Raw genomic sequence first — 230,686 nt, 5'->3', positions numbered from 1 at the left:
TCGGCCCGTCCACGACGTCCACGGTGAGTTCGAGGGGCAGACCGGGGGTGGTCTTCACCCCGGCGGCCGCCGAGAAGGAGTTGGTGACCTGGAGGCACACCGTCTCCGCCGGGGCGTTGTCGTCGTCGCTCTCCGCCTTCGGATAGCGAAGGCCCGTGGAGATGACGTCCGTCCGGCCGTTGCCGGTGCCCTCGCCGCGCACTATCTCGCGGCCGTGCACGGTGACCGCCCGCATCAGCACCCCGTAGTCCGGGTTCACTTCACGGTCGGCCCCGACGCTCACCGAAGCACGCAGCTCCTGGCCCGGGTCGACGTCCACGCGGTAGAAGCGCTGCTTGCCGAACTCCTCGCGGTCCGTGTACAGACCGGACTTGAGGGTCGGGGCGCTGGAGCACTGGGTGGCGCCCTCGGTGGCCACCGGGGTCACCACCGGGTCGGCGGCGCGGTCCACCAACTGGCCCACGCGGTCGGAGAGTTCCTCCTTGTGCTGCACCGAGGTGTAGGTGCCGCCGGTCGCGTCCGCGATGCAGCTGAGCTGGTCGCGGGTCTTGGCGTCCGGCACCAGACCCAGCGTGTCGATGGTCAGGCCGATGCCCTTGGCCGCGATCTCGCGGGCCACCTCGCACGGGTCCAGCGGCTGGCAGGTGTCCTCGCCGTCGCTGATCAGGACGATACGGCGGGTGCCGTCACCGCCGTCGAGGTCGTCCGCCGCCTTCAGCAGCGCCGGGCCGATCGGGGTCCAGCCGGTGGGCGTGAGGGTGGCGACCGCGGTCTTGGCCTCGGTGCGGTTCAGGGTGCCCACCGGGTACAGCTGCGCGGTGTCTTTGCAGCCCGTCTTCCGGTCGTTGCCGTGGTAGTTGGCGCCCAGCGTGCGGATGCCGAGCTGCACCTCCTCGGGTGTCGCGTCCAGCACCTCGTTGAACGCCTGCTTCGCCGCCGCCATCCGTGAGCCGCCGTCCATGTCCTTGGCGCTCATGGATCCGCTGACGTCCAGCACGAGTTCGACCTTCGGGGAGGCCGCGGAGTCCGTCTCGTCGGCGACCGCCCCGGCAGGGAAGGCGACCCCGGCCGTGAGGGTGGCGAGCAGGGCGCAGATCCCCGCCGCCAGCCGTTGTCTTGTGATCATCGCCGGATCCTATTGATCAGATGGACCGGGCTCCAAAACGAGCGGGTTGGGCAGCCCCGTCCACTGGTCCCCGGGCCGCTCCGGCGACAACCGCATCAGCGTCAACGCCTTGGCGGGCAGCGGCTGTTCGAGCAGCGTGGCCAGATCCGGCGTGCGCGGCAGATCCGGTACGACGGCCGCCAGCGCCGCCCTGAGCGCCGTACCGGAACCCGCCGTACCCGCGAGGGAGCCCGCCACCAGGGAGCCGAACAGCTTCCGGCGCAGGGTGAGTTCGTCGTCGGTGACGATGCGTCCGCTCAGTTCGGGGACCGGGATCCCCTGCCCGGCGAGGCGCCTGGGGCTGACGCGGATGTCGGCGAGATCGCGGTAGACCAGGCGCAGCGGGGCACCCGTGCGGGACAGCACCACCAGCAGGTTCTGACCGTGCGCCTCAAGGGCCACACCGGACTCCAGCAGCCGCAGACAGACGACGAGGGCGAGACGGGTGAACTCGGCCAGCCAGACGGGCGAGCGGGGCAGACCGGTGGTCGCGAGAGCGGCCACCGGCAGGACCCGCTCGCCCGCCTCCGTGTCCGCGTACGTCTGCGGCGACTCACGCAACACCGCCGCGAGATCAGGGGAGTTGGCCGTCGCCGCGCCCAGCGTCCGGGTGACGTGCAACAGGCCGTCCGAGCGGGCCGCCAGAACCTCCCCGAAGGCCGACAGGGTCGCCGACAGCCCGATCGAGTAGACCGAGATGTCCCGCACCGAGGAGGTCAGCCGGGCGCTCAGCGCGGTCTTGACGTGCGGCCCGTCCGGCAGCGCGAGGGTCCGCAGGGACATCAGCGGATGCGCGGCGAGCGGCGCGTCCCCCGTCCGCTTCAGCACATGCGCCGCCTGCCACGGGTGCGCCGGGATCAACAGCCGCCCCCCGTCCCGCAGTTCGTCCGGCCACACCCCCGTCACCAGCGACTCCTCCGCCCGCACCGGCACCGACCCGAGCGTCACCACGGGCCGGTGCTCGGGGCCGTAGGCCAACTGCTCGGCCACCGAGAAACCGGGCCGGGAACGGCAGTTGGGGTGGAAGGGGTGCCCGTCGACGATCCGCTGCTCCCACTCCCAGTCGTGCGCGGGCCACTCGTCCACGGGAGCGGGCTGGTTGGCCCGCGACAGCGCCAACGACGCCACGCTGTGCCCGAGTTCGGCCGCGAAGGCGGTCCCGTGCGGCACCGCGAGGTCCGTCATCAGGCGTGCCGGATCGTCGTAGGCGCGATTGTCGAGGTGGACGACGGTGACGTAGGACGTGGTCGCGTACGGATCCGGGCGCGGGCCGCGCAGCCGGCGGCCGTCGGTGAGCCGCAGGACCGGGCCCGGGGTCCTGGCGGCGATCCACGGCAGCGGCTCGAAGGCCAGCGCCCGCCACAGGCGGGTGAGGACCGCGGCACGGGCGCCGGGGAGTTCGGCCGCGTACCGTTGCACCAGGTCGGGACGGACGGCGGCGAGTTCCTCGGCGACCTCGGTCTCGGGAAGCGGGGGACGGTCCACGGTCGACTCCTCGGGTGCGGACGGGGCGTCATGAGCGGTGACGACGAGAGGCGGGGCGGGGGCGGACGGAGCGGGCGGCGGCGGGGCCGCGGACGGCGGGACGGCGGGACACAGGGCGACGAGAGACATACTGATCGCGATCGATGGACACGGACTTGGGGAACGAATGGATCGCGTCGACTTCACACCTCCGGGCGACGACACGGCCGAGCGCGCCGACGCGTACGCGACCGCGCCCCTCCTCAACTGTCTGCTCCGGGAAGTGGCCGAGCCGCTGCCCGACCAGGGCGAACGCCAGGTGTACCGGCTGCCCGGGACCGGCCGGCTGCTGCGGGTGCGCGGCGCACGCCGGCCCGCCGGGCCCGAGGTGTGCACGGACGGCGACTGGCACCACCTCGGCCACACCGAACTGGTGAAGCTCGTCGCCGACGAACTGCGCCGCCACACCGGCGTGTCCAACCACGAACTGCCCGCCGAGATGACCGACAGCCGCGACGCGGTCGCCGCGCTGCTCACCGCGCGCGAAACCGCGACGGCGCCCGACGACCCGTATCTCCGCTCCGAACAGTCCTTGATCACCGGCCATCCCTACCATCCCGCGCCCAAGGCCCGAGGCGGCGGCCCCGTCGCCGGCTGGCTGCCCTACGCCCCGGAGGCGTACGCCCGTTTCCCGCTGGTGCTGCTCGGGCTGCGCGAGGACGCCGTCGTGGAGGAGGGCGACGTCACGGCGCTGGACGCGCTCGGGGAGGCCCCGGCCGGGTACCGGCTGCTGCCCGCGCACCCGTGGCAGCTGGACCTCGTGGGCCCGGCCCTCGCGGACGCCTTCGCGGACGGACGGCTGATCCGGCTCGGCACGACGGCGACCGAGGCCCGGCCGACGGCGGCGATCCGCACGGTGTACTTCCCCGGGTCGGAGGAGCGCGCGGAGGATCTGTTCCTGAAGTTCAGCCTGGACGTGCGCATCACCAATGACGTACGGCGGCTGTGGCGCCACGACCTGCTGAAGCTCCGGCGCACCGACGCGGCCGTCCGGGACGCCTTCGCCGCGACGGGCGGCCCCGGCGCCTGGCTGAGCGACCGCGGGTACCGCACCGCCGGCTTCGCCTTCGAGGAACTCGCCGTCCTGGTCCGCGACGGACTGCACGACCACCTCCTGCCGGGCACGACTCCGTTGCTGGCGGCGGGCCTTGTGGAGGGGTTCGCGGGCAGCCCGCTCGACGGTACGGGCGACCCGGAGGCCTGGTGGGAGGCGTATCTGCGGCAGGTCGTACCGCCCGCGCTGACCGCCTTCGCGGACCACGGCGTCGTCCTCGAAGCACATGCCCAGAACACGCTGGTCGCCGTCGACGCGGCCGGGATGCCTGTGCAGGCGCTGTACCGGGACGCGGAGGGCGTGAAGCTGCTGGCGGACGTGGAGCGGGGGGCGGGGTGGGAGCGGTTGGTGTACTGCCTGGTCGTCAACCATCTCGTCGAGGTCGCCGGGGCCCTCGCCGAGCGCCGTCCCGGGTTCGACCCGTGGCCCGCGGTGCGCGCCGAACTCGCCCGTCACGACCTGCCCGAGGTCACCGCGCTGCTCGCCTCGCCGACGCTCCCCGGCAAGACCAATCTGCTGCTGCGGTGGACCGGGGCGGACGGAGCGGACGCACGGTATCTGCCGGTGCCGAGTCCCCTGGTGGGGCCGGGGGCCGGGTGACCACAGGGGGCCGCGGGAACCGTTCCTGACCCGGTGACGTCATGAGCTCAGCACCTAGACTGACGGGCGGTGTCGGGGGAGCCTCGCGGCTGGACACCGCCGTGCTGGAGAGGCGGGTTGGGGGAGCCATGAAACCGCTCGAAGCAGGTGATCCCGCGTCCGTGGGGGACGGCAGGTACCGGCTGGTCGGACGGCTCGGCCGGGGCGGGATGGGGGTCGTGTACTTCGGCCGGTCGCGGTCGGGCCGCGCGGTGGCCGTCAAGGTCGTACGCCCTGAACTGAGCACCGAACCGGGCTTCCTGCGCCGGTTCGCCGACGAGGTGGCCGCGGCCCGGCGCGTCGGCGGTTTCCACACCGCGCCGGTCGTGGACGCGGACCCGGAGGGCGACCCGGCCTGGCTGGTGACGGCCTACGTACCCGGACCGACCCTCCAGGCCGTCCTGGAGCGGGTCGGCTCCCTGCCCCCGGACACGCTCACCGTGCTGGCCGCCGGCCTCGCCGAGGCGCTGGCCGCCATCCACCAGGCCGGGGTCATCCACCGCGACCTGAAACCGGCGAACATCATCGTCGCGGAGGACGGACCCCGGGTCATCGACTTCGGCATCGCCCGGGCCCTCGACGGCACGGCGCTCACCCAGACCGGCTTCCAGATCGGCACCCTCGGATTCCTCGCGCCGGAACAGCTGACCGGGGGCGCGTTCACCCCGGCGGTGGACATGTTCGCCCTGGGTGTCGTGCTCGGCCAGGCGGCGGGCCGGGCGCCCTTCGGGGACGGGGTGTCGGCCGCGTGGCCGTACCGTGTCGTGCACGAGCAGCCCGAACTCGCGGACGTTCCGGGCCAGTTGCGCGACCTGGTCGCGGCCTGCCTGGCCAAGGACCCGCGCGACCGCCCCACCCCCGTCGAGTTCCTCGACCGGCTGACGGTCCGGCATCCGTCCGACGTGTGGCTTCCGGCCGAGGCGACCGCGCTGGTGCGGAGCCAGGAGGCGGGGGCGTCCGGCGCGGGGGCGGAGCGGGGGCCGGGGGTGCCGACGGATCCGCGTACGGGGACACAGGGGCCGCCGGGGGCCGGGGAGCGGTCGCCCGGGGCGCCGGTGATCGCGGACGCGCCCACGGCCGCGCCGACGTCCGACGGGCGGCCGCCCGAGGCCTCCCGTCCCCGGACCGTCCAGTCGTCGCCCGACCCCGGCCCCCGCCCCGCCTCCGGTCAGGGCCCGGCGTTCAGCCCCGGCCCCGGCTTCGGGCCCGCGCCGGTGTTCCCGCCCGTGCCCGCGCCAACGCCCGCGCAGGGCCGCCGCAGGAGAGCGGCCGTGGCCGCGGCGCTGGTCGTGGCCGTCGCCGCGGGGGTGCTGGTGTGGCACCCCTGGACCGGGACGGGGCCGGGTTCCGGCGGGAACAAGGGTGCTGCCGGGGGCGGCGCGTCCTCGTCGCCGCGCGTGACGGCCGCCCCGTTCCCCGACGCGCCGCTGCTGGTCCGGATGGACACCGACCCCGGGTCGTCGACGTGCCACAGCGTGATCGGCCGGCGGGACTCCACCGAGGACGACCCGAAACAGCTGATCGCCGGGACGTGCGACGCGCTGCCGCAGTGGTCGCCCGACCACAGGTCGTTCGCGTTCACGCGCACCACGGGTCACGAGTCGGCGGTCTGGACGGCGAACGCGGACGGCACGGACGTCCGCCGGGTCGCCTCGATCGCGGGCGGCCGGGTGTCGTGGTCCCCGGACGGCAAGCGGCTGGCGGTGCTGCGGCGGCAGGACGGTGTGCAGCAGCTGTTCGCCGTGACCGTAGCGGACGGCTCCGCGCAGCAGCTCACCACCGGTACCGGGAGCGTGGAGGACCCGGCCTGGTCCCCCGACGGCAAGCACATCGTCATCTGCGTCCAGAAGGCCTCGACGTGGCAGATCCACGTCGTCGACCCGTCCCGGCCGGGCGCCGAACCCCGGCAGATCACCCACCAGCCCCGGCGCGCCCTCGACCCCGTCTGGTCGCCGGACGGCCGGTACTTCGCCTACACCGCCGGGGCACCGAACGTGGGCACCGGCGGCGACATCCACATCGTGAGGGCGGACGGCACGGACGACCGGACGCTGGTGGAGACCGCCGCGCAGGAGATGGACCCGGTCTGGTCGCCCGACGGCAGGTGGGTGGCCTTCGTCCGGGGCCCCTTCGACCGGCCCGCGATCTGGGCCGTCCGCGCCGACGGCACGGGCATCCGCAGACTCACCACGGGCAGCACGCCGGAGGGCCACCCCTCCTGGCGCTGACCGGGCGCCCCTCGGCGGCGATCACCCTCGGTTATCATGATGACCCCACGCCGGAGGGCTGACAGTGCTGAGAGAGGTCACCGCGACCCGCTACATCGAACCCCTGCGGTCCGGCGGTTCCGTGCCCGGGGTGGTCGAGGCCGACGACCTCGGGACGTACGTCGTCAAGTTCACCGGTTCCGCGCAGGGGCGCAAGGCGCTGGTCGCCGAGGTGGTCGTCGGGGAGCTGGCCCGGGCTCTCGGGCTGCGGTTCCCCGAGCTGGTGCTCGTCCACTTCGACCCGGTGATCGCCGACGAGGAGCCGCACCAGGAGGTGCGGGACCTGCACAGCGCCAGCGCGGGGCTGAACCTCGGGATGGACTTCCTGCCCGGCGCCCAGGACTTCACGCCGGAGATCGCCGCCCAGTGCACGGTCGACCCGCTGGAGGCCGGGAAGATCGTGTGGCTCGACGCGCTGACCGTCAACGTCGACCGCACGGTGCACAGTTCGAACCTGATGATCTGGCCGACGCTCGGCATCGCGCCCCCGCGCCTGTGGCTCATCGACCACGGAGCCGCCCTCGTCTTCCACCACCGCTGGGACGGCGCCGACCCCACGAAGGCCTACGACTTCCGGCATCACGCCCTGGGCCACTACGGGCCCGACACCCGGGCCGCGGACGCCGGGCTGGCGCCCAGGGTGACCGAGGAGCTGCTGCGCCGGATCGTGGCCGAGGTGCCGGACGCCTGGCTGGCCGGCGAACCGCGCTTCGCGACACCCGACGCCGTACGGGAGGCGTACGTCGCCTACCTCCACGCGCGCGTGCGGGCCTCCGCGAGCTGGCTCCCCACCGACTTCCCCAGCCGCGAGGAACGCACCGCCGAGGAGGCCCGGCGGGCGGCCAAGACACAGCAGGGCCGCCCGAGTTGGCTCAAGCGGGTCCCCGACCTGCACGGCCGGCCGACGGCGCAACAGGACTGGTCGGTACACCTCGGATGACCCGACGGTCCGGGTGGCACCGGGAGGATCCCCGGGCCACCCGGACCCGACGGGTCGGAGGTCAGCCCCGCAGCTGCTCGTACGCGGGCAGGGTCAGGAAGTCCGCGTAGTCGTCGTCGAGGGCGACCTCCAGGAGGAGGTCGTGGGCCTGCTGCCAGTGGCCCGCGGCGAAGGCGTCCGCGCCGATCTCGGCCCGGATGTTCTCCAGCTCCTCGGCGGCGACCTTCCGCGCCAGCTCGGGAGTCGCCTTCTCGCCGTTCTCGAACTCGACACCCGCGTTGATCCACTGCCAGATCTGCGAGCGCGAGATCTCGGCGGTGGCCGCGTCCTCCATCAGGTTGAAGATGGCGACCGCGCCGAGCCCGCGCAGCCACGCCTCGATGTAACGGATGCCCACCTGAACGGCGTTGACGAGCCCGGGGTACGTCGGCTTCGCGTGCAGCGAGTCCACGGCGATCAGGTCGGCCGCCTTGACGTCGACGTCCTCGCGCAGCCGGTCCTTCTGGTTCGGCCGCTCGCCGAGCACCGCGTCGAAGGAGGCCATGGCGATCGGCACCAGGTCCGGGTGGGCCACCCACGACCCGTCGAAACCGTCCCCGGCCTCACGGTCCTTGTCCGCCTTGACCTTCTCGAACGCGACCTTGTTGACCTCCTCGTCCCGGCGCGAGGGGATGAACGCCGCCATGCCGCCGATCGCGTGCGCCCCGCGCTTGTGGCAGGTGCGGACGAGGAGTTCGGTGTACGCCCGCATGAACGGGGCCGTCATCGTCACGGCGTTGCGGTCCGGGAGGACGAACCTGGGCCCGCCGTCACGGAAGTTCTTCACGATGGAGAAGAGGTAGTCCCAGCGGCCCGCGTTCAACCCCGAGGCGTGGTCGCGGAGTTCGTAGAGGATCTCCTCCATCTCGTACGCGGCGGTGATCGTCTCGATCAGCACGGTGGCGCGGACGGTGCCCTGCGGGACGCCGACGTAGTCCTGCGCGAAGACGAACACGTCGTTCCACAGCCGGGCTTCGAGGTGCGACTCGGTCTTCGGGAGGTAGAAGTACGGGCCCTTGCCGAGGTCGATCAGCCGCCGCGCGTTGTGGAAGAAGTAGAGCCCGAAGTCCACGAAGGCGCCCGGGACTTTCTCGCCGTCCACCAGGAGGTGCCGCTCGTCGAGGTGCCAGCCGCGTGGCCGCATGACGACGGTCGCGAGCTCGTCCTCGGGCTTCAGGGCGTACGACTTACCGGAGTTGGCGTCGGTGAAGTCGATCGCGCGGGTGTAGGCGTCGATCAGGTTGAGCTGACCGGTGACGACGTTCTCCCACGTCGGCGCGGAGGCGTCCTCGAAGTCCGCGAGCCAGATCTTCGCGCCCGAGTTGAGGGCGTTGATCGTCATCTTGCGGTCGGTGGGGCCGGTGATCTCGACCCGCCGGTCGTTCAGGGCGGCGGGCGAGGGGGCCACCCTCCAGGAGTCGTCGGCGCGGATCGCGGCGGTCTCCGGAAGGAAGTCCAGGGTGGAGGTGCGGGCGATCTCCGCGCGGCGCTCGGCCCGGCGGGCGAGGAGTCCGGCCCGGCGGGGCGTGAACCGGCGGTGCAGCTCGGCCACGAAGGCGAGGGCCTCGTCGGTGAGGACCTCCTCCTGCCGGGGGAGGGGTTCGGCGTCGACGACGACCGGCGAGGACGGCGCTGGTGCGGACATGAACTGTCACTTCCTTCAGCGTGCGTGGCACCGGGTGCCAGGTGACCAGGGTAGGGCTGGTAGCACCCGAGGGGCCGTCGGGCGCTTCTGAACAGTGGATACTAGTTTCCTCATCGTGGAAGTTCAATGGTTTGTTGATGTCGAGATTCTTCGGATCGAGCCAAGGCGGCGCTCGGTGCCATCCCGCTCACTCAAGGTGGACGAGATCCGCCTCGGTGTCGATGTCGTACGGCCGTGCCGCGTCCCCGCACTCGACCAGCGCGACCGCGTCCGCGTGCGCCCTGAGGTAGGCCCGCGCGCCCCGGTCGCCGGTCGCGCTCTCGGCGATCCCGGCCCAGTGCGCGGCCCCGAACAGCACCGGATGACCGCGTACCCCGTCGTAGGCGGCCGAGACGAGGGAGTCCTCGTCCGCGAATCCGGCGAGCACCCGCGCCACCGCCTCCGCGCCGATCCCGGGCTGGTCGACGAGCGACACGAGCGCCGCCCGCGCCCCGGAACTCAAGAGCGAGTCGAACCCCGCTCGCAGCGAGGACCCCATCCCCCGCTCCCAGTCCGGGTTCTCCACCAGCACGCATCCGGGCAGTTCCGCCTGGTTTCGTACGGCGTCGGCGTCCGCCCCCAGGACCACGTGGACGCGGGTGAGACCGGCCGCGCGCAGGACCCCGGCCGCGTGCTCCACGAGGGGCCGTCCGCGGTGTCGTAGCAGCGCCTTGGGCCGTCCGCCGAGGCGTCGGCCGCCCCCGGCCGCGAGGAGCAGCCCGGCGACCTCGTCTTCGTTTCGCGTCATGTGTCCTGCATACCTGACGCGGCGGCGACGGCACGGAATCCTCCTACTTAATTTCGGTCCGTGGAGTGGCGCACCCGCACCGGGTGGCGTTTACTGACCCGCGTCCCTCGGCGCCCGACCAGTGTTGCGGGGTACGCGGCGGGATCACAAAGTTCTTGCGCACGAGGATGTGCGAGGGGGGAGAGCTGTGTTGCGGAGCGTGGGGCAGAGGCCAGTGACCGGCAGCGACGAGGACCCGAGGGTGGCGGAACTGCGGACCGCGGTGTCCCGGTTGCGCCGCGAACTCGCCGCGCATCCGGCGGAGTTCCCCGACCGGGTCATCGCCGAGGACGAACTCGCGGCACTGGCCGCGATGACCATCGACGGCGTCCCCGAAATCCCGCGCCTGCGCCGCTCGTTGCTCCTGATCGCCGGTGCGATCGGCTCCGTGAGCGCTCTCGCGCGGGGGCTGACGGACGTACGCGACGCGGTGGACCTCTTCGGCCGGCCTCCGCGCGGGCGGGGCTAGGGCCTGTCCCCGGCTGATCAGGTCGCAGGGAATCGGCGGTGGCTGATCGGCGCGTGCCTGCCGTCCACCTGGCGGTGGCGGTCCTCGGTGTCGCGGTAGCGGGCGGGTCGGTGCGTGGTCCGGCCCGGCCGTCCGTACGGTCTGCCGGTGGTCCGGCCCTGCCCGGCTCGGCCGAACCGCCCGTCGCTCAGGCGGGGTTCTGGCTGGCCAGTGCCTCCGACAGTTCGCCTGCCACCTGCTGGAGCACCGGCACGATCTTGTCGGTCGCCGACTCGGTGACCCGGCCCGCCGGGCCGGAGATCGAGATCGCGGCCGCGGTGGGGGAGTCGGGGACGGAGACGGCGAGGCAGCGGACGCCGATCTCCTGCTCGTTGTCGTCGATCGCGTAGCCGAGGCGGCGTACGTCCGCCAGGGCCGCGAGGAAGCCGTCCGGGGTGGTGATCGTCTTCTCGGTCGCGGCGGGCATGCCGGTCCGGGCGAGCAGCGCGCGCACCTCGTTGTCCGGGGTGTTGGCGAGCAGCGCCTTGCCGACGCCGGTGGAGTGCGGCAGGACGCGCCGACCGACCTCGGTGAACATACGCATCGAGTGCTTCGACGGCACCTGGGCGACATAGACGATCTCGTCACCGTCGAGCAGGGCCATGTTCGCGGTCTCGCCGGTCTCCTCGACCAGCCGGGCGAGATACGGGCGGGCCCAGGTCCCGAGCAGCCGGGACGCGGACTCGCCGAGGCGGATCAGCCGGGGGCCGAGCGCGTACCGCCGGTTCGCCTGCTGGCGGACGTAGCCGCAGGCCACGAGCGTGCGCATCAGGCGGTGGATGGTGGGCAGCGGGAGGCCGCTGCTCGCGGAGAGCTCGCTCAGGCCGACCTCGCCGCCCGCGTCGGCCATCCGCTCCAGCAGGTCGAAGGCGCGCTCGAGGGACTGGACACCACCCGTGGCGGACTTGGTGGAGTCGGTGCTGCTCACGCTGGACGGCGGCACGGCGCGTTCCTTTCGGCACGGGCGGGAAGGGCTGAAGCTTACCCGGGGGCCGGTTGACTCCCCGCCTGTGCGTAGCTACGTTCTGCTTGCCGGAAGTCTAATTCCACTTTGTGGAAACATCCAGAGTGTGCGCGTGCCGTACCTCGCGAACGAGTGTGCCCTTGACGGTGCGGGGGCGGGAGTGAAGACTCCTTCAACAGAACGTTGAATTCCGTTACGTGCGAGTAAATCCCGTTTCCCGGACGTAACGACAGCGGCAGAGAGAGGGGTCCGGGTGTCCGACGCTGAACTGGTGGTGCGCTCCACACGTGTCATCACCCCCGAGGGGATACGCGCGGCGGCGGTCGCGGTCTCCGGGGGAAAGATCACGGCCGTCCTCCCGTACGACGCCCAAGTCCCGTCCGAAGCACGGTTCGAGGACTTCGGCGACGACGTGCTGCTGCCCGGCCTGGTCGACACCCATGTGCATGTGAACGACCCGGGCCGCACCCACTGGGAGGGCTTCTGGACCGCCACGCGCGCGGCGGCGGCCGGCGGCATCACCACCCTGATCGACATGCCGCTCAACTCCCTCCCGCCGACCACGACGGTCGACAACCTCCGCACGAAGCGGCAGGTCGCCGCGGCGAAGGCCCACATGGACGTCGGCTTCTGGGGCGGCGCCCTGCCCGACAACGTCAAGGACCTGCGCCCGCTGCACGACGCCGGCGTCTTCGGCTTCAAGGCATTCCTGTCCCCGTCCGGCGTGGACGAGTTCCCGCACCTGGACCAGGACCAACTCGCCCTGTCCCTGGCCGAGATCGCCGGATTCGACGGCCTGCTCATCGTCCACGCGGAGGACCCGCACCACCTCGACGCGGCCCCGCAGCGGGGCGGCCCCAAGTACGCCGACTTCCTCGCCAGCCGCCCGAGCGACGCCGAGGACACCGCCATCGCGGGCCTGATCGCGCAGGCGAAGCGCCTCAATGCGCGCGTGCACGTCCTGCACCTGTCGTCGTCGGACGCGCTCCCGCTCATCGCCGCCGCGAAGGCCGAGGGCGTCCGCGTCACGGTGGAGACGTGCCCCCACTACCTGACCCTCACGGCGGAGGAAGTCCCGGACGGGGCGAGCGAGTTCAAGTGCTGCCCGCCCATCCGCGAGTCCGCCAACCAGGACCTCCTGTGGCAGGCGCTGGCCGACGGCACGATCGACTGCGTGGTGACGGACCACTCGCCCTCGACGGCCGACCTGAAGACCGACGACTTCGCCACCGCGTGGGGCGGCATCTCCGGCCTCCAGCTGAGCCTCTCCGCGATGTGGACGGAGGCCCGCAAGCGCGGCCACGACCTCACCGACATCGTCCGCTGGATGTCGTCGAGGACGGCACAACTGGCGGGACTCGACCAGAAGGGCGCCATCGAGGCGGGCCGCGACGCCGACTTCGCGGTGTTCGCCCCCGACGAGACGTTCACCGTCGACCCGGCCGCCCTCCAGCACCGCAACCGTGTCACCGCGTACGCCGGAAAGACCCTCAGCGGGGTCGTCAGGTCCACCTGGCTGCGCGGCGAACGCATCGTCCTGGACGGCGAGTTCACCGAACCCAAGGGGCAACTCCTGGACCGGAGGCCCTGATCCGGCTCCGCCGCGCCGCGAACGCCCCGACACGGTTCCGGCGCACCGCGAACCCCGCCCCCAGGACGGCGAGTTCACCCACCCGAAAGGTCAACTCCTGACCCCTGCACCCTGATCCACCTCCTCCGCACCCGCAGCGGCCCCCTCCCGAAAGGCAGACACAGCAGTGACGGCGATTCCCAGTTTCACCGGCGACGCGAACCCCTACGGAGGCGGCGACCCCTACGCGGACTACCGCACGGCCGACTTCCCCTTCGCCCAGTACACCAACCTCGCCGACCGGCGGCTCGGCGCCGGTGTCGTCGCCGCCAACGACGAGTTCTTCGCCGAGCGCGAGAACCTCCTCGTACCCGGGCCCGCCGAGTTCGACCCCGAGCACTTCGGCCACAAGGGCAAGATCATGGACGGCTGGGAGACTCGCCGCCGCCGCGGCGCCTCGGCGGAGCACCCCTGGCCGACGCCGGAGGACCACGACTGGGCACTGGTCCGCCTCGGCGCGCCCGGCGTCATCCGGGGCATCGTGGTCGACACGGCCCACTTCCGGGGCAACTACCCGCAGGCGGTGTCGGTGGAGGGCACCTCGCTGCCGGGCTCACCGTCCCCCGAGGACCTCCTCGCCGACGACGTGAAGTGGACGTCCCTCGTCCCGCGCACCCCGGTCGGCGGCCACGCGGCGAACGGTTTCGCCATCGCCACCGAACAACGCTTCACCCACCTCCGCGTAAACCAGCACCCCGACGGCGGCATCGCCCGCCTCCGCGTCCACGGCGAGGTCGTCCCCGACCCCGTGTGGCTCGCCGCGCTCGGCACGTTCGACGTCGTCGCCCTGGAGAACGGCGGCAGCGCCGAGGACGCGTCCAACCTCTTCTACTCGCCCGCGAGCAACACCATCCAGCCCGGCCGCTCCCGCAAGATGGACGACGGCTGGGAGACCCGCCGCCGCCGCGACCGGGGCAACGACTGGATCAGCTACCGCCTCGCCGCCCAGTCCCTGATCCGGGCGATCGAGATCGACACCGCGTACCTGAAGGGCAACAGCGCCGGCTGGGCGTCGGTATCGGTACGCGACGGCGACGACGGCGACTGGACCGAGATCCTCCCGCGCACCCGCCTCCAGCCCGACACCAACCACCGCTTCGTCCTCCCGGCTCCTGCGGTCGGGACGCACGCACGCGTGGACATCTATCCCGACGGCGGGATCTCGCGGCTGCGCCTGTTCGGCTCGCTGACGGACCAGGGCGCGACGACGCTGGCCGCGAGGCACCAGGAGCTGGGCGGCTGATACGGGCTTCCCGACCGCCGGACAGGCCTCGCCGTCCTGTCCGGCGCCTCCGCGCGCGGGCCGCCGCATCCCACCCGCACCCGGAACCGGGAGGGCCACCCGCTACGTTCTCCTGTCGTGACCCTTCAGCAAGAAATCGTCGGCAACGCCATGCAGATGGCGGTCGTCAACCTGACCTCCGGCCAGACCGTGTACTGCGAGGCCGGCAAGTTCCTCTTCAAGACGACGAACGTCACCATGGAGACGCGCCTCAGCGGCCCGTCCGGCGGCGGCCAGCAGCAGGGCGGCGGCAGCGGCGGCATGGGCGGGATGCTCCGGCAGGCCATGGGCACGGCCATGCAGGTCGGCCAGCGCGTGCTCGCCGGTGAGTCGATGGCGTTCCAGTACTTCACCTCCCAGGGCGGCGAGGGCACCGTCGGCTTCGCGGGCGTGCTCCCCGGGGAGATGCGCGCCCTGGAACTCGACGGCACGCGCGCGTGGTTCGCGGAGAAGGACGCCTTCGTGGCCGCCGAGTCCACCGTCCAGTTCGGCATCGCCTTCCAGGGCGGCCGTACCGGCATGAGCGGCGGCGAAGGCTTCGTCCTGGAGAAGTTCACCGGCCACGGCACGGTGATCATCGCGGGCGCGGGCAACTTCATCGACCTGAACCCGGCCGACTTCGGCGGCCGCATCGAGGTCGACACCGGCTGCCTCGTCGCCTTCGAGGAGGGCGTCCAGTACGGCGTCCAGCGCATCGGCGGCCTCAACCGCCAGGGCCTGATGAACGCCGTGTTCGGCGGCGAGGGCCTCTCCCTGGCCACCCTGGAGGGCAACGGCCGGGTCATCCTGCAGTCCCTCACCATCGAGAGCCTGGCGAACGCCCTGAAGAAGGCCCAGGGCGGCGACAAGCAGGGACCGACCGGAGGCATGTTCTCGACCCACGCGGGATGAGCCGTCGTGGCGGGGACCGATGAGTTGCGGGGGTCCGCGGGGTCTGAGCTGATGACACCACCGGCCCTCGCACCAGGAAGCAGGCACCCGACATGGGCAAGCTCGTCTCCACCCTCTTCGTCACCCTCGACGGCGTCTACCAGGGCCCCGGCGGCCCCGAGGAGGACACCCGCGGCGGCTTCACGCACGGCGGCTGGAGCTTCGTCTACGGCGACGAGGACTTCGGCCGCTTCGTCGTCGAGGTCTTCGACCGCTCCGGCGCCTATCTGCTCGGCCGCCGCACGTACGACATCTTCGCCGGGTACTGGCCGCACATGACCGACCCCGCCGACCCGATCGCCGCCAAGCTGAACGCGCTGCCGAAGTACGTCGCCTCGTCGACCCTCACCGACCCCTCCTGGGCCGGCACCACCGTCCTCGGCGGCGATCTCGCGAAGGAGGTCACCGACCTCAAGGAGCGCACCGAGGGCGAACTCCAGGTGCACGGCAGCGGCGCCCTCGTCCGGTCCCTGCTCGGACTCGGCCTCGTCGACACGCTCCACCTGGTGACCTTCCCGGTCGTGCTCGGCAGCGGCCTGCGCCTGTTCCCCGAGGGCACCGAGCCCATGGCCTTCCGGCGCACCGACGGCCGCGTCACCGGCACCGGCGTCTCCATCCAGTCGTACGACCTGGCGGGCCGCCCGACCTACGGCTCGTACGTGGACGAGGGCGCGCGGAACGCCTAGTCAGCGGGGGCCCGTGCCGGTACGGTGATCGTTCCGTGTGGCAGCCACCGATGTCTCCACCCCTCCGCCGGAGACCGGGAGAGCCGCCCCCATGTCCTCGATCGCCGTACCGCGCGCCGCCGCGCCCCGCCGCACCTGGCCGACCGACCTGCCCGTCCTGCTGGTCGCGGTGGTCTGGGGCGCCAGTTACCTGGCCGCCAAGGACATCACCACCGCCCGCACGGTCCTCGCCGTCCTGGTGCTGCGCTTCGCGATCGTCCTGCCCGTCCTCGCGGTCGCCGGCCACCGCTCGCTGCGCGCCCTGACGGCCGCCCAGTGGCGCGGCGCGGCCCTCCTCGGGCTGATCCTCGCCGGGATCTTCCTCCTGGAGACCTACGGCGTCGTCCACACCTCGGCGACCAACGCGGGCCTGATCATCAGCCTCACCATGATCTTCACCCCGCTCGCCGAGGCCGCGGCGACCCGCACCACCCCCTCACGGGGCTTCCTCGGCGCGGCGGCCCTCTCCGTGCTCGGCGTGCTGCTGCTGACCCAGGGCGCCGGATTCACCCGCCCCTCCCTCGGTGACCTCCTCATGCTGCTCGCGGCCCTCGCCCGCACCCTGCACGTCCTCGCCATGTCCCGGACCAGGGCGGTGCGCGGCGCCGACGCGCTGCCCCTGACCACCGTCCAACTCGGCACCGCCGTCGCGGTGTTCGCGATCCTGTCCGCCGGCGCCGACACCACCCCGTGGGAGACGGCCGCCCGCTTCGGGGCCCGCGAGTGGGCCGGGCTGCTGTTCCTGTCCGTGTTCTGCACCCTGTTCGCTTTCTTCGTGCAGATGTGGGCCGTCCGCCGGACCTCGCCCTCCCGGGTCAGCCTGCTGCTCGGCACCGAGCCCCTGTGGGCCGCCGCGGCCGGCATCGCCCTGGGCGGCGAACGGCTCGGCGCGCTCGGGCTGGCGGGCGGTGTGCTCGTCCTGGTGGGGACCGCCTGGGGGCGCGGGGCCGCGCGGTGACTCCCGGAGGACTCGACGGCGCCGATGTCCTACGGTGAGGGCGAACCACGGAGGAGGTTTCATGCCGACCGTCGAACTCACCCGTTTCCGGGTCGCACCCGAGCGCGTCACCGAACTGCTGGAGAGCAGGCCCGCGATGCTCGCCGACTTCCGGGCCGACCGTGCCGGTTTCCTCGGCGCCCGCCTGGTCCGCCTCCTGGACGACGAATGGCTGGACATCGTGACCTGGCGGAGTCCGGAGGACTTCGCGGCCTCACGCGCCAAGGGAGCCAACCTGCCGGGCATCGCCGCCTTCTTCGCGACGATCGCCTCGCTGGTGAGCTCCGAGGAGGGGGACGAGCCCGTGACCGGGGACGACGACGGGCGGTGAGCGGTGAGCGGTGAGTGGTGAGCGGCACCCGGCGCGACGGTGGCGCCGGGTGCCGCTCTGCGCCGCTCTGTGCCGCTACTTCGTGGCGAGGAACAGGTACTCCGCCGTGTAGGGGACCCGGGCGGTGGGCCGCGCGGCCGGATCGCAGGTGCCGGCCGGGGCGACGCCGCCGACGGTGTCGAGCCGCAGCACCGAGGTGGTCCTGGACAGCAGCCCCTCGCTCTTGCCGGTCTGCTGCGCGCGGAGCAGGAGCTGGGGGATGTTGCCCTTGCCGTTGTCGAACTTGTTGACGACGGTGCCGGTCACCGAGGAGCCGTCGGGAGCGATCCACTGCGGCGGGCCGGCCGGGCCGTGCTTCGCGAAGCTGTGCTGGATGCCGCCCTGGAGGGTGGCGTCCACGTTGTCCTGGGTGAAGGCGTAGGAACCGTCGTCCTGCTGGGTGCAGGCGTAGATCTGGGACCCCTTGACGACTCCGGCCAGCGCCGAGTGCCGGATGGCGTCGGGCAGCGAGACGGCGCCCGGCAGCGCGACGGCCTGGCCGCGGACCGCGCCGCCCGGGAACTCGGCGGTGTGCAGGTTGAAGTAGAACCGGTCGGGATGCGCCTCGATGCGGCGCAGCAGGCCCGCGTCCTTGACCTGCACGGTGCCGAACACGAACGGCGTGCCGCCCTTGAGCTTCTCCATGAAGAACGGGATCTTCACGTCACCGTTGGTGCCTCGCGCACCCTCGTGGAGATGGGCCATGGTCGGGGTGCCGGTACCCGACCACGCGAACGCGAAGGACACCTCGTCGCCCTGGATGCGCATGAGGGCCACCGCGCTGCCGTCCTTGTCGCCCACCGCGGGCTTGCCCTTGACGGGCACCTCGTTGTCACCGGTGAGGATCGTGGTGAAGTACCGCGCCCCCGGCGCGTTCTCGGTGTAGCGGCCGATGCCGCCCGCCGCCTGCGTCGCCCCCGCCGACGGATGCGACACGGTGGCGTCGGCCGCCCCGTCCACGCCGTTGCAGGCGGTCAGGAGCAGGGTGCCGGTGATCGCGGTCGCGGCGATGGTCCCGAATCGCTTGAACATCATGTGTCTCGTTCTCCCCGTGATGGCCGATCCGCGGCTGTCCCGCGGTCGTTCTCCCTCCTTCACGGGGCCCCTCGGGTGATCCCTCAGCCGATGACAGTCCTGAGACACGCCTGAGAAGGGACGGCATCACTGAGGACACGACCTGGACATGGGGAGCCGCTCCGGCCGCGCCGTGAGCGTCAGGAGGCGCGGGGTGTCCGGCCCGGGGACGGCGGACGGCACCCGCTCCAGGACGCCGCCCGCGAAGACGTCGTACAGGGGCAGGGTCTCCAGATGGACGTAGCCGATGTGGCAGTCGCAGACGGCCAGCGGACACGCGCGCGGGCGCAGCGACGCCCGGTAGGAGCCGTCGTACAGGTTGCCGAGTTCGTCGCGGACGAAGTGGCAGCGGCGGACCGTGCCCTCGCCGTCGACCGAGATCACGGACTCGCCGGTCCGGCACGGCAGTCCGGCGCTGCGGTGCGGGTGACGGCTGTACGGGAAGAGGGGGTCGAGCGCGGTCCACTCGTCGGCCTCCGCGTCCCCGTAGGTGTGCCCCTCGGCCGCGTTGATCCACAGGTACACGTGCGGGGGCAGGTCGTCGCGGAGCCTGCGGGCCGCCGCCAAATGGCCGGGCAGGCCCACCACACCGACGCTGAAGCGCACCCCGCGGTCGGCCAGGTCGCGGCACGTGCCGAGGAATCGGTCGTACGGGGTCTGGCCCGGGTGGTACGTGCACCACAGGGCGAGCGTGTCGAGGTCGGCCTCGGCGAGCCAGCCCGTCCGGCAGCTCAGATTGGTCTGGATCGCGACCCGGCGCACGTGCGGCAGCCGGGACAACTCGGTGAGCGTGCGCCGGTACCAGGAGCGGACCAGCCCCTCGCCCCACGGGGTGAAGAGCAGCGACAGATCGTCCTCGCTGTCCGCCGCCCAGCGCGCGAAGCGCTCCAACGCCTCCCGGTCCGCGCGGAGTTGGGCGGTCGAGTCACGCCGCTTGGCGAACGGGCAGTAGGGACAGTCGTAGTCGCAGGACGCGAGCGGGCCCCGGTACAGGACGGTGAGATCCATGACGGTCCGTCACTTCCGTTCGTAGGCGGCCATGGCGGACCGCACCTCGGGAGAGAACAGCTCCGGTCCCACGGCGTCGGAGTGCGCCAGGCCCTCCGGGGTCAGCACCAGCCGGTCGCCCGCCGTGCCGGTCAGCCAGCCGCGCCCGGCCAGCCGGTCGAGCTCCGCACCGAAGTCGACCTCGGGTGAACTCCCGAAGCGGGCGCGGTAGTCGGCGACGGACAGCCCCTCGGCCTGGAGCAGGGACTGCAGGAGATGACGGCGACGCGCCTCGGGCCCGTCCACGCGGTAACCGACCTCCGCGCGCGTGAAGTCGGCCGTCGTGACGTAGTCGTCGATGATGCCGCGGATCTCGTGCATGCCGACCGCGTAGTCGAAGGAGTAGTGCAGCGCCGACGTGTACGAGCGGGCCCCGCAGCCGAGCCCGATCATGCCGTCCGTCTGGCAGGCGTAGTCGTCGGCGCCCTGGGGCGGGGCGTCGGCGCGGCGGAACATCCGCATCGACTGCTGGACATAGCCCTGCGCGAGGAGGTGGTCGCGGCCCGCCCGGTACAGGCGCAGCCGCTGCTCGTCCCAGGCAGGGTCGGCTCCGGCGTCCCCCTGGTGGCGGCCGAGACCGGTCAACGGCCGTACGTAGAGCGGGTACAGGTACAGCTCCTCGGGCCGCCAGGCCAGGGCCGCGTCCAGCGAGTCGCGCCAGGTCCGCTCGGTCTGGCCGTCGATGCCGTAGATGAGGTCGATGTTGAGCACCGGGACGGCGGTGTCCCGGATCCGGCCGAGCGCCGCCTCCACCTCCGCACGGCGCTGCGGGCGTACGGCGGCCCTGGCCTCGGAGTCGACGAAGCTCTGCACGCCCAGGCTGAGGCGGGTCGTGCCGCGGTCCGCGAGGACGGCGAGCCGGTCCGCGGTGGCCGTGGCAGGCGAGGCCTCCACGGAGAGCGGGATCGCGCGCAGGTCGGCGCCCATGCGCCGCTCGGCGATGTCGCACAGCCGCTCCAGCTCGCCCGCCGTGAGGAAGGTCGGGGTGCCGCCGCCGAACGCCGCCGTGGCGAACCGCGGCGGCTCCGCGTCACCGAGCGCCGCCCGGACGGCGTCCGCCTGCCGCTCCAGGGCGTCCAGATAGGCGCCGGTCAGTCCGTCCGGGGCGCCGATGCGGGTGAACAGGTTGCAGAAGCCGCAGCGGACCTCGCAGAACGGTATGTGCGCGTACAGCGAGAGCGCGCCGCGGTCCTCCGCCGCCCACAGCTCCCGCAGCGCGGGCCGGTCGGGCAGGCGGCGGTACGCCGTCTTGTGCGGATAGGCGTACACGTAGTGCTGGTACGGGCCGGTCTGCTGGGCGGTGGTCGTCATCGGACGGCCTCGGCGGGGTCGAGGAAGAAGTGGGCGTACGGCACGGTCCACACGGACTCGTGGCCCAGGCGGTGGCCGGTGTAGCCGTCGTCGCCGTAGGCGGTGCCGTGGTCGGAGCACACGATGACGAAGCAGGGGCGCCGGGAGCTCGCGGCGGCGAACAGCCGGCCGATGTGCCGGTCGACGTACTCCAGCGCGGCGGCGTGCGTCTCCCGGGTGTCGCCCGCCTCGCGGGTCGCGCCCTGCAGATGGAACCAGTTGGGCTGGTGCAGCGCCGACACGTTCACGAAGAGGAACAGCCGCTGCTCGGCGGGGAGTCCCTCCACCACTTGCTCCACCCGGTCGACCTGGTTCTCGAAGGAGTGCGGCGAGGTGACACCGAACTCCTCCTCCCAGTGCGCCTCCTGGAACAGTCCGGGCAGGACCGACCCGAGCGGGCCGCGCCGGTTGAAGAAGCCCACGCCCCCGACACAGACGGTGCGGTAGCCGGCCGCCGCCAGTCCGGACACCAGGTCGGGGGTGTCGTAGACGAAGGTGCCCTCGGCGGTCGTCTCGCTGCCGGCGAAGCTCGCCGCGAACAGCCGCGGATGCGGGCCGGGTTCGGCCGGGGTGGGCAGGAATCCGGCGAAGATCGCCTGGTGCGAGGCGTAGGTGAAACTGCCCGGTGCGTGCCTCTTCTCCCAGTGCCCGCCGGGCAGATGGCGGGCCAGGTGCGGGATGCGTCCCTCGGCCGCCAGCTCGGCGGCCACGTCGTGCCGCAGCGTGTCGAGGGTGACCAGCAGGATGTCGTGGTCACCGACGATCGCGTTCATGTCGGGCTCAGGCATGGGGTGTTCCTGTTCTGTACGGGTGACGCGGGCCGTTCGTGGCCGGTGCGCGCAGGACGGCCGCCACCTGCGCGCCGTAGGTGTCCAGACCCTCCGCGCCGCTGCCGGGCAGTCCGGTCAGCCGGGGCAGCAGATCGCCGAAGGCGTTGACCTCGCCGACGAAGGCGCGCCGCCAGTCCACGGACGGCAGCAGATCGACCCCCACGCACAGCGTGCGCGGGAAGCAGGACGCGGCGCGCTCGCACACGTCCAGGACGTCGGACCACCGGGCGCCCGCTGCAGTGACGGCCCGCCGGACGCCGTCCAGGTCGCCGCGGCTGCCGCCCAGATGGAGGTTGGTCAGCGGTCCGCGGCTGGTGCGCACCACCGCGTGGGTGGCCCGGCCGGCCACCACGACCACCCGGAGATCCGCGGTACGGCCCGCCTGGGCGGCCTTCGGCACCCAGCGCTCCAGATGCAGCCCGTCGGGCGCGAGCGCGTCCACGATGCGGGCGACGTCCCGCTCGTCGTGATACCGGCGCACCCGGAGGGAGTTGTGCAGCGCGCCGTCCGGACCGGTCTCGACGGACGTGGTCGCCCGGATCCGGCCGCCGCCCGCCGTCTCGACCGCGAGGACACCCGACGCCGACGACCCGTGCGCGGGCTTGACGAACAGCCGGGGCATCCGGTGCTCGCGCATCAGCGCCCGTACGTCGTCCCAGCCGCGCACGCGCGCGCCGGACGGACCCGACGTCGGGGACTCCGGGACGGGTACACCGGCCGCGTCCAGCACCGCGTGGCAGGCCCGCTTGTCGAAGAGCACGGCCAGGTCGTCCGGCGCGGCGAGCGGGACACCGCCGCGCAGGGTGCGCAGCGCGGCGGTGAACCCCGTGTACCAGCGGGCCGAACCCTCCACCCGGGTCGGCTCCGTGGCACCCCGCAGCAACCGGTCCACCTCCGGGTTCTCACCGGGCGAGTCGACCCGGACGAACTCGTCGGCGGCGAAGTCCGCACCCCGCGCGCGCAGGACGTCCGCCCAGGCGACGACACGCGGCGCGGGCAGGCCGGCCGCGCGCACGGCGTCCGCGAAGAGGGACACCCTGCGGTTCTCGGGATTGCCGACCACCGCGAACCGGAGGCCGGCGCGGGCCGGCGGCGGGACGACGGCCGGCCCGGCCGCGGTGGACGCGGTCACTCCCCGACGGCGACGTAACGCCAGACCGTGCCGTCGTCCTCTGTGTCCTCGTCGGCGTCGTCACGGTCCAGGTCGACCTCGACCCCCGCCGCCACCAGCGTCTCCCGGACCCGCTCCGCGACGGCCTCGCTCAGGTAGTTGTGGTGCAGGTCCAGCTTCTTGAGATGCGTCAGCGGCTGACCGCTGAGCAGCGCGACCGCGCCCTCGTCGGTCAGCACGCCCATCGACAGGTCCAGCACCTCCAGCCGCTCCACCACCGGGGCGGCGGCGACCGCGGCGGCCACCGCGTCCTGCATCTCGCTGTTGCGCAGGGCCAGATGACGCAGGCGCGGCAGCCGGGCACCGGACAGGATCGGCTCCAGGTCGGCGGCCTCGCTGTCCCCGCCGTAGTCCGGCGTGCCCAGCCACAGGTCCAGGTGCTCCAGGGCGGGCAGGTCACTGGCACCGATCCCGCGCACCACCTCGACGGGCAGCCCGCCGGTCTCCGCCACCAGCCGGCGCAGCGCGCCGTGCCGCAGCGCGGTGAACTCGAGCCCGGTGCCGCCGCGCACACCGAACTCCTCCAGCGCCGGATAGGCGTTGAGCAGCGGTGTGACGTCGGACTGGTGGATCCAGGAGATCTCGCACTCCTCCATCACCAGGTCGCCCAGGAACATCGCGCGCAGCGCGGGGAAGGCGTCCCGCGCCGCCACGAGCGCCTCGACGATCGGCGTGGGCGCGGTGTCGTAGGCCTCCTCCCAGCCGCCGATGATCAGGGCCCGGACCCGGGTCGTGTCGACGTCGGCGCGGAAGCGGGCGAACGTGTCCGTCCACGCCTCGTCGGTGTCGTACACGTTGGCGCCGATGCGCCAGGCCACCGACTCCGGCTCGGGCAGGCGGTCGGCCGGGGCGTCCGGCCCGGGAAAGGTGAACGACGGCAGCCGGTACAGCGCGTCGAGGTGCTCACCGATGGTCATGCGGCCGCTCCTGAGGAAGAAGAGTGCGTGGTCTGTGAAGCGCATTTCTACCAACCGGCACTGACAGTGCCGTCGGGCGGGGCGGGCCAGGGGGCGTTGTCAGTGGCGGCGCCTAACGTCTTGGTCATGAGGCCGGTGCGCGCAGCACCCGGCGGTGAGGGGACAGCCATGTACCGACAGGGAGACGTGCTGATCGTGCCGCTCGCGCAGGAGGCGGTGCCCGCCCACGCGGCACACGCCCCGCGGGAGCGGCGCGACGGACGAGGGCGGCTCGTGCTGGCGCTGGGCGAGGTGACGGGCCACGCCCACGCGGTCGTCGGACCGGGGGAGTTGGTGCGCGAGCCGGGACCCCACGGTCCGCTGCTGCTCCATCTGCCCCAGGGCGGGCGGGTGGTGCACGAGGAGCACGCGGTGATCACGCTGCCCAAGGGATGGTTCCGGGTCGTCAGACAGCGGGAGTACGTGCCCGGGTCCGTACGGATCGTGGCCGACTGAGGAACCGGCACGTTCCGGCGTCACCGGAACGACGGGCAGGGAGCGGAGGACGGACACGTGAGCGGCACGGACAGGGGAGTGGACGGGACGATGGACCGGAAGTCGGACGACGGAGGAGCGGGAGGCATGACGGTGACCGTCGGGCCGGACACCGAAGGAGCCCGGATCGAAGCCGGGGGAACGCCGTTCGGCCCCTCCGTGGACCTCGCGCAGTGGCGGACGCTGTCCTCGGCGACCGGCGCCGCGGACCGGGCGCGTGCCGAGGAGGGCGTCCGGCGGGCCTACCGGCTGGCGGGACTCGCGGAACCGGAGCGCGTGCTGTGGGCGGCCTCGCCGCGCGCGGCGGTCGCTCTCGTCCGGGAGCTGGCGGACCGGGGTCCGAGCGTCCGGGACGCGGTGCGCAGCGCGCCCTGGGCGGACGCGAGGCGGCTGCTGCACGCCGAGTTGGGGCCCGCGGGCTGGTCGGCGCACTGGGCGGCGACCGGCGGACGGCTGTGGCCCTCGACCCAGGCCCTGGTGGACCGGATCCGGACGGGCGTGATCGAGGACCTGGCCGGAAGCGACACCGGCAAGGAGGCGGCGGCGGTCCGGGTGATCCTCCTGGACGCCGTGCTCGGGCAGCACGACGCGCCCTGGCTCGCGGCGTTCCCCGCCGACGGCGGCCCGCTCGACGCGCTGTCCGAGGTGTGCCGCAGCGCCGGATGGTGGTGGCCGTTCGCGCGGGTCGCGGTGGTGTCGGAGCGCCCCTCGGCGCTCCACCGCGACGAGGCGGGACGCCTCGACCACGGGGACGGCCCGGCGCTCGCCTACCCGGACGGCTTCGCGCTGCACGCCTGGCGCGGCATGCCGGTTCCGGCCGCCTTCCTGGCCGAACTGCCCACCCTGACCCCGGAACGCATCAGATCCGAGGAGAACGCGGAACTGCGCCGCGTGATGCTCGAGTACTACGGCTACGACCGGTACCTCACCGATTCGGGAGCCCGTCCGCTGCACCGGGACGAGACGGGCACGCTGTGGCGGATCGACCTGGCCGCCGACGAGCCCGTGGTCATGGTCGAGGTCCTCAACTCCACACCGGAACCCGACGGCACCCACCGCACGTACTGGCTCCGGGTCCCGCCGACGACCCGCACGGCCAGAGCGGGGGTCGCCTGGACCTTCGGCCTGGACGCGGAGACGTACGCCCCGCAGCGGGAGACCTGAGCGCCCCCGGCGAGGCCCGGCTCCGGCCGAAGGCGGCACGCGCCTCGCCCCGCGGCCCTGAAGGTGGGGGGAGCCGCGGGGCGAAGGGTGAGCGATGGTGCGGCCGAAGGGAGCCGGACTCCCGGACGGCTACGGAACGGACCTGAAGGACCGGCTCAGCAGCCGAAGTTGATCAGGTTGAACGTGACGTAGTGGTCCGAGGTGTAGTAGTCCTCCTGGGTCTTCTTCCCGGTGACGATCCGGCGCGCTCCGCGCGTGGACGAGCCGGGGGTCTTGACCGTGTACTCGTGGTAGTAGCCGGACGCCTGGCTGGGGAGGACACCTTCCTGGTTGCGGAAGACGACGCCGTCCTGCGAGTACGGGAAGGGCCCGTTCGTCGCGATCAGGTCGAGCGTGTCGTACGCCTGGGAAGGCAGGGCGCTGTAACAGATGCTGCCGACCGCGGCGGCGGCCGGAGTGGCGGTGGCGACGGTGCCGCCGATGACGAGAGTGGACAGGACGGCGGCTGCCGCGCCGATGCCGGTGATCCGTGGGGGGAATCTCATGCCCTCATGATGACGCGCGTAGATAGTGGCATGTCAATGACAACCGCGGGGATTTTGCCGTCAAGGCCGCTGAGTTTTCACGGAGTTAACCTCGGCACGCCCCTCTGCCCACCGCCTTCACATCCGCAAGCGCAGGCGGATCGGCGCAGGGTCCGCCGAAAGTCGGTGATCGTGCGACTTTGGTCGCCGTTCGCCCGCGCGGGGTGGGTGACAGGGCCGGGACCCGCATAGATTTGTCGACCGTGACCGGAAACAGGACAGCACAGGTACCGCCGGCGTTCGCGGGGCGCCGCTGGCTGCTGCCGTCCGCCGTGGCCGACGAACTCGACCCCGACGTCGAACGGCACGGACGGCCCCGCCGTACCGCACGCGACTGGGTCGTCGACACCGTCTGCTTCCTGCTCGCCCTGCTCATCGGCCTGGCCGCCGTGCAGTCCCTCAGGAACGACTCCGCCACCCCGCACCCCCTGGCCGTCGTGGACCAGCTGTTCGGGGTGCTCGCCTGCGGCGCGGTGTGGCTGCGCCGCCGCTGGCCGGTCGGGCTCGCGGTCGCGACGATCCCCGTCAGCCTGGTCTCGAGCTCCGCGGGCGGCGCCGCGATGGTCGTCCTCTTCACCCTCGCCGTGCACCGGCCCTTCCGCTACGTCGCCTGGATCGGCGGCATCCAGCTCGCCCTGAGCCCGCTCTACTTCTGGATGCGCCCGGACCCCGACCTGCCGTACGCCGGAGCGGTCGCGTTCACCGAACTGCTCACCCTCACCGTCATCGGCTGGGGCATGTTCGTCCGCTCCAAGCGGCAGCTCATGCTGAGCCTGCGCGACCGCGCCCGGCGCGCCGAGAGGGAGGCGGAACTCCGTGCGGAGCAGGCCCAGCGGCTCGCCCGCGAGGCCATCGCCCGCGAGATGCACGACGTGCTCGCCCACCGGCTGACCCTGCTCAGCGTGCACGCCGGCGCGCTGGAGTTCCGTCCGGACGCGCCCCGCGAGGAGGTCGCGCGGGCGGCCGGTGTCATCCGGGAGAGCGCCCACGAGGCGCTCCAGGACCTCCGGGAGATCATCGGCGTCCTGCGCGCGGGCGAACCCGACGACACCGGCCGCCCGCAGCCCACGCTCGGCGCCCTGGACGCGCTGGTCACCGAGTCCCGCGAGGCGGGCATGAAGGTCACCCTCGCCAACCGGGTCACCGACCCCGCCGCCGTCCCCGCCTCCATCGGCCGCACCGCCTACCGCATCGCCCAGGAAGCCCTCACCAACGCCCGCAAACACGCCCCCGGCGCGGAGGTCACCGTCACGCTCGCCGGCAACCCCGGCGACGGCCTGACGGTCACCGTGCACAACCCGCCGCCGGAGGGCGAGGTCCCGCACGTCCCCGGCTCCGGCCAGGGCCTGATCGGCCTCACGGAACGCGCGACGCTGGCAGGAGGACGACTGGAGCACGGCCCGCAACCGGGCGGCGGCTTCCGGGTCCTGGCATGGCTCCCCTGGGGCTGAGTCCTCACCCGAGCCGTTCCCGGGCCGCCCCCCGGGGGTGTCCCCGCCCGGCCCGGTAACCGCCCTCCACGCGCGCGTGGTTACGTAGCCCCATGACTGCGATCAGACTGCTCCTCGTCGACGACGACCCGCTGGTGCGGGCCGGGCTGTCCTTCATGCTGGGCGGCGCCGCCGACATCGAGATCGTCGGCGAGGCCGCCGACGGCAGCGAGGTCGCGGAACTCGTCGACCGCGTCCACCCGGACGTCGTCCTCATGGACATCCGCATGCCCTCGGTGGACGGACTGACCGCCACGGAACGGCTCCGCGCCCGCGGTGACGCCCCGCAGATCGTCGTCCTCACCACCTTCCATGCGGACGAACAGGTGCTGAGGGCCCTCCGCGCGGGTGCCGCCGGCTTCGTCCTCAAGGACACCCCGCCCGCCGAGATCCTCGACGCGGTCCGCCGGGTCGCGGCCGGCGATCCCGTCCTGTCGCCCGCGGTCACCCGCCAGTTGATGGAGCACGCGGCCGGCACCACGACCGACACCCGCCGCACGCGCGCGCGTGAGCGCATCGCCGCCCTGGGGGAGCGTGAACGCGAGGTCGCCGTCGCCGTGGGCCAGGGCCTGGCCAACGCCGAGATCGCCACCGGCCTCTTCATGAGCGTCGCCACCGTGAAGACCCACGTCTCCCGCATCCTGGCCAAGCTCGACCTCAACAACCGTGTGCAGATCGCCCTGTTGGCGTACGACGCCGGCCTGCTGGAGGAGGACGGGGAGGACGGGCACTAGTCACCGCCGCCGTCCGTTCTTCCTGCACTGGGAGACCTCGGGGAGTCGTCCGGGAGGGGACTGGCGTGACCGAAGTGATCGATCTGGGGGAGTTCGGCGAGGAGTTCCGGCGGGACCCGCACCGGGTGTACGCGATGCTGCGGACGGCGGGCCCGGTGCACCGCGTGCGCCTGCCGGTGCCGGACGCGCACCACGTGACCTGGCTGATCGTGGGGTACGAAGAGGCGCGCGCCGCGCTGGCCGATCCCCGGCTGGCCAAGGACGGCGGCAAGATCGGGGTGACGTTCCTCGACGAGGAGCTGATCGGCAGGTACCTGCTGACCACCGACCCGCCCGACCACACCCGCCTTCGTGGACTGATCACCCGCTCGTTCACGATGCGCCGGGTCGAGGAACTCCGCCCGCGCGTCCAGCAGATCACCGACGAACTCCTCGACGCGATGCTGCCCTCCGGCCGCGCCGACCTCGTCGAGGCGCTCTCCTACCCGCTGCCGATCACCGTGATCTGCGAGCTGCTGGGAGTTCCCGAACTTGACCGCGCGGAGTTCCGCAAGCTGTCCACGGAGGCGGTGGCGCCCACCAGTTCGGGCACCGAGTACGACGCGTTCGTCCGGCTCGCCGACTACCTGGGCGACCTGATCGAGGACAAGCGCCGCGCGGGCCCCGGCGACGACCTGCTCAGCGACCTGATCCGCACCACCGCCGAGGACGGCGACCGGCTCTCCGCGCGGGAACTGCGGGGCATGGCCTTCGTCCTGCTCATCGCGGGCCACGAGACCACCGTCAACCTCCTCACCAGCGGCGTCCACGCCCTGCTCGGCCACCCGGACCAACTCGCCGCCCTGCGCGCCGACATGAGCCTCCTCGACGGCGCGATCGAGGAGATGCTGCGCTACGAGGGCCCGGTGGAGAACGGCACGTTCCGCTTCGCCGCCGAGCCTCTGGACGTCGCCGGCGTCCGGATCGAGCGGGGCGATCCCGTGATGGTCGGCCTGACCGCCGCCGACCGCGACGGGGAGCGCTATCCCGCCCCGGACCGCTTCGACATCCACCGCGACGCGCGCGGCCACCTCGCCTTCGGCCACGGCATCCACTACTGCCTCGGCGCCCCGTTGGCCCGTCTCGAAGCCCGCACGGCGATAGGCACCCTGCTGGCCCGCGCCCCGGGCCTCGCCCTGGACGGCCCGCCTGGAGACTGGCTCCCGGGAATGCTGATGCGCGGGATGCGTAATCTGCCGGTGCGCTGGTAGAACGGCGGCACCGGGTGGCCGCGGTGGCCCGGGGCGAGGCGGCGCCGGTGGCTGTGCCGGCGGCGGGGCCCTGGAAGCCATAGAAACCGTGGAAGCCGTAGAAACCGTAGAGGTCGTGGAAACCGCACTCGTGGAAGCCGTGAGACGCGGAAGTCCTGGACGCCGTAGGAGGCCCGCCCTGTGACCGCATCTGTCGTGTTCGATCTGGCCATGGCGCGGGAGGCGCTGGAGAGTCAGCCTTTCAGCAGGCTGATCGGCGCGCGGCTGAGTGCCTTCGGGGACGGGGTCGCCACGCTGGAGATCGACATCAGGGAGGACCTCCACCAGCAGAACGGCTTCGTGCACGGCGGAGTCCTCGCCTACGCCGCCGACAACGCGCTCACGTTCGCGGGCGGGACGGTTCTCGGCCCCGCGGTCCTCACCGGTGGTCTGTCCATCCAGTACGTCCGCCCGGCCACCGGCCGCACGCTGCGCGCCCGCGCCGAGGTCGTCCAGGCGGGGCGCCGCCAGGCCGTCGTCCGCTGCGACGTCCTCACGCTCGCGGAGGACGGTACGGAGGCCCTGTGCGCGGTCGCCCAGGGGACGGTGCTTCCGGCCCGTACGCCCTGAGCACCGCTCAGCTGTAGGGGAGGGCGCCCGCGATCTCCGCGAGGCGGACGGGTCTGTGTTCGCGTCTGGACACTTCGCAGGCCTCGGCGATCCGGAGCGCCTGGAGGGCCTCGCGGCCGTCGCACGGGTTGGTGCGCTGGCCGACGACGACCTCGACGAAGGCGATCAACTCGGCCTCGTAGGCGGGCCCGAAGCGCTCCAGGAAGCCCGTCCACGGCTTGGTCGCGGCCGGGGGACCGGTCGGCTCGGTGGACGCGATCGGCGTGCGGTCGTCCAGGCCGACGACGACCTGGTCGAGTTCGCCGGCGAGTTCCATCCGGACGTCGTAGCCCGCGCCGTTCAGCCGCGCGGCCGTCGCGGTGGCCAGCGTGCCGTCGTCCAGGGTGAGGACCGCCGCGGCCGTGTCGATGTCACGGGCCTCGCGGAACATCGGCGGCCCGGCGTCCGAACCGGCCGCGTACACGTCGACGACCTCGTGTCCGGTCACCCAGCGCAGCATGTCGAAGTCGTGGATCAGGGTGTCGCGGTAGAGGCCGCCGGAGATCGGCAGGTAGGAGGCCGGGGGAGGCACCTGGTCGGAGGTCGTCGCGCGGACCGTGTGCAGCCGTCCCAGCCGCCCCGAGCGCACGGCTTCCCGGGCGCCCGTGTAGCCCGTGTCGAACCGGCGCTGGAACCCCATCTGGAGAATCGTCCCGGCCGTCTCGACCTCGGCGATGGCCGCGAGCGAGCCGGGCAGGTCAAGGGCGATGGGCTTCTCGCAGAACACCGGGAGCCCGGAGCGCGCGGCCCTGCCGATCAGTTCCGCGTGCGCCGACGTCGCCGTCGTGATCACCACGGCGTCCACGCCCCACTTGAAGATCTCCTCCGTGCTCGGTGCGGCCGTCTCCCCCAGGCGGTTCGCCAGCTCCTGGGCCCGTGCCGGGTCCTTGTCCGTGAGGATCAGCGAACCGACCTCACGATGCCGGCTCAGGGTCCTGGCATGGATGGTCCCGATGCGGCCCGTACCGATGACTCCGATGCGCATGGGAACAAACTGGGGGCCGACCAGGCACGCTGTCAATGCGTATGTCCGGACAATCGAACTACATCACTTCCCGTCAACCATTCACACAGCTACGCTCGGGCCCGTGCCGAAACCAGATGTGGACCCGACCGTGCCGCTCGAACTGAGCGTGGACCGGAGCAGCCCGGTGCCGTTGTACTTCCAGCTGTCCCAGCAGCTGGAAGCCGCGATCGAACACGGCTCGCTCACGCCCGGCAGCCTGCTGGGCAACGAGATCGAACTGGCCGCCCGGCTCGGCCTGTCCCGGCCCACGGTCCGCCAGGCCATCCAGTCACTGGTCGACAAGGGCCTCCTGGTGCGCCGCCGGGGCGTCGGCACCCAGGTCGTGCACAGCCAGGTCAAACGCCCGCTGGAACTCAGCAGCCTCTTCGACGACCTGGAGGCGGCCGGGCAGCGCCCCGCCACGAAGGTCCTCGTCAACACCGTCGTCCCCGCCTCCGCCGAGGTCGCGGCGGCGCTCGGCGTGGCCGAGGGCGGCGACGTCCACCGCATCGACCGGCTGCGCCTCGCGCACGGCGAGCCGATGGCGTACCTCTCCAACCACATCCCGCTCGGCCTGCTCGACCTCGACACCGCGCAGCTGGAGGCCACCGGCCTGTACCGGATGATGCGCACCGCCGGTATCACCCTCCACAGCGCCCGCCAGTCCATCGGGGCCCGCGGCGCCTCGGCGGAGGAGGCCGAACGCCTCGCCGAGTCCGAGGGTGCCCCGCTGCTCACCATGCAGCGCACTACGTTCGACGACACGGGCCGCGCGGTGGAGTTCGGCAGCCACACGTACCGGCCGACCCGCTACTCCTTCGAGTTCCAGCTCCTGGTCCGCCCCTGAGCGCACCGGCCCGCCCGGGGCGCGATTGTCGTAATGCCCGGACAATTGAACCAGGATGACGCTTCCCGAGGAAAGCGCCCCGGACGATTCGCGCCGAGGCCCGCCAGCGGCCCCAGGGGCACGGCGAGCGGCGCGACCAGCCACAACGCGTCCGCGCCGCACCGGACCGGCCGGCGATCCGCACCGCCCTTCACGCCCCCGCACAGCACCCACGGTCACGGTGAGGCAGAATCGGGCCCGATGAGCACCTACGGCAATTTCAGCGCCCCCATAGGCTCCCGGCGTGCCCCCGCACTCAGGACGGTCGGCACCCGTGAGCGAAGGTCGCACCTGACGGCCCCCCGCGTGCCCACCGTCGGCATCGACATCGGCGGCACCAAGGTCATGGCGGGCGTCGTGGACGCCGACGGCAACATCCTGGAGAAGCTCCGCACGGAGACCCCGGACAAGTCCAAGAGCCCCAAGGTCGTCGAGGACACCATCGTCGAACTGGTCCTGGACCTCTCCGACCGGCACGACGTGCACGCCGTCGGCATCGGCGCGGCCGGCTGGGTCGACGCCGACCGCAACCGCGTCCTGTTCGCGCCCCACCTGTCGTGGCGCAACGAGCCCCTCAGGGACCGCATCACGAGCAGGCTCTCCGTACCGGTCCTGGTGGACAACGACGCGAACACCGCCGCCTGGGCCGAGTGGCGCTTCGGCGCCGGCCGCGGCGAGGACCACCTGGTCATGATCACGCTCGGCACCGGCATCGGCGGCGCGATCCTTGAGGACGGCCAGGTCAAGCGCGGCAAGTACGGCGTCGCCGGCGAGTTCGGCCATATGCAGGTCGTCCCCGGCGGCCACCGCTGCGCCTGCGGCAACCGCGGCTGCTGGGAGCAGTACAGCTCGGGCAACGCCCTGGTCAGAGAGGCGCGCGAGCTGGCCGCCGCCGACTCCCCGGTGGCCTACGGGATCATCGAGCACGTCAAGGGCAACATCGGCGACATCACCGGCCCGATGATCACGGAACTCGCCCGCGAGGGCGACGCCATGTGCATCGAGCTGCTCCAGGACATCGGCCAGTGGCTCGGCGTCGGCATCGCCAACCTCGCCGCCGCCCTCGACCCGTCCTGCTTCGTGATCGGCGGCGGTGTCTCGGCCGCCGACGACCTGCTGATCGGCCCCGCGCGGGACGCGTTCAAGCGCCAGCTCACCGGGCGCGGGTACCGCCCAGAGGCCCGCATAGTGCGCGCCCAGCTCGGCCCCGAGGCCGGCATGGTCGGTGCCGCCGACCTCGCCCGCCTGGTCGCCCGCCGCTTCCGCCGCGCCAAGCGCCGCCGGGTCGAGCGGTACGAGCGCTACGAGCGGTTCGCGGAGTTCCGGCGCGGCAGCCAGGACACGGCATGACCGCATCACTGCCCCGTCAGGCCATGCCCCGCGACGAGCCGCCCCGTCCGCCCGAGAACCCCCGCCACAAGGCCCGCCGCCGCGCGATCACCCTGCTCATCATCGTGCTGCTCATCGGCGTACCGGCCGTCTACCTGGTGATCTCCGCCAACCAGAGCCGCAACAGCGGCAAGGACAAGGAGTCCAAGTACTCGGCGACGGGGCTCACCGTGGGCTGGCCCTCGAAGGTCCAGCGCCGCCTCTACCAGGTACCGGTCCCGCACCCCGCGGAGAAGGTCGCCTTCTACGAGACCAACAACTGGAAGACCAGCCGCCTCTACGTCCAGTTCGAGACCACGGACGCCGGTCTGGACACCTTCCTCGCCGGGATAGACGTCGACCGGCACACGCTGAAGAAGAACGACATCACCATCAGCGACCGCGACCAGAAGATCACCGGCTGGAAGTTCACCGGCCCAGGCCCCTGGTGGGGCGTCGTCAACAAGCAGAAGGACCCCGCCCCCACCCAGGACATCGTGGTGAACCTGTCCGACCCCAAGCTCCCCATGGTCTACGTCGTCGCCCGCACGGTTCCCTAGCAGGCGGCCCCGGCCGGTCGCCGGGGCCGATTGTCAGACCCCGCCCGTAGAGTCGAAGACAGCTGACACGACACACGGGCGGGAGGTGGCAGGACGTATGACGGACACGGCGATCACGGAGCAGATCTCCGTACGGCTGGCCGCGGTCTTCCTGCCGTCCCCGGTCGTCCCGCGCGAGGGCCGCGTCGCCTTCTGGGACCCCGACGGCGAGCGCGCACTCCCCGAAGCGGAAGCGGGCGTGGAGCAGACCGAGCTGACCGTCGTACGACGGCAGGGCGCCGCGGTCCGCCGCAGGTCCGCCCCCGCGCTGACCCTGCCGATCGAGGCGGCCCTGCCCCTGCTCGCGCGCGCCCGCCGCGACCCCGCGGCCCATCCCGCCACCGCCTGCTGGGGCGCCGCCGCCCTGCACGCGCTCCGCCTCGCGGCCCGCGGCCGACTGCTCCCCGGGCTCACGGCGTCGGGCCACGACGCCTGGCGCGCGGGACCCCTGGAGCCGGAGGACATCGCACACGTCCGCGCGGTCGCCGCAGCCCTCCCGTACGAGGGCCACGCGGTCCCGCTGCCGGGCCCCGGCCCGCTCCGGCTGCCCGAGCCCGAGGCCCTGATGCGGTCCTTCCTGGACGCCGTCGCGGACACCCTGCCCCGCACCCCGGCCGCGCCGTACACCTCGGGGATGCCCTTCGCGGCCCGCGCGCCGCAGCGCCTGCGCGACGCCCAGGACTGGGCCGCCGAGGTCGCCGCAGGCATGGACGCGGGCGTGCGGATCTCACTCCGCCTGGACCTGTCGGCCTACGACCTGTTCGACGACAGCGGCCGGGTGCGCAGCGCGGGCGCGGCCGTCGTCCAGGTGCACAGCCTCGCCGACCCGACCCTCGTGGTCGACGCGGCGGCCCTCTGGGCGGGCACCGCCGACACCGCGTTCGGCCCCCGCGCCCGCGTGGACGCCGCGCTGGCCGTACGGCGGGCCGCCCGCGTCTGGCCCCCGCTCGACCGCCTCTCCGAACTGGACGTGCCGGACGTACTCGCCCTCTCCGAGGAGGAGTTGGGCGAACTGCTCGGCATGGCGGCCACCCGGCTCGCGGCGGCCGGGGTCGCCGTCCACTGGCCCAGGGACCTCGCCCAGGACCTGACGGCGGCGGCCGTGGTCCGCTCGGCGCCGGGCTCCGCGACCGACGGCACCGGCTTCTTCGAGAGCGAGGAACTCCTCCAGTTCCGCTGGCAGTTGGCGCTCGGCGGCGACCCGCTCACCGAGGCCGAGATGGACATCCTGGCCGAGGCCCACCGCCCTGTCGTCCGGCTGCGGGACCAGTGGGTGCTGGTCGACCCGGCCCTCGTCCGCAAGGCCCGCAAACGCGAACTGGGCCTGCTCGACCCGGTCGACGCCCTGTCCGTCGCGCTCACCGGCACGGCGGACGTCGACGGCGAGACCGTGCAGGCCGTCCCGGTCGGCGCGCTGGCCACCCTCCGCGACCGCCTCACGGCAGGCATCCGGCCCGCCGAGCCGCCCCAGGGCCTGGACGCCACCCTCCGGGACTACCAACTCCGGGGCCTGGCCTGGCTCGACCTCATGACCTCCCTCGGCCTGGGCGGCTGCCTGGCCGACGACATGGGCCTCGGCAAGACGATCACCCTCATCGCCCTGCACCTGCGGCGGGCCCACCGCGCCCCCACCCTGGTCGTCTGCCCCGCCTCCCTCCTGGGGAACTGGCAGCGGGAGATCACCCGCTTCGCCCCCGGAGTCCCCGTCCGCCGCTTCCACGGCACGGACCGCACCCTGGAGGACCTGACCGACGGCTTCGTCCTCACCACGTACGGCACGATGCGCTCGACGGCGGCCGCACTCGCCCAGCAGCCGTGGGGCATGGTCGTCGCGGACGAGGCCCAGCACGTCAAGAACCCGTACTCGGCGACGGCGAAGGCCCTGCGCACGATCCCGTCCCCCGCGCGCGTCGCCCTCACCGGCACCCCGGTGGAGAACAACCTCTCCGAGCTCTGGGCCCTGCTGGACTGGACGACCCCCGGACTCCTCGGCCCCCTCAAGTCCTTCCGCGCCCGGCACGCGCGTGCCGTGGAGAACGGCGAGGACGAGGAGGCGGTGGCCCGGCTCGCCCGCCTGGTCCGGCCGTTCCTGCTGCGCCGCAAGAAGTCCGACCCGGGCATCGTCCCCGAACTGCCGCCGAAGACGGAGACGGACCACCCGGTGCCGCTCACCCGCGAGCAGGCCTCGCTGTACGAGGCGGTGGTCCGGGAGTCGATGCTCGCGATCGAGACGACCCAGGGCATCGCCCGCCGCGGCCTGGTCCTGAAGCTCCTCACCTCTCTCAAGCAGATCTGCGACCACCCCGCGCTGTATCTGAAGGAGGACCACGCGGTGGGCCGGGCCACCGGCGACCGGCTGACCGCCCGCTCCGGCAAACTCGCCCTGCTGGACGAGCTGTTGGACACGCTGCTGTCCGAGGACGGTTCCGCGATCGTCTTCACGCAGTACGTCGGCATGGCCCGTCTCATCACCGCCCACCTCGCGGCCCGCGCGGTCCCGGTCGAACTCCTCCACGGCGGCACACCGGTGCCGGAGCGCGAGCGCATGGTGGACCGCTTCCAGGCGGGCGCGACCCCGGTCCTGGTCCTGTCCCTGAAGGCGGCGGGCACCGGCCTCAACCTCACGCGCGCGGGCCACGTCATCCACTTCGACCGCTGGTGGAACCCGGCGGTCGAGGAACAGGCCACGGACCGCGCGTACCGCATCGGGCAGACCCAGCCGGTCCAGGTCCACCGCCTCATCACCGAGGGCACGGTCGAGGACCGCATCGCCGAGATGCTGGAGTCCAAGCGGGCGCTGGCCGACGCGATCCTCGGCTCCGGGGAGTCCTCCCTGACCGAGCTGTCGGACCGGGACCTGTCCGACCTGGTGTCGCTGCGGAGGCCTTCGTGACGGGCGGTGCGGGGCGGGAGCCGACGGCGGCGCAGGAGGACTCCGTGGAGGAGGCACCGGGGGCACAGCGATCCTCGGCGGAGGAGAGCCCCGCGGCTGTGGTGCGACGGGCGATGCAGGCGGCCCGTGATCGCGAGAGCCGGGGGCCGGACGCGGAGGCCGCCGGAGCCTCGGGGACTCCGGACGCACCGGGCGCTGTTCGGCCGACGGGCCTGGCCCGTAAGGCAGTCGACACGGCTCCGGAGCCTCGCTCCCGGCCGGGTGACGCGGCGCGGGCCGCGTTGCGACGGGCTGTCGCCGAGCGGCGCGCTGCCGACGCCTCGGGCGAGGACGCGGGTGCACAGGGTGACGGCTCGGCCCAGGACGCGACCGGGGGCGGTCCGGGAGAGGACACCGGAGAAGAGCCAACGGACCTTTCGGACACCGGAGTTGGCGAAGCCGCTGACCCGGGGTCCTCCGCGCACGCGGCGGAGGACGCGTCGCCCGACGCCCCTGCGCGGGAACCGGCCTCGGCTCCGGAGCCCGAACCCGTCGCGGACGACGCGTCCCCCCGCCCCGCGGATGCCGCCCGTGAGGCATTGCGCGCTGCCCGGGGCGCTGCGCGAAAGGCCAGGGAAGAGGCCGAGGCCGGGGGAGCGGGGCCGGTGCGCCGGCAGGATCGGCGTGCGGGCGGCGGCTCCGGGGCCGGGCGACGCGGCGACGCCCGTGGACGTCCGGGTGACGTCGGTGCCCGTCCAGGAGCGAGTGAGGTCGGTGTCCGTGCACGTACGAGTGAGGTCGGTGCCCGTGACCTGCGGGACTTCCTCGCGGGTGCCTTCCGGCTGCCGGCCGACCCGACCTCGCCCACCGAGGAGACCGCACCGGACAACGACCTTTCGGCGACGGGCAGTTCACCCACCGAGGAGTTCACCGAGTCCACCCCGACATCCGCCCCCGCCCTCAGCACCCTCAGCTCCACCCCCACCCCCGTCTCCGCGCCTGACCGCGACCTCACCCCCGCACCTCCACAGGCCCCCGCCTCCATGGCCTCCCCCTCCCGAGACAGCGACCTGCGCCGCACCTTCCCCGCCTTCCCACCCCGCCCCTCGGCCGACGGCGGCGGAGGTCACGGAGATCACGCCGACGACTCCACCCGCACCGCCCACTTCGCCGCGACCTGGTGGGGCAACGCATGGGTCACCGCGTTGGAGGAAGGCGCCCTGGACCCCAAGCGGCTGCTGCGAGGCCGGAGTTACGCGGAGCAGGGGCACGTCGACGCGATCACCGTGACGCCGGGGCTCGTGCTCGCGTACGTGAAGGGCAGCCGCGCCCGTCCGTACCGCGTGCAGGTCAGGCTGCGCACGCTGGACGACACCGACTGGGACCGGTTCCTGGACGCGGCCGCCGACCGGCCGGGACACATCGCCGCGCTGCTCGACAAGGAGATGCCCAAGTCCCTCGCGGAGTGCGGGGTCCCGTTGCTGCCGGGGCCCGGCGACCTCGCCCCGCAGTGCAGTTGCCCCGACTCGGGTCACCCCTGCAAGCACGCCGCCGCCCTCTGCTACCAGACCGCCCGCCTCCTCGACGCCGACCCCTTCGTCCTGCTCCTCCTCCGCGGCCGGGGCGAACGCCCCCTGCTGGACGCCCTGTCCCGCCGTAACGCCGCCCGTGCGGCCCGCGCCGCCCAGGAGCGGGAACCGGCTCCCCTCCCGGGCGTGCGGGCCACGGACGTCCTCGCCGCGCAGGCGGAGCGCCGACTGCCGCCGCTGCCGCCCCCGTTGCCCGTCCCCCCGCACCCCGAGCAGCCTCCCGTGTACCCGGCCGCGCCCGGTGGCCCGGACCCCTTCGCGCTCGACCAGCTGGCGACCGACGCCGCCGCCCGTGCGCACGCGCTGCTGAGCACCGGCCGGGACCCGGTCGGGGATCTGACGCTGTGGCAGGACGCGGTACGGCTCGCCGCGGCCCGCCCCGGTGCGGGGCTGACCGCCACCACCCGCGCCCTCTACGCCTCGCTCGCCAAGGCCACCGGGCGCACCACGGGTGATCTGGCGCGCGCCGTCGCCGCCTGGCGGCAGGGCGGCATCGAGGGGCTCGCGGTGCTCGAAGACCCCTGGGACCCGCCCGCCGGCCGCTTCGACCGGGCCCGCCCGCTGCTCCTCGCCGCCGACCTCCCGGCGTTCCGCCCCTGGCGCAACCAGCTCACCCACCCCCAGGGCCACGTCCAGCTCCGCCTGGGCCGTGACGGCCTGTGGTACGCCTACGAATCGGAACCGGGCGACGCGGACTGGTGGCCCAGAGGCACCCCCGACCTGGACCCGGTCGGCGCACTGACGGGCCTGGGCGCACCCGGCGACCTCTGAGCCCCCGGCCCGGGACCGCTCGGCACAGCCCGACACGTCCCGGCCCCGTCCCACCACCGCACGGACCCCCGCCCTCATCCCCACCATCCGGTGAAGGCCCTGTGAGGGTTCCCCGTGGATCTGTGCGAGCAGCGTGCGGAGACCGGGGGCCCCACGGCCGGGTCCTAAGAAACGGCGGTTACGTTGGAGCGGTGAGCAACATGAAGACCCCCGCACTCCAGTACCGCTTCGACGGCCCCGAAGACGCGCCCGTTCTCATCCTGGGTCCGTCCCTCGGGACGACGTGGCACATGTGGGACCGCCAGGTCCCCGAGCTGATGAAGCAGTGGCGGGTCTTCCGGTTCGACCTGCCAGGGCACGGCGGCTCGCCCGCGCACCCGACCGGCTCGGTCTCCGACCTGGCCGACCGGCTGCTGGCCACGCTCGACGCCCTCGGCGTGCAGCGCTTCGGCTACGCGGGCTGCGCGCTCGGCGGCGCGGTCGGTCTCGAACTGGTCCTGCGCCACCCCGAGCGGGTCGCCTCGCTGGCGCTGATCGCCACCTCGCCCCGCTTCGGCACGGCGGACGAGTTCCGCCAGCGCGGGGTGATCGTCCGTACGAACGGCCTCGACCCGATCGCCCGCACCTCGCCGGACCGCTGGTTCACCAGCGGGTTCGCCGCGTCCCAGCCCGCGATCACCGAGTGGGCCGTCCAGATGGTCCGCACCACCGACCCCGGCTGCTACATCGCCGCGTGCGAGGCCCTGGCCGCCTTCGACGTACGGTCCGAACTCGCCCGCATCGGCGTGCCCACCCTCGTCCTCGTCGGCTCGGACGACCAGGTCACCGGCCCCGCCGAGGCCCGCACGCTGGTCGCCGGCATCCCGGACGCCCGCCTCGCGGTCGTACCCGGCGCCTCGCACCTGGTCCCCGTCGAGCAGCCCGCCGCGGTCACGGACCTCCTCGTCCGGCACTTCTCCACCGCCTGGCAGCCCGCCTACGAGCACGCCACCGGGCAGTTCGCCATCGCGGCGACCCCGGTCAAGCCGGTCCTCGCCGCGCCGCAGCAGGTCTCGCCCATCGCCGAGATCGCGCCGCCGCCTCCCGTGCCGCCGCAGGTCATGGGCCGTCCCGACCCCTACGACGCCGGGATCAAGGTCCGCCGCGAGGTGCTCGGTGACGCGCACGTGGACCGGGCGCTGGGACAGGCGGACGAGTTCTCGGGGGACTTCCAGGACTTCATCACCCGGTACGCGTGGGGCGAGATCTGGGACCGGCCTGGGCTCGACCGGCGCTCGCGCAGCTGTGTCACCCTCACCGCGCTGGTCGCGGGCGGCCACCTGGACGAGCTGGCGTTCCACACCCGGGCGGCCCTGCGCAACGGCCTGACCCCGGTCGAGATCAAGGAGGTCCTGATGCAGGCGGCCGTGTACTGCGGGGTGCCCGCGGCGAACAGCGCCTTCAAGGTCGCCCAGCAGGTCATCCGCGAGGAGACGACCCCCACCGAGTGACCGCCACCGAGTGACCTCTGCTGAGCGGCCTCGTCGGCGACCCGTCGCGTGATCGTCCGCCTGGTACCAGAAGCACCAGCCTCACCCACGCGTCCCTCCGTCCGGCGCGGCAGGATGGACTCATGAAGCTGACGAAGAATGCGCACGCCTGCATCCGTCTGGAGAAGGACGGCCGGTCGCTCGTGATCGACCCGGGGTCCTTCACCGAGGAGAACGCCGCGGTCGGCGCGGAGGCGATCCTGGTCACCCACGAGCACCTCGACCACTTCAACGAGGACCAGATCCGGGCGGGCCTCGACGCCAACCCGGCGGCCGAGGTCTGGACCCTGAAGTCGGTGGCCGACCAGCTCTCCGCCGCGTTCCCGGGCCGCGTGCACACGGTCGGTCACGGCGACACCTTCACGGCGGCCGGCTTCGACGTCCAGGTGCACGGCGAACTGCACGCCGTGATCCACCCGGACATCCCGCGCATCACCAACGTCGGCTTCCTCGTCGACGACGGCCGCGTCTTCCACCCCGGCGACGCCCTCACCGTCCCCGACCACGCCGTGGAGACGCTGATGCTCCCGGTCATGGCCCCCTGGAACAAGATCTCCGAGGTCATCGACTACGTCCGCGAGCTCAAGCCGCAGCGCGCCTACGACGTCCACGACGGCCTCCTCACCGACCTCGCCCGCCCGATCTACGACATGCAGATCGGCACGCTCGGCGGCGCGGAGCACCTTCGGCTGGCGCCGGGCGAGTCAGCGGACCTGTGACTGTCGGACCCGCCCGGTAGGTTGTGGGGCATGCGCATCGCGACCTGGAACGTGAACTCGATCACCGCCCGTCTGCCGAGGCTCCTGGCCTGGCTGGAGAGCAGCGGCACCGACGTGCTCTGCCTCCAGGAGGCCAAGCTCGCGGAGGCGCAGTTCCCGTTCGACGCGCTCCGCGAGGCGGGCTACGAGGCGGCGGTCAACGCGACCGGGCGGTGGAACGGAGTGGCGGTGCTCTCCCGCGTGGGCCTGGACGACGTGGTCAAGGGCCTCCCCGGAGACCCCGGTTACGACGGCACCGAGGAGCCCCGCGCCGTCTCGGCGACCTGCGGCCCGGTCCGCGTCTGGTCGGTGTACGTGCCGAACGGCCGCGAGGTGGATCACCCGCACTACGCGTACAAGCTCCAGTGGTTCGAGGCCCTCAAGGCGGCCGTCGCCGCGGACGCGCAGGGCAGCCGCCCCTTCGCGGTGCTGGGCGACTACAACGTGGCACCGACGGACGACGACGTCTTCGACGTGGCCGCCTTCGAGGGCCTCACCCATGTCACCCCCGCCGAGCGCGCCGCCCTGACCGCCCTGCGCGACACCGGCCTCTCGGACGTGGTCCCGCGTCCCCTCAAGTACGACCACCCGTACACCTATTGGGACTACCGCCAGCTCGCCTTCCCCAAGAACCGCGGCATGCGCATCGACCTGGTCTACGGCAACGAACCGTTCGCGAAGGCCGTCACCGACTCCTACGTCGACCGCGAGGAGCGCAAGGGCAAGGGCGCCTCGGACCACGCGCCCGTGGTCGTCGACCTGGACGTCTGACCCGGCGCCCCGGCCTCTTCCCATCCGGGTCAACCCGCCCTCGGCGGAAGGGTTTTACCCTTTCGAGGAGTGTCCCTGACACGCCACCGGTGACGCCCTGTGGTGCGTACGGCGGTACGAATGTCACGCTGGACGGATGAATATCCCTTTCCTGGGCAACCGGGGCGAGAAGCGCGCGGCGCACGACCCCGAGGGCATCGGCGAGCTGCTGTCCGAGTGCGAACTGCTGCGCGCCCAAGCGGCCCGGGAGGGCGTCCGACTGGACGACTCCGTCGACTCGTTGGAGGCGGTCGACCAGTTGGTGCCGCGCTGGCGCGACGACGAGGAGACGCTGCCGCGGCTCGGCAACGACGCCGGCCTGTATCTCGGCACCGTGATCGTGCGGACCGTGCCGGGCGCCGCCTGGGAGATCCGCGCGGACGGTCAGCCCGTCGTACGGCTCGACTCCGGGCGTGAGTTCGACGTCGTGGCCTCCGGGCACGAGTGGGCCGCCAGCGGTGTGCCCGAGCTCTCGCAGCTCTACGCGGAGGTCGCGGAAGAGTAACGGCGGCCTTAAATACGGCTAATGCCCGAAAAGTGCGTGTCGCGCTTTAACTCCACTCTTGTCTGGATAGTTTGCGGCGACCACGACACAGCTGAGAGTGAGTGGGGCTGGGCATGGCCGTCGATCCGTTGATCGAACTGCGTGACGTCAACAAGTACTACGGGGAGCTGCATGTCCTGCAGGACATCGACCTCACCGTCGGCAAGGGGGAGGTGGTCGTGGTCATCGGCCCGTCGGGGTCGGGAAAGTCGACGCTGTGCCGGGCGATCAACCGGTTGGAGACCATCGAGTCCGGGACGATCAGGATCGACGGCCAGCCGCTGCCCGAAGAGGGCAAGGCCCTCGCGAAGCTCCGGGCGGAAGTCGGCATGGTCTTCCAGTCCTTCAACCTCTTCGCTCACAAGACGGTCCTGCAGAACGTCTCGCTGGCCCAGGTGAAAGTCCGCAGACGCAAGCGCGACGACGCCGACAGGCGGTCGCTCGAACTGCTGGACCGCGTGGGCCTCGCCGCCCAGGCGCCCAAGTTCCCCGCGCAGCTCTCCGGCGGCCAGCAGCAGCGCGTGGCCATCGCCCGCGCCCTCGCCATGGACCCCAAGGCGCTCCTCTTCGACGAGCCGACCTCGGCCCTCGACCCGGAGATGATCAACGAGGTCCTGGAGGTCATGCGCCAACTCGCCCACGACGGCATGACCATGGTCGTCGTCACCCACGAGATGGGCTTCGCCCGCTCCGCCGCCAACCGCGTCGTGTTCATGGCCGACGGGCGCATCGTCGAGGACCGCACCCCCGAGGAGTTCTTCACCAACCCGCGCAGCGAGCGGGCCAAGGACTTCCTGTCCAAGATCCTCAAGCACTGAGCGGGGGAGTGCGATCCATGTTCCGTACCACCCGTGCGTCCCTCGCTCTCACCGTCGCCGTGCTCGCCGTGCTGGGCGCGGGCGCCTGCGGCAAGGAGGGCAGCCCGCCCGTCAAGGGCCCGGCCGCCGACAGGCTCCCCGACTACCAGGTGGCGCGGGGCTTTCAGCTCCCGGACTCCACGACCTGGAAGCGGGCGAAGAAGCGCGGCTACTTCATCGTCGGGGCCAAGGAGGACCAGCCCTACCTCGGCGAGAAGGACCCCGCGACGGGCACCTACTCCGGTTTCGACATCGAGATCGCCAAGATGATGTCGGCCTCCCTCGGCTTCGCCCCGAAGACGGTCCACTTCAGGACGATCGCCTCCGCCAACCGCGAAACCGCCCTCCAGAACGGCCAGATCGACTACTACGTCGGCACCTACACCATCAACGACCTGCGCAAGAAGCTCGTCGGCTTCGCCGGCCCCTACTACATGGCCGGCCAGTCGCTCCTCGTCCGCACCGACGAGCACGACATCCACGGCCCGCAGGACCTCGCCGGCAAACGCGTCTGCTCGGCGGCCGGCTCCACGCCGTACCAGCGCATCAAGGACGACTATCCGAAGGCCCACCTCGTCGCCTACGACACGTACTCGGTCTGCGTCGACAACCTGCTCACCTATCAGGTCGACGCCGTCACCACCGACGACGCGATCCTCATCGGCTACGCGGCGAAGGTCCCCGACCAGCTCAAGGTCGTCGGCAAGCCCTTCTCGAAGGAGCCGTACGGCATCGGTGTCCCGCACGGCGACAACGCCCTGCGGTTCGCTCTCGACGACGCGCTGGAGGCCCGTGAGAAGAACGGCGACTGGAAGAAGGCGTACGAGGCGACGCTCGGCCTGTCCGGAGTGCCCGCGCCCACCCCGCCCGCGATCGACCGCTACCCGGCGAGCTGAGGGAGGCAGACGTGAACGTACTGACCGACAACTTCTCCACCTTCGGCGACGGCTTCCTCGGCACCGTCGAACTGACCGTCTACGCCTCGGTGCTGGCGCTCGTCCTCGGCTTCCTGATGGCCTCCTTCCGGGTCGCCCCGGTCGGCTCGCTGCGGGTGTTCGGCACGGTGTGGGTGACCGTGCTGCGCAACACCCCGCTGACCCTGCTGTTCTTCGCGGTGCTGCTCGGCCTGCCGCGCTTCGGACTCGTGCTGCCCTTCAAGGTGTTCGCGGTCCTCGCGCTCGGCTGCTACACCTCGGCGTTCATCTGCGAGGCGCTGCGCTCCGGCATCAACACCGTGCCCCGGGGCCAGGGAGAGGCGGCCCGCAGTCTCGGGATGTCCTTCGGGCAGAGCCTGGGCCTGGTCGTCCTGCCGCAGGCGTTCCGCTCGGTGATCCCGCCGGTCGGCTCCACCCTCATCGCCCTGGCCAAGAACTCGGCGATCGCCGGCGCGTTCAGCGTCACCGAACTCCTGGGCACCTACCGGACGTTGAGCGAACTCGGCTACAACATCGTCTGGACGTTCGTCTGGATCGCCGTCGGCTACCTGATCATCACCCTCGCCATCAGCGCGCTGTTCAACGTGCTGGAGAGGAAATGGGGAGTCGCCCGATGACCACCGCCAACGCCCTCTACGACGTCCCGGGCCCCAGGACGCGCAAACGGCACCGCCTCTACGGGATCGCGTCCACGGTCGTCATCCTCGCGCTGATCGGCTGGATCCTCTATCTCCTGTTCGACACCGACCAGTTCACCTACACGAAGTGGATGCCCTTCGAGTACAAGGGAATTCAGGAACTGCTGCTGCGCGGCCTCGGCAACACGCTCAAGGCCTTCGGGCTGGCAGCCGTGCTCTCCCTGGCACTTGGAACCTTGCTCGCCGTGGGGCGGCTCTCGGACCACCGGCCCGTGCGCTGGCTGTCGACGGTCGTCGTGGAGTTCTTCCGCGCCATGCCCGTCCTCGTGATGATCTTCTTCATCTTCGTGGCGCTCAAGGTGCAGCCGCTGCCGGCACTCGTCGCGGGCCTCACGCTCTACAACGGCTCGGTGCTCGCCGAGGTCTTCCGCTCCGGCGTGGGCAGCGTCGAACGCGGCCAGCGGGAGGCCGCGTACGCGCTCGGCATGCGCAAGACCCACGTCATGTCGTACGTCCTCGTGCCGCAGGCCGTGCGGGCCATGCTGCCCGCGATCATCAGCCAGTTGGTGGTCGCGCTGAAGGACACCTCGCTGGGCTATCTGATCACCTATGAGGAGTTTCTCCATGCCGGGAAGCTGATCGCGTCGAACCTCGACTACGATTTGCCGTTCATCCCCGTGGTGATGGTGATCTCGCCGATCTACATCGGGATGTGCATGCTGCTCTCCTGGTTCGCCGGTTGGGTGTCCCGCCGGGAGCAGCGCAGTCCCAAGACCGGGGCCGTGGACGTGGCCCCGGGGGAACCAGGGACGCTGCTGCCGCGGATGCAGTAGTAGGAGGGCACGTGCCCGCCCGGCAGCAGCCGGAGATCACTGCTCGCGCAGCGGGATCGACACGTACGACGGGTCGTTCACGGGCGAGGAGAAGGTCAGCTGCGCGCCGGTCGGGTTGTGCTCGACATAGAGCGGGTCGACCGTGTCGACGACCAGGGCGAGACGATGCCCTGCCGGGACGTCGTAGGCGGTGGAGTCCAACTCCAGGTCCACACCGAACGGTTGGCCGGGCGTCCGCCCGTGCCAGGTGTACGGCGCGTTGCTGACCAGCTTGCCGAGGCCGAGCGGGCCCACGTCGTAGAGGTATGCGACGAGGGTGCCGCTCTCCTTGGTGTCCGTGACCGTGGTGTGCACCATGACGGTGCCGCGCACCTGTTGGGTGCTCCCGTACGTCCCCGACTGCCAGACGGCGGCCCAGCGGCGGGGCAGCAGCGGGACGTACGCGAGCGGGGGCACCTGGGCGACCTGGTCGAGGATGCTGGACAGGAAGACGATCCCGCCGTCCGCTCCCGAGTCGACGTTCGTGTGGATCGTGGTCGTACCCGCGAGGTCGATCTTCCGCCGGGTCGCGCCGACCGACTTCCAGTCCGGATAGCCCTCGTAGCCGCCCCCGGTACGGGACTTGAGCTCCACCGGCTGCTCGCGGTCGATGCCGTTGTCCGCGCCCTTGAGGTAGTGGTCGAACCAGCGCCCGGTGTCCGTCCACACGTCGTTGGGCACGCCGAACAGTCCGGGCAGTTCGGCGGTGGCGTGGTCGCCGGGGCGGAGTTCAAGGCGCTTGGGGCCCGTCAGCCCGGCGTAGAAGTCGGCGATCTGGTTCGGCGGGAAGATCGTGTCGCCCCAGCCGTTGGCGAGCATGACGGCCGTGCCGTTGCTGTTGATCCGGTCCAGGTAGGTCGAGGGCGAGCGGACCTTCCCCCAGTCGATCAACTCCTGTTCCCTGGAGAGGTTCGAGGCGAGGAAGTCCTTGAGGACCTGGCTGGTCTCGGCGCTCGGGCGGCCGGTGACGACGCCGACGCCGTTCAGCAGGGCCGCCGCCTGGACGTGCTCGGTGCGGCCCGAGTAGATCGAACCGATCAGGTCCGCCCAGCCGCTCAGTGAGGCAACTGCCTTGATCCGCTTGTCGTGCGCGGCCGCGAGGAGACTGATGCCGGCGCCGTACGACACCCCCGCCATGCCGATGTGCCTTGCGTCGGACGGGGTGTTGGCGAGCGCCCAGTCGATCACCCGGGAGGCGTCGGCCACGTCCTCGGGGCCCGCCACCTCGATCCCGCCGCCGGACTGCCAGAAGCCGCGGACGTTGTAACTCACCACGATGTAGCCGGAGTTCGCGAGCTTCTCGGCCTGGGCCAGATACTGGACCTGGGGGAAGCCCCAGCTGGTGGGCAGCACGAGGAGCGGGTAGTCGCGCGAGCCGTCGGCGCCCGCGGGCATGACGACGTTCGCCGCGAGTCCCGTCCCGCCGTCGCCGGTGATGTCGACGTAGCGGACGCCGCTCGTGGCGGCCTGGGCGGCGGGGGCGAGCCCGAGGACGCCTCCGGCGATCAGGGTCGCGGAGACGGCGCCCGCGGCGGTCGTCCGCAGGGCGTGGCGATGGGTTCGCACGGGGTGCTCCTCACACGTGTCACGGCAAAGTGACCCGACGGTAACCGGCCTCCTTCAACCGGGGTAACCCGTCGGTAAGTTACGTGCCAGTAAAGATTGTTGACGTCTGTCCGACCTCAGGAGGCGCGGTGCGAACTCCGGGGAGCCGGGGCGGGCAGCGGCGTCTCCGCCGCCCGCGTCACGTCCGCGACCAGCTCCACCACGTCCGGCCCGTACGCCTGCGAGTTGACCACCTTCAGCAGCAGGACGAAGGTGTTGCCGCCGTGCTTGCGGGCCAGCTTCTCGTGGTTTCGCGCGAGGTAGCGGGACGCCGCCTGGTTGGTGATCGCCCGCTGGCCGCAGAAGAGGAACACCGGCCGTGCGCCGCCCAGTTGGCCCGCGGTGAGGCGGGCGAGGAGCACGTACTCACCCTTGCCGGGTTCGAGCCGGTAGCGTTCGCTGCCTATCTGGAACGCGCCCCGGTCCGGCCCCGGTTCCGGGTCGACGTTGACCCGGATGCCCGGCAGCAGGGACGCCAGATGCGCGGCCATACGGCGGTTGGAGGCCGGGCCGCCCACGCAGAACTCGGTGCGTTCGCCGAAGCCCTGCTGGGCCGCGTCGTGCGCGACGACCTGGGCGTGCGCGTTGCAGTCCTTGATCAGGGCCGCGAGTTCGAGCAGCGCGAACACGTCGTGCCGCATCACCGTGAGTTCGGGGCCGCCCGCCTCGCGGTTCACCACGAGCAGCGACTCGGAGTTGTCGGGGAGCCCGAAGAACGCCTGCTTGCGGCGGAGTCTGCGCTTCCACAGATAGGTGCGGGCGAGCCAGCCGAGCGCGGCGCTGATGCCGGCGGCGGCCACGCCCAGAACGATGTTGCGCACGTCGTCATTCATGGGCGCGCATGTTAGCGGCCCGACATGGCTGGTACGTACCGGTGTTCGACGTGTGGCGCTCGTGTGACAGTGGCGCGAGGTGGTCTGTTGGGGGCATGGCAATGTGGCTACGCTGCGCGGACGGTCCCGACTGGAGGTACGGATGCGTCGCCCTGTGGCACGGAAACTGTCGGTCCTGGCGGTCTCGGCCGCCGTCGTGTCGGTCGGGGCGGCGGCCCCACCGGCCGCCACGAGCGGCACGCCGAAGAAGGTTCCGGTCGCCGTCGGCTACGGCGGTGCCGTCGCGAGCGTCGACGCCGACGCCACCGCCGCCGGTATCGAGGTGCTGAGGAAGGGCGGCAACGCGGTCGACGCGGCCGTCGCCACCGCCGCCGCGCTCGGCGTCACCGAGCCCTACTCCTCCGGCATCGGCGGAGGCGGCTACTTCGTCTACTACGACGCCAAGTCCCGTACCGTGCACACCATCGACGGCCGTGAGACCGCCCCGCTGAGCGCCGACTCCGATCTCTTCGTGGAGAACGGCAAGCCCCTCTCCTTCGCCGACGCCGTCACCAGCGGGCTCAGCGTCGGCACCCCGGGCTCGCCCGCCACCTGGCAGACCGCGCTCGACCAGTGGGGCAGCCGGTCGCTCGGCACGGTCCTGAAGCCCGCCGAGCGCATCGCGAGCGACGGCTTCACGGTGGACGACACCTTCCGCAGCCAGACGGCGGCCAACGAGACCCGCTTCCGCTACTTCCCCGACACCGCAAGGCTGTTCCTGCCCGGCGGACAGCTCCCCGTCGTCGGCTCCACCTTCAGGAACCCCGAACTCGCCAAGACCTACAAGGAACTGGGCAAGAAGGGGATCGGCGCGATCTACCACGGCGACCTCGGCAAGGACATCCTCGCCACGGTCAACAAGCCGAAGGTGGACCCGGGTTCGGGCTACAACGCCCGCCCCGGCAAGCTGACCGCCAAGGACCTCGCCCGGTACCGCGCCAAGCTCCAGGCGCCCACGAGGACCTCGTACCGCGGACTCGGCGTCTACTCCATCGCGCCCTCCTCCTCCGGCGGCACGACCGTCGGCGAGGCCCTCAACATCCTTGAGAAGACCGACCTTTCGAAGGCGAGCGAGGTGCAGTACCTGCACCACTACATCGAGGCCAGCCGGATCGCGTTCGCGGACCGGGGGCGCTGGGTCGGCGACCCCGCCTTCGAGGACGTACCGGCGAAGGAACTCCTCTCGCAGCGGTTCGCCGACTCGCGCGCCTGCCTCATCAAGGACGACGCGGTCCTCACCAGCCCGCTCGCGCCCGCCGACCCGCGCCACCCGACGCCCTGCACCGCCAGGGGGACGGCCGCCCCGACGACCTACGAGGGCGAGAACACCACCCACCTCACCGTCGCCGACAAGTGGGGCAACGTCGTCTCCTACACCCTCACCATCGAGCAGACCGGCGGCAGCGCGATGACCGTGCCCGGCCGGGGATTCCTGCTCAACAACGAGCTGACCGACTTCTCCTTCACCCCGGCCAACCCGGCCGTCCACGACCCGAACCTGCCCGGTCCGGGCAAGCGCCCGCGCTCGTCGATCTCCCCGACGATCGTCCTCGACCGGCACGACAGGCCTGTGGTGGCGCTCGGTTCACCCGGTGGCGCGACCATCATCACCACCGTGCTCCAGACCCTCACCGAGTTCCTCGACCGCGGTCTCCCGCTCGTCGACGCGATCGCCGCGCCCCGCGCCAGCCAGCGCAACGCGGCCACGACGGAACTCGAACCCGCCCTCTACGGCAGCGACGTGAAGAAGCAGCTGGAGGCCATCGGGCACGCCTTCACCCTGAACCCGGAGATCGGCGCGGCGACGGGTGTGCAGCGGCTGCCGAACGGCGAGTGGCTGGCCGCGGCGGAGAAGGTACGACGCGGCGGCGGGTCGGCGATGGTCGTCGACCCGGCGCACTAGGCCCTGGGCGCGCGAGCGCGCTCAGCGGGCCGTGAGGATCCTCGGGCCGTCGTCCGTGATCGCCACCGTGTGTTCCACGTGGGCGGCGCGCGAACCGTCGTTCGTCTTGAGGGTCCAGCCGTCCTTCGCCGCGTGGTAGTCGTCCCGGCCGCTCGCGATGAGCATCGGTTCGATGGCGATGACCATGCCGTGGCGGAGGGGGAGGCCGCGGCCGGGGCGGCCCTCGTTCGGGACCCCGGGGTCCTCGTGCATCTGGCGGCCGATGCCGTGGCCGCCGAAGTCCTCCATGATGCCGTAGCCCGCGCCGCGGCACACCGTGCCGATCGCGTGGGCGATGTCGCCGATGCGGTTGCCGACGACGGACGCCTCGATGCCCGCCGCGAGGGCGCGCTCGGCCGCGTCGATCAGGCGGACGTCGGCGGGGCGGGGCGTGCCGACGATGAAGCTGATCGCCGAGTCTCCGGCCCAGCCGCCCAGCTTGGCGCCGAAGTCCATCGAGACCAGGTCGCCGTCGCGCAGCCGGTAGCCGTCCGGGATGCCGTGCACGATCGCGTCGTTCACGGAGGCGCAGATGACCGCCGGGAACGGGGTGGGCGCGAAGGCGGGGCGGTAGCCCAGGAAGGGTGAGGTGGCGCCTGCCTCGCGCAGCACCCCGTGCGCCAGCTCGTCCAGTTCCAGCAGGGACACGCCCACGTCGGCGGCCTCCCGCACGGCCGTGAGGGCACGGGCCACGACCTGGCCCGCCTCGTACATCGCATCGATAGACGTGTCCGTCTTGAGTTCCACCATGCCAATTACTATACCGGTATTAGAATGACGGCATGGTACGCACCCCTCTCACCCCCGAAGAGCGCGAACGCGGCGAACGGCTCGGCCGGCTGATCCGCGAGGCGCGGGCCGGCCGCAGCATGACCGAGGTGGCGGCGCGGGCGGGCATCTCGGCGGAGACCCTCCGCAAGATCGAGACGGGCCGGGCACCGACGCCGGCCTTCTTCACCGTCGCCGCCCTCGCCGAGGCGCTCGGCCTCTCCATGGACCAACTCGTCCTCAGGTGCGCGCCGTTGGCGGTCTGAGCCGAGTCCGCGCAGTGCGCCCGAGTGGAGACGTGTGCCGTATCTGACCCTGCTCCGGCGCCCCTTCGTCGTGCGCCTGCTCGCCGGTTCCCTCGTCGGCCGCATGCCCAGCGCCATGGCCGCCCTCGCGATCGCCCTCACCCTCCGCGAGGCGGGCGCGGGCTACCGCCTCGTCGGCCTCGCCACCGGCGTCTTCGCCGTGGCCGGTGCGATCGGCGGCCCCCTGCTCGGCCGCCTGGTCGACCGCACCGGACAGCCGCGCGTGCTCATCGCCTCCGCCGTGGTCTCCGGCCTGGGCTACGTCCTCCTCGCCCTCGCCCCCGGGTCGGTCCCCGGCAGCCTCGGCGGGGCCGTCGTGGCGGGCGCCGCCGCGCCGCCGCTGGAGCCGTGCCTGCGGGCACTGTGGCCCGAGCTGGTGGCCGAGGAGGAGGTCCAGTCGGCCTACGCCGTGGACGCCGGGGCGCAGGAGATCGTCTTCATCGCGGGGCCGCTGGCCGTCGCCGGTGCCGCCGCGCTCGGCCCCGCGCCGCTCGCGCTGTGGCTGGCGGCCGGGCTGGGACTGCTCGGCTCCCTGGTGACGGCCACCGCCCGGCCCTCCCGGGAATGGCGGACCCGGACCCGGGACGCGCACTGGCTCGGCCCGCTGCGCAGCCCCGCGCTGCTCCTGCTGCTCGTCGCCCTGTTCGGGGCCGGCTGGGCCCTCGGCGGCTTCAACGTGTTCAGCGTCGCCTACGCCGAACAGCACCAAGTGCCCGGCGGCGCGGGCCTGTTGATGTCCCTGTCGGCCTTCGGCGCGCTGCTCGGGGCCGTCGCCCACGGAGCCCTGCGGTGGAGCGCCGACGCACCGCTGAAGGCCGTGGCGCTGTGTGCCGGGATGGCCGGGGCGTACTGGCTGGTGGCGCTCGTGCCCGGGCCCGCCGGTGCCTGCCTGGTGGCGGCCGGCACCGGTGTCTTCTTCGCGCCCCTGCTCACCGTGTCCTTCGGGCTGGTCGGCGAACTCGCCCCGGACGGCACGGTGACGGAGGCCTTCGCCTGGCTGGTGACCCTGATCGGCGCCGGTCTCGCCGCCGGATCGGCCGTCACGGGCCTGCTCCTCGCCGCAGGGACCCTGTCGGCCGCCGCCGCGCTCGCGGCCTGCGGGGTGACCGGTGGCGCGCTGGTCCTGGCCCTGTCCCGGAGGCGGCTCGCCCTGCCCGGAACCGTACGGGAAACGACGGATACGGCATGAAACCCGGCGGGGGCGGGGTCCGGAGGCGTAGGCTCCCAGACCTCTGCGCCCGGCTCGAAAAGCTTCCGTAGCCGCGTCGTAACACGAATGGTGTTTTCTACGGATCGGAGTATTCCGGTCTGGCGGGAGTTGGGGCATGGGTGTGGATCAACTCCCCGTCCAGGTGAGGGAGTTCGCGAACTACCTCGATGGACTGCTGGCACGCCTCGACCAGGGCGGCGGTTGGTGCGGGGTGTTCTGGCAGCGCGACCCCGAGGGCATGCAGGCCTGTCTCCACGGGCGTGAGGTCCCGCCCTGGGACGTGGTGGAGGCCCTCTTCCAGGACCTCGCGGCCGAGTACGGCCCGGGCGCCGTGGCCCAGGAGAAGGACCGCGCCCGCGCCCTGCACACGGCCGCCCTCGCCGCGTTCGACGCCCGCCCCGGCAGCCGCGACGCCCTCGGCGACCGGCTCGACGTGATGCTCCGCGAGCAGAGGTACGCGGCCGAACGGCAGGCGGAACTGGGCCGGTTGCTCAACTCCGCCGCCACCCAGGAGGCGGCCGACGCCCTCCGCCTCGACCTCGCCTGGGCCCACGACGACCACGAACGCGCCACCGCCCGCTGCGCCGAACTCCGCTCGCGCATCGAGGAGTTGGACAACCGCTCCCGCACCCGGGCGGCCTCGGCCGTCCCGCCCGACCGCCACGGCGACGTGTTCCGCGTCGACGACACGTCCGCCGCCCACCGGCTGCCGCGCCAGCGTGACCCCGGGGACGGACGGCACGGCCACGACCCCGCCGGCCGCGGCCGTCAGGGCGCCGAACCCCGGCACCGCGACGGCCGGGGCTACGCGGAGTTCGAACGCGCGAACCCCGGCTTCGACGGCCAGGACGCGCGGCAGGACTTCGGCAGGCCCGGACCCGCGTCCCGGCACGGCGCCCCGGACCCCGTGGACGGCGGTTTCGAAGACCCCGGGACCACCTCCGGCCACGACGCCGACCCCCTGGACGACGGCCTCGCGGACCCCGAGCCCGCCCCCGCGGACCCGCCCCACCCCAAGCAGCGCAAGCGCCGCCGCGGCAGCGCCCGCTTCGCCGGCCTGGCCGAGGACGACGCCGCCACCCCCACCCCGGACCCCGCGGCCGTCGTACCGGAACCGCCCGCACCCGCGCCCGCCGCCCGGCGCGGCCCGCGCGGAGCCCGTTTCGCCGGGGCCGCCGCCCGGCCGGTGGAGCGGGCGCAGCCGCAGCGGGAGGCACTGGACGCGGAGGCGCGGCAGGAGACCGTGGAGGCCGTGCGGCGGCTGGTGGAGCTGCGCCGTGAGGGCCGTAGCGGCGAGGCGCACGCGCTGCTCGCCGAGGCCGCCTACTGGCCCGCCGCGCGCTTCCCGCTGCTCGCGGCCGAGCTCCAGCGCGCCGGGCTCGGCGCGGACTGGGCCACGCTGCTGTGGGAGGCCGCCTCGCTGCCCGCCGACCGGCTGGTCGGCGCGGCGGACGCGCTGGCCGCGGCGGGCCGCACGGCGGACGGCGAGCAGATCCTGCGCCAGGGCGTCGCCCGCCCCGCCGCCGAGATCGGCGAGGCCGTCCTCGCGCTGGCCGCGGAGGGGCGCCGCCGGGAGATCGGCGCCCTGCTCGACGTGTACGTCAGGGTCCGCACCCCCGAGGAAGTCGCCCGCAGTGTCGCCGCCGACCCGCAGCGGCTGGTCCCGCTGCTGGTGGAGGCCGCGCAGAACGCGTCGGACGAGTGCCACTGGAACCTGGTGCACGCCCTGCGGGTGGCGGGCTTCACCGCGTGAGCGCCCCGCCGGGCGAGCGGCGGGGTGCGCAGGACCCGGCTACCCGGCGCAGCGGCTCACCCACCGGAGGGTGAAACAGGATCGACTCCGCGGGTTAACGACGATGGTCTTGGCAAGGCTCCTCCGGAGGCTTACGTTCATCCCTCTACGGCCTCGTCTACGGGCGTAGAGGCTCTGGCGTCCCGTCGAAGGAGCAGCTCATGGCCAACGTCGTACGCGCCGCTCTGGTCCAGGCCACCTGGACCGGCGACACCGAGTCCATGGTGGCGAAACACGAGGAACACGCCCGCGAGGCGGCCCGCCAGGGTGCCAGGATCATCGGGTTCCAGGAGGTGTTCAACGCCCCCTATTTCTGTCAGGTCCAGGAACCCGAGCACTACGGCTGGGCCGAGCCGGTGCCCGACGGGCCGACCGTGCGCCGTATGCAACAGCTCGCGCGTGAGACCGGCATGGTGATCGTCGTCCCCGTCTTCGAGATCGAGCAGGACGGCTTCTACTACAACACCGCGGCCGTGATCGACGCCGACGGCACCTTCCTCGGCAAGTACCGCAAGCACCACATCCCGCAGGTCAAGGGCTTCTGGGAGAAGTACTACTTCAAGCCGGGCAACGCGGGCTGGCCCGTCTTCGACACGGCCGTCGGCAAGGTCGGCGTCTACATCTGCTACGACCGCCACTTCCCCGAGGGCTGGCGTCAACTCGGCCTCAACGGAGCCCAGTTGGTCTACAACCCGTCCGCCACCTCGCGCGGCCTCTCCGCCTACCTCTGGCAGCTGGAACAGCCGGCCGCCGCCGTCGCCAACGAGTACTTCATCGCCGCGATCAACCGTGTGGGACAGGAGGAGTACGGGGACAACGACTTCTACGGGACGTCGTACTTCGTCAACCCGCGAGGCCAGTTCGTCGGTGAGGTCGCCAGCGACAAGGACGAGGAACTCGTCGTCCGTGACCTGGACTTCGGGCTGATCGAGGAAGTACGCCAGCAGTGGGCGTTCTACCGCGACCGGCGTCCCGACGCCTACGAAGGGCTGGTGCAGCCGTGACCAAGGACTTGCTGGGACGCCACCGGGACGTACTCCCCGACTGGCTGGCCCTCTACTACCAGGACCCGCTGGAGATCACGCACGGAGAGGGCCGGTACGTCTGGGACGCCGAGGGCACCAGGTACCTCGACTTCTTCGGCGGCATCCTCACCACCATGACCGCGCACGCGCTCCCCGAGGTCACCAAGGCGGTGAGCGAGCAGGCCGGGCGGATCAACCACTCGTCCACGCTCTACCTCAACCGGCCGATGGTCGAACTCGCCGAGCGCGTCGCCCAGTTGTCCGGCATCCCGGACGCCCGCGTCTTCTTCACCACCTCGGGCACCGAGGCCAACGACACCGCGCTGATGCTCGCCACGGCCTACCGGCGCAGCAACCAGATCCTGGCGATGCGCAACAGCTACCACGGCCGTTCCTTCAGCACGGTCGGCATCACCGGCAACCGCGGCTGGTCCCCGACCTCCCTCTCCCCGCTCCAGACGCTCTACGTCCACGGCGGTGTGCGCACGCGCGGCCCCTACGCCGACCTGACCGACGCCGCGTTCATCGCGGCCTGCGTCGAGGACCTCAAGGACCTCCTCGGTCACGTCCGGCCGCCCGCCGCGCTGATCGCCGAACCCATCCAGGGCGTCGGCGGGTTCACCTCCCCGCCCGACGGCCTGTACGCCGCGTTCCGCGAAGTCCTCGCCGAGCACGGGGTGTTGTGGATCGCCGACGAGGTGCAGACCGGCTGGGGCCGCACCGGCGACCACTTCTGGGGCTGGCAGGCCCACGCGGAGAACGGTCCGCCTGACATCCTCACCTTCGCCAAGGGCATCGGCAACGGCATGTCCGTCGGCGGCGTCGTCGCCCGCGCCGACATCATGAACTGCCTGGACTCCAACAGCATTTCGACCTTCGGCGGAACCCAGGTCACCATGGCGGCCGGTCTCGCCAACCTCACCTACCTGCTGGAGCACGACCTCCAGGGCAACGCCCGCCGCGTCGGCGGCCTCCTCATCGAGCGGCTGCGAGCCGTCACCGCCCAGCATCCCGGCGTACGGGAAGTGCGCGGACGCGGCCTGATGATCGGCGTCGAACTGGTGCGGCCGGGCACCGACGAGGCCGCCCCGAAGGCGGCGTCCGCCGTGCTCGAAGCGGCCCGCGAGGGCGGCCTGCTGATCGGCAAGGGCGGCGGCCACAACACCAGCGCCCTGCGCGTCGCCCCGCCGCTGTCCCTGACCGTCGCGGAGGCCGAGGAGGGCGCCGCGATCCTCGAACAGGCCCTGCGGAGCACGCAGTCGTAGAGCGGTACAGCGGTACGAGCAAGGGAAACACGCTATGGCCACCATCCCGGACACCCTGGAGCCCGCGCTGTCGGTGCGCCAGGTCCTCGCCCTGGAACGGGTCCTCGCCGGGGAGCCCGAGGTGGTGGCCGGGGCGGGCCAACTCGACCGGCCCGTACGGTGGGTGCACGTCGCCGAGGCCGCCGACGTCGGCGTGATGCTCACCGGCGGCGAGATGGTCCTCACCACCGGCGTGCTCCTCGCCGACGACGAGGCGGCCCAGGCCGAGTACATCCAGTCCCTGCACCGCGCCGAGGCGTCCGCCGTCGTCCTCGGTCTCGGACGGGCCTTCCCCGCGCCACCGGACGTGATGCGCCGCGCGGCCGAGCGCTGCGGGCTGCCCATGGTGGTGCTCCACCGGCCCTTTCCCTTCGCGGAGTTGACGGAGGAGGTCCAGTCCCGGCTGGTACGGCGGAAGTTCGCCGCCGTCAGCCTCTCCGAGGCGGTACGGACCGCGCTCACCGCACTCATCACCGGCGGCGCCCCGCTGCAGAGCCTGCTCGACGAGGTCGCCGCGCACAGCGCCTGCCCCGTCGTCGTCACCAACCTCGCGCACCGGGTCCTCGCCACGGCGGGGGAGCGGTCGGCGGTGGACGACGTACTGCGCGACTGGGAACGCATCGCCCGGCAGGCCGGCGGCAGCGAGGGCGACGGCTGGATCCGCGCCGAACTGGGCGGACGCGGCGAGCGCTGGGGACAGATCATGCTGTGCGGCTACCGGGGCGACGACGCCACCGGCCGCCTCCTCGCCGACCGCGCCGCCGAGGCCCTCGTCCTGCACCGCATGCTCGGCGGCTCCGCCCACACCTGGGAGGAACAGTCCGCGCAGAGCCTGCTGACCGACCTGGTGAGCGGTGTCGTGGCGGCCCGCCACCTCCTGCCCCGCGCCCGCGCGGCCGGACTCCCCGTCAACCGGCGCACCTTCGTCCCGCTGGTCGTACGCGATGGCGACACCGCCCAACTCGACCGGGTGCTAAGGCTGTTGGGGCTCCCCGGACTGGTCGCGGAACTCGCCGACGGAGTCACCGCCGTCCTCCTCAGCCTGCCTCGCGACCAGGACGCGGACGCCCTCGCCGCGCACTTCGCGAGCCGGCTGCGCACCGAGTCGGGGGCGTTGAAGGCGGTGGTGGCGGCCGCCGGGCAGCGCACCGTCTGGGACGACGTGCCCGCCGGTCTCCGCGAGGCACAGCACGTGGCCGACGCCGTCGCCGACTCCAGCGACGCCCTCGAACTGCCCGCCGTCGTACGCCTCAAGGACGTCCATCTGCGCGGCCTGATCCGGCTGTTGAGGGACGACCCGCAGGTGCAGTCCTTCGCGGAGCGGGAGTTGGACGGTCTGCTGTGCGCGGCCGACGAGGACCTGCTCGCCGTCCTGCGCACCTATCTGGCCACCGGCCGCAACAAGTCGCGCACCGCGCAGCTCCACCACGTCTCGCGGCCCGCGCTGTACCGCCGGCTGGAGGCGATAGAGGGGCGGCTCGGGGTGGACCTCGACGACTTCGAGCAGGCCGCGTCGGTGCACATCGCGCTCCTCGCGCACGACGCGCAACAGGGGTGAAACATGGAACTACCTGGGAAAACGGCGGTGAAACATGCGTCCACGCGAGGGTGACACCGTGGAACGCCACGCGTCCGCAGACGTGACACCGTGCAACTCAAAGACGACATCCGGACTTTCTAGGCTCCTGCCACACCTAGCGACCGGAGGTCCCGATGAGCACCGTGATTCGTGCCGCTCTCTTCCAGACAGCATGGACGGGCGACAAGGAGTCCATGATCCAGGTCCACGAGCAGGCGGTCCGCGACGCGGCCGCGCAGGGTGCTCAAGTCCTGTGCTTCCAGGAGCTGTTCTACGGACCGTACTTCTGCCAGGTCCAGGACAAGGCGTTCTACGAGTACGCCGAGGCGATCCCGGACGGCCCGATCGTCAAGCGCTTCCAGGCCCTCGCCAGGGAACACGGCATCGTCCTGATCCTGCCGATGTACGAGGAGGAGCAGCCGGGCGTCCTCTACAACACGGCCGCCGTGATCGACGCGGACGGCTCCTACCTCGGCAAGTACCGCAAGCACCACATCCCCCAAGTCCCCGGATTCTGGGAGAAGTTCTACTTCCGCCCGGGCAACAGCGGCTGGCCGGTCTTCGACACCAAGGTCGGCAGGATCGGCGTCTACATCTGCTACGACCGGCACTTCCCCGAGGGCTGGCGCGCCCTGGGCCTCGCGGGCGCCGAGATCGTCTTCAACCCCTCGGCCACCTCGCGCGGCCTGTCGGCCTACCTCTGGCAGCTGGAGCAGCCCGCTGCCGCCGCCGCCAACGAGTACTTCGTCGGTGCCATCAACCGGGTCGGTGTGGAGGAGCTGGGCGACAACGACTTCTACGGCACGACGTACTTCGTCGACCCGGAAGCCCAGTTCGTCGGCGAGGTCGCCAGCGACAAGGAGCCCGAACTGGTCGTCCGCGACCTCGACCTGGCGAAACTCCGGGAGGTCCGCGACCGCTGGCAGTTCTACCGCGACCGCCGCCCGGACGCGTACGGCCCGCTGACCGCACCGTAGGAGAACGTAGGTTCCCCCGCGCTTCTTCGGGGGGGCGCAGCCCTCCCGAAGGGGCGCGGGGAACTGCGCGACCAGCACCCACCGACCCGCACCCGACCACAACCCAGCGGAGTCAATCGATGAGCACCCGTACCGTAATCCGCGGCGGCCTAGTCATCACCGCGTCCGACGAACTCCACGCCGACGTCCTGATCGAGGACGGCCGCATCGCCGCCCTCGCCACCTCCGGCACGGCCGTCGCCGACGCCTGGACCGCCGACCGGGTCATCGACGCCACCGGGAAGTACGTCATCCCGGGCGGAGTCGACGCCCACACCCACATGGAGATGCCGTTCGGCGGGACGAAGGCGGCCGACACCTTCGAGACCGGCACCCGGGCCGCCGCCTGGGGCGGTACGACCACCATCGTCGACTTCGCGATCCAGAGCGTCGGCGGCGCCCTCCGCGAGGGCCTCGACGCCTGGCACGCCAAGGCCGAGGGCAACTGCGCCGTCGACTACGGCTTCCACATGATCGTCTCCGACGTCAACGAGGACACCCTCAAGGAGATGGACCTGCTGGTGCAGGAGGGCGTCACCTCCTTCAAGCAGTTCATGGCCTACCCGGGCGTCTTCTACAGCGACGACGGCCAGATCCTCCGCGCCATGCAACGCGCCGCCGACAACGGCGGGTTGATCATGATGCACGCCGAGAACGGCATCGCGATCGACGTCCTCGTGGAGCAGGCCCTCGCCCGCGGCGAGACCGACCCGCGCTACCACGGCGAGGTCCGCAAGGCCCTCCTCGAAGCCGAGGCCACCCACCGCGCCATCAAGCTCGCCCAGGTCGCCGGCGCCCCGCTCTACGTCGTGCACGTCTCCGCGATGGAGGCCGTCGCCGAACTGGCCCGGGCGCGCGACGAGGGCCTGAACGTCTTCGGCGAGACCTGTCCCCAGTACCTGTTCCTGTCCACGGACAACCTCGCCGAGCCCGGCTTCGAGGGCGCGAAGTACGTGTGCAGCACGCCACTGCGCCCTCAGCAGCACCAGGCCAAGCTGTGGCAGGGCCTGCGCACCAACGACCTCCAGGTGGTCTCCACCGACCACTGCCCCTTCTGCTTCGTGGGCCAGAAGGAGCTGGGCCGAGGCGACTTCTCGAAGATCCCGAACGGCATGCCGGGCGTCGAGAACCGCATGGACCTGCTCCACCAGGGCGTCGTCGACGGCCACATCAGCCGCCGCCGCTGGATCGAGATCGCCTGCGCCACCCCGGCGCGGATGTTCGGCCTCTACCCGAAGAAGGGCACCATCGCCCCGGGCGCCGACGCCGACGTCGTCATCTACGACCCGACGGCCGAGCAGACCGTCTCCGCCGAGACCCACCACATGAACGTCGACTACTCGGCGTACGAGGGCAAGCGCCTCACCGGCCGGGTCGAGACGGTGCTCTCGCGCGGCGAGCCCGTCATCACCGAGCGGGAGTACACCGGGCGCGCGGGCCACGGCGTCTACACCCCGCGTTCCACCTGTCAGTACCTCAACTAGGAGTGGCGCCCATGGACTTCGGTCTCGTCCTGCAGACCGACCCGCCAGCCTCGCGGGTCATCAGCCTGATGAAGCGCGCCGAGCGCAACGGCTTCACCTACGGCTGGACCTTCGACTCCGCCGTGCTGTGGCAGGAGCCGTTCGTGATCTACAGTCAGATCCTGGCCAACACCACCAAGTTGACGGTCGGCCCGATGGTCACCAACCCGGGCACCCGGACCTGGGAGGTCACCGCCTCCACCTTCGCGACCCTGAACGACATGTTCGGCAACCGCACGGTGTGCGGCATCGGCCGCGGCGACTCCGCGATGCGGGTGGCGGGCCGGACCCCCAACACCCTGGCCCGGATCAGCGAGGCCATGAAGGTCATCAGGGCGCTCGGCTCCGGCCAGGAGGCGGACCTCGGCGGCACCGTCGTCAGGTTCCCCTGGGCCAAGGAGGACGCCCGGCTCCCGGTCTGGATGGCCGCGTACGGCCCCAAGGCGCTCAAGATGACCGGCGAGGAGGCCGACGGCTTCATCCTCCAGCTCTCGGACCTCTACCTCACCGAGTACATGGTCAAGGCGGTGAAGGACGCGGCCGTGGCAGCGGGCCGTGACCCCTCCGAGGTCAAGATCTGCGTGGCCGCGCCCGCCTACGTCACCGAGGACGACTCGCCCGAGGCGCTCGCCCACGCGCGCGACCAGTGCCGCTGGTTCGGCGGCATGGTCGGCAACCACGTCGCTGACCTCGTCTCCAAGTACGGCGCGCACTCCGCCGCCGTGCCCGAGGAACTCACCGACTACATCAAGGCCCGCGAGGGGTACGACTACGCGCACCACGGCCGCTCCGACAACCCCGACACGGCCTTCGTGCCCGACGAGATCGTCGACCGCTTCTGCGTCATCGGCTCGGCCGAGAAGCAGATCGAGAAGCTCAACGCCCTGAAGGAGCTGGGCGTCGACCAGTTCGCCGTCTACGACATGCACGACGCGCAGGAAGCGACGATCGACGCCTACGGGGCGAAGATCATCCCGGCGGTCAACGCCTAGCCTGCACAACCCCGTTGGTCTCCCCCTTCCCGCCGTCCCGGGAAGGGGGGCAAGGGCGCTCCCCACGCGCACCCCCCCGGCTCGCCCGCACGGCCTCTCCCGTCCCACCTCATCCGATTGGCCTGCCCATGACCGACACCGCTCCCACAGCCATACCGCCGACCTCTCAAGTCACCCTCACCGACGGGCGGGTGGAGCTCGCCCCCGGATCCCCGCCGCCCAGCGGTCCCTACGCCAACGACGACCTGCTGCCGGTCCCCGTCGAGAAGCGCACCTGGACCACGTACAACTTCTCCGCGCTGTGGGTCGGCATGGCCCACAACACGGCGTCCTGGACGCTCGCTTCGGGTCTCATCGCCGTCGGCATGGACTGGAAGCAGGCGGTGTTCACCATCGCCCTGGCCAACCTCATCGTGCTCGTGCCGATGCTGCTCACCGGGCACGCCGGACCGAAGTACGGCATCCCCTTCCCGGTCTTCGCACGTGCCTCGTTCGGTGTGCGCGGCGCCAACCTCCCCGCTGTCGTACGGGCGTTGGTGGCCTGCGGCTGGTTCGGCATCCAGACCTGGATCGGCGGTGAGGCGATCTACTTCCTCGCCGGCAAGCTGATCGGGGACAGCTGGGCGAACGCCTCGCACATCGGCGGGTACGCCTGGACGATGTGGCTGTCGTTCGCGCTCTTCTGGGTGCTCCAGGTCGCCATCATCTACCGGGGGATGGAGACGATCCGGCGCTTCGAGAACTGGGCGGCGCCCTTCGTGCTCGTCGGCGCCTTCGTCATGCTGTGGTGGATGAGCAGCAAGGCCGGCGGCTTCGGCCCGCTCTTCGACCAGCCCTCCAAGCTCGGCTGGGGCGGCAGCTTCTGGAAGCTGTTCTGGCCCTCGCTCATGGGCATGATCGGCTTCTGGTCCACGCTGTCCCTGAACATCCCGGACTTCACCCGCTACGGCAAGAGCCAGAAGGCCCAGACATGGGGCCAGGCCCTCGGCCTGCCCACCACCATGACCCTGTTCGCGTTCCTGTCGGTGCTGGTCACCTCCGGTTCGCAGGCGGTCTACGGCACGGCGATCTGGGACCCGGTGCAGCTGGCCGCGAAGACCGACAACGTGGTGGGCCTGCTGTACGCGCTGGTGACCGTGCTGGTCGCGACCCTGTCCGTGAACATCGCGGCCAACCTGGTCTCGCCCGCCTTCGACTTCTCCAACATCGCGCCCCGGAAGATCAGCTTCCGCACCGGCGCCCTGATCACCAGCGTCCTCGCGGTGCTGATCTTCCCCTGGAAGCTGTACTCGGACCCGCAGGGCTACATCTTCACCTGGCTCGGCCTGGTCGGCGGTCTGCTCGGCACGGTCGCCGGCATCCTCATCGCCGACTACTGGATCCTGCGCCGCGGCACGCTCGACCTCACCGACCTGTACCGCGCGGGCGGCCGCTACTGGTACGACGGCGGCTGGAACTGGCGGGCCGTCGTCGCCTTCGTGGCCGGTGGCGTCCTCGCCGTCGGCGGCGCCGACTTCCACCCGCTGATCGACGGCCGGCCCATCCCGGCCCTGTCCTCGCTCGCCGACTACGGCTGGGCGGTGGGCCTGGGCACGTCGATGGTGCTCTACGTGGTGCTCACCCTGCTGACCGGCAGGAAGACGGCGCCGGCCGAGGCGTAGGACCCGGGCGGGAGGGCGGCGGGGCCTACGCGGCCTTGCCGCCCTCCAGCGCGGTGACCGCCTCCTTGGCGGCCTTGATCGCACCCTTGTTGATGACGTCCGTGCTCGGCGCCTTCTTGTTCTCGAAGTCGCTGCCGTTGTACGTGACGGTCACCAGCGCGTTGCCCGCGCGGACGACGACCGTGCCCTCACGCGTCTGCTGCTTGTCCTCCGTGGTGAGGTTCACGATGGAGTACGCGGAGTCGCCGAGCCCCGGAACCGCGCCCCCGCCGCTCTTCTCCGTGGTCGTCTGCGTGTACGACTTCTGCGCCGCCGCATCCGAGTCCGTGATCTCGTACGACACGTCGAGCCAGCGGTAGTCGTACCCCTTGAGCGCGTTCCACGAGCAGGTGCGGCGGACCTTCGTGTCCGTCGACGGGATCTCCTTGCCGTCCGTCTTCGCCCCCGGCACCAGCGACTTGAGCGTCGCCACCGACACGCTTCCGCACGGCGCGGGGGAGGTGGAGTACGCCTTGGCCACGGTGGGCGCCGTCGGCGCCGAGGACTCGGGCGAGGCCCCGGAGTCGGGCGTCGACTTGTGCTCGGCGGTCGTCGTCGCGGCGAACGGGCCGGACGTCAGGGCCCAGCCCATCGTGGCGAGCACGACGACCGGCGACAGACGTGCGGTGAGGGCGAGCGGCAGAGGAAGAGAACGCAAGTCGCACTTCTCGTGGGGGAAGGGTGCGGAGCGGGTCCGCACTGCGGACGGGGACGCCAGTCTCACATGACTCCCTGTGAGGCGGAAGTACGAACTCGCTGCGTGCCTGTGCGGTGACACAGCCTCACGACCGGCGGGGTGTGTGCCCCCTTATGTCCGCGGCTCAGGTGCGTGTAACGGCCACCCGCATCGTCGTCTCGATCCGCTCCACGGCCGCGAACGCCCCGTACGCGACGAGCCGCACGAGACCCGCGTCACCGTCCGGCGGCCTCCGCCAGGCGGCCACGTCCTCGTCCGTGATCCGGTACGGCGCGAGCGCGGCCAGCACCGCGAGCCGCGCCGCGGGCCGCTCCCGCCGGTTCGGGAAGCCCCGCAGCACGACCGGCGGATGCGACCCGTCCCAGGCCCACAGCGTCTCCCGCACGAGCGTCCGGTCGCCCGCGTCGAGCAGCTCGCCGCCCGCGAGCGCGGCCGTGCGCAGGGCGTCGTAGGCAGGGCCCACAGGAGTCCCCGCCGCCCAGTGCGGCCCCGGTCCCGGCGAGTCGAGCAGCGGAAGCGCCGCTCCCGGTACGGCGGTGCGGCGCACGGTGCGGCCGACGGACCGCCCCGCGAGGCTGCGGACCGCCCGGAACCGCTGGGCGTTGCCCGGCAGGAGCCGCTCGGTCAGCAGGGCCGACACGACACGGTTGATGAAGTGGAAGGCGAGGGCGGTGCCCAGGTAGGCGGGAGCCTCCTCGCGCGGGAACGGGAACGGCGTCAGCTCCGCGCCCGGGACCCGCGTCCTGCGCCCCCAGTCGAGCACGCGCGCGTGGACCTCGTCCTCCGGTGTGCCGCCCCGGGCCAGGTGCTCGGCGAGGGCGTGGTCGCCGGTGGCGTGCAGCAGGACGGTGTGCGCGTCCGCGCAGAACGGACACTTGTTGGCGAGCGAGACCCCGAGCGCGGCCAGCTCCTTGCCGGTCCGGCTGCCGGCGCCGGCGATCAGCGACTCTCGCATCAACGCCCAGGCGGGCGCGAGGAGTTCGGGTGCGGAGGACAGGACCACGAAGGTCGGGGGCCGCTCGATGCCGAAGTCGGCGGCGATCTGCTCGAAGACCTCGGCGGCGCGGCCCGTGGCGGACCTGGGCGACGGGGGCAGGGTGTGCCGGAAGGGTGTGGACATGGCAGCAGCGTGCGCGCCGGGGGCGGCCCGGGTCGTCGTACGGGCGGAGGCAGTCGGGGCTACGACGGGGAGGGACCGGGCGGCGCGGACTACTACGGGGGGAGTAGTCCAGGAGTTGTCCACAGGGCTGACGCCCGTGTCGGCGCGGCGGTCTACTGTGCCGACATGAGCGGGTTCCCGGTCGATGCGACCCCACGCAGACGGCTCGCCGACGCGTCCCTCGCGGTCGTGATCGGCGCCCTCGTCGTGACCGTCGCGGCCTTCGACCCGGACACCACCGCCGTCGACTACGTGCTGACGGCCCTCGCGTCGGCGGCCCTGGCGTTCTACCAGACGGCTCCCCGGGCGGTCCTCGCCGTGACCACGGCGGCCGAGGCGGCCTACGTGCTGCACGCCCACCCGGGCCCGGTCGCCGGCCTGCCCGTCTTCGCGGCCATGCACACGGCGGCCCGCGCGGGACACCGCGGCACGGCAGCCGCGGGCGGCGGGGCGTTCCTGGTGGCGTACTTCGCGACCGGGCCGACGACCCAGCAGGTGGTCGAGCGGACCGCGCTGCTGGCCGGCTGGTTCCTGTGCGCGGTGGTCACCGGCCTTGCCGACCGCAACTGGCAGGCGTATCTGCGCCAGACCGAACAGCGCGCCCTGGAGGCCGAACGCACCCGCGAAGAAGCCGCGTTGCGCCGCGCGGGCGAGGAACGCCTCCGCATAGCAAGGGAGTTGCACGACTCCCTCACCCACAGCATCTCGATCGTCAAGCTCCAGGCGGGCGTTGCCGTCCACCTCGCCCGCAAGCGCGGCGAGGAGGTGCCGCCCGCGCTGCTCGCCATCCAGGAGGCGGGCGGCGAGGCGATGCGCGAACTCCGGGCCACCCTGGAGATCCTGCGCACCACCGAGGAGCCCACCGGCACCCCCGCACTGCTCGTCGAACGGGCCTGCGCGGCGGGCCTCGCCGTCGAACTCGCGGTCACCGGCGAGGAACGCCCCCTCGCCGCGACGGTCGACCGCGCGGTGTACCGCATCGTCCAGGAGGCCCTCACCAACGCCGCACGGCACGCGGGCCCGGCGAAGATATGCGTCCAACTGGACTACGGCGACGTCGACTTGACGATCCGGGTCGAGGACGACGGCGCCGCCGACCCCTGCCGCCCACCCACCCCGGGCATCGGCCTGACCGGCATGCGGGAGCGCGTCACGGCGCTCGGCGGCACCCTGCACACCGCCCCCCGCGCCGAGGGCGGCTTCGCGGTACGGGCCGAACTGCCGCTGGGGGAGGCGGGATGATCCGGGTAGCGGTCGTCGACGACCAGGCGCTGATGCGCGCGGGCTTCCGCGCCCTCCTCGACGCCGAGGACGGCATCGAGGTGGTCGGCGAGGCGGCGAACGGCGAACAGGGCCTGGCCCTCGTCCGCGCCCAACTCCCCGACGTCGCGCTGATCGACGTGCAGATGCCGGTGATGACGGGCATCGAGGCCACCCGCCGGATCGCCGCCGACCCGGACCTCGCCTCGGTCCGGGTCGTCATCCTCACCAACTACGGCCTGGACGAGTACGTCTTCGAGGCGCTGCGCGCGGGGGCCAGCGGCTTCCTCCTCAAGGACACCGACCCGGCCGACCTCCTCCAGGCGATCGGCATCGTCGCGGCCGGCGAGGCCCTGCTCTCGCCGGCCGTCACCCGCACCCTCATCGGGGAGTTCGTCTCACGGCCCCCGGACCGGGCCACCCCGCCCGGCCTGGAGCACCTCACCCGACGCGAACGCGAGGTCACGGCACTGGCGGCGCGCGGCCTCAGCAACGAGGAGATCGCCGCCCACATGGTCATCAGCCCGTTCACGGCGAAGACCCACATCAGCCGTGCGATGACCAAACTCGCGGCCCGCGACCGGGCCCAACTCGTCGTGTTCGCCTACGAGTCGGGGCTCGTGACGGCCCGCGCCCCGGAATCCCGTTGCGCCCCGGACAGACCGGATCACACCCTGGGGCGATGACCGAGACGACACGCCCCGAGGACCCGGCCGTCCGTGTGCGCGAGGAGATCCTCGCCTACTACGCCCAGGGCAAGGAGGACGGCCGCCTTCGGCAGGGCGTGGACCGGCTGGAGTTCTGGCGCACCCAGGACGTACTGCGGCGCCTGCTGCCGACGGCCCGCGCCCGGGTGCTGGACGTCGGCGGCGGCAGCGGCGTCCACGCCGAGTGGCTCGCCCGCGACGGCCACGAGGTCCACCTCCTCGACCCCGTACCGCTGCACGTGGAGCTGGCGGGCCGTCTGCCGTCGGTGGCGGCCCGAGTGGGCGACGCGAGGGAGCTGGCCGAGCACGACGCGTCGTACGACGTGGTGCTGCTGCTCGGGCCGCTGTACCACCTGCCCGAACGGGCCGACCGTGTACGGGCGTTGAGCGAGGCGCGCCGGGTGGTGCGGCCGGGCGGGCTGGTGGTCGCGGCGACGATCAACCGGTTCGCGGGACTGCACGACATGCTCCGGCGGGAGCTGTACTTCACGGCCGGGCACCGCGCGCGGGTCGACCGCGAGCGGGAGGAGGGCCACCACGACCCGGACGACGGCGGCCTCTTCACGACCGCCTACTTCGCCCGACCGCACGAGGCCCCCGAGGAGTTCACGGACGCGGCACTCACCGTCACGGGCCAGTACGGCCTGGAAGGCGTCGCCTGGCTGATGGGCGGCGTCGAGGACTGGCTGGACGACCCGGACCGGCGCGAGGCCGTCCTCGCGGCCACCTGCCGGATCGAGTCCGAGCCCACCCTGCTCGGCACCAGCGGCCATCTCCTCACCGCGGGCCGGCGCGAAACCTAGGAGGCGGGCGGGGTGCGACGCAGAGCGGGGCGAACGTGCGCGACTCCGAGCGGGGCGAACGGTGTTGGGGGAGCGTTCGGCGGCCGGTACCCGGCACGCAAGCCCGCCGTACCGCAGCCGTCCGTAGCGTGACGCCGTTCTTCGACTCGGCATTTGGAGCGGACATGGACAGCTCTCCCACGGGCGGCAGAGGCCTCGACGACCACCAGCGGCACACGGCGGGCTGTGAGTGCCCCCGCACCGCGGACCTCGACGGCGACGGCATCGCCGCGTCGAGCCGCCGGACCTTCCTGCACCGGGCCGGCGCGCTCGGCGCGGGCACGGCCGCCGCGGGGCTGCTGGGCGCGGCGCCCGCGTACGCGGCCCGGGACGACAGCGACCCCTACGGCCGGACAACGATGTCATCGGCGCCGGGCGGGACCTGGGACCCCGATCCGGACAACCCCCGGTTCACCGTGGTCGTCATGCCGGACACGCAGTACATGTTCGACCAGGACCGCATCCACCCGGCGCCGATGGAGGCGTCGTTCCGCTACGTCCTCGACCCGAAGCGGCGCGCGGGCGGCAGCGACGAGAACATCGTGTTCCTCGCCCACCTCGGTGACGTGACGCAGAACGGGCTCGCCGGGGAGTACGCGGCGGTCACCAAGGTGTTCGACATGCTGGACCGTGCGGGCGCCTCGTACGGCGTGCTGGCCGGCAACCACGACGTGTCCGCCGACGACCAGCGAGGCCCCACCCCCTACCTGGAGACCTTCGGCCCGGCGCGGGCGCGGAGGACGCCCGGCTACCACTCCTCCAGCCCCGACGGCTACAACACCGCGCACATCTTCCGCGCGGGCGGCCGGAGTTGGATGCTGCTGTCCCTCGACTGGCGCCTGTCCGCCAAGGGGTTCGCGTGGGCCAACGCGGTCATCGCGCAGAACCCGACGCTCCCGGTGATCGTCACCACGCACGAGATCGTCGGCGCGGACGACGACGGCGTCGCCGAACTCTCCGACTACGGACAGCAGTTGTGGGACGGCCTGATCAAGGACAACGACCAGGTCTTCCTCACCCTCAACGGCCACTACTGGCCGCCCGGCAGCACCGTCCTGAAGAACAGCGCGGGCAACGACGTCCACCTGCACATCACCAACTACCAGGACCGCTACTACGGCGGCGCGGGCATGATCCGCTCCTACCGCTTCGACCTCGACCGCGGCATGATCGACATCGCCACCTTCTCGCCGTGGATCCGTGACCTGGCGGAGAAGGGCGAGGCGAACGCGCTCGCGGCGAAGGAACTCGAACTGACCTCCAAGGTCGACTACTTCTCGATGGAGATCGACTTCGAGAAGCGCTTCGCGGGCTTCGCACCGGTCCCGCCGCGCACGTCTCGCCCCGCGCGACGCATGCTGCTGCCGGGCACGCTGGCCTACTGGCGGTTCGACGAGGGCGGCGCGCCCGGTGCCGACGTCGCCCCCGGCACTGTCGTCAAGGACCAGGCGGGCCACGGCAACGACCTCGTGCTCAGGACCGTCCCCGGCACCCCCGCGCACGCGCTCACCTGGACCGGCGACCACCACCCGGACCAACCCGCCCACGCGGGGCTGGTGTTCGCGGGCCAGGGCAACCCGGTCAGCGGCGCGTACCTCCAGACCGTCGACAAGGCGCCGCTCAACCGCGAGACCTTCGCGCGCGGCTTCACCTTCGAGGTCTTCTTCAAGGTCCCCGCCGACTGGGACGGCGGCCGCAACGGCTGGTCCTCGATGCTCAGCCGCGCGGGCACGGCGGCCCAGGCGGGCAAGAACGGCCCCTCCGCGACCGCCGACGAACCCGTCCTGACCATCAGCCTCTCCAGCTCCGTCGAACTGCAGTGGAACGCCTACCCGCTCAACCAGGACGGTGCCACCACCGCCTGGAGCCACCTCCTCCAGCAGGAGGAGTGGTGGCACGTCGCCGTCACCAACGACGGCCGCGTCAGCAAGCTCTACGTCAACGGCTGCGAGGAGGGCCGCAACCCGACCAGCCGGGCCGTCGGCCTGACCACCCTCGACATGCCGTTCCTGCTGGGTGGTTACCAGTGGGCGGGCGCGGTCAGCCAGGTCTTCCACGGCACCATCGGCGACGTCCGGATCAGCGACCGCGCCCTGAAGCCGGGGCAGTTCATGAACGCGTAGGGTCCGCGGACTCCCCGGTTCGGTAGATTTCCCGCATGTTCACCACCCGCCCCACGATCCAGGGCACCTTCGGCATGGATGCCTCGGGGGTGGGGTGCTGACCTGCGGATGTGGAGCCGATTGAGCTTCTGACCTGCGAGAACGTGTCTTTCGGCGTCTTTCACGGGGGTGCCGGTTTGTGCCGCTCAAACGCTGCCGGCTCATGATGGGCATCCTGCCTCGGTGGAAAGACAAGCGAGGATGTTGCCAACACACCCCCTCTGCGGATGATCCAGTGGCCTCCCGTGGATAGCCGCGGTCGGCGTCTGAGAGTTGATGCAGAGTCCCAGGCTTATGACCGAGTCGGACGGGAGGCCCGCCGGTCCACCCCACGCTGCGAGGTCCGCGCCGCGGCTCTCATGGCGTTGGCGGAAGCGGCGCCAGCCGGAGGCCAGTCGGTCGGATGGTCCCGGCCTGCGAAGGAGATAGTTGTCACCTGGCCGTGGTAGCAGTCCTCGGTGCCTCTGAAGGCCTGTCGATCTCCTTGCCGGCGGATCCAAACCCACTCGCGTGGCAGCCTGTTGACAGGTGAGACTGGCGCGCAATGAATGAGCGATCGGGTGCTGAGGTGGTCTTTTGGACAGCGAGGGGCCGTGTGCAGGGCACAGGTCCCACCAACGGCGTCACTGCGGTGCTCGGCATCCCGTACGCAGCCGCGCCGTTCCGTGCCCGTCGATTCAGGGAGCCGCAGCCAGCACCGGCCTGGGGTGGGATTCGTGACTGCAGGGCCTTCGGACCCATCTCGCCGCAGTCGGCTCAGCTGCCCGGGGCGCCCGTATGGCGCCCCGGGGACGAAAATGTCCTCACTGTCAACGTATGGCTGCCGGAGCACACGCATGACCGGGCGCTGCCGGTGTTCTTCTGGATCCATGGCGGCGCCTACACCTTCGGCTCCTCGGCTCAGCCCGACTTCGACGGCGCGGCCCTGGCCCGCGCCGGGCTGGTAGTGGTCAGCTGCAACTACCGGGTGGGCTTCGAGGGCTTCGGCCACGTGCCCGGATTCTCCGACAACCGTGGTCTTCTGGACCAGGCCGCCGCCCTGCGTTGGGTTCAGGAGAACATCGAGGCCTTTGGCGGCGACCCGGGTAACGTCACCGTCGCCGGGCACTCCTCCGGGGCGGGCTCGGTCGCCTGTCTGATGGGCATGCAACAGGTCAAGGGGCTGTTCCGGCGGGCCATTGCCCACAGCGTGCCCCATGCCCTCTACACGGTCGAGCTCGCAGCGGCGGTCGCCGAGCGGATCGCCGCGGAGGCCGGCGTCGCACCGACGGCGCAGGGGCTGCTGTCCGTACCGCCCCAGGCTCTGGTGGCCGCCTCCGACAAGGTCGCCGCCCAGTGCAGGGCCGCTCCCGTAGCGACGATCCATGCCTATGACCCGGTGATCTTTCAACCCGTTGTCGATGGCGGGGTCCTGCCCGCGGACCCGCTTCGCCTGATCGCCTCGGGGGCGGCACGGGACGTGGACCTGCTCGCATGCCACACGTTGGAGGAATGCTGGTTCTTCCACGCGGTCGGAGCCGTCCGGGAAGTCGCCAGCGAGGCAGAACTGGAAGAATTCGCCGAAGCCCTGCGCCTGCCGTCCAACTTGGTCAACTACTACCGGACTTCCATGCCCGACGCACCGGTGCTCGACCGCTACCTCTCGATGTTCGGCGACGCGAAGTTCGGCGAGTACACCTCCCGCCTTGCCGAGCACCACGCGAAGGCCGGCGGCCGGTCCTATCTGGCCCGCTTCGCCCGCAGACGCGCAGACGCCCGGCCCTGGCACAATGCGGACATCCCCTTCGCGTTCGGCAACCTGAACGCTCGCGGCGCCGAATTCCTCACCGGAGGCCCGCCCGATGAGCTCGACCACGCCCTCTCCCGGCGCATGCTCTGCTCCTGGGCCGACTTCGCCGCCACTGGCGACCCGGGCTGGCCGGCCGTCACCGCCACCACCACGCCGGTCAAGTCGTGGACGCTCCCACAGGACGACCTGACGGATGACGACACATCTCCCTTCCGCACCCACTGGCGGAACGTCAGGTTCGACCTGCTGCATCCAGGGTGAGCGGCAACCGGGTATCGATGGGCGAGCCCAGCCAGCGGCCACGAAATCCCGGCCGGTGACGGCAAGCACGGAAATCACGAGGTAGTGACAACAAGGACGACCAAGCGATGACAACTGCCCCGTTGAGAACTGGGATGACTGGCTTCGAACGTGTCAGTTGGCCCAGCCTGGCCCGCACGCTGACGTCCACTCCCACCGCTTCGCCGGCCTCGCGGGCTATGACCGGTCCGACGGCCTGCCGCACGGCGGCGATGATGCGCTGGTAGTCCGGCGGGAGCATGCTTTCGTCCGCGCCTGCTAGCGGTGCGGAATCGGCTTCCTCGCCCGGCCGCCCACCTGTCCGGGCATCGGTGCAGCCCGTGCGCGTTCGCCGGCGAGTCGCTCACTCACCCGCTCAAGAACACGTTCCGCGACGGCGAGTTCGTCTCGCTCGGCCCGCACCTCTGCCGGCTGCTTGTCCAGCTGTACTTCGAGTTCGTCCAGTTCCCCACGGCGTGCGGTGATCCGTTCCAACAGTTCGGGATCTAGCACGCACAGAATCGTAGGAGCGCGAAGCGGATCGTGGGCTGGATGGACACGATCCACGACCTCGCCGCCGACGACCGGGTCGCCGCGCGGGTCGCCACCGATTTCCTGCGCCGGCCCGCGGTCGCCTCGGAGACGATGGCCGACGATTGTCCGGACTGCCGGCTGATGGCTTGAGCTCAGTCGGCGGTGCGTTGCCCTGCCTGGATGGTGTGGACGCTGAAGACGGGGTCGAGTTCGGGGACGAGAGTCTTGGTGGAGACAGCCACGAGATGGGCCGGTGCCGAGCCGCTCTGCAGAGCATCGACGTATTCGACGACCTCCGCGTGAGCAAGCACCGCAACCTTCTGCCGCAGCACGTGCATGGCGAAGATCCGCCCGCGAGTTGCTGTGGTCTGGCGTATCTCGTCGTGGAGGTCGTCCACCGCCGTTCGTGTGGCCGTCTTCCGGATGCGGGTCCGGTAGTCCTCTTCCCACGCGCCGGTGTGCGCGGACACCACACCGATCGAGTGCAGCCCGCCATCAACGCGATCTACGAGAAACGGGCCGTTGCCCACCAACAGCTGAGAAGTGTCTCCCGTCCGCACGCACTCCGCGGACTGGTAGGAGACAATCCACGCCAGTTCGTGCTCCTCGACATGTGTCACTCGCAGCTGCCCCGGCGACTCACGCTCCAGCTGCGCCTCCACCAACCGGAGGGCGGACTCACGGTCGACCATTCACTCAGCATCCCTCACCTGCGAGGGAACGACCAGCGGATTTCATTCTCGCCTCAGGCCGGAACGCGGCTTGGTGATCACAGGCACGCCGAGGTCGGTAGGCCCGCCCTGGCCGGTGCTTAGTAGACCGCTACCGCCAGCACCCGGTCGGCAAGCGGCAGGCACCACGACCGTCCGATCCGCGGCCCATTGCCACCCCGCTTCCGCACCATCCTCAGCAACCGCTCGAACTGCATCATCCGCAGCCCCGTGAACGTCTCCACCCACAGCGGCTCAACCCTCAACACCCCACGCATACAGGGGAAATGCTCAGATCGCGGCCTTCTGCAACGCGCTTGAGGACGGCACACTCAGCACGCATGCCGGTCACCCTCGCAACTCACCATTCGTCCTCCGGAGCCAACCGTGGTGTGTCGTGCCGACGGGTCAGCCCGGCGAGGCGAGCCGTGTCAGGTCGTGTGGGTGGGACGAGTCGCGGCGGGAGCGGTGGCCCATCGGTGGGTGATCTCGCTCATCGCGGTGGCTGCGCGGTCCGCGGCCGGTGTCTCCAGGCGGACGCCGGGGGCCAGCTCGACGTGGAGGAAGGGTACGTCCGCGGCGTCTGCGGCCCGGCCCTCCATGTTCGTGCTGCCCTCCACCGGGCACTTCCGTGCCCAGGCCCGGCACACATGGAAACCGTGGGTGCCGAGGGCGTCGGCCAGCCGGCGGGCGTCCGAGAGGGCGGCCGATCCGGCGCCGGTGGAGGCGACCGCGTCGTAGCCGGGTGCGGTGGAGGCCGCGAAGCCGTGCAGCTGGAGGCCGGGCATCCCGCGGCGGACCAGTTCGGCGCAGACGGCGTAGAAGACGGTGCCCCGTCGATGTGCCACGTCCGCGGAGTTGCCGGCTCCGGCTGTGCGGTGTGCTCCCGCGATCACCAGGACGCCGCCGGGGGAGTCGCGCAGGACCCGTACGCCCAACTGCTCGGTGCTTTTGTCGAAGACCGGGTGGGGGATCTGGATCGAGAACCGCGGTGTGCGGTCCAGATCGACGTAGACGCGTCCCCAGCCCCGTGGTGTCACGGCCTCGTCGGTGCGGTCGGCGACCTCGGCGTAGTGGTGTCCGGAGACCCGGTCGAGGATCGTGCGAACGGTGAAGTCCCGTTCGGAGAGAATCCGTTCGGCCTGTGCGCGATGGCCGTCGACGAGCAGGCCGACCGCCCGCGCGATGGAGGTACGGTCCGCGCGGCCGGGCCGCCGGTAGCCGCTGTCCGGAGCGAAGCGGCCGGTGTAGTCCGCGACCTCCCGGGCCAGGTCCACCGGCCGGGCGGCCTGACCGTGACGACCGTCACCAGAACCGGATCCGCCACCGCGAGCGGCGTGGACCACGGCGGTCATACCACCGGCGAGACCAGCGATGACCAGGAGAATTGTCGTGATCGTTATGATCCGCGGGCGATTGGCACTCATGGTCGTATCAAGATATCCCGGTGAACATATGCCGTAGCCGCACCCTGCTCAGCCTGCTGGCCCCGCTCTCCCTCGTCGCAGCCGTCACCGGTTGCGGGCTCGTCTCGGACGACGGGGACGGCGGGCCTGCGGGTCGTACCTTCACTGTGGCGGCGGCCGGGGACATCCTGATGCACCCTGCGCTGGTGGACCAGGCCCGCAAGGACGCCAAGAGCACCGGCAACGGCGTCGCCGGACTGGACTTCGGGCCGATGATGGCCGGCATCAAGCCGGTGATCAGCAAGGCGGACCTGGGTATCTGCCACTTCGAGCCGGTGGTGGGCACCAAGAACGGCCCCTTCGAGGGCTTCCCGGACTTCCAGGTGCCCCCGCAGACCGCCAGGACGATCAAGGACCTCGGCTACGACACCTGCTCCACCGCCTCGAACCACACGCTCGACCACGGCTACGACGGTGTCCGGCGCACGCTGGATGCGCTGGACGACGCCGGCCTGAAGCACACCGGCTCCTTCCGGACCCGGAAGGAGGCACTCACTCCGCTGACCATGGACGTGAAGGGCGTCAAGGTCGCGCAGATCTCGTTCGCCTACGGCTTCAACGAGCCGCACGAATACCCCAAGGGCAAGCCGTGGGTCGCCAACAAGATGAGTCTGAAGGCGATCAAGGCGGCCGAGCAGCGGGCCCGCGACGCCGGCGCCGACGTGGTGATCCTCTCCATCCACTGGGGCCTGGAGCACCACCCGGAGCCCTCGGGCCAGCAGCTCTCCTTCGCTCGGGAGATCGCCCGCCAGACCGGCGTCAACCTGGTCATCGGCTGCCACGCGCACGTGGTGCAGCCGATGGAGAAGGTCGACGGCACCTGGGTCGCGTACGGCATGGGCAACCAGATCGCCCGGCACGAGGTGCCGACCGGACTGACCGAGGAGGGCGTGATCGCCTGGTTCACGTTCACCGAGCACGGCAAGGGCCACTGGGACGTCCAGCCGCGGTTCGAGCCGACCCTGCTGGAGATCCCGCCGGACGCCGAGAACGCCACGGACGGCGGCAAGGCCACGTACACCGAGGACGACGCGCGGGACTATCGCCTGCTGGACGTGCCCGCCGCGCTCCGCGACGACAAGGACCTCACCGACCGCCAGCGTGCCCGGCTGCGGCTTGCCTTCGAGCGTACTGAGGGAACCCTCTACAACCGTGGTGCGGCCCAGGACGGCCTGAAGCCACTGACCGAGATGCCATGACGGCCACCTGACGTTGGCGTCCCGAGGTCCCCGGCCGACAGGCGCCGCGTCCGCGACGTTTGCCGAAGGCGGTCGCATCGCGCGGGCGCCATGGTCGGCCCGACGGCCGGTTCCATCCGACAGGCAAACTATTCGGATGCCCGTTTCTGACCGTTTAAAAGATGAATGTTGCGCAGATCACAGCCATGTGGGGGCAACTTCATCTGTTTCCGAGTGGTCGGAGTGCTGCGGACACACTCGCGTAACCAGGTGTATCCGCAGTGCACACCCCACGGAAACACCGTCCCCGCCCTTTTGCGTGGACTGATCACCTATACAGCTTGAGAGGACCCTCCCTTGGCGTCACCGCCCCCGGCGCGGCAGCACCGAGCCCGCCGCCGAGCCGACATGTCGCTGATCGGAGGCATCCGCCCGCCGATCGCGGTGCTGTCGGTGCTCCTGCTGTCACTCGCCGGTATCACCGCGCTCGTACTGGGCCGGGTCGACAACGCCGGGGTACCCAAAGCGGTACTGAACTCTCAGCAGCACTTCGCGGAGGACGGCGCCATCGCGCTGCGCGCCTCCATCGACGAGTCCGTCACCGACCTCACCCGGTCCGCCGCGCTGTTCAGCGCCGGCGAGCCGGTCTCCGGCGACGCCGCCCTGGACAAACTCGGCAGCACCTACCAGAAGTGGACCGGGACCGCCGTCGTCGAGATCCGTTCCGGCAAGCTGGTCGCGGCCCGAGGCGAGACCGTACCGCTGACCTCGGTGAACAACGCGTCCCTCGGCGACGAGGGCGGCCTGGCACCCCGCATGGTCCGGCTGAAGAACGGCGAGACGCGCCTGCTGTCCCTGGCCCTGCTGTCCTGGCCGGGCAAACCGCAGCTGCTGCTGGTGGCCTCCAGCAACCTGACGTTCCCCGGCATCAGCCTCGGCCAGTTCCGGTCCATCGCCGTCGCCGACCAGAACGGCGCGATCCTCAGCAGCGACGGCATCCCCGAGCCCGAACAGGTGCGCAACGCCACCGACCGCGCAGACATCAAGGCGTCCAACAAGCAGCTGAAGTCCTTCGCCCAGCTCGCCGCCCGCAAGGCCCGCCAGGACCCGCGCAGCAGCAAGGAACCCGGCATGGGCGGCTACCAGGGCGTCAGCGGCAGCGTGGTCGGCGGCCACGTCCTCAGCAGCCGGTCCGTCGCCGGATACGCAACCCTGGCCGCGCCCGCACCCGGCGAGATCACCACCGCCTCCGGGCTCGGCCTGTCCGTCGTCGCCATGGCCAAGGTCAGCGAGGACCCCACCCAGACGAAGTCTGTGGTCTTCGGCCTGCTGGCGGGCGGCGCCCTCCTCGTCGCCGGTGCCGTCGCCGTCGCCGTCCTGCTGGGCACCGTCCAACGGCCGTTGATCCGGCTGTTCCTCGAATCCCGCCGGCTCACCCGCGGCGACCTGACCCGGCCCGTCAACGTCCCCGGCTACGGCGAGGCGCGACGCATCGGCAGCGCACTGGAACGGCTGCGCCGGCAGTTGCTCGGCGAGACCGTTGAGGCGACCGGCGCCGCGCCGCGCCCGCGCGGACTGCGCCGGGTCGGCACCCGGGCCCTGCTGAGCGCCTGCGCGGTACTGCTGCTGGCCTGGGCGGCACCGCTGATGCTGCTGGTCAACCGCGCCGACGCCAAGGCCGTCGTACCCCAGCAGCTCGTCAGCGACCAGCGGGAACGCACCGACACCCTCAGCGACCGGGTGCGCCGCGCCCTCAACGAGGGCAGCGCCGACCTGGACTCGGTCGCATCCCTCATCGGCAACCGCACCGACCCCGAGACCATGGGCAAGGTGCTGGAACGCACCCTCGACGAGAACCGGCGCTACCGCTCCCTGTACGTCGTCGACTCCTCCGGCCAGATCCTGGCCGCCAAGGGCAACAGCCCCAAGGTGATCCGCGCCCACCGGGTCTCGGACACCCCGATCCGGCTGCTGGGCCAGGGCGGCAAGGAGCCCGTCGTCGTCGCGGACGCCGAGATCCCCGGACGGAACGGGGCCCGGCTCGTCGGTGAGTTCCGCGTCGAATTCTTCAACGCGCTTCTGACCCGGCCGGGTCTGGGCGTGGTGCGTCTGGTCGACAATCACAGCAAGGTCATCGCCGGCAACACCGGCTTCCTCGCCTTCCAGGGACTGCCCGACGGGCACCTCAAGGACCTGGCCGCCGCCAGCGCCCAGCGGTTGGGCAAGAAGGCCCGCGCGAACGGCGTCCTCTACCGCGAGGGCGGTGTGCAGATCGCGGCGGCCGCCCCGTTCGCCGGCAGCGGTCCCGCCGAATCCCTCGGCTGGAGCGTGGTCAGCTGGCAGGCCGCCAACCGGCTCGACATCCCCGAGTACGACAGCCAGAACCGGACCGTGCTCGCCGGACTGCTCGGCGCCGCCGCGGCCGCCGCCTGCCTGGGCTGGATGCACATCGTGGTGGCCCGCCCGCTGCGCTCACTGGCCCAGCGGGCCGAGGCGCTGGCCGACGGCGACCGCAAGACCGTGCTGTTCCCGCAGCACCACGACGAGGTCGGCGCGGTCACCCGCTCCCTCGAACTCATCCGGCAGAAGCTGCACGAACTGAGCCGGCAGCAGCCCCGCCGCACCCCGCCCCAGGCGCACGCGCCGCAGCAGTACACAAGGAACTGATCGCCCGTGCTCTTCCTCTACACCGTGCTGCTGGTGTGCTGCGCGATCATGCTCGTCGCGGGCATCGTCGAGCAGCGGCGGCACTTCACCAACCTGGACCACATACCGACCCGGGTCCTGATCAACGGCATCCGCGGCAAGTCGTCCATCACCCGGCTCTGCGCCGGCGCCCTGCGGGGCGGCGGTCTGACCACCGTCGCCAAGACGACCGGCACCGCGGCCCGGTTCATCCACCCCGACGCCACCGAGGAGCCGGTCTACCGCAAGTTCGGCATCGCCAACGTCGTCGAGCAGATCGGCATCGTGCGGCGCGCGGCCGCGTACGCGCCGGACGCGCTCGTCATCGAGTGCATGGCCGTCATGCCGGCCCTCCAGGAGATCAACCAGTCCAAGCTGATCCGCTCCACGATCGGCGTGCTCTGCAACGTCCGCGAGGACCACCTCGCCGAGATGGGCCCCACCCTGGACGACGTGGCGCGTTCGCTGTGCCGGTCGATGCCGCAGGACGGCATCTGCGTCACCGCGGAGAAGGATCGTTTCCACATCCTTCAGGAGGAGGCCGACGCCCGGAACTGCCAGCTGATCTACGCGGATCCGGAGATCGTCACCGACGAGGAGCTGCGCGGCTTCAGCTGGTTCACCTTCAAGGAGAACGTGGCCATCGCGCTGACCGTGGCCGAACTCCTCGGCGTCGATCGGGAGACGGCCCTGCAGGGCATGTACGAGGCGCCGCCGGACCCGGGTGTCCTCTCCGTCGAGCGTTATGTCACGCCCGAGGGGAAGAAGCTGCGCTTCGCCAACGTCTTCGCGGCCAACGACCCCGAGTCGACGCTGATGAACATCAACCAGCTGCTCGACCTCGGCGCCATCCACCGCCCGGTCAACGTGGTCATCAACTGCCGCCCCGACCGCGTCGAGCGCAACGGGCAGATGGGCGAGATCATCCCCGACCTCGACCCCGAGCGCGTCTTCGTCATCGGCCACCCGGCCAAGTCCGCCATCGACGCCATCCCCGCGGAGTTCCGCTCCCGCGCCGTCGACCTCGGCGGCGACAAGCGCGACCCGCACGAGTTCATGGCCCGGCTGCTGGAGCAACTCGGCCCCGACTCCTCGCTGGTCGCGATCGGCAACATCCACGGCCAGGGCGAGATCCTGCTGGAGCACCTCGCCGAACTCCCACCGGACGACAGCCCCGACGAGTCCGTGGCCACCGCCCCGGCCGGCAGGGCAGAGAAGGCGCCCGCCGTCGTCGAACACGTCGAGACCATGCAGCTGTACGTGCCCCGCATCGACCCCTACCAGGGCTACTCGGAGGCATACGAGTCGCGCTACGGGCAGCAGCAGCCGTACACCGCCCCGCAGGTTCCCGTGCAGCGCGACGCCGCGCACCCCTACCCGGACCAGGAACGGGCAGGCCGGTCCGGCTACGCCCGGCCCTACCCGGACGACGCCCGGACCCAGCAGCAGCGCGATGACCGGCCCGCCCCCACGACGCCGCAGGCGCGCCCGGAGCACGGCACCGCACCCGGACAGGCCGCGCCCCGCGGGCTGTTCGAGCCCCGCATTTCCCCCCAGACGTCCGCCGACGAGAGCCAGCAGTGGCACAGCCCAGGAGAACAGCGTTGATCCCCTCCGTCCTCACCCCCGAGATCGCCGCGATCGGTATCGGTCTGGGTCTGATGTTCTCGTTGATGTGCTACTTGGCCACCAACCTGTCGCCGGGCGGCATGATCACGCCCGGCTGGCTCGCCCTGACCCTCATCGAGGACCTGCAGCGGGCCGCCCTGGTGGTCGGCGTGACCGTCCTCACCTACGTCGCCACCCTGCTCATGCAGAAGTTCGTGATCCTCTACGGCAAGCGGCTGTTCGCCGCCGTGGTGCTCAGCGGTGTGCTCATCCAGGCCACCGTGATCATCGTGCTGCAGATGGAGTTCCCGCTGCTGTACGCCAACCAGACGCTGGGGTTCATCGTCCCCGGCCTGATCGGCTACCAGCTGGTCCGCCAGCCCAAGGGCGCGACGCTGCTGTCCGTCGGCTCGGTCACCCTCGCCACCTATGTGGTGCTGACCGCCGGCATCCTGCTGGGCGCTCTGCCCTCCGCCTGAGTCCGCCAGTTCCCAACGCAATCCTGGAGCCCCTCACCATGCCGAAGCGCAAAGGCCGCCCGGTCGTCCACACGGCGACGGTGCTGGCGCTGCTCGCGGGCAGCGCGTACTTCACCTACGAACTACGCAAGGACGAACAGGCGAAGGTCCCGGCCGCCCAGACGGTCACCGACAACGCTCTGCAGAACTCGGGCACGGCCACCGGCAAGCAGACCTGGGAGCGCCTGAACGACCCGGCACGGTCCGTGCTGCGCGACGGCAAGGGCGCGATCATCGCCACCTTCACCGACGGTGCCCGCACCGCGACCCTCAAGGGTCCCTCCCGCACGTTCACCGAGCCCGCGAACACCAGCACCAAGGTGATCACCGACGACTGGGTCCGTCTCATGTCGGAGCCGTGGACCAAGGGCGCCGAGAACCAGCAGTGGTTCAAGGACTGGTTCAAGCAGTACTACGGCAGCCAGGAGGACGACATCTTCGCGATCGCCTTCCAGTACGTGCAGGGCGTGCCGGTCAAGAAGGACTCCGCGGGTGTGCCGTACGCGGGCGACGCGGTGTTCGGCCCGTACAAGGCGGACGGGGTGGATCGCCTGGAGCAGAACGACTTCTACGACTACCTCGGCATCCCCTACACCTTCCGCAACGGGACGACGATGAGCCCGCGCACGGAGCGCTACCGTGCGCTGGACTGCTCAGGCTTCATGCGGATGGTGTGGGGCTACCGGTCCCGCTATCCGCTGATGGCCAGCGACACCCTGGGCGACGGCCTGCCGCGCTCCGCCAACGGCATGGCCCGCTCCAAGACCGGCGTCGACATCATCAAGCTCCAGGGCCCGTCGCCCTGGTACACCCGTCCGAAGAACACCGACATGCTGCAACCCGGCGACCTGCTGTTCTTCAAGATGGACCACCGCACCGCCGACCACATCGACCATGTCGCCCTCTACCTGGGCCTGGACACCGAGGGCCACAAGGTCTTCATCTCCAGCCGCAAGGAGCAGAACGGCCCGACGATCGGCGACGCGGGCGGCGTCTCCCGCATCGACGGCAACGGCTTCTACGCCAAACTGTTCCGCAGCGCCAAACGCCTGTAACTCGGGCGGACCCGCCCCAACGGCCTGCCACCCCTCCGGCGGCAGGCCGTCGTCCTCTTCCCACGTACCACAGGGCCTCTCCGCGGCGATGAGTCCGACCCCTCTGGAGCGATCAGTAGACGCCCCTGACGTACCACTGTCTGGGCGTAGTGCCATGCAGATACAAAGCACTTTTCCCGTCCGGCTGAGCGCGCGTGGTTCTTGAGTGATGCGCCGCTAGTGCTCTGAGCGTGAAGGTTCGCCGGGTCGGTGACGAGCGAGGTGGTGAGCTGCGGGGGTTGCAGAAGGGAAGGTCGCACCAAAAGATCTTGGGCTTAGGTGCGGATCGGGGGACAAGCTGATGGAACAGCCGCGGGTACGCCTCGGTAGCGATAGCGCGTGGCTGGAACTGACTCGGGCCGATGAGGGCAGTTGGCAGGTCACAGCCGACTGGTGCTCCTGCCTGACGGCCGACTTCACGGCATGCCTCAGCACCGCAGAGGTCGCTGACTTCGCGGCACGGATGCTCTCTCGCCTACAGGCCCCGTCGGGCGGTCGCTTCTCCGAGGCGGTGAGCCCCGGCCGCAACAACCCTCTGGTCCTGACAGCGGAGCCCGTCGGGGACGGCTTCGCCTTCTTCGTGCGGCTCACGCCCAACGGAGACGACGATGTGTGCCATTTTCAGATGGAGATCGATCCGATCACCATCCCCGAACTGCGGGAGACCTTCGATGTCTTCCAGACAACGCTGACTGAATGACTTTCGGAAGCACCCGCGTTGGTCAGGCTGGTGTCATCAGTGGACGTCCGCTCTAGGTTCTGTCCCGCGGATCTTCGTGCCTGCGTGGACACGTCGGGAGTGAGCCCGACTGATGGACGATGGATTCAACGAGTTCCTGCACGTTCCCGCTCGACTCACCATCGTCGTGCTGCTGGCGCCGACAAGCTGGACCGAGTTCGGCTTCCTGCGAGACGCGGTCCCCACCAGTGATTCCGCGCTGTCCAAACACCTCTCCTCACTTGCGGCCAAGGGCTACGTCGAGGTCCGCAAGGTCACACAAGCAGGCGGATGCGGCACTCTGATTCGGCTCACACCTGAAGGTCGGCAGGAGTTCCGGCGCCACGCCGTAGCCCTGGAACGCATCGCCGCAACAGCTCACTCCCTGCACACCGGTGAGTTGGACGGCTGTCCACTGCGGACGCGGGTGACGACCACACGTGACGGCGACGATGAACCATGCGCCTGAGCTGGTACCCGGGCCCGCTGTACAGCGTGATGTCCACGCTCGCGGTGGTGGCCCGATGAAGTGCGCCCGGCTGACACCATCATCGACGCGTCTGTCGAGCAGTACGCGCGCATGCCGACGAGCGTGAACCCGAGGCGCTGGTTGCTCATCCCCACCCGGGACGCGTTGCGCGATGCGTTCCTCGACGCCGCCGGGTGCGAACTCCCTTTCGCCGCCTTGGAGAGCAGCCCCGGCGACCTCCACGCCATCCTCGAGAAGGTCCTGGCTCTTAGCGACGACGAACAGCTCCGCAAGAACCTGCGCGAGGTCGATCAGCCCCACCCCATGGTCAACAACAACCTCTGGCTGTTCGGCGAGGACTGGCACATGACCAGGAGCGAGCTGGGACTCACCAACGTCCTGCACGCCCGTCCGGAAGATCACCTCGGTGAAGACGTCGTCCTGGAGCATGAACTCGAATCTCTGACCCAGCCCGACGGACGCAGCGGTCGCGTCGACATCCTCATGTTCCGCAGCCGGCGGGACGACAACTCCACAGAGCGTCTGGTTATCGAGCTCAAACGTCCCACACCTCACGGATGAGCTCCAGCAGCTCGGGCTCGTCGTTGCCGACGCGGCGTGACATCTTCCAGCCACCACGGGCGTCGAGTACCACGCAGTGGTGATGCTCCTTGCCGATGTCGACCCCGGCCCAGATCGTGAACATGGCCGCCTCCATCAGCTGTTCGTTCTGTGATCCCGCGGACGGCCTTGCCGACGTTGTCCTACACAGCGATCAAGTCGCGTATCCCCCATCGCCATGAGCGGTTGTGACCGTCACGGGCTCCAGGCGGCCAAGTCATTCCAGCCATCGACCTGCGTCAGGCTCACAGCCGTACCCGGAGTCCTCGGGCTCACCGATCCTACGAATGACCGGCGTGTGCCCGCGCTGGAACGGTAGGACAAGCTGTGAGCCCGTTCCTGATCACCCGGATCCTGACCGACGAAGCCACTAACGCGGCCCTGCGCGCCGATGTGCTGCACGGACTGCCCGCCAAGACGCTGCCGCCGCGATGGCTGTACGACGAGCGCGGCAGCGAGCTGTACACGCACATCATGAAGCTGCCCGAGTACTACCCTTGCCGCGTCGAGCGGGACGTGCTGAGCGCCCACGCGGCCGAGACCGCGGCCCAAACGGGTGCACGGACCCTGATCGAGCTGGGTTCGGGATCCTCGGAAAAGACGCGGCAGTTGCTGGACGCCCTGCCCGGCCTGGACACACCCACGTACCGGTCGACGTCAGCGAGAGCGCACTCACCCGGGCCGGACACCTGCTGACCGACGCGCGCCATCCTCAACCCCGGCAAGGTCGAGGTCGTCGGAAAACCCCCGCGTCGGCGGGAACCACCAGGACGTCCTCGACTACTGGCGCAAGCACGGCGGAACATCCCCGCGTCTTGGCGACCGACGTCACGCAGGCCCCGAATTCGCCAACAGCGTTCCTGGCGGGTACGGGGCCGCCGGTGTTGTGGCTGTGAGCGCGGGTCAGACCTTGCAGAAGCCGAGGCTTGTCAGTGCCTCGTTGATCTGTTTGCCCTGGGCCTCGGTGGTGGTGACGCCCCGGTAACTGAAACGCTGCGAGGCCGTCAAATCGGGGCGTGCGGTGTGGCTGTTGAGTGCGCCGCATTGGTTGCGTGCGGCGTCGATGGCTTTGTCCTCGTACGCGGCGACGCCGGGGTTGACCTCGGCGAGGGCGTCGAGGAGTTGCTGTCTCTTCGTGCCGGTCGGGATGGGCGGGATACCGGCGGCTTTCTCTGCGGCTGCTATGTCGACACTGGGTGTGCTGCTCGCGGTGTCTTTGGCGTCGCCGCTGTCGCTGTTGCTGCATGCGGTGAGGGCGGCGGCCAGTACGGCGACGGCGGTGAGGGCGGTGGTGCGCATGATCCCCCCAGGGGTGCGGGTGCTGAGGGGTCATCATGTGTGTCCGGTGCGCGGGTCCGGGCGGGCGTGATGAGACTGTGACGGTCCGGTTACTGGGCGTAAATAAGGTCTAGGGTGCGGTTCCGATCGGGGGTGCCCTTATGTGTTTGGCCAAAGTCCAAGGCCAGTGGGTTCGTGCGGTCGAGGGCGGCTGAGCCGGAGGGCCGTATATGAGTGATAGCCAGATCAGATCATGGTGCCTTCGGTCGCGGGACCACCCCCGCGGCCACGGGACGGGGACCACGCCATGCGCGCCGAGAACGCGACGCTCGTCGAGGGACCACCCCCGCGTTGGCGGGAACCACGCCTTCCGCCTGGCTGGGCGGCCACTCGTTCTCGGAACACCCCCGCGGACGCGGGGATGTGCTCGAACTGCGCCGGACCCACACCCACACCGGAGCTGCCGCCCCGAACACGTCCCCGGGCACGGTGCGCGTGGCTGCCGGCTCCATGGCCCGGCGCCTGACGTATGCGGGTAGCCGTAACGGGCGGACGGACCGCTCACAGTCGGACAGCTTGCGAGCGGCACCGAAGGCTCTCAAGCTCTTCGCCTTCATCATCGCCGTCGTCGTCTTCCTGGTTGTCAGTTGGGAGATGGACATCGTGGCCGTCCTTCAGGGGCAGGCCCATGCCGGCCAGCTGCGACACGGGTCGCCTCGACCTTGTACGTGGCCTTCAGCACGGGCGAGCAGTTCGAGTCGACCGGGATGCGCCCGATCTCCTGACCGACCGTGTGCAGGTGCTGCGGGGCGGCCAGGATCTCGCGGGTCGGGCCCGCCTACGCCTGCGTACTGGGTTCGTGAACGCAGGGGCATGAGTCGGCGAGAACGGGGGTGTCCGCGTATCGAGCGGCAGCGTGCAAGAAGATTCTGATGCCGGCCAAGAGGGCCCATTCGGCTTGGCGAGACGGGTTGGCGCTGGCCCGCTGCGCACGTCGACTCCGCGAGTGCGGCAGTTTCGGGCCTCAACAGCCTGTCCAAGAAGGCAAGAAGGAGGGAGTAACCGTCTACCTGGAGGACATGGCCTCGCGCTCATTCTCCCCAGATTTTCTCCACGGCCAATTCGGGGTCGGGGTAACCGACCAACACAGACGAACACCGAGGTCAGATATGCAATTCACGACCCGTCCCACTCTGAGTGGCACCTTCGGCATGGTGTCCTCCACCCACTGGCTGGCCTCGCAGTCGGCGATGGCCGTCCTGGAGGACGGCGGCAACGCGTACGACGCCGCCGTCGCCGGGGCGTTCGTGCTGCACGTCGTGGAGCCGCACCTCAACGGACCCGCCGGTGAGGTGCCGATCCTGCTGGCCCCGGCGGGCGGCGAGGTGCGCGTCCTGTGCGGGCAGGGCGTCGCACCCGCCGGAGCGACGATCGAGCACTACAGGGGACTGGGTCTGGATCTCGTACCCGGCACCGGTCCCCTCGCGGCGGCCGTCCCCGGCGCCTTCGACGCCTGGATGCTCCTCCTTCGGGACTACGGCACGAAGTCCCTGGCCGACGTCCTGAAGTACGCCATCGGGTACGCCGAGGACGGGCACGCGTGCGTGGAGAACGTCGGGGCGACCGTCGAGACCGTACGGCGGCTGTTCGAGACGGAGTGGACCACGTCGGCGGACGTGTACCTGCCCGGTGGGAGATCGCCGCGCCCGGGTGAGCTGTTCCGCAACCCCGCCCTCGCCGCCACCTGGCACCGGCTCCTCGCCGAGGCCGGCGGGGCGGGTGACCGCGAGGCACAGATCGAGGCGGCCCGTGAGGTGTGGCGGTCCGGCTTCGTCGCCGACGCCCTCGTACGGCAGGCGGGGCGCCCCACCATGGACACCAGCGGCGAGCGCCACACCGGTACCCTGACGGCCGCCGACCTGGCCTCCTGGTCCGCGTCCTACGAGGCTCCGGCGACCTACGACTGGAACGGCTGGACGCTCTGCAAGGCAGGACCCTGGAGCCAGGGCCCGGCGTTCCTTCAGCAACTGGCGCTCCTCCCGCCCGAGTTGCCCGCCCACGGCTCCGCCGACTACGTCCATCTCCTGATCGAGGGCTGCAAACTCGCGATGGCCGACCGGGAGGCCTGGTACGGGGACGCGGACGCCGTACCCCTGGAGGACCTGCTGTCGGCGGAGTACAACGCGGCCCGGCGGCAGCTGATCGACGGGAAGGCGTCGTACGAACTGCGGCCCGGCAGTCCCGGAGGGCGCGCCCCGCGGCTGTGCGAGCACGCGCGCGTGGTCGCCCCCGCGGAGCCCGGCTTCGACCCGATGGGCGCGGGGGAGCCGACCGTCGCACGGGTGACCCGCGACGGCGGCACGCGCGGCGACACCTGCCACCTCGACGTCGTCGACCGCTGGGGCAACATGATCGCGGCCACGCCCAGCGGCGGCTGGCTCCAGTCCAACCCCGTGGTGCCCGAACTGGGCTTCCCCCTCGGCACCCGGCTCCAGATGACCTGGCTGACCCCCGGACTGCCCAACTCCCTCGCCCCGGGCCGCCGTCCGCGCACCACGCTCACCCCGTCGATCGCCCTGCGCGACGGCGAGCCGGTGCTGGCCTTCGGCACACCCGGCGGGGACCAGCAGGACCAGTGGCAGCTGCACTTCTTCCTCGCGGTCGCCACGCGCGCGAAGGCACGCGGCGGACTCGACCTCCAGGGCGCGATCGACGCCCCGAACTGGCACAACGACAGCTTCCCCGGCTCCTTCTACCCGCGCGGCATGCGCCCCGGGAGCGTCACCGTCGAGTCCCGCATGGACGAGGGGGTGGTGGAGGAACTGCGGCGGCGCGGGCACGACGTGACCGTGGGCGGCGCGTGGTCCGAGGGACGGCTCTGCGCGGTCGCGCGGGACCCCGGGGCAGGGATCCTGTCGGCGGCGGCGAACCCCCGCGGCATGCAGGGCTACGCCGTGGGCCGCTGAGCCTCCCGCCGCCCGCCCGGGGACACCCGGCCCGGTGATCTCCAGTGCCGGGTGTTCATGCGGAATCCACCCGGTGTGCACCGGGCGGGTGGGGATTGTCAGTGACCCGTGCTCTCATGGAGGCATGATCCAAGACACCGAAACCATCGACGAGTTTCTCGCACAGCACTCCGCCGACGTGGAAGAAGCGATCCGCAAGGCCGCCGCGACCGAGATCATGCCCCGCTTCCGGCAGCTCGCCGCGCACGAGATCGACCAGAAGGCCGGCCCGCACGACCTGGTCACGGACGCCGACCGCAACGCCGAGCGGTATCTGACGGAGGTCCTCGGCACCCTCCTGCCCGGCTCCGTCGTGGTCGGCGAGGAAGCGGTGCACGCGGACCCGTACACGTACGAGGCGCTCCAGGGCGACGCCCCCGTCTGGATAGTCGACCCGGTCGACGGCACCCGCCAGTTCGTGCACGGCGACACCGGCTTCTGCACGCTGGTCGCGCTCGCCCGCCAGGGAGTCCTGCTGGCGTCCTGGACCTACGCCCCCGCCCGCGACCAGCTCGCCACGGCGGTGAAGGGCGGCGGCGCCTTCCTGGACGGCGTACGGCTGCGCTCCGGTGCCCCGGACCCCGCCCGCGACCTGGACGTGGCCACCTCCCACCCGGACTACACGACGGACGCCCAGAAGCGCGCCCTGCTCGGCCTGTGGACGGACGGGGTGCGCACGCGCCCGTGCGGCTCGGCCGGCCTTGAGTATCTCGCCATCGCCCGGGGCGAGTTGGACGCCACGGCCTTCTCCTGGGAGGCCGCCTGGGACCACGCGGCGGGCCTGCTCCTCGTCGAGGAGGCGGGCGGCGCCCACCTCACGCTCACCGGCGAGCCCTTCCGCATCACGGGGGGCAACGCGCTGCCGTTCACGACAGCCCGCGACGCGGCCACCGCCCGGCGCGTGATGGACCTGCTGAGCGGGTCGTAGGGTCACGGGTTCCGCACACTGGACGGGCTGCCCCCGGGGTTGTCGGTCCCGCGGCATATCCTGGCCCCGAGTTTGCCATCGGCTGACGAAGGGGTCCGAAGGTGCCGTCGATGCTCGATGCGGTCGTGGTGGGTGCGGGGCCGAACGGACTGACGGCCGCCGTGGAGCTGGCCCGGCGCGGCTTCTCCGTGGCCGTGTTCGAGGCGCGGGACACCGTGGGCGGCGGTGCCCGCACCGAGGAGCTGACCCTCCCCGGCTTCCGGCACGACCCGTGCTCGGCGGCGCACCCGCTCGGGGTCAACTCCCCGGCCTTCCGCGCCCTGCCCCTGGAGCGCTACGGCCTGGAGTGGCTGCACCCGGCGCTGCCCATGGCGCACCCGTTCACCGACGGCAGCGCGGCCGTGCTGTCGCGCTCGGTCGCGGAGACGGCCGCGTCGTTCGGGCCGCGTGACGCGGGGGCGTACCGCAGGCTGGTCGAGCCCTTCCTGCCCAAGTGGGACACCCTGGTCCGCGACTTCATGTCCCTGCCGAGCACCGCGCTGCCGCGCGACCCGGTCACCCTCGCCCGCTTCGGCCTGACCGGCCTGCCCCCGTCGACGTGGCTCACCAGCCGCTTCCGCGACGAGCGTGCGAAGACGCTGTTCGCCGGACTGGTCGGCCATGTGATGGCCCCGCTCGGCGGCTTCGCGACCGGTGCGATCGGCCTGGTCTTCGCGCTGGCGGCACACGCGCGCGGCTGGCCGGTGGCCCGCGGCGGCTCCCAGTCCATCTCGGACGCCCTGGCCGCCTACCTCAAGGACCTCGGCGGCGAGATCCACACCGACTACGAGGTCAAGCGCCTCGACGACCTCCCCCCGGCCCGCGCCTACGTCTTCGACACCTCGCCCACGGCCCTCGCGAAGATCGCAGGCTTCGGCGACCACTACGCCGACTACCGTTACGGCGCGGGCGTGTTCAAGGTCGACTACGCGCTGGACGGCCCGGTCCCCTGGACCGCCGAGGAGGCACGCATCGCCGGCACGGTCCAGATCGGCGCCGACAGCAAGGAGATCGGCACCGCCCTGCGCGCCGCGTCCCGCGAGATGCGCGCCCCCGACCGGCCGTTCATGATCACCGTGCAGCCCGGTGTGGTCGACCCCACCCGCGCCCCGGCCGGCAAGCAGGTCTTCTGGGCCTACGGCCATGTCCCCAACGGCTGGACCGGCGACCTCACGGACGCGCTGGAGCGTCAACTGGAGCGCTTCGCCCCCGGGTTCCGCGACCGCGTCCTCGCCCGCGCGACCGCCGGCCCACCCGAACTCGCGGCCCGCAACGCGAACTACGTTGGCGGCGACATCGGCTCCGGCGCGGTCTCGGGCCTCCAGACCCTGCTCCGCCCCAGGCTCTCCCTCTCCCCGTACGGCACCCCGCACCCGGCCGTGTTCATCTGCTCCTCCGCCACCCCGCCGGGCCCCGGGGTGCACGGCATGTCGGGACACAACGCGGCGAAGGCCGTCTGGCGCAGACTGAGGCAGGCATGACCACCATCACCCTCGTCCAGGGCGACATCACCCGGCAGACCGCCGACGCGATCGTCAACGCGGCCAACTCCTCGCTCCTGGGCGGCGGGGGAGTAGACGGCGCGATCCACCGCAGGGGCGGCCCCGCGATCCTGGCGGACTGCCGCAGGCTCCGCGCCTCCCACTACGGCAAGGGCCTGCCCACCGGACAGGCGGTGGCCACGACGGCGGGCGACCTGGACGCGCGGTGGGTGATCCACACGGTCGGCCCGGTGTACTCCACTGAGGAGGACCGCTCGGACCGACTCGCGTCCTGCTACCGGGAGTCCCTCCGCGTCGCCGACGAACTCGGCGCCCGCACGGTCGCGTTCCCCGCCGTGTCCGCCGGGATCTTCGGCTGGCCGATGGACGACGCGGCGCGCATCGCGGTGGAGACGGTGCGGGCGACGCCGTCGGCCGTCGAGGAGGTCACGTTCGTGCTCTTCGACGAGACGGCGTACGAGGCGTTCGGCCGTCAGGTCCGCTGAAGGGCGGGCCGGGGCCCGGCAGTTGGCCCGCCGGGGTTCGCGCCGCCCGACTTCCCTGATCCGCCTGGCTGGTTGACCGCGAAGGGGTCCGCCGCGCCGTCGGCCGACAGCACGGCGGACCCCCGTTCCTCCCTGCCGGTGTCAGCCGACGATGCGGTGCGTCGTCCAGAACGACGTCAGGTCCGTGGTCGTCGCGGCCTGGGCCGCCGCCTTGAACTCGGCGGTGGTCGAGACGCCGTACCAGTGCGAAGTGGCGTAGTCCTTCAGGAGTTTGGCCATCGCGGTGTCACCGAGGGTGCGGCGCAGGTCGTGCAGGGCGCACTTGCCGTAGCCGTAGACGACGGTGGAGTAGCGGGACGAGTGGGCGTCCCAGTAGGCCATCGAGTTGGTGATGTTCTCCGCCGAGGAGGCCCAGGAGACGCTGTTCCAGCAGTTGGTGCCGGTCAGACCCTGGGCGAGGTCGGTGGCGTAGTCGGTGAACGCCTCGTCCAGCCACGGGCTGTTGTACTCGTCGTCGCCGACGATGCCGTAGAACCACTGGTGGCCGATCTCGTGGGTCAGGGCCGTGGTGCTGACCAGGTCGAGGACGAAGCCGGGGTACTCCATGCCGCCGAACCAGAAGTTGTTGTCGATGACGGCGTCCAACTCGCCGTACGGGTAGGCCCCGAAGCGGCCGGCGTGGGCGTCGACCGCCGACTTGGCGGTGGTGAGCATCGACTGCGCGTTGGCGGAGCTGATGCCCGTGACGGAGTAGATGTTGATCGCGGTGCCCGCGGCCGAGGTGCCGGAGATCTTGGTGAACGGGCCCGCCGCCCACGCGAAGTCACGGACCTGGGACGCGGTGGCGGTGGTCACCGTACGGCCGCTGGTGCCGGGGGTGTCCACCGAGGTGCCCGTGGCCGGGACCGACAGGGTGGTCGGGTGGTCCAGGGTGACCTTGAAGTCGGCGGCCAGGGAGTAGAAGGACTCGCCGTTGTTCGTGTACGGGTCCAGGTGCCAGCCCGAGCCGTCCTTGACCGCGAGGACCGGCAGCGCGTTGCCGATCATGTTGAATGCGCCGTCGTGGCCGAACCGGTCCGCGCCGCTCGGGACGGTGATCCCCAGGTCGAAGCCGATCGTGGTCGATTGGCCCTGTGCGAGGGGAGTCGGGAGGGCGATGCGCAGGGCCGTGCAGGCGACCGAGAGGGCGCCCGCGGTGCCGCCGGTGACGTTGGTGACGGTGATCGGCGGCGCGGTGCAGGTGCCGTGGTAGTTGTCCCACAGCCGCAGGTACACCTCGGTGAGCGGGGTGGCCGAGGCGTTGGTGAAGGTCGTGCTCTCGTGGCCGGTCCAGACGGTGCCGGCGGTGTTGCTGCTCAGGCTCACGGTGTACGCCGGGGCGGCCGGTGTGCGCGTCGAGTCGGCGGGCGGAGCGGTGTCGCCCGAGGTGTTCAGCGCGATGTCGTCGAGGACGAAGCTCGTCTGCAGGCTGGAGTCCTCGGTGCCGCTGAAGGCGAGGCTCACGGTCTGGCCCGCGAACGAGGAGACGTCGAACGACTTCTGGACGTAGCCCGTGGCCTTGTTCAGGTTCGAGTAGGTCGCCAGGGTCGTGCCGCCGATCTTCGCCGTGAGCTTGTCGTAGGCGGTGGACGAGGTCGTCTCGGCGGTGTCGATGTGCAGCCAGAAGGTGAGCGTGGCGCTGCTGCACCCGGACGGGATGGTGACGCTCTGGCTCAGGCTGTCGGTGTGCGTGCCGCCGGTGCCGTCCAGCCAGGCGAAGCTGGAGCCGCCGTGGGCGGACTGGCCGGTGCGGCTGGTGATGACCGTCGTCGAGGACGGGGTCCAGGCCGAGGTGCCGCTCTCGAAGTCACCGCCCGAGACCACCTGCGCCGGGGTGCAGGCGGCGGCGAGCGGGGCCGCGGCGGGCGCGGCGGCGGCCGGGGTGACGGGGAGCGCGAGGGCGGCCACCGCGGCGACGGCGAACACACCGGCGGCGAGGGCCTTGTGGGGGGTCGATCTCACACGGAACTCCTTCTACGGCGGCCGGGATTCCGGCCTGCTCGGTGCCGTCCGGCCGGACTGGGTGTGCCGGTGGGCGGCGCTGGGGTGCGCGTAGCGATTGCGTGATCGCGGGGGAAGCTTCGCAGATTTGACCGGGCCATGCCATAAGGAGGGGGAAGTGTGTGAGTGAAGTGGAGGACGGGGTGAGGGCGGGGCGCGGAGGGGCGTGCACACGGCCGCGTTGCACGGGCCATGCCTCGATTTGGCCTCCGGTTGGCCGAATGTACGCCTTCGATTGCTTCCATCGAACGATGGACCACATCACGTTCCTCGTGGCGGTCGTCATCGTCACGGCCTTGGCCTTCGACTTCACCAACGGATTCCACGACACCGCCAACGCGATGGCGACGTCCATCGCCACGGGGGCGCTCAAGCCCCGTACGGCGGTGCTGATCAGTGGAGCTCTCAACATCGTCGGCGCCTTCCTGTCCACGGAAGTCGCGAAGACGATCTCCGGCGGCATCGTCGACGACACCCTGGTCACACCGGGGATGATCTTCGCGGGGCTCGTCGGCGCGATCCTCTGGAACCTCATGACCTGGCTGGTGGGCCTCCCGTCCAGCTCCTCCCACGCCCTGTTCGGTGGCCTGATCGGCGCCGTCTGGGTCGGGGCCGGCTCGGACGGGGTGCACTTCGACAAGGTGGTCGAGAAGATCCTGATCCCCGCGGTGGCCTCGCCGCTGGTGGCCGGGATCGCCGCTCTGCTCGCCACCTACCTCGCCTACAGGATCACCGCCCGGGCCCGCAAGGACTCGGTCACCAAGGGGTTCCGGCTCGGCCAGATCGCCTCCGCCTCGCTGGTCTCCCTCGCGCACGGCACGAACGACGCCCAGAAGACGATGGGCGTCATCACCCTGACCCTGATCTCGGTGGGCGCGCTCGGCCACGACGCCGGTCCGCCGGTCTGGGTGATCGCCGCGGCCGGACTCGCGATCGGCCTGGGCACCTACATCGGCGGCTGGCGCATCATCCGCACGATGGGCAAGGGCCTCACCGACATCCAGTCCCCGCAGGGCTTCGCGGCCGAGGCCGCCTCCACCACCGTCATCCTCACCTCCGCCCACCTGGGCTTCGCGCTCTCCACCACCCAGGTCTGCTCCGGCGGCATCCTGGGCGCGGGTCTCGGCCGACGGCTGGCCGAGGTGCGCTGGGGCACCGCGGGCCGCATGGTCATCGCCTGGCTGGTCACCCTGCCGGCCGCGGCCCTGGTCGGCGGCCTGTCCGCGACCGTCGTCAAGCACGGCGGAAACTTCGGTACGTCCGTGATCGCGCTGATCGCCGCCGCCGTGGCCGGGTTCATCGTGATCGCCTCGCGCCGCAACCCCGTGCACGCGGACAACGTGAACGAGACCCACGAGGTCACCATCCGCACCGAGGCGTCCTCCGACGTCCGTACGGCCGCCTGAGCCAAGGGAGTTGAGTTATGAGTGTGGACTGGAACGCCCTCGGCGAGGTCTTCGCGGTGAGCGTCGGCGTGACCGTCGGCGTGGTCGTGGTCTTCGCGCTGGGCATCCTGGGCCTGGCCCGGGTCGAGGCCGCCCGCGAGGCGGACGGCGGCACGCACGCCCTCGGTCTGACGCAGGCGGGGTTGTGCTTTCTCGCGTGTGCGGCTGTCGTGGCGTACGGCATCTATCTGATCGTGCCGCAGTTCCACTGACCGCGGCCGCGTACCGCTGAGCAACTGAACCCCCTTGAGAGGAGGCCGGGATGACTGAACTGCTGACCGGGCTGCGGGTCGACTACACCGACCAGGACGACCCCGTGCTGATCCGGCCCGACGGCAGTCCGGTGGACACCTGGCGGGAGAACTACCCGTACGCACAGCGCATGGAGCGCAAGGAGTACGACTGGCACAAGCGGCTCCAGCAGATAGAACTGCTGAAGCTGCAGCGCTGGGTCAAGGAGACCGGCCGCCGGCTCGTCATCGTCTGCGAGGGGCGGGACGCGGCCGGCAAGGGCGGCACCATCAAACGGTTCACCGAGCACCTGAACCCGCGTGGCGCCCGGGTCGTCGCCCTGGAGAAGCCGAGTGAGCGCGAGAGCGGCCAGTGGTACTTCCAGCGCTACGTCCAGCACCTGCCGACCGCGGGCGAGATCGTGCTGTTCGACCGGTCCTGGTACAACCGGGCGGGCGTCGAGCGCGTGATGGGCTTCTGCTCGGACGACGAGTACCGCCGTTTCATGCGCCAGGCCCCGCTGTTCGAGCGGATGCTGGCGGACGACGGCATCGACCTGATCAAGTTCTGGTTCTCCGTCTCACAAGGTGAACAGCGCACCCGTTTCACGATCCGCCAGGTCGATCCCGTACGGCAGTGGAAGCTCAGCGCGATGGACCTGGAATCCCTGGACCGGTGGGACGACTACACGGCCGCCAAGGTCGCCATGTTCCGGGAGACCGACACGGAACACGCGCCCTGGACCGTGGTGAAGAGCAACGACAAGAAGCGGGCCCGCGTCGAGGCCATGCGCAGCGTGCTGGCCCGCTTCGACTACGGCGACAAGGACGAGGAGGTCGTCGGCAGCCCCGACCCGCGCATCGTCGGCGCGGCGGCCACCCTGCTGGAGGCGGGCGAGGACGACACGGCGGCGGTGTTCTAGTCGCCGTCGCGCGGCACCAGGGTCACCCGGTGGAAGTTGCAGCCGGTCATGGGCGGGCTCCCGGCAGGGGGCCCGCCCGCGTGCGCCTTGAGGGCCATGCTGACCAGGCTCAGCAGCAGGTCGACGTCCGTCTCGCAGTCCAGGTGGACGGTCACCCAGCGGGAGCCCGGGATGATCCGGATCGCGGTCGACTCGCTGAGATCCTGGTGGAACCGGAGAATGGCCCCGACCGTGAGATGCAGGTCCACATCGTGGTCGGAGTGGAAGTGCACGATCTCGCTGTGGGCGGACCGCAGCGCCCGCCCCGCGCCGCAGCTGGCCGGGACCGCGCTGAGGTCGCGCCAGTCTTCCAGTCGCCGCATGGCTCGCTCGGCCAGAGTCATGTCCCCATCGTGGACCGCGCACCGCCCCGCAACCAGAGGTTGAGCGATTCGTAACCGGGGCGTGAGGTGCCGAACACCCCGGGGACGTCGCACGCGCGGTCCGCGAATCGGGTCAACTCCCGCCGGAAGCAAGCTTTTCGTACGCCACGAGGCGTACGCAGGTGGCCACCCCGTCGATGATCTCCGCGATCTCCGCCGCGTCCGGGAAGGAGGGCGCGATCCGGATCGTACGGTCCCTCGGGTCGTCGCCGTACGGATGGGTGGCGCCCGCCGGAGTCAGCGCCAGACCGGCGTCCGCCGCGCGGCGCACCACCTCGCGGGCACAGCCGTCCGGCACGTCCAGGGTGATGAAGTAGCCGCCCCGGGGCGTCGACCAGCGGGCCAGCCCGGTGCCGCCGAGCCGCTCGTCGAGGACCCGCAGCACGGTGTCGAACTTCGGCCGCAGCAGCTCACGGTGCTTGCCCATGTGGGCGCGCACCCCGTCCGGGTCGCGCAGGAACATCGCGTGCCGCAGCTGGTTGATCTTGTCCGGGCCGATGGACCGCTTGGCGCTGTGACCGCGCAGCCAGGCCACGTTGGCCGGGGACGAGCCGAAGAACGCCACGCCCGCACCGGCCAGCGTGATCTTCGAGGTGGACCCGAAGACGAGGACGCGGTCGGTATGCCCGCTCGCGGCACAGGCCGCCAGAACGTCGGCGATCTCCACCTCCTCGTCGGTGAGGTGGTGGACGGCGTAGGCGTTGTCCCAGAAGATCCGGAAGTCCGTCGCGGCCGTGGGCATCGCGGCGAGCCGCCGTACGGTCTCGTCGCTGTAGCACGTCCCGTCGGGGTTGCTGTACTTGGGCACGCACCAGATGCCCTTGACCGCAGGGTCCCCGGCGACCAGCCGCTCCACCGCGTCCATGTCGGGGCCCTCGGCGGTCATCGGCACGGGGATCATCTCGATGCCGAAGCGCTCGCACAGCGCGAAGTGCCGGTCATAGCCGGGAACCGGGCACAGGAACGCGATCCGCTCCTCGTCCGCCCAGCGGCGGGCCGCGCCGGGAACCGTGCCGAGCAGCGCGTGCACGAGACTGTCGTGCATCAGCTCCAGGCTGGAGTTGCCCACGGCGAGCAGCTGCCCGGCCGGCACCTGGAGGAAGCCGGAGAAGATCTCCCGGAGCTCCGGCAGACCGTCCGCGGCGCCGTAGTTGCGGCAGTCCGTGCCGTCGGCCGAGGTGTGGCGGTCGCCGGGCAGCGAGAGCAGTCCGGCGGCCAGGTCGAGCTGTCGTGCGGAGGGCTTGCCGCGGGTCAGGTCGAGCGAGAGGCCCTTCGCGAGCAGGGCTTCGTAGTCGCTCCGGGCCGCGTCGAGGAGGGCCGGGAGGGAATCTGAGGTGTTCGCCGGGGGCGGAGTCGGAGTCACGGAAGCCGACGTTACAAAGCCGGGCGCGCCCTCACCAATGGTTAAGCCGGGGGCAGGGCCCGGGTCCGGCGGCAGGCCACGCCACGTCGATGTCGGATTCCCGCCAGCCCCGGCCCACCGCGTATCGGATGCTGGACCTATGCAGAACGGGATGCACACCGACACGGAGCGCTGTGTGCGCGCGGTCCAGTCGAAGGACGCACGCTTCGACGGCTGGTTCTTCACGGCCGTCCTGACCACCCGCATCTACTGCCGGCCCAGCTGCCCGGTCGTCCCGCCCAAGCCGCGGAACATGACGTTCTACCCGAGCGCGGCGGCCTGCCAGCAGGCGGGTTTCCGGGCCTGCAAGCGCTGCCGTCCGGACACCAGCCCCGGCTCCCCGGAGTGGAACCAGCGGGCCGACCTCGTCGCCCGCGCGATGCGCCTGATCGCCGACGGGACCGTGGACCGCGAGGGCGTCCCCGGCCTCGCCGCCCGCCTCGGCTACAGCACCCGGCAGATCGAACGCCAGCTCCTCGCCGAGCTGGGCGCCGGACCCCTCGCCCTGGCCCGCGCCCAACGCGCCCAGACGGCACGGCTGTTGATCGAGACCACCGCTCTGCCGATGGCGGAGATCGCCTTCGCCGCCGGCTTCTCCTCGATCCGCGCCTTCAACGACACCGTCCGCGAGGTCTTCGCCCTCTCCCCGACCGAACTGCGCAACAGGCGCCCGAGGACAGCGGTGTTGACCCCCGGCACCCTCACCCTCCGGCTGCCGTTCCGCGCGCCCCTCAACCCCGACAACCTCTTCGGCCACCTCGCGGCGACCGCCGTGCCGGGCGTGGAGGAGTGGCGTGGCGGCGCGTACCGGCGCACCCTCCGTCTGCCCTACGGCCACGGCATCGCGTCCCTGACTCCCAAGGCCGACCACATCGCCTGCCGCCTCACGCTCAGCGATCTGCGCGACCTGCCGGTGGCCATCAGCCGGTGCCGCCGCATGCTCGACCTGGACGCCGATCCGGTCGCGGTGGACGAGCAGTTGAGGACCGACCCGGTCCTGGCGCCGCTCGTGGACAAGGCGCCGGGGCGACGCGTCCCGCGCACGGTCGACGAGGAGGAGTTCGCCGTACGGGCCGTCCTCGGTCAGCAGGTCTCCACGGCGGCGGCCCGTACCCACGCGGCCCGCCTGGTCACCGCCCACGGCGAACCGGTGGACGACCCCGAGGGCGGCCTGACCCACCTCTTCCCGTCCGCGGAATCACTGGCCGCGCTGGACCCCGAGTCGCTGGCGATGCCCCGGACCCGGCGCCGGACGTTCACCACCCTCGTCTCCCGATTGGCCGACCACACCCTGCACTTGGGAGTGGAGAGCGACTGGGCGGAGACCCGCGCACAGCTCCTCGCCCTCCCCGGCTTCGGCCCCTGGACCGTCGACGCCATCGCCATGCGCGCCCTCGGCGACCCCGACGCCTTCCTCCCCACGGACCTCGGAGTCCGGCGCGCCGCACAGGAGTTGGGCCTTCCGTCGACCCCGGCCGCGCTCACCGCACGTGCGGCGGCCTGGCGTCCGTGGCGGGCGTACGCGGTCCAGTACCTGTGGGCCACGGACAGCCACCCGATCAACTTCCTTCCCGCGTAAGGGGATCGCACCGCAGATGAAGCACCACACACTGATCGACAGCCCGTACGGCCCGCTGACCCTCGTCGCCGACGACGACGGCGCCCTCTGCGGCCTCTACATGGTCGGCCAACGCCACCGCCCCCCGGAGGAGGACTTCGGCACCCCCGACGACACCCCCTTCGCCGAGCCGAAGGCCCAACTGCGGGCCTACTTCGCAGGCGAGCTGAAGGAGTTCACCCTCCCGCTCCGCCTGCACGGCACCCCGTTCCAGCAACGGGTCTGGGACCAGCTCCTGCGCATCCCCTACGGCGAGACCCGCTCCTACGGCGACCTCGCCGACGCCCTCGGCAACCCGGGCGCCTCCCGCGCGGTGGGCCTCGCCAACGGCAAGAACCCCGTCGGGATCATCGTCCCCTGCCACCGCGTGGTCGGCGCCAACGGCAGCCTCACGGGCTACGGCGGCGGCCTGGACCGCAAGCAGCGCCTGCTGGACTTCGAGAGCGGGGCAGCGCTGTTCTGACGCGCCGGGCCGTGCGGGCGGGTCCCGCGTAGTGGCTACCCGGCGAGCCCGCGCAGCAGCCGCGGCAGCGCCGTCCCGATCGGCTCCCGCACGACCTCGTCGGCGAGGTCGTCGTACGGCGTGGCCTCGGCGTTGACGATGACGAGCCGGGCCCCGTGATCGACGGCGACCCCCGCGAGCCCGGCGGCGGGATGCACCTGGAGGGTGCTCCCGACGGCGATGAACACCTGGCAGGCCTGGGTGACGGCGGCGGCCTCACCGAGCACGACGGGATCGAGCCGCTCGCCGAAGTACACGGTCGCGGACTTCAGGATCCCGCCGCAGACCAGGCACCCGGGGTCGTCCTCACCGGCCTCCACCCGCGCGAGGGCGTCCGCCATCGGCCCGCGCGCATGGCACCGCGTACAGGTGAACTCCCGTGCGGTGCCGTGCAGTTCGAGCACCTTCCGGGCGGGCAGCCCGGCGAGCTGGTGCAGCCCGTCCACGTTCTGCGTGACGACCCGCACCGGCACACCCGACCGCTCCAGCTCCACGACGGCCCGGTGCGCGGCGTTGGGCTCGGCCCCGAGGGCGTGGGTCCGCCGCCGCAGCTGCCACGACCTGCGCCGGATCTCCGGGTCGCCCATGTAGTACTCGTAGGTCACGAGCTTCTCGGCCTCGGGGTCCTCGCGCCACAGGCCGTTCGGGCCGCGGTAGTCGGGGATGCCGGAATCCGTGGAGATGCCCGCCCCGGTGAGCAGGGCGACGAGAGGCTTGCTCATGGGGGCGAGCGTAGGTGGGGCGAGGGCGGGGCGGCGAGCGGATATCGCGCTGCCGGCCGGCCGCCGCCCGGTCGAGCCACGCCCGGTGCGGGACCTCGGGTTCTCAGCCCACCCGCAGTCCGTTCTCCAACTCCGCCGTCCCCGCGCCCTCTTCGAGCATGTCCAGGGCGACCAGCACCCGCAGCCCCAGCGAACCCGACAGGTGCGCGGGGATGTCCTCGCGCGGAACGAGCCGCCAGGACAGGAGTTCCTCCTCCTGGAGCCGGATCGACGCGAGCTGGTCCGGGGTGAGGGTGCCGCCGTCGTAGAGGTAGGCGACCAACGGCGGGTACTCCGGGCCGTGGTAGACCCAGTCGACGGCGAGCAGGCGGCCGAGTTCGACGTCGAGGCCGATCTCCTCCAGCGTCTCGCGGCGCGCGCCCTGGCGCGGGGTCTCGCCGCCGTCCGACTCGATCGTGCCGCCCGGAAGGGCCCAGCCCTCGCGGTAGTTGGGCTCGACGAGCAGGACGTTGCCCTCGGCGTCACGGAAGAGGGCGGCGGCCCCGGCAAGGATGCGGGGGAGACCCGCGAGGTACGTGGCGAAGTCTTGCGTGGTGGTCATTCAAGGAAGGGTAGCCAGCCGGCGCGGCGGTCTCCGCCGACCGCGTCCGGGCCCGGTGGCGGCACAGCGGGTGCTCAGGCCGGTCCCAGCGTTCGGTCGGGGCATGACGGCGGGGGCGTCCGCCGGTTAAGGTCACAGCGGCGCGACTGGCCCCTGAACGTGCGGGGGCCCGTAGAGCAAGGGGATCGCAAGGTGGCGAACGCTGCACAGAGAGGCACCCACAGGGTGCTCATCGCCGCGGACAAGTTCAAGGGGTCGCTGACGGCCGTGCAGGTCGCCGAGCGGGTGACGGCGGGGCTGCGCCGGGTCGTGCCCGGTCTGGAGGTCACGGCCATGCCGGTCGCCGACGGCGGCGACGGCACGGTGGACGCGGCCGTCGCGGCCGGCTTCGAGCGACGGGAGACCCGGGTCGCCGGGCCCCTCGGCGACGAGGTCACCGCCGCCTTCGCGGTCCGCGGCGACACGGCCGTCGTGGAGATGGCCGAGGCGAGCGGGCTGCAACGCCTGCCCAAGGGCGTCTTCGCCCCGCTGACCTCCTCGACGTACGGCTCCGGCGAGCTGCTGCGGGCCGCGCTCGACGCGGGCGCCCGCACGATCGTGTTCGGCGTCGGCGGCAGCGCCACGACCGACGGCGGCGCGGGCATGCTCTCCGCCCTCGGGGCCCGTTTCCTGGACGCGGAGGGCGAACCGGTGTCCCCGGGCGGCGGCGGCCTCGCCGACCTCGCCTCGGCCGACCTGACCGGCCTGGACCCGCGCCTCGCCTCCGTCGACCTGGTCCTCGCGAGCGACGTCGACAACCCCCTCACCGGCCCCAAGGGCGCCCCCGCCGTCTACGGCCCCCAGAAGGGCGCCGCACCGGACGACGTGGACGCCCTCGACGCGGCCCTCGGGCACTACGCCAAGGTCCTGGAGGAGTCGGTCGGCGCGGAGGCGGCCGCGTACGCCGCCGCACCCGGCGCGGGCGCGGCCGGCGGCATCGGCTACGGCGCCCTCCTCCTCGGCGCCCGCTTCCGCCCCGGCATCGAGGTCATGCTCGACGTCCTCGGCTTCGCCTCCGCCCTGGAGGGCGCCACCCTCGTCATCACCGGCGAGGGCTCCCTGGACGAGCAGACCCTCCACGGCAAGGCCCCGGCAGGCGTGGCCGCGGCGGCCCGCGCCGAGGGCAAGGAGGTCGTCGCCGTCTGCGGCCGGCTCGCCCTCCCGCCCCAGTCCCTCGGCCACGCAGGCATCCGCCGCGCGTATCCCCTCACCTCCGTCGAGCCGGACGTGGCGCGGTGCATCGCCGACGCCGGGCCGATCCTGGAGCGCGTGGCGGAGAACATCGCGCGGGACTTCCTGGTCTGAGCCCCACCCCGGGGAACGCCGAAGGGCCCCGGACCGTGAACCGGTCCGGGGCCCTTCGGCACTATCGAAGAACTGCTACGGCTGTGCTGCCCGCGCCTCGCGACGGTTGTCGCGGAAGTTGTTCACGCGGCGGGCCGTCGCGAACAGCGGGATGACCGCGCCCGTCACCAGCTGGAGCGCGCAGCCGGTCTGGAGGAGCAGCTGACCGCCCGGGGCGTCGAACGCCCAGGCCGCCAGGAGACCCACGCCGAGCACGATCCAGGTCAGCATCGCCACCGCGAGACGGCCCCGCGGCTTCGGGTACTCGACCCGGCTCACCATCAGCCAGGCGGTGCCCAGGATCGCCAGCAGCGTCGCCACGAAGGGCAGCTCCAGCAGGACGATCGAGACCACCGTGAGCGCGCCGAAGGGAGAGGGCATGCCCTGGAACATGCCGTTCGGCGGGGTCACGCAGGAGAAGCGCGCCAGTCTGAGCACCACGGCCAGGAGCACCACGATCGCCCCGACCGCCGCCACTCTCTGGTGCGCGTCGTCGGCGACCATGCCGTAGACGAGGACGAAGTACGCCGGCGCGAGGCCGAAGCTGATCAGGTCCGACAGGTTGTCCAGCTCCGCGCCCATGGGGGAGGAGCGCAGCTTGCGGGCGACGAGGCCGTCGAAGAGGTCGAAGACCGCCGCGCACAGCATCAGGATGACCGCGGTGGCCGCGCTGTGGCGGGCCATGCCGGTCGACTCGTCGTTGCCCGTCAGGTGCGGGATCAGGATGCCGGTGGTGGTGAAGTACACCGCCATGAAGCCGCAGGTGGCGTTGCCGAGGGTGAGGGTGTCCGCTATTGAGAGGCGGAGAGAAAGAGGCATCTCCTCCTCGTCGTCCACCTCGTCGGCGTCGGGCACCCAGCCCGCCTGTGTCTCCGGATCAATCACGGTCAATGCGAGTCACCCCAGCCACCGTCTTCTGACCGACCTCCACGTCCACGTCGACACCCTCGGGGAGGTAGATGTCGACACGCGAACCGAAGCGGATCAGTCCGATGCGCTCGCCCTGCTCGACCTTCGTGCCCTGCGGGACGTAGGGGACGATCCGGCGGGCGACGGCGCCGGCGATCTGGATCATCTCGATGTCACCGAGCTCGGTGTCGAAGTGCCAGACGACCCGCTCGTTGTTCTCGCTCTCCTTGTTGAACGCGGGAACGAAACCGCCCGGGATGTGCTCGACCGACGTGACCATGCCGGAGAGCGGCGCGCGGTTGACGTGGACGTTCAGCGGGCTCATGAAGATGGCGACGCGGGTGCGACCGTCCTTCCACGGCATGATGCTCTGCACCACACCGTCGGCGGGCGAGATGACCCGGCCCCGGGTGATCTCGCGCTCGGGGTCGCGGAAGAACCACAGCATGCCCGCCGCGAGCGCGGTGGCGGGTACGGCCACGACCTTGGCGGCGCCGGACTTGCGTGCGCGTACCAGGCTGAGGGCTGCGGTGGCGACAGTCGGCAGGAGCCACGGCGATGCTCCGCGCGCGAGGCGTACGCCTGCCAGGCTGTCGCGTGGTGCAGAGGTTTGGCTGTGGGGCATGGATGACCTTCGTAGCGGATGATGCCGCGCTGTAACGGGGGACGGCGGCTTTCCCGGGATCGTACCGGTCGTGGGCCACAACTGGGTAAGCCAGGAAGCCGAGTCGGCGGCTGAGGAGCGTTGACGGGGTGTGATCTTCTTCTCGGAGAAAACACCCCGAAACGGACAATCAGCCCTGGAATCGATACTCTTCGAGCAACCTGCGCCCGATGATCATTTTCTGGATTTCGGCGGTACCTTCGCCGATCAACAGCATCGGCGCCTCGCGGTAGAGGCGTTCGATCTCGTACTCCTTGGAGAAGCCGTACCCGCCGTGGATCCGGAAGGCGTCCTCGACGACCTCCTTGCAGTACTCGGAGGCGAGGTACTTCGCCATCCCTGCCTCAAGGTCGTTTCGCTCCCCGGAGTCCTTTTTGCGTGCCGCGTTGACCATCATCGCATGGGCGGCCTCGACCTTGGTAGCCATCTCCGCCAGCTTGAACTGGATCGCCTGGTGCTGGGCGATGGCCTTCCCGAAGGTGTGGCGCTGCTGCGCGTAGGAGACGCCCAGCTCGAAGGCACGCTGAGCGACCCCGCAGCCACGCGCCGCCACATTGACGCGGCCCACCTCGACTCCGTCCATCATTTGGTAAAAACCTCGGCCGGTCTCCCCGCCGAGCACCCGGTCGGCCGGAATCCGCAGGCCGTCCATGATCAACTCGGTGGTGTCGACGCCCTTGTAGCCCATCTTGTCGATCTTCCCGGGGATGGTGAGGCCGGGCCGGACCTCTCCGAAGCCGGGCTCCTTCTCGACCAGGAAGGTCGTCATCGACCTGTGGGGCGCCGTGCCCTCCGGGTGTCCTTCGTCACTTCGCACGAGGACCGCGACGAGCGAGGACGTACCGCCGTTCGTCAGCCACATCTTCTGGCCGTTCAGGACGTACTCGTCGCCGTCCCGCACCGCCTTCGACGTGATCGCCGAGACGTCCGAGCCGAGCGCCGGCTCCGACATCGAGAACGCGCCCCGGATGTCGCCCGCCGCCATGCGCGGCAGGAAGTGGTCCTTCTGCTCCTGGGTGCCGTGCTGCTTGAGCATGTAGGCCACGATGAAATGGGTGTTGATGATGCCGGACACCGACATCCACCCGCGCGCGATCTCCTCCACGCACAGGGCGTACGTCAGCAGCGACTCGCCCAGGCCGCCGTACTCTTCCGGGATCATCAGGCCGAACAGGCCCAACTCCTTGAGGCCGTCGACGATCGCCTGCGGATACTCGTCGCGGTGCTCCAGCTCGGTGGCGACCGGGATGATCTCCTTGTCCACGAAGTCGCGGACGGTGGACAGGATCTCCCGCTGGATGTCGGTGAGACCGGCGGTCTGGGCGAGTCGCGCCATGGCTACTTCTCCTGCTGCTGAAGGTCCGGGCGGCCGGGCTGCTCGCCGCCGCGCTCCTTGATGTACGTCTCGGTCGGCACCATCACCTTGCGGCGGAACACGCAGACCAGCGTGCCGTCCTGCTTGTAGCCGCTGGTCTCGACGTGGACGATCCCGCGGTCGCTCTTCGACCTGGACGGCGTCTTGTCGAGCACCGTCGTCTCGCCGTAGATCGTGTCGCCGTGGAAGGTCGGCGCCACGTGCTTGAGCGACTCGATCTCCAGGTTGGCGATCGCCTTGCCCGACACGTCCGGCACCGACATGCCGAGCAGCAGCGAGTAGATGTAGTTCCCGACGACCACGTTCTTGCCGAAGTCCGTCGTGTTCTCGGCGTAGTTGGCGTCCATGTGGAGCGGGTGGTGGTTCATCGTCAGGAGGCAGAAGAGGTGGTCGTCGTACTCGGTGACGGTCTTCCCGGGCCAGTGCTTGTAGACCGCGCCGACCTCGAACTCCTCGTAGGTGCGTCCGAATTGCATGGTGCTCAGGCCTCCGGCGCTTCGAAGACGGACGTCCGCAGCATGCCGGCGGCCCGGCCCTTGCCCGAGATGACGAGCGCCATCTTGCGGCTGGCCTCGTCGATCATCTCGTCGCCGAGCATCGCGGAGCCCTTCCTGCCGCCCGCCTCGGACGTGTAGTAGTCGTACGCGTCCAGGATCAGCTCGGCGTGGTCGAAGTCCTCCTGGGACGGCGAGAAGATCTCGTTGGACGCCTCGACCTGGCCCGGGTGCAGCACCCACTTGCCGTCGAAACCGAGCGCGGCGGCACGCTGGGCGACCTCGCGGTAGCCGTCGACGTTGCGGATTTGGAGGTAGGGGCCGTCGATCGCCTGGAGGTCGTTGGCGCGGGCGGCCATCAGGATCTTCATCAGGATGTAGTGGTAGGCGTCCGCCGGGTAACCGGGCGGCTGTTCGCCCACCACGAGCGACTTCATGTTGATCGACGCCATGAAGTCGGCGGGACCGAAGATGATCGTCTCGACGCGGTGCGAGGCCTGGGCGATCTCGTTGACGTTGTTGAGTCCCCGCGCGTTCTCGATCTGCGCCTCGATGCCGATCCGGCCGACCTCGAAGCCCATCGTCTTCTCGATCTGCGTCAGCAACAGGTCGAGCGCCACGACCTGTTGGGCGTCCTGCACCTTCGGCAGCATGATGCAGTCGAGGTTCGGCCCCGCGCCCTCGACGACCGTGACGACATCGCGGTACGTCCACTCGGTCGTCCAGTCGTTGACGCGCACGACCCGTGTCTTGCCCGTCCAGTCGCCCTCGTTGAGGAACTTGACGATGGTGTGCCGCGCATCGGGCTTGGCGAGCGGCGCGCACGCGTCCTCCAGGTCCAGGAAGACCTGGTCGGCCGGGAGCCCCTGGGCCTTCTCCAGGAAGCGCGGGTTGCTTCCCGGGACCGCGAGACAGGAGCGCCGCGGGCGCAGCCGGTTGACGGGAGCGGGCGTGGTCATGCGGGGACCTCCATGGGGTCGAGCAGAGGATCGAGCTTGTTCGCTTTGCGGATCTCGTCGACGATCCGGCCGATGATTCCGGTGATGTCGAAGTCCTTCGGCGTGAAGACCGCCGCGACTCCGGCGGCCCGCAGCGTGTCGGCGTCGCCAAGGGGGATGATCCCACCGGCGATGACAGGTATGTCTGTGGCACCGGCCACACGGAGCCGTTCGAGGACGTCCGGCACCAACTGGGCGTGCGACCCGGACAGGATGGACAGCCCGACCGCGTGCACGTCCTCCGCGAGGGCCGCGTCCACGATCTGCTCCGGGGTCAGCCGGATGCCCTGGTACACCACCTCGAAGCCGGCGTCCCGCGCGCGGACGGCGATCTGCTCGGCGCCGTTGGAGTGCCCGTCCAGGCCCGGCTTGCCGACCAGGAACCGCAGCTTGCCGACGCCCATGTCGCGCGCCGTCAGGTCCACCTTGCGGCGCACCCCGGCCATCGCCGAGCCCTCCTCGGCGGGCACCGCCACCGGAGCCGACGAGACGCCCGTGGGCGCCCGGAACTCGCCGAACACCTCCCGCAGGGCCCCGGCCCACTCGCCGGTCGTGACACCGGCGCGGGCGCACTCCAGGGTGGCCTCCATGAGGTTGCCGGTGCCCTTCGCGGCCTCCTTCAGCCGCTCCAGCGCCTTGCACGGGCGCGGATGGTTGAACGGCGGCTGGTAGCGCGTGTCCCGCCACCGCTGCAACGAGGAGACGACGCGGGCCTCGACGGCCGGGTCGACCGTCTGGATCGCCGTGTCGAGGTCGGCGGTGAGGGGGTTGGGCTCGGTGGTGTTGAAGATGTTGACGCCGACGATCTTCTCCTGGCCGGACTCGATCCGGCCCCGGCGCTCCGCGTGCGAGGACACGAGCTGCGACTTGAGATAGCCGGACTCGACGGCGGCCATCGCGCCGCCCATCTCCTCGATGCGGTCGATCTCCGCGAGGGACTCCTCCACCAGGGAGGCCACCTTCGCCTCGATGACATGGGAGCCGTCGAAGATGTCCGCGTACTCCAGCAGGTCGCTCTCGTGCGCCAGTACCTGCTGGATGCGCAGCGACCACTGCTGGTCCCAGGGGCGGGGCAGCCCCAACGCCTCGTTCCACGCCGGGAGTTGAACGGCACGCGCGCGTGCGTCCTTCGACAGCGTCACCGCCAGCATCTCCAGCACGATCCGCTGGACGTTGTTCTCCGGCTGCGCCTCCGTCAGGCCCAGGGAGTTCACCTGGACGCCGTAGCGGAAGCGGCGCTGCTTCGGGTTCTCGATGCCGTAGCGCTCGTGGGTGATCCGGTCCCAGATGCGGCCGAAGGCGCGCATCTTGCACATCTCCTCGATGAAGCGGACGCCCGCGTTCACGAAGAAGGAGATACGGGCGACGACATCGCCCCTGCGGTCCTCGGGGATCTGGCCGGACGCGAACACGGCGTCCAGGACGGCGATCGCGGTGGACATGGCGTACGCGATCTCCTGGACCGGGGTGGCCCCGGCCTCCTGGAGGTGGTAGCTGCAGATGTTGATCGGGTTCCACTTGGGGATGTGGTTGACCGTGTAGCAGATCATGTCGGTCGTCAGCCGGAGCGAGGGGACCGGCGGGAACACGTGCGTGCCCCGCGACAGGTACTCCTTGACGATGTCGTTCTGGGTGGTGCCCTGGAGCTGGGTGATGTCCACACCCTGCTCCTCGGCGACGACCTGATAGAGCGCCAGCAGCCACATGGCGGTGGCGTTGATCGTCATCGAGGTGTTCATCTGGTCCAGGGGGATGTCCTGGAACAGCCGGCGCATGTCACCGAGGTGCGCGATCGGCACACCGACCCGGCCGACCTCGCCGCGGGCGAGGATGTGGTCGGAGTCGTAGCCGGTCTGTGTCGGCAGGTCGAACGCGACCGACAGACCGGTCTGGCCCTTCGCGAGGTTGCGCCGGTACAGCTCGTTGGACGCCTCGGCCGTGGAGTGACCGGCATACGTGCGCATGAGCCACGGCCGGTCCTTCTCCCGCCGCCCGTCGGGGGTCTGACGCTCAGTCATCAGGGTCCTCAGATGTTCCGGAAGCGGTTGATGCCGTCGATGTGCTGGGCGCGCTTCTCCTCGTCGCGGACACCGAGGCCCTCCTCGGGGGCGAGGCACAGGACGCCGACCTTGCCCTGGTGGAGGTTGCGGTGCACGTCGTGGGCGGCCTGGCCGGTCTCCTCCAGGGAGTAGACCTTGGAGAGGGTCGGGTGGATCTTGCCCTTGGCGACCAGCCGGTTGGCCTCCCAGGCCTCACGGTAGTTGGCGAAGTGCGAGCCGATGATCCGCTTCAGGGACATCCACAGGTAGCGGTTGTCGTACTCGTGGTTGAACCCGGAGGTCGAGGCGCAGGTGACGATCGTGCCGCCCTTGCGGGTGACGTACACGCTCGCGCCGAAGGTCTCGCGGCCCGGGTGCTCGAAGACGATGTCGACGTCCTCGCCGCCGGTGAGTTCACGGATGCGCTTGCCGAACCGCTTCCACTCGCGCGGGTCCTGGTTGTGCTCGTCCTTCCAGAACCTGAAGTCCTCGGCGTTGCGGTCGATGATCGCCTCCGCGCCCATCGCCCGGCAGATGTCCGCCTTCTGCGGCGAGGAGACGACACAGATGGGGTTGGCGCCGCCCGCGAGCGCGAACTGCGTGGCGTACGAGCCGAGTCCGCCGCTCGCGCCCCAGATGAGGACGTTGTCGCCCTGCTTCATGCCGGCGCCGTTGCGGGAGACCAGCTGCCGGTAGGCGGTGGAGTTGACCAGGCCCGGTGCGGCGGCCTCCTCCCACGACAGGTGGTCCGGCTTCGGCATCAGCTGGTTGGACTTGACGAGCGCGATCTCGGCGAGCCCGCCGAAGTTCGTCTCGAAGCCCCAGATGCGCTGCTCGGGGTCGAGCATCGTGTCGTTGTGCCCGTCGGAGGACTCCAGCTCGACGGACAGGCAGTGCGCGACGACCTCGTCGCCGGGCTTCCAGGAGTTGACGCCCGGGCCGGTGCGCAGGACGACGCCCGCGAGGTCGGAGCCGATGATGTGGTACGGCAGGTCGTGCCGCTTCGTCAGCTCGCTGAGCTTGCCGTAGCGCTCCAGGAAGCCGAACGTCGACAGCGGCTCGAAGATCGACGTCCACACGGAGTTGTAGTTGACCGAGGAGGCCATCACGGCCACCAGGGCCTCGCCCGGGCCGAGTTCGGGCACCGGGACGTCGTCCAGGTGGATCGACTTGCGGGGGTCCTTGTCGCGGGTGGCGAGGCCCGCGAACATGTCCGTCTCGTCCTTGTGCACGGTGATCGCGCGGTACGACTCGGGGAGCGGCAGGGCGGCGAAATCGGCCGGGGTCGAGTCCGGCGACTGGATCGCGTCCAGGATGTCCTTCACGGTCACGGTGTTGCCTCCGGCGAAGTGCGCCCTGAGGGAGGGGCGCGGTCGGGTACGTCGGTGCTGCTGCTGAGGGTGGGTGCTGAGGTGCCGTCGGTTCGGCGGGGTGGTGCTTCGGCAGCGCTTTGTGGCGCGGGAGGTTGCCTGTGACGCAGGCGTCCGGGCGCGCGGGCCAGTGGCCTGCGGGGACAGCCGACGTACGGAAGGTTTCTGCACGTCGGCCGCTCGGACACCTTCAACGTATGACACTGCGTGTCACCTCGCAAGGCACCGAGTGCCATGAATCGCTCTCAGGTGAAATCTTTACGTAACAAATGAGCGATGATCGATCGAACGGGGTCGGAAAGCCGCGTGAAAAGGGGCCCTGACATGCCAAAACGGCCACCCCGAAGGGTGGCCGTCATCACAGGGTGGCGGGGGCTCAGCGGTCCCGGAGCGCCTCTTCGATCGTCCGCATGACCTCGTCCAGCGGGGCGTCGGTGCGGGCGACCGTCACCAGGACCTCGCCGTGCCGGTGCACCGCCGTGCCGGCCGGCTTGGGGGCCGCGGTGCGCCCGGCCCCGATACCGGTGCCGAACGTCTTCCGTACGATCCCGAAGGCGTGGTCGAGCTGTGCCTCGACGTCGCCCTGGCCGCCGGCCCGCAGCCAGCGCCGCAGCACGTGGTTGTGGGCGGTGACCACGGCGGAGGCGGCGACCTCGGCGAGCAGCGGGTCGTCGTTGGCGTCGTCGTCGTGCGCGTGCTCGTCGAAGTGGCCCAGCAGGTAGCGCGTGAACAGCCGCTCGTAGCGGGCCACCGACGCGATCTCGGCCTCGCGCAGGGTGGGCACCTCGCGCGTCAGTTTGTAGCGGGCGACCGAGATCTCCGGGCGGGCCGCGTACATCCGCATGACTTCCTTGATGCCCCGGCACACCGTGTCGAGCGGGTGCTCGTGCGCGGGGGCCGCGTTGAGCACCGCCTCGGCCCGGATCAAGGTGTCGTCGTGGTCGGGGAAGATCGCCTCTTCCTTGGAGCGGAAGTGGCGGAAGAACGTCCGGCGCGCGACCCCGGCCGCGGCCGCGATCTCGTCGACGGTGGTCGCCTCGTACCCCTTCGTCGCGAACAGCTCCATCGCGGCCGCCGCCAGTTCGCGCCGCATCTTGAGGCGCTGGGCGGCGGCACGACTGCCCGCGGCACTCTCCGGTGCGTCGGGCGTGGCTGGTGTACGGGAGGGCTTGGCGGGCTGGGGCATGACCCGAACGTACTGCATGTGCGCAGCTTGCCGTGCACGTCGGGGGTTTTCACCAAACATCGCGGGCAGGGCTCCTCCGGTGGGATCGAGGAGCCCGCCCCAGTCCCCGTCGCTCCCGGACAGGTCCTCCGGAAGCTCAGCGGCGGGCATATTCGCGGAAGCCGCGGCCCGTCTTGCGGCCGAGGCAGCCCGCGGCCACCAGATGCTCCAGGAGCGGTGCCGGAGCCAGCCCCGGGTCGCGGAACTCGCGGTGCAGGACCTGCTCGATCGCCAGCGAGACATCCAGCCCGACGACGTCCAGCAGCTCGAAGGGGCCCATCGGGTAACCGCCGCCCAGCTTCATCGCCGCGTCGATGTCGTCCAGGGACGCGTAGTGCTCCTCGACCATCTTGATCGCGTTGTTGAGATACGGGAACAGCAGGGCGTTGACGATGAATCCGGCCCGGTCGCCGCAGTCGACCGCGTGCTTCTTGATCGTGCCGCAGACCTCGTGCACCGTCGACTGGACGTCCGGGGCCGTCAGCACCGTACGGACGACCTCGACCAGCTTCATCGCCGGCGCCGGGTTGAAGAAGTGCATGCCGATCACGTCCTGCGGACGCGAGGTGGCGCGGGCGCACGCGACGACGGGGAGCGACGAGGTCGTGGTGGCCAGGACCGCGCCCGGCTTGCACACCTTGTCCAGCGTCGCGAACAGCTGCTGCTTGATCTCCAGGTCCTCGGCGACCGCCTCGACGGCCAGGTCGACGTCCGCGAAGGAGTCGTAGGAGCCCGCCGGAGTGATCCGCGCCAGGGTCTGCGCGGCGGCCTCGGCCGTCAGCCGGCCCCGGTCCACGGAGCGCGAGAGCGACGTCCCGATACGGGACTTGGCGGCCTCCGCCTTCTCCTCGCTGCGCGCGGCGAGCACGACCTCGTACCCGGCCTTGGCGAAGACCTCGGCGATACCGGACGCCATGGTCCCGGAACCGGCGACCCCGACCGAGCGGACCGTACGGCCCGGCGTGAGCCGCGCGCCCTCGGCCGGCGACAGCGCGTCCCGCACGACGGCCCCACCGCCCGGAGTCTCGTAGGAGTAGAAGCCGCGACCCGTCTTACGGCCGGTCAGGCCCGCCTCGCTGAGCTGCTTCAGGATCGGCGCGGGGGCGTGCAGCCGGTCGTGGGACTCGGCGTACATGGCCTCCAGGACCGTACGCGCGGTGTCGATGCCGATCAGGTCGAGCAGTGCGAGCGGGCCCATCGGCAGTCCGCAGCCGAGCCGCATCGCCGCGTCGATGTCCTCGCGGGAGGCGTACCTCGCCTCGTACATCGCGGCGGCCTGGTTGAGGTAGCCGAACAGCAGCCCGTCCGCGACGAACCCGGGCCGGTCGCCGACCGCGACGGGCTCCTTGCCGAGCTCCATCGCGAGGTCCGTGACGGCGGCGACGGCGGCCGGCGCGGTCAGCACCGAGGAGACCACCTCGACCAGCTTCATCGCGGGCGCCGGGTTGAAGAAGTGCAGCCCCAACACCCGCTCGGGGCGCGCCGAGTCGGCCGCCAGCCGGGTCACGGAGAGCGCGTTGGTGCCGGTCGCGAGGATGGTGCCGGGACGCACGATCCCGTCCAGCTCACGGAAGATCTGGTGCTTGATCTCGTACGACTCCGGGGCCACCTCGATGACCAGGTCGGCGTCGGCCGCGGCAGCCAGGTCGGTGGAGGTGCGGACGCGGGCGAGGGCGTCGGCGCGCTCCTGCTCGGTCAGCCTGCCGCGCCGCACGGCGTGGGCCGTCGCGGACTCCAGGGCGGCGACGGCGTGGGCGGTCGCGGCCTCGTCGACGTCGATGCCGACGACCTCGCGGCCGGCCCGGGCGAGGACCTCGGTGATACCGGTGCCCATCGTGCCGAGACCGACGACGGCAATGGTCTTGAACGGGGACAGAGGGGCGTGGGACAGGGGAGCTGCCATCGCGGGACTCCTGGAATGAGGGTGACGACTGGGGGCGCACTCCGTACGCCGAGGGGCGCACGGAGTGCGGGAAGGAGTGCGGGTGGTACCGGGCAACGAGCGCACACGCCCGGCGGGAAGAGGGAGTTCCGACCGGCCCTGTCCCAGGCCTGGTCGTACTGCGGCGCGCGAGGCGCCGAACCGACTGCTCACCCCACTGCCTCAAGGGAGTGGGGAGGTGTCCCCGACGGCGGCTGCGTCACCAGGCCACCGCGAGGAGATCCGCGAGTGGGTAACTCGCTCGTCTGAGCTTAACCCGTCAGTAACGAGCGCGCCAGCCCCCGAGTTGGAGATGTGGGTCCCAGGTGTCCGACGACACCCATAGGCTCGGTTTCATGGACGAAGAGTTGCGATCACTCACGGAGCGCTTACGGCGGGAGTCGGGAGGGGCGATGCCGTACGAGCGTCTCGTGGCGACCGGCGACCCCGACGAACTCGCGGAAGTCCTCACCGCCCCTGGCCGTCCCCTCTGGGCAAGGGAGTTGGCCGCGTTCCGGCTGGGGCTCGCGGGTGACCGGCGGGCCTTCGAGTCCCTGGTCCTCCTCCTCAACCACCGCGACCCGCAGCGCTGCGCCTCCGCCGCGTACGCCCTGGCCCGCCTCGACGACCCCCGCACCGCCCGTGCGGCGGCAGCCCTCGCCACCAACGAACTCCGCGTCGCCTACGCCCTGCACCCGGTCCGCCTCCTGGCCGACCTCCGCGCCCCCGAGTCCGTCCCCGCCCTCATCACCACTCTCCAGCGCCGTCTCCGCCCGCACGACCCGTACCGCCGCGTGGCACTCGCCTGCGTGGAGGGCCTCGGCGAACTGGCCGACCCGCGCGCACGACCGGTACTGAACGACGCGCTGGCTCACCCGGCCCTCGCGGAGGCGGCGGTGCACGCGCTGGGGAGGATCCCGAGACAGCGGTGAGCGGGCGGGGGCGGGCCGGGTTCCCACCTCTCAACTCCCTGACGTACCCCTCAACTCCCTGACGTAGCGCAGCTCGGGCACCGACAGCCCCGCCACCTCGTACGGCTCCTCCGCGCCGTCCGCCCGCCACCCCGCGCGCTCGTAGAAGCGGCGGGCGCGGGCGTTGCCCCGGACGACCCAGAGGAAGACGCGGTCGTGGCCGAGAGCCGCGCACCGCCGTAGCGCTTCCCGCATCAGGGCCCGTCCCGCGCCGGTGCCCACGTGCTTCGGGTCGAGGTAGATCGCGTACAACTCGGCGTCCCCGGCGCGGAGTTCGTCGTCGCGGTACGGGCCGAGCGCGGCCCAGCCGACGATCTCGTCGCCGACCGAGGCGATGAGGTTCAGCACGCTGCCGTCGCCTTCCACGAAACGGGCCCGGCGCCGCTCGGCGTCGGCCGTCGCGCTGAGGGCGTCGAGGAAGGGCTGCGGCATGAGGCCGCGGTACGCGAACTGCCAGCCCAGGACGCGGATTTCGGAGACGCGGTCGCAGTCGGCGAGGGTCATCGGGCGGATGCGCACGGACTCGGGGTCGCTCATGGCGGCACCCTAGGGAGGCGACGGCCGGGCCCGCCTCCGATTATTCGGCGACCACCGCGAACGCCTCGATCTCCATCAGGAACTCCGGTCGCACCAGCCCGGCGACCCGCACCGCCGACGCGGCGGGGAGGCGGTCGTCGGGTATGTGGGTCGCGCGGGCCGCGCGGATGGCCGGCATGTGGGCCATGTCCGTGACGTAGTAGGTCAGTTTGACGACGTCGTCGAAGCCGGCCCCCGCCGCGGCGAGACAGCGGCGGAGGTTCTCGAAGACCTGGCCGGCCTGGGCCGCCGCGTCGTCCTCGCCGACGAGCACTCCGTCCTCGTCCAGGGCGAGCTGGCCCGAGATCGCGACGAATCGGCCGGTGCCCATGACGACGTGCGTGTAGGCCGTCGCCGGGGCGACGCCGTCGGGGGCGGGAATCCTCGTCAGATCACTCATGCGTCCATGGTGGACCACGGGTCCGACAACGGGGATTCCCGCCCCCGGGGAGGCGGTCGGCCCGGTCTCAGCCGCGGTAGCCCAGCAGCCCGTGCAGCGTCGAACCGTGCGCCGTGCTGGTCGCCGACTTGGCCGGGGTGAGCGGTTTCGGGTCAGGCGTCTTCCGGCACACCGCGTCGACCTCACGGCCACCGCGCGGCACCTTGCCGTCGCTCAGATACGTCGCCAGGTACTTGTCCAGGCATGCGTTCCCGCTCAGCGTGATGCCGTGGTTGCCGCCGCCCTCCTCGACCACGAGGCTGGATCCGGCGAGCATCCGGTGGACCGTGGCGCCGCCCTCGTACGGAGTGGCCGCGTCGTCCGTCGCCTGGAACAGCAGCACCGGCGGCAGCTTGCCGTTGGCGATGTTGACCGGCTCCTTCGTCCGCGTCGGCCAGAACGCGCACGGCGCGTTGTACCAGGCGTTGTTCCAGACCATGAACGGCGCCTTGTCGTAGGCCGCCCAGTTGTCCCGGCGCCACGTGTCCCAGTCGCGCGGCCAGGACGCGTCACGGCACTGCACCGCCGTGTAGACGCTGTACCCGTTGTCCCCGGAAGCGTCGATCGCGGCGTAGTTCTCGTACGCCTCGACCAGCGGTTCGGCGTTCTTGTCGTTCACGTAGGCCGCGAACGCCTCGGCGAGGTAGGGCCAGTAGCCGTTGTAGTAGCCGCCCGGGATGAAGGTGTCCTCCAGCTCGGAGGCGCCCACCTTGCCGTCGGCCGGCTTCTTGGCCAGGGCCGCCCGCATCGCGTACCACTTGGCCTCGATCCTGGCCGGGTCGGTGCCGAGCTTGTACGTGGAGTCGTATTTGGCGATCCACGCCATGAGCGCCCGGTGGCGGTCGTTGAACGCGTAGTCCTGCCCGAGGTTGTCGTCGTACCAGACCCCGGTGGGGTCGACGATGGAGTCCAGGACCAGGCGGCGCACGCGCTCCGGGTAGAGCTTGGCGTACACGGCGCCGAGGTAGGTGCCGTACGAGTAGCCGAAGTAGCTGATCGTCCGCGCGCCGAGCGCGGCCCGGATCGAGTCCATGTCGCGGACGGCGCTGACCGTGTCGATGTACGGCAGCAGGTCCGCGTACTTCTTGCCGCAGGCGGCCGTGTAGGCCTTCACGCGCGCGAGGTTGGCCTTCTCCAGCGCCGGTGTGCTGGGCACGGAGTCGGGGCGCACCGGGGCGAAGTAGCCGGGCTTGCAGTCGAGGGCGGGGGTGCTTCTGCCGACGCCGCGCGGGTCGAAGCCGATGACGTCGTACTGCGACGCCACCGCCTTGGGCAGCGAGGACGCGACGAAGCCCGCGAGGGTCAGTCCGCTGCCGCCGGGACCGCCGGGGTTGACCAGCAGCGGGCCCTGGTAGGTCTTCGCGGTGTGCGGGACGCGGGACAGGGCGAGCGTGATCTGCTTCCCGTGGGGGTTCGCGTGGTCGAGGGGCACCTTGACGCTGGCGCACTGGAGCGCCGGATAGTTGGTGGTGGCGCACTTCTTCCAGGTGGGCTTCGCCGGCTGCACGGTCGTGGTCGTGCGGTGCGCGGTGCTCGCGTCGGCGGGAAGGGCGGTGACCGTCCCGGCCACGACGACGGCGGCACCGCACAGTACGGCTGCGCGTTTTCTCATACGTCCTCCCAGGACGGAGGGGAGAGGACCGTGAGTCCACGGTCCCCGCCGCATCGTCCCGGAGTGGGCACCCGGAAGAACCTGTTCGGCACATACTTGACCCGATTGGGCCGCCGGATGCCCTCGAACGCCCTGGGCCGGACGCCTTCAGATCAGCGAGAGCTGGGTCGGCCCGGACACCGGCCGGCCGGCCGTCTGCGCCGGTTCGGGGAGGCGGCGGGGCATCCCCGCGCGCGCGGGACCGATGCCGTACTCCTGTGCCAGGTCGTGCACCTGACGGGTGATCCGGCGCTGGTACCACTTCGGGGCGTACGACCCCTCCGCGTACAGCCGCTCGTACCGCCGCACCAGATGCGGATGGTGCTGCCCGAGCCAGGCCATGAACCACTCGCGGGCACCGGGCCGCAGATGCAGCACCAGGGGTGTCACCGAGGTCGCCCCGGAGGCCGCTATCGCCCTTACGGTGGCGCGCAGTTGGGCCGGGTCGTCGCTGAGGAAGGGGATCACCGGGGCCATCAGGACCCCGACCCCGATGCCGTGCCCGGTCAGGGTCCGTACGACGTCCAGGCGCCGCTCCGGGGAGGGCGTCCCGGGCTCCACCGTGCGCCACAGCGCGGGGTCGGTGAAGCCGACCGAGACGGAGATGCCGACGTCGGTGACCTCGGAGGCCTGCACCAGGAGGTCCAGGTCGCGCAGGATCAGCGTGCCCTTGGTCAGGATCGAGAAGGGGTTCGCGTGGTCGCGCAGGGCGCCCAGGATGCCCGGCATCAGCCGGTAGCGGCCCTCCGCGCGCTGGTAGCAGTCGACGTTCGTGCCCATCGCGATGTGGTCGCCGAGCCAGCGCCGTGAGCCGAGCTGGCGGCGCAGCAGGTCCGGCGCGTTCACCTTGACCACGATCTGCGAGTCGAAGCCGAGGCCGGTGTCGAGGTCCAGGTAGCTGTGGGTCTTGCGGGCGAAGCAGTGGACGCACGTACTGCTTCCCCCGCGGTGCCTTCTCGTGCCCAACGCCGGAGGCATGAGGCAGGGTCGTTTCGAAGCCCGGGTTGCGGGTGATCGTGAAGGTCAGCCGATGCCGAGAGGTCGAGCGGCCAATTGAAGGGGGCGTTGCCGCCGCGGTCCGGGCTGTGGGTCTGACCTGGGGGTGCTTCTCGTCGAGCTGCGGCTGACGGCGAGCGGTCTCCGCGTGATCGAGGGCAACGTTCAGCCGGCAGGGGACCTCACACCACTCCTCATGGAGCGGGCCACCGGCATCAACATCCCCAGGCCCTGGCCACCCTTGCCAGCGGCGAGACGCCCGGCCTTAAGGCTGTCCCGCAATGATCAACTGGCTCTGGCGGTCAGGGTCGGGGTGTCCGCGGTCGCCCGGCGGATCGCCCGAGACGCTCGCTGACGGCTGGTGAGGGGGAGCAGTCAGCCGGGGTGTTCGGACTGGCTGCTCTCAGCTCGGGAGTTTCCCGCGCGGTTCGGTCGCGCTTCACCTGTCCTGCACGATGAAGCAGGCCCGTTCGTAGAGCTCGTCGAACGTGATGACTTCGACGTCCTGGATGGATCGCCTGTACTGCTCGAAGGAAGTCATCTTCTCGGGGTTCGCCGCGCCGCCGTCGGTGAACTCGTTGAGGCTTCCGATCACGAGCACCTGTCGCGGGCGGACGGTGGAGACCTCAATGCCGGTCGGGGCACCGTCGTCCCGGAACTGCCTGTGCAGTTGACCGCTGACCAGTTGTTGGGCTTTGTAGGCGGTCTTCTGTACCTGCGCCACGGCGCCGACGACTTCCTTGGAGACCTGATAGACGTCCGGAGCCCGGTACGGTGCGCTGGCCAGCAGGGATGTCAGATGGGTCTTGATCTCGCAGAACAGCAGGCTGCTGATGAAGCCCCTGGAACGCATGACGGCGTCACTGCGCTTTCCTGCCCCCGCGAAGATGTTCGCGCCGGTCGTGATGCGCTCCAGCTTGCCGTCGTCGTAGGGGCCACAGGCAACGAAGGTCAGACCGTATCCGAAGATCCAGGAATTCTTTTCGAAGAAGCCCTGCCAGACCGCTTCCGGCCCGGCCACCTGAGCGCGCTCCTGCTGGAAGAACTCTGGGTCGTTCAACAACCGGTCGAACCTTTGGAGTTGGGCTTTGCGGTTGCTGATCAGTCGGATGTCCTCTTCCGTGAGGGCGCCGCCGACGGCGGCTCTGACGGCTTCGAGGAGTGTTGTGCGGTCCTGGTCGGCCAGGAGGCGAGCCAACTCTGCTTCGTCGCCGACGACCAGCCGCAGGCTGCTGTCAGGGATGTCCAGCCCGACACAGCTTTCGAGGAAGCGGATGACCTTCCAGAAGCTCTCGTGGGCATCACTCGCGTCGACGAGCGCCTTGACGATCTGAGGTGCCTCGGTGCCGGGTATCGCTTCCGTGGCTGCCGTCTTTGCAGCCTTGCTCTTGTCCTTCTTCCACAGCTTGATCCTGGGTGAAAGGACACCGTCCTTGTTGATGAGGGTCACGTTGCACAACGTGGCCACCCGCTGCCGGTCGTCCAGAAGGAAATCGGTGATCAGGCGGCTTCCGCGAGTGTCGTAGAAGTAGGGAAGCCCTTGGTCTTGGTCGCGAATCTCAAGATCTGAGAAGTTCTGCGCCGTGACATCGAACTCCGTGGTCTGGAGGCCGATGCGCAAGCCCCGCAGGACGGGGAGATCAGGCTCGGCGGTCTGGCTCCTCCAGTCCGGTGAGACGGCTGGCAGCGGGCCCAGGTCGCCTTCGACGACGAGGGACTGGACGTCTGCGCGTTGGAGACGGGTTAGTACGGCTTCCAGCCGTTGCCAGACTGCGTTGATGACGGTCTCTGTGAATGCTGGCAGGAGGACGGAAGGCACGGTGAGGACTGCCTCGTACGTGGCGTCCGTCCATCCGTCACCGGACATGGGGTGGTAGATGCCGCCGTCACGGCGCAGCGTCAGGACAGTCGGGCGGAGCAGGTCTCGGGCGATCTTCTCGCCGTCGCGATCGAGGAGGCTGTAGGTCTGTCCGAGGACGAGGTCGAGTTTGCCGGTGTCGTTGTCATCGAGCGGCACTGAGACCAGCGGGCCGGTAGACGGTGCGGGGGCTGGAGCGTAGACCGGCCGTTCCGATATGAACTCGAAGGGGCGGAGCGTCCAGCCGTCCGGCCCGAGAAGACGGTTCAGCTTCGCGACCCGTTGGAATGCGTGGTCAGCGTCAGGCTGCACCTCGGGATGCACGAACCGCGCCAAGAAGGCGAGAAGAACCTCGTCAGGGCCGTCATGGAGTTGGAAATAGGGGTTTTCGAAAACCCAGTTGTCTTCCCAGTCGAGTGGGTTGTCGACTCGGTGCTTGATGATGTCTTCACGTGCCGTTGCGTACCGAGAGTCCGTCGATGCAAGCCTGTCGAGGTCGTACAGGGATCCGAGGAAGTCGATCTCCTCGAGCCGCCCCCACCAGGGGCCACCCTCACCAGTCATGTAGTCGACGATGTCGCGTCGCGTGAGAGTCGTGATTCTCTGCGTGCTGTTGCTGTGCGATGCCGGGACGGCGGACTGCGTCATGCCCCCAGGATGAACGCACTCCGCCTCACGTGGGGGGTGATTGAACATCAAATGTCTCTGACCGCAGTGGCAACATCGCGGATGCTGCGGCCGCGTGCAGTGTTACCGCCTGGCCGCGGCAAGGTATCTGCTTGGCCTGGCCCGGGATTTCGTGGCTCTGCTGGCTACCTCGCGGAAGAACCGTGCCGCGATCGAGGGGGCGTATCGCACGGTGCGGTGGGAAACGGTGCGGGTCCGTGCCGACTGCGCTCAGCACGGACCCGCCTGACGATGGCCCTCAGGAAGGGGCGCGTACACCGTAGTGGGGCCGCCTGGCGCGGCCTGCTCGTGCGGCTCCGCTGCCTCCCCCGCACCGACCACGCCCAAGCTCCAGCCTGCACGGCCGGGTTGACCGTCACAGTCCGCACGGTGCAGGCCTGGCTCGCCGGGGCCCGCACGCCGTGAAAGTGCCTCGCTGCGATCGAGCAGGCCTAGCGCACGGTGCGGCGCGTGAATGTCGCCCGCTACCTTCTGGCCCGCCTCAACCGCGGCACCCGCGCGGAGATCCGCCCGCTCAACCAGTCCCATGTGAGCCGCCCCCGCCAACGGACGGTGGGGTACCGGTCGATGAACGTCCCGACTACCCGCTGCGCCTGGTCGGCCTTCCGCTGGCGCGGTCCTCCGCTGTTCCGCGTCGGGGACTGGATACACTCGTGTGAGGCCGTCAGGGGTTTTGCTGGAGGCCGATGCGTGTCCCGGCTGGTGCATTGACGGGTCTCATCGGTGGCCCTGCTCTGGGCTTCGCCGATCAGCAGCGTTGTCGCGTCCGGCCGATGGCAGCAGAGCGTCTACCCAGGGGCGCCACCGGAACCTGGGGATGCTCATCACGAGACGCCGACGTATCAATCGGGTAGGAGGGCCGGGTGGCGGGCCCTCCTACCCGATTGATGCTCCGTCAGAAGAGCAGATCAGGCTCGACTTCTGAGAAATATCAGGCGGTGATCCGGCGGTTTAGGGAGTCGCCGACGGGTCAGATCGGCCAGCGTCTGGTTGCTGCTGAAGCGTGAACCGCTGCGGGGCCGGGCCAGAGCTGGTGGTCGAGTGCGTCCTCCAGTCGCGTCAGGGTGCCGATGTCCGGCAGGACGCGGCCGTTGGGGACGAGGGCGATGGTGGCGACAGGGCAGCGGTGCCGTCGCCTGACAGCAGCGCGACCAGAACGGCCCGCCGTACGCCGGGGAGCCCTGCTGCTCTCCAAGGTCGTCAGTCGAAGAGGCCGTGGCATGCCGCGTGTGCCGCTGAGGCGAAGAGCAGAGCTGGACTGGCAGACCGTCGGGCGGATTGCCTCGGGACAGGACCGATAGTTCGGCGCCTGCTTCAGCAACCACGGCGCCTGGGTGAAGGTCTACGCCCCCGGCGAGTGCCTCACCAGCTCCCTCACCGGCTTCGACGTGCCCGTCCCGTACATCTACCAACACTCCACCTACGACGCCTGCCGCTTCGGCTTCACCTACCACTGCACCTGCCAGTACCCCAGCCACGCGGGCGTGCTCAGCGACGACGGCTCCCACCCCACCCCCGACCAGGTGCTCTTCGACGGGTTCGCGCACTGGAGCAGCACGTCCTTCGCCACACCCGTCGCCGCCGGACTGGTCGCCGCCCACATGGCGGCGAACAAGGAGCAGGACCCGCGCGCCGCCTGCGAGCGGCTCCTCACCGCGAAGACCGAGTTCGCGGAGGTGCGGGGGGGGGCGAACGTCCAGGCGCTCCGGCCACCCACGTGGCGCGCGATCCCGGTCGTGTAGGACCTACTGGGCTGACTACGGTGCATCTGTCGCGGACGCTCCGGCGGGGTCCTCGGTCGACCACAGGGGCCGTGTCGAGCAGTACGACTCCCTTACACGGAGCATTTTCCAACCTGCTGCAAGTCGCACTGCGGTCGCCGCCAGGGCGGTGCTCGACTGTTCAGGAGCCTTCGGTGTCCAGCCGCTCCGCGGACTGGAGCAGGTACGCGGGCAGTTTTGAACTGGCTGCCAGCACCTCGATGCCGATGAGGCGGCCTTGCTCGTCGAAGTCGAGGTTGATCATGCCGTCGACGTCCACTGGATCGCAGGGATACATGCGCGCGGACTTCACGCGGGCCTGCGGTTCGGTGAGGTATACGTACGCTGCGTTGACGGTCTTGTCGTAGGTGACTCTGACGTTTGTCACGGTGAGTGGTCTCCCTTGCTCTCGCTGATGACGGCGCTGTCCTTGTCCATGCCCCCGGCCGCAGCGATCTCAGGCTGCCGTGGCGCGGTGCAAGGCCAGGACGGCCTTGACGATGTCGGTGATGCGGGTGGTGCTACAACGGAGTTTGCGCAGGAGCCGCCAACCTTTCAGGGTGGCGTTGGCCTGCTCGCCGACGGCTCGGATCCTGGCGTGGGAGGAGTTCACCGCCCGCTTCCCGGCTGGGAGCGGGCTCCATCGGCTCCGGTAAGGCACCCGGATCGTCCCCCGAGCTCCCTGAAATCCCTTGTCTGCCCACGTTCGGACGCCGGTTTCGGTCAGTGCCTCAATGATGCCGTGGCTGCGCGCGGCCTTGATGTCGTGGACGGCGCCTGGCAGGGCAGGTGAGGCCCAGAGCAGGCGTCCGAACGCATCGGCGATGACCTGGACGTTCATGCTGGCTCTGTCGGTGAGTCGCGGCTCTGGTCCACTTCGTGGGCTCTGTCGGGCCGGCGCATGATCCAGTTGGTGACCCGGCGGACGGTCAGATGGGGCAGCGGAGCATCGGGCGGAATTGCCCCGGTGCGATAGGGCCGCAGGGGTCGGTGGACGGTGTTGATGGTGCCGCGGTAGCCGAGCTGCTGGATCTCCCGGGTGAGTGCTGCTGCGTTGGTGCAGCCCTCCATCCAGCGGTGATGAAGATAGAGCCGGTAGTCGTCGATCATGCTCGGGCGGTCGGTGGCCGCGACGAGGAGCTGCTCGACATCGGCGGCCCGTGCGAAACGCAGGACGGTGCCGCGGCTGAGGCATGGTTCACGGGCGATGGCGCGCAGGCTGTCGCCGCGTTGGATACGTTCGTGGATCAGCTGGTGGCGTTCGCGAGTGCGTGCGACGAGTGGCCGCTGCCGTCCGTGCACGTCGAGTCCGCCCAGGGCAGTGGGACGGACGTCATTCTGGCCGGCTTGGACGGTGCGGGGTTCTCCGCGCCAGCATCACCACCACGGAGGCGTGGTTGCGCGTCGACCCCGAGTACGGCGACCACCTCATCGACGTGTCCCCGTTCTGGGCGACCAAGCCCGCCCGCGATCGCGTTCACCGCGGGCGGGCACACGGCGGCGTTCGCGGTGATCGCCTGCCTGACCGCCCCCAGACGCGAATCATCATTTTCCCAGGTCAGCCCATTCTTCGAAACGAGCCGCGTGCGCCCTTGATGTGGACCTCTCGTCAACTGAGCCAGTTTGGAAGAGGCCAGCGATGGACGCGTGGACCCGTCACCACAAAGGTCACGTCACAGGGTTGGCCGACGAGGGTGAACTGGATGGAGATGCGGTCGCCGTCGCCGTGGAGCCAGGTTCCGACACTGCGTTTGGCATCGACTGCGAGCCGGCCGGCGAGGCGGTGGCCCCCGGACTCGATGACGTAGTCCACGTGCGAGTCGGATCTGCAGGCTCCTGAACTCTGCACCGACAGGTCGGCGTTGAAGTAGGGGTGATCACGCGCCACCCGGTAGGTGGTCGTACGTGGTTCGTTTTCCGCCGCATAGGGGAAGACGTACGGTTCGAAATCTTCTCCTTCCCGGCATTGGTACTTTGCGCACACGGGTGTGGCGTCCGAGATCGCGTCCCGGGCGACCGCCTTGTTGTTGTTGCCGCGGATGATGACGAATGCGGCGATCATGCACATCACCAGAATTGTCCCGCCGAGCCACACGGCCAGCCGGCCCCACCGGATCGGAATCCTGGGAGCCTCGTACTCCTGCATTTCCTCCGTGACCGGGCCGGATCCGCTGTCGGGCAGCCGAAGATCCAAGGCGACGATTCCGTGGCCCGTGCCGACCAGAACCCGAGAACCCAGAACAGTGACCCTGCGCAATTCTTGACCGAGTGCCAGGCGGCTTCGTTCCTCGCCGGTGCGGGCATCGAGCAGGGAAAGAGACCGGTCGTCGACCGTCACCGTGTAAAGCGTCTTGTCGGGTCCGCGAACGAAACTTTCGGCATTTCCGGGGACCTTCCAACGCGTCCCCGTCAACGGCGAAGTCAAGGGACCGTGCGAGGTGAGGCGGTACGCGACCGTCTCGGCCTCGGGCCCGCGGATGGAGTGGGTCGAGATCGGGCGTGTGCGGTAGGTGCGTTCGGCGTCGACCTCAAGAGCCGGGCCAAGTCTGCGCCCCGAATTCAGATTCCAGATCTCTGCTGACGCTGCGCCGAAGTGCCTGTGGCAGACCAGCAGCAATATACGGCCGGCCGGGTCCGTCACCGGCATCAGTGTTTCCACACTCATCTCGTCCCGGAACCGGATTCTCCGCCACGGGTCCCCGAGTGGCTGGTTGGTTCGAGTGTCCCAGATCTCGACCACTTGGTCGTGCTTCTCGGAGTCGTAGTCGTGCTGATGTGACAGGGCCAGTGCGATTGTGCCGTCGGCCAGGCGCACCGGTGCCTGCGCGGTCACTTTCCGTGATCCCCGCGGACCGATGTGCCATGTAAATTCGCATGGTTTTTCCATGGCGTCCAAGCGGTGCAGCCTGAGTGAGCCCTGGTCGAGCACGGAGAGGAGAAGTGAGTCCGGGCTGGCATCAAGAATTACGCATTGCTCGAAGGTTTTGACGTCCCGTCCAAGCGACGCGCCTCGACCGGTGAATTCTCCTGTCATCGCGTTCCACAGGCGAGCGGTGTGTACCTGATTGGCGTCTTCTTGCAGCGCGACGAGATATTTCGCTCCGTAGGGCCGGACATCCCTTACTCCATCGCCCGGCAACGGGTGCCCGAGCGTCGTTCCGTCCGCCACACGCAGCAGGACATTTTTTCTTTTTTCCTTAGCTGCTACACACTCGGGAACTTCGTGGGGCCACGGTGGGAGAGTGACCGTCGAGTCGTTGTTGGCGTAACGTTGCCAACTGCTCTGCGTATTCACGTCGGCGGCGATTCGAATTTCGTCCCGCTCGACCACTCCGACGAGCCGCTCGTTGCCCAATCGCAGCTGGGCCTTGGAGCCGAATGCGGTCGTCGGATAGGGCCCGGCCACGCGTTGGTTGTCGGGGCGCCACAGCGACAGACATCCCGTGCTGTCCTGGACCAGCAGCAACTCACCGTCATGGCACGGGAGTACCGCCACGGCGTGCAACTGCTGGGCGAATTGAGGGTCGACCAGATGCTTCGACAGGTCGGGGAAACCTATGGTGTGGGGCAAGGCGAAATAGATGGTGCCCAGGGCGGTGTGGTGCACCGCGGCCGTCCTGCCGTCCGGCAAGGTGACGGTCAGTCCCGCGCCGGTGCGGCCGAATCGCTGCCAGTTCCGCACATCCCAGATCTGGACCCCGGCCCGTTCGTCCAGGCGGACGAGCACAGGGCGGCCGTCCGGCAGAGTGAACGAGGCCAGCGAGGTGACGCCGTACTCGGGTATCCGGCCGGGCAGCGGGTCGGTGATCGGCTCGGCGCTGGAGAGACTGCTCCAGAACTGGACCGCGCCGTCAGTGCCGAGGCTGGCCAGCACGGGTCCGTGGTCGGGCAGCTCGACCGAGGTGACACCGCTGATGCCGGTGCCGAGACTGACGCTCAGGGTGGCATGCGACACCCGCGCCCACGCCAGCCGCCAGACTCCGTCCGCGCTCTGTCCTGTCATGGACTGGCCCGTGGCTCGCGTGGCGGCCAGAGCGCGAAGGACGACGCGGTCGCCGGGCGGCAGGGCAGCCAGTTCCCGCCAGGCGGCGAGGACTCCCACGATCGCAGCCGGCAGGTCTCCGCGCCCGAACGCTTCACGCAGAGCCTGATCCCGCACCGCGGCGGGGTCGAGGCGGTCCAGCACGGCCTCTGCGGCGGCGAGTTCCCGCCACGCATCCGCGACGGAGACATGAGCGGCCAGGTGTCTCGCCAGATAGGGGGTCAGCGCTCCGAACCGCTCCGGGCGCGCGACCTGCTCCGCGGCCAGCCGCAGCAGCCCACCCGCGACCAGGGCATCCGGCGTGGCCCCGGCAGGGTCACTGGTGTGCGCACCGATGAAGTGTTCTTGAAAGGTGCGGTGCGCGAGGCGGTAGACGGTCTGTCCGTCCTCCGCGTCCAGCATGATCAGTGCGCCTGCCTGATGCAGGACATCGTCGATGTCGCCCTCCGTCACAGCGTTCTCGGAGACGGCGCCGTGCTCGGCGAGTGCGGCCGCCGCCGTCGCCCACACTCCGCCCGAGCGGGGCAGCCCCCTGCCCTGTCCGAGCGCGAGTGCGTGCAGCAGTGCCAGCGCACGGCGGTCGAGCCGGGCTCTGATCGCCGCGAAGGTGGACTTGTGGTGCTGCGCAGCGAGCCGGCGCAACTCGTCGGTGTTCTCCGGGCGCAGCAGTTCGGGGCGAGCGACGATCTCGGCGACCGCGATGCGCGCGGACAGGAAGTTCTGTCCGCCGCTGCGGGCGAGGGCGGCGATCTCGTCGATGAGCGCGTCGGAAAGGCCCGGTGTGCCGGCGGTGCGCGCCGCGATCAGTCGGCGGCGTACGTACCGGCCCAGGTCGTTGGGAACGTGCTCGACCGTGAGTAGCGTCGTGTCGCTGCTGGAGCCCAGGGCGGTGACCAGGTCATGTCGGGGCTCGCCGCCGGGGCCGGATTCCGCGGTCCTGGTGCCGACGACGACGCGGCAACCGGGCAGGTCCGCGATACGGCGCAGCACGGAGGAGGCGATGGCGGCGGGTTCACGGGCCTCATCCAGCGCGTCGGCGAGGACGGTGAACCGTTCTCCCCGGGCAAGGAGTCGGGCGCGCAGGGTCCGCATGGTCAAGCCGCCCTCAAGAGGCACACCGGCCGCGTCGCACAGTCGCTTGATCACGTCGGTCACGGACAGACCCGCCAGGTGTATGACCGCGTCGAAGCAGTCGCAGGGCGGCAGTTCGCGGTCGTCCGGTTCCTCCAGCTGGCCTGCCTCCACGAGAACCTCGCGGAACTCGTCGTCGGCCAGGACGACCTGGTGGCCCAGGAGCGCGGACTTCCCCGAGCCGGCCGGTCCGGTCACCACGAGCATCCCGGTCTCCGTCTCACGCAGCCACCCGGCGATCTCGCGAGTCTCGCTCTGACGACCGGTGAAGAACCACGCCTGCTCGCTGAGGTCCCCGCCCCGGGCCTTGTCGTCGAAGTGGCGCAGCGCATGAGGCCGGGCGGCGAGAATCTCCCGCAGCCGTTCCACGTCGTCGGCGGTCGCGGTGATGCCGGTGGCGGGGGCGTCGCGCAAGCGCAGGCGGGCGGTGAGCTTGTAGGGGACAGCGAAGCCGCCTGTGGTGCTGTGCCTCAGCCGGTTGTCGAGGCGGCGGACCAGTTCGCTGAGCTCGAACTCCGGGCCGTCCATCCGCAGCGAGGCCACCGTCGCGGCGAGGGCATCGTTGAAAGCGCCCAGATGCGTGGTGCCATCGCTTCCCGCGGCGACCAGAACCAGCTCACCCGGGATGGCATCGGGAGGGAGACCGTGCACCGCGGACATGAGGCCGTTCACGAAGGCCGGAGCATCACATGCCTCGATGACGACCATCGCCCAGTTGCCGCGCCGGCCCACACGGTGGGTCCACTCGGCTCTGATCCGCCGCGCCAGGTCCAGGGGTGTTTCCGCATCGGTCCAGGCGCCGGGTGTCTCGGCGTAGGCGAGGGCGGCGGCGTCGCCGTCGGAGTGACCATGCCCCATCCACAGGAGCGCCGAACTGCGCGGGGCGGGAGGCGACGCCCAGGCACCCAGGCGCGCCGTGGCCTCGGTCCGGGTCACGCGCTCAGGGCGTCCGGTCCACGGCACGTGCCGACCACCGAGTTCTGCCAGCAGTTCCGCGGCTCGCTCGGCGCAAGTGGCCGCGCCCGGGACATCGTCGAAGTGGTCGTACACGCTGATGGGCAGGGTGACCACGTCGAAGGCCGGTTGTGCGGACGTCATTCCTCCCAGAGACTCAGATCGTCGGCGGGGGCGGCCATCACCAGGCAGCTGACAGGGGAGGCACCGGTCTGTTTCACGTCGATCCGGTAGATGCCCGCGGCCGGGATACGGGCTTGGGCGGTGATCTCGTCACCCTGTCGTTGGAAGACCGGGCGTGCGATCTGCCTGTGGGTTTCGGCTGATTGGATGCGGCAGCCGAGGCCGGCGGCGTCTGCGCCCCCGATCACCCGCACTGTGAACGGCTGCCCCACGGCCACGAGGTCCGGGGCGTCGACGCCGACGCCCCGCGCCCCCAGCGGTGGGCCAAGGTCTCGCTCGGTGAGGACGGCGCGGGCCAGGTCCAGACCCTCTGGTGCCTTGGCCAGGGCCGAGTGCTGCTGGGAGAGGTAACCGGGGCGCTCGGTGAACCCGGTCGCAGAGAGACGGAAGACGGTGCCGTCACCGCTGTGGTCCTCGCTGCCGCCGTCGGTCCCGCGCAGGAAGTTCCTCGGATTCACCTTGCCCGCGTCGATCGTCATGCTCTGGGCGGTCGGCTGGTTGAGCCCCACGACGGCCCGGAGCTGCGGGGGCGGCGAGTCCGACCAGCGGTGCCCCAGGCTCGAAGCCGCCAGGTCGACATTCCCGCCGATCGCCGCGGCGTCGGCATCGGTGAGGAGGCGGGGCCCTCCATGCTCATCGACACAGCGATAGCGGGGCAGCAGGTCGTAGAGGCCCGGGAGGGTCGCTGCCAGCGTGCGCAGGTGTTTCCTCGGCAAGGGAACCGGCGAACCCCGGCCGAGGTTGAGGATGACGGCAGCCTTGACCGCGCCGAAGTACGGGGTACCGAGGGTAAGCAGCGTCCGCACTTCGGCCGCACCGCCGAGGTCTTCGACGAAGTGCCGGGCGAGCAGGCCGCCCATCGAGTGCGCGACGATAATCAGCCGTGCGTCACCGTAGCCCTCGCCGAACCCGCGCCAGAAGCGGAGATGGCGTTCGGCGGCATCGGCCAGGAGCTGCGCGGTCCGACGTACCGGGAGCCGCCAGTCGTAGGCGAACTCTGCGACCGCGCACGGATGAACGCAGGCGTCCTCCAGTTTCTGCACCAGTGCCGTGTACGGCTCGGATCCGCGCAGTACCGGTGCGTACGCGGGTGCGCGCAGCAGTCGGCCGGGCCGTACGCGGCCGGCCCTGCCGTCCACTTCCTCATCGGTCACGGCGAGTTGACGGAGCCCGCGGCCCGTCGTCCACGCGGACAGGTACCAGCGCGGATCGCGCAGCCCCCACAGCAATGCGCCGCTCTGAGTGTCAACCAGCTCACTGCCCATGATTCCCGGCACGACCAGGATCGCGTCCCTGATCTTCCCGGCCCTCGCGTCGTTCACCATGCCCCCCGCACGCAGCTCCGGCCATTGAAGGGCGCGTTTCGTCCACGGCGCAATGACGAAGACGAACCGTTCTGATGCACGGAAGCGCGGGCCAGCGCACGAGTGCGCGTTGCGAGGCCGTCAACAAGCCGTTGTCCTTCCGGACGTGGTCGTTGAGTTTCCTCTGATCAGGCATGGTGTCGGTGTCGCCGAGGGAGAGTTCGGACGTTCAGTTCGTTCTTCGTGGTACGGAGGTGGCGTCGGTGATGGGCTTGTTGTGGAGAGGGGAGACCGCTGCCCGGGCGGCTGTGGAGCAGCTCTAGGCGAAAACGGACCGGGTCCTGGCCGAACTCGCGGTGGCAGAGGGGGCGTTGGAACACCGGCTGATCGCGCGGGCGGAGCTCGCCGAGGTCCTGGCCGCGCCGGCCTAGGAGGTGACTGTGATGGTTCCCGGCCCGCGGGAGGCGCCGGGCGAAGGCGGAGAGCACGCCGGTCACGAGGTCGGTCGTGCCGCGGTGGCACCAGGCAGGGGACGCTTCACCCCTCGGATCACGCCGTTAGCTCTGAGAACCGGTTGTCAGTGCTCGTTCATAGGATCACGGCATGCCTGATGCCTTCACCGTCCTGTGGACCCACGACACCTGCAAGGCCCTGCGCAAGGCCGGTCGCGTGGGCGAGCGGCCTCCTGTCGCCTTCAGTGGTGTTCACACCTCGCTGCCCGCCTGGTCGGGGGCTGAGGTCGGGGACGAGGTGTTTGCGGTGCACGTCAACCGTGGCACGGTGTTCGTGGTGAGCCGGATGCGGGTGCTCGACAGGGAACGGGGCGTCTGCTGCGGGACTGCTCCCGCGACGTGGCAGGACGAGGCCTTTCCCGGACATGACGCGTGGTCGATGCTCGGCGCCGGCGGGTGCGGCGCCGCACCCGTACACGTGGACGCTACACCCGTACGCTTCGATGCACCGGTCCCCGCCGGCCTCCTGGCGCAGCTCACCTGGCGCAACCGGCGAGGGCAGACCCGCGGACTGAAGCACGTGGTCGACGGACGTCTGGAGCGTGCGATAAGTCTCCAGGGGTTCTACCGTCTGACCCCCGAGTCGGCCGGAGAGCTGGCGCACATCGCCGGCAGTGCCGTGTCGTGAATCAGCCGGTTCAGGGGGTCGGGTAGGGGCGCGGGTGGCCGCGTCGGACGTAGTCGTCGGCCGATGCGGCGACGAACCCCAGAGCTGCCTGGCGTCCGTGAGCTTCCTCGAGCATCACGGCCATGCAGACCGTGAGCAGGCATCCGCGGCTTCGGCCGCTGCCTGGCCCTGGCGGTGGAACGTGGAACACCGAGGCGTGTTCCGCCTGCACAGAGAGAACACGCCATGCCGCAGCCAGCCCTGTGAGCCCACCTGGCTAGGACGGGGGCTCAGGGCCCCTGAATGATCGGGCTGGGCGGCGTGGGAGAGTGCGTCCATGCGGACGCCGCTTCGGCAGTGGGTTCGGGATAGCCGGCAGGGTCCAGGGGAACGGGGTCGGTTCGGTGGCGGGCACCAAGGATTACAGCAGCAGTCGGAAGAGCGGCATCTGCTGACGCGGCCCCGGTGGCGGCGGAGAGGCCGATGCGATGGGCGAGTGGCCGTCGGGCTCACCCTCGAAGCAGGCAATGTCTACCGGTTCATGATGGCCAGCTCCGTGGGGCACCGACCCCCTCCGTGATCGGGGTCGTGTGGGACGGCCAGGATGAGCTGGTGAGCTCCGGGTTTCGCCCCAGCGCTTCCTGTCCCAGGAGCCACCTCAACTCCTGAAGCACCGGCGCGGGTAGATCCGGCGGCGGGTCCACCGCCAGGACCAGGTTGTAGCGGTCATTCACTCCACGGACCCTATTCCCGCGCGCAGACACTATTTGACGGCCGTGGTTGCGGAGACAGCGCTGGCCCGGCTACTGCGAGTCGCTGCGGGCGGGGGGTCGGATGACCTGCACGTTAGAGATGCCGCCCTGATTCACGCAGTCTTGAGCGAGGTCGTGGACGTGCCAGTGGTAGTCCAAGGGAGGTTCCACTGCGTTCACGGTGGTTTCAATAGGCGTGTAGCGATACAGCGGGGTCGAGGCGCCGTCATAGATATGCCCGAAATTATCCCTAGTGAGAATCGTGAGCGGTTCCTGGCCGGTCCATTCGATCCCTACACGAACGTCGTACTCCTCGTTGTTGGTTGCTTCCGCAGTGGTGCGGAGGAGTGCCATGACATCCGCGATAGCGCACTCAACGGCGGAAGACTCGACTTCCCAGCCCTCGAAGTAGGTGTCGTGGCTCTTGCGGTGCCCACCGACCGCAGCGGCGAGGGTGACCGAGCCGTCATGGTGGATGCTCATCCAGGCTTCTTTCCACGACGAGCGATCGCCAATCGCCATGTTGACGGCAACCCAGCGGCGCAAACCTGGACGGGGGTTGTTCCGGTCGACGTTCTCCAGGGGATGCACACCACCATTCCGCGAGGCGTAAGCCAGAGCTAGGGGCACCGTTTCGGACAGTACATAGCGTGCCCTTTCGCGCGTCGTCCGGTCACGAAAGCGCGGAATGCGGGGGTGGGCGACCGCTATCAGCCAGGCGCGCGTATAGGAGTCTCGGCCAGCGGACGCTTCACTGAACAGGGCATCCAGTGCCTCACTTGCGTGTCGGCGCTCCTCGAACCGGGCGCGGTACATGGCTTCGATCTGCCGTTCCTTCATCCACACGGTGTCGGAGTCATTCCGAATGGGTGCGCCGAAGTAGTCGTTCCTGTAGATCAGGTGCGGTCCGTCGATGCTTGCGGGGACTTCCACGGCGATGGCCCGCTTCCCGTCAGCTTCGAGGCGGTGCACGTTCAGGCCGAACACAGGCGGGGAGATGGCGGTGATCGCGGCGCTGCGCAGTGTTCGTTCATAGGTCTCATCAAACTCGCCGGCGTCTACGCGCCGAGTCGCTGCCTTCTGTGACTCTTCCACGCCGTAGACGATCAGGCCTCCGCCGCTGTTCGCCATCGCCGCCACGTCCTTGGGGAAGTCTGTTTGCGCCAGCCCCTTCGCCGGAGGCAGCTTGCCCTTCCAATCCAGGTCGTTTGCCTCCGTCGTACCAGCAGCAACAGCGGTGTCGAGGAGATCGTCGGTCAGTGGGCCCGGTGTCGTTCCGACGGCGCGATGGAGTGCTGTGAAACTCATGCGCCAGAGTGTAGGCATCGAGCGAAAGCAGCAAGGCCTCGTCGTCCGACCGCACAGATGTGCCCCATTCGGCAGTGGCCTGGTGGCTCGACCGGCGCTCTGTGGGGGCTTCAGACACAGGTTCGCCGGGACCGCGGTGACCGCTGTGGCTCCGGGCGATGCGCAGGGCTCGCGCGCGGGGTGGCCGCAGCGAATGCCTTCACCCGCGCGGACGCCGCCCCGGTGCTGGTCGAGCGGTGCATGCGTGACAAATGGCGGCCCGAAGCTTCGCGGATGTGGCACGTTCCCGACACCGGCCCGCAACACTTTCCCGCTTGTCGGTGTTGGAGGTCGGTGGCTGAGATGAAAGTTCACATGCGCAGGTCTCTTTAGTCTCAGTGCGCAGTTCGGCGTGTTCAACTGGCTCACATGCGAGGGCTGTCAGGCCGTCCGATCGTGAAGCTGGTCTCATTGTCGGTGGCTGGATGCATCATGACCCCATGGCGACGAACCCGCAGCACGTTTTTCCCGAGCCGATTCGAGCAGCCGAGCCGGGGGGAGAAGACGTGGAACAGCTTTGGGAAGAGATCGATGCTGGTCACAGGCTTGTGCATGCACCTCCAGATCTTCCTCCGCCGCTCACGGTGACAGCCCCGCTGCTCCTTCAGGTGGAGCAGTTGTCTTGGGAGAGCCTCGAGCATCTGATCGTGGCGCTGGCCTGTGAAGTTGAGGGTGCGGTCCGGTCTAGGTTGTATGGCAGGAACGGGCAGAAGCAACACGGCATCGATGTCGTGGGGTACTTCGTCGATGGCAGCCTGACCGTCTATCAGGCCAAGCGCTGGCAGAATTTCACCGCCGATGCCCTCTCAGATGCGGTTCGGATGTATGTCGAAGGAACCCGCCCCTTCGACGCCACGCGCTTCGTGCTGGTCACCAGTGCCTATACCGGTGACACTGCGGTGGAGGATCGGCTCCATCAACTGCGTACGGACTATCACCCACTCGAGATTGAACTCTGGGGCCGGCAGCAGCTCTCGGACCTCCTCTTCCCGCAACGTGCATTGGTTGACCGCTTCTTCGGGCGGGCGACGGCAGAGAGGTTCTGCACAGACCGTCCGGATCCCGCCACACAGCACATCCATACCGTGGTGGGCTCCCCGATCCGGGACTTCACCGATCCGTTCGCTTTGGAGGTGCACCATGTCATCGAGGCCGAAGAGAGGGAACCTGGGGATCGGCTGCCCCCGCTGCCGGCCTACATCAGCCGGGAACACGACAGGCGGGTGGGCCAGCTCGTCGCACGAGCCACCGCCGCACAGAGCGCTCTGGTTGTACTCGTTGGCGAATCCTCCACGGGCAAGACTCGAGCATGCTGGGAGGCTATCCAGGCGCTACCGGGCGACTGGCGACTCTGGTATCCGATTGCTCCAAGCCCAGCGGAGGCTCTCCTCAATGGCGTGCTGTCCGTCGGGCCGCGGACAGTGGTCTGGCTCGACGAAATCGAGCCCTATCTGTCGTCGCCCCAGCTAGGCGAGAAGGCGGCCACAGCGTTGAGGGAGCTACTAAAGGATCCCGCCCGGGGGCCGGTCGTGGTTTTGGGAACAGCGTGGCCGGAGCATTGGGAAAGGCTTACCCTTCCGCCTGATTCGGGCGCACCGGATGGGCACCGAGAAGCCCGCATGCTGCTTGCTGGCCACAGTGTCCTCGTCCCCCGTTCGTTCGATGAGCCAGCTCTGCTGGAAGCACGCAGAACAGCACACGAGGACTGGCGGTTGGCAGAGGCAGTTCGCCGAGCTGGCGACGGACGCATTGTCCAGTACCTCTCTGGCGCTTTCGCTCTCATGGAGCGCTATACGACTGCTCCGGCCCCCGCGCGGGCCGTGATCCATGCAGCAATGGATGCCCGCCGGATCGGATGCAGTGGAGCGCTGCCTCGTACGCTGCTGGAACTGGCTGCCGTCGGCTATCTCACCGATGACGAATGGTCTGCTCTGAGGGAGGGCTGGTTCGAGCAAACCCTCTCTGTGCTTCAACAGCCCTGCCGCGGTGCGACCCGTCCCCTCAGCCTGGTGCGCCCCCGCCCCGGTCAGGCAGTCCACGTGGAACCGCATTTTCGCCTTGCCGACTATCTTGACCACCATGGACGGGCGAGTCGGACGACCGCAGCTGCTGCGGCATCGCTCTGGAGTGCGCTTCCCGAGCACGCAGCGGCGAATGATCTTGCCGGCCTGGCTTGGGAAGCCCGAAACCGCGGTCTCTTTCGATGCTCGTTCCAGCTCCATTTGCGTGCCGACGCAGCGGGCATCGAGGACACTGCCTGGCTCGGGGGCGATGTGATGGAACGGGCCGAGCAACACGAGGAAGCCCTGCGCTGGTATCAGCGCGCAGTCGAGGCCAGGGACGAGGAAGCCTATGCGTACCTAGTCGACCTGTCGGAGGCCTTGGGCCGAAAGGACGACGCAGTCGATCAGCTGACACGGCTGGCCGAAGCCAAAGATGAGCTTGCGCTTTCCTTTGTCGTCGAGTTGACAGCGGACTCGCGCGGCACGGATGAGACAATCTCCTGGCTCGGCGGACTCGCCGATCGCGGTGACGCCGCTGCCGCCCGCGAAGCCGGTGAGAAGCTTCAGCAGCACGGCCGCCTAGCAGAGGCACTCGAGTTCTTCCGGCGAGCAGCACTTTCCGGCGACGCACTGGCGATCCGGCGGTCCATAGACATGGTGTGGAACACCGAGGGTCCTGACAGGGCCCTCGCTTGGCTGAACGAGCTGGCCCAAGACGGTGCCACCGACTTGATGCTCACGGCCAACACACTTGCTCGGGCCGGTCGTTCGGCCGAGGCGCTCTCGTTCTTCAAGCGTGCGGCCGACGCTGGCCACGATATGGCCTTCGCTCCCGGAGCCCAACTGGCCGTGAAATGTGAAGGACTCGAGGAAGCCGCAATGTGGTTGGAGCCATTCGCGACGGCCGGTCGGCCATTCGCCTCGGCCGCATATCTGGACATCCTCATGGGCGCAGAGCATTTTGACGACGCGCTGCGCTGGTGTCTTGAACCCGACAGGCGTGTGGACGTGGCCGTGCTTCACACCGCCGCTGACCTGCTGGTCGCGTCCGGGCGCCAGGACGAGGCGCTGCGTTGGCTGGGTTCCTTGGCTGAGCAAGGACATGCCATGGCTCTCTGGCGCATGGCTGGGCTTTTTGAACAGCTCGGGCGAGTTGACGAGGCTGTATCGCGTGCGAAGGAACTCGCCAGACAAGGCCACACCTCGGCGCTCCATCTCACGGCATTCCTCACTGCGCGACAAGCCAACGGCGACGAGGCGCTTTCCTGGTACAGGACGGCAATCTTGGCGGGAGAACCGTTTGCCATCGACGAGATGGCGGATCTGTTGAAGCAACTAGGGCGTCATGACGAAGGCGATCGCTTGCATAAATTTGGTTTGGAAGCCGATGGGCAGATTGCTCGAGGTGTGGACTGATCTGCTGCTGGCGTCGCCGGGGGAGTGATCTGCTGGCGAGATCGACGCTGGATGTGGATCCTCCGGCATCACCCTTGACGTCGTTGCGGTCGTCGACCTGCTCATGATCGTTGGTCGATGAGGACATCCCAACGCGCTGGTATGTACAAGTCGGGCCAAGCCGAGCGGGCTGCCCGGTGTAGTTCGTGCCAGGGAGCTGCAACCCTTTCCTCAGCGGCGGCCAGGGACTGTTTGCCCGTGGGCCGCACCGTCAGTTTCATGAACCGTGAGGTCATCACACCCTTGCTGCCCTGCCGCCAGGTCACCTCGGAGAATCGCTGAGCACCCGCCTGGGCCGCGAGGGTGGAAATGGCTCGCGGCGGGGTGCGGTAGCGGGGAAGAGTGGGCGGCCCAAGCCCATCAGCGGACTGGTGCGGCTCGGCATCTTCCGGATGAGCGACTTCCTTCCCTTGCAGGGCCAGGACAAAGGACAGCGCTCGCTCCTTGAGACCGAGCCGGAACGGCGTGCCGACGCCCTAATTGGCGTCGGCGACCACGACCGGAGCCTTCACTTGCCGCCCGGCGAGTGTGTCCAGCAGGCCGAGCGCCAGACGCCACTTCTCCTGATGGCTTGTGCCCTGCGGGACTCCGGCTCTGCCGCAGCGGTCCGGCGCGTCCGTCCACTCCCGGGGCAGATGCAACTGCCAGTTGAGCTATGTCCGAGTCTCTGGTCAACGCCGAGTTGGTCTTCGCGGGAGCGCCACGATGCCTGCCGCGCGGCTGAGCGGCCTTCCGAGGATCCCAGCAGGTCCTCGGAGCAGATCCTCGACCTGCTCCGCGATGAAGCAGACACCGCGCAAGCGGAGTTCTGGCAGCTTCGAGAACTCAGCTGAAGCTGGTTCTCCGTCGGACGCCTCTGGAGAATGGTGCCGTGGAACGGCGGATTGACTTCTGGCGCGAGCGGCAGATGCTCTGTGGGCGCTGCGATCATCGGTGGCGCGTTGATCTGGACTGGATCGAATGGTGGGACCAGGTGAAGGAGACCTGCCCCGGCTGTGGCATGACCTGCGAGCACGAGGACTCGCCCCGGGTGACGATCGACTCCGGCGACCCAGCGCTCGACGACGACAGGGTCGCGCAGTTCTCGTGGTACCACACGAGCACGCAGCCGGACTGGCCGACGCGGCACTTCGACCCGGCAGCCAGCTTGACGGCCGAGACCCGCAGGAGGATGGGTGGAGAGCAGCGGGTTTCCGCGTGGGCCGCGCGTCAGCGGGCGAAGGCCCTCCACGCCGGCACGTACGAGGCCGCTGTCCACAACATGCTGCGTCGGATGCGTGACCAGGCTGACCGGCGCAGCCAGTTCTCTCTGTACCGGGTCCGTCTGAAGCCATCCGTCGTGGTGGGGGAGGGGTGGCTCGTCGACCCCAGCGACTTCGTCGGCGATGTCATGCTCGACGAGGTCTGCCCGCCGGGCGTCGACGTCGCCCGCTACCTCAACTACCACGAGGATCCGGGAGGGCTCTCGCTCGCGCTGGGGAGGGAAGCGATCGCGAGCGTTCAGCGGATCGCAGTTCCGCTCCCCGGCACCTGGGATGGCGACTGGGTGCGCGATGCCGTTGCGGCTCTTGAGGGCGTGAGCGGCACCGCCGTCCCGGCGACCGGCACGCCGGCCCGTTCTATGCGACTGCCATCGGCGCGAGCTGTCCTGAGCCGAGAGCTCGGTGCGTCCCTGGCTGGCGGACTGCCGGTCAACCTCCGGGCCCAGTTCGCGTCAGCTGCGGCGTTTACGGAGGGAGAGGATCCAGAGCAGTGGGCGCGACGGACCAGCGGGCTGTTCGATCTGATCGACGATCCGGCTCGCGTGCTGGCTGCGCTCGACCGGCAGGATCCCCGGGAGGTCTGAGAACGGCCTGTCTGCTCCTGCAGGCAGGAACCCCGGAGGCCGGTGTCGGTCTTCCAGGTTGGCGCCGCCCTGAGTCGAGAGAGCGAGAGCAGGGGCTTTGGGGCTGGCTGCTGTCGCTGTTCGACGGCTCTCTGACGGGGCATCGAGGGAGTGGTGGTGAACCGGCCGACCGCTCCCGCGCCGCTGTTCCGCGTCGGGGACTAGGCGTGCTCGTGTGAGGCCGTGGAGGGCCTTGGCGGAAGCCGATGCGTGTCCCCGGCTGGTACATGGACAGGTCTCGCCGGTGTCTTGCTGGGGGTTTCGGCGGTCAAAGTCGTTATCGTGTCCGGCCGGTGGCAGTAGAAAGTCCTCTCAGGGACGCCACCGGGACTCGAAGATGCCCAGGACGAGCGCCGACGGCTCAATCAGAGTTGGAGGGCTGGGTCGCTCGGCGCTCTTGCCCCGATAGATATGCCGTCAGAAGAACGGCTCAGGCTGAACTTCCGAGGAGCGTCCCTGAATGTGGCTGCTGCTGGTGGGTCGGTTACAGGCGCTTGGCGGTGCGGTCGCGCAGCAGTAGCCACGGACTCGCGTCGGCGCTGCCCGCTCGTACGGCCGGTCCATGCAGCAGTACGGCGAAAGCCGTCCTCTCCGTCTTGTTCGGGGCGGCAGACTTGCCTGGCGCCTCCGGGGTCGGGAATGACCTCGTCATGCCTTTCCAGGCCTTGTCCGCGTTCGGAGTGCTGAGCATCGGCCCTCCCGGGCTCAATAGGGTCATGCAGGGAAGTACACGCACGCGTGCGTGCAGCCCCGGTACGGGTTGACCGTCCACTCGAAGGGCATGCGGGAGGCCCCCGGCACCCGGTTGATGATCGAGCGGGCCCGCACCTCGTGGAAGGTGATCCCGCGGAACTCGGGTGTGTCGAAGGTACGGCTGACCACGGCGTCCGCGCTGAACAGCGCGGCATCGGCCGCCCGGCTGTGGCCGCCGGACTCCGCGGTGAGGTTCTCCCAGCGCATGACGTCTCCTCGGTAGGCCTGCCCATCGAGTGAAACACTTGTTCGAATTGCTGTGCAAGGGGCATTCCCGATCCCCTCCGTCGCCCCGGGCACCCCGATTTGGGCGGCCGTGGGCCGGGGTGGTTGGCTTGCCCCCACCCCGAGAACTCATGTCCTGGAGGAAACCGATGGCGCAGGTCGAGGCGACTACCGAGCGAGTCGTCGCAGCCGACGCGGAGGCGGTCTTCGACGCCCTCGCCGACTACAGCGGCACGCGCGCGAAGGTGCTGCCCGAGCAGTTCAGCGAGTACGAGGTGCGCGAGGGCGGCGACGGCGAGGGCACCCTCGTCCACTGGAAGCTCCAGGCCACCAGCAAGCGCGTCCGCGACTGCCTCCTGGAGGTCACCGAGCCGACCGACGGCGAACTGGTCGAGAAGGACCGCAACTCCACCATGGTCACCACCTGGCGGGTCACCCCGGCCGGCGAGGGCGCGTCCCGCGTCGTCGTGACCAGCACGTGGAACGGCGCCGGCGGCATCGGCGGCTTCTTCGAGCGGACCTTCGCCCCCAAGGGCCTCGGCCGGATCTACGACCTCGTCCTCGAACGGCTCGCCGCCGAGGTCGAGAAGTAGGCCGACTCCGGGACGCGGGCCTCAAAGCCCAACTCCCGAGGGCGTGTTGACGCCCGCGCTCACTCCTCACCGGTTCGAGTGGATCTCCGTTCGAGCCGGGCGTACGCCGTAACTCGTCGCGCTTGCACGCAGTTGTCGCCTAAAGCGGGAATTGTGCGGCAGGTGCGACGAGGGGAGCGGTACGTGGGCGGGACGACTCTGGTGCAGGACGAGCGGGTCCCCGCACCCCCCGAGACACCGGTCCCCGCCCCCGCGGGGAAGGCCGAACTCGGCCCGCGCCGCGTGCGGTTGGTGTTCTTCGGCCTGATGCTCGCGCTGCTGCTGGCCGCCCTCGACCAGATGATCGTCGCCACCGCGCTCCCGAAGATCGTCGGCGAACTGCACGGCCTGGACAAGATGTCGTGGGCGATCACCGCCTACCTCCTCACCTCCACGGTCGGCCTCCCGGTCTACGGCAAGCTCGGCGACCTCGTCGGCCGCAAGAGCGTGTTCCAGTTCGCGATCGGCGTCTTCGTCATCGGCTCCGCGCTCTCCGGCCGCGCCCAGTCCATGGACCAGCTCATCGCGTTCCGCGCGGTGCAGGGCATCGGCGCCGGCGGACTCATGATCGGCGTGCAGGCGATCATCGCGGACATCGTGCCGCCCCGTGAGCGCGGCCGGTTCATGGGCCTGATCGGCGCCACCTTCGGACTCGCCTCCGTGGCGGGCCCGTTGCTCGGCGGCTACTTCACCGACCACCTCTCCTGGCGCTGGTGCTTCTACATCAACGTCCCGTTCGGCGTGGTCACGTTCGCCGTCGTGACGGTCGTCCTCAAGCTGCCGAAGCCCACCGTCAGGGCACGCCTCGACGTCCTCGGCGCGCTGCTCCTCGCCGCCGCCTCGACCTGCCTGGTCCTGCTGACCAGTTGGGGCGGGACCGAGTACGCGTGGGGCTCGCACGTCATCCTCGGACTCGGCGCCGGAGCGGTGGCCGCCGCGGTCCTCTTCCTCGTCGCCGAACGCTTCGCGCCCGAACCCCTCATCCCGCTACGGCTGTTCAAGGACGCCGTCTTCAACGTCTCCGCCCTCGTGGGCCTGGTGATCGGCGTCGCCCTGTTCGGGGCGGCCAGCTACCTGCCGACCTTCCTGCAGATGGTCGACGGGGCGAGCGCCACCGAGTCGGGACTCCTGATGCTGCCGATGATGGGCGGCATCGTCGGCGCGTCCATCATCTCCGGCCAACTCATCAGCCACACCGGCCGGTACAAGATCTACCCCATCCTCGGCAGCGGCCTCGCCACCCTCGGCATGTGGCTGCTCTCCCGGCTGGAGGTCGACACCTCCCGGCTGCAGTACAGCGTCTGGATGGCCGTCCTCGGCGCCGGCATCGGCATGGTGATGCCCGTCCTCGTCCTCGCCGTGCAGAACTCCGTACGCCCCGCCGACCTCGGCACCGCCACCAGCGCCAACAACTACTTCCGGCAGATCGGCGGCAGCGTCGGCGCCGCCATCTTCGGCACCCTGTTCGCCGACCGGCTCACCGACGCGCTGCGCGCCCGGATCCCCGCGGGCAGCGGCCTCCCCGACCCCGAGGCCATCACCCCGCAGCTCGTCCACACGCTGCCTCCCGCGCTGCGCGACGACTACATCCGGGCGTACGCCGACGCCATGCCGCGGATCTTCCTCTACCTGGTGCCGGTGCTCGCCCTCGGCCTGCTCATCGCGATCTTCCTCAAGGAGACCCCCCTGTTGAAAGCTGCAGAGTCCCACAACGCCCCCGCCGAGACCGCGCCCCTCGACAACTCCCCGATCCCGCAGGCCCGTTCGGGATACGCGGCGGGCATCCCGGTCTGCGGCACGGTGCAGCACCCCGACGGGACCGTGGTGCCCCGGGCCGCGCTGACCCTCATCGACGTCTCCGGACAGCAGATCGGGCGCGGCGCCAGCGGCCCGGACGGCCGGTACGCGCTGTCGACGCCCGGCTCCGGGTCGTACGTCCTGATCGCGGCGGCCGGCGGGCACCAGCCGCAGGCGGTGTCCGTGACCGTCGGCGAACGGCCCGTCGAGCTCGACGTCGTCCTCGGCGGCGCCGGACGCCTCGCGGGGAGCGTGCTGACCGCCGACGGCACCCCGGTGCGGGAGGCCGCCGTGACCCTCACCAACGTGCACGGCGAGGTCGTCGCCAGCACCCGCAGCGGGCGCGAAGGGGGCTATGTCATCAGCGAGTTGGTGGCCGGCGAGTACACCCTCGCCGCCAGCGCGCCCGCCTTCCGCCCGGCCGCGCTCCCGGTCAGCGTCCAGGCCTCCCGCGAGACCCGCCAGGACGTCGAGCTCGCGGGCGGCGCCGTGCTGCGCGGCACCGTCAGGGCGAGCGGCGGACGGCCCGTCGAGGACGCGCGCGTCACGCTCCTCGACGCGGCGGGCAACGTCGTCGACACCCTCACCACGGGCCCGGACGGCACGTTCCGGTTCGTCGACCTGTCCTCCGGCGAGTACACGGTGATCGCCGCCGGGTACCCGCCCGTGGCCACCGTGCTGCAAGTAGCGGGCGGCGGACGCACCGAGCGCGATCTCCAGCTCGGCCACGAGGACTGAGCGCCGCGAGGGGGCGCGCGCCGGTGCGACGGGTCGGCACCAATTCCTGGAATGCCACACATCGCCACCGGCCGCCCCCGTAGCGTGGTCGACGGCGGCACAGATCTTCCGGAGCCGTGGGGAGAGAGGGCCTGGGTCATGGACCGTGGCACCGAGCGGGAGACACCTCCCGGCCGCGGGGCCGGAGACGACGTGGTGCTCGGACACACCGCGGCGGGCCGCGTCCCGCTGGCCGTCGTCCTGGTCGACCGCGCCGGACTCGTCTCCCACTGGAGCCGAGGCGCCCGGCGCCTCTTCGGCGTGACCAAGGAAGAGGCCATCGGCCAGACGGCGGTCGACCTGCTCCCCGTCTCCGGCGCGCTGCCCGACGACGAAGAGCCCGGCCCCCAGGGCGTGTTCGCCCACTACGACGGCCTGGGACCCGATCTGGAGTCCTCGCTCGACGGACGCCTGTCCTATCCCGCCGCGGGCCGCGCCCGCCTCACCGTGCCCGAGCGCGACCGCGTGGACGTCCTGTGGTGGGCGTACCCCCTGGTCGGCCCTGGACAGGAGCGGCTCCTCGTGCTCGCCGCCGACGCGGGCGGCCTGCGCGAGGACCTCCCCGGCACGGACGGCGCCTTCGAGCGCATCGCCCCCGGCTTCGCCCTGCACACGGACTTCCCCGGCGCCGACGAACTCGCCCGCAGGCTCCCCGAGATCCTGCCCAGCATGAGCGTCGGCGAGAGCGCCCGCATCGTCGGGCAGGTCCTCGAACTCGGCTATCCCGTCCTGGAGTTCAGCCAGAACGAACGGGTGCCGGTGACCCCCGACTGGGGCGTCGCCCGCCGCGCCGAGCGCAGGGCCCGCCGCGAGCGCGCCGCCCTCGCCGCCGCCGAGGGACGTCCGCTCCCGGACGACGGCGCGGACGAGGGCGAGGACCTCGAATACGTCGCCGTACGCGAGCGGTTGGAGTTCCTGAACGAGGTCAGCGGACGCATCGGCACCTCGCTCGACCTCGCGCAGACCATCATCGAGGTCAGCAAGGCCGTCGTCCCCAAGTTCACGGATGTCGCGGGCACCTACCTCCGCGAACAGGTCGTCGCCGGCGAGGGGTTCCCGGACGGCGTGCCCGACACCACCACCATGTGGCACCGGGTCGCCCTGGAACACACCGACGAACCCGGCCGCTGGGACGACGTCGTCCCCGTCGGCGAGGCCATGCCGTTCCCCGCGCACACCCCGTTCTTCCAGTGCATGACCAGCGGCGACCCCGTCCTCGTGCCGCGCATCAGCGAACAGATGGGGCACATGATCGCCTCGCAGTTCGAGAAGCGCGACATCCGGCCGCTGATCACCGGGCGCTCCATGCTCGTCGTCCCGCTCAAGGCCCGGAACGTCGTCCTCGGCTTCATGATCCTGCTGCGTCACCCCGAGCGCGTCGAGTTCAACGACATGGACCGCGTCACCGGCGCCGAACTCGCCGCCCGCGCGGGCCTCGTGCTCGACAACGCACGCATGTACACCTACCAGGAGTCCGTCGCCGAGACCCTCCAGGACAGCATGCTGCCGCACATCCCGCCGCGCATGGCGGGCTGCGACATCGCCACCCGCTATCTGCCGGGCACCCTGCTCGGCCGGGTCGGCGGCGACTGGTTCGACTCGGTGAAACTCCCCGGCGCCCGCACCGCGCTCGTCGTCGGCGACGTCATGGGCCACGGCCTCAACTCGGCGGCGATGATGGGCCAGTTGCGCACCGCCGTGCAGACCATGGCCGCCATGGACCTCCCGCCCGCCCAACTCCTGCGCAACCTCGACGACCTGGCCCAGCGCCTCGGCGACTCGTACCTCGCGACCTGCCTCTACGTCGTCTACGACCCGATCGCCGGCGAACTCCACCTCGCCAACGCGGGCCACATCCCGCCGGTGATTGTGCACGCCGGGGACGGCCGCAGCGAGCTGCTCGACCTGCCCACGGGCGCGCCCATCGGCGTCGGAGGGGTGCCCTTCGAGGCGATCCGGGTCCGCGTGGAGCCCGGCGACCGGCTCGTGATGTGCACCGACGGTCTCGTCGAGGTGCGCGGCGAGGACATCGGCGTAGGCCTCGCGACGCTGTCCGAGTCGGCCGCGCATCCGGCCGCGTCCATGGACGACGCGTGCGACACGATCATCCGCTCCCTCAACACCCGCGGCGGCCGCAAGGACGACGTCGCCCTCCTGATGGCCCGGCTCAACGGCATCGAGCCGGACGACGTCGCCGAGTGGCGGCTCACCCTCGACCCGGTCGAGGCGGCCCGTGCCCGCGCGGCCGTCGGCGAACAGCTCCACGCGTGGGGCCTCGCCCGACTCGCCGACACCACCGCCCTGTTGGCGGGCGAACTGGTCACCAACGCCGTACGGCACTCCCGTGGCCGCGGGATCACCCTGCGCCTGGTGCGCGGCGACACCCTGCTGTGCGAGGTGGACGACGACGACCCCACCCTGCCGTCCCTGCTCGCGGCGGGACCCGACGCCGAGTTCGGCCGCGGTCTGCACATCGTCGGCGTCCTCGCCCGCGAATGGGGCGCGAGCCGCACGGCCACGGGCAAGACCGTCTGGTTCGAACTCACCCTGCCCCGCCGCTGAACCGCGGTTCACCGGGAGGGAACCGACCCCTTCTCTCCCTCTCCGGCCCCGGCGCACACCGGCGTACACAGATCGAATGTGGGGTGAAGGTATGCGCCGTGCGCTTGTGAGCGGGACCGGGGCGCGATAGACCGTACTCGCCCGTCACTTATGGCGGAAACGGCCTCGCATCCTGGGGAGTTGGGCATGAGCGTGTCGAGTCGGTACCGGGAGGCCTGGGAAGGTTTCTGGCGCGAGGCGCCCGACGGACAGGGGGCCGTCTTCTGGGACGCGGCCCCGGCGCAGACGGTGGGGCTCCATCTCGCCCTGTTCGAACCGAAGTTGCGCGACCCCGGCCTGCAGATGATCGACCTCGGCTGCGGCAACGGCACCCAGACCCGCTTCCTCGCCGACCGGTTCACCCATGTCCTCGGCGCCGACCTGTCCGCCGCGGCCGTCGACCACGCCCGGCAGGCCGACCCGGCCGGACAGGCCACGTACCGGGTGCTGGACGCCACCGACAAGACCGACATCGAGGCGCTGCACGCCGAACTCGGCGACGCCAACGTCTACATGAGGGGCGTCCTGCACCAGACCGACCCCGAGGACCGGCAGCCGCTGGTCGACGGAGTCGCCGCGCTGGTGGGGGAGCGCGGCCATGTCTTCCTCGTCGAACTCGCCGAGGCCGCCCGCCCGCTGCTCGGCGCACTGGCCCAGGACCCGACAGGACCGCCGCCGAAACTCGCTCCGGTCCTCCGTCACGGCATAGCGCCCGGCGAGGTCGCCGACGAGGCGGTGCCCGAGCACCTGCGCGCGGCCGGTCTCACCGTCCTCGCGAGCGGTGAACTCCCCCTCCTCACCACCGAGTTCCGGCCGGACGGCGCACGCATCGAACTGCCGTCGAAATGGCACATCGCGAGCCGCGCGACCTGAGGCGACAGAAGGCGCGTGGAGAAGGCGGGAGAAGGCGGGGAAGAGACGGGGGGAGACGGGGCGGCTCACCGCCTCCCTCTGCCCGCCCTAGCCGAACTGGTGCTTGAGGAACGAGCCGGACCACGCCATCAGGTCCGCGGGCACGTAGTAGCCCTTCTCGTCGTTGATCGCGTCCCAGTTCTTCGCCACGTCCTCGACCGACGCGTCGCCCCCCTCGTGCGCGTACCCCTCCGTGGAGGCCAGGAAGACCCGCGCGAACCGGCCCGCGCCGGCCGTGTAGATCTCCCCGCTCACCGGGCAGTCCTCGTGCGCGAGATAGGCCACCATCGGCGCGACGGCCGCGGACGGCATGTACGGCATGCCCTCCGCGGTCTCGGCGGGCTCCTCCTCGGGGCCGCCGCCCATCCGGGTCATCGCGGCCGGTGCGATCAGGTTGACCTTGATGTTGTGCGGCTCGCCGGCCAGCTTCGCGCTGCGGGCCATGCCGACCGTGCCGGCCTTCGCGGCGGCGTACGAGAGGTTGTTGTCCATGCCGAACATGCCGCTGGACGTGGTCAGGACGACCCGGCCGTAGCCCTGCTCCACGAAGTGCGGCCAGGCGGCCCGCATCGTGGTGAACGAGCCGAGCAGATGGACGGCCAGGTGCCTCTCCAGGTTGTCGAGTTCGATCTCCGGCAGGCCCGCGTACCGGATGATCCCGGCGTTGTTGACGAGGACGTCGATCCGGCCGAAGGTCTCTGTCGCGGTCGCGATGATGGCCTCACCGCCCGCCTGGGTGGACACGTCGTGGGTGTCGGCGACGGCCTCACCGCCGGCCGCGACGATCTGGTCGACGACCTTCTGCGCGGGTCCGGCGTCGGAGCCCTCGCCCTCCATCGACCCGCCCAGGTCGTTGACGACAACCTTCGCCCCGCGCTCCGCCAGCAGGCGGGCGTAGGCGCGGCCGAGGCCGCGGCCCGCGCCGGTGACGACGGCGACGCGTCCTTCGAAGCCGAACTCGCTCATGGGTGACTCCAGTTGTGTGCGGGTGACAGCGTGGGTGGCTACCAGGCGACCGGCAGCTCGTGCAGCCCGTAGGCGAGCGCGTCGTCGCGGCGGAACCTCAACTCGTCGAAACCGACGGCGAGTCGGAGGGTCGGCACACGGCGGTACAACGTGCCGTAGACGACCTGGAGTTCGATGCGGGCGAGCTGCTGGCCGAGGCACTGGTGGATGCCCCAGGCGAAGGCGTGGTGGTGCCGCGCCTCGCGGGAGATGTCGAACCGCTCCGGCTCGGGGAAGGCCGCCGGGTCCCAGTTGCCCGCGGGCAGGGCGACGACGATGCCCTCGCCCGCCCTGATGGTGACGCCCTCGATCTCGATGTCCTCGGCGGCGATCCGCCGCTGCCCGAGCGCCGGGATCGTCAGATAGCGCAGGATCTCCTCGACGGCGTTCGCGACGACCTTGGGGTCGTCCGTCCCGCGCAGCAGGGCCAGTTGCTCGGGGTTCCGCAGGAGCAGGGCGGTGCCCAGGGTGATCATGCTGGCGCTGGTCTCGTGGCCGGCGATCAGCAGGATCATGCAGAGCATGACGGCCTCGGGCAGGGTGACCTCGCCCGCCTTGATCCGCCCGGCGAAGTCCGAGATGACGTCGTCGCTGGGCTGCTCCATCCGCTTCTGCAGCAGCCCGGCCAGATAGCCGCCCAGGGCCTGGTTCGCCGCCCGGTCCTGCTCGGCGGTCTTGTCGCTGCGGGTGGCCAGCGAGGCGTGCTCCTGGAAGAACTCGTGGTCCTCGTACGGCACTCCGAGCAGCGCGCAGATCATCAGCGAGGGCAGGGGCAGCGACAGGGCGGTGTTCAGGTCCGCCGGGTTGGGGCCCGCGAGCATCCGGTCGATCAGCTCGTCGGTGAACCTCTGGATCTCCGGCCGCAGCTTCTCCATCCGGTTGCGCGTGAACGGAGCCGTCATCATGCGGCGGATCCGCGTGTGGTCGGCGCCGTCGGCGTTGAAGATGGTCAGCGGGTGGTGGGGAGCGTTCTCCGCCATCGCCTGGTTCGGGTACGGGAACCCGGGCTGCTTGTCGTCGGAGCTGACCCGCGGGTCGGACAGGATGACGCGCTGCGCGGCATGCCCGGTCACCAGCCACGGGGTGCTGCCGTCCCAGATCCGGCCCCGGGACACGGGCGCCGTCGCGTTCAGGTCGCGCAGTCCGGCGGGCGGGGCGAACGGGCAGGTGCGGTCGCGTGCGCCCGGGTAGTCGAAGAGTTCCGCGTCAGGGGCGGCGAGTTCCGTCTCGGCCTCGGACATGGTCGTTCCTCCAGATGAGGGTGGGGGGAAGGGCGGTGAGGGCGATGTGGGAGGAGGGCGGCGGTCATTCCTCGATGCGGATCGCCAGCGCGGGGCACACCGCCGCGGCGTTCCGCACGTCGTCGGCCAGTTCGGCCGACGGGTTCTCGTCCAGCAGGACGACGATGCCGTCCTCGTCGCGCTGGTCGAAGACGTCCATGGCGGCGGCGACGCACTGCCCGGCGGCGACGCATTTGTCCTCGTCGACGACAACCTTCATGGCAACTCTCCTGATCGTTCCGGGTCGTTCAGTGGGCGGGAGCGGGGGACGGGGAGGGCGCAGGGGACGGGGAGGGCGCGGGGGAGGGGAGCGCGTCGACGATCTCCTGGCGGCGCTGTCTGGCCTGCTTGGGCATGTTCCAGCCGAGGATCCCGGTGACCCGGCCGCCGCTGCGGTACCGCGCGACGAACCGGCGGGCCGCCAACTCCCCGTCCACGATGTCCACTTCGGCATCGGCCGGCAGGAAGCCGTGCACCTGGAGCTTGGCGTCGAACTGGTCCGTCCAGAAGTACGGCACCGGCTCGTACGCCCGGTCGTCGCCGAGGATCGCCCCGGCGACCGCCATGGCCTGCTCGGTGGCGTTGGTGCGGTTCTCCAGCCGGATCAGCCGGCCGAGCCGTTCGTGGTGCCAGCGGGCCACGTCACCGACGGCGTAGATCCCCGGCGCGGCCCGGCAACGGGAGTCGCACACCACGCCGTTGTCGAGTTCGAGTCCGCTGTCGGCCAGCCACTCCGTCGCCGGGCTCGCTCCGATGGCGACCACGACCACATCGGCGGGCAGCACCTCGCCGGTGCTCAACTCGACGCCGGAGATCCGGCCCTGCTCACCGGTCAGCCCCACGACCCCCTTGCCGAGCCGGAGTCGCACGCCCTGTTCGGAGTGCAGCTCCGCCAGCAGCCCCGACACCAGCGGGCCCACCTGGAGGGCCAGCGGTCCCGTCAGCGGGCCCGCGAGAGTGACGTCCAGGCCCAGCGTCCGCGCGGTGGCGGCGATCTCGGAGCCCAGAACGCCTTCGCCGACGACCACCAGACGTGACCCGGCGAGCAGATCCGCGCGCAGGGCGAGCGCGTCGTCGAGGGTGCGCAGCACATGCACACCGGCCAACTCGCCCTGGCCGGGCAGCAGTCGGGGCCGTACACCGGTGGCGATCACGATCGCGTCGGCGCTCAGCGCGCGTCCGGACCCGGTGCGCACGGTCCGGGTCGCGGGGTCCAGGGCGACGGCCGGATCGCCGAGCATGAACGCGGTGCCGAGACCGGACAGCATCTCCTCGGTGCGCAGCGCGGCACGGTCCGGCTCCCAGGAGCCGGAGAGGATCTGCTTGGAGAGGGGCGGCCGGTCGTAGGGCGCGTGCGGCTCGGCGCCGAGCACCGTGATGCGGCCCGGGTACCCCTTGCGCCGGAGGGCCTCCACCGTGGTCAGCCCGGACGCGGAGGCGCCCACCACCAGCACGTGGGCCACGGCCCCGGTGTCGTCCTCGATGCTCATGTTCTGCTCCGTTGCGGCGTCGGTGCGATGGTCGGTGCGGGCGTTCACGCCAGATAGCGCCCGCCGTTGACGCTGAGGGTCTGGCCGGTGACGTAGGCCGCTTCCTCGGAGGCCAGGTACGCCACCGCGTAGGCGATGTCCTCCGGCTCGCCGGCCCGCTTCATCGGCATGGTGGCGGCGGCGGCCTCCACGTCGACCGGCCCCTCGCGGACCAGGGGGGTGTCGATGAAGCCGGGCGGCACGTGGTTCACGGTGATGCCCTGGCCGATGTACTCGACCGCCAGTGCGCGGGTGAGGGCGATGACACCGCCCTTGGAGGACGCGTAGTGGGCCATGGCGGGCGCGCCGGTCTGCGCGGAGGACGAGGAGATGTTGACGATCCGGCCCCAGCCGGCCCCGACCATGTCGGGCACCAGTTCCTTGGTCACGAGGAACGGGCCTTTGAGGTTGATCCCGATCATCCGGTCCCAGGACGCCTCGGAGATGCTCGTGAACGGTTCGTAGGCCGTGATGCCCGCGTTGTTGACGAGGATCGTGACCGGGCCGAGCTCCTCGCGGGTGCGGGCGGCGGCCCGGGCCACGGCCCCGGCCTCGGCCGCGTCGCCGGAGACGGCGAGCGCCGTACCGCCGGACTCCTGGATGGCCGCCGCGGTCTTCTCGGCGCCCTCGCTGTTCAGGTCCCACACCGCGACCGCGGCTCCCCTGGCCGCGAGCACCTTGGCGATCGCCTGGCCGATGCCCCGGCCGCCGCCGGTGACGACGGCGACCTTCCCGTGAAGTGACATGTGCGCTCCTCTTGCGTTCGTGCGCGGTGCCGGAGAACCGGGCACCCGTGGTTCTGCTATTCGCCCAGGGCCTCGCGGGCCGCGGCGCGGGCGGCGACGGCCCGGGGGAAGCCGGTGTACCCGGCGGCGTGGTAGAGGACCTCGGCCAGCTCGTCCCTGGTCACACCGTTGGTGAGGGCGACCCGGACGTGGGTCTTCAGCTCGGTCTCGGCGCCGAGCGCGATGAGGATGCCGAGGGTGACCAGGCTGCGGTCGCGCGGGGCGAGGCCCTCGCGGCCCCACAGCGCGCCCCACACGGTGGACAGTCCGATCTCGACGAGGTCCTCGCCGAGCTTGCCGTCCCGCATGTCGAGATCACCCTCCGCGGGGACCACCCCGGGCAGCGCGGCTCGCAGGGCTTTCAGTCCCGCGACGCGCAGATCGCTGGTTTCCTTGACGTCTTCGGCGCTCATGCCCGACTCCCGGTTCCCGCACGACTCTCGGTTCCTGCGATTGCATTCGTCCCGAACGAAAGTTAGATCAAACGGTCGGTACAATCAATGCCTGTTACGGATATGGCTGGTCCGGGCTCTCTCCGTCCTCGCCATTGATCGGGGCAGGACCCTCATCTACGCTCGGTCTGAATATTCGACCGACTGGTCGAACTATCAAACCAGGGTCATGTGCGAGCCGCAGCCCCAGTCGCCTTGGAGGGCAAATGAGCGAAGCTTCGAACCCGGCGGCCCGGGACCGGGTCGACGTGCTGGTGGTCGGCGCGGGCGTCACGGGGATCTACCAGCTGTACACGGCCCGCGAGGCCGGGTTCTCGGTGCGCCTCCTCGAAGCGGGCACCGGCGTGGGCGGCACCTGGTACTGGAACCGCTACCCCGGGGCGCGCTTCGACTCGGAGAGCTACACCTACGGCTACCTGTTCTCGAAGGAGCTGTGGGAGGGGTGGGAGTGGTCGGAGCGGTACGCGGGCCAGCCCGAGATCGAGCGCTACTTCAACCACGTCGTCGACCGCTTCGACCTGCGGCGCGACATCCGCACCGGCGTCAAGGTCACCTCGGCCGTCTTCGACGAGCCCTCCGGCACCTGGACCGTCCGGGGCAGTGACGGCACCGAGGTCCGGGCCCGCTACGTCGTCGCGGCCACCGGCAACCTCTCGGTGCCCTTCATCCCGAACATCCCGGGACGCGACGACTTCCGCGGCGCGCAGCACCACACCGCGCGCTGGCCGAAGACACCCGTCGACTTCACCGGCAAGCGGGTGGCCCAGATCGGCACCGGCTCCAGCGGGGTGCAGATCATCTCCGCCATCGCCGACGACGTAGCACGACTGACGGTGTATCAGAAGGACGCCGACTGGCTCACGCCGCTCAACAACGGGCCCATCACGCCCGAGGAGCAGGCCGAGTTGAAGGCGAACTTCGAGTCCATCCGCGAGACGCTGAACACCTCGCCGAGCGGCTTCCTGCACCAGATCGTCATGCGCTCCGGCCTCGACGACAGCCCGGAGGACCGCCAGGCGTTCTACGAGGAGCGGTGGAACGGCCCCGGCTTCACCAAGCTGACCGAGCACTACATGGACATGCTGTCCAACGAGACCGTCAACGCCGAGTGGTGCGCGTTCATGGCCGACAAGATCCGCGGCATCGTCAAGGACCCGGAGACCGCGGACAAGCTGATCCCGAAGGGGCACGGCTACGGCGGTCGCCGTCCGCCCTTCGGCACCGGCTACTACGAGACGTACAACAAGCCGAACGTCTCCCTCGTCGACATCAACACGACGCCGATCACCCGCATCACCGAGGACGGCATCGAAACCGCCGACGGTGTCGAGGAGTTCGACGTCATCGTCTGGGCCACCGGCTACGACTTCGGCACCGGCGCCCTCAACCGCCTCGGTGTGCGGGGCCGTCAGGGCCTTCCGCTCAAGGAGTACTGGGCGGACGGCCCGCGCACCTACCTCGGTGTCGCCACCGCCGGCTTCCCCAACTTCTTCTTCCCCGGCGGCCCGCACGGCGCCACCGGCAACAACCCGCGCTACGCGGGCGACCAGGTCGAGATCGTCACCGACGCCCTCGTCCACACCCGCGACCGCGGCTACGACGTCATCGAGGTGACCGAGGCCGCCGAGCGGGAGTGGACGGACAGCATGAACAACAGCACGATGTCCTCCTTCCTGGAGAGCAGCTACTTCTACGGCGGCAACATCCCCGGCAAGCCGGTGAAGCAACTGCTCAACCCGACGGGCCGGTGGGCGCTCCTGGAGGCGATCAACGCCCTGAAGGAGGACGAGTTCCCGACGTTCGTCCTCTCCAAGGCCGAGGCGCCGGACGCCTGAACGCCCGGACGCCCGTGCCGCCCCGGACGTGGGCGGCACGGGCGTTCCAGGTGCCCGCGCGCTACTCCGCGAAGGTCGTCACCCGGCGCCGGAAGCGCCAGACGCCGTCCTCGCGGCGCAGCACGTCGTCGTAGCGCCCGACCATCTGGACGCTCCAGCCGGACTCGCCGCGTGCGAAGAACGCCAGGTTGCTGGTGGCCGTCGCCTCGTCCTCGGTCGCCGAGGTGACGACGGTGTTGGCGATCAGGTGCAACTGCGGTGCCTGGGGCGTGAATCCGCCGAAGCCCTGCCGGATCGCCTCGCGGCCCTCGAACGTGGCCATGCCGACTATCTCGGCGACGCCGTCGGCCGTGTACAGGTCGGCGATGTCGTCGGCCCGTCCGGCGTCCAGGGCTTGGGCGTAGGCGGCGATGGCGGTCTGAACGGCCGCCGTGACGGACGCGTCGATCGTGGTGGTCATCTCACTCCAGAGTCGGGAAGGAAGATCGGGAAGGACTGTCGGGAAGGGGCAACGCGGGTGTGGCCCGCGGCAGTTATGCCTGGTACGTGGTCTTCCTGCGCTGCAGCAGCCAGGTGCCGTCCTCGTGGCGCAGCGTGTCGTCGTAGTGCCCGACCACGCCCACCGCCCAGCCCGCGTCGCCGCGCTGGAGGAAGACCACGTCGCTCAGGGCCCGGGCCTCGTCCTCGCCGGTGGACGTCACGACGGTGTTGGTGACCAGGTGCAGCTGCGGCAGGACCGGTTCCCAGCCCTTGAAGGCCGCGCGGATCGCGTCGCGCCCCACGACCGGGTCCATGCCCGGGATCTCCAGGACGCCGTCGGGCGCGTACTGCGCGGCGACGTCGTCGGTGCGGCCGGCGTCCTGGGCCTGGGTGTGCGCGCCGAGCACGGCCCGTACGCCCGCCACGACCCACGCCTGTGTGGATTCGCTCATTCTTCGCTCCAAGGTCGGGTGTTTCGACCACTCAGTCTATTGATGAGTCGAAGATAAAGGGAGGGGTGCGGGTAGGATTCGTTGACCGATCGGTACAATCCCAAATAACATGCGGGCGGCCGGTCAACGGGGACTGTCGCCGAAGGAGGCGTGATCATGACGAAGCGTTGGAAGCAGCGTCCGCCGGGCTCCACGTGGGGCGATTGGGGCGAGGACGACGAGCTGGGCCGTATCAACCTGCTCACCCCCGAGAAGGTCCTCCAGGGGGTCCGCGAGATCGAGCACGGGATCAGCTTCAGCCTGAGTCTGCCGCTCGACTATCCGGGCGGGAGCGAGCTGAACCAGCGGCGCTACCCCCCGATCCTGCGGCCCACCGAGGACCTCGAACACAAGCAGGACGTCTTCTACAACATCCGGGGCCGGGAGCACTTCTCGCCGCACCTCAACGACGTGTGGTCCGACGACGTGGTGACCCTCTGGCTGCAGTACTCGACGCAGTGGGACGCGCTCGCCCACCAGGGCCAGGAGTTCGACGCCGACGGCGACGGCGTCGCCGAGGCCGTCTACTACAACGGGTTCCGCGCCGACACCGACATCGTCGGACCGCAGGAGGACGCCAAGGGCGACGGCAGCGGCAGCCTCGGCTTCGCCCGCCACCTCGGCCTGGAGCACATGGCGGAGCACGGGGTCCAGGGCCGGGGCGTCCTGATCGACCTGGCCCACCACCTGGGCAACGCCTGGCAGCCGGTCGACCTGAAGACGCTGCGCGAGATCATGGCGGCGGACGACATCGTCGTCGAACCCGGTGACATGCTCCTCCTGCACACCGGGTTCGACACCGCGGTGATGGCCTGGGGCAAGAACCCGGACCCGGTGGGCATCCACACCACGGCCTCCTACCTCGACGCGTTCGACCCGGCGCTCCTGGAGTGGATCGCCGAGTCGCAGATCTCCGCGCTGATCTCGGACAACTACGCCGTCGAGGGCGTGGGCGTCGGCCCCGAGGACAACACCCCGCACTCGCTGCTCCCGATCCACAACCTCTGCCTCTTCAGACTGGGCGTCCCGCTCGGCGAGTTGTGGTACCTGGAGAAGCTGGCGGCCTGGCTGCGCGAGCACGGCCGCAGCCGCTTCCTCCTCACCGCGCCCCCGCTCAACCTGCCGGGGACACAGGGCAGTCCGCTCACGCCGGTCGCGACCGTCTGACGGCTCACGGTCCGCGCGAAAGCCCCCGGGTTCCGACCCCGGGGGCTTTCCCGTGCGCCCGCTCAGACCGCGGCGATCCGCCGCAGCGTCTGCGCGATCGTGTCCCGCGACGGCAGCCACACCCGCTCCAGCGAGGGCGTGTACGGCGCCGGGACCGGCGGCGGTGCCACCCGGGTGACCGGGGCGTCCAGGTGCCAGAACCCCTCGTCGACGGCGAGTGCGGCGAGTTCGGCGCCGACGCCGAAGTCGCGTACCGCCTCGTGCGCGATGACCAGGCGGTTGGTCTTGGCGAGGGACGCGAGGACGGTCTCGCGGTCCAGCGGGGCGATCGTCCGCAGGTCGATCACCTCGACGCTGATGCCCTCCCCGGCGAGCGACTCGGCCGCGGCCAGGGCGTCCTGGACCATCCGCGACCAGGAGACCAGGGTGACGTCGGTGCCCTCGCGGACGACCTTGGCCCTGCCGAGCGGGATCAGGTGGTCGGCCGGCGGCCTCGGGCCCTTGAGGCCGTACTGGAGCCGGTTCTCCACGAAGACCACCGGGTTGGGGTCCTGGATCGCGGCGCGCAGCAGGCCATAGGTGTCGGCCGGGTCGGAGGGCATCACCACGGTCAGTCCGGGGATGTGGGCGAGGATCGCCTCCAGGCTCTGCGAGTGCTGGCTGCCCGAGGAGCGGCCGGCGCCGAACTGGGTGCGGACGACCAGCGGCATGGAGGCCCGGCCGCCGGTCATGAAGCGGAGTTTGGCGGCCTGGTTGAGCAGCATGTCGAGGCAGACGCCGATGAAGTCCATGTACATGATCTCGACCACCGGCTTCATGCCGGCCATGGCCGCTCCCACCGCCGTACCGACGACCGCGCTCTCGCTGATCGGGGTGTCCCGCACCCGGCCCGGGAAGGCCTGCGCGAGTCCGCGGGTCAGCCCGAAGACGTTGCCGCCCGCGCCGACGTCGATCCCGGCGACGAACACCGCCGGATCGGCGGCGAGTTCGTGCTCCAGGGCCAGTCGTACGGCGTCCATGGACCGGAAGATCTCGGCGTCGGCCGGCAGCGGGGCCGGTTCGGGGACCGGGAGGCGGGGCGCGGAGACGTGGTCGTGCAGGGTCTCCGGGGCGGGTTCCGGCAGGCTCCTCGCCCAGTCGACGGCCGCCTCGATCTCCTTGTCGATCTCCTCGTCCACCGCGTCGGCCGCCGCCGCGTCCAACTGGCGGCGGGCCACCAGCAGGGGGTCGCGCTCCTTCGCGGCGGCGACCTCCTCGGCGGGGCGGTAGCGCTCGGGGTCGCCCTCGTAGTGGCCGTGCCAGCGGTACGTCTCCGCCTCCAGCAGCACCGGCCCGCCGCCCGCGCGCAGCCGCGCGACGATCCCGGTCATGGTCTGCGCCACGGCCAGCACGTCGTTGCCGTCCACGTGCTGGTACTCGACGCCGTACCCGGCGGCCCGCGCGGAGAGCGGGGCCCGGTGCTGCTCGGCCTCCGGGGAGAACTCGGAGTAGTGGTTGTTCTCGCAGAGGAAGACGACCGGCAGATCCCATACGGCGGCCAGGTTCACGGCCTCGTGGAACATGCCCTGGGCCACCGCCCCGTCCCCGAAGAACGCCACCACCACATCACCGGCCGCCCGCAGTTTCGCGGCGGTCGCGACCCCGGCGGCGATCGGGAGCCCGGCGCCGACGATGCCGTTCGCGCCGTAGATGCCGAGACCGGGATCCGCGATGTGCATCGAGCCGCCGCGGCCGTGGCAGGTGCCCGCCTCCTTGCCCATCAGCTCGGCCATCATCGACGCCGAGTCCAGGCCCTTGGCCAGGACGTGGCCGTGGCCGCGGTGGGTGGAGGTGATGCCGTCCCGCGGGCCCAGCGGCCAGCAGGCGCCGACGGCGCTCGCCTCCTGCCCGATCGACAGATGCAGGAAGCCCGGGATCTCCGTCGCCCTGTACAGGTCGGACGCCCGTTCCTCGAAGCGGCGGATACGGCGCATCCGCCGGTACATCTCCAGGAGCCGGTCCGTCTGTGCGGAGCCTGTGCCGGTGTGATGCGATGCCTGAGTCATACGGTCCTCGCTTTAATGTACCGTTTGGTCTAGCAAACTAGAGCGACGTCCCCGGGACTGCTTCCCCCAGGCGTGCCACCATCCGGCGCCTGTGCGGACCCGGGACAGCACGCACGTCGTCACGGCAAGGGGAGAGAAGAGATGCCACGACCGCCGGGTCACGGGCCGGGCTTCGAAGTCAGACGCCAGAAGATCATCGACACCGCGGCGTCCCTGTTCGCGCGACAGGGCTACGCGGCGACCTCCATCAACGACCTGGGCCGCGCGGTCGGGCTCGCCAAGGGTGCCCTGTACTACTACATCGGCTCCAAGGAGAACCTGCTGATCGAGATCCAGTCGCGGGTGCTCGGCCCGCTGCTGGCCCGCGCCAAGGAGATCGCGGCCCTCGACGAGGTCCCGCTGCTGCGGCTGCGCCTGCTGTCCGAGTCGCTGCTGACGATCATCTTCCGCAGGCTCGACCACATCTGGGTCTACGAGCACGACTACCGCAGTCTCAGCGGCGCGGAACTGGAGACGGTGCTCGGGCAGCGCTCCGACTTCGAGCTGCTGATCACTGGCCTGCTCACCGAGGCCGTGGAGGAGGGGACCTTCCGCGCGGTCGAACCGCACCTGGCCACCCTCCAGTTCCTCAACCTCCACAACCACACCTACCAGTGGGTGCGGCCGGAGGGCAGCTGGGACGCCGCGTTCCTGTCGGGCGAGTACTGCTCGACGCTGTTCCGCGGATTCGCCGCGTCCGTGGGCGACCTCCCGGACGTCGAGGCCCTGGCCGCCGAGTTCAAGCGGGCCCGGCCCGAACTGCCCCTCGATCCCGAGGCGTTGTGGGAAACGGTCGCCGTGGCGAGCTGACCGGATCCGCGGTGCGCGGTGGCGCACCGCGGACTCCGCCCGCTCACGCGCCCCGGACCAGGGCCCTGGCGATGACATTGCGCTGGATCTCGTTGGTGCCCTCGCCGATCTCCAGGATCTTGGCGTCGGCGTAGAACCGGGAGATCTCCGACTCCCGTACGTACCCGTAGCCGCCGTGGATCTGCAGCGACTGGGAGGCCGCCCGGTTGGCGACCTCGGAGGCGTACAGCTTGGCCATCGCGGCCTCCGTGCTGTGCGGGCGGCCCCGGTCGGCGAGCCAGGCGGCCCGGTAGACCATCCACCGGGCGGCCTGGTACTCCGTGCCGATGTCGGCGATCTTGTGCGCGACGGCCTGGAAGTCCGCGAGCGGACGCCCGAACTGGTGCCGTTCCCTGGCGTGCCGGACCGCGAGCGCCAGCGCCGCCTTGGCCAGGGAGAGGCTCAGCGCCGCCACGCTGATCCGGCCGCCGTCGAGCACGGACAGGAACTGGCGCAGGCCGTTGCCCTCCTCGCCGATCAGATGGTCGTCGGAGACCCAGCAGTCGGTGAACACCAGCTCCCGTGTGTCCATGGCGTGCCAGCCGAGCTTCTTCAGCCGGGCGCCGACGGTGTAACCCGGCGTGCCGGTCGGCACGTAGAAGGTCGCGTACTCCTTGCGTCCGTCCGCGCCCTTCCCCGTCGTGGCCAGCAGGGTGACGCCCTGGCTGATGTCGGTGCCCGCGTTGGTGATGAACATCTTGGTGCCGTTGATCACCCAACCCCCGTCCGCGCGGCGGGCGGTGGTCGCGATGCCGGCCGCGTCGGAGCCCGCGTCCGGCTCGGTCAGCCCGAACGCGCCGATCGCCTCCCCCTTGGCCAGCGGTGTCAGCCAGCGGCGCTTCTGCTCCTCGGTGCCGTACGCGAGCAACGGCAGCGTGCCGATGGTCGAGTGCGCGTTCCACGAGGAGGCCACCGACTGGTCGGCGGCGCCGAGTTCCTCCATCACCGCGACGTAGGTGACCGTGTCCGAGCCCGCCCCGCCGTACTCCTCGGGCACGAGCATGCCCATCAGGCCGAGTTCGCCCAGCTTGGTGAAGACCTTGGTGGGGAAGATCTCGTCCTCGGACCACCGGGCCGCGTGGGGCGTGATCTCGTTGGCCGCGAACTCGCGGACCATGTCCTGCAGAGCGAGGGTCTCCTCGGGCAGGTCGAAGTCCATGTCACAGTCCCTTCGGGGTCAGCAGCACCTTCAGGTGCCTGGCCCGGTCGGCGGCCAGGTCCTCGAAGACACCGGCTCCTCCCGAGAGCGGAAAACGGCCGGTGATCAGGGCGGAGGCGTCCAGGCGCCCGGTGCTCATCAGATCGATCACGCGCGGGATGTCGAAGGTGTAGCCGAGCGTGCCGACCACCGACCGCTCGTAGAACACGAGTTGGCCCATGTCGAACTCGACGCTGCCGTGCCCGACCCCGGCCAGTACGACCCGTCCGCCCCGCCGCACGGTCGAGACGGCCTGCCCCGCGAGCGCGGGCACGCCGGTCGCGTCGATGACCACGTCCGGGCCGATGCGGTTCGTGCGCAGGAACACCTCGCGCCGTACGTCCGTCTCGCGCGGGTCGAAGGCCTCGGTGACGCCGATGCCGAGCAGCATCTCGCGGCGCCCGGCGAGGGGTTCGCTGACGAACAGGCCCGCGGCGCCCGCGATGTGGGCGGCCAGGACGACGGCCACGCCGATCGGGCCGCCGCCGACGACCAGGACGGTGTCGCCCGGCTTGACCCCGGCCCGGGTCACGGCATGCAGGCCGACCGCCAACGGCTCGGCCACGGCGGCGAGTTCGTCGCTGACGTGGTCCGGGAGACGGGTGAGGCCGGCCAGCGGCACGGTGACGCGTTCCGCGAAGCCGCCGGGGGAGGCGAGGCCGACCGACCCGCTCCTGGGACAGATGTGGTACTCGCCGCGCGTGCACCAGAAGCAGGTGCCGCAGCGCCAGACCGGGTCCGCGGTGACGCGGTCGCCGACGGTGATGCCCGGCACGTCCGCTCCCAACGCGACCACGGTGCCGCTGAGTTCGTGGCCGAGGGCGAGGGGTGGCTTGCTGCCGGTGAGGGGGTGGGGACCCTCTCGGATCATGTGCGGGCCTTCCAGGTACTCGTGCAGGTCCGTGCCGCAGACTCCGCACCACGACACCTCTACGACGGCCTCGTGCGGAGCGGGGTCCGGTGGTTCGGGTACCTCTTCGAGACGCAGGTCGTGCGCACCGTGCCAGACGAGTGCCTCCATGTTTTCCGCCCCTTTCGTATCGATGTCGGCCGCGGCCCGGTGCGGGCCGGTCGCGCGGTTCCCCGCGCCCTCAAGGGGCGCTCTTCCTGTCCCTGTCGAGGAACGAGCGGAGGCCCGTCGTCGCGTCCTCCGTGCCGAACACCCCGGTGAACAGGGCGCGTTCGAGGGCCAGGCCGGCCGCCGTGCTCGCGTCCGTGCCGTGGTCCACGGCCTCCTTGATGGCCTCCAGGGCGGCGGGCGGGCCCTCGGACAGCCGGCGGGCGTAGGCCAGGGCGGCGGTCAGCGCGGAGCCCGCGGGGACCACCTCGTCGACCAGGCCGAGCCGCAGCGCCTCCTCCGCGTTCACCCTGCGGCCGGTCATCAGCAGGTTCTTCGCGCGGGCCGGACCGATCAGCCGGGCCAGGCGCTGGGTGCCGCCCGAGCCCGGCATGATGCCGAGCCGGACCTCCGGCTGGCCGAGCACGGCGTCCTCGGCGGCCACCCGGTAGTCGGCGGCCAGGGCCAGTTCCAGGCCGCCGCCCAGGGCGTAGCCGGTGACCGCCGCGATCACCGGCATGGGCAGCCGGGCGACCTCGTCGAAGGTGCGCTGCAGGGCGCGGTTCCAGCCGCGGATCTCCTCCGGGCCCATCGCGGCCAGGGCCTTGACGTCGGCGCCGGCGGCGAAGAGCCGTTCGCCGCCGTGGAGCACCACCGCCCGTACGGCGGGGGAGTCGGCCAGCCCGCGTACGCAGGTGGCCAGTTCCTCTCTCTGGAGGGTGTCGAAGGCGTTCATCGGCGGGTTGTCGAGGCGGACCGTGACGACCGGTCCGCCGGTGTCGAGCCGGATGCGTGGCACGAAGAACCCTCCTCGTCGGCGAAGCGACTTTGCGTGTGCGCGGACGGTTGTCGTCGCGGACGCGCCGTCGTACAGTGCGGCTCCCAGGTTTTATAGACCAAGGGGTACACTAAATCTTGGGAGCGGGCAACCGACCGGTCGGGACATTTCCGGCCGCCGAGCGAGAGAGTCGCCGTGCACAATTTCGCGAGCATCCTCGACCACCACCTGGCCCAGCGCCCCGACGCCGTGGCCGTCACGCAGGAAGGACGCAGCCTGACGGTCCGTCACCTGCACGAACGGGTGCAACGGCTGGCCGCCGGGCTGGCCGAACTGGGCGTCGGACGCGGCGATGTCGTGGGCCTGCTGCTCTACAACCAGCCGGAGTTCCTGGAGCTGGTCTACGCGGTCAATCAGCTCGGCGCGGTCTTCCTGCCGCTCAACTACCGCCTCTCGGAAGAGGAATGGCAGTACATCCTGGGACACGCCCAGGCCAAGGTGATCGTCACCGAGCCGGAGTTCGTGCGGGCGGTGGAGCGCAGCGCGGGCTGTCTCACCGATCTGGAGCACCGGGTCGTGGTCGGCGGCGACCTGCCCCAGGAGCCGTGGATCGGCTACGAGGAACTGCTCGCCCGGCACAAGGGCGAGCGGGTCGAGCCCGTGGACGTCGGCCTCGACGACCTGCAACGCCTCATGTACACCTCGGGCACCACCTCACGCCCCAAGGGCGTCCGCATCACCTACGGGAACCTCCAGGCCAAGAACCTCGCCCACATCGTCCACTTCGGTCTGACCGCGGCGGACACCACCCTGGTCTGCGGGCCGCTCTACCACGTGGGCGGTCTGGACATGCCGGCCCTCGGCGTCCTGTACGCGGGCGGCGGTGTCGTGCTCCAGCGCAGGTTCGACCCGCAGGCCGTGCTGGCGGAGATCGAGAAGCACCGCGTCACCAATGTCTGGCTGGCGCCCGCCATGGTCAACGCGGTCCTGGAGGTCCCCGACCGCGAGGAGTACGACACCAGCTCCGTCCGCTTCATCCTCGGCGGCGGCGAGAAGACCCCCGAACCGGTGCTGCGGCGCATCATGACCGCGTTCCCGAACGCCTGGTTCGCCGACGCCTACGGCCTGACCGAGACCGTCTCCGGCGACACCTTCCTCGACCGCGAGCACGCGCTGTCCAAACTGGGCTCGGTCGGGCGTCCCGTCCCGCACACCCGCGTCCGGATCGTCGACGACACCGGGGCCGAGGCTCCCGCCGGTGAACTGGGCGAGATCACCCTGCGCGGGCCGAAGGTCTTCGCCGGGTACTGGCGCGACGAGAAGGCCACGGCGGCGGCGATCCGGGACGGCTGGTTCCACACCGGGGACATCGGACACGTCGACGAGGACGGCTTCCTCTACATCGACGACCGCAAGAAGGACATGATCGTCTCCGGCGGCGAGAACATCGCCACGCCCGAGGTCGAGCGGGTGCTGTACGAGCATCCGGCCGTGCTGGAGGCCGCGGTGGTCGGGATCGACCATCCCCGCTGGGGTGAAGTCCCGCGCGCCTTCGTGGTGTTCAGGCCGGGCGAGAGCGCGGGACCCGAGGAGCTACGGGAGTTCTGCCGGGCGCGCCTGGCCAAGTTCAAGGTGCCGGCCCGCTTCGACATCGTCGACGAGCTGCCCCGCACCCCGTCCGGCAAGGTCCTCAAGCGGACCCTGCGCGACATCCCCGCGGAGGGCTGAGCCATGCCGGACGTGACCACCGAACTCCGGCTCGACGGGCGGACGGTGTGGGTGACGGGCGCCGGGAAGGGCCTCGGCCGGGCGGTCGCGGTCGCCCTCTCCCAGGCCGGAGCGACCGTCGCGGTGACCGCCCGCACGGCCGCCGACCTGGAGAGCCTGGAGGCCGAACTCGCCGCGCACGGCGGCAAGGTGCTGGTCCTGCCCGGCTCCGTCGCCGACTCCGCCGCCGTACGCGCCATCGTCGGCCGTGTCACCGACGCCACCGGCCGCCTCGACGCGGTCGTCAACTGCGCCGGTACGAGCCCCCACTTCACCCGCAGCGAGCGCGTCACCGACGAGGACTGGCGACAGGTCCTCGACGTCAACCTCCAGGGCACCTTCTACTGCTGCCGGGAGGCGGGCAGGGTGATGCTGGAGCAGCGCTCCGGCTCGATCGTCAACGTCTCCTCGGTGCACGCCCGTACCGGCTTCGAGCGGATCGCCGCCTACGCCGCCAGCAAGGGCGCGGTCGAGGCCCTCACCAAGTCCCTCGCCGTGGAGTGGGCCGACCGCGGGGTCCGCGTCAACGCCCTCGCGCCCGGCTACTTCCACACCGACCTCAGCTCGGGCCTGCTGGCCAGCCGGTGGGGCGAACGCATCGTCGACAGCACGCCGTTGGGCCGCGTCGGCGAGGTCTCGGAACTCGGCGGAGCCGCCGTCTTCCTCGCCTCCGACGCGTCCCGCTTCGTCACCGGCACCACGCTCACGGTCGACGGCGGCTGGACCGCGCGCTAGCTTCCGCTCACCGCTCGGGCGCGGGCCGCACCGTGAGGATCTGCAGCGCGTGCCCGACCGGGCCGTGCACGTCGTGCAGCACGGTGCTGGTCAGGCCCTGCCCGGTGGGCCCGAAGGTGACCGTCGTGTCCAACCCGGTCCAGCCGCCGACGGGTTGGCGGTGCAGATGGACGGTGAGGTCGACGTTCGGGTAGATCCAGGCGGTCGGCGGCTGCCGTACGGCGATGCCGTTCGCGGTGTCGACGAGCGCGAGGTAGGAGGCGAGCGGGCTGCTGGCCTCACCGGCGACCAGGGCGTGCCGGGTGGAGACCCAGGCGGTCGTACGGCCCGGCCGGGGCGGCGCCAGCGGCCGTACGTCCAGGGAGGCGATGTAGCCTCCGGGCCACAGCGCGCTCATCTCCCAGGGAGCCAACTCCTCCGGCGGGGTGAGGAGTTCGCCGGTGCCGCCCGCGACGGCGGAGGTGTCGGCGGCGGCGAGGTACCAGGCGCGGGCCCGCACCACCGGCCGGCCGGCGACCAGCACCACGGCCTCGACCAGTTCGATCGTGCGGCCGGGCCGGACGACGTCGACCCGGATCTCGCACTCGTCGAGGGCGAGCCGCCCCAGGATGTCGTAGCCGATCCGCGCCATCACCAGGCCCTCGCCCGGCCGTTGCGCCGCCACCTGGCGCTCGATGGCGTGGACGACGAGTCCGCCGAGCGGACTGAAGTGCAGCTCGGCCGGGTCCCAGGCGCCGCCCGCGTGGGCCGTGGGCTTGTAGCGGTGCTCGTCGATGCGCTCGTAGTAGCTGTCGGGGACCGGCGTTCCGGTGTTCAACGGACTTCTCTCCCATGGCTGTTCTCGCCGCGTGCGCGGTGTTCCGGTGACCACTCTGCCACCGTACGGAAAGGTCCATACCGGACGCGTCAAGTGATGGAGGGACGCGCCGGGTCGGCGGCGGGCTTGCGATCGGGTCCTGAACGGATGCCCCGCCGTCGGTGCCGACAGTGCCGAACTGTCGCTGATTCGGCTTCAGTTGTTGACGGCGGGCGGGGACGGGACTACAACCCCGGGAGAGCGCTCCCAACCCCACTGAGGAGACCCTCCATGCAGCTGTCCGCCAGACCTCCGACCGGAGCCGTGCGCCCGCGTACCGCCCTCGGTCTCGCCGTCGTCCTGATCCTCGCCTGCTTCGCCGCCCTGAGCCCCACGCCCGCCCGCGCCGCCGACCAACTCCTGTCCCAGGGACGGCCCGCCGCCGCGTCCTCGACCGAGAGCGGGGCCTTCCCCGCGAGCGCGGCCGTCGACGGCGACACCGGCACCCGCTGGTCCTCCGCCTTCGCGGACCCGCAGTGGCTGCGCGTCGACCTCGGCTCGGTCCAGCAGATCACCCGTGTCTCCCTGAACTGGGAGGCCGCGTACGCCACCGGCTACCAGATCCAGACCTCCACCGACGCGGCCAACTGGACCACCGTCTACTCCACCACCGGCGCCACCGGCGGCACCCAGAACCTCACCGTCACCGGCAGCGGCCGCTACGTCCGCCTCTACGGCACCGCCCGCGCCACCCCGTACGGCTACTCCCTCTGGGAGTTCCAGGTCTACGGCCCCGGCGGCACCACCACCCCGCCGGACGCCTTCTGGGGCAGCACCAGTGACATCCCGGCGGCCCACAACGCCGTCGAGGTGAAGATCCTCAACCGCACCAACGGCAAGTACCCCGACAGCCAGGTGTACTGGAGCTTCAACGGGCAGACGCACTCCATCGCCGAGCAGCCCTATCTCGACATGCCCGCCAACTCCGCGGGCCGCATGTACTTCTACCTGGGCTCGCCCACCAGTTCCTACTACGACTTCATCGAGTTCACGGTCGGCGACAACGTCTTCAACGGCAACACCACCCGCGTCGACGCCTTCGGCCTCAAACTCGCCATGCGCCTGCACGCCAAGGACGGTTACGACACCGAGGTCGGCGAGAACCGGGCGACCTTCGCCGAGGACCGCGCGACCACCTTCCAGCGGTTCACCGACGCGGTGCCGAGCCAGTTCAAGGTGCTGGCGCAGACCCAGGCGCCGTACCGGATCATCGCGCCCGGCAGCGACCCGAGCTTCCGCGCGGGCGGCGCCAACGCCAACTACTTCACCTCGTACGCCCAGTCGGTGGGCGTGAACGCGGCGACCTCCGACATCTTCGGATGCGCGGGCTCGCTGGCCGCCGACCCCAACACGTGCGCGGCCCTCAACCGCCATGTGGCCACGCTTCCGGCCTCGCAGCAGTCCGACCCGGCGCAGTTCTACAAGGCCGCCCCCGCCAACTACTACGCCAAGTTCTGGCACGACAACGCCATCAACCAGCTCGCCTACGGCTTCCCCTACGACGATGTCGCGGGCCAGTCCTCGTTCATCTCGCACGCCGGTCCGCAGTGGCTCCTGGTCGCCGTCGGCTGGTAGGCACCGACGCACAGGGAAACGGGGCCGCCCCTGTCAGGTGGGGCGGCCCCGTTTCATGGGGTGATGGCCTGCGCTACTGCACGTTGATCGTGAAGGTGGACGTGGTGTTGCGGATGTCCTGCGCGTTGCCGCTCATCCGCAGGTTGACGAAGGTGGCGGACCCCACGGCGGGTCCCTGACCGGGCTCGGGCAGTTCGTTGGCCCAGATGCCCCAGCCGGACTTGGCGTCGAACGCGTCTCCGCTCTTCTTGGAGTTGGTGATGGAGATGTCGGTGAAGATCGTGTCCTTCACCGGGAACTGCGGTTGTCCGCCGACGTAGTTGGTCTGGAACATCACTCCGCCGTACGTGGAGTTGTCGATGTCGACGTCGTTGACCCGGATGCCCTGGAAGACCTTCGAGGCCGAGAACGCCCAGATGGCGGGGAAGACCTGGGAGCCCCAGAAGTGGCCGCCCGTCCGGTCCAGGGAGACGTTCTCGATCGTCGTCGGATCGGTCCCGAAGCCGTTCATCGGGTAGCCGAAGTCCAGCGAGGAGATCGTGATGCCGGAGTAGACGAGGGTGTCGGCGACCCGGATGTTGCGGAAGGTGTTGTCGTAGCCGCCGTAGACGGCTATCCCGGCCGCCCGCCAGGTGAGGGTCGAGGTCAGGTTCTCGTAGAGGTTGTTCTTCTCGTCGGCGCCGCCCGCGTCGATCGCCGAGAAGAGCGCGAAGCTGTCGTCGCCCGTGGCGCGGGCGTCGTTGTTGACGACGTGGTTGTCCGTGGAGCCGTTCGTCATGTTGATGCCGTCGGCGAAGGTGTCACGGATGCGGGAGTTCTTGATGGTCACGCTGTCGGTGTTGGCGCCCCAGTACATGCACACCATGTGCTCGACCCAGATGTTGTCGATGGTGATGTTCGAGACGTTGGAGAAGTCGAAGACCTTGCCGGGGCCGTCGATGCGGGAGGTGTAGTTGCCGAAGTAGGCGAAGCCGGAGAACGAGGAGCCGTTCGCGGTGGCTTCGGCCCGGATGCCGATGTCGGTGTTCTCCTGCGAGGCGGGGGCGTGGAAGCGGGTGAACCACGGCCCGGCTCCGACGACCTTGACCGCCTTGCCGTAGACCTGCAGCTTGCTGGAGGTCTCGTAGTCACCGGCGGGCAGGTAGACGCCGACGAGCTTGCCCGTGGTGTCCATGCGGACCTTGTCGAGGGCGTTCTGCACGTCCTGCTGGGCGAATCCGGCCGGGACCGCGTAGGCGGCCGGGTCCGGGTTCGCCGTGGCCGTCGCCTCTTCGAGGTTGACGAAGTCGATCGCGTACGTGGACGAGTTGGCCGCGTCCTTCTGCAGCCGGATCTTGGAACCCGCCGGAACCGTCCTGCCCAGCAGGAGGTTCGCCTCGTCGTAGATGTGACGCGGGGCCCCGGCGCTCGGCGCGTTGCCGGGCGCGGTCTCGTTGCCGTACAGCCAGGCGTACTTGGAGGTCAGGTCGATGGCCTTGAGGAACTGGCCGTCGACGTAGACGTCGAGGGTCGAGTCGGTGCCGTCGGGGATGGAGAAGCGGGTGACGAGGGTGTTCGTCGCCGCGCGGGTGGTCCACTCGACGTACTGGCCGGTCGAGTTGAGGGTCACCGCCCGCCGGCCGCTCGCCTCCCCGGCGACGTCGCCGATGGTGCGGTTCGGGCCGACGACCTGGGCGCCGCTGCCCACCGTGCCGTCCTCGGCCTCGTACATGTCGTACGGCATGTCGGCGCCGCGGCCGACGAACAGGGGTTGTGTGGTGGTGTTGTTGGACCGCTTGACCGGGAGTTCGTTGGTGTCGTCGGCGATGACCGTCCTGACGCTGAACTTGCCGTTGACGGCCGTCCATGTGCCGAGGCTCACCGGTGCGGTCGTCTGGCCGGCCGCGATGGTGCCGTTGTAGGAGCCGGTGAGGGTCTTGACGGTGGTGCCGTTGCCGTCGAGGACGGTGAGCGTGACGCCGTGGGCGCCGGCGGCCGAGGCGACCGTGCCCTGGTTCTTGATCGCCACGGTGAAGGTGACGTTGTCGCCCGCCGAGGGGCTGGAAGGGGTCCAGGCGACCGGTGCGGCGACCAGGTCGGAGCTGGAGACCGGCTTGACCACGAGCGCGTCGGGGGCGGTGTAGACGTTGTTGCCCTCGTTCTGCTCGATGACCTTGTTCGACGGGTCCACCTCGGCGCCGAGCGGGTAACTGCCCGCGTCCCGTGCGCCGATGCTCGCCGTGACCGTCGCCGACGCGCCCGCCGCGAGGGCCGGGACGTCCGCCGTGGCGGCCTTGGTGCCGCCCAGCGTGAAGTTCAGGTCCGTGGCCTTGGACGCCTTGCTGCCGCTGTTGGTGACGGTCGCCGTCAGGCTGATGGCGTCCGACTCGACCGGGGCCGCGGGCGTGTGGGTGATGCCGGTGACCTTCAGGTCGGGGTTGGCGGCCGGGGTGCCGATCACCTGGAACTCGGCGACCTGCGCGCCCGGTGCACCGGTGTTGGAGGCGAACTTGAGCTGGACGTCGGCGGCGGCGCCGGAGACCGGGATGGTCACCGTGTTGCCGGTCGCCGGGTTGAACGTGTAGTCCTTCGCGGCGGCCAGACTCGTGAACGCGGTCGCGTCCTGGTCACGGCCCAGCACCTGGATGTTCTGCGTCCGCGTCGACCAGGCGGCATCCGGGTTCAGCTTCACGACGACCTGACCGAGGTCGGCGTTCGCCCCCAGCTTGGTGGTGAGCGTGGCCGGGTACGCGCCGCCCCCGCTCTCCCAATAGGTGCTCACCTGGCCGTCGTTGGCGTTCGCCGCGACATAGGTGAAGGTGTACGAGGAGGCGTCGATCGGCTTGCCCTGGGCGAGGTCGGACCCGCCGCCGGAACCGGCCCGGGTGACGCTGTTGCTCGCCACCGACACGTTCCCCGCGGCGTCCTTCGCCTTCACGTAGTAGGTGACCGTCGCCGTCGCCGACGGGGTGTCCGTGTACGAAGTGACGTTGCCCGCCAGGGACTTGACCAGCTGGTCGTTGGCGTAGACGTCGTACCCGGTGACCTGGACGTTGTCGCTCGACGCCTGCCAGGTCAGCTTCACGTCGCTGCCCGACTGCGTGTAGGCGAGGTTGCCCGGCGCCGTCGGGGCCTGGGTGTCGCCGCCCGTCCCCTTGCGGGTCACGCTGTTGCTGTTGGCGGAGACGTTGCCCGCCGCGTCCTTGGCCCGCACGAAGTACGTGATGTCGCTGCCGGCCGGCTGGGTGTCCGTGTACGTCAGCACGTTCCCGGCGACGCTGGACCTCAACTGCCCGTTGGCGTAGACGTCGTAGCCCGTCACGGCCGTGTCGTCGGTGGCCGCGCTCCAGGTGAGCTTGATCTGTCCGGTGGCCGGCTCGGTGTAGCTCAGGTTCGCCGGCGCGCTGGGTGCCTGGGTGTCACCGGTGGCCGGTCCGTAGACCTCCAGCTCCGAGATCTGCCCGGCGGGCCAGCCGGTGTTCGCCGTGATCAGCACCCGCACGTAGCGCGTGGTCGTCGCGTCGAAGGAGATCGTCGTCGACTGGTCGGTGGAGCTGTCGAAGGTGTACGCCTTCGACGCCGTCAGGTCGCCGAAGGTGCGGTTGTCGGTCGAGCCCTGGATCTTGAGGGTCTGGCTGCGGCTCGGCCAGCCGCTGGGCAGCCGCAGCGTCACCTGGTTGACCTTGACCGACGAGCCCAGGTCGACCTGGAGCCACTGCGGGAAGGCGTTGTTGGTGCTCTCCCAGTAGGTGTCGCGGTTGCCGTCGCCCGCGTTGGCGGCGCCGTACACATCGGCGTGCCCGCTTTCGCTGAAGGGCTTGCCCTGCGCGAGGTTGGGGGTGGAGGCGGTGGTGGTGAGGACCTGCATCTCGCTCAACTGGGCCGTTCCCGCGACCGAGTTGGTGCTGAAGTCGGCCCGTACGTACCGGGCGAGGGTCGACGGCACCGAGATCTTCACGGTGTTGCCGTCGCCGGGGCCGAAGACGTACTGCGCCGAGGACTTGAGCGTGGCGAAGCTCTTGCCGTCGTCGCTGCCCTGGAGCGCCAGCGTCTGCTTGCGGGTCGCCCAGCCCTCGGGCAGCCGCAGGACGACCTGCCGGACGCGCTTGCTGCTGCCGAGGTCGGTCTGCACCCACTGGGCCGACTTCTTCCCGGCCTGCCAGTAGGTGTCGGTGTCGCCGTCGGTGATGTTGGCGGCCCTGTGCGTGCCGCGGGTGCTGCCCGCGGTGGTTCGGGAGCCCGCGGCGACGTCGGGACCGCCGGCCGCGTGGGCGCTGACGGCGGGCAGCCCCAGCACCATCACGGCGGAGGCGAGCGCGGCGATGGCCGCGCCCCGTCCGGGGGATCTCTGCTTGTGTCGTGCCGGTCGATTCATACGGGGTCACTTCCTGCGGAGGCTCGCGCACCGGTGGGGCGGCGAGGGCGGCTCGTTCCTGGGGGAGTGGTGCAGGAGCAGAAAGGTGCGAGGTGAGGTGGTGCAAGCTGCCCCTGGGAGGCAGGTTTTTGCGTTGTTTCATCGAAATATTGCAGAGCGATGGGAAGGGGTCTACAGCTGGAACCGCGCAATATTCACCAGAAGCGCTCACCACTCCCAGGTGGCGCCAGGGTTGACTTGCGCGCACTTGCGGCCCCGGAACGAAAGTGAACGCAAGTCACGCAAAATCTTGCGCGATCCAACGTCGTTCAATTCCGCACCGCTTCTTCCTGGCGGATTCCGCGTCGACGCGTAACGTGATGCCCCATGAAGATCCTCATCAGCGCCGACATGGAGGGTGCGACCGGCGTCACCTGGCCGGCCGACGTGTTGCCGGGGACACCGCAGTGGGAGCGGTGCCGGGCGATGTTCACCTCGGACGTGAACGCGGCCGTCCTCGGCTTCCACGACGGCGGCGCCGACGAGGTGCTCGTCAACGAGGCCCACTGGACGATGCGCAACCTCCTGCTCGAACAGCTCGACGAGCGCACCGAGATGCTCACCGGACGCCACAAGTCCCTCTCGATGGTGGAGGGCGTGCAGCACGGCGACGTCGACGGCATCGCGTTCATCGGCTACCACGCGGGCGCCGGCATGGAGGGCGTCCTCGCCCACACCTACCTCGCGAACTCCATCACCGGCGTGTGGCTGAACGACGTCCGCGCCAGCGAGGGACTCCTCAACGCGCATGTCGTCGCCGAGTACGGGGTACCGGTCGTCCTGGTCACCGGTGACGACGTGGCCTGCGAGGACGCCCTCGGGTACGCGCCCGGGGCGCTGAAGGTGGCCGTCAAGGACCATGTGTCGCGGTACGCGGCCGTGTGCCGCACACCGGCCAGGACCGCCGCCGACATCCGCGCGGCGGCGAAGGAGGCGGCGAAACTGGCGGTCCGTCAGGAACCGGTGCGGGGCGGCCCGTTCACCGTCGCCGTGGAGTTCGACGCCGAGCACCTGGCGATGGCCGCCACCGTCGTCCCCGGCGTCGCACGGGTCGGGGAGCGGAAGGTGGCGTACACGCACGACACCATGTACGACGGCATCCGGACCTTCAAGGCGGTCACCACGATCGTCTCGGCCGCGGTGGAGGAGCAGTATGGCTGACATCGACGAGCGGGCCCTGGCCGAGGCCGTGACGTTCACCTCGGACCTGATCCGCATCGACACGACCAACCGGGGCGGCGGCGACTGCCGGGAGAGACCCGCGGCCGAGTACGCCGCCGCGCAACTGGCCGGCGCCGGGCTCGAACCCACCCTCCTGGAACGGACCAGAGGCCGGACCAACGTCGTCGCCCGCATCGAGGGCACCGACCCCTCGGCGGACGCGCTGCTCGTCCACGGTCACCTGGACGTGGTGCCGGCCGAGGCCGACGACTGGAGCGTGCACCCCTTCTCCGGGGAGATCCGCGACGGCGTCGTCTGGGGGCGCGGCGCGGTCGACATGAAGAACATGGACGCGATGATCCTCGCCGTCGTCCGCGCCTGGGCCCGGCTGGGCGTACGGCCCCGGCGCGACCTCGTGATCGCGTTCACCGCCGACGAGGAGGCCAGCGCCGAGGACGGCTCCGGATTCCTCGCCGACCGGCACGCCGGGCTCTTCGAGGGCTGCACCGAAGGCATCAGCGAATCAGGGGCGTTCACCTTCCACGACGGCTCCGGCCGCGAGATCTACCCCATCGCCGCCGGTGAACGCGGCACCGGCTGGCTCACGTTGACCGCGCACGGCCGCGCGGGCCACGGCTCCAAGGTCAACCACGAGAACGCCGTCACGCGCCTCGCCGCCGCGATCACCCGCATCGGCGAACACACCTGGCCGCTGCGGCTCACCCCGACCGTCCGCGCGGCCCTCACCGAACTCGCCGCCCTGTACGGCATCGACGCCGACCTCGACGACGTCGACGGACTGCTCACCAAGCTCGGCCCGGCGGCGAAACTCGTCGAGCCCACGGTCCGCAACAGCGCCAACCCGACGATGCTGAAAGCCGGTTACAAGGTCAACGTGATCCCGGGCGAGGCGGTGGCCTTCGTCGACGGGCGCTATCTCCCGGGCGGCGAGGACGAGTTCCGCACCACCATGGACCGGCTCACCGGCCCGGACGTCGACTGGGAGTTCCACCACCGCGAGGTGGCCCTCCAGGCACCGCTCGACTCCCCGACCTACGCCCGCATGCGCGCCGCCGTCGAGGAGTTCGCCCCCGAGGGCCATGTGGTCCCGTACTGCATGTCCGGCGGCACGGACGCCAAGCAGTTCTCGCGGCTCGGCATCACCGGCTACGGCTTCGCACCGCTGAAGCTCCCCGAGGGCTTCGACTACCAGGCGCTGTTCCACGGAGTCGACGAACGCGTCCCCGTCGAGGCACTCCACTTCGGCGTCCGTGTCCTGGACCGCTTCCTGAGGACGGCCTAGCAAGTGGGGGAGAACGTGCAGACCTTGGCCTACGGTTCATGGCCCTCGCCTATCGACGCGGCCCTCGCCGCCGCGCACGACGGACACCCCGAGTACGTCGGCTTCGTCGGCGACGAGGTCTGGTGGACCGCACCACGGCCCACCGAGGGCGGCCGACGCACCCTGGTGCGCCGCCACGCGGACGGCTCCGAGGAGTCGGTCCTGCCCGCGCCGTGGAACGTCCGCAGCCGGGTCATCGAGTACGGCGGACAGCCCTGGGCCGGCGTGGTCCAGGACGGCCGCCCCCTCGTGGTCTTCGTGAACTTCGCCGACCAGCGCCTGTACCTCCTCGACCCCGGGAACGAACCGCGCCCGCTCACGCCCGTGTCCCGGGTGGGCGGCGGACTCCGCTGGGCGGAACCGCAGATGCGCCGGGACCGGGGTGAAGTGTGGTGCGTGCTGGAGGAGTTCACCGGCGAGGCACCGGGCGACGTGCGGCGCGTGCTGGCCGCCGTACCGCTGGACGGATCCGCCGCCGAGGACCGGCGGGCCGTACGCGAACTCACCGACGACCGGCACCGGTTCGTGTCCGGACCGCGTGTCTCGCCCGACGGGCGGCAGGCGGCCTGGCTCGCCTGGGAGCATCCCCGGATGCCGTGGGACGGCACCGAGCTGCTGCTCGCCGAGATCGCCGATGACGGCACGTTCGGGGCGGCCCGGACCGTCGCCGGCGGCCCCGAGGAGTCGATCGCCCAGGTCGACTGGGCCTTCGACGGCTCGCTGCTCTACGCCGCCGACCGCACCGGCTGGTGGAACCTCTACCGGGACCACCAGCCGCTCTGCGCCCGCGAGGAGGAGTTCGGCGGCCCGCTGTGGAAGCTCGGCCAGCGCTGGTTCGCACCCCTGGAGGGCGGACTGATCGCCGTCGTGCACGGCCGGGGCGCCGCCGCGCTCGGCGTACTGGACCCGGAGACCGGCGAGGTCGTCGACGCGGCCGGACCCTGGACCGAGTTCACGTCCACCCTCGCGGTGAACGGCGAGCGCATCGTCGGCGTCGGGGCCAGCCCGCGCAGCGCCCAGGAGGTCGTCGAACTCGACACCCGCACCGGCAGGGCCCGGGTGATCGGCGCCGCCCACGACGACCCGGTGGACCCCGCGTACTACCCCGAACCGCAGATCCGCACCTTCACCGGACCCGCCGGACGGGACATCCACGCCCACATCTACCCGCCGCACAACCCGAGTTGGGCCGCACCCGGCGACGAACTGCCGCCGTACGTGGTCTGGGCGCACGGCGGACCCACCAGCCGGTCCCCGCTCGTCCTCGACCTGGAGGTCGCCTACTTCACCTCCCGCGGCATCGGAGTCGCCGAGGTCAACTACGGCGGCTCGACCGGCTACGGCCGCGAGTACCGCAACCGGCTGCGCGAGCAGTGGGGCGTCGTCGACGTCGAGGACTGCGCCGCCGTCGCGCAGGCCCTGGCCGACGAGGGCACCGCCGACCGCGCCCGGCTCGCGATCCGGGGCGGCAGCGCGGGCGGCTGGACCAGCGCCGCGTCCCTCGTCACCACCGATGTCTACGCCTGCGGCACCATCATCTATCCCGTCCTCGACCTGGCCAACTGGGCCACGGGGGAGACCCACGACTTCGAGTCCCGGTACCTGGAGAGCCTGGTCGGCCCCCTCGCCGAGGTGCCCGCCCGCTATGTCGAGCGCTCACCCGTGGAGCACGCCGACCGGGTCACCGCGCCGTTCCTGCTGATGCAGGGCCTGGCCGACGTGATCTGCCCGCCCGTGCAGTGCGAACGGTTCCTGGAGCGGATGCGGGGACGCCATGTCCCGCACGCCTACCTCGCGTTCGAGGGCGAGGGCCACGGCTTCCGCCGCGCCGACACCATGATCCGCGCCCTGGAGGCCGAACTCTCCCTCTACGCCCAGGTCTTCGGCATCGACCCGCCCGGCGTCCCCACCCTGGAGCTCACCAAGTGACCGCGCTCGTCCGCCCGTTCCGACTCGCCCCCGGCGCCCGCGTGGCCGTCGTCGCACCCAGCGGTCCGGTCTCCGAGGAGCGGCTGGAGGCGGGCCTCGACATCCTGCGCGGCTGGGACCTCGACCCGGTGGTGGCACCGCATGTGCTGGACCGGCAGCACGAGTTGGGCTACCTCGCGGGCGCGGACACCGACCGCGCGGCCGATCTCCAGAACGCCTGGTGCGACCCGACCGTCTCCGCCGTGCTGTGCGCCCGCGGCGGCTACGGCGCCCAGCGCATGGTCGATCTCCTCGACTGGGAGGCGATGCGCGCCGCCGGGCCGAAGGTGTTCGTCGGCTTCAGCGACCCCACCGTGCTGCAGCAGGCGTTCGCCACCCGGCTGGGACTGGTCACGCTGTACGGGCCCGTCGCCGCGGGCGCCGACTTCACCAAGAACGCCCGCGCGCAGGAGCACTTGAGGGCGACCCTCTTCGACCCGGAGTCCGTGCGGACCATCCGCGCCGTCCCCACCGGAGGCGGCGCGCTCGTGCCCGGTCGGGCCCGCGGTGTCACGCTCGGCGGATGCCTGGCCCTGCTCGCCGCCGACCTCGGCACCCCGCACGCGTCGGCCGGTGCGCGGGGCGGGCTGCTGATGATCGAGGACGTCGGTGAGCAGACGTTCCGTGTCGACCGGATGCTGACCCAACTCCTGCGCAGCGGCTGGCTCGACGGCGTCGCGGGCATCGTCCTCGGATCGTGGGACCGCTGCGGACCGTACGAGCAGCTGCGCCCGGTGCTCGTCGACCGGCTCGGCGGACTCGGCGTCCCCGTGCTGGAGGAGTTCGGGTTCGGGCACTGCGACGGGGCGCTGACGATACCGCTCGGCGTGAGCGCCGAACTCGACGCGGACGCGGGCACGTTGACGCTGGACGAGCCCGCGCTGCGCTAGCCGTCCGCTCGTCGATCTCCTGTCAGGAAACACCACTGACGGTGATTGACCTGGCCTGACACGTGTCACACCATGGGTACGAAACGGTACTTACCGGCTGGTAAGTCACCTTTCCCCCTGTCGGGTTGTCCTCAGTGTGGAGGTCCCTGTGCCCCGTCGTGTGCCCGGAATCCGCGCCGCGCTGGCTCTCGCTCTCACCGCCCCGCTCGCCCTCGCCGCCCCCCTCGCCCTCGGCGCACCAGCGTCCGCCACCGGCCGGTACACGGTCACCGCGCTGAAGTTCACCGTGCCCGCGGGCGGCCGTGACTGCACGGTCGACGCCGATCTGTACCGGCCCGCGGGCGTCGACCACGCCCACCCGGCACCCGCGGTCATGGCCACCAACGGCTTCGGCGGCAGCAAGGCGGACGGCTCCACCGACTCCATCGGCAAGGCCTTCGCGCAGCGCGGCTATGTCGGACTCGTCTACTCGGGTCTCGGCTTCGGCGCGTCAGGATGCCTCGTCTCGCTCGACGACCCGGGCATCGACGGCCGGGCCGCGTCCGGGCTCATCGACTTCCTGGCCGGGACCCGGGCCGCCGACGACGGCACCCGGGCCGACTTCGTGACGCTCGACGCGAAGGGCGACCCGCGCGTCGGGATGATCGGCGGCTCGTACGGCGGCGCGATCCAGCTCGCGACGGCCGCCGTGGACCACCGGGTGGACGCGCTCGTGCCCATGATCACCTGGAACGACCTGACGTACTCCCTCGACCCCAACAACGCCGTGGGCCACGGGAGTCGGGACATGCCCGGCGTCTTCAAACGGCAGTGGACCAACGCCTTCTACCTCGTCGGCGAGACCCAGCCCCTGACCGCGCCCGGCCTCGACCCGACCCGGATCAACTCCCTGTCCTGCGTGCACTTCGTCAGCAGGGCCTGCGCCATGATCCGCACCCTCAACTCCGGGAGCTATCCGCCCGCGGCGACGGCGGACCTGCTCGCGTACGCGCGCGGCGTCTCGCCGGTGTCGTATCTGAAGCGGGTCAAGGCGCCGACCCTCCTCGTCCAGGGACAGGCCGACACCCTGTTCAACCTCAACGAGGCGACGGCGACGTACCGGACACTGACCGCGCAGGGCACGACCGCCAAAATGATCTGGCAGTCCTGGGGACACAGCGGCGGGACGACCCACCCGGCGGCCGGTGAACTCGACCTGAACAAGGGCGCCTTGGAGTCGAGCTATGTCGGCCGGCGCATCCTGTCCTGGTTCGGCCGCTATCTGCTCGGGCGGACGGGCACCGACACGGGACCGGCCTTCGCCTACTACCGCGACTGGATCAGCCGCCCCGCCGACACCTACGCCACCACGAACCGACTCCCCGCGCTCAGCCGGAAGTTCTACCTCTCCGGCGACGGCAGGCTCGTCGACGACCGCAGGAAGGTGACGACCGGCAGCCGCGGCTATACCGACCGGCTCGTCCCCACGAGCCATTCGGAGAGTCCGCTGAGCACCGCGATCGGCCTGCCGGACCCGGGACCGTACGACACGGCGGGCACCTTCGCCGACTGGACCACCGCACCCCTGACCCGCACCACGGACGTCGTCGGCGCCCCGAGGGCGACGATCGAGGTCGACTCCCCGAAGGCCCGGCGCGCACAGAACTCCGGCGACGCCGCCGACAACCTGGTCCTCTTCGCCAAGCTGTACGACGTCGCCCCCGACGGCACCCAGACCCTTGTCCACCGGCTGGTCGCTCCTGTCCGCGTGCCGGACGTCACGAAGAGCTTCACGGTGACCCTGCCCGGGATCGTGCACCGGTACGGCAAGGGGCACCGGCTGCGGTTCGTGATCGCGGCGAGCGACGACGCGTACACCGGGAACCGGGGGATCAAGCCGGTCACCGTGGCCGGCTCGCCCCAGGACACCGGGGTGCTGGAGCTGCCGGTCGTCACGGGCTGAGTCTCACCGTGCGTGATGGCCGATTCGGGCTCACCCTGGAGACATGAGCCCGAAGACCACCGAGAGCGACGGCAGGACCGGCCGGCGGGAACGTGTGCTGACACCCGCCCGGATCACGGTGCTGCTGCTCGCCGTCCTGGCCCTGATCTTCATCTTCGAGAACACCCGCGCCACCAGGATCCGCCTGCTGATCCCCGAGGTCACCATGCCGCTGTGGACGGCCCTGCTGGCCACGGCCGTCATCGGCGCCCTGTGCGGGTGGTATTTCGTGCGACGGCGCCGTTAGGCCGGAACTAAGGTGACGGGATGCCGCACACCGCATCCCGCTACCTCGCCGAGAGCCCCCGCGTGGGCATCCGTCACTTCACGTACGACGACGGAGCCGAGTTCACCGAGCGGGCCAGGGAGAGCAAGGACCTGCACCAGCCCTGGCTGTTCCCGCCGGCGAGCGCGGACGCGTACACCGCCTACGCGCGGCGGCTGATCCAGGATCCGACCAAGGCCGGGTTCCTCGTGTGCGAGCTGGACGGCGGCGGCATCGCCGGGTTCATCAACATCAACAACATCGTCGAGGGCGGCTTCCAGTGCGGTGCCCTGGGCTACGGCGCCTTCGCGCACGCGGCCGGCCGCGGCCTGATGCGCGAGGGCATGGACCTCGTGGTGGGCCACGCCTTCGGGCCGATGCGGCTGCACCGCCTGGAGATCAACGTGCAGCCCACCAACCTCCCGTCGATCGCCCTCGCGCGCAGCTGCGGCTTCCGCCTCGAAGGCTTCTCACCGGCCATGATCTACATCGACGGCGCGTGGCGGGACCACGAGCGCTGGGCGATCACCGCCGAGATGCGGACTTCCGGTTGACCTTCATCGTGTCCAGGTCCGTGACCGTCGACCTGAGGTCGCGGAAGCCGTAGCCGAGGCCCTTCAGCGCGGTCTCGGCGCGGTCCTCCGCGAGCGCCGCAGCCATCTCGTCGCCGTCCGCCGCGTCCGAGACCACCACGTACCGCCACGAGAAGTGCTTGAGCGGTGACGGCTCGTAACTGAGCGAGCCCTCCTCGGTGAAGCGCATGCTCAGCATTCCGTGCTCGGCGGCCTCGCCGAGCAGCCGTTCCCGCGCCTCGTCCGTCAGCGCGTCCCAGGTACCCCGGACGATCACCCGGTACGTGTGCTGCTCGCCCATCCGCCGTTCCACTCCTCGGTCCATGTCGTCGACGGGCCGACTCTACGTCGACCGGGACGAACCGCACCGGGAATTTCCGGGCGCCCCCGTCTTTGCGGAATCCTGACCGGCGACGCCCCTGGCCACCGCACCGGTTGCCGGGTTCCATGGTGATCGTGACGACGATCCGACGTGAGGTACTGACGCTGCCCGCCGCGGAGTTGGGCCCGGACAACCCGCTTCCCCCACTGCGTCCGCTCGACGAGGTGCACCGCATGGACCACCGGGACCGCGAGGAGCTGCCCCGGGACATGGCCCGCCAGGTCGGCTACGAACCGCTCCGCAGCCTGCTGCCCACCCGCGTCCGGGACGGCTACGACAGAGACCGCGCGCCCCGCCGCCTCGACGCCCTCGTGATCGAGAACGACCGGCTGCGCGCCACCGTGCTCCCCGCCCTCGGCGGCCGCGTCGCCTCCCTCGTCCACAAGCCCACGGACCGCGAACTCCTCTACCGCAACCCGGTGTTGCAGCCCGCGAACTTCGCCCTCAACGGAGCCTGGTTCTCCGGCGGCATCGAGTGGAACATCGGCGCCACCGGCCACACCACCCTCTCCTGCGCCCCCGTCCACGCGGCCCGCGTCCCCGCCCCCGACGGCGGCGAGATGCTCCGCCTGTGGGAGTGGGAACGCCTGCGCGACCTCCCCTTCCAGGTCGACCTCTGGCTCCCGGACGGCTCCGACTTCCTCCACGTCGGCGTCCGCGTCCGCAACCCGCACGAGCGGCCCGCGCCCGCCTACTGGTGGTCCAACATCGCCGTACCGGAGGAACGCCGGGTCCTCGCGCCGGCGTCGGAGGCCTGGCACTTCGGCTACGAGCGGTGGCTGCGCCGCGTGCCCGTCCCTTCGTACGACGGAGTGGACCGGACCTATCCCCTCAACAGCCCTTACGCCGCCGACTACTTCTACGAGGTCGAGGACGGGCGGCGGCGGTGGATCGCCGCGCTCGACGCGGACGGGCACGGGCTGGTGCAGACGTCCACCGATGTGCTGCGCGGGCGGAAGCTGTTCGTGTGGGGTACCGGCAGCGGCGGCCGGCGCTGGCAGGAATGGCTCACCGAACCGGGCACCGGCGGCTACTGCGAGATCCAGGCCGGCCTGGCGCGCACCCAACTGGAGCACGTCCGGCTCCCACCGGAGAGCGAGGTGTCCTGGCTGGAGGCGTACGGGCCGCTCGACGCCGGGGCCGACGGGGAGTGGTCCGCCGTCGTGGCCGGCGCCGAGGCGCGGCTCGAAGCCGTACTGCCGCGCGCCGACGTCGACGCCGCCTACGCCGCGTGGAAGCCGTACGCCGACACCGAGCCCGGCCCGCTCCTCGCCACCGGCTCCGGCTGGGGCGCCCTCGAAGTCCTGCGCGCCGACTGGAAGTTGCCCGGCACGCCCTTCGACGAGTCCACGCTCGGCGAGGACCAGGCGCCCTGGGCGGAGCTGCTGCGCAGCGGGGTGCTGCCCGAGCCGCGCCGGGTCCGGCCGCCCGGCGAGACCCTGGTCGCCCCGCACTGGCGGGACATGCTGGAGACCGCGCCGGCGACCCCGCTCACCGAGTACCACCTCGGCATCGCGCAGTGGCACGCGGGCGACCGGGCGCAGGCCGTGCGGAGTTGGGAGCGGGCCCTCGAACTCGCCCCGTCCCTCTGGCCGTTGCTGCGCTGTCTCGCCGTGGCGGACCAGGAGGCGGGCCACCACGAGCGGGCCGCCGACCGGTACCACGAGGCCTTCGCCGACCTCTGTCACGAGCGGCGCGACGCGGGGGAGCGGTGGACCGCAGCGACGGCCGCCCTCGGACGCGAGGCCGTCGAGGCGCTGCTGCGGGTGCGGCGCACGGCGGACGCGCGCGCCGTGTGGGAGATGCTGCACCCCGGCACCCGTGAACGCGGCCGATTCCTGCTGCTCCAGGCGGAGTTGCTGCTCGCGGAGGGGCGGCGCGACGACGCGTGGGCCGTCTTCGACGAGGGCTTCGAGGTCGCCGACCTGCGCGAGGGCGCCGAGTCGATCGGCCGGCTGTGGTCCCGGCTCACCGACGAACCACTGCCGGCCCGCTACGACTTCAGGATGCGGCCGGACACGCCCTGAGGCGACCCGTGGGCCGGCCGGTCAGCCGCGCCGGTCCACGTACTCGTAGACCGTCCCGTCCGGATGCATCGCGATGAGGTTGCGGCCCGCGGGTGAGGCGATGGGGCCCGCGACGATGTGGGCGCCCAGCTCGGTCAGGACCGCCTGGGTCTCGTCGACGTCCTTGACGGCGATGGTGGCCGCGACCTTGCGCAACACCTCCAGCTCCGCGGGCGGCCCGCTCATCAGCAGGAAACAGCCGACCGCGGCGACCGACACCCCACCGCGCTCGAAGCGGAGCGCGGTGCCACCCGCGAGCCGTTCGTAGAAGGGGACGGCGGTCTCCAGGTCGTCGACGCAGATACGCAGCGTGGCTCCCAGAATCTCCATACGGACGAGCCTAGTTGGGGAGAGCGCGCAGTGGTGATCCTTTCGGGCGATCCCGGTGCGCGTTCGGCACGTGTCCGGGCCGCCCGGGCAGGAGGCACTACCAGCGGTACCAGCGGCCCCTGCCGCCGCCTGCCGAGGTGCCGCGCACCAGGAAGCCCAGCAGCCAGACGGCGAGGACGACCAGCGCCACCCACCAGAGGATCTTCACGGCGAATCCGGCACCGAACAGGACCAGTGCCAGCAGCAGGACGATCAGGATCGGAACCATGGTGTGTCACCTCCTGACGCCCGAGTGCCCCCGACCCCGCGGCTCAGACGCCCTTGCGAGCCAGGATCTCCCCGTGCAGCACGGCGAACCACCCGTCGTCCCGCTTCCCCCACTCCCGCCACGCCTCCGCCACGGCCGCCAGCTCCCCGGTGGTCGTGTGGCCGCCCTCGGTGGCGATCCCGGCGTACGAGGAGGCGACGGTACGGTCCGCCCACAGGCCGCTCCACCAGGCCCGCTCGTCCGGAGTGTGGAACGTCCAGGTGCTCGACGTGGCCGTGACGTCCGTCAGCCCCGCCCGCTGTGCCCACGCCTTGAGACGGCGTCCCGCGTCCGGCTCACCGCCGTTGGCCCGGGCCACCCGGCGGTACAGGTCGAGCCAGCCGTCCAGCCCCGGCACCTCCGGGTACCAGGTCATCGCCGCGTAGTCCGCGTCGCGGGCGGCGATGAAGCCGCCGGGCTTGGTGACCCGCTTCATCTCCTTCAGCGCCTGCACCGGGTCGCCCACGTGCTGGAGCACCTGATGGGCGTGGACCACGCAGAACGTGTCGTCCGGATAGTCCAGCGCGTGGACGTCGGCGACCGCGAAGTCCACGTTGTCCAGGCCTCGCCGGGCCGCCGTCGCCCGGGCCTGGTCCAGGATGCCCGGCGCGTGGTCGACCCCGGTGACCCGGCCGTCCGGGACCAGTGCGGCCAGGTCCGCGGTGATGGTGCCGGGGCCGCAGCCGATGTCCAGGATCCGCATGTGCGGCTTGAGCGAACCGAGCAGGTAGGCCGCGGAGTTGGCGGCGGTCCTCCGGGTGTGCGAGCGCAGCACGGACTCGTGGTGCCCGTGCGTGTAGACGGCGGTCTCCTGCGGCTTCGGCATGGCTCTACCTACCCCTTCGCGGCGGCTTCTTCGACTCTCCGAAGGTACGCGCGCATGCCGAATGATGAGACCCGTGTTTTACGATGTGGACTGACGGGTGATCAGGGACTCGGTGAGCGGGCGGTACACCGTCAGCGCCTCGGGCTGCTCCTCCAAGGTCAAGTCACCTTCCACGTCCGTGACTTCACCGTCGAAGGCCAGCAGCGTGCCGGGGTTCAGACCGCTCAGGCGCAGCCGGTGCACCTGGGCCGCCGCGTGGGCGGGGGAGCGGGTGAACGGACCGGCGACCGCCGCCGCGAGCAGCCGTAGCGCGGGCCGGCGACCGCCGTGCACGATCCGGATGTCGAGACGCCCGTCCGCCAGGTCGACGCGACGGCCCGAGGCGATCCCCATCCGGTGATAGGTGCCGTTCCCGGCGAACAGCAGCCACAACGGCCGGGTCCGGCCGCCCACTTCGGCCTCCATCGGATGCCGGTCCGCGCGCAGCACGCGCAGCGCCGCCAGCACTCCCGCGGGCCAGCCGCCGATCCGCGGCGCCCAGCGCTCCCGCTCCCGCACCAGCTCCGGATAGACGCCCAGGCTCAGGGTGTTGAGGAAGATGCCCCGGGTGGCGCCGGACCTGAACCGGCCGACGTCCACACGGACGGCGTCGCCCTGCCTGATCGCCCTGCCCAGATCCCGCGGACCCTCCACCCCGAGGTCGTACGCGAAGTGGTTGAGGGTGCCGCCCGGGAGGACCGCGAGCGGCAGGCCGTGGCGCAGGGCGACCGCCGCGCCCGCGTTCACCGTGCCGTCGCCGCCGCACACCCCGAGCACCCGGGCGCGGGCCGCCGCCTTCTCCAACTCGACGTGTATGTCCGCCGGTTCACAGGTGACGACCTCCGCGCCCGGCAGGAAGTCCGTCAGCGCGTCCGCCCGGTCCGAGGTGCCCGACGCCGAGTTGACCACCATGACCAGGCCGTCGCCGTCCGGCAGCGCCGGTACCTCGGCGCGGGCCCGGGCCGGCGGCACGATCTGCCCGCGCGTCGGCACCATGCCGCGCACCGCGAACGCCGCGCACGCGCCCAGCGCGGCGCCCGCCAGCACATCGCTCGGGAAGTGCACGCCGGTGTAGACCCGGGACGCGGCGACCGAGAGCGCGACCGGCGCCACCACCGCGCCCCACGCCGGGGACTCCAGGGCCACACCGGTCGCGAAGGCCGCCGCCGACGCCGCGTGACCGGACGGGAACGAGGTGGTGATCGGCTGCCGCTTCAGCTGCCTGCTCAGCGGCACCGGGTCCAGGCCGGGCCGGGAGCGGCGCACGCTCCGCTTGCCGATCGTGTTGATCGCGAAGGAGGCCAGGGACAGCGAGGCGATGCCCCGGGCGGCGGCCCGGCGGGCCCGCGGGGTACGGCTCGCGGCCACCGCCGCGGCCGTCGCGAACCACAGCACGCCGTGATTGGCGCTCCGGCTCAGCCGCGGCAGCACGGGCTGGGCCGCCGGCCACTTCCGCTCCGCCGCCGCCTCGAAGAGACGGCTGTCCAGGGAGAGCAGCCAGTCGCGCAGGGCGTGCCGGCCGGGCAGGGGGACCGTGAGGTCGACGTCAGGGCTCATGCCCTGCCGGGTACCCTGAAATGGCTGTTTGCTGCCCGGCGGACCGACTCCACCGGCGTTTCACCCCTCGGCTCCGGCCGTCGGCGGACCGGTTCCACCGTCGGCCGGCCGTTTCGCTCCGACCCCGGCGGACCGTTTCATCGGAGGACCCCCGCATGCGCCTGATCCTCATCCGCCACGGCCAGACCACGGCCAACGTGGCCTTCCGTCTCGACACGGCCATACCGGGCGCCGAGCTGACCGACCTCGGCCACCGCCAGGCAGCCGCGCTCCCCGAGGCCCTCGCCGACGAGGACATCGACGCCCTCTACGCCTCCACCCTGACCCGCACCCAGCAGACCGCGGCCCCGCTGGCCGCCGCGCGCGGCCTCGACGTCCGCATCCGCGACGGCCTCCGCGAGCTGACCGCGGGCGACCTGGAGATGCTCCCCGGCGACCAGGAACCCGGCCACGAGTACATGCGGATCGTCTTCGCGTGGGCCGCCGGGGACACGGACCTGCGGATGCCGGGCGGCGAGAGCGGCGCCGAGGCCCTCGCCCGCTACGACGCGGTGGTCGCGGAGGCCGCCGACAGCGGCGCCGGCACGGTCGCCATGGTCAGCCACGGTGCCGCGATCCGGATGTGGACCGTCGCCCGCGCGGGCAACGTCGACGTGGACTTCGCCGCCGCCCGCCCCCTCGACAACACCGGCGTCGTGATCCTGGAGGGCTCCCCGGCCGACGGCTGGAAGGCGCTGTCGTGGCAGGGCGCCCTGGTGGAGACGGCGGCACCGGACACGGACGGCGGCCCGGCGGGCCAGCCGCTCGACGAGGACCAGAAGCCGTAGCGAGCCGCCGGGCCGGGTCGCGGCGAGAGATCCTGACCGGGCACGGACCAGGCACGGAACAGGCACAATAAGCGTTTGCCCGGCCGCGAGGCCGCCCCACAGAATGCGTAATCATGGGACATCTGGAAGCCGCACACCTCGAGTACTACCTCCCCGACGGGAGGCCGCTCCTCGGCGATGTGTCCTTCCGGGTCGGCGAAGGCTCCCTGGTCGCCCTGGTCGGGCCCAACGGCGCGGGCAAGACGACCCTGCTGCGGCTGATCTCCGGCGAGCTGAAACCGCACGGCGGCACGGTCACCGTCAGCGGCGGCCTCGGCGTCATGCGGCAGTTCGTGGGCTCCGTACGCGACGAGACGACCGTACGGGACCTGCTCGTGTCGGTCGCGCCGCCGCGCATCCGGGAGGTCGCCGCCGAGGTCGACAACGCCGAGCACGGCATCATGACCGTCGACGACGAGGCGGCCCAACTCGCCTACGCCCAGGCCCTGTCGGACTGGGCCGAGGTGCACGGCTACGAGTTCGAGACGCTGTGGGACATGTGCACCATGGCCGCGCTCGGAGTGCCCTACGACAAGGCGCAGTTCCGGCAGGTGAGCACCCTCTCCGGCGGCGAGCAGAAGCGGCTCGTTCTGGAGGCGCTGCTGCGCGGCGGTGAAGAGGTACTGCTGCTGGACGAGCCGGACAACTACCTGGACGTGCCCGGCAAGCGGTGGCTGGAGGAGCGGCTCAAGGAGACCCGCAAGACCGTCCTGTTCGTCTCCCACGACCGTGAACTCCTCGCCCGCGCCGCCGAGAAGATCGTCTCCGTGGAGCCCTCGCCGACCGGCGCGGACGCTTGGGTGCACGGCGGCGGCTTCGCCACCTACCACGAGGCCCGGCGTGAACGCTTCGCCCGCTTCGAGGAGTTGCGCCGGCGCTGGGACGAGAAGCACGCCCAGCTGAAGAAGCTTGTCCTGAACCTCCGTCAGGCCGCCTCCATCAGCCACGAGTTGGCGTCCCGCTACGCCGCCGCGCAGACCCGGCTGCGCAAGTTCGAGGAGGCGGGCCCGCCGCCGGAGCCGCCGCGCGAGCAGGACATCACCATGCGCATCAAGGGCGGCCGCACCGGCGTAAGGGCCGTGACCTGCAAGGGACTCGAACTCACCGGCCTGATGAAGCCCTTCGACCTGGAGGTCTTCTACGGCGAACGCGTCGCGGTCCTCGGCTCGAACGGCTCCGGCAAGTCGCACTTCCTGCGCCTGCTCGCGGGCGAGGACGTGAAGCACACGGGCGAGTGGAAGCTCGGCGCCCGCGTCGTGCCCGGCCACTTCGCGCAGACCCACGCCCACCCCGAGCTCCAGGGCCGCGCCCTCCTCGACATCCTGTGGAAGGAGCACGCGCAGGCGCAGGGCCCCGCGATGTCCCGGCTGCGGCGCTACGAGCTGACCGGCCAGGCCGAGCAGAGCTTCGACCGGCTCTCCGGCGGCCAGCAGGCCCGCTTCCAGATCCTGCTGCTGGAACTCCAGGGCGTGACGGCTCTCCTGCTCGACGAGCCGACCGACAACCTCGACCTCGAGTCCGCCGAGGCGCTGCAGGAAGGGCTGGAGGCGTTCGACGGCACGGTCCTGTCCGTGACGCACGACCGCTGGTTCGCCCGCTCCTTCGACCGGTACCTGGTCTTCGGCAGCGACGGCAGGGTCCGCGAGACGACCGAGCCGGTGTGGGACGAGCGGCGGGTGGAGCGCGCGCGGTAGGCCGTGCGTGCCGGGAGCGTGCCACCTCGGTACAGAGGCCGCGGGGCCGGAATGCCGGAATGTTCGTAGAGTGGGTGCAAGGACCCTGAGACTCGACGAGCGGGGCACACCATGACCGGAGTCGACCCTGCGCGCCTGGACGATTCCCAGCTCATGAAGGAGCTGGAGACCATCCACCGCACGCGCCACGACACCCTGCTGTACGGCTCGAACGACGCGCTGCGCGCCCACAACGACCGTATGGCCGGACTGGAGGGCGAGTATCTGCGCCGCCATCCGCGTCGCCTCGTCGCCCCCGGCCGGACCCGGCAGGGGGCGCGCGAGCGCGACTGAGCGCCGGCCCGGGGGTGTTTGCCTCCCGGGGCCGGGGGCAGGCGAACCTCCAGCGCTGGAGCGCACCCGCGTTCCCACCGACGGTGACCGTCCAACCCGGAGCATGCTCAAGGGAGTTGTGACGCACCATGCCCACCCGGTCCCCCCGCACGAGCACGAAGCGCCCCGCGCACCGCGACGCCCCCGACACCGCGGAGGCCTTCCGCACCCTCGCCGCGCTGCCGCCCGGCCCGCGGCACGACACCGTCCGCGACCGCATCGTCGAGGACTGGCTGCCCATGGCCGACCGGCTCGCGGGCCGCTTCCGCAACCGGGGCGAGAGCACCGAGGACCTCCGCCAGGTCGCCGCCCTCGGGCTGGTCAAGGCCGTCGACCGGTACGACCCCGAGCGGGGCAGCGCCTTCGAGAGCTATGCGGTGCCGACGATCACCGGGGAGATCAAGCGGCACTTCCGCGACCACCTGTGGACGCTGCATGTGCCTCGGCGGGTGCAGGACCTGCGGAACCGGGTGCGCGTCGCCGACGGTGAGCTGGCCCGGACGACGCCGGGACGGCGGCCCACCGTGAGCGAGATCGCCCGGCACGCCTGCCTCTCCGAGGAGGAGGTGCGGCTGGGGATCGAGGCGGCGGAGAGTTTCAGCGCGCTGTCACTGGACGCGGTGTCCACCGGCGGTTCCGGCGGTTCCGACGGGTTCGCGCTGGTGGACGTCCTCGGGAGCGTCGATCCGGCGTTGGACGTCGTCGTGGACCGGGAAGCCGTCAGGCCTCGGCTGGCCGCGCTGCCCGAGCGGGACCGGGAGATCCTGTACCTGCGGTTCTTCGGGGACATGACGCAGAGCCGGATCGCCGAGCGGTTCGGGATCTCGCAGATGCACGTGTCCCGGTTGATCAGCCGGTGCTGCCGGCGGATCCGCGAGCAGGTTCTGGAGGATGCGGCCCAGCGGCCGGCTCCGCGCCACCCTCGGCGGACGCCCCGGCCGGCCCGGATGTCACTCGGTCGGCCCCGCCCGTCCCGCTAATGGGGCTCGGCCGCGCGCGGTGCCGAGCGGTCCGGGCTTCGATGGTGGTGCCGCCGTCCTCGGTCTAAGGAGACCCGCTCATGCGTCGCACCGCCCTTGCCCTGGCCGTCGTGGGCCTTGTCGGCGCCGCCGGGCCCGCCCTGGCCGCCGATCCGGGGGCCGAGGTCAGCCCGAGCACCGTGCGGGCCGGTGGGAGCGTCACCGTGTCCGTCACCTGCGAGGGGAGCGGGGGGACCGCCGCCGAGACCATCGACGCCACCTCCCAGGGGTTCGACGACGGGACCGTCCAGCTGCAGCGCGTGCCCGGCAACGACGACCGGGCGGCGGGAACCGCCTACCGGGGCACCGCGCGGATCTCCACGGACGGGGTCGAGCGGGACTCCGCGTGGACCGTGGACGGCACCTGTCCGGCGCCGCCCGGGGGACAGGGCAGACCCTGGAGCGCGACCTTCAGCATCGAGCGCGGGGGCGGACAGCCGCCGTGCCAGGAACCCCGGGGGGAGTCCTGCCGCGGTGAGGCGCCCGCCGCGGTGCAGCGCGGGGTGCGGGCCGGGGAGGGCGGTGCCTTCACCGACTCCGTTCCGGCTCTGGTCGCCGGTGGTGTACTGATCGCGGCCGCCTGTGCTGGGGCCGTGTACCGGCTGCGCAGGCGGACGCCGGGACACTGAGGACGCGATCGGGACACGGCACTGCACGAGGGACTGCGCGGAGGCACCATGCGGCAGGCGGACGCTGTAGGCCAGGGGCCTGTGCGCTACGGCCCCGTGTTTCCCGACGACGGACTGCCCGTACTGCCGGAACTGGCCGAGGTGCTCGCCGGCGCCGCGTCCCGCACCGGGGAGGAGCCCGTCGGCGGTGCCCCCGCCCTGCTCGACGCGGCGAGCGGCTACTTCGAACGCCGGGGCCTGCCCGCCGGCCTCGCCCGCGTCGCCGCCGCCCCGGGCGCCCCCGCGCTGCTGGTCGCGCTCACCGCCGCGCTCGGCGGAGACGTCCTGGTGCCGAGACCCTGCGCCGCCTGGTGGGCGCCGTACGCGCGCATGCTGGGCAGATCCGTCTTCCATGTGGGCACCCCGGCCGAGTGCGGCGGGGTGCCCGACCCCTACGCCCTGCTGGAAACCGTGCGCCGGATCCGGGACGAGGGCGGTGACCCGAGGCTGCTCGTCCTCTCGGTGGCCGACGACCCGACCGCGACCGTGGCACCGCCCGAGGTCATGCACGAGACCGTCGAGGCCGCCGCCGCCGAAGGCCTCCACCTGGTCAGCGACGAGACCTGGCGCGACACCCTGCACGCCCCCCGGGGCACCATGGTGCTCAGCCCCGCCGAGATGCTGCCCGACCGGGTCACCGTCGTCACCGACCTGGCCGGCGCGCTCCTCCCGTCCGGCTGGCCCGCCGCCGTCGCCCGCTTCCCCGGCGACCGCGACGGACGCGCCCTTCGCGCGCGCGTGCTCGACGTCCTCACCGCACTCGGCGCCCGTGTCGCCGCCCCGGTGGCCGCCGCGGCCGGCCACGCCCTCGGCGAACCCCCGCCCGTCCTCGCCCGCCGCGACACCGCCGTACGCCTCCACGCGCGCGTGGCCGCCGCCGCGCACGCCGCCGTCACCGGGGCGGGCGCCCTCTCCCCGCCCCCGCAGGCGGGACGCCATCTCTACGTCGACCTCGGGCCGCTGCGCCACGCGCTCACCCCGCGGGGAGTGGGCGACGCGCAGGACCTGGAGGAGTTCCTCACCGCCCGCCTCGGCCTGCCCGCCCCCGGCGGCCACCGGTTCGGCGACGACCTCGGCGCGCCGCGCGTGCGGCTGTCCACCGGGCCACTGCTGGGCCGTACCGACGCGGAACGCGCGGAATGTCTCACGGCCCCCCTGCCGTTGGAACTGCCACACGTGCAACGCGCGTTGATGTCCTTGAGGTCGGTCTTCGACGATCTCCGCGACGACGCTCAGCGATGGGAGCCTCCTCGATGACGCAGCAGTCAGAGTCGACCACCAGCGGTACGGCCACCCGCCGACCCGCGCACACCGCGCCCCCGTTGACCCCCTCGTCCCCGCCCCTCGCCGAACCCCGCCCGCTCGGCGAGCGCCGGGTGTGGCCCCGTGCCTTCCACGACAGGCTCACCGCCCCGCTCCCCGGTCTCAAGGCCATGGCCCGCTTCGCCCGCGAGGGCTCGGTGCGACCCCGCCCCGAAGGGCTCGCGGACATCCCGCACCTCCCGTTCGCCCCGGCGCCGTTGCCCCAGGTGGACGCCCTGACCGTCGCCGTCACCTGGGCGGGCCACGCCAGTTGGGTGATCCGGATGGGCGGCCTGACGATCCTCACCGACCCGGTCTGGTCCCGCCGCATCCTCGGCACCCCGGCCCGGATCACCCCCGTGGGCGTCCCCTGGGAGGCGCTCCCGCCCATCGACGCCGTCGTCATCAGCCACAACCACTACGACCACCTCGACGCCCCCACCCTGCGCCGACTCCCGCGCCACACCCCGGTGTTCGCCCCTGCCGGCCTCGGCAGCTGGTTCCGCCGCCGCAGGTTCACCCACGTCACCGAGCTGGACTGGTGGGAGGCGGCCCAACTCGACGGCGTCCGCCTCGACTTCGTCCCGGCCCACCACTGGTCCAAGCGCACCCTCACCGACACCTGCCGTTCCCTGTGGGGCGGTTGGGTGCTGACCGCCCCCGACGGCCGACGCGTCTACTTCGCCGGCGACACCGGCTACGGCCACTGGTTCACCCGGATCGGCCACCGCTACCCGGGAATCGACCTGGCCCTGCTGCCCATCGGCGCCTACGACCCCCGCTGGTGGCTGAGCGACGTCCACTGCGACCCGGAGGAGGCGGTCCGGGCCGCACAGGACCTGGGCGCCCGGCGGATGGCTCCGATGCACTGGGGCACGTTCGTCCTGTCGGCGGAGCCGGTCCTGGAACCCCTGACGCGGGTGCGGGCGGCCTGGGCGCAGGCGGGCCTGGCCGGGCAGGACCTGTGGGACCTGCCGGTGGGCGCGTCACGAGTCCTGGACGAGATGCCGTAGGGGCGCGGGGCCGTGTCGGTGTGCGGCTCCGCCGCCGGGGCGCGACCCGCCCCTACGCGCCCGCACTCCGCAACGAACCGTCAACCGGCCGCCCGAACCCGCTCCTACGCGCCCGCACTCCGCAACGAACCGTCAACCGGCCGCCCGAACCCGCTTCCACACGGCCGGCGTCACACTGATCACCACGGTCAGCACGACCGCCGCGACCACCCCTTCCCACGGCTCCGGAAACAGCGAACCCCCGAGAATGCCGATCAGCTGGTACGTCACCGCCCACGCCAGACACGCCGGCGCGTTGCCCCGGGCGAACCGGCGGATCGGCCACTCCGCCAGCAGACAGGCCAGCATCACCGGAATCCGCCCCGCCGGCACCAGCCGGGACAGCACCAGCACCGTCACCCCATGATCGGCCAGCTTCGTCTGGGCCTGCTCCAACCGCTCCTCCGGCGCCCGCGACCGGATCGCCTCCAGCCACCGCGACCCGTTCTTCGACCCCATGCCCCGCCTGCCCAGCCAGTACAGGGCGACGTCCCCGAGAAACGCGGCCAGCGACGCCGTGACGAACACCAGCGCCAGCGCGAACGGCGCCGTCTGATGAAACGCGACCACGGCCGCCGAACTCACCAGCGCCCCCGTCGGGATCACCGGCACCAGCGCCCCGAACAGCACCAGCAGGAACAACGACGGGTACCCGATGGCCTGTTGGGTGGACTCGGGCGAGGTCGTCGCGGTCGCGGACACCGCCTCCGCCAGCCAGGTCACCGGGCGACCTCCGGACGCACGCTCTCCCCGTGCCCGAGCCGGTGCACGGACACCGACGGCGCGAGCTGCGCCGCGATCCGCACGAACTCGTCGCCCGGCGTGTGGAATTCGTGCGGGCGCACCGCGTCCATCCCGATCGGCCAGTACGTGCCGTAGTGGACCGGCACCGCACTGCGCGGCGCGAGCCGGGCGAGGGCCTGGGCCGCGCGGCCCGCGTCGAGATGCCCCTCGCCGAGATACGGGCCCCAGCCGCCCACCGGCAGCAGCGCCACGTCGGCCGGCCCGACCTCCTCGGCCATGCCGTCGAACAGTCCGGTGTCCCCGGCGAAGTAGGTCCGCGCCTCGCCCTCCACGACGTAGCCCAGCGCGGGGGAGCGGTGCGGGCCGACCGGCAGCCGGCGTCCGTCGTGCCGGGCGGGAACGGCCCGTACGGCCAGGTCACCGACGCGCGTCCGGTCGCCGGGGGCCATTTCCTCGATGCGCAGCTGCCGGAGCCGGCGCAGCCCAGGCACCGCGCGGAGCGCGCCCCGGGGCACGAGCAGGCGCGTGCCCGGAGCGAGGCCGGCCAGGGACGGCAGGTGCAGGTGGTCGGCGTGCAGATGGGAGACGAGCGCCAGGTCCGCGCGCCGGGCCCCGGCCGGCGGCACCGCGCCCCGGCGGCGCCGCAGATGCGCGAGGCGGCGCGCGAACAGGGGGTCGGTGAGGACGCGCACGTCCGAGTCCTCGATCGTGCAGGTGGCGTGACCCCACCAGGTGATCTCCACCGGCACCTTCTTTGCCTCCTTCGCGCGACTCCCCCGAAGCCTACGGGCAGGAGTAGGGTCGGCGGCGAAACCCGGAGGTGAGGGGGACGCCATGGGACAGGTACGCGGTGCCTCCGGTATGCCCGTGCCGGTGCGGGTCACGGCCATCGCCAGCCTGACACCGCTGGAGGAGCTGGACGAGGACCCCTTCCTGGTCGACTCCCGCAGCCAGCACGCGATGTGCGCCCGCTGGGCCGCCGACCACGGCTATGTGATCGCCCGCGAACTCCTGGTGCGCGGACTGCGCCCCGACCACTGCGCCCTGTGGGACGGCGTCCGCCCCGGCCTCGACCTGTTCGTCGCCCCCAGCCGCCGGGTCCTGGAGAGCGCGCTGTCCTCCGTCGAGGAGTTCACCGACGAGTGCGCGCGACGCGGGGTGCGGATCGAGACGGTGGGCCGCGCCGAACCCTCCTACGACGCCCAGGCCAAGGCCCGCGTGCACCGCCGCCTGTCGATGCCGACGGCGGGCTACGACGGCCGCTAGCACCGGGGCCTCCGCCGGAACCGGGGCCCCTCCGCCTCGTATGACAGGCTGGGGGAGGCCCGCCAGGTCGACGGGCCAGGGACGTGTGAGGTGTACGGGGCGTGGGTCGAGGGCGTTGGCGGCGGCTCGTCAGTCAGATCGGGCGCAGTGTCGCGGTGTGGGCGGTCTCCACGGTCACCATGCTGGTGCTCGCCGGGATCCTGCCGGACTTCCAGCTCCAGTCGGCGGACGGCGACAGCGCGACCCGGATCGCGGTCACGGCCGCGTTCGGCGCCGGCGCCTTCGGTCTGCTGTCCGCCCTGGTCTGGCCGCTGCTGGTGCGGCTGCTGCTGCTCGTGCCCGCGCTCGTCCTCGGCCTCCTCGTGTTCGTGCTCAACGGGTCCCTGCTGCTGATCGCCCTGCGCATCAACCCGGACGGAGGGCTGCGCGGCCAGGTCGCCCCCGAGACCGCCGTCGTGGTGGCCGCGGTGATGTCCGCCGTCGCCTCGGCCACCGGCGGTGCCCTCGCCGTGCGCGACGACGACGCCTACCGCCGCCGCCTCTACCGCCTCGCCGACCGCCGCCGAAGAACCCTGCCGCCCGGCCCGTCCAGCCCCGGCACCGTCTTCCTCCAGCTCGACGGCGTCGGCCACGACGTCCTGCTCGGCGCGGTCGCCAGGGGCCTGATGCCGACGGTCGCGGGACTCCTCGGCGGCGACCGCCCCAGCCACCGCCTCACCCCCTGGCGCACCGACTGGTCCAGCCAGACCGGCGCCAGCCAGCTCGGCATCCTGCACGGCTCGAACCACGACATCCCCGCGTTCCGCTGGTACGAGAAGGACACCGGCGAGGTGATGGTCTGCAACCGCCCGACCAGCGCCGCCGAACTCCAGCGCCGCGCCATCGAGTACACCGGCGACGGCGGCCTGCTCACCGTGGACGGCGCCAGCCGCGGCAACCTGTTCAGCGGCGGCGCCGACGAACAGGCCCTCGTGCTGTCCATCGCCACCCGCCGCCGCAACCGGGAGAACCGTTCCCGCGCCGGGTACTTCGCCTACTTCTCCGACCCCGCCAACGCCGTCCGCACCGCGATGTCCTTCGTCGCCGAGGTCGGCCGCGAGCTGGGCCAGTCGACCCGCGCCCGGCTCACCAAGCAGCGCCCCCGGATCAAGCGCGGCGGCCTCTACCCCCTCGTCCGCGCCTTCGCGACCGTCGTCGAGCGGGACGTCGTCGTCGCGGCCGTCATGGGCGACATGCTCGCCGGCCGCACCGCCGTCTACGCCGACCTCGTGGCCTACGACGAGGTCGCCCACCACTCCGGACCGCGCAGCCGCGACGCCGCCAAGGTCCTCCAGCGCCTCGACCGCGCCCTCGCGCTGATCGAGAACGTCGCCGAGCACGCCCCGCGCCCGTACCGCATCGTCGTCCTCTCCGACCACGGCCAGAGCCCCGGCGAGACCTTCCAGGGCCGCTACGGCCTCACCCTCGGCGACCTCGTGCGCGCGGGCTGCGGACTGCCCGTGCCGCGCCGGGCCCGCCGTACCCACAGTGGCGCCGAGGCCCGTGCCGCCGTCCGCGCGGCCCTGCGCAGGCCGGTCGGGAAGGCCGAGGGCCTCCACCCCCAGCCCGGCCGCCGCTCCGAGCCGGTCGTGCTGGCCTCCGGCAACCTCGGCCTGGTCTCCTTCCCGGACGTCCCGCACCGCATGAGCAAGGAGGAGATCGACGCCCGCCACCCGGCGCTGCTGACGACCCTCGCCAACCACCCGGGCGTCGGCTTCGTCCTCGTCCGCAGCGAGGAGCACGGCGGGGTCGTCCTCGGCGCGCACGGAGTGGTGCTCCCGGTGGCCGAACTCGACGACGGACAGGGCCCGTTGGCCGACTTCGGCGCCGGAGTCGCGGACGCCGTCCGGCGCACCCACTCCTTCCCGCACACCGCCGACATCATGGTCAACTCGTGGTACGACCCCGCCGAGGGCGAAGTCCTCGCCTTCGAGGAGCAGATCGGCTCCCACGGCGGCCTCGGCGGCTCCCAGGCCAAGCCGTTCCTGCTCTCGCCGCACACCTTCTCGGCACCGGTCGAGGACGGCGAGGACCTCGTCGGCGCCGAGCACGTCCACCGCGTCCTGCGGCGCTGGCTGCGCGAGTGCAACGGACCCCAGGTCCCGCTGACGGCCGAGCCGGAGGAGCGCGCCGCCTGAAAACCGGCTGCGCCGGGCGGGCCGTACGCACACACTGGGGGCATCGAAGCGCGCTCGCGCCCTTGCCGAACCCCCTTGAGGAGAGCCTCCTTTGCAGGCTGCCGTCACCGTCACCCCGGCCCGGATACCGGAGCTGCTGCTCGGCCTCGCGACCGTCCGCCCGGTGTTCGTCTGGGGTGCCCCCGGCATCGGGAAGTCGTCCCTGGTCAGGGAGTTCGCCCAGTCGCTGGGCCTGGAGTGCGTCAGCCTCCTCGGTACGCAGCTCGCCCCCGAGGACCTCATCGGCGTCCCCCAGATCCGGGACGGGCGCTCGGTGTTCTGCCCGCCGGAGTCGATCGCGCGGGACGAGCCGTACTGCCTGTTCCTCGACGAACTCAACGCGGCCACACCGGATGTGCAGAAGGCGTTCTACTCGCTGATCCTGGACCGCCGCATCGGCACCTACGAACTCCCCGAGGGCTCCATCGTGATCGGTGCCGGGAACCGCGCGACCGACAACGCGCTGGCCCGGCCGATCTCGTCCGCGCTGATCAACCGGCTCACCCACGTCCACCTGGAGGCCTCCCCGAAGGACTGGCTCGCCTGGGCCGCCGCCAACGGCATCCACCCGTGGGTCCTGGACCACCTCACCAACCGGCCCGACCACCTGTGGTCCAAGCCGCCGAAGACCGAGGAGGCCTTCTCCACGCCCCGGTCCTGGCACATGCTCTCCGACGCGCTCGGCTCCTTCGGGCCCGGCCTCGACGAGGACACCCTCAAGGTCCTCGCGCACGGCACGCTGACCCCGGCCCACGCGGTCGCGTTCTGCGGCTACGTCAAGATCGTGCGCAGCCGGTTCGGCATCGACGCCGTCCTGAAGGGCGACGCCCGCTGGCCCCACCGGATGGAGGACCGCGACCTGCTGTACTACCTCGCCGAGTCCTTCCGCGGCCGGCTCGTCAAGGAACTCCCCGCCGACAAGGACCACTTGTCGGCGGGCGGCCGCCGGACCGCGTACCGCGCCAAGTCCCTGCTCGTCCAGCTCGCGGAGATCTCCGTCGAGGTCGCCCAGAGCGTCATCGCCCCCGACACCGACGGCAACCCGCTGCTGCCCGCCTGGTTCCTCGTCGAGGCGGCCCGGGACATGCCCCGGCTCGTCGAGGCCCGCCAGTGAGCCGCCCCCAGGGCAAGGGGAGACCGAAGAAGAAGGACCTCGCCGCCGAGGCCTTCGAGGAGGGGCTCCGCCTGGTGCGGGCCAACCGCGCGCTCGCCGCCGTCGGCTTCACCGTCTGCCGCCGGGACGACTGCCACCGCACCCCCGACTCCGGCCTGGTACGCGTCGATTCGAACGGCGTGCTGCACGTGCGCCCCACCCGCCGCGCCGAACCCGCCGCCTGGGCCTGGGCCATCGCGCACTGCGTCATCCACCTGGGCTTCGGCCACGTCCCGGCCGCGTCCGCGTCGCGGGAGCAGCCCGACGGCCCCGCCCTCGCCGCCCGCTGCGCCGTCGTCAACCGCTTCCTGCTCGGCTTCCCCGTCGGCGTCACCCCCGAGGACCTGCCCGCCTCCTACCCGGGCGGCGACGAGGAGCAGCTCACCGCGCGCTGGCGCCGCGACGGCATCCCGCCCCGCTACGAGCGCTGCGGCACGGCGGGCGGCGAGCCGGACCAGCTGCTCGTGACCTGGGACACCTGGCAGGGCGGCAAGGCCCCCGACTGGCAGCTCGACTTCGCGCACGCCCTCACCCGCACCGTCGCCACCGCGCTGGACGTGGCGGGCGGCCGACGCGCCTCCATGCGCGGCGGACCCACCCGACTCCAGCCCTGGGAACGGGCGTTGAGCTGGTTCGTCTCCTCCTACCCGCTCCTCGGCGGCATCGCGGCCGGCATCACCCTCGTCGCCGACGCCGAACTCGCGAGCGCCCACGGCATCTCCGTCGCCGCCGTCGACACCGGCGCGGCCGAGATCTACATCAACCCGCTGCGCCGGTTCGACGACGAGGAATGGCGGTTCGTCCTCGCGCACGAGATGCTGCACGCCGCCCTCCGCCACGGCGACCGCCGCGGCACCCGCGACCCGCTCCTCTTCAACATCGCCGCCGACTACGTCATCAACGGCTGGCTGCGCGAGATGGACATCGGCACGATGCCCGAAGGCCTGCTGTACGACCCGGAGTTGAAGGACCTCTCCGCCGAGGAGGTCTACGACCGGATCGCCGGCGACCTGCGCCGCACGCGCCGCCTCGCCACACTGCGCGGCAAGGGCGCCGGCGACATCCTCGGCGGGCCAATCGGCGGCCCGCGCGACTACGTGGACCTCGACGAGTTCTACCGGCGCGGTCTCGCGCGCGGCCTCGACCTGCACCAGCAGCACGAACGAGGCTTCCTGCCCGGCGGGTTGGTCGAGGAGATCCGCGCGCTGAGCCATCCGCCGCTGCCGTGGGACGCCCGACTCGCCCGCTGGTTCGACGAGTTCGTGCCGCGCCCCGAACCGGTACGGTCGTACGCCCGCCCCTCGCGCCGCCAGTCCGCCACGCCCGACATCCCGCGCGCGGGCCACTGGTTCCCGCCGGAGGAGATCGCCCGCTGCACCTTCGGCGTGGTCCTCGACACCTCCGGCTCGATGGACCGCACCCTCCTCGGCAAGGCGCTGGGCGCGATCGCCTCGTACGCCGAGGCCCGTGACGTACCGGCCGCCCGGGTCGTGTTCTGCGACGCGGCCCCGCACGACGCGGGCTATGTGGCGGTCACCGACATCGCGGGCCGGGTCCGCGTGCACGGGCGCGGCGGCACGGTGCTGCAGCCCGGCATCGACCTGCTCCAGCGCGCCGACGACTTCCCGCCCGCCGCACCCGTCCTCGTCATCACGGACGGCTGGTGCGACGTGCTGCGGGTGCGGCGCGAACACGCCTATCTGATACCGCACAACGCCCGTCTGCCGTTCACCGCCCGCGGGCCGGTCTTCCGCGTGCGCTGAACCGGAATGTGATCGGATGGCCCCGAAGGACATCCGCGTCGAAAGGAATCACCGTGGCAACCACGCGCACCGCACACACCGTCTGGGAAGGCGAACTCATCAAGGGCAGCGGCGAGGTCACCTTCGACTCGTCCGGCATCGGCGTGCAGCCGGTCACGTGGGCGTCGCGCGCCGAGCAGGCCAACGGAAAGACCAGCCCCGAGGAACTGATCGCCGCCGCGCACTCCAGCTGCTTCTCCATGGCGCTCTCCCACGGCCTCACCGGCGCGGGCACCCCGCCCACCCGCCTGGAGACCAAGGCCGACGTCACCTTCCAGCCCGGCGAGGGCATCACCGGCATCCACCTCACCGTCCGCGGCGAGGTCCCCGGCCTGGACGCGGAGGGCTTCAAGGCCGCCGCCGAGGACGCCAAGAAGAACTGCCCGGTCAGCCAGGCCCTCGCGGGGACGACGATCACCCTGACGGTGGAGTCCGTCTGACCCCCGCCGCCGCTCCCGCTCGATGCCGCGCCCGGAAATACGGGCGCGGCATTGACATTCCCGCACTCAAGTTTTGTGCTGGAGATCGGGCAGCGGCTGGCGGAAGGGGACGGCGATGGGACGTGCGGTCGGAATCGATCTGGGGACCACGAACTCGGTGGTCGCCGTGCTGGAGGGCGGGGAGGCGACGGTCGTCGCCAACGCCGAGGGGGCGCGGACCACACCCTCGGTCGTGGCCTTCGCGAAGAACGGCGAGGTCCTCGTCGGCGAGGTCGCCAAGCGGCAGGCCGTGACGAACATCGAGCGCACCGCGCGCTCGGTGAAACGCCACATGGGAGACACCGCGTGGCGGTTCCCGGACACGGGCGCCATCGACGGAACCCGGTACCGCGCCCAGGAGTTGTCGGCGCGCGTGCTGCAGAAACTCAAGCGGGACGCGGAGTCCTACCTCGGCGAGGACGTCACCGACGCCGTGATCACCGTCCCCGCCTACTTCGACGACTCCCAGCGCCAGGCCACCAAGGAGGCCGGCGAGATCGCCGGCCTCAAGGTGCTACGGATCATCAACGAACCGACCGCCGCCGCGCTCGCCTACGGCCTGGACCGGGGCGAGGAGCAGACCGTGCTGGTCTTCGACCTCGGCGGCGGCACCTTCGACGTGTCGCTGCTGGAGATCGGCGACGGCGTCATCGAGGTCAAGGCCACCAACGGCGACACGCATCTCGGCGGCGACGACTGGGACCAGCGGGTCGTCGACCACCTCGTGAAGAAGTTCAGGGGGCAGTACGGCGTCGACCTCGGCAAGGACAAGATGGCGCTCCAACGCCTGCGCGAGGGCGCGGAGAAGGCGAAGATCGAGCTGTCCTCGTCCTCCGAGACGACGATCAACCTGCCCTACATCACCGCCTCCGCCGACGGCCCGCTGCACCTCGACGAGAAGCTCACCCGCGCCGGGTTCCAGGAACTCACCGCCGATCTGCTGGACCGCTGCAAGACGCCCTTCCACCAGGCGGTCAAGGACGCCGGCATCAAGCTCTCCGCCGTCGACCACGTCATCCTCGTCGGCGGCTCGACCCGGATGCCCGCCGTCACCGACCTCGTCAAGGAACTCACCGGCAAGGACCCGCACAAGGGCGTCAACCCGGACGAGGTCGTGGCGGTCGGCGCGGCGCTCCAGGCCGGGGTGATCCGCGGCGACGTGAAGGACGTCCTGCTGCTCGACGTGACCCCGCTGTCCCTGGGCATCGAGACCAAGGGCGGCATCATGACGACGCTCATCGAGCGCAACACGACCATTCCGACCCGGCGTTCGGAGATCTTCACCACCGCCACCGACAACCAGCCCTCGGTCGGCATCCAGGTCTATCAGGGCGAGCGTGAGATCGCCGCGTACAACAAGAAGCTGGGCGTCTTCGACCTCACCGGCCTGCCGCCCGCCCCGCGCGGGGTCCCGCAGATCGAGGTCGCCTTCGACATCGACGCGAACGGGATCATGCACGTCTCGGCGAAGGACCTCGCCACCGCCCGCGAGCAGAAGATGACCGTCACCGGCGGCTCGGCGCTCGCCAAGGACGACATCGACCGGATGATGCGCGAGGCCGAGCAGTACGCCGACGAGGACCGCAGGCGCCGCGAGGCGGCCGAGACCCGCAACCAGGCCGAGCAACTCGTGTACCAGACCGAGAAGTTCATCCAGGAGAACGAGGAACGCGTTCCGGCCGACATCAGGACCGAGGTCGAGGCGGCGGCCACGGAGGTGAAGTCCCTGCTGGAACACACCGCCGACACCGCCGAGTTGCGCGCCTCCGTCGAGAAGCTCGCCACCGTCAGCCAGCGCATGGGCCAGGCGATGTACGCGCAGGCGGCGCAGCAGTCGCCCACGGAGCAGGCGGGGCACACCGACGAACCCGGCTCCGGGCAGCCGCAGGAGGAGGAAGGCGTGGTCGACGCGGAGATCGTCGACGACGAACGCGACACGAAGGGACCCGCGGCCTAACTCCCGGTCCGCTCCCACCCCCGCCGCTCCGGCCGCGGCCCCAACTCCCTGGGGTCGCGGCTGCGGTAGACCACGTACGGGCGGAACAGGTACTGCACCGGTGCGCTGAACATGTGGACCAGGCGGGTGTACGGCACCAGGGCGATGAGGGTCATGCCGATCACGGCGTGCACCTGGTACAGCACCGGCACGCCCGTCATCAGCTCGGTCCGCGGCCGGAGGGTGAACAGGCTGCGGGCCCAGGGGGCAATGGAATCACGGTAGTCGTAGCCGTTGCCGGAGGCGTGGGTCAGCTTGGCGACCATGCCCATCACGATCGCCGCGAGCAGGACGACGTACATCAGCTTGTCGTTGGCGGTGGTCGCCCGGAACACGGGTGCGTTCGTCCGGCGGCGGTAGAGGAGGAGCAGGATGCCGGTGACCGTGAGGACGCCGGCCGCGGTGCCGCCGTAGAGGGAGAACAAGTGGTACGTGTGCTCGCTGACGCCGAGTGCCCCGGTCCAGGAGGCGGGGACGAAGAGGCCCACCAGATGGCCCGCGAGGACGAAGAGGATGCCGTAGTGGAAGGCGGGGGAGGCGATGTTGAGGAGTCTCGACTCGTAGACCTGGGAGGAGCGCGTGGTCCAGCCGAACCTGTCGTAGCGGTGGCGCCAGAAGAGGCCGGCCACCAGGAGGACCAGGGCGAGGTAGGGCAGGGCGCCCCACAGGAAGGTGCTCATCGGCGTACCTCGGCGGGGGCGGGGGGCAGGGTGGCGCAGACGGCGTCCAGGACGGTCGCGTACGGGGTACCGAAGTCGGCCAGTCGGGAGCGGAGTTGGTCCAGGGCGGCACGGTACTCGGAGAGCAGGTCGAGGTTGCCGGTGCGGGCCGTGAACTCCAGGACCGCGGGGAGGAAGTCGGGCAGCTCCTCGCCGGTGAACTCCAGACCGTGGGTCCGGTACAGGTCCTTGAAGCGGACCAGGGACATGCCGCGCCGCCGGGTGTCGCCGTCGTGCCACCAGCTCAGGTACAGGCTGTGCCGGTTCTTGAAGTCGAAGACCTGGACGTAGTGTGCGGCCAGGTCCTGGGGCGGTGTGAGGGCCGCGTGGTCGACGAACTCCCGCAGTTGCGGGGCGGCTTCGCGCAGCAGCGGGAGCCGGGCGCGGAAGTCGTCGTCGGGGTAGGTCAGGCAGAGCGCGGCCGCCTGGTACAGCACAGCGTCCGAGGGCATCAGGCATCCTTCGTGTCGTGGTCCGGGTGGTCCGCGGTCTGCCGCTCGCGCAGCGCGTGGAAGTTCTCCACGGACACGATCGGCAGCAGCCTGCGCCCCGAGTCCCGGCCGAACGGCCCGTCGCCGCCCGTGCCGGGGCCGTCGTGGTGGCCGACGCCGCACTCGTCGGGCAGCGCGGACTCCTCCAGCCGGCGCGCGTCCCCGACCGCCGCGGTCGGAATCACGTACCGGTCCTCGTACTTGGCGATCGCCAGCAGCCGGTACATCGCCTCGATCTCCTCGGGCGTCATCCCGATCGCGGCGGCGGTCGCCGGGTCGGGCTCCTCGCCGAGGTTGATCGCCCGCATGTGGGAGCGCATCGCGGCGAGCTTCTCCAACGAGGCCCGCACCGGGGCGACATCACCGGCGGTGAAGAGTTCCGCGAGGTATTCGAGGGGGATGCGGAGCGTGTCGATCGCGCCGAACAGGTTGCCCGCGTCCTCGCCGTCGTGCCCGGTCTCCGTCAGCGCGTCGACCACCGGCGACAGCGGCGGGATGTACCAGACCATCGGCATCGTGCGGTACTCGGGATGCAGCGGCAGCGCCACCCGGTACTCGCTGATCAGCGTCCGCACGGGGGAGCGGCGGGCCGCCTCCATCCAGTCGTACGGGATGCCCGCCTCCTCGCAGGCCCGCTGGACCTCGGGGTCGTGCGGGTCGAGGAACACCCCCAACTGGGCCTCGTACAGCGCCTTCTCGTCCCGCACCTCGGCCGCCGCGGTCACCCTGTCGGCGTCGTACAGCATCACCCCGAGATACCGCAACCGCCCCACGCAGGTCTCCGAACACACGGTGGGCAGGCCCACTTCGAGGCGCGGATAGCAGAGCGTGCACTTCTCGGCCTTGCCGGTGCGGTGGTTGAAGTACACCTTCTTGTACGGGCATCCCGTCACGCACATCCGCCAGCCCCGGCAGCGGTCCTGGTCGACCAGGACGATGCCGTCCTCGGACCGCTTGTACATCGCGCCGGACGGACAGGACGCCACGCAGGCCGGGTTGAGGCAGTGCTCGCAGATGCGCGGCAGATAGAACATGAAGGCCTGCTCGAACTCGAACCTCACCTTGTCCGAGGCCTGTTGGCGCGTCCGCTCGACCATCGGGTCGAAGTCGCCGTAGGCCGGGGCGCCCGCGAGGTTGTCGTCCCAGTTCGCCGACCACTCGATCTTCATCGGCTTGCCGTCGAGCTGCGAGACCGGCCGCGCGACCGGGTAGTCCTCGCCGAGCGGGGCGTCGGTGAGGTTCTTGTAGTCGTAGGTCCAGGGCTCGTAGTAGTCCTTGATCTCCGGGAGTTCGGGGTTGGAGAAGATCCCCGCGAGCTTCCTGAACCGGCCGCCCGCCTTCAGCTTGAGCGCGCCGCGCCGGTTCAGCTCCCAGCCGCCGCGCCAGCGTTCCTGGTTCTCGTAGCGGCGCGGATAGCCCTGCCCCGGGCGGGTCTCCACGTTGTTGAACCAGACGTACTCCATGCCCCGCCGGTTGGTCCATGCCTGCTTGCAGGTCACCGAACACGTGTGGCAGCCGATGCACTTGTCGAGGTTCATCACCATGGCGATCTGGGCCATCGGACGCATCAGTACTGGACCTCCTGGCTGCGGCGGCGGATGACCGTCACCTCGTCACGCTGGTTGCCCGTCGGGCCCAGGTAGTTGAAGGCCCAGCTCAACTGGGCGTAGCCGCCGATGAGATGGGACGGCTTGAGGATGAGCCGGGTGAGCGAGTTGTGGATGCCGCCGCGCTTGCCGGTGGTCTCCGTGACGGGCACATTGACCGTGCGTTCCTGCGCGTGGTGCATGTAGACCGTGCCGGGCGGCATCCGGTGCGAGACGACCGCGCGGGCCACGACCACGCCGTTGCGGTTGACCGCCTCGATCCAGTCGTTGTCGACGACGCCGATCGCCTCCGCGTCCTGCGGGGACATCCAGATGTTCTGGCCGCCCCGGGACAGCGCCAGCATGAACAGGTTGTCCTGGTACTCGGAGTGGATGGACCACTTGTTGTGCGGGGTGAGGTAACGGACCGTCACCTCCCGCTGCCCGTCGGGCCCGAGGACCGGTTCGCCGAACAGCCGGTGCATGTCGAGCGGCGGCCGGTACACGGGGAGCGCCTCGCCCAGTTCGTGGATCCAGTCGTGGTCCAGGAAGAAGTGCTGGCGCCCGGTGAGCGTGTGCCAGGGCTTGAGCTGCTCGGTGTTCTGCGTGAACGCCGTGTAGCGCCGCCCGCCGGACTCGCTGCCCGACCACTCCGGCGAGGTGATCACCGGAACGGGCGCCGCCTGGGTGTCGGCGTACGTGACCCGCTTGCCCTCGTGCTCGGCGGCCAGGTGGGCCATCGGCTGCCCGGTGCGCTGCTCCAGGGTGCGGAAACCTTGGGTGGAGAGACGGCCGTTGGTGGTGCCGGACAGCGCGAGGATGGTGTTGGCGGCCTTCACCGCCGTGTCGAGGGAGGGGCGGCCCTCGTGGCCGACGCCGTTCAACTCCCGCAGCCGCCGCACCTCCTCGTCCGGCTTGAGGGCGATTCCCTTGGCGGGCATGCCGAGTTGCTCCACCAGCGGACCGAGCGCGGCGAACTTCGCGCCGATCGCGGTGTAGTCGCGCTCCACGACCGTGAGCATGGGCATCGTCCTCCCCGGGACCGGCTCGCACTCGCCGCGCCGCCAGTCCAGGACGACCCCGCCCGGCTGGGCGATCTCGCCCGGGGTGTCGTGCTGGAGCGGGGTGGCCACCAGGTCCCTGCGCACGCCGAGATGGTCCACGGCCAGCTCGCTCAGCCGCTCGGCCAGCGCCTTGAACGTGTCGAAGTCGGTCCGCGCCTGCCACGGCGGATCCACGGCCGGCGTGAACGAGTGGACGTAGGGGTGCATGTCCGTGCTGGACAGGTCGTGCTTCTCGTACCAGGTCGCGGCGGGCAGCACCACGTCCGACAGCAGCGTCGACGAGGTCTGCCGGAAGTCCAGCGACAGCAGCAGGTCGACCTTCCCCTCCGGCGCCTCCGCACGCCAGGTCACGTCCCGCGGCCGGACCTCCTCCGGCGCCTCCTCGGCCCGCAACGCCGAGTGGGTGCCCAGGAGATGCTTGGTGAAGTACTCGGCGCCCTTCGCCGACGAGCCCAGCAGATTGGCCCGCCACAGCGTCAGCACCCGCGGCCAGTTCTCCGGCGCGTCCGGGTCCTCGCAGGCGAACTTCAGTTCACCGGACCGGAGTTGGGCGACCGCGCCCGCGACCGGGTCGCCGAACGCCTCGCCGAGTTCGAGGGGGTTGCGGTCGAAGGTCGGATACGACGGCATCCACCCCGTGCGCGCCGACAGGGCCAGGCAGTCCGCGCCCGTCATCCCCGTGAACCGGCCCTCGCCCAGCGGTGAGGCGAGGACGTCGGCGGCGAACCGGTCGTAGCGCCACTGGTCGGTGTTGAGGAACCAGTAGGCGGTGCCGATCATCTGCCGGGGCGGACGGGACCAGTCGGAGGCGGCGGCCAGGGTGGCCCAGCCGGTGGAGGGGCGGCACTTCTCCTGGCCGACGTAGTGCGCCCAGCCGCCGCCGTTGCGGCCCTGGCAGCCGGTCAGTTGGAGCAGGGCGAGGAAGGCGCGGTAGATCGTCTCCGAGTGGAACCAGTGGTTGGTGCCGGCGCCCATCAGGATCATGCAGCGGCCCTTGGACCGCTCCGCCGTACGCGCGAACTCCCGTGCGATCTTGACGCACTTGGCGGCCGGCACGGAGGTGTGCGCCTCCTGCCAGGCGGGGGTGCCCGGGGTGCGCGCGTCGTCGTAGGAGGCGGGCCAGCTGCCCGGCAGGCCGTGGCGGAAGACGCCGTACTGTGCCAGCAGCAGATCGTGGACCGTCGTCACGAGGGGGCCGTCGGGGCCGCCGAGCCGGGTCGCGGGCACGCCCCGGCTCAGGACCTCGCCGCGTCCCTGCCCGTGGGCCCCGCCCTCGGTGTCGAAGCGCGGGAGGAGCACCTCCACGCCGGCCGAGGTCTCGCTGCCGTAGAGGCTCAACCGCGGCTTGACGGCGCCGAGTTCGAGGTTCCACCGGCCCTTGCCCGACTCGGTCCAGCGGAAGCCGAGGGAGCCGTTCGGGACGACCGCCCGGCCGGTGTCCGTGTCGAGCACGACCGTCTTCCAGTCGGATCCCTCGTCCGACTGGCCGAGGTCGGCGGCGCGCAGGAACTTGCCCGGGACGTACGCCCCGTCCCGTTCCGTGAGGGTCACCAGGAACGGCAGGTCGGTGAACTGCCGTACGTAGTCCGCGAAGAAGGGGGTCTCGCGGTCGACGAAGAACTCCTTCAGGATGACGTGGCCCATCGCGAGGGCCAGCGCGCCGTCCGTGCCGGGATGCGGATGCAGCCACTCGTCGGCGAACTTGGCGTTGTCCGCGTAGTCGGGGGCGACCACCACGACCTTCTGGCCGCGATAGCGGGCCTCGGCCATCCAGTGCGCGTCCGGGGTGCGGGTCACCGGGACGTTGGAGCCCCACATCATCAGATACGCGGCGTCCCACCAGTCGCCCGACTCCGGCACGTCCGTCTGGTCGCCGAAGACCTGCGGGGAGGCGACGGGGAGATCCGCGTACCAGTCGTAGAACGACAGCATCGGGGCGCCGATGAGGGAGTGGAAGCGCGCGCCCGCCGCGTGCGACACCATCGACATCGCCGGGATGGGGGAGAAACCGGCGATGCGGTCGGGGCCGTACGTCTTGATCGTGTGGACGTGCGCGGCGGCGACCATCTCGACCGCCTCGTCCCAACTCGCCCGCACCAGACCGCCCTTGCCGCGGGCCCGCTGGTAGCGGCGGCGGCGCTCGGGGTCGTTCTGGATGTCCGCCCAGGCGTCGACGGGATCCTGCACACGGCTCTTCGCCTCCCGGTACATCTCCAGCAGCACGCCCCGGACGTACGGGTAGCGCACCCGTGTGGGGGAGTACGTGTACCAGGAGAACGCGGCGCCGCGCGGGCAGCCGCGGGGCTCGTACTCGGGGCGGTCGGGGCCCACCGACGGGTAGTCCGTCTGCTGGGTCTCCCAGGTGATGATCCCGTCCTTGACGTACACCTTCCACCGGCACGAACCCGTGCAGTTCACGCCGTGCGTCGAGTTCACGACCTTGTCGTGGCTCCACCGGTCCCGGTAGAAGGCGTCCGCCTCCCGGCCGCCCGCCAGCCCGATGCTGTGCAGGTCGGCCGCCGCGGTGCCCGGGCGGAAGAACCGACCGGCCCGCAGCAGCGCCGCTCCCGGCTCCATGGGCGGTGTCCGCGTGTCCGTCACCTGCGCTCCCTTGCTCGCCCGTGGTGTCGAACCTAGGGCGGGGCGGGGGAGCGCACCTGTTCACAGCACCCGTACGGGTCAGGGCGTACGGGTCATGCCTTGCGCGCGACCGCGCCGTAGACCGGGACGATGCCCTCGGCCTGGGCCGTCACGTCCTCCGGTGCCGGGCGCCAGCCGTAGACCGCGATGACCCCCGGGCCGAGCAGCTCCAGGCCGTCGAAGAAGCGGGAGAACTCGGCCAGCGTGCGCGGGTGGAAGGGGGTGCCGCTGCGCCGGAAGTGCTCGGCGGCCCGCGCGATGGCGGTGGGGCTGAGATCCGGGGTGACCTGCGACATCACCAGGTAGCTGCCCGGAGCGAGCACGTCGACGTACCGCTTGATCAGGCCGTACACGTCGTCGCCGTCGGCCTCCGCGTCGAGGTAGTGCGTCAGCGCGACCAGCGACAGCGCGACCGGCTGCGTGAAGTCGAGGGTCTCGCCGGCCAGCCGCAGGATCGTGTCGGGGTCACGGACGTCGGCGTGCACGTACTCCGTGCCGCCCTCGGCCGAGCCGCGCAGCAGCGCCTCCGCGTGCCGCAGCACGATCGGGTCGTTGTCCGCGTACACGACCCGCGCGTCCGGGGCGACGTCCTGCGCCACCTGGTGGAGGTTCGGCTCGGTGGGGATGCCGGTGCCGATGTCGAGGAACTGGCGGATCCCGGCCTCGGCCGCGGTCCGGGTCGCCCGGTGCATGAACCGGCGGTTGGCCCGCGCCCCGCGCACCGCCGTGGCGTCCGTGGCCAGGATCCGGCGGGCCAGCTCCTCGTCCACCGGGTAGTTGTCCTTGCCGCCGAGCCACCAGTCGTACACCCGCGCCGGGTGCGGCTTGCTGGTGTCGATCCGCAGGGGCGCGGCGTCGGATCCGGTCATGCGGTGTCGTCTCCTCGGGAGGTCGCGGAAGGTGCCCTGGCGGTGCTCAGAAGGTCTCGCGGTAGTCCCGCAGGATCTTCTTGGTGCGCTGTGCGGACGCGGCGTGCGCCGTCATGTGGTCGAGGACCTCCAGATGCGCGGAGACCTCGGTCCGGGAGTCCAGGTAGAGCGCGCCGGTCAGGTACTCCGTGAACACCATGTCGGGCAGCTCCGGTTCGGCGAAACGGAACAGGGAGAAGGGCGCGTACGTCCCCGGGTGCGGGCCGTTGTCGAACTCGGAGACCTGGAGCGTGACCCGGTCGCGCTCCGCGAACTCCAGGAGTTTGCCGAGCTGATCGCGCATGACCTCACCGCGGATGCTCACCGGCCGCCGCAGCACGGTCTCGTCCATGATGACCCACAGGTGCGGCGGACTCTCCCGCTCCAGCAGCCCCTGCCGGGCCATCCGCAGGGACACGTGCCGCTCGATCGTCTCGGGCCCGGTCTGCCCGATCGTCCCGGCCTCCATGACGGCGCGCGCGTACTCCTCGGTCTGCAACAGGCCCGGCACGAAGTGCGGTTCGTAGCTGCGGATCAGCCCGGCGGCACCCTCCAGGCTCACGTACAGGCTGAACCACTCGGGCAGCACGTCGTGGAACCGCTGCCACCAACCTGGCTGGTTCGCCTCCTCGGTGAGCGCGACGAACGCGTCCGCCTCCTCCTCGGCGACCCCGTAGGTGCTCAACAGCACCTGGACGTACGGCACTTTGAGCGCGACCTCGGCCATCTCCATCCGCCGTACGGTCGCCGGAGCCACCCGCAGGACCTGCGCGGCCTCCTCGCGCTTGATGCCGGCCGCCTCACGCAGCTCCTGCAGCCTTCTGCCCAGCACCACTTGGCCCACGGTGGGCGCAGGCCGTCGTTCACTCACAGCCACGCCTCCCCAAACGCGCCGAAGCCTGGGGGCAGTGTGCCATGTTCCGGCCACTCTCTCAGCGGTTCGGAGGTGATCATCCGTCAGTCCCCCCACGCGTGCAGGTACTTGGCGGTCGCCGGATCGGCCGGCAGGAACGTCTCGATCGCCAGCTCCGAGACCGTCACGTCCATCGGGGTGTTGAACGTGGAGATCGAGGAGACGAACGACAGCACCCGGCCGTCGTGCTCGATCCGCAGCGGCAGCGCGAAGTGCGGTACGGAGTCGTCCGGCCGGTCTCCGGCACCGGCCGCCTCGGGCACCGGATACGCGGCGACCTCCTCGTACAGCGCCCGCAGCGGCTCGGACCGGTGCAGGGCGATCTGCCGCTCCATCTGCGTGAGGAGATGCCCGCGCCATTCACCCAGATTGCGGATGCGTGGCGCCATGCCCCGCGGGTGCAGCGTCAACCGCATCGCGTTGAGCGGGGGTTCCAGGAGCGACTCCGGTACGCCGTCCAGGAGCAGGGTGATGCCCCGGTTCGCCGCGACCACGGTGTACGTGGCGTCGACCACCAGCGCCGGAAACGGCTCGTAGCCCTGGATCAGCCGCTCCAGACCCTCGCGCAGCGCGCCCAGCGCCGGGTCGTCCAGCGGAGTCTCCGGATAGCGCGGGGCGTAACCGGCCGCCAGCAGCAGGGAGTTGCGCTCCCGCACCGGCACGTCCAGCTGCTCGGCGAGACGCAGCACCATCTCCTCGCTCGGCCGGGACCGCCCCGTCTCGACGAAGCTGATGTGCCGCGCCGAGGAGTCGGCCCGCGACGCCAGCTCCAGCTGACTGACCCGCCGCCGCTCCCGCCAGGCACGCAGCAACGGGCCGACACCCTGGCCTGTCGGGGCGGCGGCCGGGCTGTCGGTGCCGGTCGGGACAATGGTCATACGCATGACGGTAGTCGAAGGAGCGCGCACGTGAACGAGGCGAGGAACCCGTACGAGCAGGCCAGGAGGGACGCCGGCGGCGAGGCCACGGCGATGTACCGGTCCCGGGTCCGCGGCTGCCTCCTCGGCGGCGCGGTCGGCGACGCCCTCGGCTACCCGATCGAGTTCACCTCCCTCGACGGCATCCGCGCGGCCCACGGACCGCGCGGGGTGACGGGCCCCACGCCCGGCGGACCCGGCGCCGTGCACCTGATCAGCGACGACACCCAGATGACCCTGTTCACCGTCGAGGCCCTCATCGCGGCCCACGCGCGCGAACGCGAGAAGGGCATCGGCGGCGCCTGGCCCACGCTCCTGCGCGAGGCCTACGAACGGTGGCTGGAGACCCAGTCCCAGTCCCAGTCCCCTTCCCCCTCACTGTCTCCTTCCCTATCCCCTTCCTCGTCCGCACCGGCCGACCGCGCCGCGACCGGCCTGCTCGCCGAGCCCTGGCTGCACGCCCGCCGCGCCCCCGGCAACGCCTGCCTGTCCGGGATCGCCCAGGGGTACGCGCCCGACCCGTGGATCCCCCTCGACGGCAGCCCCGGCCCCGTCAACCCCGACTCCAAGGGCTGCGGCACGGTGATGCGCTCCGCCCCCTTCGGCCTGCTCAACACCCCGGACGGCGCCTTCGCCATGGCGGCCCGCGGCGCCCTGATCACCCACGGCCACCCCACCGGCTCCTACGCGGCGGGTGCCCTCGCCGCGATCGTCGCGCACCTCGTCGCGGGGGAGTCCCTGGAGGGCGCGGTCCTGCGCGCGCTACGACTTCTGCGGCGCCACCCCGGCCACCAGGAGACGTCGGACGCCCTGCGCGCGGCCCTCGACCTGGCCGCGGAGGGCGTGCCCACCGCCGAGAAGGTCGAGTCCCTCGGCGCGGGCTGGGTCGCCGAGGAGGCCCTCGCGATCGGCGTCTACAGCGCGCTCGCGGCGAGCGACGTCAGGGCCGCACTCCTCCTCGCCGTCAACCACTCCGGCGACAGCGACTCCACCGGCTCCCTCTGCGGCAACCTCCTCGGCACCCGATACGGCGACCACGGCCTCCCGCACGCCTGGGTGCGGGCGGTCGAGGGCCGCGCCACGATCGCCGCCCTCGCCGACGACCTCGCCGCGGAGTGCGTACCGGGCTGACCTCCGGGCACTCTTCCCACCAGGGCGGCGAGCCCGCCCGGGCCGGGCCGCCTGTGTCACGCTGAACCGAGGACCGCCCAGCAGCCCGACCTGGAGAAGGAGCGTGGCCATGCCCGTCGCACCGCTGTCGCAGCAGGAGATCGATGACCGCCTCGCGGACCTCCCGGGCTGGACCGCCGACACCGACCGCCTCACCCGCACCTTCCGCCTGGCCTCCCACTTCGCCGCCACCGCGATGGTCGTCCACATCGCCCAGGTCCAGGAGGAACTGGACCACCACTCCGACCTGACCCTCGGCTACAACACCGTCTCCCTCACGGTGAACACCCACAGCGTGGGCGGCGCGATCACCGAGCTGGACTTCCGGCTCGCCCGCAGAGTCACGGACCTGGCCCCGGGACACGGCGCGAGCTGATCGACCGGGCCGGAGCGGAACCCCGCCGGGCCGCGGACGCGCGCCCGGCCACGACAGCGAAGGGCGGGAAGGAGCGGCGTGCTCGACTACGACAAGGAAGCCGACGCCTACGACGAGACCCGCGGCGGTGAGCCCCGCGCCGCCGCGGCCGCGGACGCCGTGCTCGGCCTGGTCCCGCGGGACGCCCGGCACCTCCTCGACGTGGCCTGCGGCACCGGCATCGTCACCCGCCGCCTGGCCGCGGCCCGCCCCGGCCTGCGGGTGACGGGCCTCGACACCGCCCCCGCCATGACCCGCACGGCGGCGGCACGGCTGCCCGGCGCGATCCTCCTCGCGGACAGCCGCCGACTCCCCTTCCCGCACGGGGTGTTCGACGCGGTGACGACCGTATGGCTGTTGCACCTGGCGGAGGGCCCGGCGGACGTCGCGGCGATCATCGCGGAGTGCGCGCGGGTGCTCCGCCCCGGCGGCGTCTACGTCACCACGGTCGACAAGGCCGCCGCCCACGACGTCGGCAGCGACATCGACGATCTCCTCGCCGCCCGCCCCCGCCGCCCGGCCCAGGACCGCCCCGACCACGTCCGCACCTTCGCCGCCGACCACGGCCTCCGCCTCGCCGGCACCGCCCGCTTCCGGGGGCACGGCCAGGGCCGCAGCCCCCGCAGCACCGTCGCGGACCTGCGCCGCGGCTGGTTCACGATGCTGCCGCCCGGCGAACCCCTCACCGAAGGCTTCGCCGCCCGGCTGGAGTCGCTCCCGGACCAGGAACGGCCGCGCCCCGACCCGGAGTTCACGGTGCTGGCCTTCAGGAAGCGGGCGGCCGGGTGAAGTCCATCGTCCAGTTGGTCACCCAGCTCGCCCCGCCGTCCACCGAGAACGCCTGCTCCCACCGCGCGCCGCTCACGGAGACCCCCGACCACACGAACCGCACCCGCACGTCCTCGCCGTCGTACGTGTCGTCGCCGTGGAACTCGCCCCGCCCGCCCGCGAACTGCCCGGTCACCGGTGGGAACAGCCGTCCGGTGCCGCTCGACGACCAGTTCAGCGACCACTTCCGGGTCTCCCGGTCGAAGAGCCGCAGGGTCAGGCCCTTCGAGCCCAGGTAGGGCATGTCGATCTCGTCGACGTTCGCGGCACCGTCGAAGAACGGCAGGCAACGGCTCGTGCCCTCGAACTCCGCCCAGCCGCCGGTGGGCCGGAGGAAGTCGGTGAGCCGGCGGTGGGCGACCGTCCAGTCGCCGTGCAGGAAGTCGAAGTCGTGCGGGCCGCTCATGACCGGCCCCCCGTGGTTCCGGCCGGCAGCGAGTCGGCCAAGTAGGCGTCCAGGTCGGGGACTTCGGGCGCCAGCAAGTGCCGTACCCAGGCGTCCCGTTCGTGCTGGATCGGTGGCAGCTCCCAGACGCAGCCGATCCAGGGCAGGTCCGGCCGGACGAAGTGGGTGGGGTCGCGGTCGGGGCAGCCGAGCACCGGCTGCCCCGCCGACGCGCCCCGGAAGTGCAGGACGTTGTCCCACACCCAGCTGTACGCGTTCAGATAGGCGCCGTCGTCCCCGCCCCGGTGCAGCACGACGAACGTGGCCGGCGGGGTGCCGTCCCCCGTCGGCCCGTCGCCGGGGCGCGGTCGCGGCAGCAGCTCGGGCAGGATCGCGTACGCCGCCTCCTGCACCTCGGGTGCGATCCCGGCCGGGTCGGCGGTGACGTGGTAGCGCTTGATGTGCCGGCCGGCCACCTCGATCGGCGGGAGCACGGTCAGCAGTTTCTCCGTGAAGGGCATGGCGGGACGCTAGGACCACTTCACTGACATCCTGTGGCAGTGAAGTCCAGCCGACTCGTCTCGATCCTCCTGCTGCTCCAGACCCGGGGCCGGATGACCGCCGCCCAGCTCGCCGAGGCCCTGGAGGTCTCCGTCCGCACGGTCTACCGGGACGTCGAGGCACTGAGCGCGGCGGGCGTCCCGCTCTACGGCGACGCCGGGCACGCCGGTGGCTACCGCCTGCTCGACGGCTACCGCACCCGCCTGACCGGCCTCACCACGGACGAGGCCGAGGCCCTGTTCCTCGCGGGCGCGCCGGGCCCGGCCGCCGAGCTGGGCCTCGGCCCGGTGCTCGCCGCCGCCCAGCTGAAGGTGCGCGCGGCCCTGCCCGCCGCACTGCGCGAGCACGCCGACCGGGTCAGTGGCCGGTTCCATCTGGACGCGCCGGGGTGGTACGCGGATGCCGACGAGACACCGTTCCTGCATACGGTCGCCGACGCCGTATGGAACAACCGTGTGCTGTATGCCATGTACCGGCGCTGGCGCGAACCGACCGACGTGCGGCGCCGACTGGAGCCGTACGGGCTCGTGCTCAAGGCGGGCCGCTGGTACGTCGTCGCCGGGCCCGGCCCGCGCACCTTCCGGGTCGACCAGATCCTCGAACTCACCGCCGCCGACCCGGAGGAGGAGTTCAGCCGCCCGGAGGGCTTCGACCTGGCCGCGTACTGGACCGCACACCAACAGGACTTCCACGACCGGCTGTACCGGGGCGAGTCCGTGGTCCGGCTCGCGCCCGGGGCGACCCTCGCCCGGGCGGTGCCCGTCAACGGCCGTACGGAGTCGGACGGTTGGACGCTGATGTCGGTGCCGATCGAGTCCGTCGAGCACGCGCACGGCGAGTTCCTGCGGCTGGGCGCGGACATCGAGGTCCTCGCACCGCCCGAACTGCGCGACCGGATCGCCCGCACGGTGGCCCGACTGGCCGAAAGGTACGGCAACGCGCTCACCGACAGCGGCGACTGAGGGGACGCAACCCGTCCGTCCTCCCAGGAGGTACGCCACGTGAGCCACCCGCACCCGCATCCTCGCCCGCATCCGCTCCACGCCTCGCGCGGACGAAGGCCCGCGGTCTCCGCCCTGACCACCGTCGCGGCCCTGATCGCCGCCGGACTCACCACCCTCACCACCGGCACACCGGCGGAGGCCGCCACCGCCCGCCAGGTCGAAGCCCTCGACCGGGGCGTCGTCAGCGTCCACACCGACAGCGGCAACCTGGTCAGCTGGCGCTGGCTCGGAACCGACCCCGACACCGTCTCCTTCAACGTCTACCGCGCCGGTACGAAGGTCAACTCGGCCCCGATCACCGGCTCCACGAACTACTTCCACGCCGGCGCCCCCGCCCAGGCCGACTACACGGTCCGCGCGATCGTCGGCGGTGCGGAACAGGCCGACTCGGTCCACGCGATCCAGTTCCGCACCGGCTACCTGGACGTCCCGATCAGCCCACCCGCCGGCGGCACGACCCCCGACGGCGTCGCGTACACCTACGAGGCCAACGACGCCTCCGTGGGCGACCTCGACGGCGACGGCCGCCTCGACCTCGTCCTCAAGTGGCAGCCCACGAACGCCAAGGACAACTCCCAGTCCGGCTACACCGGCGACACGATCCTCGACGGCATCACCCTCGACGGCACCCGCCTGTGGCGCATCGACCTGGGCCGCAACATCCGCTCCGGCGCGCACTACACCCAGTTCCAGGTGTACGACTACGACGGCGACGGCAGGGCCGAGGTCGCCATGAAGACGGCCGACGGCACCGTCGACGGCGCGGGCACGGTCATCGGCAACGTGGCTGCCGACTACCGCAGTTCGAGCGGCTACGTGCTGTCCGGCCCCGAGTACCTGACCATGTTCAACGGCCTGACCGGCAGGGCGATGGGCACCGTCGACTACGTCCCGGCCCGCGGCACGGTCTCCTCCTGGGGCGACTCGTACGGCAACCGCGTCGACCGATTCCTCGCCGGTACCGCCTACGTGGACGGTTCCCGCCCCTCCTTGATCATGGCGCGCGGCTACTACACCCGCACGGTGATCGCCGCCTGGGACTGGCGCAACGGCGCCTTCACCCGCCGCTGGACCTTCGACACCAACTCCTCGACCAACACCGGCAAGGGCTACGACGCCCAGGGAAACCACCAGCTGGCGATCGCGGACGTGGACGGGGACGGCAGGGACGAGATCGTCTACGGCTCGATGGCCGTCGACGACAACGGCTCCGGCCTGTGGACCACGAAGAACGGCCACGGCGACGCCATGCACGTCGGCGACCTGGACCCGTCGCGCCCGGGCCTGGAGGAGTTCAAGGTCGACGAGGACTCCTCGAAACCGTCCTCCTGGATGGCCGACGCGAAGACCGGCGCCATCATCTGGTCCACACCGGCCAACGGCGACAACGGCCGCGGTGTCTCCGGCGACATCTGGGCGGGCAGCGCGGGCGCCGAGTCCTGGTCGGCGGCGGAGAGCGGAGTCCGCAGTCCCCAGGGCACGGTGGTGGCCACCCGCAAGCCCTCCAGCACCAACTTCCTGTCCTGGTGGGACGCCGACCCGGTACGCGAACTCCTCGACGCCACCCACATCGACAAGTACGGCACCACCGCCGACACCCGCCTCCTGACCGCCTCCGGCGTCCACGCGAACAACGGCACCAAGGCGACCCCGGCCCTGTCCGGCGACATCCTCGGCGACTGGCGCGAGGAGGCCGTCTGGCCCACCACGGACAACACGGCCCTGCGGATCTACTCGACCCCCTACGAGACGACCACCCGGATCACCACCCTGCTCCACGACACCCAGTACCGCACGGCCCTGGCCTGGCAGAACACGGCCTACAACCAGCCGCCTCACCCGAGCTTCCACATCGGCGACGGGATGGGAACGGCACCCCGGCCGACGGTGTACACGCCGTGAGCCAGGCGGCTGCGCGCGCCGAGGTGCGCGCAGCCGCCCTCCCGGCTCAGGCCACCGCGCAGCTCTGGTCGCCCACCTTGAACGCGGTCGGCTTCGTGTTCGCCCCCGACCAGCTTCCGGTGAACCCGAAGCCCGCCGACGACCCGGCCGCGACCGTGCCGTTCCAGCTCACGTTCCGCGCCGTGACCGTCGCGCCCGACTGGGCGTAGTCGGCGTTCCACAGCTGGCCGATCCGCTGGCCGTCCGCGAAGGACCAGCCAAGTGACCAGCCGTTCCAGGCGGTTGAGCCGGTATTGGTCACCTGCACGTCCGCCTGGAAGCCGTCCGTCCACTGGTTCGTGATCCGATACGTCACCGTGCAGGCGCCCGTGGGCACGGGCGTGCCGCCGTCGCCGCCACCGCTCCCGCCGCCTCCGTCACCGGCGTCGGAGGAATCGCCGTAGACGACTCCGCGGCCGTTCGTCGAGACGTACACCCGGCCGTAGATCCTCGGGTCGCCGGTGATCGCCGCGCCCGTCCAACCCCACTGGTGCGCGCCGTCGTTGATCCGCGTCCAGGTCGCGCCCTTGTCGGTCGAGCGGAAGATGCCGCGGACGCCACCGATCTTCGCGCTCGTGTAGAGCGTCTGGTACGAGGCGCCGGCCGCGGCCTTCCCGAAGCCGATGGTGTCGGCCTGGTCGACGTTCGTGAGCCTGGTGAAGGTGGCGCCGGAGTCCGTGGAGTGCCACAGCCCGTACGCCCCGTCGCTCGCCCCGCCCGCCAGCCACACGTCGCCCTTCGTACCGGGCAGCGCCTTGAAGCGCACGCTGTCACCGGCGGGCAGGCCCGCTGCCGCCGACCCGGTGAAGGTCGCGCCGCCGTCCGAACTGACGTAGAACCTGCCCGACTTGAAGCCGTAGAACGTCTTCGCGTCGGCCCGGTCCGACTCGACGATCGCACCCGCCGGGATACCGCTCGACGCCGACCAGGACGAGCCGAAGCCCGTCGTGTACTGCACACCGGCACCCGCCGGACTCCACACGAACCGGCTGCCGTCCGACGCCGCCGCCACGGTCCCGCCGCCGCTCACACCCGAAGGGTCCGTCCCCGCGAACCAGTTGGCGCCGTTGTCCGTCGAGAACGCGATGTGCGCGCCCGAGTCCGCGTTGCCCACCCGCACCACGGTGCCCGGAGCGGTCTCCGCGAAGTCGAGGCTCGTGGTCGTCGTGAAGGTCGGCGAAGTGAACATCATCGAGGGGACCTTGGTCAGGTCCGTGTGCCGGAACCCGCCGATGTCGCCCAGGGCGCTGAGGAGTTGGGCCCCGCCGGACGGGGGAGCGGCGAGGTCGTTGACGGACGTCTCCTCCAGCCCCTGCACCATCGGCTTCACGGTGAACTGGCCACCGCTGTCCCAGTTCGTCAGGTTCTCCGTGCCGTAGAGCGTCGCTCCCGTCCCGTACATCATCCGGTTCGAGTCGAACGGGTCGATCTCCAGCGACTCCGTCATCCAGCCCAGTTTCGGGGCCTGTTCGGGCGGCGCCGGGTTCGCGCCGAAGGTCAGCCAGGGCGAGGACGACACATCCATGGTGTAGCGGTCGGCACGGTTGGGATACGACGTGTAGTCCCAGGCCTTCGTCCAGGTGCCGCCGCTGTCCGTGGAGCGGAAGATCTGCGTGTCGGGCCACCACGAGCTGGACGCCGTCGCCATCACGGTGCCGGGGTGCTGCCGGTCCACGGTCAGCCCGCTGAAGCCGTAGTAGGTGTCGGCCTCCGCGACCGGACTGATGTCCGTCCACGTGCCGGTCGCGGTCGCGTACCGCCACAGCCGTCCCTTGCCGCCGTCGTACGGCCCGCCCTTGTCGCTGTATGCGATGTACAGATAACCGTTGACCGCGTCCAGTACGCCCTTGTGCGCCAGATAACCCGTCGGCTGCCCGGCCACCCGGCTCCAGGTCGCGCCCGCGTCCGTCGACCGGTACACGGCGTTGGCCTGGTCGGCGACGCCCACGTAGATCGTTCTGGTCGCAGTGCCCGCGGTGCCCGTCGACTCGTCGAAGGTGACCCACACGATGCCCTGGTTGTCGCTGGCGTACCCGGTCGTGTCGGTCGGATCCTGCACGTAGGTGCCGACGTCGGGGAAGTTCGTCACCTGCGACCAGGTGACCCCGGAGTCCGTGGACCGCCACAGCCCCTTTCCGCTCGGCGCGCCCAGATACAGCACGCTGTCCTTGTTGGGGTCGACGGCCAGCCGTTCCCCCATACCGCGCCCCGGCATGTTCCCGCCGAGCTTGAACGGCAGGTCGGTCTTCTGCCAGCTCCCGCCCCGGTCGGCCGATCTGAGCACCGCCCCGTTCGTCGGATCCCAACTGTTCGTGTACGTCCCGACAGCCGCGTACACCTTGTCCGGATCGACCGGGTCCGACGCCAGGCTCACCACCCCGGTGTGCCCCCACTCGTCCCAGCCGACCGAGTCCAGCAACGGCGTCCACGTCTTCGTCGACTGCTGCCAGCGGTAGGCGCCGCCGATGTCGGTCCGGGCGTAGGCCAGGTTCTTCTCCTTCCGGTTGAAGACGATGCCGGGCACGAACCCGCCTCCGTCGATCCGGGCGTTGTGCCAGGTGTACGTGTCGGCCGCGACGGTCACCTTCGGCGCGGTCGGGTGCGGGTTCGCGTTCGCGTTCGCGGCCAGGGCGGACGGGCCGCCCGTCAACAGCCCGGCCGCTAGGGCGAGTACGGCCGTGAGAATGCGGGTCCTTCGCACGAGAGGTCCTCTCGTCAGGAGGGGTTCAGGACACGAGGGCCGGGCGACCCCCAGTGCGGGTGGGGGCCGCCCGGCCGGTGGCCCCGTCGTCAGGTGACGGGGCGACGTACACGGAACCTTCGGGACGCTCCGGGAGACGGTCGGTCCGGCGCCCTGTTTCCAGGGGCGCGGCGAACTGCGCGACCAGCCACGGCGGACCCGCATTCGCACAACGGTCCGGCCCGCGGAGCGCCCGGCGGGGGACTATTCGAGAAGTTCCGCGTACGAACCCATGGCCAGGGCGACATCCGCCTGAGCCCAGAACCGGTGATACGTGAAGACGGGCGCGGCGCCACCCGCCAGATAGCTCTGGATCTTCGACCAGGCCGGGTCGTTCTTGTAGAAGGACCGCAACGAGGCGAACGTGGAAGCGGAGTTGACCGCGTCGCCGTTCGGCATCGTCCCGCTGAACCCGCTCGGCACGTACACACTGTCGTCGAACCGGTTGTAGTCCGCGCGGGTCTCCGGAACGGCGACGCCCAGGCTGTCCTGGTAGTTGCCCCACATCCCGTCGAGCAGCGCCTTCGCGGTTGTTCTCGCGGCCGTCTTCCCGGACTTCGCGCCGTAGTACGTCAGCGTCTTGGCGTACGCGGCGGCCACCCCCACGTCATTGGTGTAGTCGGCCACGGTGACGTGAAGTCCCGTATTGGCACCGGGACTTGAGGCGTTCCACGTGTCCGGCTGCCCCGACCACTGCAACGTCGAGGGAATCAGATACGTGCCGTCCGGATTGACCGTGGTCTTGGACAGCGCCCAGGCCACCCACTTGTCGAGGACCGCCTTCGCGCTCGCGTTCCCCGTCTGCTGGTAGTACTCGGCGACCCGCTCCATCGACCACGCCTGGAACCCGAACCACTGGTTGGACGGCGGGTCGTGATAGACGGGCTGCTGGTCGTAGTACATGCCGTAGAAGGTCGACGTCCCGGCCGGCGGACTCGCGTACCGCCCCTGCCAACTGTTCGTCGCCCCACCGGCGATGGCACCCTCGCTCGACTGCAGCCAGCGGTAGAACTCCAGCTGCCGCGACAGCGAGGTGCTCCAATCCGCAGCGCCTGTGGCGGACTTGGGCTTCAGGTCCGCGTACGAGCTCAACGCGTAGGCGGCCAGCGGGTTCTGATAGCCGCCGTGCACATGGCTGGACCCGATGCGCCAGGCCCAGCCCGCGCTGGTGTCGTTGGCGCCGCCCCACGCGTAGTACCAGGACAGCAGATAGTCCGAGGCGTCCTTGCCGGTCCCGGCCGGGCAGGTCGAGGGTCCGACGCAGTTGCCGATCTTCTTGAAGTACTTGTCGTACATGGAGTACCGGAGATAGTCGCCCATCTTCGCCGCCTTGCCGACGGTCGCGGAGACGTCGGAGCCCTTGCCCTGCTCCTTGGCCCACACGTCGGCCCAGTACGCGGCCTGCACGGCCCGCGCGTCGGCGTCCGGAGCGTCGGTGTACTTCCACTGCTTGGCGTACGACGAGTCACCCGTGAAGAGGTCCAGGTACCCGTTCTTGCCGCCGTACTTGAAGGCGTCGCAGGTCGGCTGGGGCACCGTCTCCCACACGGATTCCTGCGGTCCGCGCTGGAAGGTGTTGATGTACGACGGCCCGCTCGCCGTCGGCCCGGCCTCGCACCCGCCGCCCGGCGTGTCGCCGTAGCCGTAGGTGTTGTCGACATCCTCCAGCCAGTGCATACCGTAGACGTCGTCCGTACCGTATGCGGTCTTCAGTTCACCGGCGATCGGATCCGATCCCACCGGCACCGAGGTGTCGAGCTTCGCCGGATACTCGTTCGGGGTGTCCAGCTCGGGCGCGTACGTCGCCGGCTTCGACGCGTTGTAGAACGAGTTGGTCGGCTGGTCGGCGTGGGTCGGGATCATGTACTTCTCCATGAGAGCCCAGGCGCCGTTGAACTTCGACCAGTCGCCCGTCACCTTGCCGTACATCGCCTGCAGCCACAGCAGATAGCTGTACGCCTCCGACGTGGTCTCGTGCCCCTGGTCCGGCGCCTCGACGATCAGAGTCTCCACCGAGTGGTAGGGGATGCCCTGCGGCGAGAAGTAGCCGTTCGCCGGGTTGGTGATCTTGCCGTACAGATCCAGGAAGCGGGCGTCGTACGCGTTCGCCGCCGCCAGCTCCGTCACCGTGACCGTCGCCTTGGTGAACCCCGTCGCCGTCGACTCGAAGGACGCCGAACCGGTGCCCGAGGCGTCGGCCGTGAGGGTCACCGTCTGCGCGGTGTTCCAGTTCGACGGCGTGAAGGTGAGCGACGCGCCGCCGGTGACCGACAGCCCCGTGTTGCCGCTCGCGCGCGCCGTCGTCACCGTCACGTTCGACGCCGGCTGCGAGGACAGCGACACCGCGTAGGTGCCCGACTTGCCTTGCTGGACGCCGAGTTGGGCCGGTGAGGCGACCACCGCGGGCCCCGACGTGACCGTGATGCCGACCGGAGTCGACTCCCCGGACGCGCCCAGGCTGTCGTACGCCTTCGCCACCAACGAATGACTGCCCACGGTCAAACCGGAGGCCGAAAAAGAGTACGGCGAGGTCGTGTCCGTGCCGAGCAGCGTGGTGTCGTCGTAGAACTCCACCTTGCTGATCGTCGCGTTGTCGGCCGCCGCCGCGGTCGCCGCGAGCGGGACCGCGGCCCCCTGTGTGTAGATCGCGCCCGCGCTCGGGCTGGTCAGCACGGTGATCGGCGGCTGGTGCGCGCCGGCGCAGGTGGTGCCGTTGACCGCGAACGAGGTGGGCGCGGTGTTGGTGCCGCTGTAGCTGAACTGCGCGCCGGTCGAGACGGCGGCGCCCGCGGCGATGGTCCCGTTGTACGACGCGTTCGTCACCGAGACCGTGGAGCCGGACTGGGACCAGGTGCCGTTCCAGCCGTTGCTGAGCTTCTGGTTGCCCGAGTAACCGTAGGTCAGGGTCCAGCCGTTGATCGCGTCCGTGCCGCGGTTGGTGAGGGTCAGATCCGCGGTGAAGCCGGAGCCCCAGTCGTTGGTCCTGTAGTCCACGCTGCACTGGACCGTCGCCGCCCGGGCGGGCGTCGTACCGGTCGCGAGCAGCGACAGCGGAAGGGCGAGAGCCGCCGCGACGGCGGTCCAGAGCCTCCGCTCCCGACGCGGGCCGGAGCGTCCCGGAGGTGATCCGGACAGGGGTGCGCGGCGTCTCCTTCTGGGGTGCATGTGCTGGTTCCTCCTTGCGGCTCGGAGAAGTGGGGGCGGAGCAGCAACAAGCCTTGAACCAGTGGGAGCGCTCCCATAGTGCGGACGGGGGTGTGAGCGGTCAAGGTGCTTACGGAGTCGAAAAGATTCGACAGCCGCGAGTTGGGGGAAAGTCAGCGAAAGTCTGTGACTCCCCTGTCCTTTGCCGTCACTTGGCGCTACCTTCCTGGACACCAGTGGGAGCGATTCCGTCAGTCGACGCGTCCGTGTGACGCGCCCGAGCTGCAAGGAGTCGCTCATGCGACACCCCCCGCGTTCAGTACTTTTAGCCGTGGCCGGCGCGACCGCCCTTGTCGGGGCCATGGTCGTTCCGGTGGTCACGGCGTCCGGTGCCACACCCGCGTGCACGGTGGAGTACTCGGTCACCGGCCAGTGGGACACCGGCTTCCAAGGCGCAGTGCGCATCACCAACAACAGGGCGCCGGTGAGCAGTTGGAGCCTCGGCTTCGACTTCGCCGGCGGCCAGAAGATCACCCAGGGCTGGAACGCCAAGTGGTCCCAGTCCGGCACGACGGTCACGGCGACCAACGAGAGCTGGAACGGTGCCCTCGGTACCGGCGCGAGCGTCAGCGCCGGGTTCCTCGCCGACTGGGCCGGGAGCAACGCCGTACCGTCCGCGTTCAGGCTCAACGGCACCACCTGCAACGTCGACGCGGAGCCGACACCCCCCACGTCGCCGCCTCCGACCTCACCGCCGGCCGACGGCACCGCGCCCGCCCTGCACGTCTCCGGGAACAAGCTGGTGGACGCCGACGGCACCAACCGCCGTCTGCTCGGCGTCAATCGCTCCGGCGGCGAGTTCATGTGCGTCCAGGGCTACGGCATCTGGGACGGTCCGGTGGACGACGCGGCCGTCGCGGCGATCGCCGACTGGAAGGCGAACACGGTCCGCATTCCGCTCAACGAGGAGTGCTGGCTGGGCCTTTCGAACATCAAGCCCGAGTACGGGGGCGCCAACTACATCGCCGCCGTCAAGGACCTGGTGGCGAAGGTCGAGGCGCACGGCATGACCCCGATCGTCGAACTGCACTGGACCTACGGCCAGTACACCGGCAACTCGGCGGGCTGCTCCGACGTGCACGCCACCTGCCAGAAGCCGATGCCGGACGCGCAGTACACGCCGTCGTTCTGGTCCTCGGTCGCCAGCACCTTCAAGGGTGATCGGGCCGTCGCGTTCGACCTGTTCAACGAGCCCTACCCGGACCGCGCGACCTCCACGACCACCCAGGCGTGGCAGTGCTGGCGCGACGGCGGCACCTGCCCCGGCATCGGGTACGAGGTCGCCGGTATGCAGGATCTCGTCGACGCCGTACGGTCCACCGGCGCCACCAACGTGATCATGGCCGGCGGGCTCGCGTACTCGAACGACCTGAGCCAGTGGCTGGCCTACAAACCCACCGACCCGACCGGCAATCTCGTCGCCGCGTACCACGTGTACAACTTCAACACCTGCGCGACCGAGAGCTGCTGGAACACCACGCTCGCCCCCGTCGCGGCCCAAGTGCCGCTGGTGGCAGGGGAGATCGGCGAGAACACCTGCTCGCACGCCTTCGTCGACCAGGTCATGAAGTGGTTCGACGACCGCGGGCTCTCGTATCTCGGCTGGACCTGGAACACCTGGGACTGTTCCTCGGGTCCGTCACTGATCTCCGACTACGACGGTACGCCGACGGCGTACGGCATCGGGCTGCGCGACCATCTGCGCGCCCTCGACGGATAGGCGCCCCCTCCGCACAGCACCCACGGAACAGCGCACCCCGAACACCGCAGTACCGCACGCACCTTCCTTCACAGACAAGGAAACCCGCACTCATGAGCCGTACCAGAACAGCGTTGCTCGCTGCCTTGGTGCTCGTCGCCGGGGCCTCGGGGACGGCGGTGGCCGCCGCTCCCTCGGCGGACGCCGGCATCGCCGCGATCCCCTGCAGCGTCGACTACAAGGTGCAGAACCAGTGGGACACCGGCTTCACCGCCGCTGTCACCATCACCAACAACGGCGCCGCCAAGTCCAGTTGGGCCGCCAAGTGGTCGTACGCCGGGAACCAGAAGGTGACCAGCGGCTGGAACGCGAAGATCAGCCAGAGCGGGACCGCCGTCACGGCGGCCAACGAGACCTACAACGGGAGCCTGGCGACCGGGAGTTCGGTGAGCTTCGGCTTCAACGCCTCCTACAGCGGCACCAACGCGCTGCCGACCACCTTCACCCTCGACGGGGTGACCTGCAACGTCGACGACGGCAGCGGCGGCGGGGGAGGAGGCGGCACCACCGATCCCAGCGGGCGGGTCGACAACCCGTACGCGGGCGCCAAGGTGTACGTGAACCCCGAGTGGTCCGCGAAGGCCGCCGCCGAGACCGGTGGCAGCCGGGTCTCCAACCAGCCCACCGGCGTCTGGCTCGACCGCATCGCCGCGATCAACGGAGTCAACGGCGGGATGGGTCTGCGCGCCCACCTCGACGCGGCGCTCGCCCAGAAGGGCACCGGCCAAGAGGTCGTCCAGCTCGTCGTCTACGACCTCCCCGGGCGCGACTGCGCGGCCCTCGCCTCCAACGGTGAACTCGGCCCGACCGAGATCGGCCGCTACGAGAGCGAGTTCATCGACCCGATCGCCGCGATCCTCGCCGACAGCAAGTACGCCTCGTTGCGGATCGTCACCACGATCGAGATCGACTCGCTGCCCAACCTCGTGACCAACACCGGCAGCAAGGCCACCGCCACCGCGCAGTGCGACACGATGCTCGCCAACGGCAACTACGTGAAGGGCGTGGGCTACGCGCTGAACAAGCTCGGCGCGATCCCCAACGTCTACAACTACATCGACGCCGGACACCACGGCTGGCTCGGCTGGGACGACAACTTCGTCCCCTCCGCGAACCTCTTCTACCAGGCCGCGAACGCCGAGGGCGCGACGGTCAATGACGTGGCCGGCTTCATCACCAACACGGCCAACTACAGCGCCCTGAAGGAGAACAACTTCACCATCAACGACACCGTGGGCGGTGTCTCCGTGCGCCAGTCCAAGTGGGTCGACTGGAACCGCTACGTGGACGAGCAGTCGTACGCCCAGGCGTTCCGCAACGAGTTGGTGTCGGTGGGCTTCAACTCCGGTATCGGCATGCTGATCGACACGTCGCGCAACGGCTGGGGCGGCTCCGCCCGTCCCACCGGTCCGGGCGCGACCACCAGCGTGGACACGTACGTCGACGGTGGGCGCTACGACCGGCGGATCCAGGTCGGCAACTGGTGCAACCAGTCCGGTGCGGGCCTGGGCGAGCGTCCGCAGGCCGCTCCCGCCACCGGGATCGACGCGTACGTGTGGATGAAGCCGCCGGGGGAGTCCGACGGGTCCAGCACGGCCATCGCCAACGACGAGGGCAAGAGGTTCGACCGGATGTGCGACCCGACGTACACGGGGAACGCGCGTAACGGGAACAACATGTCGGGCGCGCTGCCGAACGCGCCGTTGTCCGGGCACTGGTTCTCGGCCCAGTTCCAGCAGCTGATGGCCAACGCCTACCCCCCGCTGTAGGACCACACCGGCACAGCCCCGCGCTCCCCACGAAAAAAGGGGGCGCGGGGTCAGCCCTGGTCCGACAGCCCTCGGCGTATCGCCGTCTCCACCACCGAGTAGGCGCCGTCGGACCGGTCCAACGCGTACGGCACCGCCGGCATCAGCGGCGGCTGGCCCATGAAGCGCGGGCGGGTGCCGTGGTGCGGCTGGGCCGCGTGGACGAGGAAGGGATGGCAGAGGTACACGTCGCCGGGGTTGCCGGTGGCGTGGGTGAGGGGGCGCCCGGCGGACGCCTCGGCCACCTTCGGGCCGAGCGTGAGCGACGAGGCGCCCCGCTCGCCGTACGGTTCCAGGACGCGGGGCACGTCGAGGTGGGAGCCGACCCGGATGCGCGTCGGGGCGTCGTCCTCGGTGACCTCGGAGTAGAGCATCAGCATCAGCAGCGCCCGGCCCCGCGAGGCCAGGTTCGCGTACGGCCACTCGTGCTCCGCGCCTTCCGCCGAGTAGCTGCCCTCGATGTGCCAGCCGGCGTCGTCCGGTTCCGTCGGGTGCGGGAAGCGCAGCGGGAAACTGCCCACCGAGTACCGGGACTGCCATCGCCCGGCGCCCACCAGCACGTCGAACGCCTCATGCAGGACAGGGGAGTTGACCGAGGCGGCGAACGGTCCCTGGGCCATGTCGCCCACCCACACCACGGGGTCCTTCCAGGTGCCGGGGTCCTCCGCGTCGTAGCCCGTCTCCCGCCACAGCAGTCGCGCGCAGTGCTCCGCGACCCGGGGCGGGAAGGCGCCCTCGATCTTCACGAAGCCGTCCTCGATGAAGCGTTCCGCCGTCGCGTCGTCCATACCGGCATGCTCGGGGACGGGTGGCCTTGGGCGCATCCGGTTTTCCGGCGCCTCTTTTTGCCGCAATTTCTTGCCGCTTCGGCAACGTCGGTGGCCGCCGGGCGGTGCGTCGGAGCAGGCTGACGGCACGCGGACGAAAGGCTGACCACCATGGCGCACGACCAGGACCATGACCACAAGCACGACCACGAGCAGGGCGACCAGCACGATCACGGGCATGGTCACGGCACCGGGCACGAGCGGAAGCCCGGCGGGGGCCGCCACCAGCACGACCACACCGCGCTCGACTGGGCCGTCATGGGTCCCCACCTGGAGAGCCAGGCGGAACTGTTCGCGCCGCTGTACGAGCGGGCCATGGCGTGGCTGGCGAAGGAGCGGACCGATCCGGGGCTGATCGTCGACGTGGGCAGCGGACCCGGGGTGGTCGCGTGTCTGTTCGCGGAGACGTTCCCGGGTGCCCGGGTCGTCGCCGTGGACGGCTCCGGGCCTCTCCTGGAGCGGGCCCGCGCCCGCGCCGACCGGCTGGGCTTCGGTGACCGCTTCAGCACGCTGACCGGTGAACTGCCGGAGGTGCTGGGGGAGTTGGACTACCCGGCCGATCTGCTGTGGGCGAGCCGCAGCCTGCACCACCTCGGTGACCAGCGTGCCGGTCTCGCCGCGTTCGCGGAGCGGCTCGCGCCCGGCGGCACCCTCGCGATCATGGAGGGCGGCCTGCCCTCCCGGTTCCTGCCCCGCGACTTCGGCATCGGCCGCCCGGGCCTGGAGGCACGGATCGACGCCATCGAGGCCGAGTGGTTCGCGCAGATGCGCGAGGAACTCCCCGGCGCCGTCACCGAGACCGAGGACTGGCCCGCCCTGATGGACTCGGCCGGCCTCAAGCACACCGGCAGCCGCAGCTTCCTCCTCGACCTGCCCGCCCCGGCCCCCGACCGCGTCCGCGCCTACGTCGCCGACCGGCTGACCCGCGTCCGTGACATCTACGGCGAGGCCATGGACGCCGAGGACCGGGCCGCCCTCGGCCGGCTCGTCGACCCGCAGGACGAGGCGAGTGTGCACCGGCGCGCCGATGTGTTCGTGCTCGCCGCGCAGACCGTGCACACGGCGGTGCGGGCCGGCTGACACGGGCCGTGATCTCGGCGGCTTGACTTCGAGCCTGCTCAAGGTGATGAACTGCCCCTCCAAAAGTGCGGAGTTCACCGACCCACGGGGGTACGACCACCATGAACGACAACTCTCACGTCGCGCTCATCACCGGCGGCGGCAGCGGGATCGGCGCCGCCGTCGCCCGTCAACTCCTCAGCGCCGGGGGCCGGGTGGCCGTCACCGGCCGCAGCGAGCAGCGGCTGTACGACTTCGCCGCCCAACTCGGTCACCCCGAGGGTCTGTTGACGATACCGGGCAGCGCCGCCGAGTACGGCGAGGTGCAGGCCGCCGTGGAGACGACGCTGAAACGCTTCGGACGGCTCGACGCGGTCGTCGCCAACGCCGGGGTCGCCACGCACGACGCGGTGGCCGACGGCGACCCGGCCGGCTGGACCGAGATGGTGCTGACCAACGTGCTCGGTCCCGCCCTGCTGATCCGGGCGTCCGTCGACGCGCTGAAGCAGACGCACGGCCGGATCGTGCTGATCGGCAGCGTCGCCGGGTTCGTGCACACCCCCGGCAACATCTACGGCGCCACCAAGTGGGCGATGACCGGCCTCGCCGAGAACACCCGGCGCCAGGTCACGGAGTTCGGCATCGGGGTGACCCTCGTCGCTCCGGGCCGGGTGGAGACCCCGTTCTGGGACGGCAACGGCAGCCTGCCGCCCGGCCGGCTGCTCACCGCCGACCACATCGCCGACACGATCCTGTGGGCGATCCGTCAGCCCGCAGGCGTCGACATCAACACCGTCGTCGTACGGCCGGTCGGCCAGCCCAACTGACGAGGCCGGCCCGACTGACGTGGGGGCGGCCCAACTGCCGCACGGGTGAGGCCCGTTGCCGCCCCTGCATGCGGCAACGGGCCTCTTCTCCCCTCCCGGGTCAGTTGTTGGCGAGGAACTGCTGCGCCAACTGGTCGCCCAGCGAGACCGCCGCGCTGTGGCTCTCGATGGGGGACACCGTCGAGTTCTTGAACAGGATGTACGTCACGCCGGAGTCGGCGCCGCCGGTCGCCGGGTCGGGGTCGATGCCGAGGGCCTTGGCGGTGGCGTAGGAGGCCTCGCCGATGATGTTGGTGGGGCCGGTGTCGCCGACGACGGCGTACTCGACCTTGTTGTTGTAGATCACGGCGACCACGCCGCCGCCCTTGATGCCGTAGCTGGAGTACTTCCAGATGCTGCTGGAGCTGGGCACCACGATGTACGGGAGGGAATCCGCCTTCAGGGGCTGGCCGTTGGACTGGTGGAACGCGGTGTCGTCCTGGTACCAGGGGTCGGCGTTCTCGTTGCAGTTCGTGGTGCGCTGGCCGTCGCAGTCGATGTCCATGTCGGCCTTCCAGAACACGGCGCCGTTCTTGCCGCAGACCGGAATGGTGGCCGAAGTCTCGTCGTCCGTACGGTACTTGCCGTTCGATATCTGCGAGCAGGACGTCACCTTGGCGAGCAGACTGGCCGCGCTGACCGAGCCCTCCTGGGCCGACTTGGGGGTGGCGCCGGAGGCACTCGCGGGGAGCACTCCGGCGGCGAGCAGCGCGGCACCTGAGGCCGCGGCGAGGGTCAGTGTTCGCATGCGCACTGTGGGGGACCCTTCTGTTAGGAAAGTTTCCTTACCGGGTGCGCAACAAGGTGCCCCCTCTGCATGCCCGCGTCAAGACCCTGGTACGAACCAAGTGGCCCAGTGGCGGGGAAGCGCGGGGAAAGCGAAGCGCCCCGGAGCCGCGGGGCTCCGGGGCGCTCGAACCGGTCTGGGATCAGGCCGGGTTGAACGTCGACGGGTCCGGACCCAGCCGCCGGTCCTCGTTGAGCGCGCTGATCGCCGCGAGGTCCTCGGTGTCCAGGCTGAAGTCGAAGACCTCGATGTTCTCCTTGATCCGCGACGGCGTCACGGACTTGGGGATCACCACGTTGCCCAGCTGGATGTGCCAGCGCAGCACGATCTGGGCCGGGGTGCGGCCGTGCTTCTGGGCGATGGCCACGATCGCCGGGACCTCCAGCAGGCCCTTGCCCGAGCCGAGCGGCGACCAGGCCTCGGTCGCGATGCCCTGCTCCGCGTGGTACTCGCGGGCCGCGAGCTGCTGGAGCTGCGGGTGCAGCTCGATCTGGTCGACCGCCGGGATGGCCGAGGTCTCCGCGATCAGCCGGGCCAGGTGGTCGGGCTCGAAGTTGGAGACACCGATGGCGCGCACGCGGCCGTCCGCGTACAGCTTCTCGAACGCCTTGTAGCTGTCGACGTAGGTGCCCCGCGGCGCGGCCGGCCAGTGGATCAGGTACAGGTCGAGGT

At 71.0% G+C, this 230,686-nt stretch carries 190 protein-coding genes and 9 pseudogenes (2 of these 199 only partly in view); 111 read left to right on the top strand and 88 right to left on the bottom strand.

What is annotated here, in order from left to right:
• On the bottom strand, positions 1–1,126 hold the 5' portion of the coding sequence (locus ACIPTO_RS03115; RefSeq protein WP_401189009.1) for a VWA domain-containing protein. It extends 140 nt beyond the left edge of the window; only the first 1,126 of its 1,266 coding nucleotides appear in the window; it begins with the start codon at positions 1,124–1,126; its stop codon lies beyond the left edge, outside the window.
• A 9-nt stretch (positions 1,127–1,135) separates the two neighbouring features.
• Complete coding sequence (locus ACIPTO_RS03110) at positions 1,136–2,650, bottom strand: IucA/IucC family protein (RefSeq protein WP_401189006.1); 1,515 nt, start codon at positions 2,648–2,650, stop codon at positions 1,136–1,138.
• A 166-nt stretch (positions 2,651–2,816) separates the two neighbouring features.
• On the opposite strand from ACIPTO_RS03110, the gene ACIPTO_RS03105 reads away from it, so the two are divergent.
• From ACIPTO_RS03105 to ACIPTO_RS03095, 3 genes are all read left to right on the top strand, one after another.
• Positions 2,817–4,343 (top strand): IucA/IucC family protein, encoded by a 1,527-nt coding sequence (locus ACIPTO_RS03105; RefSeq protein ID WP_401189004.1) that lies wholly within the window; start codon positions 2,817–2,819, stop codon positions 4,341–4,343.
• 128 nt (positions 4,344–4,471) lie between these two features.
• Positions 4,472–6,610 carry a protein kinase gene (locus ACIPTO_RS03100; protein ID WP_401189001.1) on the top strand — a complete coding sequence of 713 codons (2,139 nt, stop codon included), beginning with the start codon at positions 4,472–4,474 and terminating at the stop codon, positions 6,608–6,610.
• A 64-nt stretch (positions 6,611–6,674) separates the two neighbouring features.
• Positions 6,675–7,589, top strand: coding sequence for a HipA family kinase (locus tag ACIPTO_RS03095; RefSeq protein WP_401188998.1), 915 nt, complete (start codon positions 6,675–6,677; stop codon positions 7,587–7,589).
• 61 nt (positions 7,590–7,650) lie between these two features.
• Here the strand turns inward: ACIPTO_RS03095 and aceB are convergent, their stop codons facing one another.
• Together aceB and ACIPTO_RS03085 are read right to left on the bottom strand one after the other, a co-directional pair.
• Entirely contained in the window at positions 7,651–9,273 is a 1,623-nt protein-coding gene (aceB, locus tag ACIPTO_RS03090; RefSeq protein WP_366311814.1) for a malate synthase A, read from the bottom strand.
• A 187-nt stretch (positions 9,274–9,460) separates the two neighbouring features.
• Positions 9,461–10,060 carry an NTP transferase domain-containing protein gene (locus tag ACIPTO_RS03085; RefSeq protein WP_401188995.1) on the bottom strand — a complete coding sequence of 200 codons (600 nt, stop codon included), beginning with the start codon at positions 10,058–10,060 and terminating at the stop codon, positions 9,461–9,463.
• A gap of 187 nt (positions 10,061–10,247) precedes the next feature.
• Between ACIPTO_RS03085 and ACIPTO_RS03080 the strand changes: the two genes are divergently transcribed.
• Positions 10,248–10,568, top strand: a complete 321-nt coding sequence (locus ACIPTO_RS03080) for a DUF5955 family protein (protein WP_366311811.1) — start codon at positions 10,248–10,250, stop codon at positions 10,566–10,568.
• Between the two features lie 187 nt (positions 10,569–10,755).
• On the opposite strand, the gene ACIPTO_RS03075 is transcribed toward ACIPTO_RS03080, so the two are convergent.
• Positions 10,756–11,550, bottom strand: coding sequence for an IclR family transcriptional regulator (locus ACIPTO_RS03075; RefSeq protein ID WP_366311809.1), 795 nt, complete (start codon positions 11,548–11,550; stop codon positions 10,756–10,758).
• A 274-nt stretch (positions 11,551–11,824) separates the two neighbouring features.
• On the opposite strand from ACIPTO_RS03075, the gene allB reads away from it, so the two are divergent.
• The 6 genes from allB to ACIPTO_RS03045 all read left to right on the top strand — a co-directional run bounded on the left by allB (position 11,825) and on the right by ACIPTO_RS03045 (position 17,466).
• Positions 11,825–13,162 carry an allantoinase AllB gene (gene allB, locus ACIPTO_RS03070; RefSeq protein ID WP_401188991.1) on the top strand — a complete coding sequence of 446 codons (1,338 nt, stop codon included), beginning with the start codon at positions 11,825–11,827 and terminating at the stop codon, positions 13,160–13,162.
• Between the two features lie 166 nt (positions 13,163–13,328).
• The gene (gene alc / locus ACIPTO_RS03065; RefSeq protein ID WP_401188988.1) at positions 13,329–14,444 is read left to right on the top strand and encodes an allantoicase; all 1,116 of its coding nucleotides are present in this window, start codon (positions 13,329–13,331) and stop codon (positions 14,442–14,444) included.
• A gap of 117 nt (positions 14,445–14,561) precedes the next feature.
• Positions 14,562–15,374 carry an AIM24 family protein gene (locus ACIPTO_RS03060; protein ID WP_401188986.1) on the top strand — a complete coding sequence of 271 codons (813 nt, stop codon included), beginning with the start codon at positions 14,562–14,564 and terminating at the stop codon, positions 15,372–15,374.
• A 92-nt stretch (positions 15,375–15,466) separates the two neighbouring features.
• Positions 15,467–16,099 carry a dihydrofolate reductase family protein gene (locus tag ACIPTO_RS03055; protein WP_401188983.1) on the top strand — a complete coding sequence of 211 codons (633 nt, stop codon included), beginning with the start codon at positions 15,467–15,469 and terminating at the stop codon, positions 16,097–16,099.
• Between the two features lie 91 nt (positions 16,100–16,190).
• Complete coding sequence (locus tag ACIPTO_RS03050) at positions 16,191–17,096, top strand: DMT family transporter (protein ID WP_366312750.1); 906 nt, start codon at positions 16,191–16,193, stop codon at positions 17,094–17,096.
• A gap of 61 nt (positions 17,097–17,157) precedes the next feature.
• Complete coding sequence (locus tag ACIPTO_RS03045; RefSeq protein WP_366311800.1) at positions 17,158–17,466, top strand: antibiotic biosynthesis monooxygenase; 309 nt, start codon at positions 17,158–17,160, stop codon at positions 17,464–17,466.
• Positions 17,467–17,541: 75 nt separating this feature from the next.
• Here the strand turns inward: ACIPTO_RS03045 and ACIPTO_RS03040 are convergent, their stop codons facing one another.
• From ACIPTO_RS03040 to ACIPTO_RS03015, 6 genes are all read right to left on the bottom strand, one after another.
• On the bottom strand, positions 17,542–18,540 hold the full coding sequence (locus ACIPTO_RS03040) for a CHRD domain-containing protein (protein ID WP_366311798.1): 999 nt from the start codon (positions 18,538–18,540) through the stop codon (positions 17,542–17,544).
• 126 nt (positions 18,541–18,666) lie between these two features.
• Positions 18,667–19,587, bottom strand: a complete 921-nt coding sequence (locus ACIPTO_RS03035) for an STM4011 family radical SAM protein (RefSeq protein ID WP_401188980.1) — start codon at positions 19,585–19,587, stop codon at positions 18,667–18,669.
• Between the two features lie 9 nt (positions 19,588–19,596).
• Positions 19,597–20,937 carry an STM4012 family radical SAM protein gene (locus ACIPTO_RS03030; protein ID WP_401188977.1) on the bottom strand — a complete coding sequence of 447 codons (1,341 nt, stop codon included), beginning with the start codon at positions 20,935–20,937 and terminating at the stop codon, positions 19,597–19,599.
• Positions 20,934–21,749, bottom strand: a complete 816-nt coding sequence (locus tag ACIPTO_RS03025) for an STM4013/SEN3800 family hydrolase (protein WP_401189684.1) — start codon at positions 21,747–21,749, stop codon at positions 20,934–20,936. Before ACIPTO_RS03025 ends, ACIPTO_RS03030 begins: the two co-directional genes overlap by 4 nt.
• Positions 21,750–21,756: 7 nt before the next feature.
• A complete protein-coding gene (locus ACIPTO_RS03020; RefSeq protein WP_401188974.1) occupies positions 21,757–22,938 on the bottom strand; it encodes an STM4014 family protein in 1,182 nt (393 codons plus the stop codon).
• Positions 22,935–23,894 carry an STM4015 family protein gene (locus ACIPTO_RS03015; RefSeq protein ID WP_366311790.1) on the bottom strand — a complete coding sequence of 320 codons (960 nt, stop codon included), beginning with the start codon at positions 23,892–23,894 and terminating at the stop codon, positions 22,935–22,937. Before ACIPTO_RS03015 ends, ACIPTO_RS03020 begins: the two co-directional genes overlap by 4 nt.
• Positions 23,895–24,062: 168 nt before the next feature.
• Here ACIPTO_RS03015 and ACIPTO_RS03010 point away from each other — a divergent pair, with 168 nt between their 5' ends.
• Entirely contained in the window at positions 24,063–24,389 is a 327-nt protein-coding gene (locus tag ACIPTO_RS03010; protein ID WP_366311788.1) for a hypothetical protein, read from the top strand.
• Positions 24,390–24,515: 126 nt separating this feature from the next.
• A complete protein-coding gene (locus ACIPTO_RS03005; RefSeq protein ID WP_401188971.1) occupies positions 24,516–25,592 on the top strand; it encodes a DUF6745 domain-containing protein in 1,077 nt (358 codons plus the stop codon).
• Positions 25,593–25,747: 155 nt separating this feature from the next.
• On the opposite strand, the gene ACIPTO_RS03000 is transcribed toward ACIPTO_RS03005, so the two are convergent.
• Positions 25,748–26,137: a ribonuclease gene (locus ACIPTO_RS03000; RefSeq protein ID WP_262056545.1), complete on the bottom strand. Its 390-nt coding sequence runs from the start codon at positions 26,135–26,137 to the stop codon at positions 25,748–25,750.
• Between the two features lie 242 nt (positions 26,138–26,379).
• On the opposite strand from ACIPTO_RS03000, the gene ACIPTO_RS02995 reads away from it, so the two are divergent.
• The 4 genes from ACIPTO_RS02995 to ACIPTO_RS02980 all read left to right on the top strand — a co-directional run bounded on the left by ACIPTO_RS02995 (position 26,380) and on the right by ACIPTO_RS02980 (position 30,259).
• On the top strand, positions 26,380–27,627 hold the full coding sequence (locus tag ACIPTO_RS02995) for a histidine kinase (protein WP_366311786.1): 1,248 nt from the start codon (positions 26,380–26,382) through the stop codon (positions 27,625–27,627).
• A 92-nt stretch (positions 27,628–27,719) separates the two neighbouring features.
• Positions 27,720–28,400, top strand: coding sequence for a response regulator (locus ACIPTO_RS02990; protein WP_401188968.1), 681 nt, complete (start codon positions 27,720–27,722; stop codon positions 28,398–28,400).
• A 65-nt stretch (positions 28,401–28,465) separates the two neighbouring features.
• The gene (locus ACIPTO_RS02985; protein ID WP_401188966.1) at positions 28,466–29,650 is read left to right on the top strand and encodes a cytochrome P450; all 1,185 of its coding nucleotides are present in this window, start codon (positions 28,466–28,468) and stop codon (positions 29,648–29,650) included.
• 210 nt (positions 29,651–29,860) lie between these two features.
• On the top strand, positions 29,861–30,259 hold the full coding sequence (locus tag ACIPTO_RS02980) for a PaaI family thioesterase (RefSeq protein WP_401189682.1): 399 nt from the start codon (positions 29,861–29,863) through the stop codon (positions 30,257–30,259).
• A 7-nt stretch (positions 30,260–30,266) separates the two neighbouring features.
• On the opposite strand, the gene ACIPTO_RS02975 is transcribed toward ACIPTO_RS02980, so the two are convergent.
• A complete protein-coding gene (locus ACIPTO_RS02975; RefSeq protein WP_366311780.1) occupies positions 30,267–31,283 on the bottom strand; it encodes a Gfo/Idh/MocA family oxidoreductase in 1,017 nt (338 codons plus the stop codon).
• Between the two features lie 130 nt (positions 31,284–31,413).
• Between ACIPTO_RS02975 and ACIPTO_RS02970 the strand changes: the two genes are divergently transcribed.
• The 13 genes from ACIPTO_RS02970 to ACIPTO_RS02910 all read left to right on the top strand — a co-directional run bounded on the left by ACIPTO_RS02970 (position 31,414) and on the right by ACIPTO_RS02910 (position 46,293).
• The gene (locus ACIPTO_RS02970; RefSeq protein ID WP_401189681.1) at positions 31,414–32,151 is read left to right on the top strand and encodes a GntR family transcriptional regulator; all 738 of its coding nucleotides are present in this window, start codon (positions 31,414–31,416) and stop codon (positions 32,149–32,151) included.
• A 240-nt stretch (positions 32,152–32,391) separates the two neighbouring features.
• Positions 32,392–33,540 (top strand): ROK family glucokinase, encoded by a 1,149-nt coding sequence (locus ACIPTO_RS02965; protein WP_366311778.1) that lies wholly within the window; start codon positions 32,392–32,394, stop codon positions 33,538–33,540.
• A complete protein-coding gene (locus ACIPTO_RS02960; RefSeq protein WP_366311776.1) occupies positions 33,537–34,118 on the top strand; it encodes a sugar kinase in 582 nt (193 codons plus the stop codon). Before ACIPTO_RS02965 ends, ACIPTO_RS02960 begins: the two co-directional genes overlap by 4 nt.
• 97 nt (positions 34,119–34,215) lie before the next feature.
• On the top strand, positions 34,216–37,050 hold the full coding sequence (locus ACIPTO_RS02955) for an SNF2-related protein (RefSeq protein ID WP_401188961.1): 2,835 nt from the start codon (positions 34,216–34,218) through the stop codon (positions 37,048–37,050).
• Positions 37,051–37,163: 113 nt separating this feature from the next.
• On the top strand, positions 37,164–39,389 hold the full coding sequence (locus ACIPTO_RS02950; protein WP_401189679.1) for an SWIM zinc finger family protein: 2,226 nt from the start codon (positions 37,164–37,166) through the stop codon (positions 39,387–39,389).
• Positions 39,390–39,589: 200 nt separating this feature from the next.
• Positions 39,590–40,879, top strand: coding sequence for a 4-carboxymuconolactone decarboxylase (gene pcaC / locus ACIPTO_RS02945; protein ID WP_401189677.1), 1,290 nt, complete (start codon positions 39,590–39,592; stop codon positions 40,877–40,879).
• A 122-nt stretch (positions 40,880–41,001) separates the two neighbouring features.
• The gene (locus tag ACIPTO_RS02940) at positions 41,002–41,637 is read left to right on the top strand and encodes an MBL fold metallo-hydrolase (RefSeq protein WP_401188958.1); all 636 of its coding nucleotides are present in this window, start codon (positions 41,002–41,004) and stop codon (positions 41,635–41,637) included.
• Between the two features lie 30 nt (positions 41,638–41,667).
• Complete coding sequence (locus ACIPTO_RS02935; protein WP_366311770.1) at positions 41,668–42,447, top strand: exodeoxyribonuclease III; 780 nt, start codon at positions 41,668–41,670, stop codon at positions 42,445–42,447.
• Between the two features lie 136 nt (positions 42,448–42,583).
• Positions 42,584–42,991: a DUF6278 family protein gene (locus tag ACIPTO_RS02930; protein WP_366311768.1), complete on the top strand. Its 408-nt coding sequence runs from the start codon at positions 42,584–42,586 to the stop codon at positions 42,989–42,991.
• A gap of 113 nt (positions 42,992–43,104) precedes the next feature.
• The gene (locus tag ACIPTO_RS02925; protein WP_366311766.1) at positions 43,105–43,848 is read left to right on the top strand and encodes an amino acid ABC transporter ATP-binding protein; all 744 of its coding nucleotides are present in this window, start codon (positions 43,105–43,107) and stop codon (positions 43,846–43,848) included.
• Positions 43,849–43,865: 17 nt separating this feature from the next.
• Positions 43,866–44,783: a glutamate ABC transporter substrate-binding protein gene (locus ACIPTO_RS02920; RefSeq protein WP_366311764.1), complete on the top strand. Its 918-nt coding sequence runs from the start codon at positions 43,866–43,868 to the stop codon at positions 44,781–44,783.
• 11 nt (positions 44,784–44,794) lie between these two features.
• Complete coding sequence (locus ACIPTO_RS02915; RefSeq protein ID WP_366311762.1) at positions 44,795–45,439, top strand: amino acid ABC transporter permease; 645 nt, start codon at positions 44,795–44,797, stop codon at positions 45,437–45,439.
• Positions 45,436–46,293 (top strand): amino acid ABC transporter permease, encoded by an 858-nt coding sequence (locus ACIPTO_RS02910; protein WP_366311760.1) that lies wholly within the window; start codon positions 45,436–45,438, stop codon positions 46,291–46,293. Before ACIPTO_RS02915 ends, ACIPTO_RS02910 begins: the two co-directional genes overlap by 4 nt.
• Before the next feature lie 36 nt (positions 46,294–46,329).
• Here ACIPTO_RS02910 and ACIPTO_RS02905 read toward each other — a convergent pair whose 3' ends face one another.
• Positions 46,330–47,898, bottom strand: coding sequence for a CocE/NonD family hydrolase (locus ACIPTO_RS02905; protein WP_401188952.1), 1,569 nt, complete (start codon positions 47,896–47,898; stop codon positions 46,330–46,332).
• Between the two features lie 116 nt (positions 47,899–48,014).
• A complete protein-coding gene (locus ACIPTO_RS02900; RefSeq protein ID WP_366311756.1) occupies positions 48,015–48,770 on the bottom strand; it encodes a hypothetical protein in 756 nt (251 codons plus the stop codon).
• A gap of 142 nt (positions 48,771–48,912) precedes the next feature.
• Here ACIPTO_RS02900 and ggt point away from each other — a divergent pair, with 142 nt between their 5' ends.
• Positions 48,913–50,712, top strand: coding sequence for a gamma-glutamyltransferase (gene ggt / locus ACIPTO_RS02895; RefSeq protein ID WP_401188949.1), 1,800 nt, complete (start codon positions 48,913–48,915; stop codon positions 50,710–50,712).
• 21 nt (positions 50,713–50,733) lie between these two features.
• Here the strand turns inward: ggt and map are convergent, their stop codons facing one another.
• Positions 50,734–51,501 carry a type I methionyl aminopeptidase gene (gene map, locus ACIPTO_RS02890; RefSeq protein WP_366311752.1) on the bottom strand — a complete coding sequence of 256 codons (768 nt, stop codon included), beginning with the start codon at positions 51,499–51,501 and terminating at the stop codon, positions 50,734–50,736.
• A 32-nt stretch (positions 51,502–51,533) separates the two neighbouring features.
• On the opposite strand from map, the gene ACIPTO_RS02885 reads away from it, so the two are divergent.
• The 10 genes from ACIPTO_RS02885 to ACIPTO_RS02840 all read left to right on the top strand — a co-directional run bounded on the left by ACIPTO_RS02885 (position 51,534) and on the right by ACIPTO_RS02840 (position 63,926).
• Positions 51,534–51,785 carry a helix-turn-helix transcriptional regulator gene (locus ACIPTO_RS02885; protein ID WP_366311750.1) on the top strand — a complete coding sequence of 84 codons (252 nt, stop codon included), beginning with the start codon at positions 51,534–51,536 and terminating at the stop codon, positions 51,783–51,785.
• Between the two features lie 34 nt (positions 51,786–51,819).
• Positions 51,820–53,013, top strand: coding sequence for an MFS transporter (locus ACIPTO_RS02880; RefSeq protein WP_401188945.1), 1,194 nt, complete (start codon positions 51,820–51,822; stop codon positions 53,011–53,013).
• 136 nt (positions 53,014–53,149) lie between these two features.
• Positions 53,150–54,787 (top strand): hypothetical protein, encoded by a 1,638-nt coding sequence (locus ACIPTO_RS02875; protein WP_401188944.1) that lies wholly within the window; start codon positions 53,150–53,152, stop codon positions 54,785–54,787.
• Between the two features lie 200 nt (positions 54,788–54,987).
• Positions 54,988–55,830 carry a nitrilase-related carbon-nitrogen hydrolase gene (locus tag ACIPTO_RS02870; protein ID WP_366311744.1) on the top strand — a complete coding sequence of 281 codons (843 nt, stop codon included), beginning with the start codon at positions 54,988–54,990 and terminating at the stop codon, positions 55,828–55,830.
• The gene (locus ACIPTO_RS02865) at positions 55,827–57,116 is read left to right on the top strand and encodes an aspartate aminotransferase family protein (RefSeq protein ID WP_401188941.1); all 1,290 of its coding nucleotides are present in this window, start codon (positions 55,827–55,829) and stop codon (positions 57,114–57,116) included. The genes ACIPTO_RS02870 and ACIPTO_RS02865 overlap by 4 nt, the downstream gene beginning before the upstream one ends.
• Before the next feature lie 34 nt (positions 57,117–57,150).
• Positions 57,151–58,713, top strand: coding sequence for a PucR family transcriptional regulator (locus ACIPTO_RS02860; protein WP_401188938.1), 1,563 nt, complete (start codon positions 57,151–57,153; stop codon positions 58,711–58,713).
• 155 nt (positions 58,714–58,868) lie between these two features.
• Positions 58,869–59,711: a nitrilase-related carbon-nitrogen hydrolase gene (locus ACIPTO_RS02855; RefSeq protein WP_366311738.1), complete on the top strand. Its 843-nt coding sequence runs from the start codon at positions 58,869–58,871 to the stop codon at positions 59,709–59,711.
• Positions 59,712–59,830: 119 nt separating this feature from the next.
• The gene (gene hydA, locus ACIPTO_RS02850) at positions 59,831–61,234 is read left to right on the top strand and encodes a dihydropyrimidinase (RefSeq protein ID WP_366311736.1); all 1,404 of its coding nucleotides are present in this window, start codon (positions 59,831–59,833) and stop codon (positions 61,232–61,234) included.
• A gap of 11 nt (positions 61,235–61,245) precedes the next feature.
• Positions 61,246–62,265: a TIGR03842 family LLM class F420-dependent oxidoreductase gene (locus tag ACIPTO_RS02845; RefSeq protein WP_366311734.1), complete on the top strand. Its 1,020-nt coding sequence runs from the start codon at positions 61,246–61,248 to the stop codon at positions 62,263–62,265.
• Positions 62,266–62,393: 128 nt separating this feature from the next.
• Positions 62,394–63,926, top strand: coding sequence for an NCS1 family nucleobase:cation symporter-1 (locus tag ACIPTO_RS02840; RefSeq protein WP_401188934.1), 1,533 nt, complete (start codon positions 62,394–62,396; stop codon positions 63,924–63,926).
• A 25-nt stretch (positions 63,927–63,951) separates the two neighbouring features.
• On the opposite strand, the gene ACIPTO_RS02835 is transcribed toward ACIPTO_RS02840, so the two are convergent.
• Together ACIPTO_RS02835 and ACIPTO_RS02830 are read right to left on the bottom strand one after the other, a co-directional pair.
• Positions 63,952–64,623: a hypothetical protein gene (locus tag ACIPTO_RS02835; RefSeq protein ID WP_366311730.1), complete on the bottom strand. Its 672-nt coding sequence runs from the start codon at positions 64,621–64,623 to the stop codon at positions 63,952–63,954.
• 163 nt (positions 64,624–64,786) lie between these two features.
• Positions 64,787–65,782, bottom strand: coding sequence for a carboxymuconolactone decarboxylase family protein (locus ACIPTO_RS02830; RefSeq protein ID WP_401188931.1), 996 nt, complete (start codon positions 65,780–65,782; stop codon positions 64,787–64,789).
• Between the two features lie 165 nt (positions 65,783–65,947).
• Between ACIPTO_RS02830 and ACIPTO_RS02825 the strand changes: the two genes are divergently transcribed.
• The 5 genes from ACIPTO_RS02825 to ACIPTO_RS02805 all read left to right on the top strand — a co-directional run bounded on the left by ACIPTO_RS02825 (position 65,948) and on the right by ACIPTO_RS02805 (position 72,842).
• Positions 65,948–67,063: a sensor histidine kinase gene (locus ACIPTO_RS02825; protein ID WP_401188929.1), complete on the top strand. Its 1,116-nt coding sequence runs from the start codon at positions 65,948–65,950 to the stop codon at positions 67,061–67,063.
• Positions 67,060–67,767 carry a response regulator gene (locus ACIPTO_RS02820; protein WP_401188926.1) on the top strand — a complete coding sequence of 236 codons (708 nt, stop codon included), beginning with the start codon at positions 67,060–67,062 and terminating at the stop codon, positions 67,765–67,767. The genes ACIPTO_RS02825 and ACIPTO_RS02820 overlap by 4 nt, the downstream gene beginning before the upstream one ends.
• Positions 67,764–68,591 (top strand): class I SAM-dependent methyltransferase, encoded by an 828-nt coding sequence (locus ACIPTO_RS02815; RefSeq protein ID WP_401188923.1) that lies wholly within the window; start codon positions 67,764–67,766, stop codon positions 68,589–68,591. The genes ACIPTO_RS02820 and ACIPTO_RS02815 overlap by 4 nt, the downstream gene beginning before the upstream one ends.
• A gap of 164 nt (positions 68,592–68,755) precedes the next feature.
• Complete coding sequence (locus ACIPTO_RS02810) at positions 68,756–70,753, top strand: LamG-like jellyroll fold domain-containing protein (protein WP_401188920.1); 1,998 nt, start codon at positions 68,756–68,758, stop codon at positions 70,751–70,753.
• Between the two features lie 583 nt (positions 70,754–71,336).
• A complete protein-coding gene (locus ACIPTO_RS02805) occupies positions 71,337–72,842 on the top strand; it encodes a carboxylesterase/lipase family protein (RefSeq protein WP_401188918.1) in 1,506 nt (501 codons plus the stop codon).
• 297 nt (positions 72,843–73,139) lie between these two features.
• Here the strand turns inward: ACIPTO_RS02805 and ACIPTO_RS02800 are convergent, their stop codons facing one another.
• Positions 73,140–73,373 (bottom strand): hypothetical protein, encoded by a 234-nt coding sequence (locus tag ACIPTO_RS02800; protein ID WP_401188915.1) that lies wholly within the window; start codon positions 73,371–73,373, stop codon positions 73,140–73,142.
• A gap of 39 nt (positions 73,374–73,412) precedes the next feature.
• Between ACIPTO_RS02800 and ACIPTO_RS02795 the strand changes: the two genes are divergently transcribed.
• On the top strand, positions 73,413–73,544 hold the full coding sequence (locus tag ACIPTO_RS02795) for a DUF6192 family protein (protein ID WP_401188912.1): 132 nt from the start codon (positions 73,413–73,415) through the stop codon (positions 73,542–73,544).
• A 2-nt stretch (positions 73,545–73,546) separates the two neighbouring features.
• Here ACIPTO_RS02795 and ACIPTO_RS02790 read toward each other — a convergent pair whose 3' ends face one another.
• The 3 genes and pseudogenes from ACIPTO_RS02790 to ACIPTO_RS02780 all read right to left on the bottom strand — a co-directional run bounded on the left by ACIPTO_RS02790 (position 73,547) and on the right by ACIPTO_RS02780 (position 75,459).
• Positions 73,547–74,086, bottom strand: a complete 540-nt coding sequence (locus ACIPTO_RS02790; RefSeq protein WP_401188909.1) for a YrhB domain-containing protein — start codon at positions 74,084–74,086, stop codon at positions 73,547–73,549.
• 122 nt (positions 74,087–74,208) lie between these two features.
• Positions 74,209–74,382 (bottom strand): annotated as a pseudogene (locus ACIPTO_RS02785) (IS5/IS1182 family transposase); the annotation flags it as partial.
• Between the two features lie 153 nt (positions 74,383–74,535).
• Entirely contained in the window at positions 74,536–75,459 is a 924-nt protein-coding gene (locus ACIPTO_RS02780; RefSeq protein ID WP_401188906.1) for a hypothetical protein, read from the bottom strand.
• A 92-nt stretch (positions 75,460–75,551) separates the two neighbouring features.
• Here ACIPTO_RS02780 and ACIPTO_RS02775 point away from each other — a divergent pair, with 92 nt between their 5' ends.
• From ACIPTO_RS02775 to ACIPTO_RS02740, 8 genes and pseudogenes are all read left to right on the top strand, one after another.
• Positions 75,552–76,769 carry a CapA family protein gene (locus tag ACIPTO_RS02775; protein WP_401188904.1) on the top strand — a complete coding sequence of 406 codons (1,218 nt, stop codon included), beginning with the start codon at positions 75,552–75,554 and terminating at the stop codon, positions 76,767–76,769.
• A gap of 387 nt (positions 76,770–77,156) precedes the next feature.
• Complete coding sequence (locus ACIPTO_RS02770; protein WP_401188902.1) at positions 77,157–79,415, top strand: cache and HAMP domain-containing protein; 2,259 nt, start codon at positions 77,157–77,159, stop codon at positions 79,413–79,415.
• Between the two features lie 6 nt (positions 79,416–79,421).
• Complete coding sequence (gene pgsB / locus ACIPTO_RS02765) at positions 79,422–81,041, top strand: poly-gamma-glutamate synthase PgsB (RefSeq protein ID WP_366311700.1); 1,620 nt, start codon at positions 79,422–79,424, stop codon at positions 81,039–81,041.
• A complete protein-coding gene (locus tag ACIPTO_RS02760) occupies positions 81,038–81,520 on the top strand; it encodes a poly-gamma-glutamate biosynthesis protein PgsC/CapC (RefSeq protein ID WP_351314109.1) in 483 nt (160 codons plus the stop codon). Before pgsB ends, ACIPTO_RS02760 begins: the two co-directional genes overlap by 4 nt.
• A gap of 38 nt (positions 81,521–81,558) precedes the next feature.
• Positions 81,559–82,614: an NlpC/P60 family protein gene (locus tag ACIPTO_RS02755; protein WP_366311698.1), complete on the top strand. Its 1,056-nt coding sequence runs from the start codon at positions 81,559–81,561 to the stop codon at positions 82,612–82,614.
• A gap of 340 nt (positions 82,615–82,954) precedes the next feature.
• Positions 82,955–83,353, top strand: coding sequence for a hypothetical protein (locus ACIPTO_RS02750; RefSeq protein ID WP_366311696.1), 399 nt, complete (start codon positions 82,955–82,957; stop codon positions 83,351–83,353).
• A gap of 112 nt (positions 83,354–83,465) precedes the next feature.
• Positions 83,466–83,780, top strand: a pseudogene (locus tag ACIPTO_RS02745) (transcriptional regulator); the annotation flags it as partial.
• A gap of 120 nt (positions 83,781–83,900) precedes the next feature.
• On the top strand, positions 83,901–84,422 hold the full coding sequence (locus ACIPTO_RS02740) for a hypothetical protein (RefSeq protein ID WP_366311694.1): 522 nt from the start codon (positions 83,901–83,903) through the stop codon (positions 84,420–84,422).
• Here the strand turns inward: ACIPTO_RS02740 and ACIPTO_RS02735 are convergent.
• Positions 84,409–84,546 (bottom strand): annotated as a pseudogene (locus ACIPTO_RS02735) (transposase); the annotation flags it as partial. The gene ACIPTO_RS02740 and the pseudogene ACIPTO_RS02735 overlap by 14 nt on opposite strands.
• Before the next feature lie 242 nt (positions 84,547–84,788).
• Between ACIPTO_RS02735 and ACIPTO_RS02730 the strand changes: the two are divergent.
• Positions 84,789–85,168: pseudogene (locus ACIPTO_RS02730) on the top strand (L-histidine N(alpha)-methyltransferase); the annotation flags it as partial.
• 196 nt (positions 85,169–85,364) lie between these two features.
• On the opposite strand, the gene ACIPTO_RS02725 reads toward ACIPTO_RS02730, so the two are convergent.
• Positions 85,365–85,760, bottom strand: coding sequence for a hypothetical protein (locus tag ACIPTO_RS02725; protein ID WP_366311692.1), 396 nt, complete (start codon positions 85,758–85,760; stop codon positions 85,365–85,367).
• A 540-nt stretch (positions 85,761–86,300) separates the two neighbouring features.
• Positions 86,301–86,447, bottom strand: a complete 147-nt coding sequence (locus ACIPTO_RS02720) for a hypothetical protein (protein ID WP_401188897.1) — start codon at positions 86,445–86,447, stop codon at positions 86,301–86,303.
• Positions 86,448–86,908: 461 nt separating this feature from the next.
• On the opposite strand from ACIPTO_RS02720, the gene ACIPTO_RS02715 reads away from it, so the two are divergent.
• The 4 genes from ACIPTO_RS02715 to ACIPTO_RS02700 all read left to right on the top strand — a co-directional run bounded on the left by ACIPTO_RS02715 (position 86,909) and on the right by ACIPTO_RS02700 (position 91,698).
• Positions 86,909–88,705 (top strand): gamma-glutamyltransferase family protein, encoded by a 1,797-nt coding sequence (locus ACIPTO_RS02715; RefSeq protein WP_401188894.1) that lies wholly within the window; start codon positions 86,909–86,911, stop codon positions 88,703–88,705.
• A gap of 124 nt (positions 88,706–88,829) precedes the next feature.
• A complete protein-coding gene (locus ACIPTO_RS02710; RefSeq protein ID WP_366311688.1) occupies positions 88,830–89,672 on the top strand; it encodes an inositol monophosphatase family protein in 843 nt (280 codons plus the stop codon).
• Between the two features lie 110 nt (positions 89,673–89,782).
• Positions 89,783–91,192, top strand: a complete 1,410-nt coding sequence (locus ACIPTO_RS02705; protein ID WP_401188891.1) for a phytoene desaturase family protein — start codon at positions 89,783–89,785, stop codon at positions 91,190–91,192.
• Entirely contained in the window at positions 91,189–91,698 is a 510-nt protein-coding gene (locus ACIPTO_RS02700) for an O-acetyl-ADP-ribose deacetylase (RefSeq protein WP_366311684.1), read from the top strand. The genes ACIPTO_RS02705 and ACIPTO_RS02700 overlap by 4 nt, the downstream gene beginning before the upstream one ends.
• Positions 91,699–91,839: 141 nt before the next feature.
• Here the strand turns inward: ACIPTO_RS02700 and ACIPTO_RS02695 are convergent, their stop codons facing one another.
• Positions 91,840–93,699, bottom strand: coding sequence for a M1 family aminopeptidase (locus ACIPTO_RS02695; protein WP_401188886.1), 1,860 nt, complete (start codon positions 93,697–93,699; stop codon positions 91,840–91,842).
• A 290-nt stretch (positions 93,700–93,989) separates the two neighbouring features.
• Here ACIPTO_RS02695 and ACIPTO_RS02690 point away from each other — a divergent pair, with 290 nt between their 5' ends.
• From ACIPTO_RS02690 to ppk2, 3 genes are read left to right on the top strand one after another with little or no spacing between them, the layout of a single operon-like run.
• Entirely contained in the window at positions 93,990–95,144 is a 1,155-nt protein-coding gene (locus ACIPTO_RS02690) for an anion permease (protein WP_401188884.1), read from the top strand.
• Positions 95,145–95,161: 17 nt separating this feature from the next.
• Positions 95,162–95,395 (top strand): hypothetical protein, encoded by a 234-nt coding sequence (locus ACIPTO_RS02685; protein WP_366311678.1) that lies wholly within the window; start codon positions 95,162–95,164, stop codon positions 95,393–95,395.
• A gap of 50 nt (positions 95,396–95,445) precedes the next feature.
• Positions 95,446–96,336, top strand: coding sequence for a polyphosphate kinase 2 (gene ppk2, locus ACIPTO_RS02680; protein WP_366311677.1), 891 nt, complete (start codon positions 95,446–95,448; stop codon positions 96,334–96,336).
• Here ppk2 and ACIPTO_RS02675 read toward each other — a convergent pair.
• Both ACIPTO_RS02675 and ACIPTO_RS02670 read right to left on the bottom strand, forming a co-directional pair.
• Positions 96,333–96,719: a luciferase family protein gene (locus ACIPTO_RS02675; RefSeq protein ID WP_366311675.1), complete on the bottom strand. Its 387-nt coding sequence runs from the start codon at positions 96,717–96,719 to the stop codon at positions 96,333–96,335. The genes ppk2 and ACIPTO_RS02675 overlap by 4 nt on opposite strands.
• 112 nt (positions 96,720–96,831) lie before the next feature.
• Complete coding sequence (locus tag ACIPTO_RS02670; protein WP_401188880.1) at positions 96,832–98,121, bottom strand: aminotransferase class I/II-fold pyridoxal phosphate-dependent enzyme; 1,290 nt, start codon at positions 98,119–98,121, stop codon at positions 96,832–96,834.
• Positions 98,122–98,272: 151 nt separating this feature from the next.
• On the opposite strand from ACIPTO_RS02670, the gene ACIPTO_RS02665 reads away from it, so the two are divergent.
• Together ACIPTO_RS02665 and ACIPTO_RS02660 are read left to right on the top strand one after the other, a co-directional pair.
• Positions 98,273–99,739 (top strand): DNA-3-methyladenine glycosylase 2 family protein, encoded by a 1,467-nt coding sequence (locus ACIPTO_RS02665; RefSeq protein WP_401188877.1) that lies wholly within the window; start codon positions 98,273–98,275, stop codon positions 99,737–99,739.
• 16 nt (positions 99,740–99,755) lie between these two features.
• Positions 99,756–100,241: a methylated-DNA--[protein]-cysteine S-methyltransferase gene (locus ACIPTO_RS02660; RefSeq protein WP_401188874.1), complete on the top strand. Its 486-nt coding sequence runs from the start codon at positions 99,756–99,758 to the stop codon at positions 100,239–100,241.
• A gap of 35 nt (positions 100,242–100,276) precedes the next feature.
• On the opposite strand, the gene ACIPTO_RS02655 is transcribed toward ACIPTO_RS02660, so the two are convergent.
• Positions 100,277–101,002: a Sir2 family NAD-dependent protein deacetylase gene (locus tag ACIPTO_RS02655; RefSeq protein WP_366311667.1), complete on the bottom strand. Its 726-nt coding sequence runs from the start codon at positions 101,000–101,002 to the stop codon at positions 100,277–100,279.
• A 103-nt stretch (positions 101,003–101,105) separates the two neighbouring features.
• Positions 101,106–101,603: an NUDIX hydrolase gene (locus ACIPTO_RS02650; RefSeq protein WP_366311665.1), complete on the bottom strand. Its 498-nt coding sequence runs from the start codon at positions 101,601–101,603 to the stop codon at positions 101,106–101,108.
• Positions 101,604–101,828: 225 nt separating this feature from the next.
• Here ACIPTO_RS02650 and ACIPTO_RS02645 point away from each other — a divergent pair, with 225 nt between their 5' ends.
• Positions 101,829–102,947, top strand: coding sequence for a glycerate kinase (locus tag ACIPTO_RS02645; RefSeq protein ID WP_401189676.1), 1,119 nt, complete (start codon positions 101,829–101,831; stop codon positions 102,945–102,947).
• A gap of 75 nt (positions 102,948–103,022) precedes the next feature.
• Here the strand turns inward: ACIPTO_RS02645 and pssA are convergent, their stop codons facing one another.
• The 9 genes from pssA to ACIPTO_RS02600 all read right to left on the bottom strand — a co-directional run bounded on the left by pssA (position 103,023) and on the right by ACIPTO_RS02600 (position 113,963).
• On the bottom strand, positions 103,023–103,841 hold the full coding sequence (gene pssA, locus ACIPTO_RS02640; RefSeq protein WP_401189675.1) for a CDP-diacylglycerol--serine O-phosphatidyltransferase: 819 nt from the start codon (positions 103,839–103,841) through the stop codon (positions 103,023–103,025).
• A 22-nt stretch (positions 103,842–103,863) separates the two neighbouring features.
• Positions 103,864–104,520, bottom strand: coding sequence for a phosphatidylserine decarboxylase (locus tag ACIPTO_RS02635; protein ID WP_366311663.1), 657 nt, complete (start codon positions 104,518–104,520; stop codon positions 103,864–103,866).
• Positions 104,521–104,689: 169 nt separating this feature from the next.
• Entirely contained in the window at positions 104,690–105,895 is a 1,206-nt protein-coding gene (locus ACIPTO_RS02630; RefSeq protein ID WP_366311661.1) for an acyl-CoA dehydrogenase family protein, read from the bottom strand.
• Between the two features lie 2 nt (positions 105,896–105,897).
• The gene (locus ACIPTO_RS02625) at positions 105,898–106,410 is read right to left on the bottom strand and encodes a MaoC family dehydratase (RefSeq protein ID WP_401188869.1); all 513 of its coding nucleotides are present in this window, start codon (positions 106,408–106,410) and stop codon (positions 105,898–105,900) included.
• Positions 106,411–106,415: 5 nt separating this feature from the next.
• On the bottom strand, positions 106,416–107,387 hold the full coding sequence (locus ACIPTO_RS02620; RefSeq protein ID WP_366311657.1) for a CoA ester lyase: 972 nt from the start codon (positions 107,385–107,387) through the stop codon (positions 106,416–106,418).
• Positions 107,384–109,444 carry a protein meaA gene (locus ACIPTO_RS02615; RefSeq protein WP_401188866.1) on the bottom strand — a complete coding sequence of 687 codons (2,061 nt, stop codon included), beginning with the start codon at positions 109,442–109,444 and terminating at the stop codon, positions 107,384–107,386. The genes ACIPTO_RS02620 and ACIPTO_RS02615 overlap by 4 nt, the downstream gene beginning before the upstream one ends.
• A gap of 8 nt (positions 109,445–109,452) precedes the next feature.
• Positions 109,453–110,790, bottom strand: a complete 1,338-nt coding sequence (gene ccrA / locus ACIPTO_RS02610; protein ID WP_366312730.1) for a crotonyl-CoA carboxylase/reductase — start codon at positions 110,788–110,790, stop codon at positions 109,453–109,455.
• A 421-nt stretch (positions 110,791–111,211) separates the two neighbouring features.
• Positions 111,212–112,021 carry a TetR family transcriptional regulator gene (locus ACIPTO_RS02605; RefSeq protein ID WP_366311653.1) on the bottom strand — a complete coding sequence of 270 codons (810 nt, stop codon included), beginning with the start codon at positions 112,019–112,021 and terminating at the stop codon, positions 111,212–111,214.
• Between the two features lie 136 nt (positions 112,022–112,157).
• On the bottom strand, positions 112,158–113,963 hold the full coding sequence (locus tag ACIPTO_RS02600) for a 3-hydroxyacyl-CoA dehydrogenase family protein (RefSeq protein ID WP_401188863.1): 1,806 nt from the start codon (positions 113,961–113,963) through the stop codon (positions 112,158–112,160).
• Between the two features lie 374 nt (positions 113,964–114,337).
• Between ACIPTO_RS02600 and ACIPTO_RS02595 the strand changes: the two genes are divergently transcribed.
• Positions 114,338–114,913, top strand: coding sequence for an adenylosuccinate lyase (locus tag ACIPTO_RS02595; RefSeq protein ID WP_366311649.1), 576 nt, complete (start codon positions 114,338–114,340; stop codon positions 114,911–114,913).
• Between the two features lie 30 nt (positions 114,914–114,943).
• Here the strand turns inward: ACIPTO_RS02595 and ACIPTO_RS02590 are convergent, their stop codons facing one another.
• From ACIPTO_RS02590 to ACIPTO_RS02570, 5 genes are all read right to left on the bottom strand, one after another.
• Positions 114,944–115,489, bottom strand: a complete 546-nt coding sequence (locus tag ACIPTO_RS02590; protein ID WP_401188860.1) for a GNAT family N-acetyltransferase — start codon at positions 115,487–115,489, stop codon at positions 114,944–114,946.
• A 40-nt stretch (positions 115,490–115,529) separates the two neighbouring features.
• A complete protein-coding gene (locus ACIPTO_RS02585) occupies positions 115,530–115,928 on the bottom strand; it encodes a RidA family protein (protein WP_401188857.1) in 399 nt (132 codons plus the stop codon).
• Between the two features lie 67 nt (positions 115,929–115,995).
• A complete protein-coding gene (locus ACIPTO_RS02580) occupies positions 115,996–117,579 on the bottom strand; it encodes an alpha/beta hydrolase (protein ID WP_366311643.1) in 1,584 nt (527 codons plus the stop codon).
• A 147-nt stretch (positions 117,580–117,726) separates the two neighbouring features.
• Complete coding sequence (locus ACIPTO_RS02575) at positions 117,727–118,584, bottom strand: radical SAM protein (protein ID WP_401188854.1); 858 nt, start codon at positions 118,582–118,584, stop codon at positions 117,727–117,729.
• 469 nt (positions 118,585–119,053) lie between these two features.
• A complete protein-coding gene (locus ACIPTO_RS02570; RefSeq protein WP_401188851.1) occupies positions 119,054–121,120 on the bottom strand; it encodes a Shedu anti-phage system protein SduA domain-containing protein in 2,067 nt (688 codons plus the stop codon).
• Positions 121,121–121,435: 315 nt separating this feature from the next.
• Between ACIPTO_RS02570 and ACIPTO_RS02565 the strand changes: the two are divergent.
• Both ACIPTO_RS02565 and ACIPTO_RS02560 read left to right on the top strand, forming a co-directional pair.
• Positions 121,436–121,735, top strand: a pseudogene (locus ACIPTO_RS02565) (transcriptional regulator); the annotation flags it as partial.
• Between the two features lie 725 nt (positions 121,736–122,460).
• Positions 122,461–122,901, top strand: a pseudogene (locus ACIPTO_RS02560) (peptidase S8); the annotation flags it as partial.
• Between the two features lie 160 nt (positions 122,902–123,061).
• On the opposite strand, the gene ACIPTO_RS02555 reads toward ACIPTO_RS02560, so the two are convergent.
• The 5 genes and pseudogenes from ACIPTO_RS02555 to ACIPTO_RS02535 all read right to left on the bottom strand — a co-directional run bounded on the left by ACIPTO_RS02555 (position 123,062) and on the right by ACIPTO_RS02535 (position 130,554).
• Positions 123,062–123,307, bottom strand: a complete 246-nt coding sequence (locus tag ACIPTO_RS02555; protein ID WP_401188848.1) for a DUF2283 domain-containing protein — start codon at positions 123,305–123,307, stop codon at positions 123,062–123,064.
• A 69-nt stretch (positions 123,308–123,376) separates the two neighbouring features.
• Positions 123,377–123,760, bottom strand: a pseudogene (locus ACIPTO_RS02550) (transposase family protein); the annotation flags it as partial.
• Positions 123,757–124,221, bottom strand: a complete 465-nt coding sequence (locus ACIPTO_RS02545) for a hypothetical protein (protein WP_401188845.1) — start codon at positions 124,219–124,221, stop codon at positions 123,757–123,759. The pseudogene ACIPTO_RS02550 and the gene ACIPTO_RS02545, both read right to left, overlap by 4 nt.
• A 307-nt stretch (positions 124,222–124,528) precedes the next feature.
• Positions 124,529–129,190 (bottom strand): hypothetical protein, encoded by a 4,662-nt coding sequence (locus ACIPTO_RS02540; RefSeq protein ID WP_401188842.1) that lies wholly within the window; start codon positions 129,188–129,190, stop codon positions 124,529–124,531.
• Complete coding sequence (locus tag ACIPTO_RS02535; RefSeq protein ID WP_401188840.1) at positions 129,187–130,554, bottom strand: hypothetical protein; 1,368 nt, start codon at positions 130,552–130,554, stop codon at positions 129,187–129,189. The genes ACIPTO_RS02540 and ACIPTO_RS02535 overlap by 4 nt, the downstream gene beginning before the upstream one ends.
• A gap of 582 nt (positions 130,555–131,136) precedes the next feature.
• On the opposite strand from ACIPTO_RS02535, the gene ACIPTO_RS02530 reads away from it, so the two are divergent.
• The gene (locus tag ACIPTO_RS02530) at positions 131,137–131,673 is read left to right on the top strand and encodes a hypothetical protein (protein WP_401188837.1); all 537 of its coding nucleotides are present in this window, start codon (positions 131,137–131,139) and stop codon (positions 131,671–131,673) included.
• 782 nt (positions 131,674–132,455) lie between these two features.
• On the opposite strand, the gene ACIPTO_RS02525 is transcribed toward ACIPTO_RS02530, so the two are convergent.
• On the bottom strand, positions 132,456–133,712 hold the full coding sequence (locus ACIPTO_RS02525) for a helix-turn-helix domain-containing protein (RefSeq protein WP_401188835.1): 1,257 nt from the start codon (positions 133,710–133,712) through the stop codon (positions 132,456–132,458).
• Positions 133,713–134,191: 479 nt separating this feature from the next.
• Between ACIPTO_RS02525 and ACIPTO_RS02520 the strand changes: the two genes are divergently transcribed.
• The gene (locus ACIPTO_RS02520) at positions 134,192–137,170 is read left to right on the top strand and encodes a hypothetical protein (protein ID WP_401188832.1); all 2,979 of its coding nucleotides are present in this window, start codon (positions 134,192–134,194) and stop codon (positions 137,168–137,170) included.
• Positions 137,171–137,271: 101 nt separating this feature from the next.
• Here the strand turns inward: ACIPTO_RS02520 and ACIPTO_RS02515 are convergent.
• Positions 137,272–137,850 (bottom strand): annotated as a pseudogene (locus tag ACIPTO_RS02515) (transposase).
• Between the two features lie 230 nt (positions 137,851–138,080).
• Here ACIPTO_RS02515 and ACIPTO_RS02510 point away from each other — a divergent pair.
• Positions 138,081–139,055 (top strand): hypothetical protein, encoded by a 975-nt coding sequence (locus ACIPTO_RS02510; RefSeq protein WP_401188830.1) that lies wholly within the window; start codon positions 138,081–138,083, stop codon positions 139,053–139,055.
• A gap of 523 nt (positions 139,056–139,578) precedes the next feature.
• On the opposite strand, the gene ACIPTO_RS02505 is transcribed toward ACIPTO_RS02510, so the two are convergent.
• Together ACIPTO_RS02505 and ACIPTO_RS02500 are read right to left on the bottom strand one after the other, a co-directional pair.
• The gene (locus tag ACIPTO_RS02505) at positions 139,579–139,785 is read right to left on the bottom strand and encodes a hypothetical protein (protein ID WP_401188827.1); all 207 of its coding nucleotides are present in this window, start codon (positions 139,783–139,785) and stop codon (positions 139,579–139,581) included.
• Between the two features lie 35 nt (positions 139,786–139,820).
• Positions 139,821–140,054 (bottom strand): annotated as a pseudogene (locus tag ACIPTO_RS02500) (radical SAM protein); the annotation flags it as partial.
• Positions 140,055–140,221: 167 nt separating this feature from the next.
• Here ACIPTO_RS02500 and ACIPTO_RS02495 point away from each other — a divergent pair.
• From ACIPTO_RS02495 to ACIPTO_RS02480, 4 genes are all read left to right on the top strand, one after another.
• Positions 140,222–140,665, top strand: coding sequence for an SRPBCC family protein (locus tag ACIPTO_RS02495; RefSeq protein WP_366311639.1), 444 nt, complete (start codon positions 140,222–140,224; stop codon positions 140,663–140,665).
• Between the two features lie 183 nt (positions 140,666–140,848).
• Positions 140,849–143,239 carry an MFS transporter gene (locus ACIPTO_RS02490; protein ID WP_401188824.1) on the top strand — a complete coding sequence of 797 codons (2,391 nt, stop codon included), beginning with the start codon at positions 140,849–140,851 and terminating at the stop codon, positions 143,237–143,239.
• A gap of 138 nt (positions 143,240–143,377) precedes the next feature.
• Positions 143,378–145,840 (top strand): SpoIIE family protein phosphatase, encoded by a 2,463-nt coding sequence (locus tag ACIPTO_RS02485; protein WP_401188821.1) that lies wholly within the window; start codon positions 143,378–143,380, stop codon positions 145,838–145,840.
• A gap of 186 nt (positions 145,841–146,026) precedes the next feature.
• Positions 146,027–146,752, top strand: a complete 726-nt coding sequence (locus ACIPTO_RS02480) for a class I SAM-dependent methyltransferase (protein ID WP_366311633.1) — start codon at positions 146,027–146,029, stop codon at positions 146,750–146,752.
• Positions 146,753–146,839: 87 nt separating this feature from the next.
• On the opposite strand, the gene ACIPTO_RS02475 is transcribed toward ACIPTO_RS02480, so the two are convergent.
• The 6 genes from ACIPTO_RS02475 to ACIPTO_RS02450 form a co-directional block, all read right to left on the bottom strand.
• Positions 146,840–147,757 carry an SDR family NAD(P)-dependent oxidoreductase gene (locus tag ACIPTO_RS02475; RefSeq protein ID WP_401188817.1) on the bottom strand — a complete coding sequence of 306 codons (918 nt, stop codon included), beginning with the start codon at positions 147,755–147,757 and terminating at the stop codon, positions 146,840–146,842.
• Between the two features lie 38 nt (positions 147,758–147,795).
• Positions 147,796–149,037 carry a cytochrome P450 gene (locus ACIPTO_RS02470; RefSeq protein ID WP_401188815.1) on the bottom strand — a complete coding sequence of 414 codons (1,242 nt, stop codon included), beginning with the start codon at positions 149,035–149,037 and terminating at the stop codon, positions 147,796–147,798.
• Between the two features lie 64 nt (positions 149,038–149,101).
• Positions 149,102–149,296, bottom strand: coding sequence for a ferredoxin (locus tag ACIPTO_RS02465; protein WP_401188812.1), 195 nt, complete (start codon positions 149,294–149,296; stop codon positions 149,102–149,104).
• Between the two features lie 28 nt (positions 149,297–149,324).
• Positions 149,325–150,566 carry an NAD(P)/FAD-dependent oxidoreductase gene (locus tag ACIPTO_RS02460; protein WP_401188809.1) on the bottom strand — a complete coding sequence of 414 codons (1,242 nt, stop codon included), beginning with the start codon at positions 150,564–150,566 and terminating at the stop codon, positions 149,325–149,327.
• 44 nt (positions 150,567–150,610) lie between these two features.
• Positions 150,611–151,351 (bottom strand): SDR family NAD(P)-dependent oxidoreductase, encoded by a 741-nt coding sequence (locus ACIPTO_RS02455; RefSeq protein ID WP_401188806.1) that lies wholly within the window; start codon positions 151,349–151,351, stop codon positions 150,611–150,613.
• Between the two features lie 56 nt (positions 151,352–151,407).
• Positions 151,408–151,803, bottom strand: coding sequence for a carboxymuconolactone decarboxylase family protein (locus tag ACIPTO_RS02450; RefSeq protein WP_401188803.1), 396 nt, complete (start codon positions 151,801–151,803; stop codon positions 151,408–151,410).
• Positions 151,804–152,048: 245 nt separating this feature from the next.
• Here ACIPTO_RS02450 and ACIPTO_RS02445 point away from each other — a divergent pair, with 245 nt between their 5' ends.
• Positions 152,049–153,677: a flavin-containing monooxygenase gene (locus tag ACIPTO_RS02445; protein WP_401188800.1), complete on the top strand. Its 1,629-nt coding sequence runs from the start codon at positions 152,049–152,051 to the stop codon at positions 153,675–153,677.
• Between the two features lie 61 nt (positions 153,678–153,738).
• On the opposite strand, the gene ACIPTO_RS02440 is transcribed toward ACIPTO_RS02445, so the two are convergent.
• Positions 153,739–154,137 carry a nuclear transport factor 2 family protein gene (locus tag ACIPTO_RS02440; protein WP_401188798.1) on the bottom strand — a complete coding sequence of 133 codons (399 nt, stop codon included), beginning with the start codon at positions 154,135–154,137 and terminating at the stop codon, positions 153,739–153,741.
• Between the two features lie 73 nt (positions 154,138–154,210).
• Complete coding sequence (locus ACIPTO_RS02435; RefSeq protein WP_366311615.1) at positions 154,211–154,609, bottom strand: nuclear transport factor 2 family protein; 399 nt, start codon at positions 154,607–154,609, stop codon at positions 154,211–154,213.
• Positions 154,610–154,765: 156 nt separating this feature from the next.
• Here ACIPTO_RS02435 and ACIPTO_RS02430 point away from each other — a divergent pair, with 156 nt between their 5' ends.
• Positions 154,766–155,815 carry a cyclase family protein gene (locus tag ACIPTO_RS02430; protein ID WP_366311613.1) on the top strand — a complete coding sequence of 350 codons (1,050 nt, stop codon included), beginning with the start codon at positions 154,766–154,768 and terminating at the stop codon, positions 155,813–155,815.
• Between the two features lie 62 nt (positions 155,816–155,877).
• On the opposite strand, the gene ACIPTO_RS02425 is transcribed toward ACIPTO_RS02430, so the two are convergent.
• Complete coding sequence (locus ACIPTO_RS02425) at positions 155,878–157,860, bottom strand: pyruvate dehydrogenase complex E1 component subunit beta (RefSeq protein WP_401188794.1); 1,983 nt, start codon at positions 157,858–157,860, stop codon at positions 155,878–155,880.
• A gap of 141 nt (positions 157,861–158,001) precedes the next feature.
• Between ACIPTO_RS02425 and ACIPTO_RS02420 the strand changes: the two genes are divergently transcribed.
• Complete coding sequence (locus ACIPTO_RS02420) at positions 158,002–158,709, top strand: TetR/AcrR family transcriptional regulator (protein ID WP_401188791.1); 708 nt, start codon at positions 158,002–158,004, stop codon at positions 158,707–158,709.
• A gap of 43 nt (positions 158,710–158,752) precedes the next feature.
• On the opposite strand, the gene ACIPTO_RS02415 is transcribed toward ACIPTO_RS02420, so the two are convergent.
• The 3 genes from ACIPTO_RS02415 to ACIPTO_RS02405 form a co-directional block, all read right to left on the bottom strand.
• Entirely contained in the window at positions 158,753–159,907 is a 1,155-nt protein-coding gene (locus ACIPTO_RS02415) for an acyl-CoA dehydrogenase family protein (RefSeq protein WP_401188788.1), read from the bottom strand.
• A 1-nt stretch (position 159,908) separates the two neighbouring features.
• The gene (locus tag ACIPTO_RS02410) at positions 159,909–160,967 is read right to left on the bottom strand and encodes a 2,3-butanediol dehydrogenase (RefSeq protein WP_366311605.1); all 1,059 of its coding nucleotides are present in this window, start codon (positions 160,965–160,967) and stop codon (positions 159,909–159,911) included.
• Positions 160,968–161,037: 70 nt separating this feature from the next.
• On the bottom strand, positions 161,038–161,802 hold the full coding sequence (locus ACIPTO_RS02405; protein ID WP_401188785.1) for an enoyl-CoA hydratase/isomerase family protein: 765 nt from the start codon (positions 161,800–161,802) through the stop codon (positions 161,038–161,040).
• A 174-nt stretch (positions 161,803–161,976) separates the two neighbouring features.
• Here ACIPTO_RS02405 and ACIPTO_RS02400 point away from each other — a divergent pair, with 174 nt between their 5' ends.
• Together ACIPTO_RS02400 and ACIPTO_RS02395 are read left to right on the top strand one after the other, a co-directional pair.
• Positions 161,977–163,509, top strand: coding sequence for a long-chain fatty acid--CoA ligase (locus ACIPTO_RS02400; protein ID WP_401188782.1), 1,533 nt, complete (start codon positions 161,977–161,979; stop codon positions 163,507–163,509).
• A 3-nt stretch (positions 163,510–163,512) separates the two neighbouring features.
• Entirely contained in the window at positions 163,513–164,283 is a 771-nt protein-coding gene (locus ACIPTO_RS02395; RefSeq protein WP_401188779.1) for an SDR family NAD(P)-dependent oxidoreductase, read from the top strand.
• Positions 164,284–164,290: 7 nt separating this feature from the next.
• On the opposite strand, the gene ACIPTO_RS02390 is transcribed toward ACIPTO_RS02395, so the two are convergent.
• The gene (locus tag ACIPTO_RS02390; RefSeq protein WP_401188777.1) at positions 164,291–165,100 is read right to left on the bottom strand and encodes a thioesterase family protein; all 810 of its coding nucleotides are present in this window, start codon (positions 165,098–165,100) and stop codon (positions 164,291–164,293) included.
• Between the two features lie 270 nt (positions 165,101–165,370).
• Between ACIPTO_RS02390 and ACIPTO_RS02385 the strand changes: the two genes are divergently transcribed.
• Entirely contained in the window at positions 165,371–166,714 is a 1,344-nt protein-coding gene (locus ACIPTO_RS02385) for a beta-1,3-glucanase family protein (protein ID WP_401188775.1), read from the top strand.
• Positions 166,715–166,787: 73 nt separating this feature from the next.
• Here ACIPTO_RS02385 and ACIPTO_RS02380 read toward each other — a convergent pair whose 3' ends face one another.
• Positions 166,788–171,068, bottom strand: coding sequence for a discoidin domain-containing protein (locus ACIPTO_RS02380; protein WP_401188772.1), 4,281 nt, complete (start codon positions 171,066–171,068; stop codon positions 166,788–166,790).
• 366 nt (positions 171,069–171,434) lie between these two features.
• On the opposite strand from ACIPTO_RS02380, the gene ACIPTO_RS02375 reads away from it, so the two are divergent.
• The 7 genes from ACIPTO_RS02375 to ACIPTO_RS02345 all read left to right on the top strand — a co-directional run bounded on the left by ACIPTO_RS02375 (position 171,435) and on the right by ACIPTO_RS02345 (position 179,268).
• On the top strand, positions 171,435–172,268 hold the full coding sequence (locus ACIPTO_RS02375) for a M55 family metallopeptidase (protein ID WP_401188770.1): 834 nt from the start codon (positions 171,435–171,437) through the stop codon (positions 172,266–172,268).
• The gene (locus ACIPTO_RS02370; protein ID WP_401188767.1) at positions 172,261–173,571 is read left to right on the top strand and encodes a M20/M25/M40 family metallo-hydrolase; all 1,311 of its coding nucleotides are present in this window, start codon (positions 172,261–172,263) and stop codon (positions 173,569–173,571) included. Before ACIPTO_RS02375 ends, ACIPTO_RS02370 begins: the two co-directional genes overlap by 8 nt.
• A gap of 3 nt (positions 173,572–173,574) precedes the next feature.
• Positions 173,575–175,539 (top strand): prolyl oligopeptidase family serine peptidase, encoded by a 1,965-nt coding sequence (locus tag ACIPTO_RS02365; RefSeq protein WP_401188764.1) that lies wholly within the window; start codon positions 173,575–173,577, stop codon positions 175,537–175,539.
• A complete protein-coding gene (locus ACIPTO_RS02360; protein WP_401188761.1) occupies positions 175,536–176,468 on the top strand; it encodes an LD-carboxypeptidase in 933 nt (310 codons plus the stop codon). Before ACIPTO_RS02365 ends, ACIPTO_RS02360 begins: the two co-directional genes overlap by 4 nt.
• 148 nt (positions 176,469–176,616) lie before the next feature.
• Positions 176,617–178,410, top strand: a complete 1,794-nt coding sequence (locus ACIPTO_RS02355; protein WP_401188758.1) for a CocE/NonD family hydrolase — start codon at positions 176,617–176,619, stop codon at positions 178,408–178,410.
• A 43-nt stretch (positions 178,411–178,453) separates the two neighbouring features.
• A complete protein-coding gene (locus ACIPTO_RS02350) occupies positions 178,454–178,696 on the top strand; it encodes a LapA family protein (protein ID WP_366311581.1) in 243 nt (80 codons plus the stop codon).
• A gap of 20 nt (positions 178,697–178,716) precedes the next feature.
• The gene (locus ACIPTO_RS02345) at positions 178,717–179,268 is read left to right on the top strand and encodes a GNAT family N-acetyltransferase (protein WP_401188755.1); all 552 of its coding nucleotides are present in this window, start codon (positions 178,717–178,719) and stop codon (positions 179,266–179,268) included.
• On the opposite strand, the gene ACIPTO_RS02340 is transcribed toward ACIPTO_RS02345, so the two are convergent.
• Entirely contained in the window at positions 179,240–179,587 is a 348-nt protein-coding gene (locus ACIPTO_RS02340; protein ID WP_352288324.1) for a DUF6204 family protein, read from the bottom strand. The two genes, ACIPTO_RS02345 and ACIPTO_RS02340, sit on opposite strands and share 29 nt — an antisense overlap.
• 146 nt (positions 179,588–179,733) lie before the next feature.
• On the opposite strand from ACIPTO_RS02340, the gene ACIPTO_RS02335 reads away from it, so the two are divergent.
• Complete coding sequence (locus ACIPTO_RS02335) at positions 179,734–181,695, top strand: DUF5107 domain-containing protein (RefSeq protein WP_366311577.1); 1,962 nt, start codon at positions 179,734–179,736, stop codon at positions 181,693–181,695.
• 21 nt (positions 181,696–181,716) lie between these two features.
• Here the strand turns inward: ACIPTO_RS02335 and ACIPTO_RS02330 are convergent, their stop codons facing one another.
• From ACIPTO_RS02330 to ACIPTO_RS02315, 4 genes are all read right to left on the bottom strand, one after another.
• A complete protein-coding gene (locus ACIPTO_RS02330) occupies positions 181,717–182,064 on the bottom strand; it encodes a VOC family protein (RefSeq protein ID WP_366311575.1) in 348 nt (115 codons plus the stop codon).
• A gap of 97 nt (positions 182,065–182,161) precedes the next feature.
• On the bottom strand, positions 182,162–182,332 hold the full coding sequence (locus tag ACIPTO_RS02325) for a hydrophobic protein (protein WP_266774083.1): 171 nt from the start codon (positions 182,330–182,332) through the stop codon (positions 182,162–182,164).
• A gap of 43 nt (positions 182,333–182,375) precedes the next feature.
• Positions 182,376–183,197 carry a methyltransferase domain-containing protein gene (locus ACIPTO_RS02320; RefSeq protein ID WP_401188749.1) on the bottom strand — a complete coding sequence of 274 codons (822 nt, stop codon included), beginning with the start codon at positions 183,195–183,197 and terminating at the stop codon, positions 182,376–182,378.
• Positions 183,198–183,275: 78 nt separating this feature from the next.
• Positions 183,276–184,793, bottom strand: a complete 1,518-nt coding sequence (locus ACIPTO_RS02315; RefSeq protein WP_401188747.1) for a bifunctional phosphatase PAP2/diacylglycerol kinase family protein — start codon at positions 184,791–184,793, stop codon at positions 183,276–183,278.
• A gap of 155 nt (positions 184,794–184,948) precedes the next feature.
• Here ACIPTO_RS02315 and ACIPTO_RS02310 point away from each other — a divergent pair, with 155 nt between their 5' ends.
• From ACIPTO_RS02310 to ACIPTO_RS02280, 7 genes are all read left to right on the top strand, one after another.
• The gene (locus tag ACIPTO_RS02310) at positions 184,949–185,620 is read left to right on the top strand and encodes a histidine phosphatase family protein (RefSeq protein ID WP_401188744.1); all 672 of its coding nucleotides are present in this window, start codon (positions 184,949–184,951) and stop codon (positions 185,618–185,620) included.
• A 113-nt stretch (positions 185,621–185,733) separates the two neighbouring features.
• The gene (locus ACIPTO_RS02305) at positions 185,734–187,353 is read left to right on the top strand and encodes an ABC-F family ATP-binding cassette domain-containing protein (protein ID WP_401188741.1); all 1,620 of its coding nucleotides are present in this window, start codon (positions 185,734–185,736) and stop codon (positions 187,351–187,353) included.
• Between the two features lie 111 nt (positions 187,354–187,464).
• Positions 187,465–187,686, top strand: a complete 222-nt coding sequence (locus tag ACIPTO_RS02300) for a DUF6158 family protein (RefSeq protein WP_043672337.1) — start codon at positions 187,465–187,467, stop codon at positions 187,684–187,686.
• Between the two features lie 128 nt (positions 187,687–187,814).
• A complete protein-coding gene (locus ACIPTO_RS02295; protein ID WP_401188738.1) occupies positions 187,815–188,705 on the top strand; it encodes a SigB/SigF/SigG family RNA polymerase sigma factor in 891 nt (296 codons plus the stop codon).
• An 80-nt stretch (positions 188,706–188,785) separates the two neighbouring features.
• Positions 188,786–189,373, top strand: coding sequence for a hypothetical protein (locus ACIPTO_RS02290; RefSeq protein ID WP_366311563.1), 588 nt, complete (start codon positions 188,786–188,788; stop codon positions 189,371–189,373).
• Between the two features lie 48 nt (positions 189,374–189,421).
• Positions 189,422–190,669: an aminotransferase class I/II-fold pyridoxal phosphate-dependent enzyme gene (locus tag ACIPTO_RS02285; protein ID WP_401188735.1), complete on the top strand. Its 1,248-nt coding sequence runs from the start codon at positions 189,422–189,424 to the stop codon at positions 190,667–190,669.
• Entirely contained in the window at positions 190,666–191,727 is a 1,062-nt protein-coding gene (locus ACIPTO_RS02280; protein WP_366311559.1) for an MBL fold metallo-hydrolase, read from the top strand. Before ACIPTO_RS02285 ends, ACIPTO_RS02280 begins: the two co-directional genes overlap by 4 nt.
• A 132-nt stretch (positions 191,728–191,859) precedes the next feature.
• Here ACIPTO_RS02280 and ACIPTO_RS02275 read toward each other — a convergent pair whose 3' ends face one another.
• Both ACIPTO_RS02275 and ACIPTO_RS02270 read right to left on the bottom strand, forming a co-directional pair.
• Positions 191,860–192,489, bottom strand: a complete 630-nt coding sequence (locus ACIPTO_RS02275) for a VTT domain-containing protein (RefSeq protein WP_366311557.1) — start codon at positions 192,487–192,489, stop codon at positions 191,860–191,862.
• Positions 192,486–193,259, bottom strand: coding sequence for an MBL fold metallo-hydrolase (locus ACIPTO_RS02270; protein ID WP_366311555.1), 774 nt, complete (start codon positions 193,257–193,259; stop codon positions 192,486–192,488). The genes ACIPTO_RS02275 and ACIPTO_RS02270 overlap by 4 nt, the downstream gene beginning before the upstream one ends.
• A gap of 85 nt (positions 193,260–193,344) precedes the next feature.
• Here ACIPTO_RS02270 and ACIPTO_RS02265 point away from each other — a divergent pair, with 85 nt between their 5' ends.
• From ACIPTO_RS02265 to dnaK, 6 genes are all read left to right on the top strand, one after another.
• Positions 193,345–193,776, top strand: a complete 432-nt coding sequence (locus tag ACIPTO_RS02265; RefSeq protein WP_266774095.1) for a hypothetical protein — start codon at positions 193,345–193,347, stop codon at positions 193,774–193,776.
• 101 nt (positions 193,777–193,877) lie between these two features.
• Positions 193,878–195,953 carry a phage holin family protein gene (locus ACIPTO_RS02260; RefSeq protein ID WP_401188732.1) on the top strand — a complete coding sequence of 692 codons (2,076 nt, stop codon included), beginning with the start codon at positions 193,878–193,880 and terminating at the stop codon, positions 195,951–195,953.
• A 91-nt stretch (positions 195,954–196,044) separates the two neighbouring features.
• Complete coding sequence (locus ACIPTO_RS02255; RefSeq protein ID WP_401188730.1) at positions 196,045–197,106, top strand: ATP-binding protein; 1,062 nt, start codon at positions 196,045–196,047, stop codon at positions 197,104–197,106.
• A complete protein-coding gene (locus tag ACIPTO_RS02250) occupies positions 197,103–198,908 on the top strand; it encodes a hypothetical protein (protein WP_401188727.1) in 1,806 nt (601 codons plus the stop codon). Before ACIPTO_RS02255 ends, ACIPTO_RS02250 begins: the two co-directional genes overlap by 4 nt.
• Before the next feature lie 53 nt (positions 198,909–198,961).
• Complete coding sequence (locus ACIPTO_RS02245) at positions 198,962–199,387, top strand: OsmC family protein (protein WP_366311546.1); 426 nt, start codon at positions 198,962–198,964, stop codon at positions 199,385–199,387.
• Between the two features lie 115 nt (positions 199,388–199,502).
• Positions 199,503–201,383 (top strand): molecular chaperone DnaK, encoded by a 1,881-nt coding sequence (gene dnaK, locus ACIPTO_RS02240; RefSeq protein ID WP_366311544.1) that lies wholly within the window; start codon positions 199,503–199,505, stop codon positions 201,381–201,383.
• Here the strand turns inward: dnaK and narI are convergent.
• The 7 genes from narI to ACIPTO_RS02205 all read right to left on the bottom strand — a co-directional run bounded on the left by narI (position 201,380) and on the right by ACIPTO_RS02205 (position 210,621).
• Positions 201,380–202,102 carry a respiratory nitrate reductase subunit gamma gene (narI, locus tag ACIPTO_RS02235; RefSeq protein ID WP_401188723.1) on the bottom strand — a complete coding sequence of 241 codons (723 nt, stop codon included), beginning with the start codon at positions 202,100–202,102 and terminating at the stop codon, positions 201,380–201,382. The genes dnaK and narI overlap by 4 nt on opposite strands.
• A complete protein-coding gene (narJ, locus tag ACIPTO_RS02230; RefSeq protein ID WP_401188721.1) occupies positions 202,099–202,593 on the bottom strand; it encodes a nitrate reductase molybdenum cofactor assembly chaperone in 495 nt (164 codons plus the stop codon). The genes narI and narJ overlap by 4 nt, the downstream gene beginning before the upstream one ends.
• Positions 202,593–204,200, bottom strand: a complete 1,608-nt coding sequence (gene narH / locus ACIPTO_RS02225; RefSeq protein ID WP_401188719.1) for a nitrate reductase subunit beta — start codon at positions 204,198–204,200, stop codon at positions 202,593–202,595. Before narH ends, narJ begins: the two co-directional genes overlap by 1 nt.
• The gene (locus ACIPTO_RS02220; protein ID WP_401188716.1) at positions 204,200–207,883 is read right to left on the bottom strand and encodes a nitrate reductase subunit alpha; all 3,684 of its coding nucleotides are present in this window, start codon (positions 207,881–207,883) and stop codon (positions 204,200–204,202) included. Before ACIPTO_RS02220 ends, narH begins: the two co-directional genes overlap by 1 nt.
• A 92-nt stretch (positions 207,884–207,975) precedes the next feature.
• Positions 207,976–208,791, bottom strand: a complete 816-nt coding sequence (locus ACIPTO_RS02215; RefSeq protein ID WP_366311534.1) for an SAM-dependent methyltransferase — start codon at positions 208,789–208,791, stop codon at positions 207,976–207,978.
• 46 nt (positions 208,792–208,837) lie between these two features.
• Complete coding sequence (locus ACIPTO_RS02210; protein ID WP_366311532.1) at positions 208,838–209,701, bottom strand: helix-turn-helix transcriptional regulator; 864 nt, start codon at positions 209,699–209,701, stop codon at positions 208,838–208,840.
• An 86-nt stretch (positions 209,702–209,787) separates the two neighbouring features.
• A complete protein-coding gene (locus ACIPTO_RS02205) occupies positions 209,788–210,621 on the bottom strand; it encodes a helix-turn-helix domain-containing protein (protein ID WP_401188713.1) in 834 nt (277 codons plus the stop codon).
• Between the two features lie 93 nt (positions 210,622–210,714).
• Between ACIPTO_RS02205 and ACIPTO_RS02200 the strand changes: the two genes are divergently transcribed.
• The 3 genes from ACIPTO_RS02200 (at position 210,715) to ACIPTO_RS02190 (ending at position 213,034) form a co-directional block, all read left to right on the top strand.
• On the top strand, positions 210,715–211,791 hold the full coding sequence (locus tag ACIPTO_RS02200; protein ID WP_401189673.1) for an ADP-ribosylglycohydrolase family protein: 1,077 nt from the start codon (positions 210,715–210,717) through the stop codon (positions 211,789–211,791).
• A gap of 109 nt (positions 211,792–211,900) precedes the next feature.
• The gene (locus ACIPTO_RS02195; protein ID WP_366311528.1) at positions 211,901–212,206 is read left to right on the top strand and encodes a 4a-hydroxytetrahydrobiopterin dehydratase; all 306 of its coding nucleotides are present in this window, start codon (positions 211,901–211,903) and stop codon (positions 212,204–212,206) included.
• Positions 212,207–212,284: 78 nt separating this feature from the next.
• The gene (locus tag ACIPTO_RS02190; RefSeq protein WP_401188710.1) at positions 212,285–213,034 is read left to right on the top strand and encodes a class I SAM-dependent methyltransferase; all 750 of its coding nucleotides are present in this window, start codon (positions 212,285–212,287) and stop codon (positions 213,032–213,034) included.
• On the opposite strand, the gene ACIPTO_RS02185 is transcribed toward ACIPTO_RS02190, so the two are convergent.
• Together ACIPTO_RS02185 and ACIPTO_RS02180 are read right to left on the bottom strand one after the other, a co-directional pair.
• Positions 213,012–213,479 (bottom strand): hypothetical protein, encoded by a 468-nt coding sequence (locus ACIPTO_RS02185; RefSeq protein ID WP_401188707.1) that lies wholly within the window; start codon positions 213,477–213,479, stop codon positions 213,012–213,014. The two genes, ACIPTO_RS02190 and ACIPTO_RS02185, sit on opposite strands and share 23 nt — an antisense overlap.
• Entirely contained in the window at positions 213,476–213,979 is a 504-nt protein-coding gene (locus tag ACIPTO_RS02180) for a hypothetical protein (protein ID WP_366311522.1), read from the bottom strand. Before ACIPTO_RS02180 ends, ACIPTO_RS02185 begins: the two co-directional genes overlap by 4 nt.
• Before the next feature lie 39 nt (positions 213,980–214,018).
• On the opposite strand from ACIPTO_RS02180, the gene ACIPTO_RS02175 reads away from it, so the two are divergent.
• Together ACIPTO_RS02175 and ACIPTO_RS02170 are read left to right on the top strand one after the other, a co-directional pair.
• Entirely contained in the window at positions 214,019–214,981 is a 963-nt protein-coding gene (locus ACIPTO_RS02175) for a helix-turn-helix transcriptional regulator (protein ID WP_401188704.1), read from the top strand.
• 39 nt (positions 214,982–215,020) lie between these two features.
• Positions 215,021–216,925, top strand: coding sequence for a rhamnogalacturonan lyase (locus tag ACIPTO_RS02170; protein ID WP_401188701.1), 1,905 nt, complete (start codon positions 215,021–215,023; stop codon positions 216,923–216,925).
• A gap of 46 nt (positions 216,926–216,971) precedes the next feature.
• Here the strand turns inward: ACIPTO_RS02170 and ACIPTO_RS02165 are convergent, their stop codons facing one another.
• Complete coding sequence (locus tag ACIPTO_RS02165) at positions 216,972–219,665, bottom strand: cellulose binding domain-containing protein (RefSeq protein WP_401188698.1); 2,694 nt, start codon at positions 219,663–219,665, stop codon at positions 216,972–216,974.
• Positions 219,666–219,908: 243 nt separating this feature from the next.
• Positions 219,909–222,869 carry a glycoside hydrolase family 48 protein gene (locus tag ACIPTO_RS02160; protein WP_401188696.1) on the bottom strand — a complete coding sequence of 987 codons (2,961 nt, stop codon included), beginning with the start codon at positions 222,867–222,869 and terminating at the stop codon, positions 219,909–219,911.
• Between the two features lie 277 nt (positions 222,870–223,146).
• Here ACIPTO_RS02160 and ACIPTO_RS02155 point away from each other — a divergent pair, with 277 nt between their 5' ends.
• Complete coding sequence (locus tag ACIPTO_RS02155) at positions 223,147–224,628, top strand: cellulase family glycosylhydrolase (protein ID WP_401188693.1); 1,482 nt, start codon at positions 223,147–223,149, stop codon at positions 224,626–224,628.
• A 92-nt stretch (positions 224,629–224,720) separates the two neighbouring features.
• Positions 224,721–226,436 (top strand): glycoside hydrolase family 6 protein, encoded by a 1,716-nt coding sequence (locus ACIPTO_RS02150; RefSeq protein WP_401188690.1) that lies wholly within the window; start codon positions 224,721–224,723, stop codon positions 226,434–226,436.
• 50 nt (positions 226,437–226,486) lie between these two features.
• On the opposite strand, the gene ACIPTO_RS02145 is transcribed toward ACIPTO_RS02150, so the two are convergent.
• Positions 226,487–227,263, bottom strand: coding sequence for a phytanoyl-CoA dioxygenase family protein (locus ACIPTO_RS02145; RefSeq protein WP_401188686.1), 777 nt, complete (start codon positions 227,261–227,263; stop codon positions 226,487–226,489).
• 150 nt (positions 227,264–227,413) lie between these two features.
• On the opposite strand from ACIPTO_RS02145, the gene ACIPTO_RS02140 reads away from it, so the two are divergent.
• Both ACIPTO_RS02140 and ACIPTO_RS02135 read left to right on the top strand, forming a co-directional pair.
• Positions 227,414–228,382 (top strand): class I SAM-dependent methyltransferase, encoded by a 969-nt coding sequence (locus ACIPTO_RS02140; RefSeq protein ID WP_401188683.1) that lies wholly within the window; start codon positions 227,414–227,416, stop codon positions 228,380–228,382.
• Positions 228,383–228,483: 101 nt separating this feature from the next.
• Positions 228,484–229,188: an SDR family oxidoreductase gene (locus tag ACIPTO_RS02135; protein WP_366311506.1), complete on the top strand. Its 705-nt coding sequence runs from the start codon at positions 228,484–228,486 to the stop codon at positions 229,186–229,188.
• A gap of 100 nt (positions 229,189–229,288) precedes the next feature.
• Here the strand turns inward: ACIPTO_RS02135 and ACIPTO_RS02130 are convergent, their stop codons facing one another.
• The gene (locus ACIPTO_RS02130) at positions 229,289–229,981 is read right to left on the bottom strand and encodes a glycoside hydrolase family 75 protein (protein ID WP_366311504.1); all 693 of its coding nucleotides are present in this window, start codon (positions 229,979–229,981) and stop codon (positions 229,289–229,291) included.
• A gap of 175 nt (positions 229,982–230,156) precedes the next feature.
• Positions 230,157–230,686, bottom strand: the 3' portion of a protein-coding gene (locus ACIPTO_RS02125; RefSeq protein WP_401188679.1) for an aldo/keto reductase. Its footprint extends 307 nt past the window's final position; 530 of the gene's 837 nt are visible here — the last part of the coding sequence; the start codon falls outside the window, past its right edge; the stop codon is at positions 230,157–230,159.

Origin of the sequence: Streptomyces sp. NPDC090083, assembly GCF_044747445.1 — a bacterium.
Taxonomy (GTDB): Bacteria; Actinomycetota; Actinomycetes; order Streptomycetales; family Streptomycetaceae; genus Streptomyces.
Note: the sequence above shows the minus strand (reverse complement) of the source record. Positions and strands in the feature narration are given on the sequence as shown.

Bases quoted from the DNA above. Each gene is read 5' to 3' on its own strand.
- ggt (WP_401188949.1), top strand. From the start codon at position 48,913: ATGCGTCGCCCTGTGGCACGGAAACTGTCGGTCCTGGCGGTCTCGGCC.
- ACIPTO_RS03005 (WP_401188971.1), top strand. From the start codon at position 24,516: ATGACGGTGACCGTCGGGCCGGACACCGAAGGAGCCCGGATCGAAGCC.
- ACIPTO_RS02375 (WP_401188770.1), top strand. From the start codon at position 171,435: ATGAAGATCCTCATCAGCGCCGACATGGAGGGTGCGACCGGCGTCACC.
- ACIPTO_RS02420 (WP_401188791.1), top strand. From the start codon at position 158,002: ATGCCACGACCGCCGGGTCACGGGCCGGGCTTCGAAGTCAGACGCCAG.
- ACIPTO_RS02665 (WP_401188877.1), top strand. From the start codon at position 98,273: ATGCACACCGACACGGAGCGCTGTGTGCGCGCGGTCCAGTCGAAGGAC.
- ACIPTO_RS03030 (WP_401188977.1), bottom strand. From the start codon at position 20,937: ATGACGACCACCGCCCAGCAGACCGGCCCGTACCAGCACTACGTGTAC.
- ACIPTO_RS02205 (WP_401188713.1), bottom strand. From the start codon at position 210,621: ATGACCATTGTCCCGACCGGCACCGACAGCCCGGCCGCCGCCCCGACA.
- ACIPTO_RS02595 (WP_366311649.1), top strand. From the start codon at position 114,338: ATGGACGAAGAGTTGCGATCACTCACGGAGCGCTTACGGCGGGAGTCG.
- ACIPTO_RS02755 (WP_366311698.1), top strand. From the start codon at position 81,559: ATGCCGAAGCGCAAAGGCCGCCCGGTCGTCCACACGGCGACGGTGCTG.
- ACIPTO_RS02860 (WP_401188938.1), top strand. From the start codon at position 57,151: ATGGCCACCATCCCGGACACCCTGGAGCCCGCGCTGTCGGTGCGCCAG.
- ACIPTO_RS02830 (WP_401188931.1), bottom strand. From the start codon at position 65,782: ATGTCCACACCCTTCCGGCACACCCTGCCCCCGTCGCCCAGGTCCGCC.
- ACIPTO_RS02965 (WP_366311778.1), top strand. From the start codon at position 32,392: ATGAGCACCTACGGCAATTTCAGCGCCCCCATAGGCTCCCGGCGTGCC.
- ACIPTO_RS02150 (WP_401188690.1), top strand. From the start codon at position 224,721: ATGAGCCGTACCAGAACAGCGTTGCTCGCTGCCTTGGTGCTCGTCGCC.
- ACIPTO_RS02615 (WP_401188866.1), bottom strand. From the start codon at position 109,444: ATGACTGAGCGTCAGACCCCCGACGGGCGGCGGGAGAAGGACCGGCCG.
- ACIPTO_RS02450 (WP_401188803.1), bottom strand. From the start codon at position 151,803: ATGAGCGCCGAAGACGTCAAGGAAACCAGCGATCTGCGCGTCGCGGGA.
- ACIPTO_RS02185 (WP_401188707.1), bottom strand. From the start codon at position 213,479: ATGAGCGGCCCGCACGACTTCGACTTCCTGCACGGCGACTGGACGGTC.
- ACIPTO_RS03035 (WP_401188980.1), bottom strand. From the start codon at position 19,587: ATGGATCTCACCGTCCTGTACCGGGGCCCGCTCGCGTCCTGCGACTAC.
- ACIPTO_RS02445 (WP_401188800.1), top strand. From the start codon at position 152,049: ATGAGCGAAGCTTCGAACCCGGCGGCCCGGGACCGGGTCGACGTGCTG.
- ACIPTO_RS02320 (WP_401188749.1), bottom strand. From the start codon at position 183,197: ATGCCGAAGCCGCAGGAGACCGCCGTCTACACGCACGGGCACCACGAG.
- ACIPTO_RS02345 (WP_401188755.1), top strand. From the start codon at position 178,717: ATGCCGCACACCGCATCCCGCTACCTCGCCGAGAGCCCCCGCGTGGGC.
- ppk2 (WP_366311677.1), top strand. From the start codon at position 95,446: ATGACTGAACTGCTGACCGGGCTGCGGGTCGACTACACCGACCAGGAC.
- ACIPTO_RS02910 (WP_366311760.1), top strand. From the start codon at position 45,436: ATGACCACCGCCAACGCCCTCTACGACGTCCCGGGCCCCAGGACGCGC.
- ACIPTO_RS02810 (WP_401188920.1), top strand. From the start codon at position 68,756: ATGGACAGCTCTCCCACGGGCGGCAGAGGCCTCGACGACCACCAGCGG.
- ACIPTO_RS02770 (WP_401188902.1), top strand. From the start codon at position 77,157: ATGTCGCTGATCGGAGGCATCCGCCCGCCGATCGCGGTGCTGTCGGTG.
- ACIPTO_RS02990 (WP_401188968.1), top strand. From the start codon at position 27,720: ATGACTGCGATCAGACTGCTCCTCGTCGACGACGACCCGCTGGTGCGG.
- ACIPTO_RS02155 (WP_401188693.1), top strand. From the start codon at position 223,147: ATGCGACACCCCCCGCGTTCAGTACTTTTAGCCGTGGCCGGCGCGACC.
- ACIPTO_RS02925 (WP_366311766.1), top strand. From the start codon at position 43,105: ATGGCCGTCGATCCGTTGATCGAACTGCGTGACGTCAACAAGTACTAC.
- ACIPTO_RS02380 (WP_401188772.1), bottom strand. From the start codon at position 171,068: ATGAATCGACCGGCACGACACAAGCAGAGATCCCCCGGACGGGGCGCG.
- ACIPTO_RS02285 (WP_401188735.1), top strand. From the start codon at position 189,422: ATGCGGCAGGCGGACGCTGTAGGCCAGGGGCCTGTGCGCTACGGCCCC.
- ACIPTO_RS02265 (WP_266774095.1), top strand. From the start codon at position 193,345: ATGGGACAGGTACGCGGTGCCTCCGGTATGCCCGTGCCGGTGCGGGTC.
- ACIPTO_RS02750 (WP_366311696.1), top strand. From the start codon at position 82,955: ATGGAACAGCCGCGGGTACGCCTCGGTAGCGATAGCGCGTGGCTGGAA.
- ACIPTO_RS02195 (WP_366311528.1), top strand. From the start codon at position 211,901: ATGCCCGTCGCACCGCTGTCGCAGCAGGAGATCGATGACCGCCTCGCG.
- ACIPTO_RS02940 (WP_401188958.1), top strand. From the start codon at position 41,002: ATGAAGCTGACGAAGAATGCGCACGCCTGCATCCGTCTGGAGAAGGAC.
- narH (WP_401188719.1), bottom strand. From the start codon at position 204,200: ATGCGTCCGATGGCCCAGATCGCCATGGTGATGAACCTCGACAAGTGC.
- ACIPTO_RS02305 (WP_401188741.1), top strand. From the start codon at position 185,734: ATGGGACATCTGGAAGCCGCACACCTCGAGTACTACCTCCCCGACGGG.
- ACIPTO_RS02675 (WP_366311675.1), bottom strand. From the start codon at position 96,719: ATGACTCTGGCCGAGCGAGCCATGCGGCGACTGGAAGACTGGCGCGAC.
- ACIPTO_RS02160 (WP_401188696.1), bottom strand. From the start codon at position 222,869: ATGCACCCCAGAAGGAGACGCCGCGCACCCCTGTCCGGATCACCTCCG.
- ACIPTO_RS02135 (WP_366311506.1), top strand. From the start codon at position 228,484: ATGAACGACAACTCTCACGTCGCGCTCATCACCGGCGGCGGCAGCGGG.
- ACIPTO_RS03000 (WP_262056545.1), bottom strand. From the start codon at position 26,137: ATGAGATTCCCCCCACGGATCACCGGCATCGGCGCGGCAGCCGCCGTC.
- ACIPTO_RS02430 (WP_366311613.1), top strand. From the start codon at position 154,766: ATGACGAAGCGTTGGAAGCAGCGTCCGCCGGGCTCCACGTGGGGCGAT.
- aceB (WP_366311814.1), bottom strand. From the start codon at position 9,273: ATGTCCGCACCAGCGCCGTCCTCGCCGGTCGTCGTCGACGCCGAACCC.
- map (WP_366311752.1), bottom strand. From the start codon at position 51,501: ATGGTGGAACTCAAGACGGACACGTCTATCGATGCGATGTACGAGGCG.
- ACIPTO_RS02920 (WP_366311764.1), top strand. From the start codon at position 43,866: ATGTTCCGTACCACCCGTGCGTCCCTCGCTCTCACCGTCGCCGTGCTC.
- ACIPTO_RS02685 (WP_366311678.1), top strand. From the start codon at position 95,162: ATGAGTGTGGACTGGAACGCCCTCGGCGAGGTCTTCGCGGTGAGCGTC.
- ACIPTO_RS02935 (WP_366311770.1), top strand. From the start codon at position 41,668: ATGCGCATCGCGACCTGGAACGTGAACTCGATCACCGCCCGTCTGCCG.
- ACIPTO_RS02455 (WP_401188806.1), bottom strand. From the start codon at position 151,351: ATGTCACTTCACGGGAAGGTCGCCGTCGTCACCGGCGGCGGCCGGGGC.
- ACIPTO_RS02480 (WP_366311633.1), top strand. From the start codon at position 146,027: ATGAGCGTGTCGAGTCGGTACCGGGAGGCCTGGGAAGGTTTCTGGCGC.
- ACIPTO_RS02655 (WP_366311667.1), bottom strand. From the start codon at position 101,002: ATGAGCAAGCCTCTCGTCGCCCTGCTCACCGGGGCGGGCATCTCCACG.
- ACIPTO_RS02620 (WP_366311657.1), bottom strand. From the start codon at position 107,387: ATGACCACGCCCGCTCCCGTCAACCGGCTGCGCCCGCGGCGCTCCTGT.
- ACIPTO_RS02870 (WP_366311744.1), top strand. From the start codon at position 54,988: ATGGCCAACGTCGTACGCGCCGCTCTGGTCCAGGCCACCTGGACCGGC.
- narI (WP_401188723.1), bottom strand. From the start codon at position 202,102: ATGAGCACCTTCCTGTGGGGCGCCCTGCCCTACCTCGCCCTGGTCCTC.
- ACIPTO_RS02460 (WP_401188809.1), bottom strand. From the start codon at position 150,566: ATGAGCATCGAGGACGACACCGGGGCCGTGGCCCACGTGCTGGTGGTG.
- pcaC (WP_401189677.1), top strand. From the start codon at position 39,590: ATGAAGACCCCCGCACTCCAGTACCGCTTCGACGGCCCCGAAGACGCG.
- ACIPTO_RS02950 (WP_401189679.1), top strand. From the start codon at position 37,164: ATGCAGGCGGCCCGTGATCGCGAGAGCCGGGGGCCGGACGCGGAGGCC.
- hydA (WP_366311736.1), top strand. From the start codon at position 59,831: ATGAGCACCCGTACCGTAATCCGCGGCGGCCTAGTCATCACCGCGTCC.
- ACIPTO_RS02310 (WP_401188744.1), top strand. From the start codon at position 184,949: ATGCGCCTGATCCTCATCCGCCACGGCCAGACCACGGCCAACGTGGCC.
- ACIPTO_RS02580 (WP_366311643.1), bottom strand. From the start codon at position 117,579: ATGAGAAAACGCGCAGCCGTACTGTGCGGTGCCGCCGTCGTCGTGGCC.
- ACIPTO_RS02885 (WP_366311750.1), top strand. From the start codon at position 51,534: ATGGTACGCACCCCTCTCACCCCCGAAGAGCGCGAACGCGGCGAACGG.
- ACIPTO_RS02180 (WP_366311522.1), bottom strand. From the start codon at position 213,979: ATGCCCTTCACGGAGAAACTGCTGACCGTGCTCCCGCCGATCGAGGTG.
- ACIPTO_RS03025 (WP_401189684.1), bottom strand. From the start codon at position 21,749: ATGAACGCGATCGTCGGTGACCACGACATCCTGCTGGTCACCCTCGAC.
- ACIPTO_RS02855 (WP_366311738.1), top strand. From the start codon at position 58,869: ATGAGCACCGTGATTCGTGCCGCTCTCTTCCAGACAGCATGGACGGGC.
- ACIPTO_RS02625 (WP_401188869.1), bottom strand. From the start codon at position 106,410: ATGCAATTCGGACGCACCTACGAGGAGTTCGAGGTCGGCGCGGTCTAC.
- ACIPTO_RS02825 (WP_401188929.1), top strand. From the start codon at position 65,948: ATGAGCGGGTTCCCGGTCGATGCGACCCCACGCAGACGGCTCGCCGAC.
- ACIPTO_RS02280 (WP_366311559.1), top strand. From the start codon at position 190,666: ATGACGCAGCAGTCAGAGTCGACCACCAGCGGTACGGCCACCCGCCGA.
- ACIPTO_RS02470 (WP_401188815.1), bottom strand. From the start codon at position 149,037: ATGTCCGAGGCCGAGACGGAACTCGCCGCCCCTGACGCGGAACTCTTC.
- ACIPTO_RS02600 (WP_401188863.1), bottom strand. From the start codon at position 113,963: ATGGCAGCTCCCCTGTCCCACGCCCCTCTGTCCCCGTTCAAGACCATT.
- ACIPTO_RS02930 (WP_366311768.1), top strand. From the start codon at position 42,584: ATGAATATCCCTTTCCTGGGCAACCGGGGCGAGAAGCGCGCGGCGCAC.
- dnaK (WP_366311544.1), top strand. From the start codon at position 199,503: ATGGGACGTGCGGTCGGAATCGATCTGGGGACCACGAACTCGGTGGTC.
- ACIPTO_RS02520 (WP_401188832.1), top strand. From the start codon at position 134,192: ATGGCGACGAACCCGCAGCACGTTTTTCCCGAGCCGATTCGAGCAGCC.
- ACIPTO_RS02840 (WP_401188934.1), top strand. From the start codon at position 62,394: ATGACCGACACCGCTCCCACAGCCATACCGCCGACCTCTCAAGTCACC.
- ACIPTO_RS02585 (WP_401188857.1), bottom strand. From the start codon at position 115,928: ATGAGTGATCTGACGAGGATTCCCGCCCCCGACGGCGTCGCCCCGGCG.
- ACIPTO_RS02485 (WP_401188821.1), top strand. From the start codon at position 143,378: ATGGACCGTGGCACCGAGCGGGAGACACCTCCCGGCCGCGGGGCCGGA.
- ACIPTO_RS02540 (WP_401188842.1), bottom strand. From the start codon at position 129,190: ATGACGTCCGCACAACCGGCCTTCGACGTGGTCACCCTGCCCATCAGC.
- ACIPTO_RS02410 (WP_366311605.1), bottom strand. From the start codon at position 160,967: ATGGAGGCACTCGTCTGGCACGGTGCGCACGACCTGCGTCTCGAAGAG.
- ACIPTO_RS02350 (WP_366311581.1), top strand. From the start codon at position 178,454: ATGAGCCCGAAGACCACCGAGAGCGACGGCAGGACCGGCCGGCGGGAA.
- ACIPTO_RS02295 (WP_401188738.1), top strand. From the start codon at position 187,815: ATGCCCACCCGGTCCCCCCGCACGAGCACGAAGCGCCCCGCGCACCGC.
- ACIPTO_RS02605 (WP_366311653.1), bottom strand. From the start codon at position 112,021: ATGCCCCAGCCCGCCAAGCCCTCCCGTACACCAGCCACGCCCGACGCA.
- ACIPTO_RS02650 (WP_366311665.1), bottom strand. From the start codon at position 101,603: ATGACCACCACGCAAGACTTCGCCACGTACCTCGCGGGTCTCCCCCGC.
- ACIPTO_RS03045 (WP_366311800.1), top strand. From the start codon at position 17,158: ATGCCGACCGTCGAACTCACCCGTTTCCGGGTCGCACCCGAGCGCGTC.
- ACIPTO_RS02340 (WP_352288324.1), bottom strand. From the start codon at position 179,587: ATGGGCGAGCAGCACACGTACCGGGTGATCGTCCGGGGTACCTGGGAC.
- ACIPTO_RS02315 (WP_401188747.1), bottom strand. From the start codon at position 184,793: ATGAGCCCTGACGTCGACCTCACGGTCCCCCTGCCCGGCCGGCACGCC.
- ACIPTO_RS03085 (WP_401188995.1), bottom strand. From the start codon at position 10,060: ATGACGCGAAACGAAGACGAGGTCGCCGGGCTGCTCCTCGCGGCCGGG.
- narJ (WP_401188721.1), bottom strand. From the start codon at position 202,593: ATGCCCTCGGACGCTGTGCTGTACCAGGCGGCCGCGCTCTGCCTGACC.
- ACIPTO_RS02820 (WP_401188926.1), top strand. From the start codon at position 67,060: ATGATCCGGGTAGCGGTCGTCGACGACCAGGCGCTGATGCGCGCGGGC.
- ACIPTO_RS02570 (WP_401188851.1), bottom strand. From the start codon at position 121,120: ATGACGCAGTCCGCCGTCCCGGCATCGCACAGCAACAGCACGCAGAGA.
- ACIPTO_RS02200 (WP_401189673.1), top strand. From the start codon at position 210,715: ATGTACCGGTCCCGGGTCCGCGGCTGCCTCCTCGGCGGCGCGGTCGGC.
- ACIPTO_RS02425 (WP_401188794.1), bottom strand. From the start codon at position 157,860: ATGACTCAGGCATCGCATCACACCGGCACAGGCTCCGCACAGACGGAC.
- ACIPTO_RS03050 (WP_366312750.1), top strand. From the start codon at position 16,191: ATGTCCTCGATCGCCGTACCGCGCGCCGCCGCGCCCCGCCGCACCTGG.
- ACIPTO_RS02440 (WP_401188798.1), bottom strand. From the start codon at position 154,137: ATGACCACCACGATCGACGCGTCCGTCACGGCGGCCGTTCAGACCGCC.
- ACIPTO_RS02960 (WP_366311776.1), top strand. From the start codon at position 33,537: ATGACCGCATCACTGCCCCGTCAGGCCATGCCCCGCGACGAGCCGCCC.
- ACIPTO_RS02845 (WP_366311734.1), top strand. From the start codon at position 61,246: ATGGACTTCGGTCTCGTCCTGCAGACCGACCCGCCAGCCTCGCGGGTC.
- ACIPTO_RS02790 (WP_401188909.1), bottom strand. From the start codon at position 74,086: ATGGTCGACCGTGAGTCCGCCCTCCGGTTGGTGGAGGCGCAGCTGGAG.
- ACIPTO_RS02475 (WP_401188817.1), bottom strand. From the start codon at position 147,757: ATGAGCGAGTTCGGCTTCGAAGGACGCGTCGCCGTCGTCACCGGCGCG.
- ACIPTO_RS03010 (WP_366311788.1), top strand. From the start codon at position 24,063: ATGTACCGACAGGGAGACGTGCTGATCGTGCCGCTCGCGCAGGAGGCG.
- ACIPTO_RS02660 (WP_401188874.1), top strand. From the start codon at position 99,756: ATGAAGCACCACACACTGATCGACAGCCCGTACGGCCCGCTGACCCTC.
- ACIPTO_RS02370 (WP_401188767.1), top strand. From the start codon at position 172,261: ATGGCTGACATCGACGAGCGGGCCCTGGCCGAGGCCGTGACGTTCACC.
- ACIPTO_RS02710 (WP_366311688.1), top strand. From the start codon at position 88,830: ATGATCCAAGACACCGAAACCATCGACGAGTTTCTCGCACAGCACTCC.
- ACIPTO_RS02325 (WP_266774083.1), bottom strand. From the start codon at position 182,332: ATGGTTCCGATCCTGATCGTCCTGCTGCTGGCACTGGTCCTGTTCGGT.
- ACIPTO_RS03055 (WP_401188983.1), top strand. From the start codon at position 15,467: ATGGGCAAGCTCGTCTCCACCCTCTTCGTCACCCTCGACGGCGTCTAC.
- ACIPTO_RS02525 (WP_401188835.1), bottom strand. From the start codon at position 133,712: ATGAGTTTCACAGCACTCCATCGCGCCGTCGGAACGACACCGGGCCCA.
- ACIPTO_RS02715 (WP_401188894.1), top strand. From the start codon at position 86,909: ATGCAATTCACGACCCGTCCCACTCTGAGTGGCACCTTCGGCATGGTG.
- ACIPTO_RS02395 (WP_401188779.1), top strand. From the start codon at position 163,513: ATGCCGGACGTGACCACCGAACTCCGGCTCGACGGGCGGACGGTGTGG.
- ACIPTO_RS02700 (WP_366311684.1), top strand. From the start codon at position 91,189: ATGACCACCATCACCCTCGTCCAGGGCGACATCACCCGGCAGACCGCC.
- ACIPTO_RS02300 (WP_043672337.1), top strand. From the start codon at position 187,465: ATGACCGGAGTCGACCCTGCGCGCCTGGACGATTCCCAGCTCATGAAG.
- ACIPTO_RS02725 (WP_366311692.1), bottom strand. From the start codon at position 85,760: ATGCGCACCACCGCCCTCACCGCCGTCGCCGTACTGGCCGCCGCCCTC.
- ACIPTO_RS02215 (WP_366311534.1), bottom strand. From the start codon at position 208,791: ATGACCGGATCCGACGCCGCGCCCCTGCGGATCGACACCAGCAAGCCG.
- ACIPTO_RS02385 (WP_401188775.1), top strand. From the start codon at position 165,371: ATGCAGCTGTCCGCCAGACCTCCGACCGGAGCCGTGCGCCCGCGTACC.
- ACIPTO_RS02805 (WP_401188918.1), top strand. From the start codon at position 71,337: ATGAATGAGCGATCGGGTGCTGAGGTGGTCTTTTGGACAGCGAGGGGC.
- ACIPTO_RS02465 (WP_401188812.1), bottom strand. From the start codon at position 149,296: ATGAAGGTTGTCGTCGACGAGGACAAATGCGTCGCCGCCGGGCAGTGC.
- ACIPTO_RS02635 (WP_366311663.1), bottom strand. From the start codon at position 104,520: ATGCCCCACAGCCAAACCTCTGCACCACGCGACAGCCTGGCAGGCGTA.
- ACIPTO_RS02330 (WP_366311575.1), bottom strand. From the start codon at position 182,064: ATGGAGATTCTGGGAGCCACGCTGCGTATCTGCGTCGACGACCTGGAG.
- ACIPTO_RS02505 (WP_401188827.1), bottom strand. From the start codon at position 139,785: ATGCTCAGCACTCCGAACGCGGACAAGGCCTGGAAAGGCATGACGAGG.
- ACIPTO_RS03105 (WP_401189004.1), top strand. From the start codon at position 2,817: ATGGATCGCGTCGACTTCACACCTCCGGGCGACGACACGGCCGAGCGC.
- ACIPTO_RS02975 (WP_366311780.1), bottom strand. From the start codon at position 31,283: ATGCGCATCGGAGTCATCGGTACGGGCCGCATCGGGACCATCCATGCC.
- ACIPTO_RS02815 (WP_401188923.1), top strand. From the start codon at position 67,764: ATGACCGAGACGACACGCCCCGAGGACCCGGCCGTCCGTGTGCGCGAG.
- ACIPTO_RS02145 (WP_401188686.1), bottom strand. From the start codon at position 227,263: ATGGACGACGCGACGGCGGAACGCTTCATCGAGGACGGCTTCGTGAAG.
- ACIPTO_RS02530 (WP_401188837.1), top strand. From the start codon at position 131,137: ATGCCTGATGCCTTCACCGTCCTGTGGACCCACGACACCTGCAAGGCC.
- ACIPTO_RS02535 (WP_401188840.1), bottom strand. From the start codon at position 130,554: ATGGTGAACGACGCGAGGGCCGGGAAGATCAGGGACGCGATCCTGGTC.
- ACIPTO_RS03040 (WP_366311798.1), bottom strand. From the start codon at position 18,540: ATGATGTTCAAGCGATTCGGGACCATCGCCGCGACCGCGATCACCGGC.
- ACIPTO_RS02335 (WP_366311577.1), top strand. From the start codon at position 179,734: ATGGTGATCGTGACGACGATCCGACGTGAGGTACTGACGCTGCCCGCC.
- ACIPTO_RS03100 (WP_401189001.1), top strand. From the start codon at position 4,472: ATGAAACCGCTCGAAGCAGGTGATCCCGCGTCCGTGGGGGACGGCAGG.
- ACIPTO_RS02140 (WP_401188683.1), top strand. From the start codon at position 227,414: ATGGCGCACGACCAGGACCATGACCACAAGCACGACCACGAGCAGGGC.
- ACIPTO_RS02590 (WP_401188860.1), bottom strand. From the start codon at position 115,489: ATGAGCGACCCCGAGTCCGTGCGCATCCGCCCGATGACCCTCGCCGAC.
- ACIPTO_RS02290 (WP_366311563.1), top strand. From the start codon at position 188,786: ATGCGTCGCACCGCCCTTGCCCTGGCCGTCGTGGGCCTTGTCGGCGCC.
- ACIPTO_RS02955 (WP_401188961.1), top strand. From the start codon at position 34,216: ATGACGGACACGGCGATCACGGAGCAGATCTCCGTACGGCTGGCCGCG.
- ACIPTO_RS02900 (WP_366311756.1), bottom strand. From the start codon at position 48,770: ATGAATGACGACGTGCGCAACATCGTTCTGGGCGTGGCCGCCGCCGGC.
- ACIPTO_RS02690 (WP_401188884.1), top strand. From the start codon at position 93,990: ATGGACCACATCACGTTCCTCGTGGCGGTCGTCATCGTCACGGCCTTG.
- ACIPTO_RS02415 (WP_401188788.1), bottom strand. From the start codon at position 159,907: ATGGACTTCGACCTGCCCGAGGAGACCCTCGCTCTGCAGGACATGGTC.
- ACIPTO_RS02630 (WP_366311661.1), bottom strand. From the start codon at position 105,895: ATGGCGCGACTCGCCCAGACCGCCGGTCTCACCGACATCCAGCGGGAG.
- ACIPTO_RS03015 (WP_366311790.1), bottom strand. From the start codon at position 23,894: ATGACCATCGGTGAGCACCTCGACGCGCTGTACCGGCTGCCGTCGTTC.
- ACIPTO_RS02705 (WP_401188891.1), top strand. From the start codon at position 89,783: ATGCTCGATGCGGTCGTGGTGGGTGCGGGGCCGAACGGACTGACGGCC.
- ACIPTO_RS02780 (WP_401188906.1), bottom strand. From the start codon at position 75,459: ATGACCGCCGTGGTCCACGCCGCTCGCGGTGGCGGATCCGGTTCTGGT.
- ACIPTO_RS02435 (WP_366311615.1), bottom strand. From the start codon at position 154,609: ATGAGCGAATCCACACAGGCGTGGGTCGTGGCGGGCGTACGGGCCGTG.
- ACIPTO_RS02495 (WP_366311639.1), top strand. From the start codon at position 140,222: ATGGCGCAGGTCGAGGCGACTACCGAGCGAGTCGTCGCAGCCGACGCG.
- ACIPTO_RS02980 (WP_401189682.1), top strand. From the start codon at position 29,861: ATGGCGCGGGAGGCGCTGGAGAGTCAGCCTTTCAGCAGGCTGATCGGC.
- ACIPTO_RS02875 (WP_401188944.1), top strand. From the start codon at position 53,150: ATGGGTGTGGATCAACTCCCCGTCCAGGTGAGGGAGTTCGCGAACTAC.
- ACIPTO_RS02795 (WP_401188912.1), top strand. From the start codon at position 73,413: ATGGACACGATCCACGACCTCGCCGCCGACGACCGGGTCGCCGCGCGG.